The 230686-nt window shown below is 35.0% G+C and carries 198 protein-coding genes (2 of these 198 cut by a window edge); 105 read left to right on the plus strand and 93 right to left on the minus strand.

What is annotated here, in order from left to right:
* The 3 genes in view from ACFOOI_RS02685 to ACFOOI_RS02695 are tightly spaced (each overlapping or abutting the next) and all read left to right on the plus strand, a layout consistent with a single transcriptional unit that may run on beyond the window.
* Nucleotides 1-115, plus strand: partial view of an FkbM family methyltransferase gene (locus tag ACFOOI_RS02685; protein WP_379834748.1) — the 3' portion only. The gene continues 659 nt to the left of window position 1, outside the view; the window shows 115 of its 774 coding nt (coding positions 660-774); its start codon lies beyond the left edge, outside the window; its stop codon occupies nucleotides 113-115.
* Nucleotides 112-933, plus strand: a complete 822-nt coding sequence (locus ACFOOI_RS02690) for a hypothetical protein (protein ID WP_379834750.1) — start codon at nucleotides 112-114, stop codon at nucleotides 931-933. The genes ACFOOI_RS02685 and ACFOOI_RS02690 overlap by 4 nt, the downstream gene beginning before the upstream one ends.
* Nucleotides 930-1709, plus strand: coding sequence for a DUF268 domain-containing protein (locus tag ACFOOI_RS02695; protein ID WP_379834752.1), 780 nt, complete (start codon nucleotides 930-932; stop codon nucleotides 1707-1709). Before ACFOOI_RS02690 ends, ACFOOI_RS02695 begins: the two co-directional genes overlap by 4 nt.
* Here the strand turns inward: ACFOOI_RS02695 and ACFOOI_RS02700 are convergent.
* Nucleotides 1695-3200 (minus strand): oligosaccharide flippase family protein, encoded by a 1506-nt coding sequence (locus ACFOOI_RS02700; RefSeq protein ID WP_379834754.1) that lies wholly within the window; start codon nucleotides 3198-3200, stop codon nucleotides 1695-1697. The two genes, ACFOOI_RS02695 and ACFOOI_RS02700, sit on opposite strands and share 15 nt — an antisense overlap.
* A gap of 88 nt (nucleotides 3201-3288) precedes the next feature.
* Between ACFOOI_RS02700 and ACFOOI_RS02705 the strand changes: the two genes are divergently transcribed.
* Nucleotides 3289-4176: a glycosyltransferase gene (locus tag ACFOOI_RS02705; RefSeq protein WP_379834756.1), complete on the plus strand. Its 888-nt coding sequence runs from the start codon at nucleotides 3289-3291 to the stop codon at nucleotides 4174-4176.
* A 62-nt stretch (nucleotides 4177-4238) separates the two neighbouring features.
* The gene (locus ACFOOI_RS02710; RefSeq protein WP_379834758.1) at nucleotides 4239-6833 is read left to right on the plus strand and encodes a DNRLRE domain-containing protein; all 2595 of its coding nucleotides are present in this window, start codon (nucleotides 4239-4241) and stop codon (nucleotides 6831-6833) included.
* Here ACFOOI_RS02710 and ACFOOI_RS02715 read toward each other — a convergent pair.
* From ACFOOI_RS02715 to ACFOOI_RS02725, 3 genes are read right to left on the minus strand one after another with little or no spacing between them, the layout of a single operon-like run.
* Entirely contained in the window at nucleotides 6808-8067 is a 1260-nt protein-coding gene (locus ACFOOI_RS02715; protein WP_379834760.1) for a glycosyltransferase, read from the minus strand. The two genes, ACFOOI_RS02710 and ACFOOI_RS02715, sit on opposite strands and share 26 nt — an antisense overlap.
* On the minus strand, nucleotides 8064-8804 hold the full coding sequence (locus ACFOOI_RS02720) for a class I SAM-dependent methyltransferase (RefSeq protein WP_379834762.1): 741 nt from the start codon (nucleotides 8802-8804) through the stop codon (nucleotides 8064-8066). Before ACFOOI_RS02720 ends, ACFOOI_RS02715 begins: the two co-directional genes overlap by 4 nt.
* Complete coding sequence (locus ACFOOI_RS02725; protein WP_379834764.1) at nucleotides 8801-11239, minus strand: YfhO family protein; 2439 nt, start codon at nucleotides 11237-11239, stop codon at nucleotides 8801-8803. The genes ACFOOI_RS02720 and ACFOOI_RS02725 overlap by 4 nt, the downstream gene beginning before the upstream one ends.
* A 219-nt stretch (nucleotides 11240-11458) precedes the next feature.
* Here ACFOOI_RS02725 and ACFOOI_RS02730 point away from each other — a divergent pair, with 219 nt between their 5' ends.
* Nucleotides 11459-12226: a glycosyltransferase family 2 protein gene (locus ACFOOI_RS02730; protein WP_379834766.1), complete on the plus strand. Its 768-nt coding sequence runs from the start codon at nucleotides 11459-11461 to the stop codon at nucleotides 12224-12226.
* Here ACFOOI_RS02730 and bshB1 read toward each other — a convergent pair.
* The 8 genes from bshB1 to ACFOOI_RS02770 form a co-directional block, all read right to left on the minus strand.
* Entirely contained in the window at nucleotides 12206-12931 is a 726-nt protein-coding gene (gene bshB1, locus ACFOOI_RS02735; RefSeq protein ID WP_379834768.1) for a bacillithiol biosynthesis deacetylase BshB1, read from the minus strand. The two genes, ACFOOI_RS02730 and bshB1, sit on opposite strands and share 21 nt — an antisense overlap.
* Nucleotides 12931-14160, minus strand: coding sequence for a peptidoglycan DD-metalloendopeptidase family protein (locus ACFOOI_RS02740; RefSeq protein ID WP_379834770.1), 1230 nt, complete (start codon nucleotides 14158-14160; stop codon nucleotides 12931-12933). The genes bshB1 and ACFOOI_RS02740 overlap by 1 nt, the downstream gene beginning before the upstream one ends.
* Before the next feature lie 82 nt (nucleotides 14161-14242).
* The gene (locus tag ACFOOI_RS02745) at nucleotides 14243-15400 is read right to left on the minus strand and encodes a glycosyltransferase family 4 protein (protein ID WP_379834772.1); all 1158 of its coding nucleotides are present in this window, start codon (nucleotides 15398-15400) and stop codon (nucleotides 14243-14245) included.
* Between the two features lie 2 nt (nucleotides 15401-15402).
* Nucleotides 15403-16485, minus strand: coding sequence for a DegT/DnrJ/EryC1/StrS family aminotransferase (locus tag ACFOOI_RS02750; protein WP_379834774.1), 1083 nt, complete (start codon nucleotides 16483-16485; stop codon nucleotides 15403-15405).
* Between the two features lie 58 nt (nucleotides 16486-16543).
* Nucleotides 16544-17785 carry an ABC transporter ATP-binding protein gene (locus tag ACFOOI_RS02755; RefSeq protein WP_379834776.1) on the minus strand — a complete coding sequence of 414 codons (1242 nt, stop codon included), beginning with the start codon at nucleotides 17783-17785 and terminating at the stop codon, nucleotides 16544-16546.
* 11 nt (nucleotides 17786-17796) lie between these two features.
* On the minus strand, nucleotides 17797-18639 hold the full coding sequence (locus ACFOOI_RS02760; protein WP_379834778.1) for an ABC transporter permease: 843 nt from the start codon (nucleotides 18637-18639) through the stop codon (nucleotides 17797-17799).
* Nucleotides 18640-18650: 11 nt separating this feature from the next.
* Nucleotides 18651-19724, minus strand: coding sequence for a hypothetical protein (locus tag ACFOOI_RS02765; RefSeq protein ID WP_379834780.1), 1074 nt, complete (start codon nucleotides 19722-19724; stop codon nucleotides 18651-18653).
* Nucleotides 19725-19747: 23 nt separating this feature from the next.
* Nucleotides 19748-22267, minus strand: a complete 2520-nt coding sequence (locus ACFOOI_RS02770; protein ID WP_379834782.1) for a polysaccharide biosynthesis/export family protein — start codon at nucleotides 22265-22267, stop codon at nucleotides 19748-19750.
* A gap of 167 nt (nucleotides 22268-22434) precedes the next feature.
* Here ACFOOI_RS02770 and ACFOOI_RS02775 point away from each other — a divergent pair, with 167 nt between their 5' ends.
* Complete coding sequence (locus tag ACFOOI_RS02775; RefSeq protein WP_379834784.1) at nucleotides 22435-24318, plus strand: DNA topoisomerase IV subunit B; 1884 nt, start codon at nucleotides 22435-22437, stop codon at nucleotides 24316-24318.
* Nucleotides 24319-24335: 17 nt separating this feature from the next.
* A complete protein-coding gene (pheA, locus tag ACFOOI_RS02780; RefSeq protein ID WP_379834786.1) occupies nucleotides 24336-25409 on the plus strand; it encodes a prephenate dehydratase in 1074 nt (357 codons plus the stop codon).
* On the opposite strand, the gene ACFOOI_RS02785 is transcribed toward pheA, so the two are convergent.
* From ACFOOI_RS02785 to ACFOOI_RS02830, 10 genes are all read right to left on the minus strand, one after another.
* On the minus strand, nucleotides 25406-27088 hold the full coding sequence (locus tag ACFOOI_RS02785) for a hypothetical protein (RefSeq protein WP_379834788.1): 1683 nt from the start codon (nucleotides 27086-27088) through the stop codon (nucleotides 25406-25408). The genes pheA and ACFOOI_RS02785 overlap by 4 nt on opposite strands.
* Nucleotide 27089: 1 nt before the next feature.
* Nucleotides 27090-28013: a bifunctional riboflavin kinase/FAD synthetase gene (locus ACFOOI_RS02790; RefSeq protein WP_379834790.1), complete on the minus strand. Its 924-nt coding sequence runs from the start codon at nucleotides 28011-28013 to the stop codon at nucleotides 27090-27092.
* A gap of 35 nt (nucleotides 28014-28048) precedes the next feature.
* Nucleotides 28049-28738: a tRNA pseudouridine(55) synthase TruB gene (gene truB / locus ACFOOI_RS02795; RefSeq protein ID WP_379834792.1), complete on the minus strand. Its 690-nt coding sequence runs from the start codon at nucleotides 28736-28738 to the stop codon at nucleotides 28049-28051.
* Nucleotides 28738-29529, minus strand: coding sequence for an undecaprenyl-diphosphate phosphatase (locus ACFOOI_RS02800; protein WP_379834794.1), 792 nt, complete (start codon nucleotides 29527-29529; stop codon nucleotides 28738-28740). Before ACFOOI_RS02800 ends, truB begins: the two co-directional genes overlap by 1 nt.
* Before the next feature lie 4 nt (nucleotides 29530-29533).
* A complete protein-coding gene (locus ACFOOI_RS02805) occupies nucleotides 29534-29779 on the minus strand; it encodes a DUF3098 domain-containing protein (protein ID WP_379834797.1) in 246 nt (81 codons plus the stop codon).
* Nucleotides 29780-29782: 3 nt separating this feature from the next.
* Nucleotides 29783-30661 carry a cell division protein FtsX gene (locus tag ACFOOI_RS02810; protein ID WP_379834799.1) on the minus strand — a complete coding sequence of 293 codons (879 nt, stop codon included), beginning with the start codon at nucleotides 30659-30661 and terminating at the stop codon, nucleotides 29783-29785.
* A gap of 84 nt (nucleotides 30662-30745) precedes the next feature.
* Nucleotides 30746-31606 carry a lysophospholipid acyltransferase family protein gene (locus ACFOOI_RS02815; protein WP_379834801.1) on the minus strand — a complete coding sequence of 287 codons (861 nt, stop codon included), beginning with the start codon at nucleotides 31604-31606 and terminating at the stop codon, nucleotides 30746-30748.
* Nucleotides 31607-31685: 79 nt separating this feature from the next.
* Entirely contained in the window at nucleotides 31686-32279 is a 594-nt protein-coding gene (locus ACFOOI_RS02820) for a bifunctional nuclease domain-containing protein (protein WP_379834803.1), read from the minus strand.
* 78 nt (nucleotides 32280-32357) lie between these two features.
* Nucleotides 32358-33137, minus strand: coding sequence for a TIGR02757 family protein (locus tag ACFOOI_RS02825; protein ID WP_379834806.1), 780 nt, complete (start codon nucleotides 33135-33137; stop codon nucleotides 32358-32360).
* A gap of 21 nt (nucleotides 33138-33158) precedes the next feature.
* Complete coding sequence (locus ACFOOI_RS02830) at nucleotides 33159-34004, minus strand: DPBB and LysM peptidoglycan-binding domain-containing protein (protein WP_379834808.1); 846 nt, start codon at nucleotides 34002-34004, stop codon at nucleotides 33159-33161.
* A 119-nt stretch (nucleotides 34005-34123) separates the two neighbouring features.
* On the opposite strand from ACFOOI_RS02830, the gene kdsB reads away from it, so the two are divergent.
* Genes kdsB through ACFOOI_RS02845 form a run of 3 tightly spaced genes read left to right on the plus strand, consistent with a single transcriptional unit; the run spans nucleotide 34124 to nucleotide 37202 of the window.
* Entirely contained in the window at nucleotides 34124-34873 is a 750-nt protein-coding gene (kdsB, locus tag ACFOOI_RS02835) for a 3-deoxy-manno-octulosonate cytidylyltransferase (protein ID WP_379834811.1), read from the plus strand.
* Between the two features lie 43 nt (nucleotides 34874-34916).
* The gene (porX, locus tag ACFOOI_RS02840) at nucleotides 34917-36482 is read left to right on the plus strand and encodes a T9SS response regulator signal transducer PorX (protein WP_379834813.1); all 1566 of its coding nucleotides are present in this window, start codon (nucleotides 34917-34919) and stop codon (nucleotides 36480-36482) included.
* Between the two features lie 3 nt (nucleotides 36483-36485).
* Nucleotides 36486-37202: a hypothetical protein gene (locus ACFOOI_RS02845; protein ID WP_379834815.1), complete on the plus strand. Its 717-nt coding sequence runs from the start codon at nucleotides 36486-36488 to the stop codon at nucleotides 37200-37202.
* Here ACFOOI_RS02845 and ACFOOI_RS02850 read toward each other — a convergent pair.
* Both ACFOOI_RS02850 and fsa read right to left on the minus strand, forming a co-directional pair.
* Nucleotides 37195-37869, minus strand: coding sequence for a cell division ATP-binding protein FtsE (locus ACFOOI_RS02850; protein WP_379834817.1), 675 nt, complete (start codon nucleotides 37867-37869; stop codon nucleotides 37195-37197). The two genes, ACFOOI_RS02845 and ACFOOI_RS02850, sit on opposite strands and share 8 nt — an antisense overlap.
* 64 nt (nucleotides 37870-37933) lie before the next feature.
* Complete coding sequence (fsa, locus tag ACFOOI_RS02855) at nucleotides 37934-38590, minus strand: fructose-6-phosphate aldolase (RefSeq protein WP_379834819.1); 657 nt, start codon at nucleotides 38588-38590, stop codon at nucleotides 37934-37936.
* Nucleotides 38591-38907: 317 nt separating this feature from the next.
* On the opposite strand from fsa, the gene ACFOOI_RS02860 reads away from it, so the two are divergent.
* The 4 genes from ACFOOI_RS02860 to ACFOOI_RS02875 all read left to right on the plus strand — a co-directional run bounded on the left by ACFOOI_RS02860 (nucleotide 38908) and on the right by ACFOOI_RS02875 (nucleotide 42912).
* A complete protein-coding gene (locus tag ACFOOI_RS02860) occupies nucleotides 38908-39237 on the plus strand; it encodes a transmembrane 220 family protein (protein ID WP_379834822.1) in 330 nt (109 codons plus the stop codon).
* Between the two features lie 68 nt (nucleotides 39238-39305).
* Complete coding sequence (uvrC, locus tag ACFOOI_RS02865; protein ID WP_379834824.1) at nucleotides 39306-41120, plus strand: excinuclease ABC subunit UvrC; 1815 nt, start codon at nucleotides 39306-39308, stop codon at nucleotides 41118-41120.
* Between the two features lie 45 nt (nucleotides 41121-41165).
* Nucleotides 41166-42206, plus strand: a complete 1041-nt coding sequence (locus ACFOOI_RS02870; RefSeq protein ID WP_379834827.1) for a N(4)-(beta-N-acetylglucosaminyl)-L-asparaginase — start codon at nucleotides 41166-41168, stop codon at nucleotides 42204-42206.
* A gap of 103 nt (nucleotides 42207-42309) precedes the next feature.
* Nucleotides 42310-42912, plus strand: coding sequence for a pseudouridine synthase (locus ACFOOI_RS02875; protein ID WP_379834829.1), 603 nt, complete (start codon nucleotides 42310-42312; stop codon nucleotides 42910-42912).
* On the opposite strand, the gene ACFOOI_RS02880 is transcribed toward ACFOOI_RS02875, so the two are convergent.
* The gene (locus ACFOOI_RS02880) at nucleotides 42909-44288 is read right to left on the minus strand and encodes a WG repeat-containing protein (RefSeq protein ID WP_379834832.1); all 1380 of its coding nucleotides are present in this window, start codon (nucleotides 44286-44288) and stop codon (nucleotides 42909-42911) included. The genes ACFOOI_RS02875 and ACFOOI_RS02880 overlap by 4 nt on opposite strands.
* A gap of 120 nt (nucleotides 44289-44408) precedes the next feature.
* Between ACFOOI_RS02880 and ACFOOI_RS02885 the strand changes: the two genes are divergently transcribed.
* Nucleotides 44409-44672 (plus strand): DUF6364 family protein, encoded by a 264-nt coding sequence (locus ACFOOI_RS02885; RefSeq protein ID WP_379834834.1) that lies wholly within the window; start codon nucleotides 44409-44411, stop codon nucleotides 44670-44672.
* A complete protein-coding gene (locus tag ACFOOI_RS02890; protein ID WP_379834837.1) occupies nucleotides 44669-45085 on the plus strand; it encodes a type II toxin-antitoxin system VapC family toxin in 417 nt (138 codons plus the stop codon). The genes ACFOOI_RS02885 and ACFOOI_RS02890 overlap by 4 nt, the downstream gene beginning before the upstream one ends.
* Before the next feature lie 94 nt (nucleotides 45086-45179).
* On the opposite strand, the gene ACFOOI_RS02895 is transcribed toward ACFOOI_RS02890, so the two are convergent.
* Complete coding sequence (locus ACFOOI_RS02895; protein ID WP_379834839.1) at nucleotides 45180-47450, minus strand: aconitate hydratase; 2271 nt, start codon at nucleotides 47448-47450, stop codon at nucleotides 45180-45182.
* A 464-nt stretch (nucleotides 47451-47914) separates the two neighbouring features.
* Between ACFOOI_RS02895 and topA the strand changes: the two genes are divergently transcribed.
* Both topA and ACFOOI_RS02905 read left to right on the plus strand, forming a co-directional pair.
* Nucleotides 47915-50389 (plus strand): type I DNA topoisomerase, encoded by a 2475-nt coding sequence (topA, locus tag ACFOOI_RS02900; protein ID WP_379834841.1) that lies wholly within the window; start codon nucleotides 47915-47917, stop codon nucleotides 50387-50389.
* Nucleotides 50390-50451: 62 nt separating this feature from the next.
* Nucleotides 50452-51153 carry an SIR2 family NAD-dependent protein deacylase gene (locus ACFOOI_RS02905; RefSeq protein ID WP_379834844.1) on the plus strand — a complete coding sequence of 234 codons (702 nt, stop codon included), beginning with the start codon at nucleotides 50452-50454 and terminating at the stop codon, nucleotides 51151-51153.
* A 56-nt stretch (nucleotides 51154-51209) separates the two neighbouring features.
* Here ACFOOI_RS02905 and ACFOOI_RS02910 read toward each other — a convergent pair whose 3' ends face one another.
* Together ACFOOI_RS02910 and ACFOOI_RS02915 are read right to left on the minus strand one after the other, a co-directional pair.
* A complete protein-coding gene (locus ACFOOI_RS02910) occupies nucleotides 51210-51797 on the minus strand; it encodes a 50S ribosomal protein L25 (RefSeq protein WP_379834847.1) in 588 nt (195 codons plus the stop codon).
* A 2-nt stretch (nucleotides 51798-51799) separates the two neighbouring features.
* Nucleotides 51800-52750 (minus strand): ribose-phosphate pyrophosphokinase, encoded by a 951-nt coding sequence (locus ACFOOI_RS02915; protein WP_379834850.1) that lies wholly within the window; start codon nucleotides 52748-52750, stop codon nucleotides 51800-51802.
* A gap of 119 nt (nucleotides 52751-52869) precedes the next feature.
* On the opposite strand from ACFOOI_RS02915, the gene ACFOOI_RS02920 reads away from it, so the two are divergent.
* Nucleotides 52870-53217 carry a hypothetical protein gene (locus ACFOOI_RS02920; protein ID WP_379834852.1) on the plus strand — a complete coding sequence of 116 codons (348 nt, stop codon included), beginning with the start codon at nucleotides 52870-52872 and terminating at the stop codon, nucleotides 53215-53217.
* On the opposite strand, the gene ACFOOI_RS02925 is transcribed toward ACFOOI_RS02920, so the two are convergent.
* Genes ACFOOI_RS02925 through ACFOOI_RS02935 form a run of 3 tightly spaced genes read right to left on the minus strand, consistent with a single transcriptional unit; the run spans nucleotide 53214 to nucleotide 55857 of the window.
* On the minus strand, nucleotides 53214-54035 hold the full coding sequence (locus ACFOOI_RS02925; RefSeq protein WP_379834854.1) for a DUF3822 family protein: 822 nt from the start codon (nucleotides 54033-54035) through the stop codon (nucleotides 53214-53216). The two genes, ACFOOI_RS02920 and ACFOOI_RS02925, sit on opposite strands and share 4 nt — an antisense overlap.
* Nucleotides 54028-54504 (minus strand): NUDIX domain-containing protein, encoded by a 477-nt coding sequence (locus ACFOOI_RS02930; RefSeq protein ID WP_379834856.1) that lies wholly within the window; start codon nucleotides 54502-54504, stop codon nucleotides 54028-54030. Before ACFOOI_RS02930 ends, ACFOOI_RS02925 begins: the two co-directional genes overlap by 8 nt.
* A 30-nt stretch (nucleotides 54505-54534) precedes the next feature.
* Complete coding sequence (locus ACFOOI_RS02935) at nucleotides 54535-55857, minus strand: DEAD/DEAH box helicase (RefSeq protein ID WP_379834859.1); 1323 nt, start codon at nucleotides 55855-55857, stop codon at nucleotides 54535-54537.
* Nucleotides 55858-55987: 130 nt separating this feature from the next.
* Between ACFOOI_RS02935 and ACFOOI_RS02940 the strand changes: the two genes are divergently transcribed.
* The 7 genes from ACFOOI_RS02940 to ACFOOI_RS02970 all read left to right on the plus strand — a co-directional run bounded on the left by ACFOOI_RS02940 (nucleotide 55988) and on the right by ACFOOI_RS02970 (nucleotide 63619).
* On the plus strand, nucleotides 55988-56578 hold the full coding sequence (locus tag ACFOOI_RS02940) for a 3-keto-disaccharide hydrolase (RefSeq protein ID WP_379834862.1): 591 nt from the start codon (nucleotides 55988-55990) through the stop codon (nucleotides 56576-56578).
* Nucleotides 56579-56683: 105 nt separating this feature from the next.
* Nucleotides 56684-57727, plus strand: coding sequence for a recombinase RecA (recA, locus tag ACFOOI_RS02945; RefSeq protein ID WP_379834864.1), 1044 nt, complete (start codon nucleotides 56684-56686; stop codon nucleotides 57725-57727).
* Between the two features lie 173 nt (nucleotides 57728-57900).
* Nucleotides 57901-58692, plus strand: a complete 792-nt coding sequence (locus ACFOOI_RS02950) for a DUF3108 domain-containing protein (RefSeq protein WP_379834867.1) — start codon at nucleotides 57901-57903, stop codon at nucleotides 58690-58692.
* A 284-nt stretch (nucleotides 58693-58976) separates the two neighbouring features.
* Nucleotides 58977-60296 (plus strand): UDP-glucose dehydrogenase family protein, encoded by a 1320-nt coding sequence (locus tag ACFOOI_RS02955; protein WP_379834869.1) that lies wholly within the window; start codon nucleotides 58977-58979, stop codon nucleotides 60294-60296.
* Nucleotides 60297-60313: 17 nt separating this feature from the next.
* Complete coding sequence (locus ACFOOI_RS02960; RefSeq protein WP_379834872.1) at nucleotides 60314-61285, plus strand: UDP-glucuronic acid decarboxylase family protein; 972 nt, start codon at nucleotides 60314-60316, stop codon at nucleotides 61283-61285.
* Nucleotides 61286-61418: 133 nt separating this feature from the next.
* Nucleotides 61419-63101, plus strand: a complete 1683-nt coding sequence (locus tag ACFOOI_RS02965; protein WP_379834875.1) for a DUF885 family protein — start codon at nucleotides 61419-61421, stop codon at nucleotides 63099-63101.
* A gap of 59 nt (nucleotides 63102-63160) precedes the next feature.
* Nucleotides 63161-63619: a hypothetical protein gene (locus ACFOOI_RS02970; RefSeq protein ID WP_379834877.1), complete on the plus strand. Its 459-nt coding sequence runs from the start codon at nucleotides 63161-63163 to the stop codon at nucleotides 63617-63619.
* 74 nt (nucleotides 63620-63693) lie between these two features.
* Here the strand turns inward: ACFOOI_RS02970 and carB are convergent, their stop codons facing one another.
* From carB to ACFOOI_RS02985, 3 genes are all read right to left on the minus strand, one after another.
* A complete protein-coding gene (carB, locus tag ACFOOI_RS02975; RefSeq protein ID WP_379834880.1) occupies nucleotides 63694-66537 on the minus strand; it encodes a carbamoyl-phosphate synthase large subunit in 2844 nt (947 codons plus the stop codon).
* Nucleotides 66538-66680: 143 nt separating this feature from the next.
* Nucleotides 66681-68237 carry an NFACT RNA binding domain-containing protein gene (locus tag ACFOOI_RS02980; RefSeq protein ID WP_379834883.1) on the minus strand — a complete coding sequence of 519 codons (1557 nt, stop codon included), beginning with the start codon at nucleotides 68235-68237 and terminating at the stop codon, nucleotides 66681-66683.
* Nucleotides 68227-69150 (minus strand): Ppx/GppA phosphatase family protein, encoded by a 924-nt coding sequence (locus ACFOOI_RS02985; RefSeq protein ID WP_379834885.1) that lies wholly within the window; start codon nucleotides 69148-69150, stop codon nucleotides 68227-68229. The genes ACFOOI_RS02980 and ACFOOI_RS02985 overlap by 11 nt, the downstream gene beginning before the upstream one ends.
* A gap of 228 nt (nucleotides 69151-69378) precedes the next feature.
* Here ACFOOI_RS02985 and rpsU point away from each other — a divergent pair, with 228 nt between their 5' ends.
* The 3 genes from rpsU to ACFOOI_RS21970 are packed head-to-tail and all read left to right on the plus strand — an operon-like array spanning nucleotide 69379 to nucleotide 72461.
* The gene (rpsU, locus tag ACFOOI_RS02990; RefSeq protein ID WP_379834887.1) at nucleotides 69379-69573 is read left to right on the plus strand and encodes a 30S ribosomal protein S21; all 195 of its coding nucleotides are present in this window, start codon (nucleotides 69379-69381) and stop codon (nucleotides 69571-69573) included.
* A 55-nt stretch (nucleotides 69574-69628) separates the two neighbouring features.
* Nucleotides 69629-70507, plus strand: a complete 879-nt coding sequence (locus tag ACFOOI_RS02995; RefSeq protein WP_379834890.1) for a tyrosine-type recombinase/integrase — start codon at nucleotides 69629-69631, stop codon at nucleotides 70505-70507.
* 10 nt (nucleotides 70508-70517) lie between these two features.
* Nucleotides 70518-72461 (plus strand): M1 family metallopeptidase, encoded by a 1944-nt coding sequence (locus tag ACFOOI_RS21970; protein ID WP_449274513.1) that lies wholly within the window; start codon nucleotides 70518-70520, stop codon nucleotides 72459-72461.
* Nucleotides 72462-72503: 42 nt separating this feature from the next.
* Here ACFOOI_RS21970 and ACFOOI_RS03010 read toward each other — a convergent pair whose 3' ends face one another.
* The gene (locus ACFOOI_RS03010; RefSeq protein WP_379834893.1) at nucleotides 72504-73340 is read right to left on the minus strand and encodes a transglutaminase-like domain-containing protein; all 837 of its coding nucleotides are present in this window, start codon (nucleotides 73338-73340) and stop codon (nucleotides 72504-72506) included.
* 108 nt (nucleotides 73341-73448) lie between these two features.
* Between ACFOOI_RS03010 and galE the strand changes: the two genes are divergently transcribed.
* Genes galE through rfbA form a run of 3 tightly spaced genes read left to right on the plus strand, consistent with a single transcriptional unit; the run spans nucleotide 73449 to nucleotide 76412 of the window.
* The gene (galE, locus tag ACFOOI_RS03015) at nucleotides 73449-74468 is read left to right on the plus strand and encodes a UDP-glucose 4-epimerase GalE (RefSeq protein WP_379834895.1); all 1020 of its coding nucleotides are present in this window, start codon (nucleotides 73449-73451) and stop codon (nucleotides 74466-74468) included.
* A complete protein-coding gene (rfbB, locus tag ACFOOI_RS03020; RefSeq protein WP_379834898.1) occupies nucleotides 74465-75523 on the plus strand; it encodes a dTDP-glucose 4,6-dehydratase in 1059 nt (352 codons plus the stop codon). The genes galE and rfbB overlap by 4 nt, the downstream gene beginning before the upstream one ends.
* A gap of 28 nt (nucleotides 75524-75551) precedes the next feature.
* The gene (gene rfbA, locus ACFOOI_RS03025; RefSeq protein WP_379834900.1) at nucleotides 75552-76412 is read left to right on the plus strand and encodes a glucose-1-phosphate thymidylyltransferase RfbA; all 861 of its coding nucleotides are present in this window, start codon (nucleotides 75552-75554) and stop codon (nucleotides 76410-76412) included.
* A gap of 5 nt (nucleotides 76413-76417) precedes the next feature.
* Here rfbA and ACFOOI_RS03030 read toward each other — a convergent pair whose 3' ends face one another.
* Nucleotides 76418-76945: a nuclear transport factor 2 family protein gene (locus tag ACFOOI_RS03030; RefSeq protein ID WP_379834902.1), complete on the minus strand. Its 528-nt coding sequence runs from the start codon at nucleotides 76943-76945 to the stop codon at nucleotides 76418-76420.
* A gap of 151 nt (nucleotides 76946-77096) precedes the next feature.
* Between ACFOOI_RS03030 and lysM the strand changes: the two genes are divergently transcribed.
* A complete protein-coding gene (lysM, locus tag ACFOOI_RS03035; protein WP_379834905.1) occupies nucleotides 77097-77555 on the plus strand; it encodes a peptidoglycan-binding protein LysM in 459 nt (152 codons plus the stop codon).
* Nucleotides 77556-77602: 47 nt separating this feature from the next.
* Here the strand turns inward: lysM and ACFOOI_RS03040 are convergent, their stop codons facing one another.
* Nucleotides 77603-80110 carry an Ig-like domain-containing protein gene (locus ACFOOI_RS03040; RefSeq protein ID WP_379834907.1) on the minus strand — a complete coding sequence of 836 codons (2508 nt, stop codon included), beginning with the start codon at nucleotides 80108-80110 and terminating at the stop codon, nucleotides 77603-77605.
* Nucleotides 80111-80169: 59 nt separating this feature from the next.
* Nucleotides 80170-83436: a PAS domain S-box protein gene (locus ACFOOI_RS03045; RefSeq protein ID WP_379834909.1), complete on the minus strand. Its 3267-nt coding sequence runs from the start codon at nucleotides 83434-83436 to the stop codon at nucleotides 80170-80172.
* Nucleotides 83437-83530: 94 nt separating this feature from the next.
* Between ACFOOI_RS03045 and rsmA the strand changes: the two genes are divergently transcribed.
* A complete protein-coding gene (rsmA, locus tag ACFOOI_RS03050) occupies nucleotides 83531-84313 on the plus strand; it encodes a 16S rRNA (adenine(1518)-N(6)/adenine(1519)-N(6))-dimethyltransferase RsmA (RefSeq protein WP_379834912.1) in 783 nt (260 codons plus the stop codon).
* Here rsmA and ACFOOI_RS03055 read toward each other — a convergent pair.
* Together ACFOOI_RS03055 and ACFOOI_RS03060 are read right to left on the minus strand one after the other, a co-directional pair.
* Nucleotides 84293-85342, minus strand: coding sequence for a response regulator (locus tag ACFOOI_RS03055; RefSeq protein WP_379834915.1), 1050 nt, complete (start codon nucleotides 85340-85342; stop codon nucleotides 84293-84295). The two genes, rsmA and ACFOOI_RS03055, sit on opposite strands and share 21 nt — an antisense overlap.
* 2 nt (nucleotides 85343-85344) lie before the next feature.
* Entirely contained in the window at nucleotides 85345-86589 is a 1245-nt protein-coding gene (locus ACFOOI_RS03060) for a PAS domain-containing sensor histidine kinase (RefSeq protein WP_379834917.1), read from the minus strand.
* Nucleotides 86590-86745: 156 nt separating this feature from the next.
* On the opposite strand from ACFOOI_RS03060, the gene ACFOOI_RS03065 reads away from it, so the two are divergent.
* Entirely contained in the window at nucleotides 86746-87105 is a 360-nt protein-coding gene (locus tag ACFOOI_RS03065; RefSeq protein ID WP_379834919.1) for a hypothetical protein, read from the plus strand.
* Here the strand turns inward: ACFOOI_RS03065 and ACFOOI_RS03070 are convergent.
* The 5 genes from ACFOOI_RS03070 to ACFOOI_RS03090 form a co-directional block, all read right to left on the minus strand.
* Nucleotides 87102-88079 (minus strand): YhdH/YhfP family quinone oxidoreductase, encoded by a 978-nt coding sequence (locus tag ACFOOI_RS03070; protein WP_379834922.1) that lies wholly within the window; start codon nucleotides 88077-88079, stop codon nucleotides 87102-87104. The genes ACFOOI_RS03065 and ACFOOI_RS03070 overlap by 4 nt on opposite strands.
* 1 nt (nucleotide 88080) lies before the next feature.
* Nucleotides 88081-89712: a CTP synthase gene (locus ACFOOI_RS03075; protein WP_379834925.1), complete on the minus strand. Its 1632-nt coding sequence runs from the start codon at nucleotides 89710-89712 to the stop codon at nucleotides 88081-88083.
* A gap of 111 nt (nucleotides 89713-89823) precedes the next feature.
* Nucleotides 89824-90627, minus strand: a complete 804-nt coding sequence (locus ACFOOI_RS03080; RefSeq protein ID WP_379834927.1) for a hypothetical protein — start codon at nucleotides 90625-90627, stop codon at nucleotides 89824-89826.
* 100 nt (nucleotides 90628-90727) lie between these two features.
* Entirely contained in the window at nucleotides 90728-92362 is a 1635-nt protein-coding gene (gene groL / locus ACFOOI_RS03085; RefSeq protein ID WP_379834929.1) for a chaperonin GroEL, read from the minus strand.
* Nucleotides 92363-92408: 46 nt separating this feature from the next.
* A complete protein-coding gene (locus ACFOOI_RS03090) occupies nucleotides 92409-92684 on the minus strand; it encodes a co-chaperone GroES (protein ID WP_379834931.1) in 276 nt (91 codons plus the stop codon).
* 323 nt (nucleotides 92685-93007) lie between these two features.
* On the opposite strand from ACFOOI_RS03090, the gene dapA reads away from it, so the two are divergent.
* From dapA to ACFOOI_RS03110, 4 genes are all read left to right on the plus strand, one after another.
* Entirely contained in the window at nucleotides 93008-93895 is an 888-nt protein-coding gene (dapA, locus tag ACFOOI_RS03095; protein ID WP_379834933.1) for a 4-hydroxy-tetrahydrodipicolinate synthase, read from the plus strand.
* Nucleotides 93896-93900: 5 nt separating this feature from the next.
* Nucleotides 93901-94524, plus strand: coding sequence for a phosphatase PAP2 family protein (locus ACFOOI_RS03100; protein ID WP_379834935.1), 624 nt, complete (start codon nucleotides 93901-93903; stop codon nucleotides 94522-94524).
* A 254-nt stretch (nucleotides 94525-94778) separates the two neighbouring features.
* The gene (locus ACFOOI_RS03105) at nucleotides 94779-97151 is read left to right on the plus strand and encodes a heavy metal translocating P-type ATPase (RefSeq protein WP_379834937.1); all 2373 of its coding nucleotides are present in this window, start codon (nucleotides 94779-94781) and stop codon (nucleotides 97149-97151) included.
* 2 nt (nucleotides 97152-97153) lie between these two features.
* Complete coding sequence (locus ACFOOI_RS03110) at nucleotides 97154-97357, plus strand: heavy-metal-associated domain-containing protein (RefSeq protein WP_379834940.1); 204 nt, start codon at nucleotides 97154-97156, stop codon at nucleotides 97355-97357.
* A 121-nt stretch (nucleotides 97358-97478) separates the two neighbouring features.
* On the opposite strand, the gene corA is transcribed toward ACFOOI_RS03110, so the two are convergent.
* The 4 genes from corA to ACFOOI_RS03130 form a co-directional block, all read right to left on the minus strand.
* Complete coding sequence (gene corA, locus ACFOOI_RS03115) at nucleotides 97479-98549, minus strand: magnesium/cobalt transporter CorA (RefSeq protein WP_379834942.1); 1071 nt, start codon at nucleotides 98547-98549, stop codon at nucleotides 97479-97481.
* Nucleotides 98550-98553: 4 nt separating this feature from the next.
* Nucleotides 98554-99978 (minus strand): ATP-dependent DNA helicase, encoded by a 1425-nt coding sequence (locus tag ACFOOI_RS03120; protein ID WP_379834945.1) that lies wholly within the window; start codon nucleotides 99976-99978, stop codon nucleotides 98554-98556.
* A gap of 67 nt (nucleotides 99979-100045) precedes the next feature.
* Nucleotides 100046-100522, minus strand: coding sequence for a hypothetical protein (locus ACFOOI_RS03125; RefSeq protein ID WP_379834948.1), 477 nt, complete (start codon nucleotides 100520-100522; stop codon nucleotides 100046-100048).
* A gap of 46 nt (nucleotides 100523-100568) precedes the next feature.
* Nucleotides 100569-100994, minus strand: coding sequence for an RrF2 family transcriptional regulator (locus ACFOOI_RS03130; protein ID WP_379834951.1), 426 nt, complete (start codon nucleotides 100992-100994; stop codon nucleotides 100569-100571).
* Nucleotides 100995-101161: 167 nt separating this feature from the next.
* On the opposite strand from ACFOOI_RS03130, the gene ACFOOI_RS03135 reads away from it, so the two are divergent.
* Genes ACFOOI_RS03135 through ACFOOI_RS03145 form a run of 3 tightly spaced genes read left to right on the plus strand, consistent with a single transcriptional unit; the run spans nucleotide 101162 to nucleotide 104740 of the window.
* Nucleotides 101162-102406 (plus strand): RsmB/NOP family class I SAM-dependent RNA methyltransferase, encoded by a 1245-nt coding sequence (locus tag ACFOOI_RS03135; RefSeq protein WP_379834953.1) that lies wholly within the window; start codon nucleotides 101162-101164, stop codon nucleotides 102404-102406.
* 3 nt (nucleotides 102407-102409) lie between these two features.
* Complete coding sequence (locus ACFOOI_RS03140; protein WP_379834956.1) at nucleotides 102410-103342, plus strand: NAD(P)-dependent oxidoreductase; 933 nt, start codon at nucleotides 102410-102412, stop codon at nucleotides 103340-103342.
* Entirely contained in the window at nucleotides 103343-104740 is a 1398-nt protein-coding gene (locus ACFOOI_RS03145) for a pyridoxal phosphate-dependent decarboxylase family protein (RefSeq protein ID WP_379834958.1), read from the plus strand. It begins immediately after the preceding gene.
* A gap of 2 nt (nucleotides 104741-104742) precedes the next feature.
* Here the strand turns inward: ACFOOI_RS03145 and ACFOOI_RS03150 are convergent, their stop codons facing one another.
* Nucleotides 104743-105366 (minus strand): 7-carboxy-7-deazaguanine synthase QueE, encoded by a 624-nt coding sequence (locus ACFOOI_RS03150; protein WP_379834961.1) that lies wholly within the window; start codon nucleotides 105364-105366, stop codon nucleotides 104743-104745.
* A gap of 121 nt (nucleotides 105367-105487) precedes the next feature.
* On the opposite strand from ACFOOI_RS03150, the gene ispG reads away from it, so the two are divergent.
* From ispG to ACFOOI_RS03180, 6 genes are all read left to right on the plus strand, one after another.
* Entirely contained in the window at nucleotides 105488-107443 is a 1956-nt protein-coding gene (gene ispG / locus ACFOOI_RS03155) for a (E)-4-hydroxy-3-methylbut-2-enyl-diphosphate synthase (protein ID WP_379834963.1), read from the plus strand.
* A 21-nt stretch (nucleotides 107444-107464) separates the two neighbouring features.
* Nucleotides 107465-107659 carry a DUF6728 family protein gene (locus ACFOOI_RS03160; RefSeq protein WP_379834965.1) on the plus strand — a complete coding sequence of 65 codons (195 nt, stop codon included), beginning with the start codon at nucleotides 107465-107467 and terminating at the stop codon, nucleotides 107657-107659.
* Entirely contained in the window at nucleotides 107656-108012 is a 357-nt protein-coding gene (locus ACFOOI_RS03165; RefSeq protein ID WP_379834967.1) for an MmcQ/YjbR family DNA-binding protein, read from the plus strand. The genes ACFOOI_RS03160 and ACFOOI_RS03165 overlap by 4 nt, the downstream gene beginning before the upstream one ends.
* Nucleotides 108013-108014: 2 nt before the next feature.
* The gene (locus ACFOOI_RS03170) at nucleotides 108015-108473 is read left to right on the plus strand and encodes a tetratricopeptide repeat protein (RefSeq protein WP_379834970.1); all 459 of its coding nucleotides are present in this window, start codon (nucleotides 108015-108017) and stop codon (nucleotides 108471-108473) included.
* Nucleotides 108470-108886 carry a gamma-glutamylcyclotransferase family protein gene (locus ACFOOI_RS03175; RefSeq protein WP_379834972.1) on the plus strand — a complete coding sequence of 139 codons (417 nt, stop codon included), beginning with the start codon at nucleotides 108470-108472 and terminating at the stop codon, nucleotides 108884-108886. The genes ACFOOI_RS03170 and ACFOOI_RS03175 overlap by 4 nt, the downstream gene beginning before the upstream one ends.
* Before the next feature lie 76 nt (nucleotides 108887-108962).
* Complete coding sequence (locus ACFOOI_RS03180; protein WP_379834974.1) at nucleotides 108963-109874, plus strand: OmpA/MotB family protein; 912 nt, start codon at nucleotides 108963-108965, stop codon at nucleotides 109872-109874.
* A gap of 82 nt (nucleotides 109875-109956) precedes the next feature.
* Here the strand turns inward: ACFOOI_RS03180 and ACFOOI_RS03185 are convergent, their stop codons facing one another.
* Entirely contained in the window at nucleotides 109957-110805 is an 849-nt protein-coding gene (locus ACFOOI_RS03185) for a hypothetical protein (protein ID WP_379834976.1), read from the minus strand.
* Between the two features lie 226 nt (nucleotides 110806-111031).
* On the opposite strand from ACFOOI_RS03185, the gene trxA reads away from it, so the two are divergent.
* On the plus strand, nucleotides 111032-111355 hold the full coding sequence (trxA, locus tag ACFOOI_RS03190) for a thioredoxin (RefSeq protein ID WP_379834978.1): 324 nt from the start codon (nucleotides 111032-111034) through the stop codon (nucleotides 111353-111355).
* Between the two features lie 46 nt (nucleotides 111356-111401).
* Here trxA and ACFOOI_RS03195 read toward each other — a convergent pair whose 3' ends face one another.
* The 6 genes from ACFOOI_RS03195 to ACFOOI_RS03220 are packed head-to-tail and all read right to left on the minus strand — an operon-like array spanning nucleotide 111402 to nucleotide 117561.
* A complete protein-coding gene (locus tag ACFOOI_RS03195) occupies nucleotides 111402-112595 on the minus strand; it encodes an aspartate aminotransferase family protein (protein ID WP_379834980.1) in 1194 nt (397 codons plus the stop codon).
* A gap of 11 nt (nucleotides 112596-112606) precedes the next feature.
* Nucleotides 112607-113806 (minus strand): hypothetical protein, encoded by a 1200-nt coding sequence (locus tag ACFOOI_RS03200; RefSeq protein WP_379834982.1) that lies wholly within the window; start codon nucleotides 113804-113806, stop codon nucleotides 112607-112609.
* A gap of 12 nt (nucleotides 113807-113818) precedes the next feature.
* A complete protein-coding gene (locus ACFOOI_RS03205) occupies nucleotides 113819-114640 on the minus strand; it encodes a type 1 glutamine amidotransferase (protein WP_379834984.1) in 822 nt (273 codons plus the stop codon).
* Nucleotides 114641-114685: 45 nt separating this feature from the next.
* Nucleotides 114686-115786: a carboxylate-amine ligase gene (locus tag ACFOOI_RS03210; RefSeq protein ID WP_379834987.1), complete on the minus strand. Its 1101-nt coding sequence runs from the start codon at nucleotides 115784-115786 to the stop codon at nucleotides 114686-114688.
* 1 nt (nucleotide 115787) lies between these two features.
* Nucleotides 115788-116837, minus strand: coding sequence for an ATP-grasp domain-containing protein (locus tag ACFOOI_RS03215; RefSeq protein ID WP_379834989.1), 1050 nt, complete (start codon nucleotides 116835-116837; stop codon nucleotides 115788-115790).
* 13 nt (nucleotides 116838-116850) lie between these two features.
* Nucleotides 116851-117561, minus strand: coding sequence for an alpha/beta hydrolase-fold protein (locus tag ACFOOI_RS03220; protein WP_379834991.1), 711 nt, complete (start codon nucleotides 117559-117561; stop codon nucleotides 116851-116853).
* A 94-nt stretch (nucleotides 117562-117655) separates the two neighbouring features.
* Between ACFOOI_RS03220 and ACFOOI_RS03225 the strand changes: the two genes are divergently transcribed.
* Nucleotides 117656-118462 (plus strand): alpha/beta hydrolase, encoded by an 807-nt coding sequence (locus tag ACFOOI_RS03225; protein ID WP_379834993.1) that lies wholly within the window; start codon nucleotides 117656-117658, stop codon nucleotides 118460-118462.
* Nucleotide 118463: 1 nt separating this feature from the next.
* Here ACFOOI_RS03225 and ACFOOI_RS03230 read toward each other — a convergent pair whose 3' ends face one another.
* Complete coding sequence (locus ACFOOI_RS03230; RefSeq protein ID WP_379834995.1) at nucleotides 118464-119492, minus strand: acyl-CoA reductase; 1029 nt, start codon at nucleotides 119490-119492, stop codon at nucleotides 118464-118466.
* A gap of 115 nt (nucleotides 119493-119607) precedes the next feature.
* Here ACFOOI_RS03230 and ACFOOI_RS03235 point away from each other — a divergent pair, with 115 nt between their 5' ends.
* The 3 genes from ACFOOI_RS03235 (at nucleotide 119608) to ACFOOI_RS03245 (ending at nucleotide 123012) form a co-directional block, all read left to right on the plus strand.
* Nucleotides 119608-119955: a 4Fe-4S dicluster domain-containing protein gene (locus ACFOOI_RS03235; RefSeq protein WP_379840170.1), complete on the plus strand. Its 348-nt coding sequence runs from the start codon at nucleotides 119608-119610 to the stop codon at nucleotides 119953-119955.
* A gap of 470 nt (nucleotides 119956-120425) precedes the next feature.
* Complete coding sequence (locus tag ACFOOI_RS03240) at nucleotides 120426-121634, plus strand: outer membrane beta-barrel protein (RefSeq protein ID WP_379834998.1); 1209 nt, start codon at nucleotides 120426-120428, stop codon at nucleotides 121632-121634.
* Nucleotides 121635-121677: 43 nt separating this feature from the next.
* Nucleotides 121678-123012 carry an ammonium transporter gene (locus tag ACFOOI_RS03245; RefSeq protein ID WP_379835000.1) on the plus strand — a complete coding sequence of 445 codons (1335 nt, stop codon included), beginning with the start codon at nucleotides 121678-121680 and terminating at the stop codon, nucleotides 123010-123012.
* Between the two features lie 142 nt (nucleotides 123013-123154).
* On the opposite strand, the gene mtaB is transcribed toward ACFOOI_RS03245, so the two are convergent.
* From mtaB to ACFOOI_RS03260, 3 genes are all read right to left on the minus strand, one after another.
* Nucleotides 123155-124486 carry a tRNA (N(6)-L-threonylcarbamoyladenosine(37)-C(2))-methylthiotransferase MtaB gene (gene mtaB, locus ACFOOI_RS03250; protein WP_379835003.1) on the minus strand — a complete coding sequence of 444 codons (1332 nt, stop codon included), beginning with the start codon at nucleotides 124484-124486 and terminating at the stop codon, nucleotides 123155-123157.
* A gap of 86 nt (nucleotides 124487-124572) precedes the next feature.
* Nucleotides 124573-125598: a glutamine synthetase beta-grasp domain-containing protein gene (locus tag ACFOOI_RS03255; protein WP_379835005.1), complete on the minus strand. Its 1026-nt coding sequence runs from the start codon at nucleotides 125596-125598 to the stop codon at nucleotides 124573-124575.
* A gap of 405 nt (nucleotides 125599-126003) precedes the next feature.
* The gene (locus tag ACFOOI_RS03260) at nucleotides 126004-127842 is read right to left on the minus strand and encodes an LTA synthase family protein (RefSeq protein WP_379835007.1); all 1839 of its coding nucleotides are present in this window, start codon (nucleotides 127840-127842) and stop codon (nucleotides 126004-126006) included.
* 89 nt (nucleotides 127843-127931) lie between these two features.
* Between ACFOOI_RS03260 and ACFOOI_RS03265 the strand changes: the two genes are divergently transcribed.
* Genes ACFOOI_RS03265 through ACFOOI_RS03280 form a run of 4 tightly spaced genes read left to right on the plus strand, consistent with a single transcriptional unit; the run spans nucleotide 127932 to nucleotide 132052 of the window.
* The gene (locus tag ACFOOI_RS03265) at nucleotides 127932-130124 is read left to right on the plus strand and encodes a glutamine synthetase III family protein (RefSeq protein WP_379835009.1); all 2193 of its coding nucleotides are present in this window, start codon (nucleotides 127932-127934) and stop codon (nucleotides 130122-130124) included.
* Nucleotides 130125-130135: 11 nt separating this feature from the next.
* Nucleotides 130136-130669: a hypothetical protein gene (locus tag ACFOOI_RS03270; protein WP_379835011.1), complete on the plus strand. Its 534-nt coding sequence runs from the start codon at nucleotides 130136-130138 to the stop codon at nucleotides 130667-130669.
* Nucleotides 130653-131360, plus strand: a complete 708-nt coding sequence (locus tag ACFOOI_RS03275; protein WP_379835014.1) for an RsmE family RNA methyltransferase — start codon at nucleotides 130653-130655, stop codon at nucleotides 131358-131360. Before ACFOOI_RS03270 ends, ACFOOI_RS03275 begins: the two co-directional genes overlap by 17 nt.
* A 32-nt stretch (nucleotides 131361-131392) precedes the next feature.
* A complete protein-coding gene (locus tag ACFOOI_RS03280) occupies nucleotides 131393-132052 on the plus strand; it encodes a DUF4159 domain-containing protein (RefSeq protein ID WP_379835016.1) in 660 nt (219 codons plus the stop codon).
* A 3-nt stretch (nucleotides 132053-132055) separates the two neighbouring features.
* On the opposite strand, the gene ACFOOI_RS03285 is transcribed toward ACFOOI_RS03280, so the two are convergent.
* The 4 genes from ACFOOI_RS03285 to ACFOOI_RS03300 are packed head-to-tail and all read right to left on the minus strand — an operon-like array spanning nucleotide 132056 to nucleotide 137026.
* Nucleotides 132056-133051: a hypothetical protein gene (locus tag ACFOOI_RS03285; RefSeq protein ID WP_379835018.1), complete on the minus strand. Its 996-nt coding sequence runs from the start codon at nucleotides 133049-133051 to the stop codon at nucleotides 132056-132058.
* A gap of 3 nt (nucleotides 133052-133054) precedes the next feature.
* Nucleotides 133055-134491, minus strand: coding sequence for an MBOAT family O-acyltransferase (locus ACFOOI_RS03290; RefSeq protein WP_379835020.1), 1437 nt, complete (start codon nucleotides 134489-134491; stop codon nucleotides 133055-133057).
* Between the two features lie 2 nt (nucleotides 134492-134493).
* Complete coding sequence (locus tag ACFOOI_RS03295; RefSeq protein WP_379835022.1) at nucleotides 134494-135765, minus strand: dihydrolipoamide acetyltransferase family protein; 1272 nt, start codon at nucleotides 135763-135765, stop codon at nucleotides 134494-134496.
* A 16-nt stretch (nucleotides 135766-135781) separates the two neighbouring features.
* Nucleotides 135782-137026: a competence/damage-inducible protein A gene (locus tag ACFOOI_RS03300; protein ID WP_379835025.1), complete on the minus strand. Its 1245-nt coding sequence runs from the start codon at nucleotides 137024-137026 to the stop codon at nucleotides 135782-135784.
* 117 nt (nucleotides 137027-137143) lie between these two features.
* Here ACFOOI_RS03300 and ACFOOI_RS03305 point away from each other — a divergent pair, with 117 nt between their 5' ends.
* The 4 genes from ACFOOI_RS03305 (at nucleotide 137144) to ACFOOI_RS03320 (ending at nucleotide 140208) form a co-directional block, all read left to right on the plus strand.
* Complete coding sequence (locus ACFOOI_RS03305) at nucleotides 137144-137857, plus strand: DUF4197 domain-containing protein (protein WP_379835027.1); 714 nt, start codon at nucleotides 137144-137146, stop codon at nucleotides 137855-137857.
* Nucleotides 137858-137920: 63 nt separating this feature from the next.
* A complete protein-coding gene (gene gldC, locus ACFOOI_RS03310) occupies nucleotides 137921-138274 on the plus strand; it encodes a gliding motility protein GldC (RefSeq protein WP_379835029.1) in 354 nt (117 codons plus the stop codon).
* A 216-nt stretch (nucleotides 138275-138490) separates the two neighbouring features.
* Entirely contained in the window at nucleotides 138491-139225 is a 735-nt protein-coding gene (locus tag ACFOOI_RS03315; RefSeq protein WP_379835031.1) for a bacteriorhodopsin, read from the plus strand.
* A gap of 17 nt (nucleotides 139226-139242) precedes the next feature.
* Nucleotides 139243-140208, plus strand: a complete 966-nt coding sequence (locus tag ACFOOI_RS03320) for a Brp/Blh family beta-carotene 15,15'-dioxygenase (protein ID WP_379835034.1) — start codon at nucleotides 139243-139245, stop codon at nucleotides 140206-140208.
* Between the two features lie 78 nt (nucleotides 140209-140286).
* Here ACFOOI_RS03320 and ACFOOI_RS03325 read toward each other — a convergent pair whose 3' ends face one another.
* From ACFOOI_RS03325 to ACFOOI_RS03355, 7 genes are all read right to left on the minus strand, one after another.
* Nucleotides 140287-141171, minus strand: a complete 885-nt coding sequence (locus ACFOOI_RS03325) for a hypothetical protein (RefSeq protein ID WP_379835036.1) — start codon at nucleotides 141169-141171, stop codon at nucleotides 140287-140289.
* Between the two features lie 1063 nt (nucleotides 141172-142234).
* Entirely contained in the window at nucleotides 142235-143062 is an 828-nt protein-coding gene (locus ACFOOI_RS03330) for a hypothetical protein (protein WP_379835038.1), read from the minus strand.
* 509 nt (nucleotides 143063-143571) lie between these two features.
* Nucleotides 143572-144936, minus strand: coding sequence for a TlpA family protein disulfide reductase (locus ACFOOI_RS03335; RefSeq protein WP_379835041.1), 1365 nt, complete (start codon nucleotides 144934-144936; stop codon nucleotides 143572-143574).
* 264 nt (nucleotides 144937-145200) lie between these two features.
* On the minus strand, nucleotides 145201-145524 hold the full coding sequence (locus ACFOOI_RS03340; RefSeq protein WP_379835043.1) for an integrase core domain-containing protein: 324 nt from the start codon (nucleotides 145522-145524) through the stop codon (nucleotides 145201-145203).
* Entirely contained in the window at nucleotides 145487-145945 is a 459-nt protein-coding gene (locus tag ACFOOI_RS03345) for an IS3 family transposase (RefSeq protein WP_379835046.1), read from the minus strand. The genes ACFOOI_RS03340 and ACFOOI_RS03345 overlap by 38 nt, the downstream gene beginning before the upstream one ends.
* Before the next feature lie 173 nt (nucleotides 145946-146118).
* Nucleotides 146119-146421 (minus strand): transposase, encoded by a 303-nt coding sequence (locus ACFOOI_RS03350; RefSeq protein WP_379835048.1) that lies wholly within the window; start codon nucleotides 146419-146421, stop codon nucleotides 146119-146121.
* A gap of 73 nt (nucleotides 146422-146494) precedes the next feature.
* Nucleotides 146495-147460, minus strand: a complete 966-nt coding sequence (locus tag ACFOOI_RS03355; protein WP_379835050.1) for a DUF6624 domain-containing protein — start codon at nucleotides 147458-147460, stop codon at nucleotides 146495-146497.
* Nucleotides 147461-148273: 813 nt separating this feature from the next.
* Between ACFOOI_RS03355 and ACFOOI_RS03360 the strand changes: the two genes are divergently transcribed.
* Nucleotides 148274-148564, plus strand: a complete 291-nt coding sequence (locus ACFOOI_RS03360) for a helix-turn-helix transcriptional regulator (RefSeq protein ID WP_379835053.1) — start codon at nucleotides 148274-148276, stop codon at nucleotides 148562-148564.
* A gap of 32 nt (nucleotides 148565-148596) precedes the next feature.
* Here the strand turns inward: ACFOOI_RS03360 and ACFOOI_RS03365 are convergent, their stop codons facing one another.
* Entirely contained in the window at nucleotides 148597-150228 is a 1632-nt protein-coding gene (locus ACFOOI_RS03365; RefSeq protein WP_379835055.1) for a S8 family peptidase, read from the minus strand.
* A gap of 415 nt (nucleotides 150229-150643) precedes the next feature.
* On the opposite strand from ACFOOI_RS03365, the gene hisG reads away from it, so the two are divergent.
* Entirely contained in the window at nucleotides 150644-151510 is an 867-nt protein-coding gene (gene hisG / locus ACFOOI_RS03370; RefSeq protein ID WP_379835058.1) for an ATP phosphoribosyltransferase, read from the plus strand.
* Between the two features lie 54 nt (nucleotides 151511-151564).
* Nucleotides 151565-152842 (plus strand): histidinol dehydrogenase, encoded by a 1278-nt coding sequence (gene hisD / locus ACFOOI_RS03375; protein WP_379835060.1) that lies wholly within the window; start codon nucleotides 151565-151567, stop codon nucleotides 152840-152842.
* Nucleotides 152843-152862: 20 nt separating this feature from the next.
* Here the strand turns inward: hisD and ACFOOI_RS03380 are convergent, their stop codons facing one another.
* Both ACFOOI_RS03380 and polA read right to left on the minus strand, forming a co-directional pair.
* Complete coding sequence (locus tag ACFOOI_RS03380; RefSeq protein ID WP_379835062.1) at nucleotides 152863-154047, minus strand: thiolase family protein; 1185 nt, start codon at nucleotides 154045-154047, stop codon at nucleotides 152863-152865.
* A gap of 40 nt (nucleotides 154048-154087) precedes the next feature.
* On the minus strand, nucleotides 154088-156901 hold the full coding sequence (polA, locus tag ACFOOI_RS03385; RefSeq protein ID WP_379835064.1) for a DNA polymerase I: 2814 nt from the start codon (nucleotides 156899-156901) through the stop codon (nucleotides 154088-154090).
* 90 nt (nucleotides 156902-156991) lie between these two features.
* Here polA and ACFOOI_RS03390 point away from each other — a divergent pair, with 90 nt between their 5' ends.
* Complete coding sequence (locus ACFOOI_RS03390) at nucleotides 156992-158368, plus strand: vanadium-dependent haloperoxidase (RefSeq protein WP_379835066.1); 1377 nt, start codon at nucleotides 156992-156994, stop codon at nucleotides 158366-158368.
* Between the two features lie 109 nt (nucleotides 158369-158477).
* Nucleotides 158478-161495, plus strand: a complete 3018-nt coding sequence (locus tag ACFOOI_RS03395; RefSeq protein WP_379835068.1) for a CHAT domain-containing protein — start codon at nucleotides 158478-158480, stop codon at nucleotides 161493-161495.
* On the opposite strand, the gene ACFOOI_RS03400 is transcribed toward ACFOOI_RS03395, so the two are convergent.
* Complete coding sequence (locus tag ACFOOI_RS03400; protein ID WP_379835070.1) at nucleotides 161481-162197, minus strand: tetratricopeptide repeat protein; 717 nt, start codon at nucleotides 162195-162197, stop codon at nucleotides 161481-161483. The genes ACFOOI_RS03395 and ACFOOI_RS03400 overlap by 15 nt on opposite strands.
* A 1-nt stretch (nucleotide 162198) precedes the next feature.
* Entirely contained in the window at nucleotides 162199-162720 is a 522-nt protein-coding gene (locus ACFOOI_RS03405) for an RNA polymerase sigma factor (RefSeq protein WP_379835072.1), read from the minus strand.
* 107 nt (nucleotides 162721-162827) lie between these two features.
* Between ACFOOI_RS03405 and ACFOOI_RS03410 the strand changes: the two genes are divergently transcribed.
* The 12 genes from ACFOOI_RS03410 to ACFOOI_RS03465 all read left to right on the plus strand — a co-directional run bounded on the left by ACFOOI_RS03410 (nucleotide 162828) and on the right by ACFOOI_RS03465 (nucleotide 181850).
* On the plus strand, nucleotides 162828-163157 hold the full coding sequence (locus tag ACFOOI_RS03410) for a LytTR family transcriptional regulator DNA-binding domain-containing protein (RefSeq protein ID WP_379835074.1): 330 nt from the start codon (nucleotides 162828-162830) through the stop codon (nucleotides 163155-163157).
* Between the two features lie 69 nt (nucleotides 163158-163226).
* Nucleotides 163227-164600 carry an OmpA family protein gene (locus ACFOOI_RS03415; RefSeq protein ID WP_379835077.1) on the plus strand — a complete coding sequence of 458 codons (1374 nt, stop codon included), beginning with the start codon at nucleotides 163227-163229 and terminating at the stop codon, nucleotides 164598-164600.
* A gap of 12 nt (nucleotides 164601-164612) precedes the next feature.
* Entirely contained in the window at nucleotides 164613-167183 is a 2571-nt protein-coding gene (locus ACFOOI_RS03420; protein WP_379835079.1) for a beta strand repeat-containing protein, read from the plus strand.
* An 8-nt stretch (nucleotides 167184-167191) separates the two neighbouring features.
* Nucleotides 167192-168088, plus strand: a complete 897-nt coding sequence (locus tag ACFOOI_RS03425) for a hypothetical protein (protein ID WP_379835081.1) — start codon at nucleotides 167192-167194, stop codon at nucleotides 168086-168088.
* 3 nt (nucleotides 168089-168091) lie between these two features.
* Nucleotides 168092-168733 carry a hypothetical protein gene (locus ACFOOI_RS03430; RefSeq protein WP_379835084.1) on the plus strand — a complete coding sequence of 214 codons (642 nt, stop codon included), beginning with the start codon at nucleotides 168092-168094 and terminating at the stop codon, nucleotides 168731-168733.
* 8 nt (nucleotides 168734-168741) lie between these two features.
* The gene (locus tag ACFOOI_RS03435; protein WP_379835086.1) at nucleotides 168742-169242 is read left to right on the plus strand and encodes a hypothetical protein; all 501 of its coding nucleotides are present in this window, start codon (nucleotides 168742-168744) and stop codon (nucleotides 169240-169242) included.
* 2 nt (nucleotides 169243-169244) lie between these two features.
* The gene (locus ACFOOI_RS03440) at nucleotides 169245-170093 is read left to right on the plus strand and encodes a hypothetical protein (protein ID WP_379835088.1); all 849 of its coding nucleotides are present in this window, start codon (nucleotides 169245-169247) and stop codon (nucleotides 170091-170093) included.
* A gap of 27 nt (nucleotides 170094-170120) precedes the next feature.
* Nucleotides 170121-171071 carry a hypothetical protein gene (locus ACFOOI_RS03445; RefSeq protein WP_379835090.1) on the plus strand — a complete coding sequence of 317 codons (951 nt, stop codon included), beginning with the start codon at nucleotides 170121-170123 and terminating at the stop codon, nucleotides 171069-171071.
* A 14-nt stretch (nucleotides 171072-171085) separates the two neighbouring features.
* Nucleotides 171086-171820: a hypothetical protein gene (locus tag ACFOOI_RS03450; protein WP_379835093.1), complete on the plus strand. Its 735-nt coding sequence runs from the start codon at nucleotides 171086-171088 to the stop codon at nucleotides 171818-171820.
* 185 nt (nucleotides 171821-172005) lie between these two features.
* Nucleotides 172006-177684, plus strand: coding sequence for a T9SS type A sorting domain-containing protein (locus tag ACFOOI_RS03455; protein ID WP_379835095.1), 5679 nt, complete (start codon nucleotides 172006-172008; stop codon nucleotides 177682-177684).
* Nucleotides 177685-177792: 108 nt separating this feature from the next.
* Nucleotides 177793-178404, plus strand: a complete 612-nt coding sequence (locus tag ACFOOI_RS03460; protein ID WP_379835098.1) for a YceI family protein — start codon at nucleotides 177793-177795, stop codon at nucleotides 178402-178404.
* 242 nt (nucleotides 178405-178646) lie between these two features.
* On the plus strand, nucleotides 178647-181850 hold the full coding sequence (locus ACFOOI_RS03465; protein WP_379835101.1) for an NPCBM/NEW2 domain-containing protein: 3204 nt from the start codon (nucleotides 178647-178649) through the stop codon (nucleotides 181848-181850).
* A 75-nt stretch (nucleotides 181851-181925) separates the two neighbouring features.
* Here the strand turns inward: ACFOOI_RS03465 and metH are convergent, their stop codons facing one another.
* On the minus strand, nucleotides 181926-185681 hold the full coding sequence (gene metH, locus ACFOOI_RS03470; protein WP_379835103.1) for a methionine synthase: 3756 nt from the start codon (nucleotides 185679-185681) through the stop codon (nucleotides 181926-181928).
* A gap of 149 nt (nucleotides 185682-185830) precedes the next feature.
* Between metH and ACFOOI_RS03475 the strand changes: the two genes are divergently transcribed.
* The 9 genes from ACFOOI_RS03475 (at nucleotide 185831) to ACFOOI_RS03515 (ending at nucleotide 193865) form a co-directional block, all read left to right on the plus strand.
* Nucleotides 185831-186295, plus strand: coding sequence for an Lrp/AsnC family transcriptional regulator (locus ACFOOI_RS03475; protein WP_379835105.1), 465 nt, complete (start codon nucleotides 185831-185833; stop codon nucleotides 186293-186295).
* A gap of 399 nt (nucleotides 186296-186694) precedes the next feature.
* The gene (locus ACFOOI_RS03480) at nucleotides 186695-188455 is read left to right on the plus strand and encodes a hypothetical protein (protein WP_379835108.1); all 1761 of its coding nucleotides are present in this window, start codon (nucleotides 186695-186697) and stop codon (nucleotides 188453-188455) included.
* 115 nt (nucleotides 188456-188570) lie between these two features.
* Complete coding sequence (locus ACFOOI_RS03485; RefSeq protein ID WP_379835110.1) at nucleotides 188571-188999, plus strand: hypothetical protein; 429 nt, start codon at nucleotides 188571-188573, stop codon at nucleotides 188997-188999.
* Between the two features lie 49 nt (nucleotides 189000-189048).
* Complete coding sequence (locus ACFOOI_RS03490; RefSeq protein ID WP_379835113.1) at nucleotides 189049-191241, plus strand: TonB-dependent receptor; 2193 nt, start codon at nucleotides 189049-189051, stop codon at nucleotides 191239-191241.
* 2 nt (nucleotides 191242-191243) lie between these two features.
* The gene (locus ACFOOI_RS03495) at nucleotides 191244-191798 is read left to right on the plus strand and encodes a helix-turn-helix domain-containing protein (protein ID WP_379835115.1); all 555 of its coding nucleotides are present in this window, start codon (nucleotides 191244-191246) and stop codon (nucleotides 191796-191798) included.
* A 34-nt stretch (nucleotides 191799-191832) separates the two neighbouring features.
* Entirely contained in the window at nucleotides 191833-192186 is a 354-nt protein-coding gene (locus tag ACFOOI_RS03500; RefSeq protein ID WP_379835117.1) for a heavy-metal-associated domain-containing protein, read from the plus strand.
* Between the two features lie 86 nt (nucleotides 192187-192272).
* Nucleotides 192273-192692: an OsmC family protein gene (locus ACFOOI_RS03505; RefSeq protein WP_379835119.1), complete on the plus strand. Its 420-nt coding sequence runs from the start codon at nucleotides 192273-192275 to the stop codon at nucleotides 192690-192692.
* A 54-nt stretch (nucleotides 192693-192746) separates the two neighbouring features.
* On the plus strand, nucleotides 192747-192932 hold the full coding sequence (locus ACFOOI_RS03510; RefSeq protein ID WP_379835122.1) for a hypothetical protein: 186 nt from the start codon (nucleotides 192747-192749) through the stop codon (nucleotides 192930-192932).
* Nucleotides 192933-193070: 138 nt separating this feature from the next.
* Entirely contained in the window at nucleotides 193071-193865 is a 795-nt protein-coding gene (locus tag ACFOOI_RS03515; RefSeq protein ID WP_379835124.1) for a thymidylate synthase, read from the plus strand.
* Here ACFOOI_RS03515 and folK read toward each other — a convergent pair.
* The 4 genes from folK to ACFOOI_RS03535 are packed head-to-tail and all read right to left on the minus strand — an operon-like array spanning nucleotide 193862 to nucleotide 197412.
* Entirely contained in the window at nucleotides 193862-194344 is a 483-nt protein-coding gene (folK, locus tag ACFOOI_RS03520) for a 2-amino-4-hydroxy-6-hydroxymethyldihydropteridine diphosphokinase (RefSeq protein ID WP_379835126.1), read from the minus strand. The genes ACFOOI_RS03515 and folK overlap by 4 nt on opposite strands.
* On the minus strand, nucleotides 194337-195104 hold the full coding sequence (locus ACFOOI_RS03525) for a geranylgeranylglyceryl/heptaprenylglyceryl phosphate synthase (protein WP_379835128.1): 768 nt from the start codon (nucleotides 195102-195104) through the stop codon (nucleotides 194337-194339). The genes folK and ACFOOI_RS03525 overlap by 8 nt, the downstream gene beginning before the upstream one ends.
* Nucleotides 195094-195450: a hypothetical protein gene (locus tag ACFOOI_RS03530; RefSeq protein WP_379835130.1), complete on the minus strand. Its 357-nt coding sequence runs from the start codon at nucleotides 195448-195450 to the stop codon at nucleotides 195094-195096. The genes ACFOOI_RS03525 and ACFOOI_RS03530 overlap by 11 nt, the downstream gene beginning before the upstream one ends.
* A gap of 60 nt (nucleotides 195451-195510) precedes the next feature.
* The gene (locus ACFOOI_RS03535) at nucleotides 195511-197412 is read right to left on the minus strand and encodes a RecQ family ATP-dependent DNA helicase (RefSeq protein WP_379835132.1); all 1902 of its coding nucleotides are present in this window, start codon (nucleotides 197410-197412) and stop codon (nucleotides 195511-195513) included.
* A gap of 117 nt (nucleotides 197413-197529) precedes the next feature.
* Between ACFOOI_RS03535 and ACFOOI_RS03540 the strand changes: the two genes are divergently transcribed.
* Both ACFOOI_RS03540 and ACFOOI_RS03545 read left to right on the plus strand, forming a co-directional pair.
* Nucleotides 197530-200175 carry a T9SS type A sorting domain-containing protein gene (locus ACFOOI_RS03540; RefSeq protein WP_379835134.1) on the plus strand — a complete coding sequence of 882 codons (2646 nt, stop codon included), beginning with the start codon at nucleotides 197530-197532 and terminating at the stop codon, nucleotides 200173-200175.
* A 41-nt stretch (nucleotides 200176-200216) separates the two neighbouring features.
* The gene (locus ACFOOI_RS03545) at nucleotides 200217-200720 is read left to right on the plus strand and encodes a heme-binding domain-containing protein (protein ID WP_379835136.1); all 504 of its coding nucleotides are present in this window, start codon (nucleotides 200217-200219) and stop codon (nucleotides 200718-200720) included.
* A gap of 79 nt (nucleotides 200721-200799) precedes the next feature.
* Here ACFOOI_RS03545 and ACFOOI_RS03550 read toward each other — a convergent pair whose 3' ends face one another.
* The 4 genes from ACFOOI_RS03550 to bshA all read right to left on the minus strand — a co-directional run bounded on the left by ACFOOI_RS03550 (nucleotide 200800) and on the right by bshA (nucleotide 205780).
* Nucleotides 200800-202053 (minus strand): chloride channel protein, encoded by a 1254-nt coding sequence (locus ACFOOI_RS03550; RefSeq protein WP_379835138.1) that lies wholly within the window; start codon nucleotides 202051-202053, stop codon nucleotides 200800-200802.
* 127 nt (nucleotides 202054-202180) lie between these two features.
* Nucleotides 202181-202852: a hexitol phosphatase HxpB gene (gene hxpB / locus ACFOOI_RS03555; protein WP_379835141.1), complete on the minus strand. Its 672-nt coding sequence runs from the start codon at nucleotides 202850-202852 to the stop codon at nucleotides 202181-202183.
* Nucleotides 202849-204648, minus strand: a complete 1800-nt coding sequence (locus ACFOOI_RS03560; protein ID WP_379835143.1) for an ABC transporter ATP-binding protein — start codon at nucleotides 204646-204648, stop codon at nucleotides 202849-202851. The genes hxpB and ACFOOI_RS03560 overlap by 4 nt, the downstream gene beginning before the upstream one ends.
* On the minus strand, nucleotides 204623-205780 hold the full coding sequence (gene bshA, locus ACFOOI_RS03565) for an N-acetyl-alpha-D-glucosaminyl L-malate synthase BshA (protein ID WP_379835146.1): 1158 nt from the start codon (nucleotides 205778-205780) through the stop codon (nucleotides 204623-204625). Before bshA ends, ACFOOI_RS03560 begins: the two co-directional genes overlap by 26 nt.
* Before the next feature lie 243 nt (nucleotides 205781-206023).
* On the opposite strand from bshA, the gene ACFOOI_RS03570 reads away from it, so the two are divergent.
* Together ACFOOI_RS03570 and purN are read left to right on the plus strand one after the other, a co-directional pair.
* Entirely contained in the window at nucleotides 206024-206869 is an 846-nt protein-coding gene (locus tag ACFOOI_RS03570; RefSeq protein WP_379835148.1) for a geranylgeranylglycerol-phosphate geranylgeranyltransferase, read from the plus strand.
* Nucleotides 206870-206886: 17 nt separating this feature from the next.
* Complete coding sequence (gene purN / locus ACFOOI_RS03575; protein ID WP_379835150.1) at nucleotides 206887-207456, plus strand: phosphoribosylglycinamide formyltransferase; 570 nt, start codon at nucleotides 206887-206889, stop codon at nucleotides 207454-207456.
* 4 nt (nucleotides 207457-207460) lie between these two features.
* Here purN and ACFOOI_RS03580 read toward each other — a convergent pair whose 3' ends face one another.
* From ACFOOI_RS03580 to leuS, 4 genes are all read right to left on the minus strand, one after another.
* Complete coding sequence (locus ACFOOI_RS03580) at nucleotides 207461-207865, minus strand: DoxX family protein (protein ID WP_379835153.1); 405 nt, start codon at nucleotides 207863-207865, stop codon at nucleotides 207461-207463.
* Nucleotides 207866-207876: 11 nt separating this feature from the next.
* Nucleotides 207877-208110 (minus strand): DUF4834 domain-containing protein, encoded by a 234-nt coding sequence (locus ACFOOI_RS03585; protein WP_379835155.1) that lies wholly within the window; start codon nucleotides 208108-208110, stop codon nucleotides 207877-207879.
* Nucleotides 208111-208200: 90 nt separating this feature from the next.
* Nucleotides 208201-209427, minus strand: a complete 1227-nt coding sequence (locus tag ACFOOI_RS03590; RefSeq protein WP_379835157.1) for a TlpA family protein disulfide reductase — start codon at nucleotides 209425-209427, stop codon at nucleotides 208201-208203.
* 109 nt (nucleotides 209428-209536) lie between these two features.
* Nucleotides 209537-212350: a leucine--tRNA ligase gene (gene leuS, locus ACFOOI_RS03595; RefSeq protein ID WP_379840171.1), complete on the minus strand. Its 2814-nt coding sequence runs from the start codon at nucleotides 212348-212350 to the stop codon at nucleotides 209537-209539.
* Nucleotides 212351-212526: 176 nt separating this feature from the next.
* Between leuS and ACFOOI_RS03600 the strand changes: the two genes are divergently transcribed.
* The 6 genes from ACFOOI_RS03600 (at nucleotide 212527) to mptB (ending at nucleotide 219666) form a co-directional block, all read left to right on the plus strand.
* Complete coding sequence (locus tag ACFOOI_RS03600) at nucleotides 212527-213129, plus strand: DUF6134 family protein (protein WP_379835160.1); 603 nt, start codon at nucleotides 212527-212529, stop codon at nucleotides 213127-213129.
* A 138-nt stretch (nucleotides 213130-213267) separates the two neighbouring features.
* Nucleotides 213268-214542 (plus strand): NAD(P)/FAD-dependent oxidoreductase, encoded by a 1275-nt coding sequence (locus ACFOOI_RS03605; protein ID WP_379835162.1) that lies wholly within the window; start codon nucleotides 213268-213270, stop codon nucleotides 214540-214542.
* A 4-nt stretch (nucleotides 214543-214546) separates the two neighbouring features.
* Entirely contained in the window at nucleotides 214547-216028 is a 1482-nt protein-coding gene (locus tag ACFOOI_RS03610; RefSeq protein ID WP_379835164.1) for a 4Fe-4S binding protein, read from the plus strand.
* A gap of 157 nt (nucleotides 216029-216185) precedes the next feature.
* The gene (locus ACFOOI_RS03615) at nucleotides 216186-216878 is read left to right on the plus strand and encodes a glycosyltransferase family 2 protein (protein ID WP_379835166.1); all 693 of its coding nucleotides are present in this window, start codon (nucleotides 216186-216188) and stop codon (nucleotides 216876-216878) included.
* The gene (locus ACFOOI_RS03620) at nucleotides 216879-218339 is read left to right on the plus strand and encodes a cellulose synthase family protein (protein WP_379835169.1); all 1461 of its coding nucleotides are present in this window, start codon (nucleotides 216879-216881) and stop codon (nucleotides 218337-218339) included. It begins immediately after the preceding gene.
* On the plus strand, nucleotides 218332-219666 hold the full coding sequence (gene mptB / locus ACFOOI_RS03625) for a polyprenol phosphomannose-dependent alpha 1,6 mannosyltransferase MptB (RefSeq protein ID WP_379835171.1): 1335 nt from the start codon (nucleotides 218332-218334) through the stop codon (nucleotides 219664-219666). Before ACFOOI_RS03620 ends, mptB begins: the two co-directional genes overlap by 8 nt.
* Here mptB and ACFOOI_RS03630 read toward each other — a convergent pair.
* Nucleotides 219618-220625, minus strand: coding sequence for a glycosyltransferase (locus tag ACFOOI_RS03630; RefSeq protein ID WP_379835174.1), 1008 nt, complete (start codon nucleotides 220623-220625; stop codon nucleotides 219618-219620). The genes mptB and ACFOOI_RS03630 overlap by 49 nt on opposite strands.
* A gap of 27 nt (nucleotides 220626-220652) precedes the next feature.
* A complete protein-coding gene (locus tag ACFOOI_RS03635) occupies nucleotides 220653-222539 on the minus strand; it encodes an AAA domain-containing protein (RefSeq protein WP_379835176.1) in 1887 nt (628 codons plus the stop codon).
* A 178-nt stretch (nucleotides 222540-222717) separates the two neighbouring features.
* On the opposite strand from ACFOOI_RS03635, the gene ACFOOI_RS03640 reads away from it, so the two are divergent.
* Nucleotides 222718-222936 (plus strand): VF530 family DNA-binding protein, encoded by a 219-nt coding sequence (locus ACFOOI_RS03640; protein WP_379835178.1) that lies wholly within the window; start codon nucleotides 222718-222720, stop codon nucleotides 222934-222936.
* 3 nt (nucleotides 222937-222939) lie between these two features.
* On the opposite strand, the gene ACFOOI_RS03645 is transcribed toward ACFOOI_RS03640, so the two are convergent.
* Complete coding sequence (locus ACFOOI_RS03645) at nucleotides 222940-223806, minus strand: AraC family transcriptional regulator (RefSeq protein WP_379835180.1); 867 nt, start codon at nucleotides 223804-223806, stop codon at nucleotides 222940-222942.
* Nucleotides 223807-224011: 205 nt separating this feature from the next.
* Here ACFOOI_RS03645 and ACFOOI_RS03650 point away from each other — a divergent pair, with 205 nt between their 5' ends.
* From ACFOOI_RS03650 to ACFOOI_RS03675, 6 genes are all read left to right on the plus strand, one after another.
* Nucleotides 224012-224833, plus strand: coding sequence for a sugar phosphate isomerase/epimerase family protein (locus tag ACFOOI_RS03650; RefSeq protein WP_379835182.1), 822 nt, complete (start codon nucleotides 224012-224014; stop codon nucleotides 224831-224833).
* A gap of 27 nt (nucleotides 224834-224860) precedes the next feature.
* Nucleotides 224861-225097 (plus strand): type II toxin-antitoxin system Phd/YefM family antitoxin, encoded by a 237-nt coding sequence (locus ACFOOI_RS03655; RefSeq protein ID WP_379835184.1) that lies wholly within the window; start codon nucleotides 224861-224863, stop codon nucleotides 225095-225097.
* The gene (locus ACFOOI_RS03660; RefSeq protein WP_379835186.1) at nucleotides 225094-225492 is read left to right on the plus strand and encodes a type II toxin-antitoxin system VapC family toxin; all 399 of its coding nucleotides are present in this window, start codon (nucleotides 225094-225096) and stop codon (nucleotides 225490-225492) included. Before ACFOOI_RS03655 ends, ACFOOI_RS03660 begins: the two co-directional genes overlap by 4 nt.
* A gap of 1 nt (nucleotide 225493) precedes the next feature.
* Complete coding sequence (locus tag ACFOOI_RS03665) at nucleotides 225494-226618, plus strand: Gfo/Idh/MocA family protein (RefSeq protein WP_379835188.1); 1125 nt, start codon at nucleotides 225494-225496, stop codon at nucleotides 226616-226618.
* Nucleotides 226619-226641: 23 nt separating this feature from the next.
* A complete protein-coding gene (locus ACFOOI_RS03670) occupies nucleotides 226642-230277 on the plus strand; it encodes a PVC-type heme-binding CxxCH protein (RefSeq protein ID WP_379835191.1) in 3636 nt (1211 codons plus the stop codon).
* A 219-nt stretch (nucleotides 230278-230496) separates the two neighbouring features.
* On the plus strand, nucleotides 230497-230686 hold the 5' portion of the coding sequence (locus ACFOOI_RS03675; RefSeq protein ID WP_379835193.1) for a heavy metal-binding domain-containing protein. 8 nt of this gene lie beyond the right edge of the window; only the first 190 of its 198 coding nucleotides appear in the window; its start codon is at nucleotides 230497-230499; the stop codon falls past the right edge of the window.

The following is a 230686-nucleotide window of genomic DNA, read 5'->3' on the forward strand; positions in this document are numbered from 1 at the left end:
AAATCAAGATTTTATCATTTACAGAATATTGGCCGATGGACTTGAGTTGATTTCTGAATATAATGAGCGTCTGGAGATATTTTCTTATTCTAATTTTTTAGCTGAAAGACGTTGAGTAAAAAAGTAAAAATAAGTGTGGTGCCTTTTGGTGGGCTTGGAAACAGAATGAGGGTGCTTAATTCTGCATTTTATTTAAGTAAAGATATAAATGCAGAAACCACACTAGTTTGGTTAAAAAAGGCAGAACTTAACGCTGATTTTTTTAGAATTTTTGAACATGCATCTTTTGATTTTAAACTGTTAAGAGGCTTCCGGTATAAAGTATTCCTGAAATTCGTAAAGCATATTTATATTAATCAATATCCTAAATTGTATAGATTCATATTGGGTATTTTTTTTGATAAAATACTATTTGATTCTGATGTTCAAAGTCTTTCTTCCGAAACTTTAATAGAGCAAATATCCTCATCAAAAAGTGTTTTAATAGCTACTTGCTATGAATTTTATCCATTTTCAGGTTTTGATAATTTTAAATTAAATAAGGAGTTAGAAGCTAAAATAACTTCCTTTCAGATTCCCGAAGGAAGCATTGGCGTTCACATCAGAAGAACGGATCATGTAGATATAATTAAAGAAAGTTCGCTTGATAACTATCATGTAGAGATGCGGAAGTGTATAGCTGAGAATCAAAACGTGAAATTTTATTTGGCCACTGATGATGCAGTAGTTAAGGCTGAATTTCTTAATATTTATAAATCCAGAATTATCACGCAAGATGCACCTTTAAACCGTGATTCAGAAGCTGGTATTTTTGGTGGAATAGTGGATATTTATAATTTGGCTAGGTGTTATAAGATAATTTGTAATGTAAAGAGTAGTTTTGCGGTCACAGCAAAATTAATTGGTAAAGAAAAAGAATTAATTAACGTATGAGTAAAATATTAAAGTTTGTTTTGGCGTATTTTGGGTTTTACCCAAGTCAACTTACAGGGAATCTTAAAGGAGCTCCCGGTTTTTTTAAAGATTTAAGAAAGATTAAAGGCACGTTTTCTGCTAAATATCCAAATTGGAAGTTTAAGTATTATCCAATTTTACTAGATAAACAAGATCAAAGTGGAAAAGCTCGTGGACAATATTTTTATCAAGATCTTTATGTAGCAAATCTGATTTTTAAAGCCAACCCGCACAGACATGTTGATATTGGTTCTCGAATAGATGGTTTTATAGCTCACGTGGCAAGTTTTAGGGCTGTAGAGGTTTTTGATATTAGGCCTTTGCCGGAGAATATTCAAAATGTATCTTTTGTTCAAGCCGATTTAATGAATCCAATCGAATCTTTGAAAGAATGTACAGATTCCCTTTCTTGTTTACACACGATTGAGCATTTTGGCTTAGGTAGATATAATGACCCAATAGACATAGACGGCCATTTAAAAGGCCTAGAAAGTATGTATCAATTGCTTAAAAAAGATGGCATATTCTACTTTTCAACGCAAATCGGTCCTGACACATTAGCATTTAATGCTCACCGAATTTTCAGTATATCTTATTTACTTGAGCTATTTAAAAACAAATACGAGATTTTGACTTTTTCATACATTGACGATTCAGATAAACTACATGTTGATGCCACTTTAAGCGATGAACTCATCAAATCAAATGGTGGTTGTAAAATGGGATGTGGGATTTTTGTATTAAGAAAGCTTTAATACTTTCTTAAGGAAAACAAAGCTTTGGTTTATTATTTGGTTTAAGTCAAGCGATATTTTTAATTTGTAAATTACCACCATATACAAAATTCCCGTTACTAGCGATTTGTATACAATAGTTACTGCAGAACCTATAAAGCCATCTGAAACTCGAGGTAAATATATGCCAATATAAGTGCATATAAGGCCTGTTAATAAGATCCAAACTATTTTAATGCTATAAGGATGTATTTTGAAAAGTTTATAAATCAGTAGATTTCGTATACTGTTATAATAAAAGGTTGCAATTAATGCCGCCAAACCTGCTCCAATTAATCCATAGATAGGAATCAACAAGTGATTTAGTAAAAACAAGAAGCCTATAAAAGTCAAAACTATAAATGAATCTATTTTGTAATATTTAGAATAAACCAAAATCAAGGAATTAATTCCAGATGCCAAGTCATATAGCTTTGCTATTCCAATTATTAAAATAATGTATTTTCCGGCACTGTATTCTGGTTTTATGAAAGAAAGCAGATCGTCAATGTTTATCCAAACTACAGCTAACAATATTGTACCAAATACCAATTGGGTTAAGCTACTTTTTAAAAATATTGTTCTGACTTTTTCTAAATCATTTACCGCCATGGCATCTAAAACAATCGACGTTGAGGCTTTTAGATTTACATTATAAGATATTGTCATTACGCTTCCAAAAAGCAAACAGAAGTTATAAACGGCGATGTTTTTTAATCCCAAATATTCGTAAACAAATAAGCTATCGAGTTTAGTGATAACGATAGAGGATAAGCCCGTAACAATGCTATAACCCGCAAAGCGGAAAAACTCAGTTAAGAATTTAGATTTAAATAAATAGTCAGAATAGTTTAATGAGAAATTGCCTAATCTGATTATGTGAATAAACATAAAAACCGTGGGTAGTGCCAAGGCCAATGTCCAGAGAATTACCAGGTTTTCGAAATTGTAAAATCCTAATATAAAGAATAATACAGCAAGGAATATCAAAAACCTTTGAAGAAATTGACTCAGGAAATTGCCCATTACTGTATCGTATAGGCCTTTGGCGTAGTTGTCAAAAATATTAAATAAGGCTATGGATATAGTGACAGGGAATATGTAATAATAGTATTTTTCAAACAAGACATTGCCGCCTACTGCACTACTCAAAATTTGATCTTTGAACAAAAACATGATGACAAAAACCAGCGATGAACCAATACTTAAAAAGAGTAGTCCACTAAAAAGATATCCGTTATGGCTTTTTTTAGCATCTCTAAAAAGGTCGAAAAACTTGGTGCCGGCACTGTTAAATCCCAAATTTGCGATGAATATGAAAATCATGGCCCAGTTGAAAATCATGGCAAACAATCCAGCTTCTTGGGTTTCTAAGTATTTGGTAAAAAGAATAGCTTGAGTAAGAATGCCTACAAAAACACCAACATAAGAAAATATCGTGCCTAATATAGTTTGTCTTTTTATGATACTCATAAATATTTCCTTTTGTTAAATATAGCTCTTAGTGCTTTGCTTAAGCCTTTTAATTTGATAATTTTGAAAACATTTAAACACTCGAGATTTGTTAGCCCCAATATTAGTTTTTGCCTATAACCGCCCCGATCACTTAAAACAAACTATAGCGTCTTTGTTAAAAAATCCGTTGGCCAAGTCGTCGGTATTGTATGCTTTTTCAGATGGTGCAAAAACAGATTTTGAAATCGAAAAAATAAACGAGGTTCGAGATTATCTACGCAAAGTTAGTGGGTTTGCTGATATAATTTTGGAATTTTCGGAAGAAAATAAAGGACTGGCCAAGTCCGTAATAGAAGGTGTAAGCAAGGTTATTAATTTACATGATAAAGTGATTGTGTTGGAAGATGACCTTTTGGTAAGTGCCGACTTTTTAACTTTTATGAATAATGCCTTAGATTTTTATCAAAATGAAAAAAAGGTTGGATCAGTTTCAGGATATTCTTTTGGTTTGGAGTTACACAATCTTGAACATTCTTATTTTTTTACGAAAAGAGCATCTTCTTGGGGATGGGGAACATGGAAAAATAGATGGAAAGAGGTAGATTGGGATATGAGTGGTTATAATAAATTTGTAAAAAACAAAAAGGAAATTTATGAGTTTAAAATTGGTGGAGAGGATCTTTGGGCAATGATTCAAAAACAGAAAAAAGGGTTAATAAATTCCTGGGCAATTAGATGGACTTTTTATCACTTTTTAAATAAAAGGTACTGTGTTGTACCTAAATATTCTAAAGTTAAAAATATTGGAACAGATGGGTCTGGTACAAATTTTAAAACTAGAACCAAAAGGTATGATACTGATTTGTTTTTAGGAATTCCACCTTTTATAGATGTTGTTAATCAGGATAATAAAACAGAAGAGTTTTTCCGAAAAACATTTAAAACTAGCTATTTCAGAAAAGTTATTAATTTTTTAAGATACGGTATTAAATAAGATGTGATTGAAATTTATCTTACACTTTTTTTATTTATTTTTGCAGCAAATAAGTACAATATATGAACAACTTTAAGTTCCACGCATCTAATATTATATGCATTTTGATTTTCGCTCTTTCTGCAAATGCTCAAACAAACCAAAAAGAAATAATTTATTCTAATGACTCTAAAAAAAACACATCAAATTCAATTGATGCCAATTACATTGGTACAAATGAATTCTTTTTTAAGGGTCAATATTTAGAAGCAGGTATAACTACAAACGGGACTTTTGGTACAATTACTAATACTCCGAACGATTTTGTGAATTATGGCAAAATTTCAATAATAACAGACAATGGTAAAGATGGGTGGAATGTAGGTACACCAAGCAGGTCAGGTGATTATTTTTTACCAGGTACTAGGTATGAGGGTTTTAAAATTCAATTCGGAAATTCTGTTTATTCGAATATTAATAATGGATTATTTGAAATACAAGGAGATAATGTTTCCTTAAATACGAATTCATTTGGTTATGTGGCTAATTGGCAAGGTGAAGTTGAGGGCAATTTTAAAATAACCCAAAAAATTGAGTTTGATGTTTCTGAAACTTTCTTAAAGTTCACCATTAAAGTTAAGAATATGAGTTCAAATACTGTCCCTGTATATTATTCTAAGATGTCTGATCCAGATCAAGAATATACTATATATGGCACCTATGATACCAACAATGCTATAGTTAAGCAAGCAAATGCTTCCAGTTTCGATTATACTTTACTAACCTCGAAAGGCACTACAGCCGGAATTTACCTAGGGTATTATAGTGAAGATTATCGTTCGAAAGGTGCTTTCTCATTGCCATGGGATTTGACTCCAAAACAATATTTTGAAGGTCAAGGCGGTGCTATCATTTCAGGCAACCTCAATGGTGATGTAGCCCAATCCATTACTTTTTTTGAGCCTAATTTAGCTTCTGGAGCAGAAACAGAATTTGTTTTTTATCTTTTAACAAATGAATCAGATTTGTCAAAAGTATTTTGTAATCCAAAAGGTAATATTTCGGCAGTAAGAAATACTACTTATAATGGTCAAAGTGTAGATTTAAATATTTCATTGGAAGGTAAAGGTCCATGGACATACACTATTAATGGTGTTAATTATTCAAGTTCTATTCCTAATCATGTTATTTCTGTTAGTCCTTCTGAATCTACTGAGTACATATTAAGTAACGTTGCAAATTCTTGTGGTGTTTCTTCTTTAAACAGTAAAACAACAATTTCAGTTATCGCTTGTGAGGCTATTTCCGCAGCTATATCGGGTTCTTCTACAATAACATATGGCTCAAGCACAAATTTGGCTGTGACCTTTACAGGTTCTGGTCCATTTAATTTTGAAATAAATAATGTAGCATATTCTTCGCAAAATTCTCCATTTATATTAAGTGTAAGTCCTCCAGATAATACATCTTATGAATTAAGCAATGTTTCTAATTTTTGTGGAGTAGGTACATCCTCTGGTGTGGCAAATATTAATATAAATGTACCTTGTGACAGCTATGAACCAAACAATATTTACTCTACATCTACCTCCATTACCTCTCTTCCTTTTGTAAGTAATCAAATGTGTTTTCATAGGGCAGAAGATGTAGATTGGTTTAAAATTAAAATTAAAAATAAAGATTTCTTTATTGAAGTAAAGTTTTTAAATAAAACCTCTATCGGAAATTATAGACTAAAAGTAGATCAAGTAGGAGGGTTACTTAATATAGAAACCATTTCATTAGGTGAATTTAATATTGATACCTATTTGAACTTATATGATAGTGACGGGATTTCAGTTTTAGCATCAAATGACGATGGAGGAGTTGGTTTCTTTTCAAAAATAGTATATAATATTTGTCCAACTCTATTAGAATTAAACAATATCAATTTGAATTCCGGTATTTATTTTGCACAAAATTATATTGAAAGTACATCTAATTTATCATCAAATACCTCATTCGCAGCTGGTAATTCGATTTTATTAAAACCAGGTTTTGAAGTCGGCCAAAATGAAGTTTTTATGGCAGAAATTAAAAACTGCATGTCCTTAATTCCAGAGGTAGAGAAAAAAGTTTTAACTATTCAGCCCGGACCTATAGATGGTAAGGATGCTGATGTGACGATGAATAATCCATTTCTTAATAGTGGAAATAATGCATTTGTAGATCCTTATTGTTGGACTCAAAGTGGAGATATTAATATTAAAAGAGTTTTTATAGAGTTTCCTTTAACAAGCCTACCTATAAACGCTATAATAGATTCCGCGTTTGTCAATTTTTATTTTAGTCAAACATTAGTAGAGACATTTAATTATTTTTTTCCTGGCCACACAGTTGGCAATAATAGTTTAATGATTTATCGGAATTTAAGTGCTTGGAACGAGAATAGTATTAATTGGTCAAATCAACCAGGATTTGATTCAAGTATTTCAGTTGAAATACCGGCAGCTATAAATCAAACACAGGATTATATTGACATACCAGTTACAAATCTAGTGAATGAAATGATTTTGAATGGGAACTATGGATTTCAAATTAGACATAAAATTGAGGAACCATATAAAATTACTTGTTTGACTTCAAGTGAAGAATCGAATAGTTTGAAAAGGCCTAAGCTTGTAATTTATTATCATTGATAATGTCATTATATAGGCTTTGGTATTTCAAAGCTACTTTACTCTCGTTAAACTTTTCAATTGAAATCTTTATACATTTTTCGCGTAGGTCATTGGTGGAATTTTCAAAACACCATTTAATACCCTCTGCCATATCTTTAGAATCTTTATATTTTGCTAAGTATCCTGTTTCTAAATGATCTATTATTTCTGGGATCCCACCTATATTGAAACTAACTACTGGAGTTCCACAAGAGAGAGATTCAACGATTGTATTAGGTAAGTTATCTTGAAGTGAGGGTGCGATGAATACATCCGCAAGGTTATAATATTCACATAATATATCTTCACTGATTGTTTTTGGTAGGTTAATTGATGTCTTTAACAAAGGAGAATTTATTTTGCCTACAACTAAAATTTCAAATTCAATATTAATATTTCTTAATAAAAATATTGAATCAATAAAATATTTGAAACCTTTACGCTCATCTTCAGTGTTCATTGCTAAAAATAAGATATAATTTTTATCAGGATTTAAATTATATTTTTCACGAAGTCGTTCTCTATTTAGTTTCTTAAACACACCATTATTGATTGGGTTAGGAATATTAAATATATGCCTTTTAGGTAATAAATTACTTGATTTAGCTAAATTGCTTATCCATTTACTACACCCTACAAAATAAATATTTTTGTCTTTATAAATTTTTTGTTTTTTTAGAAATATTTTATTTGATAAGTCATTTTTAAAATGATTACGCAAAAATGGTTCACAATTACCACAGTTAGTTTTAAAATTTTCACATGTTCCACTGTAATGGCAACCACCTGTAAACGGCCACATGTCATGAAGTGTCCAAACAATCGGTTTATTTAATTCAAATATTTTCTCTAAATTATTTAATGATAAAAAACCAAAATTTATCCAATGAAGATGGATTAAATCATATTCAAGAAGGTTTATTTTTTTTGTTAAGTCAATTCCAATAATAGCGGGTGAAAATAAAAAACGTATTTTTTTCTCTTTTTCATATTTTAAAAAAAAAAGTCTTTCGACAATAAAACGTAGTTTATTCTTTAATTTGTAATTATTTCCTTGTTTTATTTGGATGATATTGGAGTTGTCTAAAGTTTTATTTTGTACAAATAGTGAAACGTCTAAATTAGTATATTTTTTAAGCGAATTTAACAGTCTAATTGAGGCAATAGAAGCACCACCTAAGTTATCATCAATATTTATCAAAGCAATTTTCATTTTGTTGCTGTTATATTAATATAAGGCGAAAAAAATCTAGTCTCAATTGGGATTAGTTTGAATATAACTTTAAAAAACAGCCAAATTATGTTGAATGCTTTTTTAAAAAAAAATGATTTTTCATCAAAATTTTCTAACCAAATCATAAATGAGCCATAATAACGAACTTCGATATTTTTCAAACCAAGTTGCTCACAAATGCTATGTAATTTTTCAATATTCATGCAATCAATATTGTGCTTTTTATAATTTTCCAAATCAAAATATTTTTGTATTAGGCCGTTTAATCCTTTGAAATTTGGAATATTAATAAAGAGAACACCTTTCTCATTTAAAAAATCAGTATGCATTTTTATTATTTCAGAAGTATTTTCGAAATGCTCTATTAATCCCACTGAAAGCACTAAATCATATTTGGTTTTTATATCATAATTAAATAAATCAGCTTCTATTAATTTTACAGAATTTACATTCAGTTCATTTATCTTCAATAAGGACTCTATTTGTTTTTTTATAACTACATAATCTAATAAAGTAGATTCAATGTTTAGGTATTTTTTTAAGTAAATAGCATAATATCCAGGATAACCTCCCAACTCAATTGCCGTTTTAACTTTATTTTTAGAAGTTATTTTTTTTAAGATTTCAGATAGAATATAGTTAGGTTTAACTTTAATATTAAGATTTGTTTTGTTTTCCCAATATTTAATCCAGAAATTTTTATCCGTTAAATTCATTTTTTAATATTTACAATTAGTACTATTAAACCTAACAAAACCAACCCGATAGACGCTGCTAAATCTATTTTACCTCCAATCTCTACTGATTTAGGTTTAAATACAAATTTGACCTCATGTTTTCCTTTTGGTATTTGTATTCCTCTTAGTGTATAATCTACTTTTTGGTGATCAACGGTTTGTCCGTCAATAGTTGAAATCCAATCGATGTTTCCACGATAGTAGATTTCAGAAAATACGGCAAATTGGTCTGAGGTTGTATTTGTTTCGTAAACTAACTCATTTGGTTTATAGCTGCTCAAAACTATTTTATTAGCAGAATCTTTAGCGAAAACTTTGTTGCTTAATTTTTGGTTTTCTTGGGCTACCGCTGTGTTTTTAGGGTTAATTTTTCCTATTAATTCTATTTCAACATCAGCATTAGGCACCGAAACCAATGAATCAACAAACCAAGCATGACCTAAAGCATCAGGGTTTCTCTGAGCCATTGGCTTGTTATCAGGTCCATTTACTATCAAATATTTTGTATTTAGCATATTCAAAATAGGCAAATTGATTTTACCATCTTTTGTCATTTGATAGTCATAAAGTTCTTGTATTTTCTTGAGTTTGGCCCCATGATAACCACCAATTGACTTGTGGAAATATGAGTCTCGAGCATCTGACCAGAACCCTGTGGTTAAGTTAACTACTTTATAGTTTGGGTCCGTATCTTTCAAAATTTCTAAGTCAGCTGCAGTTGGCTCAAAAACAACTTGAGCTTGATTTTTATTCATAAAGTCATCGTTGTTGAAGTACCTTTTGTTAACCCCAAACATATCAAAAACTAGTAATAATGCGATTCCTGCAACTAAGAAAATATGTTTGATTTTTTGTTTTGAAAATAAATAAATCAAACCAATACACAATAGAACCAAAATTAAACCTCTTTGAATATCTTTAATGGCCATTGACTCTCTGTCAGAAACAAGTGCATTTAAAACTCTAGCAGAAAAATCACCTCCTAAAGATTGAGTTAGACTTTCTTTAAATGAAGCATCGTTTGCTCCTGAAAAACTTACTGAGAAATATCCAACCACAGCTAAGGCTACAATAGTTCCTAGTGAATAAAATACACTTTTCTTTAATTCTTCCCAATTGAATTTCTTATCGAAAAGTTCACTTAGCGTATTTGCAGCACCAAAAACTAATAAGAAATGTACAATAGTAAGTGTCATTGTAACTGCTCTAAACTTATTATATCCAGGCAAATTATCGTAGATGATATTATTTATCGATGGGAAATTAGAACCCCATGATAACATCAAAAAGAATAATGTCAAACCAAATGTTACCCATTTAAATTTGCTTTTTATTAAGAACAGACCTAATATAAACAAGAATATTACAATAATACCAGAATAAGAAGGCCCCGTAGTGAATGACTGATTTCCATGGTAGAGTGGTAACTGTCCAATAAATTGCTGAGCCATTCCTGCATCTACTCCGCCACTTGTTAATGTTTTGTAGGTATCTGAGTCTACACCCAAAGAACCCGACGATCCGCCTCCCATAATATCCGGAAACAGTAGGTTAAATGACTCGTCAATACCATAACTCCAACCAAATGCATAGTCGCGGTCTAAGCCAGAAGTACCAGCACTTGAGGTTTTAAGTTCTGATTTGCCTCTGGTGGTTTCAGCTGAATAAGATAGGTTATTCCAAAGTCTCATCCCGTTCATTCCAATTCCTATCAAAACACTTATCGCTAATGCACCAACTACCTTCCCAAGTTTCGAGAGTTCTCTTTTTTGAATCAATTTAATTCCTTCATATGCAGTATATGCTATCAAAATAAAGGCAAAGTAATAGGTAATTTGAAGGTGGTTGGCATATAATTCTAATCCAAAAAACAAAGCCGTTAAAAAAGCTCCCAATAAATATTTTCCTCTAAAAATATAAACAAAACCGGCCAATAATGCTGGACAGTAAGCCAATGCAAGGATTTTAGAAATATGACCAGCTTCAGTATATAAAAAATTATAAGTTCCGAAAGCATAGGCTATAGAGGCAATTATTGCCACTGCATTTGATTTTTTTAAACTTACCATTAAAATGTAAAAGCCAACCATTAGCAAGAAGATTACATTGGCTGGTGCTGGTAATGCATTTGTGAAAAATTGCCCAATTTTAGAGGACAAACTGTAAGGATAGTCACCTACAATCATAAAACTAGGCATTCCTCCAAACATCGAGTTTGTCCAGTACACCCATTCTCCCGTCTTTTCATGATAGTCCTGCAATTCTTTTGCTCCTCCTGAGGCCATGTTGATGTCATGCATTGATAAAGTCTTTCCACTTAATACTGGGCTGAAATAGATAAAAGTGATGCCCAAGAAAATTACAATTGCAATAAGGCTTGGAATGAGTTTTTTGAAATCAAATGAGTTTTTCATATGAGACGAGAATCTATTTTGAAATGGTTTTTGTTTTTTATTAGGATAATACTCTTTAATGCTGGTCTAAAAGCATGCCAAAGATAATTAAAAGCTTCTATTTTTGAATGTCATTAAGGGTTTTCATTTGCTAAAAAATCAATTTTGATTTCCTTTGGTGCTAATATTTACTTTTAAGCACAAAAACATATTTCTTACCTTTGTGTCAAATTTTCATATATGGCTTTAATAAGTATCATCACTATCACCTACAATGCTGAGAAGTTTTTGGAGCGTACTATACTTAGTATCGCTAATCAAACACTTTCTGACTTTGAGTATATTATTATTGATGGCGGTTCAAAAGACGGTACGATGGCCATAGCTGAAAAATACAAAGAACAAGTATCTTACATAAAGTCTGAAAAAGATAAAGGCTTGTATGATGCTATGAATAAGGGGATTAAAGCCGCAACTGGTAAATACATCTGGTTTATTAATGCAGGGGATGAAATTTTTGAGCGAGAGGCTATTCAAAAAATAAAAGAACTTGAAGTGGCAGCAAGTCCTGATATTGTGTATGGTGAAACCATGATTGTAGATTCAGTTAGAAAAGATTTAGGCCTACGCTCTGAAATAGGCCCTCATAAATTACCGAAAGTTTTGGACTGGAAATCCTTTAAAAAAGGTATGTTGATTTGTCACCAAGCATTTATTGTCAAAAGAGAATTGGCTCCTTTTTATATTGAAAATAACCTAAGTGCCGATATTGATTGGGAAATAAAATGTATTAAAGCTGCTCAGAAGAGCATGATATATCCTGGAGTTTTAGCAAAATACCTAGAAGGCGGTGTTTCTCACCAACAAATGGTGAAGTCTTGGCTTGATAGGTATAAAGTACTTCAAAGTCACTTTGGTTTTTTTGAAAACCTACTTAATCACATCGCTATTATTTTTCGAGCGGACTGGAAAAATATTCTACGGTTATCAAAATATGTCAAAAAGTGACTTTACCCCAATTGTTTTTGACTTAGTAAAGCCTTCACCATATTTTACGCCAATCTTGTGACCCATTTCTGCAGATCTCGATTTAATAAAATCCAAAAACTCTGGAGATGAAATATAACTTTCGGGTTCTTTGCTGTTTGGATCAAAAAATTGACTTCTAAATGCTCGAATAGCAAGTTCTTTAGTTTCCCAAAATTCACTTACATCTACCACAAAGTCAGGCTCAATGTATCGGTCTTGAATGTAATGATACACAGCCTTTGGTCTCCATGCGGCTTGTTTGTTTCCTTCCTCATCAAAAGTATCAATCATCCTAAGTCCGCTGTAAAAACATGCTTCATCTGCTAGTTGAGATGACCTTCCATGGTCAGGGTGCCTATCTTCTACCGCATTAGCCAAAACCACTTCAGGTCTATATTTTCTAATATATTTTATAATTGCTTTTTGGTGTTCTTCGTCGTTTTTAAAGAATCCATCTCGGAAGCCCAGATTTTCTCTCGCTGATAATCCTAAGATTTTCCCAGACTCATTTGCCTCTGCTATTCTGATTTCTGGCGTACCTCGGGTACCTAAATCTCCGGCTGTAAAGTCAATTAGAGCTACTTTTTTTCCTTCTTTTATGTGTTTTAGTATTGTGCCCGCACAGCTTAATTCGGCATCGTCAGGATGCACGGCCATTACTAAAATATCTACTTTGTGATCCATTATTTTATTCTAAGTCTAAATCCTGAGCGAAGTGTTTTATAAGAACTGATTTTGTTTAATCTACATATTTCCGAAACCGAAGTATGAAATTTCCGGGCTATTTCGGTTAGGTTATCTCCTGGTCTTACTTGGTACCAAACTTTTTTAGCTACTTGAACAGGAATTTCTTCTTCTTCTTCTATGTCTTCGTTGTCATCTTCTCCTTGGCCTGAACCTTGTAAGGTTGCCGGTGCATTTCCCTCTGTGTTTCCGCCAGCAGACATACTTGCAGATCTGCTAGAGCCACCTCTCAAATAATCATATAGCTTTGAAGAAAGCAAAAGTTCTTGCCCTTTTATTTCCATGGGATTAACCTTGAAATTATAGATATTTTCGGGGTCAAACTGATTTCCTTCGTACCTAGTTTCATAGTGTAAATGCGAACCCGAACTTCTTCCCGAATTTCCACCTTTTGCAATTTCTTCTCCCGCTTTTACAATTGTGTTTGGCTCAAAATTTATTTTAGAAAGGTGACCATATAATGTTTCTAGCCCGTTATAATGACGTAATATTACAGTTCGACCATACCCTGAATGCACCCCAGCTATTCTCACTATTCCGTCAAATGCGGCATAAACCGGATCACCAGTTTCTAAATCAAGGTCTGTCCCTTTGTGCCATCTTCTGCTTCTCCATCCAAAATGTGAGGTAATCACGCTTTTGTCTAAAACCGGAGCCCAATTTCTTCCTTCGCTAATTTCGTATAACTTAATTGGCACTATGTCATCAAACTCTTTTGGACTTATTCCGTATGGGTTTATAGATTTGGTATCCCAAACCGAAAAATATGAGGCAATACCAACCATATTGTCTGAACCTTGAAATTGAGCATCTTCTTCTATTTCAACAATCAAAAGTTCACCTTCATCTATACTAGAGGTATCATCTTCTACTAATCGGTTGATTTCTCTCAAAGGTTCAATTCGTATTCCATTCGAAGTTTCAGTAGTTGTTGTAGCAGAGCCTGCTTTTTTATTGAGGTTACTGTTTTCAAACTGATTAGAGAAGCGTAGTTTTGGCTCCTCTTCGAAAATAAAGTCAAACTCTTGTTTTTCTTTTGGTTTAGTTTCTGTGGTTGTGCTTTTTCCTTGTGGAATTTTTGGTGCTACCACCATTTTTCCCCTTTCTTTCTGTGCGAAAGAAGCAAATGAAAGAAAAAGTGTAAATGTATATATAGTAAGAATTCGCATGTTCAAATTATGTTTTTATTAAAACATTGCAATTTACAAAATATTATGGAAAGGCTCAGATTTTGCCCTTTTTTAACTAAAATTAGCCAAACGTATTTAAGATTTTCTGAATTTTCTGAATTGACATATCGAAGCTAAAGTTTTGAATAACTTTAGTTTGAGCATTTTTTCCAAGTTTATGGATTTGTTCACTATTAGTTGAAAGTGAAATTAGCTGTTCTGAAATCTCATCTATATTTAAATATTCAGCTAAAATGCCAGCATCAGTTCCTATAAATTCTTCTGCTCCTCCTGTGTTTTTAAAACCAACAATGGGCTTTTCACACAAAGCAGCCTCCAACATAACTAAAGGAAATGGATCCTCACGAGAACAAACCAAAAATATATCAAGGGCATTTATGAAAGATATCGCCTCAGGAGTAGGGGAGACCCAAATTATTTTTTGGTCAGCACCAAGTTTCTTAGCATCATATTCTAGCTGTTTGAAATATTCGGTGTCTTTTTTTATTCCAATCCAAACAAAATGTATTTTAGGGTTAATATTGGAAGTTCTTGCTGCAATTTGCACAAAGATATCGGTAGCTTTTCTCCAATCAGCATTTCCACATGCCCCTACCAGAATTTCATTATCTTTAATACCTATTTTTTCGCGAAATATCTTGGGTTTATTTTTATCTTTAACGGTTAAAACTTTTTCATTGTCTACAAATGAATGAACTACCTCAGTTTTTGACTTTAGATTTTCGTTTTCTAAAAATAAATTATGAGCTACAGCGGCAGAGCATGCGATGATTTTATCACTAAATTTTTCAAGAATGTGATACGCGTCTGTCGGGCCGTATTGACTTATAGAGTAGGATAACTCGTGAATGTGTGTAATAACTGGAACTTTAAATATCAGTTTTAATTGTTCTAATATATGCACACTCGCAATGGTATTTACATAAATGAAATCTATGTTTCTATCTGCCTTAATTTCTTCAAATACAGTTTGTTTCTCTTTAAATACCTCTTTGAACTTACTAAGTTTTGAGGTATTTGATTCTTGTTTATTTAAAATATAGGTTTTGAAGTTCTCTTGAAAAGTTGCCTTTAAATCGCCCCATTCATCTACCAATAATAGTTTAACATCGTGCCCCTCTTTTTTCAAATGAAGCATAATGTTTAGTAAAAATATTTGAGCTCCGGCCCGGTTTGCGTCGTGGCTTACAAATAGAATATTACTTTTATTGGTATTCAAAATTATAGGTTTTTATTTACTATATCTATTATTCGCTCTTGGTCTTCAATATCTAAATCGGGATATAATGGAAGCGATAAAACACGTAAAGAAATATCTTCTGATACCGGACACCTTTGGTAGGTGTTGAGATATTTAAGTTTATTTAGTGAAGGATAAAAATACCTTCTTGGAAAAATATCCACTTCATTTAATTTATCTATTATTCTAAGTGTAGTCTCTTCGTTTGGCAATACTATCGGGTAGTATGCATAGTTATAAACGAGTTCTTCAGAATTATTGCTTTTTGGTTTTTCCAGAATACTAAAATTCAATTCCCTACTGTATTTTTCAAAAATGGTTTTCCTTCCACTAATAATATCTGCTAAATGATTTAGGTTAACTAAACCCATGGCTGCATGAAATTCTGAATTTTTACCATTAATGCCGGCTACATAATATTCATCTAATACATGGCCGAAGCTTTTCATTAGTTTGATTTGCTCAAATACTTCCGTATCATTACAAACTACTGAGCCACCTTCTATAGTATGAAAAACTTTAGTAGCATGAAAACTACAAGTAGAAACGTCACCATATGAAAGCAATGACTTGCCTTTATAGTCTACGCCAAATGCGTGAGCAGCATCATATATTACTTTAAGCTTATGTTTTTTTGCTATTTCTTCAATTTTTTCAACATCGCAAGGTCTGCCATAAACATGTGTAGCAAGAATGGCCGAAGTTTTTGGTGTAATAGCGGCTTCAATAAGGTTGGCGTCAATATTTAAATCATGCTTTTGGATATCTACAAAAACTGGTTCAAGGTTTTCCCAAAGTAATGATGTGGTAGTGGCACAATAAGAAAAAGGCGTAGTAATAACTTCTCCTGTGAGTCCAAGAGCTTTTATTGCCAATTGTAGGGCAATGGTGCCATTGTTTACTATCGTGATGTTTTTGATATTAAGGTAGTTACGTAACTTCTCTTCTAGTTCTACTAATAATGGTCCGTTGTTAGTTAACCATTTTGTTTCCCAAATCCGCTTGATTTGATTTTGATACTCCTCAATAGGGGGTAAAAAAGATTTGGTAACGTTTATTCTCACTGAAGTTTGTTTATATAAAGATGTAAAATTATCATTTTTGACGATTGAAGCAAATTCCTCAATCCATAAATTCCAATTGCTTTGACTCAACTGTTATCATTTTTGGGCGAACTGCACCTGGCCATTTTCCGTACCAGTCGGTTCCTTCTCTGTAGTCTTGAATATCAAATGCCAAGGCATCCTCAAAAAAGTATACTGGAGCCAACCTATCTTTAACGATCATAACTGAAATGTAATAAGAACCGTCATTAAGGAAATCTCCCGGAATTTTGCATACCGACTTCACTATGCCTTTTTTGAAATGCTTAGCGTCATCACCTAGATTAAATACACATTCACCAATCATCGAATATAGAAAAATACTCACGTTTAATTCCGCAGTATCCATTAAGTTCCAATATTCGATACTTACAGTAAACTCAGTAGTAGTATTAAACTTTGTTTGCTCAATATTTTGCGTTGGAATAAGGCTAATAGACTTAATACGAACAAAGTCGTTTCCTGGTCCCAATTCTGGTTTTTCCCATTTTTGAAGGAGATTAAACTTTGATACGTTTTTTACATATTCATTTACAACTTCATCTATGTGGCCTGTTTTAATCAATTCACCGCCTTTGAGATAAGCACCTTTGTTACAAAGTCCTTGTACAGCCGTAAGATTATGACTTACAAAAATAAGCGTACGTCCACTTTTAGAGACATCTCTCATTTTACCAATACTTTTTTTCTGGAAATCAGCATCTCCAACGGCTAATACTTCATCTACAACCAATATTTCAGGTTCTAAGTGAGCTGCTATAGCAAAGCCCAAACGCACATACATTCCAGATGAATATCTTTTTACGGGAGTATCTAAAAACTTAGAAATACCTGCAAATTCTACGATTGCATCAAAATGTCGGTTGATTTCAGCTTTTTGCATTCCTAAAATCGCACCGTTTAAAAAAATATTTTCCCTTCCTGTCAGTTCTGGGTGAAAACCAGTTCCTACTTCAAGTAAACTGGCCATTCTGCCTTTTACCTTAACTCTACCAGTTGTTGGCTCGGTTATCTGACTTAATACTTTTAATAAGGTAGATTTTCCGGCACCGTTTGCACCTATAAGGCCCAGTCTATCGCCTTGTTTTATTTCTAAGTTTATATCTCTTAAAGCCCAAAATTCTTCTTTTTGGTTGTCTTTTTCTTTTTTAAATAAGTTTCTTGACCAGCGAGATATTGAGTCTCTTAAATCGTCGTTAGATTTATTTTTCTGGTTTAAAACATATTTTTTCGATACATTTTCTATTTCTAATACAGTCATGTTTTTTCGAATTAAATATGGTCTACAAATGAGTTTTCATGTTTTCTGAAAAAGCTAATAGACCAGAAAAACGTAATAAATATAAAAATGATAAAGGGAATAAAACTATCCCAATTAAACTTGGCAAAGTCACCTAACATACACCATCTAAGTGCATCTATAGCACCAGTAACTGGATTCAATACGAAGATTTTGTAATACCATGGGTTGTCAGAAATTGACCTAACATTGTCAGTTAAATAACCAACTGGGCTCACAAAGTATCCAAACTGTATTACGAATGGGATTATTTGGCCTATATCTCTATATTTTACATTTAGCACGGCCGAAATTAACCCAATTCCGAAAGCTGACATAAAAGATAAAAATATAAATAGGGGAGCTAAAATTATTTTCCAATCGGGCATAAATTGGTAGTACACACAAAAGAAAATAAACAATAAAACAGCTATACTGACATCTAACAAACCTAGGAAAATAGTTGACAAAGGAATAATAACCCTGGGAAAGTATACTTTAGTAACTAAATTACTATTTAAAACTATAGATTGACTTAGGGCTTGAAGGGATTGAGAGAAAAATAACCAGATAATTACACCTGGTACTACAGCCAAAGTAAAAGGTATAGAGGTGTCAACATTTAGTTTCCCAATTTTACCAAAGGCGAAGGCCATAACCAATGTAGTTACCAATGGTCTAATTGCACTCCAACCAACTCCTAGTACTGTCTGTTTATATTTTACAAGAATGTCTCTTTTTGCAAGAATCCAAAAAAGCTCTCTATATAGCCATATCTCTTTTAAGTATTCTGCAGTAGACTTTTTACCTGTGATAATTCTTTCTTTAACTTCCATTCCAAATATTCTTACGCTTTATCAGATAAAACGTCTTTTATCGATCTAATTATTAATAGTATAAATATAACAGCTAGCAAAGCTATAACTCCTCCTAATCGTGTGTTTAAACCTGATTTTTCGATCATGCCTAGTGGTAACCTTACAGGCTCAAGTATGGTAAAAATTGGAGTTTGTTCAATTATCATCCTGTTCAAAGCCTCCACATTCGCCATTTGAGTTAAATATTGATTGGTGATATAGGTGTTATCTCTGTTGGTTTGTTGCTGTTTCAAAATACCGCCCGGATCTACCACATTTGGATTGTCAAACGTTATTCGGGCAATTTTCCTATCCATGGTTTTAATTAGATAAGAAAGACTGTCTAATCTTTTTTCTTGAATAGTAAGTAGTTGACGAGTTTTCTTCGTCTTCATTTCTTTATAAAATTCTTCTGTAGATTCTAACAAAACTTCCACCCATCTTTTAGTCAAAATTTCATTTGAAGTTTGAGCGGATAATTCAAATAAACTAGAGTTATCTTGAGGATTTATTTTTGTTGTTTCATATAGCTTTGTATAAACATCTGCGAAAATCATATTTTCATATGGTGTGAACTCTGCCGCTGTTTTTTTAGTAAATCTATATTTGCAATAATCAGAAGGGCCATGAAATAAGGTTTTTCCCCATTCATTGGTTTTGATATCACTACTGTCAATAAAATAATTTATGAAAAGCTCTTTTTTATCACCTACCATTATTTCCTTCATAAAAGCTTTTTGAAAGACATTTCCAGAAGTAACAATAGCCTCAAAATTAGCCGCACCAAATAGGTCTCCGCCTCCAGCACCACCGCCGCCTCCTAAACCAAACGATGAAGCAAGGCCCCCAAGCTGGTTTGTAGCACCTCCACCTTCTAGTTCTAAATGAAAAACTATTTTTGCATCATATTTTTTTGGTGGTGCAAAAAAGAATGATTTTACAAGATCAAAAGCAGTTCCAAGTAAAAGTGCAATTAAAAGCAATTGCCAATATTTGCCTAGGTATTTGAAAACATCTACAATGCTAAGTATGAAAGCCTTGGTTGAAATTTGTTTTTCTTCCATATTATTTGATGGGGACACGCTAATTATTTTTTATTTAATTGTACCAAACCAACTATTGTTACAATAGTAGCCAATGTGCCACTTATTGTACCAATAAATGCTGCAAACTGATTAAACTGTTGTTGCGTATTCTCAGTTTTGGTTGGAATTATTATTTCACTTCCTGGCTCAACCTTTGGGAATATTTTTACAAATAAAAACTTTCTTGTTCTGTCTACTGATCCATTAGGATAAATAATAAAAGCTCTTCCTCTAGATGATTTTTTTGTAAAACCTCCCGATCGAGAAACATAATCAATAAAGTTATAGTCTGATTGGTACTTTACAGTGGTTGGATAAAGTATTTCACCTTCTATTCTCACTGTCTGTAGTCTTGTTGGAATGTTTATTTCGTCTCCATCCTGTAGGATTATATCTGCAAGAGAACCTGGGTTTTCAAGTATTTTAGCTAAATCTATTCCAATAGATTCAGTAATTAAATTTTTATCTTTTGCCTTAATAGTTGGGTCATTTAGCTGCGTTAGTTCTTCATCTTCTACAGCAGTTATGTCTTTAACTTTTGTATTTAGGTTTAAGTTTTTTAGAACATCTTCTCTTTGTGTTCTTTGAAACTCAGTAAGCAAAGTTTTTCTAACCAAAGTGGCACCTTTTGTGTAAGACAATGGTGTTAAACCACCTGCTCTATTTATTACATCAGAGATCTTTTCATCTTTATATTTGATACCATATTTGCCTGGGTAAATTACTTCACCTTTAAGCGTTATAAAGTTTTGCTTTTCGTAGTTTGGAGAAGTTCTAACAAATATCTCGTCATAAGGTACCAACGTTACCATTTTTTGGTTTGCATCTACGCTCAAGTCAGGTCTAATGTCAAATTCTATAATGTCAGATATTTGAGCATCTAATTGATTCGGTTCAACATTCCTTTTTCTTCTTACTATCTCAATTTTAGAAAGAGAAGCAGCCTCGGTTAATCCGCCTACTCTTACAAGAAGGTCTTGGATTGTCATATTTTTAATGTAAGGCACTTCTACTCCTAATTGTGCGTCGGGGTTATTGATAGCTCCTTGAATTCTAATATACGAAGCCTCTGTTAAGTTAAATATACTTGGAACTATAACGGCATCTTGTCTTTTTAAAGTTGGGTCTGGTACGTTATTTGCCCTAATATCTGATAGGTTATAAGAGATATTTGAAATAGATAAGTCATCATTGGTCCTGATTATAGTTATCCTACCTTGAAGGGCTTCGTCTTTAAGTCCTTCAGCTGAGTTGATTAATTTCATCAGGGTTGGGTTACTATCCAGTGAGTATTCTCCCGGTCTAAAAATAGCTCCTTCAATTGAGACCATATTTTCGAATCGCTCCAAAATTCGTTCTACCACAACTGAGTCTCCATTTATAATCGAAGTGTTTTTAAAACTTGTATTTACAACATCTAGAATTTTTCTCTCTTTTGACGTATTTCTGTAAACTTTAATTCTTTCCGTATATGCATATTGATTAAAACCACCAGCATAATTTAATGCTTCTTGAAGGTTTTCATTTTTTTCTATTTCAAAAAGGCCAACTCTTTTTAAATTGCCTTCTAATGCAACTCTACTTACATAGGGTCCTACATGTATTATATCCTGATCTTTCAATAAGTAATCTCCTCTCGAAAAGCCCTTGGTAATTACCTCATAAAGGTCTAAAGTAGAAACCGTACGATTACCTCTGATTAGCTTTATATCTCTGTAAGTTCCTATTTCATTTGGACCTCCACATAGGTATAAAGCATTAAGTAAACTGGTAAATGATGTAACTGTGTAAGTGCCAGGTGCTATAACTTCGCCAGTTATTTTAATTTTGATAGTTTTGTAACCTGTCAATGACAATTTAAAAAACGTGTTAGCTCCATAACCCGCTCCACCTTTTAAACCAATAAATATTCTAGAAAAGGCATTACGTATTTTATTTTCAGCTTCGTCTATGGTCAAACCAGCCACATTTACAACTCCCGCTTTTTCTAAAACTATAAATCCATCGGCATTTATGGTTGCTGTTTGTGTAAATTGAGAATACCCATAAATGTCCATTTTGAGCTTATCACCGCTTCCTAAAACATAATTGTTAGGAGTAGATATATTTGTATTTGCCGAAATGTCTACTTTGGTGTTTTCAAATAAAGAACTACCGAAAATTCTTTTTCTCAATGCCACTTTTGCTTCATCTGCCGCAAATTCAGCTTCTCTCGTAAGTCTTTGTTGTTCCTCAGCTTCCATTTGGACTGCGTCTTCTGGTGCTACGGTTATTCCTCTTGTGTCTGCTGGGGTGGTGGTAGGCACTCTATTTATAGCAGTGGTTCTATTTTTTGTTGGGGTAGCATCTTTGGTAATGTTTGTGCCTGTAGGCATTTGCTCAGTTGATGCGGGTACGTTTTGAATCTGGTTGGGGTTCGTGGTTGTTTGCGAAAAACCGTTGCTTGCTGAGGCAATTAAAATAATAAATAAAGCAAGCTCTTTCCTGAATCGAATAGTATTCCTAAATTTGGAAAATTTCATATTAAAAACGTATTTTGCTATTGTGCTAAATGGTATGTTGCACTTTATAAAATGCAAATTAACACAAGATTTTTGGTTTAATAAATTAAAGAAACTATAATTTTAAAAAGTACTTTTTTTTACAAAGTAACTTTGTTTTTTTTATAAAAAAAAATTTTACGTAAAACATGGCAGAAGAAAGCAAAGTCACCTATGACGAAGACAGTATTAGGTCCTTAGATTGGAAGGAGCACATTAGGCTCAGACCAGGTATGTATATTGGTAAACTTGGCGACGGTTCGTCTCCCGACGACGGTATTTATGTACTTTTAAAAGAGGTCATGGATAACTGTATAGATGAGTTTGCGATGGGCAATGGAAAAGCAATTGACATAACCCTAAATGACGGTAAGGTTATCATCAGAGATTATGGTAGAGGTATACCACTTGGTAAAGTAGTAGATGTAGTATCGAAAATAAATACAGGTGCCAAATATGACAGCAAGGCTTTTCAAAAATCCGTTGGTTTAAATGGTGTAGGTACTAAAGCCGTGAATGCACTGTCTTCTTATTTCAAAGTGAAATCTTTTAGAGAAGGTGAAAGTAAATTTGCGATTTTTGAACGTGGTGTATTAATCGAAGAAACTGGTATTGAGATTAGCTCTGAAAAAAATGGTACATATGTGGAGTTTATCCCAGATTCAACAGTTTTTAAAAACTATCATTACATACCGCAATATCTTGAAAATATGATTTGGAATTATTGCTATCTAAATGCAGGTTTGGCAATAAATTTCAATAAGAAAAAATATTTATCTCAAAATGGTCTTTTAGATCTTTTGTTAAGAAAAACGGATGATTCTAACCTAAGGTATGACATAATTCACCTCAAGGGTCCAGATATTGAACTCGCATTGACGCACGGCAACCAATATGGCGAGGAGTATTACTCATTTGTAAATGGTCAAAATACTACACAAGGCGGTACTCACCTTTCTGCTTTTAAAGAGGCTATTGTTAAAACAGTGAGAGATCACTTTGGCAAAGACTATGCTCCAGAGGATATTCGTCAATCCGTAATTGGAGCCATTTCTGTGAGAATTCAAGAGCCAGTTTTTGAGTCTCAAACAAAAACTAAACTAGGGTCAACCAACATATCTTTAGAAGATAATGCACCTACTGTAAGAACCTTTATCAATGATTTTATTAAGGAGCATTTGGATAACTATTTGCACATGCATGCAGATGTTAAAGATGCACTTAAGAAACGTATAGAGCAGTCGGAGAGAGAAAGGAAAGAGTTGGCAGGTGTAAAGAAAATAGCAAATGAAAGAGCAAAAAAAGCTAATCTTCATAATAAAAAATTAAGGGATTGCCGTTTTCATTATACTGACGAAAAGTATGAAGACAGGTTAGAAACTATGCTTTTCATTACGGAAGGTGACTCTGCAAGTGGATCAATTACTAAAGCAAGAAGCCCTGAAACCCAGGCTGTATTTAGTTTAAGAGGAAAACCATTGAACTGTTTTGGCTTAAGCAAAAAGGTAGTGTATGAAAATGAAGAGTTTAACTTACTTCAGCACGCACTTGATATCGAAAACGGTATAGAAGGTCTTCGTTTTAATCATATAATAATTGCTACCGATGCCGATGTAGATGGTTCTCACATTAGGTTATTGTTATTAACTTTCTTTTTGCAGTTTTTTCCAGATGTGGTGCGTGAAGGTCATTTGTTTATTTTACAAACACCACTTTTTAGAGTTAGAAATAAAAAAGAAACGCTCTATTGTTATTCTGATGAAGAAAAACAAAATGCCATCAAAAAACTAGGAGGTAAGCCAGAAATAACCCGTTTTAAAGGTTTGGGTGAAATATCTCCTCACGAGTTTGAAGGCTTTATTGGTAAAGAAATAAAATTAGATCCTGTTATTTTGGAAAAAGAATCTTCTATTCCTAAAATTTTAGGGTATTATATGGGTAAAAATACGCCTGATCGACAAAATTTCATTATTGAAAATTTAGTAATCGAAAAAGACATAATTGAGGAAAAAGAGATAATTTTGGAGGATTAATTAAATAAAATAAGGTAGTGACTTTAGAAGACGTAAGGCAAGAAATAGATAAACTGGATGATACTCTTTTGGAACTGTTAAACCAAAGGATGAATTGGGTGCATAAAGTAGGAGAGATAAAAAATAAAACAAAGGCTGTCATATACAGGCCTGAAAGGGAAAAGCAAATTATAGAGAGGCTTTTTGAGCAAAATAAAGGTCCTCTAAACAAAGATGCAATCGAAGCAATATTTTTAGAGATTTTTGCTGCAGCTCGAAATATAGAACTTCCAGAAAGAATAGCGTATTTGGGGCCAGAGGGCAGTTTTACTCACCAAGCTGCTGAAAGTAGATTTGGAGCCATGTCAGAATACGTGACTTTGCCTACGATCAAGGCCGTTTTTGAAGCGGTTGAAACTGAAAGAGTGCGTTTTGGTGTAATCCCTATCGAAAACAACCAAGAAGGTATAGTATATGAAACGGTTGATTTACTAAACGAAACCCAAGTAAATATTGCGGCTGAGTTAAAGATTCCCGTACATTTTACGATGGCGACTGAGGCTGAAAATCCTTCAAAAATTAAACGTATTTATTCTAAAGATATCGCTTTTAGACAATGTAGAGGCTTTTTAAATAAATATTTTGAACAAACACACCCAGAGGAAATTCAAGTAGAATCTACGTCTAAAGCAGCAAAGTTAGCCGCTGAGGATCCTGAGGCCGCAGCAATTTGTAGTGAAATAGCAGCAAAACTATTTAGACTTCCAGTTTTATTCAAAAACATAGAAGACAACTCAAACAACCGAACACGTTTTTTTATAATATCAAAAACTTTTGAAAATCAGCCTTCAGGTAACGATAAAACTACGCTTGTAGCAAGACTGCCAAAGACAGATGAATCAGGAGTTTTGGCGAACTTTTTAATGGATTTTAAGGAGCAAAATATTAACCTTACCAAGATAGAAAGCAGACCATACAAAGGAGACGAAGACTTTAACTTTTGGTTTTTTGTAGAACTTTTGGGATACCACAAAGACGAAAAATTCCAGGAAATATTAAATAAACATGGTGATTATATCAAAGTGTTAGGTAGCTATGTACGCAATGCCTAAAAGTTCGAAATTGTTTTTCCGGTTTCAAACTTTCGGATAGAATCCTTGGTGTATTGAATTTCAAAAAGTTTATAAGTGCCTTTAGGTACTAAAAATAGTGGGAAGGAAGCTTTTACGTTTGAATCGTAAAAGCTTTTTTGCTTTAAGAGCTGCATCGGATTATTTCTACGATGTTTGGCTGGAAAAATAAATGAAACTACCTCGTTTTCAATACTGAAATATAAACCATGAGCTTCGCATAAATCATTTTTTAAGGGATAAATGGCTTCTATAGATAATATATCATTTGTTTGATCTGTAATAAAAGTAGTACTTTTGGGCTCCACATGTAGAGTCCTATAGTCTTCCAGTTCATTTTTAGGGAAAACATAATCATTGGTCTGGTACATCTCTGTGAGCAAAGGATTCAGCAATTCCACGTGTTTCGGTATGAAATACTGGTTAGCCCATGTACCCGAATACCTCCAGTTTAATCCATCCGTTTCTGCATTTTTTCTTTTCATAATTCCCTCGTCTAGGTTGTTGTAATACGAGAGCACTAACATAAAAAAACTGAAACCACTTGCTGCTACAATAAAACTTCGATTGTTTTTAATGTTTTGAACTAAAAACAAATATACCAATGCAATAAGCATGTGAGAGTTAATAGTATAACGACTAACCATCGGAAATCCCGTGCGTGTCCAACCAATTAGAAGTCCTGTAGCGAGGAAGAATAATATGGAAGCAGTTAGGAATAAATCTGACTTTGAGTGTGCAAGTTTATTCAAATAAAGTATATAGTTTTTTGAGATAATGGTGTATTTTTTGAGAAAAAAGAATGTGAACAATATCACAATAATTAAACCTAAAGCTGTAGGTAAAATAACTCTTAATGAGCTGTTTGTAAGGCCTGTAGAGGTATCTGTTATATTTAGTGCGTATGAGCCGAGAAATTCAAAAACGTACAAAAATGCTTGAAGCGGATGTTCGGTAGGGGAGACATTTGGGTTCCATGCAGGTTTGTTATAACCTAGAAAATATACAAATACTAAAATAACGCTTAAGGCAATCCAAATTCCAAGATTTTTGTATTTCTTTTTTACTAATAAAATCAAAGCACCAAGTACTAGCATCAAAATGCCATTTCCATGTGTAAATAAGGCAATAATTGCAAATAAGAAAGAGAGTTTAAAGCCGTTTTTGGGATAATATAAAAGAAAATAAAGACTTAAAAATACATAGAAAATAACGGAGAAGTTTTGAAAAGGCACCATCAAAGATTGTAAGCTTTCAAAATATTGAGCATTGAATATCAGGAAGATAACAGGTACATAAGTCAATATATTTGCATTATACGGCCTTGTGACTTTATAAAGAACGAAGAAAATGAGAATCAAATTAATAAAGCCTAGCATAGCTAAGGTTTTCATCTCAAATACACCAAAAATCAAGTAAATTGCTAAATTGAAAAGCCGATCATTTACAACACGGTGTTCATTGTTTAATGAAACAAACTCTTGTAGTTTTTCAGAGATTGGAGCATCTGAAAATAAATGATATACCGGAAGCATGATTCCATGGAAATCATCCCACCAGGGGATATTTACGGTGATCACATATTGAAAAAACCAAAGACAGCCAATAGTTATTAAACTAATACTCCAAAATATAATCTTTGTGTTTTTTTGTGAAATCATGTTAAATGACTTTTAGTGCCTCTATACAGTCTTCCTTTATTTGATGAATTAAATTTTGAATTGAATCAAATTTTTTCTCATCTCTGATATAGGCTATAATTTCTACTTTGATAGTTTCACCATAAATATCGTCATTAAAATCGAAAATATGAACTTCTTGTGTAGTGCCTATTCCATCTACGGTTGGTCTATTCCCAATATTCATAATACCGGAATATGTGGCGTTTCTAAGGCTAACTTTTACCGCGTAAACTCCGTTTTTAGGAATCAATTTATATTCCTTCTGAATTTTAACATTGGCTGTGGGGAAACCAATAGTTCTTCCTAGTTGACGCCCTTTAACCACATGGCCTTCAAACGCATACGGTCTTCCTAATAATTCGTTGGCCACATGTACATTTCCTTTCAAAATGGCCTCCCTAATTTTAGTGGAGCTAATGGTGATATTCTCAATCTCTTGCCTAGTAATTTCTTCTATACCAATTTTGAATCTGTCGGCATTTTTAACCAAATAGTCCATGCCGCCTTCTCTATTTCTACCAAAACGGTGATCGTAACCAATTACCAGAGTCTTTGTACCTATTCCTTTAATCAAAATATCTTCTATGTACTGCTCTGAAGATAATTCTGAAAACTCTCTGGTGAAAGGTAGAATTATAAGATGATCAATTCCCACTTCTTTGAGTAATTCGGTCTTTTCATCTATAGTAGTAAGGAGTTTAAGGTTATCATTGTCTTTGGATACTATTAATCTTGGGTGTGGCCAAAACGTAAGCAACACACTTTCTCCTTTGTTCTTTTTTGAGATTTCTTTCAGCCTGCTCAGTATTTCTCTATGACCGAGATGAACTCCATCGAATGTGCCGGTGGTTACGACAGCATTTCCCAATGGTTTAAAGTCTGAAAGTTTATGATATATTTTCATAATTGTTATTCAAAATTCAAGGAAAGAAATAGCGATTAGATTTGGTTAGCTTCTTTTAGTTTTTCCACCAAATCTTCTACTGTGTAGGCATTATCAACCGAAAAGTTTCCAATTTTTGTTCTTCTTAATGAACTCAAAAAGCCTCCTGAGTTTAAGGCTTTACCAAAATCGTAAGCCAAACTTCTGATGTAGGTTCCTTTTGAGCATACCACTCGGAAACTAATTTCTGGGAAATTTTTTGTGTCAATATCAAATTCGAAAATTTCAATTTCCCTCGCTTTTAATTCTATCGTATTTCCTTTTCTGGCTTCGTCGTAAGCCCTCTTACCTTTAACTTTAATTGCCGAAAAAATAGGGGGCATCTGACTAATGACTCCCATAAAAGATAGCCTTGCTTTTTCTAGGCCTTCTTCGGTGATATGGTCCACAGGAAAGTTTGCGTCTACTTCAGTTTCTAAGTCGTATGAAGGAGTGGTTTTGCCCAATGTTATGGTTCCTGTATATTCTTTAGGTAAGCCTTGGTATAGGTCTATTTCTTTGGTTTTTTTTCCCGTGCAGAGTATTAGCAAACCTGTAGCAAGGGGGTCTAAGGTGCCCGCATGCCCAACTTTTTTAAATTTGCCTGTGTATCTCACTTTATTGACTACATCAAATGAGGTCCAAGTAAGTGGCTTGTCAAGGAGTAATACCTCGTTATTAAATGGTATTTCTATTTCCGGAATCATTATACAATTTTAAGATCTACACCTGACCACATCAGTCCAAGTAAAATTAGTCCAAGAGCAATTCTATAATATCCGAACACTTTGAATCCATGTTTTTGTAGGAAACCAATGAAGAATTTTATTGCCACTATGGAAACAATAAATGCCACCACGTTACCCACACCCAAGAGCATAAGTTGTTCTTGGTCAAAGTTTAAGTCTCCATTTTTAAATCCTTTTAGTAGTTTATAGCCTGAAGCTGCAAACATGGTAGGCACTGCCAAAAAGAACGAAAATTCAGCCGCTGATTTTCTTGATAATCCTTGAAACATTCCTCCTATAATAGTAGCCGCAGATCGAGATACGCCCGGAATCATGGCAATGCATTGGAACAAACCGATTATAAAACTGTTTTTATAATTAGCTTCCTCCTTTTGTGGTTTATCTTCAAATAGTTTATCGATAAATACCAAAACCACACCACCTAACAATAAACTTGTGGCAACAACCCACACGTTTTCTAGTATAGAATCAATGAAATCATTGGCCAAAAAACCGATGACAGCAGCTGGTATAAAAGCTACAAATAGTTTATAATAAAAATCTAACGTTTGGAAAAAACGCTTCCAGTACAATACTATTACAGCGATAATGGCTCCAAATTGAATGTTTACTTCAAATATTTTGGTAAAAGCTTGGTCAGCTATTCCCATAAAAGAAGCTCCAATGATCATATGACCCGTGGAGCTGATTGGAAGGTACTCTGTTATACCTTCAATAATGGCCAGAATTATGGCTTGGATTAGATTCATTTAATCAAGATTTTTTCTTTAAAAGAGCATAAAATTCTATCATGAAGCCAGAAAAGGCTACGATTGGCCCGAGTGTTAAACCCATAAAACCAAATCCAAACTCTTCCTTATCGAGTGACATTATAATGAAACCAATGATTATCAAGGCTACACCCGCTAACATAATCGTGAAGTTACCTTTCCCAAACGCAAGATGAGTTGGTTTTGAGTCAGCCATAACTGATTCTGTTTTTTCTTTTTTCTCTTTCATTTTTTAATATAATTTATCTAAATCTAATTTGTGATATCTAACTATGGATTGATAAGTACTCATTACCCCAATCATTGGACCCAAAATTAATAAAATTAAAAATAGCCAAATGGTATTTTGTGTATTCTGAATAATGGATAAACCTTCTATTTGACTGATGGCGACTGTTTTAGTGAAAAATACCAATAATATTGCAATTAACGCTGCCACAGTTCCTTGGAAAAAACCTTTGGCTAAAAATGGTTTTTGAATAAAATAATCTGTAGCCCCTACAAGTTGCATGGTTCTGATAATAAACCGCTGTGAATACAAAGCAAGCTTAATAGTATTGTTAATCAGTAATAAAGTAGCTATGAAAAATATTAAAACTATGGCGGCTAAGATTTTATATACTTTGTTAACATTGGAAATTATCCCATTCAAAAAATCTTTGGCATAGTCTACCTCAAAAACTCCAGGCACTTTTTCAATCTGAGTTTTCATTTCTTTGAGTCTACTCTCTGAAATATTCTCTTCTTTTAGTTTTATAGTGTAGGCGTCTCTAAATGGATTGTCGCCTAGTACCTCTTTAAAATTCTCTTTGGTATCTTTGAAAAATATATCAGCTGCAGTTTCTTTTGAGATTAAAACCACTCCAGGCCTCGATGATGTGTGCTCGGCTATTTTTAAATTGATAAGGTCTGATTTTATTTTAGCTAATTCTAAAGCATCGAGATCTCTTTCAAGGTAGACTTGGATCTCTACATTTTGCTTTACGTATTTGATAAGTTCTTTTGAAGAAATAGCTATCCAGCCACAAAAGCCAATTAAAAAAAGGGCAACAGTTAAGCTGATGATTATTAATATGCCTGGGTAACTACCTAATGTTTTATTAAAACTCATTATTATTTTGGATCCTATTCTACAAAGATAAATAATTATCTAAAGAAGCATATTAAATTGGGTTTCTTTTAAGGATTTTTAAGCTTATTCTCCGCGTTTTGCCATCTCTTTTAGTGCATTCCATTCGGCTATTTGCTCTGGCATGCTTTGTTCAATAATGTTTTGAACGATAAGCGTTATTTCTTCTAAACTTTGGCTATCGTCAAAATAGATTGGTTTTTTGAATTTTACGCTCAATTCTGTATTCCTCTTTTTGTATTTTAAGCCAGTTTTGTTAAAAGCCCTTCTGAAGCCATTTATCACCACAGGCACCACTATCGGCTTGTTTTGAAGAATAATATGTGCGGTACCTTTTCTGATAGGAGCGTATGGACTGGTAGTTCCCTGGGGGAAACTTACTACCCAACCTGCCGAAAGGCCCTTTGAAACACTATCGCCTGCTGATGTATCTACTTCTCTTTTAACATTTACGCCTTCTGCCCTCCAGCTTCTTTCTACCAAAATAGCACCTGCAAGGCTAAATAGCTTGGGAATAAAGCCCGATTTCATGGTTTCTTTGGCTGCCACATAAAACGTTTTTCCTCTTGGCGAAAATAAATATATTGGAATTAGTTTTTTCCCAAAACCCCACTTGTGATTACAGAAGATATGGTAAAATGCAATTACATCAGCAAAGTAGGTCTGATGATTGGAGATAAAGAAAACGTTTTCGTTGGGTAGGTCTTTTAAATATTCTGTCCCTTCTATTTTAAGTTTGTTAACTACCGAAAGTCTCCAATAAGTAGGCCAGCCTGCTATAAATATTATGATTCTTTTTAGTAGGAGCCAATTACCGAAGGGGTCTTTTTGGAAAATACCAAATATGTCCAAATACGTCAAAAACTTAATAAAGTTTGAGTCGCTAGGATTTGGTTTTGGTAAGAAATTTTTAAGTATTTTTATCATTTAGGTTAATTTCTGGTTATAGGTAACCTAAAGTTAATGGAATTCAGAAAAGAACGGTTAAAATGAGTGAAATTAAATATTAATTACGCTTTTCTATCTCGTCTCTGATTTTAGCAGCTTTCTCGTAGTCCTCGTTTTTTATTGCCTCTTCTAGCAAGTTTTTAAGGTCATCTACATGTAGTGATAAAATATCTTGTCCTGACTTGACGGGCACTACTATGGTTTCTTCTTCTTCAGCTTCAGTTTCTATTTGTTCACCTAAATCAGAAGCACTAATGCCCGCTTCTTTTAATACGTTTTCGTTTGTGTAAATGGCCGCATTAAATCTAAGTGCTATTGCTACCGCATCAGAAGGTCTTGCATCGATATTTTTTTGTCTGATGCCATCTGTGCATATTATTTTAGAATAAAATACACCTTCCGAAATATCAGAGATTTGGATTTCTTCTATTGAAAAGTCAAAAGACTTAGAAAATGACTTAAACAAATCGTGTGTCAGCGGACGAGTGGGTTGAATATTCTCCATTTCTATTGCGATTGCCTGAGCTTCAAACATCCCAATTATGATAGGCAAACGCCTGTCTCCATTTACTTCTGAAAGAATTAAAGTAAACGAACCTGCCTGTAGCTGGCTCGGAGATAAATCCAATATTTCTAGTTTTATTTTTTCCACGGCACAAATATAATACAATTGCGAGTTCTTAAAAATTAAAGCAATTGTAAACAGTTAAAATTTATATATTTTTGAAAATTATTCAATAGCATCGAAATATTTTTCAATTCCTAGGCCAAACAAAGCGAAATCAAACTTAACAGGATCATCTGCATCGATACTTTTTAGGTTATCAGTTATTTCTACTGCCATGCTCCAGTCTGCTTTTGGTCGCTGTGTGAGTCCCAATATTCTCGCAGATTTTTCTACGTGTACATCACAAGGACAAATCAAATGACTAGGTTTTATAGTATCCCAAATCCCAAAGTCTACATTTTTTTCATCCGACCTAACCATCCATCGCAAGTACATATTTAATCTTTTACAAGCCGAGTTTTTGGCAGGTGTAGAAATATGCTTTCGAGTTCTGTGGGGGTAGTCTTCAAGCGAAAAAACATATGAGTTAAACGCAATTAGCATTTGTTTCATTTCAAAATTTGATTCCTTTGGATAAAAAGCGTTTTCTAAACTATCAAATTTAGAATAATGAGTTTTCAGGAATTCTATCAAATAGAAAAGGTCGGTGTCATTAAAAGTTCTATGTTTAAAGCCAGCCAAAGGCTTTAAATCATTGTAGGAGTGATTCATGATGAAATCAAACGGACTGTTGCCCATTTTATGCATCAATTCTTCTAATTTCGAGATTATTGTTTTTCGCTGTCCCCAAGCCAAAATAGCAGCAAACAAACCTGAAATTTCAATATCTTGTTTTTTCGAAAACTTGTGAGGTATAGAAATAGGGTCTAGTTCAATAAAATCAAAATTATTAAACTGTATATATTTCGTTTTTAATAACTCTACAGCAGATTCAGTTAACATTTGGGCTTCAGTTCTTTTCTTTTATTTTGCTGTTTCAAAATATACTACTTCCGCTCTAATCTTTGAATCCTTTGGCTTGAGTTTATAGTATGCATAAGGCGAAAGTTTTACCAAAATTTCTTGATCTGGTCCGGTTTCAGATAGATTGCCAACCACCTTGGCAGTGATGGTAGCACCATTTGCCTCATTTGTAATTTTTATGATAGAACCTACAGGAGCAGTTCTGTGAAGTGCCAAGTAATTGTTAGACCTATTGGTAGTATTTATTACCTCTGCTACACCTTCTTGTGTGATTTTCTTTCCCACGGCCACTTGCTCTAAAGCAATAAACTTAGGTTTGTCAAGCACACTTTTTTTGAGAACTTTTTTGATTTCTTCAGGGTCAATTATTAGTTTTTGTCCCTGTCCAAGTTTATTTTCTTCAATCCCATTTGCTTCTACAAAATCTGAAATGTCAATGTTGTATTTTCTAGAAATAGAATATACTGTTTCGCCCGCAGAAACCTCATGGATGCCTTTTTTGTCTGTGATTTCTTTCTTACTTGCTTTTTCTTCTCTTTTAAACGCTTTTGCAGTTACCTGTTTTCCATTTTTCATCAAAGGAAAATACAAAACTTGATTTACTTTAATGGCTACTTGGTTATTTAAAACAGGATTGGCAGCCATTACTTCTGGCATGGTGCTGTTATACACTCTCACTAAACTATACAAAGTTTGGCCTGCTTGTACTTTGTGAAGCACAAAAACCTTATCTTTAACTATCTCAGTTTTTAAAGTGTCTTTTGTAGAACTAAGAATTTTATAATCGGAAGCGAAAGCACTGTTTGTAATACTTAAAAGTATTATTATTAATATTCTATTTAACATAGATTTGGATTTTGATCTTTGCAAATTTAACGGTTTATAACTGTTTTCTAATTATTTTTTTTTCAAACGGTCATTATTTTGTTTTCTTATATAGATTTGCATATTAATCATACAATAATTTGAAAATTCTAGGTATAATTCCAGCCAGAATGGCTTCCAGTAGATTTCCCGCCAAACTATTAAAAGAAGTAAATGGTGTCTCAATCTTGCAAATGGTTTACCAGCAGTGCCTATCAGCAAATTTGCTTTCTAAAGTTGTGGTGGCAACCGATCATGATGATATTTTTGAACACGTGAAGGCCTTTGGAGGTCATGCTATTATGACCAACACCAAACACCAAAGCGGAACCGACAGGTGTGCGGAAGCACTAGAAGTGATGGGCGGAAGTGCAAACTATGACTTTGTGGTAAATATTCAAGGCGACGAACCCTTGATTTCTCCTACAACGATAAACGACCTTTGTCTTGCCTTAGAAACAAAGTCTGAAGTTATTACGGTATGTAAAAAAATAGTAGAAACCGAAACTTTGCTTAATCCTAATGTGGTGAAAGTTGTAATAGGTGAAAACAAACAAGCCTTATATTTTAGCCGTTCACCCATTCCATTTTACCGAGAGTCAGGAATTGATTTTTGGGTAAAAGATTTTTCATACTTCCGGCACATGGGTATTTATGCTTTTAGGTCTGATGTGTTACAAGGAATAGTGAAATTGCATATGTCTCCGCTCGAAAATTGCGAAAAACTTGAGCAACTCAGGTGGCTCTCTAATGGTATCACTATCAAAGTTATAGAAACTCAGTTTGATAGCTTAGGAATAGATACCGAAGAAGATTTTGAGCAATTGAAGCAATTTTTAAATAAAAAATAACGTATTTAATAGAATACGAAACAATATAAGAAATAAACCAAATATGCAAAGATACACCATACTGTGGGCTGACGACGAAATAGAATTATTAAAACCATACATCGTTTTTTTAGAAAACAAAGGATATGACGTTACTCCGGTTCCGAGTGGTTCTGACGCTTTAGATTTAGTAGAAAAACAAAATTTTGATTTGATTTTCCTAGATGAAATGATGGCCGGAATGACGGGATTAGACACCCTAGTTCAAATCAAAAAAATAAAGCCCAATATTCCGGTTGTGATGATTACCAAGTCGGAAGAAGAGCGTATTATGGAAGAAGCCATAGGTTCTAAGATCGCGGATTATCTGATTAAGCCAATAAACCCTAATCAAATATTACTTTCGGCTAAAAAATTGCTCGAAAATAAAAGATTGGTTTCAGAAAAAACCAATTCGAGTTACATGCAAGATTTCAGACAGATTTCTATGCAGTATAATGATGACTTAGATTTTGAGGAGTGGGTAGAAATATATAAGAAATTGGTTTTCTGGGAATTAGAAATAGATAAATCTTCAGACAAATCTATGGAAGAGGTCTTTACGATGCAAAAGTCAGAGGCCAATACGAGGTTTGCAAAGTTTATAGAAGAAAGTTACGAAGGATGGATGACAGATCCCAAAGTTAAAAAACCGGTAATGTCTCATAATTTATTGAAGACAAAGGTTTTTCCTCTTTTGAAAGGAAATGACCCTTTGTTTTTTATATTAATTGATAATTTTAGATTAGATCAGTGGAAGCTGATGGAAGAGATAATCAATGATTTATTCGCTGTTGAAGCTGATGAGACTTATTATTCTATTTTGCCAACTTCAACCTCATATGCCAGAAACGCCATATTTTCGGGTATGACACCTTACGACATGGCCAAACAAACACCTGATTTGTGGGTAACTGACGAAGGAGATAATGAAGAAGGCCTAAACAAAAATGAAGAGGAATATTTGCAAAGACAAATGAAGAAAAACAATCTTCCTCATAAAATGTCTTATCATAAAATATTGAATAACAATCAAGCTAAGTCTTTGGTTGATAATTTTAGTAGACTAGCTCAAGACGATTTCGTGGTGGTGGTTTATAACTTTATTGACATGCTTTCGCATGCTCGTACAGACATGGCGGTTATTAAGGAGCTGGCTCCGGACGAAGCGGCTTATAGGTCAATCACCAAATCTTGGATTGAGCACTCGCCTATGCTGGATTTCTTAAAACTTATTGCCTCCAAAAAAGGAAGATTGGTTATTACGACAGACCACGGAATGGTTAAAGTCAAAAATGCCAAAAGAATAGTAGGAGATAGAAATGTAAACACTAATCTAAGATATAAGCAAGGAAGAAACCTTAATTTAGATGACAAGAGAGATAATGTAATTGAAGTCAGGAAGCCTGAGAATTATAAGTTGCCTTCTCCAAATATGTCGACTTCGTATTTCTTTACTACCAATGATTATTTCTTTGCTTATCCAAATAATTTCAATCACTATGTGAGTCATTACAAAGATACATTTCAGCATGGAGGGGTATCATTAGAAGAAGTGATAATTCCGTTTGTGGTTTTAAAATCAAAATAACATATGCGTAAAGGTTTAGTTATAAGTGCATTTAGTTTCATAATAAGTATTTCTGGTTTTGCTCAGTCAAAGCCAGAAATATTTTTAGATAAAGGGTTTTATGGTTTACAAGTATTGGTCAATAACCCTATAGGAAGTTTTCGGAAAGAATTTAAGTCTGACTATGTTAACACCAATGACTTAGGAGCAAGTGTCCATTATTTCTTTAATCCGAAATTTAAATCTACAACTTTAAGTAGGGTGTTTTTGGGAGGAGAATTAGGTTTTACCACAAAAAAACAAACAGAATTTTCAAAGTTTCCTACACAGGGAACATTTTACATGAAGCACAATCAAACCTGGTTAAATGCTGTTTTGAGATTTAGACCGACTTACACTGACAAAACCTTCACGCCTTTCTTTGATGCATTTGCAGGGCCAAAGTTTTATACTTCTCGTATGTTAGAGCTTTATGACCAAAACCAAGTGGATACCATTGAGTCTTACCCAACTCGCTCATTAAGTTACGGATTAACAGCAGGCTGTGGTTACAAACTAGAGGGGAGAGGCAAAAAAGCCCGATATTTAGAGTTTAGTGTTACATACGCTCAAAGCAATCCATTAAAATTGGTCAATACCAATATTAACGGTATTACCGACCAGTATACCTCTTTTGCTGCTCAAAGAGCTTATCAGCCTCAAAGCCTAATGTTCAAGTTAGGTTTTTCTAATTTTATGTAAGATCGTCAACTCTTCCATTGTCACAGAAAATAGTCCGTTTTGGGAATCGCTCTATTAAGTCTAACTCATGCGTTGCCATCAAAATGGCGGTGTTAGAAACTTCGTTTATCTTAAAAAACAATTTCAAAATCTCTATCGATTTTTCGGGATCTAAGTTACCTGTTGGCTCATCTGCCAGTATTATATCAGGGTTATTTAGCAATGCTCTGGCTATGGCAATACGCTGCTGTTCGCCGCCAGAGAGTTGATGTGGCATTTTGTGTAGTACTTCCGGAAGCCCAACTAAGTCCAAAACCTCGGTTATTCTACTTACTATTTCATTGTTTTTGCTCCATCCCATGGCTTCCATAAAGAATACTAAATTTGCCATTACGTTTCGGTCAGAAAGCAACTGGAAGTCCTGAAAAACTATACCTATTTTTCTTCTTAAAAAAGGTATTTGTTTGTGTTTGATGGTGGTTAAGTCAAAACCCGCCACTTTTCCGTCGCCTTTTTCAAGCCAAAGGTCGGCATAGAGTGTTTTTAACAATGAGCTTTTTCCGCTTCCTGTTTTTCCTATTAGAAATACGAATTCACCTTTGTGGATAGTGAAGTTTACATCAGACAAGATTAAACTTTCTTTCTGATAAATGTAAGCGTTTTTAAGGGAGATTACTTCGTTGTTCATACTGCAAATAAACAAAAAAAGGCGGACTTTAAGTCCACCTTTTCTCTATAAAAATAAAATATGATTATGCATTTACTTTTGCATGGTCAGCTAAAAATTGAGCCAATCCACTGTCAGTCAATGGGTGTTTCAATAAAGCCAAAATAGCAGAAAGTGGTCCAGTCATAACGTCAGCCCCAATTTTAGCACAACCTAATATGTGCATAGAGTGACGAACTGAAGCCGCTAATATTTGAGTAGTATATCCGTAGTTATCGTAGATAAGTCTGATATCTTCTATAAGAGTAAGTCCGTCAGTACTGATATCGTCTAAACGACCGATAAATGGCGATACATAAGTGGCACCTGCTTTGGCAGCTAAAAGAGCCTGTCCAGCAGAAAATACCAACGTACAGTTTGTTCTGATTCCTCTTTCAGAAAAATATTTGATAGCCTTGATGCCGTCTTTGATCATCGGTATCTTAACTACTATTTGGTCACTAATTTTAACCAATTCTTCTCCCTCTCTAATCATTCCTTCGAAATCAGTAGAGATTACTTCAGCACTTACATCACCGTCTACGATATCACAGATAGCCTTGTAGTGTTTCTTTACATTTTCTTCTCCTCCAATTCCTTCTTTAGCCATAAGCGAAGGGTTGGTAGTAACTCCGTCCAAAATTCCAAGGTCTTGTGCTTCCTTGATGTCTTTCAAGCTAGCAGTGTCAATAAAAAATTTCATGATTTAATAAAGATTATAACGTATGATATGAAAATAAACTGAGGAGAAAAAAAAATGGCAAATTCACCGCTACAACCACCTACCCTTGCTACCTTCCGGTCCTGGGGGATTCAGCAGGAGCTGGTAATTTGCCGTCACAAAAGTAGTAAAAAATATTTTACTGACAACCTTAGAGAAAGAAATTTTACAATAAAATTGTAAATAAATTTTTACAACTCTTTTTAGAAATAAAAATGAGTCGGAAACACTATATTTGTTTTCATGTGAATGCCAAAGGTAAATTGTAATTTTTCAAACCTGTTAACTATTAAATGTCAATGAAATACGTCTATTACTTCTTAATTCTAGTATTTGTAGCTTTTGCTGGTGTTCAATATAACGACCCAGATAGTGCACTCTGGATTTTGCTTTATTTGCTACCTATACTTTTTATTTGGAGAAAAATAAAAGGAACACAGCCTAACGAAACCCTTTATTTCGTTGGGTTAATGTATATTTTTTGGGCAATCAATCAATTTCCTCCAGAATGGGAAGGTTTGACGCTTGATGCAATGGGAATGAAAACTATCAATATTGAGTTGGGAAGGGAATCGTTGGGATTAGGATTTACAGGTTTGGTGCTTTGGGTACTAACTTTTTTGAAATAGTTAATAAACTAAAAAGAGAATCTGATGTTCTCTATTTTGTACAAAACTAAAAACAGGATTAAAAATTAATGGCCGAAATCGTTTTTGATTATAAGGATATTTTACCAATGCTTCCCGGAGAGCCTGGTATTTATAAATATTTTGATGCAGAAGACACTATTATATATGTAGGCAAAGCCAAAAACCTTAAGAATAGGGTTAGCAGTTATTTTTATAATTTTGAGAGGGCAGACAAAAAAACAAGGAGATTGGTGATGTCTATTCGCAAAATGGAGTATACAGTGGTTCCTACCGAATGGGATGCACTTTTGTTAGAGAATACACTCATAAAAGAGCATCAGCCCAAATATAATATCTTGCTTCGTGACGATAAAACATATCCGTATGTGTGTGTTACCAATGAACGGTTTCCGAGAGTAATTACCACAAGAAGGATTGAGGATAAACAAAGGGGCAAAATGTATGGCCCATATGTAAATTCTAAGGCTATGTATGCCTTGCTGGATATGTTTACGAGCTTATATACGATTAGGACATGTAAGTATGCCCTATTAGAAGAAAGTATAAAGGCTAAGAAGTTTAAAATCTGTTTGGAATATCACATCGGAAACTGCAAAGGCCCGTGCGAAAACCTCCAGACAGAGGAAAGCTACATGAAAGAAATAGACCAGGTGCATAATATTTTGAAAGGAAACTTAGCCCCTGCCAAAAGATATTTTCAAGAGCAAATGGAAATTTCAGCGGGTAAGTTGGCTTTTGAAGAAGCTCATAAGCATAAACTTAAGTTGGAGTTTTTAGAAAATTATCAGGCAAAAGCAACCGTGGTTACGCCGTCTATTCATGATGTTGATGTGTTTACGATTCAGTCTGACGAAAATACAGCCTTTGTTAATTACCTAAAAGTAATAAACGGAACCATTATTCGAACTCAAAATATTGAAGTAAAAAAACGATTAGAAGAGCCGGACGAGGAGATTTTGGGTATTGTAATCTTTGATTTACGAGCAAAATATGAAAGTGAGTCAAAAGAAATCATTTGCAACATTAACCCTGAGATTGACTTTAAGGCACAAGTCGTGATACCTCAAATAGGTGATAAGAAAAAATTGATTGAAATGTCGCTTCGCAATGTTATGTATTTTAGACATGAAAAGGCAGAGCGAGACGCTGTAGCAGCAAGTGGAGCTACAAACAAACGAGATAGAGTTTTAATAAAACTTAAACAAGATTTACATTTAAAAACTATTCCTAGGCATATCGAATGTTTTGATAACTCCAATATTCAAGGCACAAACCCAGTTTCGGCGATGGTTTGTTTTATGAATGGACAGCCTTCTACCAAAGATTACAGACATTACATACCCAAAACCGTGGTTGGCCCTGACGACTTCGCTACTATGTTTGAGGTGGTTCACCGTAGGTATGCCCGACTTTTGGAAGAAAAGTCTCCATTGCCTGATTTGATAATTATAGATGGAGGTAAAGGACAACTCTCGGCCGCTTGTAATGCACTGAAACGTTTAGGTATTTACGGCCAAATCCCGATAATCGGAATAGCCAAAAGGTTAGAAGAAATTTATTTCCCAGAAGATACACTGCCAATTTATATAGACAAAAAATCAGAGTCGCTAAAGCTCATTCAGCGAGCAAGAGATGAAGCACACCGTTTTGGAATCACGCATCATCGAAATCGCCGAAGCAAAGGTTTTCTTATCAGCAGTTTGGAGTCCGCTCCAGGAATTGGTAAAACTACCGCCACCAAAGTTTTGAATCATTTTAAGAGTATTAGCAATATAAAAAATGCATCTGAAGAAGAATTGATTGAAGTTTTGGGGAAAGATAAAGCCAGACGAATCCGTACTTTTTTGGAAAATGAAAGCTAGTTATATATTTAATGAACAATTTTTATCAACTATAAACCTAAAACCATGAAAAATAGACGCGAATTTTTAAGTAAGTCAATATTCGGGCTCAGTGTATTCTCCGCTTTTAAAAGTTTTGGAGCCTCTGCTGTCGTGAATAAACCCATTGTTATTTCTACTTGGGATAGCGGAATTCCTGTAAACGAAGCTGCCATGAAAGTCCTTTCTGTAAAAGGAACGGCTCTAGATGCTGTAGAAAAAGGAGCAAATCAAATAGAAGATACGATTAATTGTTGCGTAGGCTTGGGCGGAAATCCTGACAGAGAGGGAAAAGTTACTTTGGATGCCTGTATAATGGATGGCAAAATGAATTGTGGCGGTGTGGCTTTCATGGAGAATATCAAACATCCTATTTCGGTGGCCAGAAAAGTGATGGAAAATACTCCTCACGTTTTATTAGTAGGGGATGGTGCGAGACAGTTTGCTTTAGAAAATGGATTTAAAGCAGAACCAGATGAGCTTTCAGCTGACGCCAAAAAAGCATACGCAGATTGGCTGAAAAACTCAGAATACAAACCTGTTAAAAATATAGAATTACAACAAAATAAAGCCTTGGAGAAAGGAAGTGGACCGTTTGCTCCGCAAATGTTAGATTCAGGGGACTTTAACCACGATACTATGGCACTGCTAGCACTCGACCATTCCGGTTCTTTGTCAGGTGCATGTACCACTTCAGGTATGGGATTTAAGATGCGTGGTAGAGTAGGAGACTCGCCCATTATTGGGGCAGGCCTTTATGTAGACGGCGAAATTGGTGCTGCTACATCTTCAGGGCAAGGAGAGGAAGTTATCCGAATTGGTGGATCGCATTTGGTAGTAGAGTTTATGCGTCAAGGTAAGTCGCCGGAGTTGGCTTGTAAAATGGCAGTAGAAAGGCTAGTAAAAATTAACCCAGCCAAAGCCAAAGAGTTTCAAGTTGGTTTTATTGCATTAAACAAAAACGGCGAATATGGAGCCTATGCCGTTAATCCGGGCTTTGTGTTTTCGGTAACTACAGCACCAGGCAACGGAAAAGTGATTAAGGTAAAAAGTTATTTTAATGCTTAATTATGAATAGAGTTTTCAAATGCTCTATATCATTCATAGATTTGTATTTCAAGGTCAAAATCAATAGAAAATATCCTGATGAAAATTCAGGATTTTTTGTTTTATGAGTTCAGAAGGAAATAAGTATTACATCGTTTATAAGCCATTTCGGATGCTTTCCCAGTTTATTGGCGGGGCACCAGAGGCTAAGTTACTGAGCCACCTCAACTTTGATTTCCCCGAAGGCATCCACGCCATCGGTCGGCTTGACAATGAGTCAGAGGGCTTGCTGATTTTGACCACTGACAAACGAATCACGAAACTACTCTTTAGCTCCGCAAAACCACATAGCAGAACCTATTTGGTAAAAGTAGACCGTATTGTACAGCCTGAAACCTTGGATATTTTAAGAAACGGAATCAGTATCCGAATCCGCGGGGGCGAATTTTGGACTACCTCGCCCTGTGAAGTTGAGTTTTGCGAGGAGCCATTAAACCTCCCCGAGGTTCCTGAACGGTTGGCATATCACAGTAAAACCACTTGGTTAAAAGTGACACTCAAAGAAGGTAAATATCATCAAGTGAGAAAAATGGTGGCTGCTGTAGGCCACAAATGCAAAAGGTTAATCAGAGTTTCCATAGACCAACTCGAACTAGACGGCCTAAAAAGCGGAGAGGTAAGAGAAATAGATGAAAAGACGTTTTTTGAGGTGTTGGACTTGGGTTAAAGTTTTAAGGCTATAACCACGATTAGAACGATTAAAACAATTACGCCTAAAAAGAATAAGTTTTTACTTATTTCAGGTTTTAAATTTTTAGTTAGTCTTGAAGTTTCGGTGTTTAAAATATATTGGTAGAAGCCACTTATTCCAAAGACTTTGTCACCAACAACAAATCCGACTTTTTCATATATAGGTTCTAAAATAGTTTTTCCATTAATATCAATTATTCCAAACGTATTATTGCTTTGAGTCATAATAAATCCATTGGTAATTTTATCTGAAATTTTATCGTAGATAATTTTGCTTTTTATTGTACCAAGACTATCAACTAATCCCCATTTTTTATTTATTTCAAACTTATATGTCCCTTTACCAAGGCTTTCTATATCATTTGCATTAATTATCAGTTGTTTGTTTTTCGATGGGTTAACTCTATACCATTTATTATTTTGACTTAAAATAACAAAATTTGCGTTTTTGTCTTTTCTGATGTCGTCATACTCTAAGGGGATATTTTTATTTCCATTATAAAAATCAATAAAACCAAATTTATTATTTTTGCTAACGAGAATATTGTTTTTTAAAACAGCATAATTAAAACTTTCAAATTCTGGATCTAAAAGATTTTGACAATTAGAAGTCCAAAAGCCAACTTTGTTATTTAATTTTTTAAAAGCTCGTATCATGCCTGGGTAATCTTCATTATAAGGCTGAATATATTTATAGAATCTAGGAATTAAAGGCTCTCCTTTTAAATTTATGAAGTTTTTTGTGCCATTTGAAAAAGTTACTTCTGCAATGGTTCCTCTGAAAGGTTCAGCATATTTAAATGCTTGATTAAATTGCTGTAAACCAGTTCTATTGATATAGAACAGGTTTGAAGTAGAAAAACTGACAAGGCAATAACCAGAACTGAATCTACCTATTATTTTTTGATATTTTGGAGGTATTACCTCTACTCCTTTTTCATTTATAAAACCATGTGAATTATTTAATTGTACTACAAAACTATATTTTCCAGTATAAAAACAACTACTACAAAAATCTTTGGTTCCTAAAGTTACTTCTGCAAGCCCTTCTGAGAAATCGCCGATATCCGTATAAATTTTGGGTGTTAATTTATTTCCATGTTTATCAACAAGCCATGATTGTAAAGTATGTAAACTATCTTTCTCTAAAATCTTCTTTTTTACTACATATAAGTTTTCATTTTGTTTCCACACAAAATCATAGTTTGCAAAGATTCCGTCAGTTTTATCTTTTTTTATCCCTAATTGAGACGGAATATAACCTTGCTCAAATTTTTGTGAGAATGTTAGAGTTGAAAAGATATGTATAGTTAATAAAAAGTAAAAAAGCCGATTTCTAGTATGTTTAAACATATTGTTATGTGTTTATTAATTAAATTTTGATGATTTTTTTTAGATAAAAAAAGCATTTAATAATTTTAATTTTACGTATAGAATTTTATTTTTGTACGTAAATAAAAAGGGATTAATAAAATGGATACGAAAATAACTTTAAGTTTTGATCAAGAGGTAATTGAAAAAGCAAAAGTTTACGCAGCTTCTCAAGGTATAAGTTTGAGTAGGTTGACTGAGTTTTTGTTTGAAAAAATTACTTCAAATCCAAAGTCTTATGAGAAATTAGAAGATATACCCATTGCAGATTTTGTATATCAACTTGCAGAAGAACAGGCGGTCTATAAAACCAAAGCCAAAAGTCTTAGGTCAATGAAAAGTGAATTTTATGAATCTCGTAAATGAAAATATTCTTAGATGCAAATATTTTGATTTCTGTATTGAACCATGAGATGCCTACTTTTACTTATTCTTCCAGAATCCTAAGTTTACCTCATTTTGATTCTAATTATAAGATTTGTACTATTCCTATTTGTTTAGCAATTGCCTATTATATTGCAGAGAAAAAATGTGGCAGTAGAAGAGCCATTGAAAAAATGCAACTTTTGTCGCAAAATGTAGAAATTGTAACGATTGGTCAAAAAGAGGTGAATCAAGTAAATTCCAATAAAAAAATAAATGATTATGAAGATGGTTTGCAATATTATGCCGCACTAAATGCAGGTTGTGATCTCATAATTACAGAAAATTTAAAAGATTTTTTCTTTTCAGACATACCCGTATATACTTCTAAAGAGCTTATTATGAATGTTTTATAAATCTCGAATTATTGTTTTTTATGGATACTATTAATACACAAAAAAGCCCTTCACATTTCTGTAAAGGGCTTTCGTACTAAAAGAAATCTAATTCTTATTTGTTTGCCTCAGCTGCAATGATGTTCAATGCCGCACCTGCTTTAAACCAAGTGATTTGAGCTTCGTTGTAAGTATGGTTAACTACAATTTCGTCTTTTGTTCCATCTGCATGGTGAGCAATAACTTTAAGTGGTTTGCCAGGAGCAAAGCTTGTTAAGCCTACGATATCAAATGTATCATCTTCTTTGATTTTGTCATAATCAGCAGTGTCGTTAAACGTTAAGGCCAACATACCTTGTTTCTTAAGGTTTGTTTCGTGAATACGAGCAAACGATTTTACCAAGATAGCTCTAACGCCTAAGTGACGAGGTTCCATAGCTGCGTGCTCTCTCGAAGATCCTTCGCCATAGTTTTCATCCCCAACTACTATTGTACCTATTCCAGCCGCTTTATATGCACGTTGAGTAGCAGGTACTTCTCCAAATTCTCCTGTTAATTGGTTTTTAACTTTATTGGTAGCTTCACCAAAATAGTTAACGGCACCTATCAAAAGGTTATTTGAGATATTATCTAAGTGACCACGGAATTTTAACCATGGACCTGCCATAGAAATATGATCAGTTGTACATTTCCCTTTGGCTTTTATAAGAAGTTTTAAACCAGTAAGATCTGTTCCCTCCCAAGCTTGGAATGGAGCCAATAATTGCAAGCGGTCAGATTTAACGTTTACTTTTACCTTTACATTTTTACCGCTTCTTGCTGGTTTTTGGTATCCAGCGTCTATAACATCAAAGCCCATAGGAGGAAGTTCAATTCCCAACGGCGGTTGTAACATTACTTGCTCTCCGTTTTCATTTGTAAGTGTATCTTTCATTGGGTTGAAAGTCAAGTCACCCGCAATAGCAAACGCAGTTACGATTTCAGGTGAAGCCACAAACGCGTGTGTGTTTGGGTTACCATCAGCTCTTTTAGCAAAGTTTCTGTTAAATGACGTTATGATAGAGTTACGTTCTGCTTTTTCAGCACCATGACGAGCCCACTGACCGATACACGGCCCACAAGCGTTTGCCAATACAACTCCACCGATTTTGTCAAAGTCAGCCAAAAGGCCGTCTCTTTCTGCAGTGTAACGTACAAGCTCAGAACCTGGAGTAATCGTAAACTCCGACTTCGCTTTTACATTGTTATTGGCAGCCTGAGTAGCCACCGAAGCTGCTCTTGTAAGATCTTCGTATGATGAGTTTGTACAAGATCCTATTAGACCCACGTCAAGTTTAGAAGGCCAGTTGTTTTTCTTAACAGCGGCAGCAAACTTAGATAATGGCCAAGCCAAATCTGGCGTGAAAGGACCGTTGATTCTCGGCTCTAATTTAGAAAGATTGATTTCAATCACTTCATCGTAGTACTCAGAAGGGTTGTCAATACATTCTTGGTCAGGGCGTAAATATTCTTTTATTTTTCCAGCTGCTATAGCTACGTTTCTTCTTCCTGTTGCTTTTAAGTAGTTGGCTATTTTCTTATCGAAACCAAATACTGAAGTGGTAGCACCAATTTCAGCACCCATGTTACAGATAGTTCCTTTTCCAGTTGCCGAAAGTTTATCAGCTCCAGTTCCGAAATACTCTACAATTGCACCAGTTCCACCTTTTACAGTAAGTCTACCTGCTACTTCAAGGATGACATCTTTAGCAGAAGCCCATCCTTTAAGTGTACCTGTAAGTTTTACACCGATTAGTTTAGGCATTTTAAGCTCCCAAGGTAGTCCGGCCATAACATCACAAGCATCAGCACCACCTACACCGATGGCGATCATACCAAGACCACCCGCGTTTGGCGTGTGTGAGTCAGTACCGATCATCATTCCACCTGGAAACGAATAGTTCTCCAAAACTACTTGGTGAATAATACCCGCACCTGGCTTCCAGAAACCGATACCATATTTATTAGAAACCGACGAAAGGAAGTCATACACCTCTTTGTTGGTTTCTGTTGCTATTTTCAAATCTTCTGTTGCACCTACTTTGGCTTGTATCAAGTGGTCACAGTGAACTGTAGAAGGTACAGCTACTTTTTCACGTTGAGCTTGCATAAACTGCAACAAGGCCATTTGGGCGGTAGCATCTTGCATCGCAACTCTGTCTGGTGCAAAATCTACATAGTCTTTACCTTTTACATATGGGCTTGTAGGAAGTTCTTCCCAAAGGTGGTTGTAAAGGATTTTTTCTGCTAAGGTCATGGGACGACCCAAAAGCTTTTTAGCTGCTTCAACTCTTTCTGGCATGCGAGCATACACAGCTTTTATCATGTCTAAATCAAATACTTTCATTAACGTACTTTGTATAATTTGATTGATTAAATTTTTCTGCTTTCCAAAATTACGAATTGATTTTCAAATTGAAATAGGATTTTTCTAATTTAATTTTACTTTTCATTCAAAAAAAGACATAAAAACTCGCAATGTATTTATTATTAATATGTTATAATAAAATTTTCTTTTGAAAATCAATAGATGTATTTTTTTTAAGAGGAAAAAGTCAATTTACCCCCTACTAATTTTTTAAAAGTGAAAGCATCATAATTGAACAAAATAGTACTATTCTTATAATTCTGAAACAAAAACACATTATTTATAGTCTTAAACCTATAAGTGATTTACGTAAGTGGCCATAATTAATGGTGTATTTTACCTAGATTTAGTATCGCTGAAATGCTTTTTTAGTTTTTTTTTTCTGAATGTAGCTTTAATATACTTACTTTGTTGTTGTAAAAATAAAACTTCACAGAAGACATATGTCGAAAAATCTTGTAATTGTTGAGTCCCCAGCTAAAGCAAAAACCATAGAAGGCTATCTTGGTTCTGACTTTATGGTAAAATCTAGCTTTGGTCATATCAGAGACCTTCCGGGCAAAGAGCTGGGTGTAGACGTCGATAAAAATTTTGAACCCAAATATGAGATTTCTACTGACAAAGTAAAGGTAGTTAACGAACTCAAAAAATTAGCCAAAGGCAAGGAGGTCTGGCTAGCGACCGATGATGACCGCGAAGGAGAGGCCATTTCTTGGCACTTAAAAGAGGCTTTGGGTCTTGATGATAATACCAAAAGAATAGTTTTTAGAGAAATTACGAAAACTGCCATTAACAAAGCGATACTGTCTCCCAGAGCCATAGATGTCGATTTAGTTAATGCTCAGCAGGCCCGTCGTATATTAGATAGGTTGGTAGGTTTTCAACTTTCGCCAGTACTTTGGAAAAAAATCAGAGCAGGTGCGGATCGTAAAAACCTTTCTGCTGGTAGAGTTCAGTCTGTTACGGTAAGAATAGTAGTTGAAAGAGAAAGAGAGATAGAAAGCTTTAACAGTAAGTCGTCGTTTAAAGTAGTTGCTCATTTTTTGGTTGAAAAAAATAAAGTACTAACCGCCGAGCTATCGAAAAATTTTGAGCACGAGTCTGAGGCTACGAAGTTTTTAGATGATTGTAAAGAGGCTATTTTTAAAATAAATAGTTTGGAAGTTAAGCCAACTAAAAAATCGCCTACCGCTCCTTTTACAACTTCAACATTACAACAAGAGGCATCTCGTAAACTTGGGTTTTCGGTTTTACAAACCATGACTGTAGCTCAAAAACTATATGAATCTGGAAAGATTACTTATATGAGAACGGATTCCATGACACTATCGCAAGATGCCATGGATAATGCCAAAAATCAGATTGTGACTGCATATGGAGAAGAGTTTTCTAAGCCTAGGGTATTTAAATCAAAAGATAAAGGTGCACAAGAAGCTCACGAGGCTATAAGACCTACGGATTTTAGTGTACAAGAAGGTGGAAACGATAGAAATGAAAAAAGACTGTATGATTTGATATGGAAGCGTGCTATTGCTTCTCAAATGTCAGATGCTATTATAGAAAGAACCATTGCCAAAATTGGAATTTCTACTAGGGAAGAAGAACTTACGGCATCGGGTGAAGTAATCAAGTTTGAAGGCTTCTTGAAAGTATATCTTGAGTCTACAGATGATGAAGACGAAGACAACAAAGACATGTTACCTCCGCTTAACGAAGGGCAGATTTTGGCACTTGGTGAAATGAAAGCTACAGAGCGATTCACCAGACCACCTGCCAGATATACGGAAGCAAGTTTGGTAAAGAAATTAGAGGAACTGGGCATTGGACGACCTTCAACTTATGCTCCAACTATCTCTACAATAATAAAAAGAGAATACGTAATCAAAGAAGATAGGGCAGGATTGCAGCGAGAATATCGTGAATTTCTGTTGAAAGATAAAGTGGTTAATTCTTCTGTCGGGACTGAAAATTATGGTTCTGAGAAAGCTAAACTTTTTCCTACCAACTTAGGGATTATTGTTAACGATTATTTAGTTGAGAACTTTGAGGACGTGTTAAACTATAAGTTCACTGCTAAGGTAGAAGATGAGTTTGATGATGTTGCTGAGGGAAAGGTTTCTTGGCAGAATATGATAAAGTCATTTTATGATGAATTTCATACTAAAATAGAAGAAGCTGAAGGAGCAGATGCATCAAAGTCTGGAAGTTCATATGAGCTAGGTGTTGACCCCGAATCAGGCAAAAAGGTATTTGCAAAAATTGGTAGATTTGGCCCTTACATACAAGTAGGAGAGGCCACTGACGAAGACAAACCAACTTTTGTTTCGGTCAAAAAAGGTACTTTAATTTCGAATATTACTTACGAAGACGCTATAGCGATTCTCAAAGGACCAAAGCTTCCATTGGAACTTGGACTATATGAGGATAATCCGATAGTGGTAAACGAAGGCAGATATGGTCCTTATGTATTGTTTGATGGAAAATACATAAATTTAGACAAAGGAGAAGACCCGCTGACAGTTACCAAAGAAAGGGCGATTGAGCTTATTGAAGCTAAGAAAAATACTCCGGATGGAGCATTGCCAAGAACTATGGCAGAGGTAGACGGAGAAGCGGTTACAATTGCCAAAGGTAGGTTTGGTCCATATATTAAACATGGAGCTAAATATTATAACATCCCTAAAACAGAAGATCCTGTAACTATAGACGATAAGCGAGTGGGGGAGTTGATAATAGAAGCCAAAGAAGCTGCCGCTAAAAAAATCATCAGAGAATATCCTGAAAATGACAAAGTGAAAGTATTAAATGGTAGATATGGGCCGTATATTTCAATAGGAAAAAGAAATGTAAAAATACCGAAAGGCACTGTTCCAGAAGAACTAACGCTTGAAGATTGCCTAAAATTAGGAGAAGGTTAATCAGAAATTCGAGTATAATATTTAATTTTGAGAGCATCCATTTGGGTGCTCTTTTTTTAATGATGAAGAAAAAAATAGTAATCTTAACAGGAGCAGGAATAAGTGCCGAAAGTGGCCTCAAGACATTTAGAGATATGGGCGGGCTTTGGGAAAACTTTGCCATCGAAGATGTGGCATCGCCAGAAGGTTGGAGAAGAAACCCCGAATTGGTCCTTGATTTTTATAATCAAAGAAGAAAACAGGCGTTTGCGGCATTGCCCAACGCAGGACATTTGGCTTTGGCAAAATTAGAGGAGTTTTTTGAAGTGAAAATCATCACGCAAAATGTAGACGGACTTCATGAGAAAGCGGGCTCAAGTTTTGTGATTCATTTACACGGAGAGCTTTCAAAGGTTAGGAGCGTTCATAATGAAGCCTTAGTGAAAGATATAGGTTCTGCGTTTATTGAGTTAGGTGACTTGGCAGAGGATGGTGCACAGCTTAGACCCCACATAGTTTGGTTTGGCGAGCAAGTACCTATGATAGAAGTTGCGGCCGAAATTTGCCAAGAAGCAGATATTTTTATGGTGATTGGTACAAGTTTGCAGGTGTATCCAGCTGCGGGCTTACTTAGCTATGTGCCTAGTGGTGTGCCCGTGTATGTTATTGACCCGTCTACTCCATCGTATTCATTTAATAGTACAGATGTTAGGTTTGTGCAAAAGACAGCAGTAGAGGGCGTTCCAGTAGTAGTTGAGGAATTGATAAATACCCATAAAAAGTAAAAGCTCCAATTTCTTGGAGCTTTTAGAACTATTAGTATTGAAAAATCTCAAAGAGATTATTTTTTTGCTTCTGCACCAGCAGCTTGCATCGCACCTCTCAATGCACGTGGTATTGTTACACTTGCTACTGGGTTAGCCGGTGAATCAAGGATAGTTAATCCTGGTAATTCAATAGACTTAACTTTAATAGCTTTTCCAAGACCTAAAGTTGTAACATCTAAGTTTACAAAGTTAGGGATGTCTTTAGACGGTCCTTTTACTTTAAGAGTTATCAAAGTTTGAACCAATTTACCCCCTTGCTTAGCACCAATGGCTGTTCCAGTTAATTTAATTGGAATGTTAATAGTGATAACTTTTTCAGGAGTGATTTCAAGAAGGTCAACGTGTATCAATTGATCGTTAACAGGGTGATATTGCTTGTCTTGAAGAATAGCAGTATACTCTTTTCCTTCGATATTTAATTTAACTTCATACGCATCAGACGTAAATATTAACGGTCTGAACAAATAAGCGGGAGCATAAAATGAAACTTGTTCTTCTCCGCCATATAGGATCCCTGGTACCATGCCTTGTGCACGTAATTCTTGGGCTTCCATACGACCGAGATTCGCTCTTTTAAACCCTACAATCTCAGTTACTTTCATAATTAAAAAGTGATTTGATGTTGATAATTTATAAATAATGTACTAATAGAACCATTGTCTCTGATTCTTCCGATAGCCTTCGCAAAAAGCTCCGCAACCGAAATAACCTTAATTTTGTCATTGACTTGTCTGAGTGGAATAGAGTCAGAAACGATAACTTCTTCAAATACTGAATTGGTTATGTTTTCATGTGCTTTGTGAGAAAGTACCGCGTGCGTACATACAGCTCTAACTGACTTTGCCCCTTTTTCCATGATAATTTCGGCTGCTTTACAAATAGTGCCTCCCGTGTCTATCATGTCATCTATTAAGACCACGTTTGCGTCTTTGACGTCACCAATAAGCTGCATTGCAGCTATCTCATTGGCTTTCTTTCTTTGTTTGTCACAGATTACAATATCTGCATCAAAATATCCAGCAAACTTTCTAACCCTTGATACACCACCCACATCAGGAGATGCAAAAATCAGGTTGTCAATGTTTTTTGTTTTTAAATATGGAACAAAAACTGACGTTCCCTCCAAGTGATCAACCGGTATGTCAAAGAATCCTTGAATTTGACCTGCGTGCAAGTCCATTGTCATGATTCTGTCTGCACCTGCTGCTACTAACATATTGGCTACCAATTTGGCCCCAACGGCTACTCTAGGTCTATCTTTTCTATCTTGACGGGCATATCCATAATATGGTATTACCGCGACCACATAATGAGCAGAAGCTCTTCTTGCAGCGTCAATCATTAAGAGAAGCTCCATAAGATTATCCGCATTAGGAAAGGTGCTTTGAATTAAAAAAACATCACATCCTCTTACTGATTCGTCGTAATTTACAGAGATTTCACTGTCAGCAAATTTCTGGATAGAAACTTTTCCAAGTTCTTTTCCGTAGAAATACGCTACCTTACTTGCCAAATATCTGGAATTAGTACCAGAGAAGATTTTTACTTCTGCCATATTATTTGATTTACTCGAAAAGTTCCGCAAAATTATGAAAAATTTACTCACCAAACTATTTAAGTTTAAAAAAAAAGCTTTTATTTTGCGATGTAGAATTTAATCACAGACGAAACATTATGCAGTTATCATTAATAGACGAAGTTCCAGAGTTTTCGAAAAAATTTTTTTTGGATGTATTTGCAGAAGCTCTGTATGATTTTAAGTCTGATAAAATGAAGCTAAAGACCATTGAAGGGCAAAATATCCCTAATGATATGAAGGTTTCAATTCCAAGTAAATTCCTCTCCAAATATCCAGAAGGCACCATTTATAAGGTAGATACCAGGTTGATAGATAAGTCTGGTAAGAAACCTTATTTTGTGGCTGTAAAAAGTAAAAGTGTACAAAGAGCCATTGAATTTTTTGAATACAACCTAAAAGTTCAGTATGGTTTTGACTACAAAATGTACAAGAAAAAAGCCTAAGCGATAAAAAGACTTAGGTACCTGTGTTCCGATATTTCTCCAAAATATTGCGTTAATTTCACTTTACCTTGGCTCTCTCCAAGATTTATATTTTGAATATTTTCTTTTAAAAGCCTGTAAAAAGGTGAGTATTCGGTAAGTTCCCCAAAATATTCAACGAAAGTATTCTCCTTTTTTTTCAAACTTTCTTTCAAAAAAGAATCTATATTTCTAGAAATAAGAGGTGTGCAGTTAAAAATAAGCGTTTCTTTATTCATCGCCAAAACATACATAAACTTATCATCTACGAATATATTATTTCTGTCTTTCAGTTTGTTTCCTGCTGTAAAATGATTCAGAACCAGTGCTGGTAATGAAACTTCAAATAAGTCTTTATTAGGGTATATTTTACTAAATACTTCTGCAAAAGCAGCAGGGTATTGAGAGAGGAGGATATGTTTGTTTATTTTGTGGCTGTTTGAAATGAAATTAAAAGAATTATTTCTTGGAAAGCACGACTTTAAGAATGAAAACTCATCTCCATCATTGTTTAGGGCCTCAGAAATTAGAATAAAAAACGGGGTGTCATAGATTATTTTAATTTCTTTCCAAAAATTAGCAGCCAAAAAAGTATGATTGTTGATTATTTCAGCAACTTTATTTGCAGCATTTGTAAAACCAATATCCACACCAAGGAAATGGTCTTCCAACCAATATACAGTTTCTTTTTTCTTAATAATAAATTTAAATCGAGATACAGATATTTGCATAATTAAAACGTGCTGATCAATTTCCTCGATCTTGAACCTGTCGTCGCATATTTTAAAAACATTATCCATGTAATAAATTTAATGTGGGTTTGTGACTTACCAAATCATTAAAAGTTAAAAATGATTCCCAAAATTTTGATTTTTGATTATTCGGTAATTTTTTTATTTCTACGAAAGTTTTCCAATCTAAATCAGTAAGTATGTTTAATTCAGGGTCAAAACCCAAAATTGCCTTTTTTGATAGACTTGATACCTCAAAATACAATTCAATAGCATGAAGGGAATCATTTATATATTCTTGTAGAAAAACCAAGCGTTCTACATGTATGTCTAAACCAACCTCTTCTCTGAACTCCCTAGCAACGGCTTGCTCAGCAGTTTCATTTTCCTCGACCCCACCACCAGGCATATTCCAAAATGTATTTTCTGAATTAAGCCCTGAGTGATTCAATAACAAGATTTTTTCTTCGTGAATTAATATTCCACAAGCTCTAATTCTGATTCTTCCTCCGTATAATTCTTGTATTGCCTTATCCAATCGCTGGGCTTATTTGTGTTATGAAACGACTTATTTAGGTATTTCCTTTTTATAAGATTTACCGTATTTCCTTTTCTTTTCAGCTTCTATATTTCTCCTTACGTTTACTTTTTTATTTTTTTCTTTTTTCTCATGGAAAGCAGGGCCGATGTCCACTTTCTTTTTGGGTATTAAGACCTTCATCACAGGCTCATCTATTTCAAAAATCATCAGTCTATCCGAAACTTCAATAAATGACGGGGTTTCAGAAATCGTGAGTTTTTCACCCATGAGTTCCTCTACAGCTACTCTTAGGTCAACTTCTCTAGGGCTTATCATCGAAATCGAAGTTCCGTTTTGCTGGGCTCGTCCGGTCCGTCCAATTCGGTGAATGTATATTTCGGGGTCTTCTGGTAGCTCAAAGTTTACTACGTGAGAAACCTCTGTTAAGTCCAATCCACGAGAAACAATATCTGTGCAAATTAAAGTTTTAATCTCTCCAGATTCAAACCTTTTGATGGCGTTAAATCTAAAATTCTGTGACTTATTTGAATGAATAACATCCACGTCTTCTATTCCTCTTTCTGTCAATTCGTTTAATAAAATGTCAGCTTGAGCTTTGTTTGTCACAAAAATCAAGTTTTTAGTCATTTCCTTGTCATTGGCCAATAAAACCTCTATGAAGTTGATTTTTGTTTGAAAATTTGGAACTAAATATGCCTTTTGGTTAATGCTATCTAATGGCGAACCTGCGGTTGGCGTTTCTATTTGTACCGGACTTTTGAAAAACACATCCAAAATTTCTTCTGCATCTTTTGTCATAGTTGCCGAAAACAAGAGGTTCTGCCTTTTTTCTGGAATTTTATCAAAAATCAATTCAAGCTGAGGCCTAAATCCAAGATCAAGCATCATGTCAAATTCGTCAATCACTAGTTTTTTGATGTTTTTGACTTTTATGGCACCAGCAGCGGCTAAGTCTGTAAACCGGCCTGGAGTAGCTACCAAAAGATCACATCCATTCAAAAGCTCTGCCACATGCGTTTTCATATTGACGCCTCCATAAACACCTACTGTGTCGAAGCTCATATATGTAGTAAGCGATTGTGCCACTTCTACCACTTGTGCTACCAATTCTCTTGTAGGGACTAATATTAATATTTGAGGAAGTTTTTCTTTCGAGAAAGTCCACATTCTTAAGAGTGGTAAAAGGTACGCCAAGGTTTTTCCTGTACCAGTTTGGGCTATTCCACAGATATCTCTTCCCGACATCGCTACCGAAAATACCTGCTCCTGAATCGGCGTAGGATTTTCTAATTCTAGGTCTTCTAAAGCCCTTAATATTGATTTATTTAGATTTAATTCTTCAAACTTCATTCGTATACTTTTTTCCTTATCAATCACAAAGGTAAATTATAGTTTCTTCTCGATTTATTTTTTAACGTTATAATTGAAAATTTAATTCTATAGTAGTACTTTGCTAACTGATAAAAAATATTCAATCCAAATGAAAAACATTCTTATTCTGTTGTGTGTATTTCCACTTGTTTCCTTTTCACAAAAGAGCAAAAAAGTAGCTTTGTTTAATAAAAAAGATTTGACGGGTTGGGTGATTTACGGTACTGAAAAGTGGTATGTAAAAAATAAAAATTTGGTTTGTGAATCGGGGCCAGATAAGGGTTACGGTTATTTGGGTACAGAAAAGTCATATAAAAATTTTGAATTGACTTTGAAATTTAAACCTGAGGCTAATGGCAACAGCGGCGTGTTTTTTCATTCAAATATTACAGGAACCAAGGTAGCAGGTTGGCAAGCGGAAGTAGCTCCTCCCGGTTACTTTTCGGGTGGAATATATGAATCATATAAAAGAGGTTGGTTAATTAAGCCCGATGCATCCTTAGATAATGTAAAAATGGGCGAATGGAATAGCATGAAAATTAAAGTGCACGGTGATGAAGTTACAACTTGGGTTAATGACATTCAGATGATATTTTTAAAAGATGCCGCAATTGACTCAGATGGAAAAATAGCATTGCAGATTCATGATGGGGGAGGGATAAAAGTAATTTGGAAAGAAATATTTATAAAAGAGATGTAGTTAAGTTATTGAATATTAACAACTTACAATGATTGCTAATATTTATAGCAGAATATATCTAAAAAAATACAATATATTTGTTTTAATAATTCAAAACTAAAAAAAATGGCAGCTGAAAATTCAGATAAATTAAAAATTTTACAAAGCACACTTGACAAACTTGACAAAGCCTATGGAAAAGGTACTGTGATGCGACTAAGCGATACTAAAGTAATGGACGTACCTGTAATTTCTACTGGTTCATTAGGTTTAGATTTAGCTTTGGGTGTTAGTGGTTTTCCTAAAGGTAGGGTCATAGAAATATATGGGCCAGAATCATCTGGTAAAACCACACTGGCCATGCACGCAATAGCCGAAGCACAGAAAAGGGGAGGGATTGCAGCTTTTGTAGATGCTGAGCATGCTTTTGATAGAATTTATGCTGAAAAATTGGGTATAGATACCAAAAACTTATTGATTTCTCAACCAGATTATGGTGAACAAGCACTTGAAATTGCCGAGCATTTGATTTCGTCAGGTGCTATTGATATTCTTGTAATAGACTCAGTAGCTGCTTTAGTACCTAAGGCCGAGTTAGAAGGAGAAATGGGAGATAGCAAAATGGGTCTTCAAGCTCGTTTGATGTCTCAAGCTTTGAGGAAATTGACAGGTACCATCAATAAAACAGGTTGTTGCTGTATATTTATTAACCAATTGAGAGATAAAATTGGTGTAATGTTTGGAAGCCCTGAAACTACCACTGGTGGTAATGCACTTAAGTTTTATGCTTCGGTGAGAATTGATATTAGAAGAATTGGTCAAATAAAAGATAATGATTCAAATATTATCGGTAACAGAACAAGAGTAAAAGTTGTTAAAAACAAAGTAGCTCCTCCGTTTAAAGTTATCGAGTTTGATATTATGTATGGCGAAGGAATCTCCAAGGCCGGAGAAGTGTTAGACCTTGCAGTTGATTTAGATATTGTAAAAAAATCTGGTTCATGGTTCTCATATTCTGACAATAAATTAGGTCAAGGTAGAGACAGTGTTAAAGGTTTAATAAAAGACAACCCGGAGCTTATGGCTGAACTTGAAGAAAAAATTAAGGCCACCGTAGCAGGAAATGCTGATGCTCTCATGGATAAAAATGTAGAAGATATAGTGGATTAATTTTCGAATAGAATGTTAATGAAATGTAAAAAAGATGTCATTAGGCATCTTTTTTTTGTTTGCGATTAACCTTTTGCATGTTTTTTGCGTCTTATTAGTATGTGTAAAACGTATTATCTATTTGACTTTATACGTTTTAACTATTAATTTTAAGAATAATTCACAATAAAAATATGAATAAATTAAAACTCTTAATTCTTGTTTTTGCATCATTCTTGATATTTTCATTTGTGGCGAACGACTATCGTTTTGTTAGCAATGGAAGTTTTAAACCAGGAGAAAGTTATGACTATAAAGTAAAATATGGATTTTTAACAATAGGTGCAGCAGATGTTGATGTAGACGAAAAGATATATTCTTTAAATGGGAGACCTTGTTATAAAGTTAATGTGCAAGGTAGAACAGCCGGCCTTACCGACATGTTTAAAGTTAGAAACACGTATAGGTCGTATGTAGATACATTGGCTTTTATTCCACATAAGTTTATTTATAGTGCTCGCGAGAAAAGTTACAAAAGAGATCAAATAATTAATTTTGATCAAACGCACAATGAGGCTGTAAAATACGAAAAAGACGAATCCAAGAAATTTGATGTACCTAACAATATTCAAGATGTTATTTCTGGGTATTATTTTTTAAGAACTGTTGATTTTTCAAAATTTGGAATAGGACATACTATTTCAACACCATTATTTTTTGATGAGGAATTGTATCAAATGAAAGTAAGATATAATGGCAAAGGAACGGTGGATACCAAGTTTGGTAAAATTAAGGTGTTAAAGTTAAATCCTATTTTGCCCAAGAACGATTTGTTTAGTGGTGAGAATGCAATCAGGGTATGGGTGTCTGATGACGAAAATAGAGTCCCTATTAAAATTGAAGTTGACTTTTCATTCGGTACAATAGATATGGAGTTGAAAAATTACAAAGGAGTTAAATATCCTTTTAGGTGGTATAAAGGATAAAGAATTATAAAAAAACTTAGTTTAAGGAGCTCATTTTTGGGCTCCTTTTTTTGTTTATATATTTTGTGTTTTATAAAGAAATATTCAGTTAATTTTTTCATACCATACATCTAAACTTCAACAAAAAGTGAACATAGAGTACTAAAAAAGTGGACTTGTGAGCAATTTTGTTTATTTATCGTATATATTTTTAAGTTTTGTGTTAATTTTTTCATGTAATTTGATAAAAAGTTATTTTTTATATTATACCTTTGTTTCAATATTAAATAATCCAAAATATAATTATGAAAATAGCCGTAGTTGGAACTGGTTACGTTGGTTTGGTTACAGGTACATGTTTTGCTGAAACAGGCAACACTGTAACTTGTATAGACATTGATGCTTCAAAAGTAGAAAGCCTATCGAAAGGTAAAATGACTATTTATGAGCCAGGCTTAGACGTACTTTTTGAAAGAAATAGAAAAGAAAATCGTTTGCTTTTTACAACCAATCTTGCAGAAGGTATTAAGGATGCTGAAGTTATATTTTTGGCTTTGCCTACACCTCCTGGTGAAGATGGATCTGCAGATTTAAAATATATATTGGGAGTGGCCAATGAGTTAGGGAAAATTTTGGATCACTATGCAGTAATTATCGATAAGAGTACTGTGCCTGTGGGTACATCCGAGAAAGTACATGCTGCTGTAGCCGCAAATGCTAAAGTAGATTTTGATGTGGTTTCTAATCCTGAATTTTTGAGAGAAGGAGTTGCCGTTGATGACTTTATGAAGCCTGACCGTGTAGTTATTGGTACAAATTCAGAACGTGCTAAAGTAATTATGGAAAAACTTTATGCTCCTTTGGTTAGACAAGGCAATCCCGTGATTTTTATGGACGAGCGTTCTGCTGAAATGACTAAATATGCTGCAAATGCGTTCTTGGCAATGAAAATTACGTTTATGAACGAAATAGCAAACCTTTGCGAAAAAGCAGGTGCTGACGTTGACAATGTTAGAAGAGGTATTGGTACCGATAGCAGAATTGGGAAGAGATTTTTATTCCCAGGTATTGGATATGGCGGAAGTTGTTTCCCTAAAGATGTGCAGGCGTTAGGCAAAACAGCTACTGAATATGGCTACGATTTTAAAATACTTAAATCGGTAATGCTAGTAAACGATAAGCAAAAAACTAAATTAATACCACGCGTTAAAGAATATTTTGGTGGTGAGTTAAAAGGTAAAACTATCGCCCTTTGGGGTCTTGCATTTAAGCCACATACAGATGACATCAGAGAGGCACCAGCTTTGTATAACATCAAGGCATTAAGAAGAGCAGGAGCCAAAGTTGTTGTTTTTGATCCTGAGGCAACTGCAAATGTCCGAAAAGAAATAGGTAAAAAAGTGAAGTATGCTAAATCTCCTTACGAGGCTGTGGAAGGTGCTGACGCTTTGATGATTATGACGGAATGGCCAGAATTTAGAACACCAGATTTCGAAAAATTGAGTGCGGCTTTAAATAATAAAGTTATATTTGATGGTAGAAACCTATATGATCTTACTGAAATGAGAACTTTGGGGTACGATTATTACTCAATTGGTAGAGAAGATATAGTTGTTTCTAAATAAAAATATCATAATTAAGAATGAAGAGAATATTAATTACAGGAGGAGCCGGATTTTTAGGTTCACATTTATGCGATAGATTTATAAAAGAAGGCTACCACGTAATAGCTATGGATAACCTGATTACAGGTGACCTAAGAAATATCGAGCATCTTTTTAAATTGCCAAACTTTGAATTTTACCACCATGATGTTAGTAAGTTTATTCATGTGCCTGGTGAATTAGATTATATTTTACACTTTGCTTCGCCAGCAAGCCCTATTGATTATTTGAAAATACCTATTCAAACGCTAAAAGTAGGTTCTTTAGGAATTCATAACTGCCTTGGATTGGCACGAGTTAAAAAATCAAGAGTTTTAATCGCTTCCACTTCAGAGGTTTATGGTGACCCTCAGGTACATCCACAAACAGAAGAATATTGGGGACATGTGAATCCAGTAGGTCCAAGAGGTGTCTATGACGAGGCCAAAAGATTCCAAGAAGCTATGACAATGGCTTATCATACCTACCACGGTTTAGAGACTAGAATCATTAGAATTTTTAATACATATGGTCCAAGAATGCGACTGAACGATGGTCGTGTTTTACCAGCTTTTATTGGCCAAGCACTTAGAGGTGAGGATATAACTATTTTTGGTGATGGTTCTCAAACGCGTGCTTTCTGTTATGTTGATGACCTAGTTGAAGGTATTTATAGACTTTTAATGTCTGATTATGCTCAACCAGTAAATATTGGTAATCCTTCGGAAATATCTATAGCCGATTTTGCAGAAGAAATAATCAAACTTACAGGAACTGATCAAAAGGTGGTTTATAAAGACCTGCCGGTTGATGATCCGAAACAAAGACAGCCAGATATTACCAAAGCAAAGGAAATATTAGGTTGGGAACCTAAAGTAGACCGAGCTGAAGGTTTGAAAATAACGTACGAGTATTTCAGAAATATGCCAAAAGAAAGACTTTTTGAAGAAGCAATTCATAGAGAGTTTTAAAATAAATATTTTATTCAAAAGAAAGCCATAGCACCTTAGTGTTGTGGCTTTTTTGATTTAAAAACAATTCTAAAATTGACTCCAATTTGTTTAAAATTAGTAACTTACTTTTTTAAACCTAATTCATCTTCACATGAACAAACTAATACTCTTTTCTTTGCTATTTTTTGGTTTTTATGCCCAAGCAAATGATTTACCAGAATTGATATCCACTTATCAAGCAGACAAGTCTGCTTTAGAGAGAAAATACCCCAATGGGCTTTCAGATATTTATTTTGAAAGGATGACTAAGTTTTATGTAGAATGGGAGAAAGATCTCGAAAAAGTCGATTTTAAGGCTCTTTCTAAAGTACATAAAATTGATTATGTTTTACTTAAAAATCAAATAAAGCGAAACGCTTATTTTCACTCCTTAGAAAAAGTTGAATATGAAAAAGTAAAAGATGTTGCAGCATTTGCCACTGATATTTATGCATTTAATGAAATTAGGAAAACAGGAAAAAATGTAAACGCAGGAGAGTTAGCTTCAAAATTTAATGATGCTAATAAAAAACTATTAGAATTAATAAAAGATTTAAAATCTAAACCTAAATATACAAGCTGGCAAGCAGCAGAACTTGCTTCTGACATCATTTTTCAACTCAAAAAAGCCACAGATGAATCGCATAAGTTTTATTTTGAATACAATCCAGAATATATGTGGTGGATGAAAACTTCGCAAGTTACACTTACCAAAAACTTAGAAAAGTATGCCGATGCCCTGAAAGGACATTTTGAAAATACACTCGTAAAAGACGATGGGAGTGGCATAATTGGTAAGCCGATAGGCAGAACGGCAATACAAAAAGAACTTGAGTTTGAATTTATTTCCTATACACCCGAGCAGTTAATAGCCGAAGCAAACAAACAATTTGCTTGGTGCGAAAAAGAAATGATTATGGCCTCAACTGAGCTAGGTTACGGAAATGATTGGAAGAAGGCTTTGGAGTTTGTTAAGCAAACGTATGTTCCACCGGGTCAGTGGCAAGAAGACGTAAATAAATTGGCTTGGGAAGCTATTGATTTTGTAGAAAAGAGAGATTTGGTAACCGTTCCGCCTCTAGCAAAAGAAACATGGAGAACCGTGATGCTTTCTGCAGATGCACAGCGTGTTAGTCCGTTTTTTTTAGGAGGTGAAGTAATTCAAGTTGCGTATCCTACAGCTGATATGGAATACGACGATAAAATGATGAGTATGCGTGGAAATAATCCGCATTTTTCGAGAGCTACAGTGCATCATGAGTTAATACCGGGTCATCACCTTCAGATGTTTATGAATCAGCGAAACAAGCCATATAGACGGTTGTTCTATACACCTTTTTGGATAGAAGGTTGGTCATTATATTGGGAGTTTAATCTTTGGGATAAAAATTTCCCGAAAACTCCTGAAGATAAAATCGGCATGTTGTTTTGGCGTATGCATAGATGTGCGAGAATAATATTCTCTTTGAATTACCATTTAGGGAAAATGACTCCACTGCAATGTATTGATCTTTTGGTTGATAAAGTGGGCCACGAGAGGGCAAACGCTGAAGCAGAAGTCAGGAGGTCGTTTACGGGGCGTTACGGTCCTTTGTATCAAATTGCGTATATGATTGGGGGGCTGCAGTTTTATAGTTTACATAAAGAGTTAATAGATGGAGGCAAAATGTCAGAAAAACAATTTCACGACACAATTTTGCAAAACAACGCCATACCGGTAGAACTGGTTAAAGCTATTTTAAAAGATGAGGAAATTGAAAGGGATAAAAAGTCTACTTGGAGATTTCTAGATTAAGATTAGCTGTTATATATAAATGAGATACTTATATTTGTGGTTAAATAAATGAGAAACCTATGAATAAATTAAAAAATAGTATCGTTTTTGTCAGTTTTGGTGCAGTCTTAATATTTGCTCAAAGTTGTAGGACAGATGAAGGAAATGAAAAACTGCAAAATGTAGGTCAAAAAGTAGGTGTATCTGCTTCTAAAGTGGTTAAAGGCGTAAAGTCGGGCATTGAGAAAGCAGTAAAAATAAATATCGGCTTATCAGAATCTTTAAAAAATAGGGGAGTAAGCTGTGGAAGAGTGGAGCTGGGCAACGAAGGCGGTAGACATAATAAACTAAGCGTTTATATGATTTTTGATAAAGCCATAAATCGTAATGTAACAGTTAAGGTTGTGGATAATCAAGGCTTAGAAGTTGGCAGGTGCAAAGCTTTACTCAAAGGTGCAGCAGGTGATACAAAATATGTAGATTTCGTGTTTGATAAAAGAACCAATATTGATCGTGATTTCGTGATTACAATGGAGTGATTCCCCGAGTTATAAAGCATAAAAAAAGAGCTGTTGAAATTTTTCAACAGCTCTTTTTAGTATTTAGCTAAAAATCATCTACTCATGTACATATTTCTCTCAGAATAAACTTGTAAGAAGAAATCGTCTGTTAAGTCATCTATGAAATAGATTCCTTCTCCAGTTGATTTCATTTCAGGTCCTAATTCTTTATTTACATTTGGGAACTTACTGAAAGAGAACACAGGGATTTTGATGGCATAACCTTTCTTAACTGGTTTGAAATCAAAATCTTTTACCTTTTTGTCTCCTAACATTACTTTGGTAGCGTAGTTAACATAAGGCTCTTGATATGCTTTGCAAATAAATGGTACTGTGCGAGACGCTCTAGGGTTAGCCTCAATTACATATACTTTTTCGTCTTTTATAGCAAACTGAATATTAATCAAACCTTGCGTTTTAAGCCCAATCGCTATCTTTTTGGTATATTCTTCTATTTGCTTGATTACGTTTTCGCTCAAATCAAAAGCAGGTAAAACTGCGTAAGAGTCACCTGAGTGAATTCCGGCAGGTTCAATGTGCTCCATGATACCAATGATATAAGCCTCTTCTCCATCACAGATTGCATCTGCTTCTGCCTCAATTGCGTTTTCAAGGAAGTGGTCAAGCAGGATATTGTTGTCAGGGATTTCATTCAAAATCTTAACAACATGTTGCTCCAGTTCTTGTTCATTGATAACAATTTTCATGCTTTGCCCACCCAATACATAACTTGGACGAACTAACAATGGAAACCCAAGGGACTTAGAAACCTCTACTGCCTTGTCTGCTGTTCTTACTGTGTCAAATTGCGGGTAAGGTATTCCTAATTCTATAAGTTTTTCTGAGAATCTACCTCTGTCTTCTGCAAGGTCAAGGGCTTCATACGAAGTACCGATGATTTTAATGCCATACTTTGTAAGTTTCTCAGCCATCTTAAGGGCTGTTTGTCCTCCTAACTGTACGATTACACCCACTGGTTTTTCATGAAGGATAATGTCATAAACATTTTCCCAGAAAACAGGCTCAAAATAAAGTTTATCTGCAATATCCGGATCTGTTGATACAGTTTCAGGATTACAGTTTATCATGATGGTTTCGTATCCACATTCCTTTGCAGCTAAAACTCCATGCACACACGAATAATCAAACTCAATTCCTTGTCCAATTCTATTTGGTCCTGATCCTAAAACCAAAATCTTTGGCTTTTCAGTAACTATAGACTCATTGTCAGGATTTGATTCAGAGGCATTAAATGTAGAATAGAAATACGGTGTTTTTGCTTCAAATTCAGCTGAACATGTATCTACACATTTAAATACTCTGTTTATTTCAAGTGATTTTCTTTTGTTGAAAACCTCACTTTCTAAACATCTCAATAAGTGAGCTATTTGACGATCGGCATAACCTTTTTGTTTTGCGTCAAGCAATAGTTCTTTTGAAATATTTTCAATCGTGTATTTTTCAATTTCGTTTTCTAAAATAATAAGATCCTCTATTTGACGTAGGAACCATTTGTCTATTTTAGTAAGTTTTTGAATGGTATTAAATGAAAGTCCCGCTTTGAAGGCATCATAAATATGGAATAGTCTATCCCACGATGGATTTGCAAGGCTATATTTTAATTTTTCTTGATCTCTTTCTTCTCTTCCGTCAGCTCCAAGTCCGTTTCTTTTTATTTCTAAAGATTGACATGCTTTTTGAAGTGCCTCTTGGAAGTTTCTTCCGATACCCATAGTTTCACCTACAGATTTCATCTGAAGACCTAATCTACGGTCACAGCCAGGGAATTTGTCAAAATTCCATCTTGGAACTTTCACAATTACATAGTCAATAGCTGGTTCGAAAAACGCTGAAGTATTTCCAGTAATTGGGTTAATTAATTCATCTAAGTTATATCCGATCGCCATTTTGGCGGCAATTTTGGCAATCGGATACCCCGTTGCTTTTGAGGCCAATGCAGATGATCTACTAACTCTTGGATTTATTTCGATTGCAATGATATCGTCGTTTTCAGGGTTAAGTGAAAACTGAACATTACAACCACCAGCAAACTGACCAATTCCATTCATCATTTTGATGGCCATGTCTCTCATTTTCTGATAAACGGTATCAGGAAGAGTCATAGCAGGTGCTACAGTGATAGAATCACCGGTATGCACGCCCATAGGGTCAAAGTTCTCGATGGTACAAATGATTACAATATTTTGATTGTTATCTCTTAGTAGCTCAAGTTCGTATTCTTTCCAGCCCATAATAGACTGCTCAACTAATACTTCGTGAACAGGCGAGGCATGTAAGCCATTGTTTAGTGCAGCATCGAATTCTTCAGCAGTGTTTACGAAGCCACCACCAGTACCACCCAAAGTATATGAAGGTCTGATTACTAGCGGAAAGCCAATTTCTTGGGCAATTTCCTTTCCTTCAAGGAATGATTTGGCAGTTCTACCTTTACAAACTCCTATACCGAGTTCAATCATTTTGTGTCTAAAAAGCTCACGATCTTCAGTAGTCTCTATAGCTTTGATATCTACTCCAATGATTTCTACACCGTATTTTTTCCAGATACCAGCTTTGTCAGCATCGATAGCGAGGTTTAGTGCAGTTTGCCCTCCCATGGTAGGTAATACATGGGTAATGGGTCTGCCCATTTCTTGGTGTATTTTCAGAATTTCAATTAAAGACTTTTTCTCAAGAGGCTTTAAATAAACAAAATCGGCATTCATGGGGTCGGTCATGATTGTTGCCGGATTGGAATTTATCAACGACACTTCAATTCCTTCCTGTCTGATTGATCTTGCTGCTTGAGAACCTGCGTAGTCGAACTCACATGCTTGTCCTATGACGATTGGTCCTGAACCGATGATTAGGACCGACTTAATGCTAGAATTTTTTGGCATTTTTGAAAGAGGGGTTTCGATTTGATTATCGAAGCACAAAGTTAAGAGATTATGTGGAACATGAAATAAATTATTTTACTTTAATCATAAAAAAGTGGCATTTTTGAAATATAGCATCAAAAAACGCTTCCTTATCATAATCATTATTTTAATTCTGGTTTTACCATAATTGTAGATTCTTTGTCCACTATTACCTTACCATCAGGCAGTCCTTTCTTTTTTCTAACATACTTTTTCAGTGTATGCATAACCGGTACTAAGCTCTCATTTTTTCTTTTTGAAAAATACGCTGCTAGAGCAGCTGCATATTCCAAAACATGATTTGGGACATTTTGAGTGCCAATTTTCTTAATAATCACGTGTGAGCCCGACACATCACGAGCATGGAGCCAAATATCTTCTTTGTGTGCATATTGAGTAGTTAATATGTCGTTGTTTTTTGCATTTTTTCCAACCATAATCGTATAACCGTCTTTTTGAAAACATTTAAATAGGTCTTCTTTGTCTGGTTTTCCTGATTGAATTGTATTTTGCGATTCACTTTTTATATAGGTTCTTAGTTCTTTAAAATCTTCTATTTGGCGTATTTTCTCTAAATCAAATATTAAACTTTCTAATTTTTCTGAATGAAAAGCTAAATTATTCTCAAGGTTTTCTATTTCTAATTTTTCGTTTTTCGACTTGCGATAATAATTCTCAGCATTTTTCTGAGCACTTAATTCTTTTTTTAGTCTAATTTTTATGTCCTCGTTGGTATAAAAATTATTTAGCACCACTTGTTCTGCACATTCTTTAACTAAATGAAGATTAGCCATTAATATGTGGCCTAACTCTTCATTTTTTGTGCTGTTTTTTAAGTTATCAAGTTTAGAAATCGAGTTTGTTATATAGTTTTCTGTTTTTTTAACCTCTTTTTCTAATCTTTTTAGTTCAATGTCCTTTAGATTGGCAAAAGTGAAATCTTTTTGATAAAACAAATAAAAAGCATTTGTGGCTTCTATGGCAGAACTAAACTGACCTTCATTTTTTTCGGTGGGAATTAAACTTAAGCAAGGAATCCCATTTTCAAATCCTATGTAAATAGGGTCGGTTTTTAGTTTTTTTTCAAAATCTTGAAGGTATTCCCACTTTCGAGATTCAGATAGGTTTAGATACTCTTCGTTTTGTTGAAAATACTTTTTTATAGTTTTACCAAAAGTGACATACAGTTTGCTGTAATCACCGTTATGGTTTTGGAAGTTTTCGAATGAAAACTCGATATGTTTTCCTAAATCTGAAAGCTTTATATCCTTATCAGAAAGTAGCTTATTATTGAAAGTATAGGTAAGCGTTTCTTTTTCGTAAATTAAAATATTTGGTCTATTTCCGAAAAATTTAAAAACCACGGAAAAGTCATTTTCAAATTCGAAACAAATGGCTCGCTCATTTTCAAATGGTTTGACATTTTTAAGCTTTTTTCCTTTTAATTCCGGCCAAAGATTAATTGTATTTTTTTTTGCTCTAGCATATTGTCTTAAAAAGTTAAGACACGAGAAAGTTGTAGTAACAGTGGCTTTTAAAAATGCCTGATTATCTCCTTCGGTTAGTTCAAAAATCACCTCATCTTTTTCCTGACTAAATATTTCCGATATTTCATATCCAAGATAAGTGCTGTTTATTTCTTCAGCAAGTCTACTTAAGAAATAATAATTAGTATGCATTTTCAGATTGTATTTTATATGCTGCTCCTTCTTTTAGAGCGTAGTTTGAAATTTTAATTTGTTCTACTCCAAAAGTTTGAATCAAATACTTTATTAAACAAACTGCCACAACTATCATATCTACTCGCAATGGAATCATGCCTTTTAATGCCATCCTTTGCTCTTTATTTGCAAACACTAGAGATTCAAATGCAATCCAAAATTCACTTAAAGGATATTCGAAACCTGCTTGGTTTTCTGGCGGAAAGTTACCTGTTGTTTTATTGAAATACAGGTCATTGAGTGTATCAAATGAGCCCGATGACCCGACCATGATTTTCGGATGATATTGGTGAATAGCATTTGCAAGAGGCAGTAATTCGGTTTGGAAATAAGTGTCCATTTTTTGAATCTCGGTAGGTGGGAGTGGGTCTTTTTTCATAAATTTTTCCATCAGTCTTAAGCCACCTATTTCAAAACTGTGTTTCCACAATATTTTTTCTGCATTACAGATTATGAATTCTACACTTCCGCCGCCAATGTCAACTATAAGCGAGTTTTCCAAAATGTTTACTGCATTTTTAACACCTAAATATATAAGGTTGGCTTCCTCTAAGCCATCTATAACGCTTATGGAAATACCTGTTTTTTCTTTGATAAAATTAACAAACTCGGTTTGATTGTCTGCATTTCTAATGGCACTTGTTCCAAAAGCATGCACATTGGTTAGGTCTACATTGAATTCCGAAAGTTTTTTTGTAAAAACCTCAAAAACACTAAGTGCTCGTTCAAACGCATCTGGTAATATTTGTTTTATTCCGATACCCCCCATGCCAATTTTGGCCGCAATGGAAGTGTTAAATAAAACTTCTTGGTTTTCTTTTATTAGCAAATGGAAGGTATTAGTACCTAGATCTATTACTGCGAATCTCATTTTTATAATTCTTAATTTTTACAAAGCTATGAAGTTTTTTAGCTCAAAAAGAGATAAAACCAGATTCCAAATGTACTTTAATTAAAGAATTTATTCTTTAAAGTTACAAAAGTCTATAATTCTGTTTAAAATAGTGATTTTAAATCAATAGTTTTAGTGTTTATTATTGTTTTAAATAAAAAAACATCTACCTTTGCAGTCCGTAAAAAAAAGAAGGAGGTGTAAATTATGCTACATATTCAAGTAAAAGAAAACGAATCAATCGATAAAGCTCTGAAACGTTTCAAGAAGAAGTTTGAAAAAACTAGAGTTTTGAAAGAGTTAAGATCGCGTCAAGCATTCGAAAAGAAATCTGTATCGCGTAGATTCGAAGTAATTCGTGCAGCGTATAAGCAGAAAACATACGGACATATAGACGATTAATCTTTTTGTTTAAGATAAAAATCGACTAATTTTGTTAATATTAATATTAATAAGGTTGGTCGATTTTTTTTTGTCATATCTCAAAAACGAAAAACGCTTAAGTGCATACACACTTAAAGCATATGCGACTGATATTAAACAGTTTGAGTCTTTTGTCCTTTCCTTTCATGAGAACTTATATTTAGAAAAAGCTTCGTACCAAGACATTCGAGCTTGGATAATAAGCCTATCCGACCAAAAGATTGACAATAAGTCTATAAATAGAAAAATAGCAACACTTCGGACTTTTTATAAATTACTTATTCAAAAAGGTAAAATCTCAGTTGATCCTACATTTGGTATAAAGTCTTTAAAAAAAGCTAAAAAGCTACCTGTCTATGTAGAAGAAACTCCAATGGAGAATCTGTTTGATATGGTTGAATATCCAAATGGCTATGTAGGATTAAGAGATAGGTTAATTTTAGAGTTATTGTATAGTACGGGAGTTCGTTTGTCTGAACTCATAAATCTAAAAACCCTTGACGTTGATTTTTCAGGCAAACAAATGAAGGTATTAGGAAAACGCAATAAATACCGCATAATTCCGGTTATTGACCAATTGATTGTGCTTTTTAAGAAGTATCAACAGGAGGTTGTAAGTCAATTTGGTCAAACCTCAGAGTTTTTTATTCTTTCTGATTCGGGCAAAAAGCTTTATCCGGTTTTTGTACAACGAAAAGTGAAGCATTATTTATCTCAGGTAACCACGATTTCAAAGAAATCGCCGCATATATTAAGGCATACGTTTGCCACTCATCTGCTTAATAGAGGAGCGGAGTTAAATTCCATTAAAGAATTGTTGGGTCATGCGAGTTTAGCCGCAACTCAGATTTATACACATAATACTATTTCACAATTAAAAGAAATACATAAAAAATCACATCCTAAAGCTTAAATAATAACATATGAAAATCAAATTTTTGCTCGTTTTATCTCTCTTTACTCCATTTATGGGTAATGCTCAAGAGACTTCTAAGTACAACCCGAATGATGTATTTAGTCCGCTTATCAATTACCAACCTTCTACAGTCTACAGAAGTGCCTCGGGTCAGCCGGGGCCTATGTATTGGCAAAATCAGGCCGATTATTTTATCAAAGCATCATTAGACGATGTTAAAGATCTGGTTTCGGGTGAAATTACTATTACCTACACCAACAATTCGCCAGATGTATTAGATTTTATTTGGCTTCAAATGGATCAAAACAAATTCAGTTCGGCTTCGAAGGGGAGTCAAACTACACCAATGGCAAGAAGTAGATATGCCGTTAGAGATTTTGAAGGCGGATATACTATTTCAAATTTTTCTACAAATAAACTTTTAAAAAGATCTAAACTAAAGGATGTTTTGAAAGCAAACAATGTGGAAGAAACCAGAATGCAAGTAAAATTAACTGAGCCTTTAAAGTCAGGAGAGAAAGTTCAAATAAGAATGAATTTCTCGTTTCCTATCCCGGAAAATGGTGCAGACCGTTTAGGGATGTTTGGTGCCAAAGCAGGAAAAATATATGAATTGGCTCAATGGTACCCACGCGTCTGTGTTTACGATGACGTAGAAGGGTGGAACACCACACCTTATATTGGTGCGGGTGAGTTTTACCTTGAATATGGTAAGTACGAGTATGAAATTACAGTACCTGCCGGGCATGTGGTGGTAGGTTCGGGAGCGTTACAAAATGCATCAGAAGTTTTAACTAAGTCTCAAATAGCGAGTTTAGATAAAGCTAAAAACTCAAACACTACCGTTGATATTATTTCTGCAAATGAAGTTAGTGCAGCAGGAACAGGTACGAAAACTTGGAAGTTTAAGTGTGAAAACTCACGTGATGTAGCTTGGGCAAGTTCGAAAGCCTTTGTGTGGGATGCCGCAAGTGCAACTTTACCCTCAGGTAAAAAAGTATTGGTTCAGTCGGTTTATCCAGCGGAGTTTGGAGGTAAAGCTGCTTGGGGAAGATCTACCGAATATTTAAAACATAGTATTGAATTTTACTCGGAAGAGTTGTATGAATATCCGTATCCAGTAGCCACAAACGTAGCTGGTATAGTAAGTGGAATGGAATATCCTGGGATTGTTTTTTGTGGAGCTGATAGTAAAGGTGAAGGCCTGTTTGGAGTTACTGATCATGAGTTTGGCCATACTTGGTTTCCGATGATAGTGGGTTCAAATGAACGGAAATATGCATGGATGGACGAAGGTTTCAATACCTATATTAATTCACTTTCTGCAAAAGCGTTTAACAATGGAGAGTATTTTTCTGAAAGAAGCGGTCAAAGAATGGCTTCGTTTTTTAGTAAAACCACGCCGGTTATGACAGAGCCAGACGCTATGGCTGAATTTGATATTGGTATCTTAGCTTATTACAAACCGGGTTACGGCTTAACTATGCTAAGAGAAACGGTAGTTGGGCAAGAGAAAATGAAATTTGCGATGCAAGAGTACATCAAAAGATGGGCATTTAAGCATCCAACTCCATTTGACTTCTTTCATACAATCGAAGACGCTACGGGTGAAGATTTAGGTTGGTTCTGGAAATCATGGTTTTTGGAAACATACAAAATTGACCAAGGCATCAGTTCTGTCAAATACGCTAACTCTAAAGTAGAAGACGGTATTGTGATAAAAATTGAGAACCTGGAGCAAATGCCAATGCCAGTAGAAATCGAAATTAAAGAAAAAGATAAACCTCTTAAGAGAGTAAAACTACCTGTTGAAATTTGGCAGAAAAAAGGTGAATGGACATTCTCTTATCCTTCAACGGGTGAAATTGAGTATGTGAAATTGAATCCGAGCGAGATTTTGCCAGATATAAACACAAAAAATAATATCTGGAGACCAGAGAAGAAAAATTAAAAAATAGTAGGTGAAAAGGAGGGAGCCAAAAGCTCCCTTTTTTTATGACTTTTTAAGTATTTCTAAAAGTAAATTTACCTCCTCCTGCTTTTCTTCCTCTCCATGTTTTTGGAAAGAATATACGAGATTGGTCAATATTCTTCTAATGATTTCAACATTTGAGCAGGAAATATAATATCTGTCTTCTTGCTCTAATTTCATCTGTTTTAGATAGTCATCGATATCGTTTCTGCTAAAAATCTGACCTTTATTAAATGCATTTACATAAAAAGTAATGCCCGGATAATTATATATTAATACAAAAAGACTAGGGAGATTGACACCGTAAATAGGTAAGTCTAGTTTTTTTGCTAATAGAATATAGATACAACACAACGCCACCGGATTTCCTTTTTTGTTTTGCAAAACCAAGTTAAACATGGAGTTTGAGGTAGAATGAAAATTTTTAACATTCGCTTCAAAGCCGTATTTTTCAAAAATAGTATGATTTAAAACTTTAATTATGTCATGTGGGTGTACCAGATCTTGAATACTTACCCAAGCATCTAAATACATTTCATTTATTATTTTCTCTAATTGAGATTTTTTCAAATCCGGATATTGATAGGTAGAGAGTAGAAAAAGGCCTTCAAGAAGGTCATCTTCATTGTTTTCTTTCCAATTTATAAGTTTCGATTTTAGTTTGGCAAATTGTAAATCATGAACTAAAAACTCTATTTTTTTCTGTAAAATGGGGTTTAAACTGTGGTTTTCCCAAGCTGACTCTAAGTGCGGAATAATTGCATCACCGAAGCTTTTTATCTTTGATTCAATAATAGACACCACCTCAGTATCTGAGTCGTCTAGTAAGGTTATCATCGCATTTAGCTCGTCATTCATATTGTTTGTTTTCTCCATTTCGAAGCAATATCATGGCTAAAGGTTTATATTCCAAACAAAATTTTTAAAAGATTAAGCTATGTACTATTTTTGTAAAAAAGAAACTGAATGAATATACTCGTAACTGGAGGTGCAGGTTTTATAGGTTCACACACCGTAGTCGAATTATTTGAGGCAGGCTATAGCCCAATTGTAGTCGATGATTTAAGTAATTCGAATGCCTCTGTTTTTGATGGTATTAGAAATATACTCGGAAAAGACATCCCTTTTTATCAAGTTGATTGTAACGATTTTGATAAAGTAAAGGAAATAATAGAAAAAGAAAAAATTGACGGCATAATTCACTTTGCTGCTTTTAAAGCAGTAGGGGAGTCGGTTCTTAAACCGGTAAAATACTATAAAAACAACTTGGGGTCATTACTCAATATGCTTGAGTTAATGGATAATACCTTAGCTAAAAAGCTAGTATTCTCTTCTTCTTGCACGGTTTATGGTCAACCTGACGTAATTCCTGTTACAGAAGGCACGCCACTAAAAAAAGCGGAGTCACCTTATGGTAATACTAAAAGTATTTGTGAGGACATTTTAACTGACACAGTTACGGCTAGTAAAGATCTTCAAATAATTTCATTAAGATATTTTAATCCTATAGGAGCACATCAATCGGCTGAAATAGGCGAATTGCCAAATGGAGTGCCGAGCAATTTGGTGCCTTTTGTGACACAAACTGCAATTGGTAAAAGAGAAAAGTTGGTAGTCTTTGGAGACGACTATAATACTCCCGATGGCACAAATGTCCGTGATTTTATTCATGTTGTAGACTTAGCGAAAGCCCACGTAGCAGCATTGAATCTACTTTTTAAGCAAACCGATAAGTTTTACGATGTATTTAACCTAGGCACTGGAAAAGGGAATTCGGTTCTTGAGGTAATTCAGACTTTTGAAAAAGTGAACAATATTAAGCTGAAATATGAAATTGGACCAAGACGTAATGGAGATGTAGAGAAAATCTATGGGAATGTAGATAAAGCAGAACAAATATTAGGTTGGAAAGCCGAAAAAACACTGTCTGAGAGTTTGAAAAACGCTTGGGCTTGGGAACTAAAATTAAAAGAAAAGAATATATGAAATTCGAAAAAACACTGTTGATTACGGGTGGAGCCGGTTTTATTGGTTCTCATGTAGTTAGATTATTCGTTACTAAATATCCAAACTATAGAATAGTAAACTTAGATAAGCTTACTTATGCTGGAAATTTAGAAAACTTGAAAGATATTGATCAGTCTGCAAACTATGTTTTTGAACATGGAGATATCGTAGACGAAGCTTATATTGACGCTCTTTTTGGTAAATATGATTTTGATGGGGTAATACATCTTGCTGCAGAATCTCATGTAGATAGATCAATTACAGACCCGATGGCTTTTGTGAAAACAAACGTGATTGGTACGTGTAATCTTTTGAACTCAGCAAAGAACTCTTGGAAAGATAAAATGGATGAAAAGAGGTTTTATCATGTTTCTACTGACGAAGTATACGGGGAACTACACGACCCAAGTACGTTTTTTGTAGAAACCACTCCTTACGACCCTAGGTCGCCTTATTCGGCTTCAAAGGCGAGTTCAGATCATTTTGTGAGAGCATACTATAATACCTTCAAACTACCTGTTGTAATTTCAAATTGCTCAAATAACTACGGGCCAAATCACTTTCCTGAAAAGCTAATACCTTTGATGGTAAATAATATTAAAACTAAAAAGCCACTTCCGGTTTATGGTAAAGGTGAAAACATTAGAGATTGGTTGTATGTAATTGATCATGCAAGAGCCATTGATGTAATATTCCATAATGGAACAAATGGCGATACATATAACATTGGTGGTAATAACGAATGGACAAACATAGATTTGGTACATTTGTTATGTGATCTAATGGACAAAAAAATGGGTAATGCTCAGGGAGAAAGTAGGAAACTAATAACTTATGTAAAAGACCGTGCGGGCCATGATCTAAGATATGCCATTGATGCTTCTAAACTTATGAACGAACTTGGGTGGGAGCCTTCTGTGACATTCGAAGAAGGTTTAGCTAAAACTGTAGATTGGTATTTTGATAACTGGAGCTGGATTGAAAATATCACTTCGGGAGATTATCAGAAGTATTACAAAGAAATGTACGCTTAAAAAAAACTAGGATTTCAATATAAAAAATATGAAAGGAATAATTTTAGCAGGAGGAAGCGGAACGCGATTGCACCCACTGACTTTGGCAGTAAGTAAGCAGTTGATGCCGGTTTTTGATAAGCCAATGATCTATTATCCATTGTCGATATTGATGCTTTCGGGCATTAGTGAGATTTTGATAATATCCACACCGCATGATTTGCCTCATTTTGAAAAACTATTGGGCGATGGAAGTCAACTAGGCTGTAGGTTTGAATATGCAGTTCAACCTAGTCCAGATGGTTTAGCACAAGCGTTTATTATAGGAGAAGAATTTATAGGAAAAGATTCAGTAGCCCTGGTTTTAGGAGATAATATTTTTTATGGTTCGGGTCTGAGCAAACTGCTTCAATCGTGTGCTGACCCAGATGGTGGTACTGTTTTCGCATACTCAGTTAATGACCCTGAGCGATATGGGGTTGTAGAATTTGATGCTGATTTTAATGCAAAATCTATAGAAGAGAAACCAGAAAAGCCTAAAAGTAATTATGCTGTTCCTGGCCTTTATTTTTATGATAACGAAGTAGTTGAGATTGCAAAAAACATAGAGCCATCTCCAAGAGGTGAACTTGAGATTACAGATATAAATAGAGTTTATTTAGAAAGAGGGAAACTGAAAGTAGGAGTAATGAACCGTGGAACTGCATGGTTAGATACCGGTACTTTTAATTCGCTTATGCAGGCAGGTCAATTTGTTCAGGTAATAGAAGAAAGACAAGGCCTTAAAATTGGTTGTATTGAAGAGGTTGCCTACAGAATGGGTTTCATTTCTAAAGAACAACTTATAAAAATAGCCCAACCTTTAGTAAAGTCGGGCTATGGTCAATATTTGCTGAATATATTGAAATAATTTTTTTACCAACCGTCGTCTACAACTGGTTTTTTAGGTTTTGCGGCGGTTGGTTTTACTACTGTTTTTGCTGCAGTCTTACCCTTTGCCACACTCGGGGTTCCATCAGAAGATGTTACTTCTTCATCCTTTTCAATTCTAGAATACACTCTACTTATTATTTTCCACTCATTGTTTACTTTAAGCAAATTGAGCATATCAATAATTTTCGATGTCTCATATTCTGTTTCTGTGATTGCCGTAGCAGCAGTGCCAGCATAACTCCAAGAAACTATGCGAGTCTCTCTGTCCATTTTTTGGTTGGGCTTAATTTTGCTCGTAAGTGCTTCAACTGTCATACCAGTTACACCCGATTTTCCCATTGATTTCTGTATGGCGTCATTTAAAAACGCACCTTTGAACCTTGCCACTTCCCCGTTAGTGCCTCCTTCTAAGAAGTCATTTAAGGTTTTCTGAATCAATTCTTCGTCGGATTGAGCGAAGGTGATTCCTGAAACAAAAAGCATTGCAATTAAAAGCTTTATTTTTTTCATTTTTGATTGTTTATAAATATAATGCAAATTAAACGAATATTTCTGAGCAATATTTTTTTCTACATTTTTTTTATTTAAAAGCTCATTTGGAATTTAGGAAAAAAATCTGTATAATTACAGTTATTCACAATTAATTAAATATTTTAACACTATGGGATTAACCTCATTTTTTAAAGGAGTAGGCGAAAAGATTTTCGGTAAAAGCGAAAAAGAAGCTGAAACTGTAGCACCTGAACTTAAAGCATCAGCTTTATTGAAGCATGTTCAAGGATTAGGACTAACATTTAAAGCTTTAACTGTAAAAGTATCTGGAGACACTGTAACTGTAGAAGGTGAAACTGCTACTCAAGAAGAGGCAGAGAAAATTGCTTTAGCTGTAGGAAACGTAGAAGGTGTAGGTGCTGTAGATAACCAAATTGTGGTTTCTGCTCCAGCTCCAGAGGCTCGTTATTATACAGTAGTAAAGGGAGATTTTCTTTCTAAAATTGCTAAAGAAATGTATGGCGATGCAAACAAGTATCCTGTTATTTTTGAAGCTAACAAGCCAATGCTTACTCACCCAGATAAAATTTATCCAGGTCAGGTTTTAAGAATACCTGAATTAGCATAATAAAAATATTTATTGTTTTATAAAAAAGGTGGCTTCGGTCACCTTTTTTAGTTTAAGATAATGTGCTTTTGAAAGGTTTGCTTTGCCGTATATACTTTAAGGATATATTTGCCTTTTAGGTGATTTGGGAAAATAATAGGTTGTGGAATATTTATTAAAAAAGTAGTACTAAAAGATAGTTTTCCATCTGTACTAATTAGCTCCACTTTTTGGATAGATTCTTTTGAATCAATTTGGATTCTTCCATCTAATACTGGATTAGGAAACACACTAAAATCATTTGTTGAAATAGGCTCGTTAGCTAATGCAAGGCCCACATTAACTTCCGCGTATCCACTTGTGGTTCCTGCTCCACACTGGTTTGCCACATTGGTAATTGAGTAGGTGGTTGACACCTCAGGGCTCACAATAATTTCAGGCTTAGAATTATAAGATGTAAAAGTGCCTAAATTTGATATGGTAAATTGCCAAGGTGCTTCTCCAGTGAGGTTAAGGCTTAACTTTAAGCTATCACCATGTACTAAATAATAACTTCCATAAAGCTCGGCAGTAACTTTTGGCTTAATTACCACGTCCATTTTACTTCTTTCGCTCTCACAACCATTTGAATCTATCTGACTTACATAGTATACTTCATTTCCTTCTTTGAGCGTATTTACTTTTATTTGATTATAAAAACTTTGCCCAGTTTGACTTGTATACCATTTTAGGTTTTTTCCTTCGGCTTCCAAAATGTTTTTTGTAGCTCCAAAACATATACTATTTGGTGTTATTATTTTGGGTTGTTCGGGCTTATCACCTACCTTAAAGTAGATAGTTTGACTAAAGTTACCTTCTTGATTACCTGATATTTTTAAGGCATACCTTTGATCTGTTTGTAAGTTGGATGGAAGTATAAATCTAAATCCTGAGTTAAGTATTTCAGGGCTCAAATTATACGTTTGACCTTGAGAATTAATTATTACTTTGTAATCTGCTGTCGCTAATTGTTTCGCATCAATATTTTTAACTTCTAGAAAAACGGGGTTTGATATACAAAAAACTCTGTCGCTATTTCCGCTGATTTGTAATGAAGGAGGAATTACTGAAACGTAAATACTAGGCGTTAATGTAAGGTTGCCACAACTGTTGCTTATATCGGAAATAGTGAAAAGCCTACTTTCTGTAATGGTTGAATTAATGGTAATAACGGGGTACCGGATGTCTGTATAATAAAAGCCATTCCAATCCTTAAAACTCCATGGGCCCGTTCCGCCAAAATTTATCTTTAAAGAAATTTCTTCTCCTTGATTTACCGTGGTATTGTTAGCTGTAATAGAAGCTGACGGCCTCGATTTTATTTCAAAATGCTCACTGTTTGGGCTACTTAATATTGGATTGCTACTTGAAAGCACTATTCTATAATTGCTTCCGTCTGCAAGTCCTTGTTTTAATGTAAATTTTAATCTGTTATCGTTTATAAACGTCACATCACTAACTTTTTCAAAATTCATTCCTGATTTGTCTGATAGTAATACCGACACTTCATTATTTGGGTCAAAGTATCCATTTTTTTCATAAGCTACTTCAACTTCCTCTCCAATACAAAAGCTTTTTTTCTCGATAGACTTGATTGAAAGAGTATTTGACCCATCTTTCCAAATATTATATTCTGCATTACTCGATAGCCTTATATTTAACCCGGCTTCCATTTTTTGATATTGCATCGTAGTAAAAACATTTCCGCACTTGGTCTGATAAGACATGTAGTTGTCTACAGGAGGAGAAAATGAAGCCCCATTTTTATCTAAAATATAAGTTGGTATTATTTCGGTGCACCCTAGCGAAAATATAGAAGGGATTCTCTCATACGGGTCAGCATTAGTATCACATAATTGATCTCCTGTGTTTGCACAATTTGCACCTATGCCTCGTGTTACTAGCTCTCTTTTTGATTCATCGGGGTCGTTTGAGTCTTGGTAGGTGTGCAAAAGCCCAAAGTAATGCCCAAGTTCATGAATAAATATTTTATCTTTTAATAGGTTAAACTCAGAAGAAGTATTTTCTAAATAGCTAAAAAACATAAAGTTGGAACTTCTACTTAAGTTTGGCAGATTGGTGTATCCATTTAAAAGACTTAAATCTGGAAGTGTGAGTGTGTGAAAGAAATATATATTTATAGCTTCGCTTTTTTCATATTTAGATCTTAAATCGCTTTCATCTTGGGTTTTAAAATCATAATACTTGTCCTCATTTATGTGCTCTATTTTATTATTTAGAACTTCAAAATGAATATTTATTGGGGCAAAAATAACGTTTGCGTTGTTGATAAGTTGGTAAATCTGAGACTCTGAAAAATTTGATTCGCCAGAAGATTTGTGAACAATAGTTGGACTTACAAAAATGGTGTAGTTATTTATTTTTCGAGCATTTTTATTGCTGTTTGACAGACCTAATAACGTTTTCTTTTCTTCGTCTGTAACTTTTGGTAATCCGCAAAGCACCTGTGCGTTTGTTTTCACAAACGACAACAATAGTATAACTAAAGGCAGTATATATACCTTTTTCTTGAGCATTCCTTTTTACTTTTTGACAAATCTAGAATGCAAATATACAAAAAACCTAAATCGTTGTTTTACAATCCTTTGTATTCTTTCTTAAAGCTCTCAAATTCGCGTTTAAGTATTTCTGCTTTTTCTTCAAAGCCTTCTAGGTTTCCAGTTTTTGCTGGTACTTCTATATCTTTGGTAACTTCATGAATTTTCATCAGGCCAATAGTACCCGAATTACCTTTTAAAGTATGTAGTTCTTTCTGAATAGTAATTACATCATTTTGTTTGTAAGCCTCTATTGTGTTTTCAATTTGCTCGGTGGCTTCTTTTTCGAAATCTTCAAAAATCGAAATCACCATGTCTCTACCCACCATTTCTTTTAGGCTATTGATTACTTCCATATCAAACATCGGTATGTCAGCAGGAATTTGATAGGCAGCGGTACCAATATGCTGTACACTTTCAATCACTTCTTTTTCTTCTGCCTTTTTTAATGTCCTGTTATTTTTGCCTAAATATATTTCTTCAACTTTTTTGATTAAAATATTCGCTCTAATAGGTTTGGAAACATAGTCATCAAGGCCTTTTGAAAGGAAGTTTTCTCTATCATTTTGCATTGAATAAGCAGTCATAGCAACTACAGTTGGCAATGTGTCGCCAAATTCTTTTTTAAGCCTTTGAGTGGTTTCTATTCCATCCATTTCGGGCATTTGGATATCCATCAATATCATGTCAAAGTCTTGAATCTCTTGATAAATTTCAATGGCTTCCATGCCGCTTTCGGCTGAAATTATTTCACAATTTGCTTTTTTAAGGATCTCAGTGGCTACTTTACGATTCACAGAATTGTCGTCTACCAATAATATTTTTGGCGAAAAATCTTTAAAATAATTTAATAAAGTAATTTCTTCATGGACCTTTTCGTGACTAATTACTTGCTCGGGGTTAGTTTTTTTACTTGTTATTGTAAACCAAAAGTTACTTCCTTCGCCTTGCTTAGAAATAAGCCCAATTTCGCCGCCCATTTGTCTACTTAATTCTTTCGAAATAACTAGCCCTAGGCCAGTTCCGCCAAATTGTTTTTTGGTAGAAATATCTAACTGTTGGAAAGAATTGAATAGTTTTTCTTGATTTTCGGGCGAGATACCAATTCCTGAATCTATGATTTCAAATTTAATTTCATAGTTTTCATTCCAAACTTCTTTGGCCGTTATTCTTATGTCGATTTGACCATTTGTAGTAAACTTCAGAGCGTTTGACGTTAGGTTAGATAGTATTTGTAATAGTCTAACTTGGTCACCAATGATAAACCTAGGTGTGTTTTCGTCTAAAGTAAACCTAATGGTATTGTTTTTTTCAATAGCTCTTTGTTTAAAAAGTGCAATTAAATTGTTGATTGTCTCTTCAAGAGCAAAAGGCACCATGCACAGCTCCATTTTCCCAGCTTCTATTTTCGATAAATCCAGAATGTCATTCAGAATTGTAAGAAGGGTTTCAGAAGATTTTTTGATGGTTTGAACATAGTCTTTTTGGCTTTTTTCAAGGGGAGTTTCAATCAAAACATCTATCATTCCTATAATACCGTTCATAGGAGTTCTGATTTCGTGACTCATATTTGCCAAAAACTGCTCCTTCACCTTAAGCGAGTATTCGGCTTCCTCTTTTGCCTTTTTTAACTCTTCAGCACCTCTTTTTAGTTCTGTGATATCTCTTGCTACACCTTCTACTTCCATCGGTATACCTTTGGCGTCTTTTATCATCCTGATGTTAAGCATAAACTGTCTAAGCGTGTCGTCTTTACGTTTTACGTTTACTTCAAAATTAGTAATACTTCCCATTTTGAGTAGACCTTTTATGTCTTGAGATGAATCAATAGCGTTTTCGAAAAACTTATCTACTTTTTGGTGGATGACTTCTTGAACTGTGTATCCTGTATGTGTTAAAACTGAGGGCGAAATCATGGTTACATTTCCGGCCAAATCAGTTCGGTAGTAAATATCTATAAATGATTCAATGGTATTTCTGAATTTCTCTTCGCTCTTTTGAAGATTAATCAAGGCGTGTTTTTTCTCTGTAATATTTCTGGCTATTCCAGATACTTCTTCAATTTCTTGATTTTCAGAGGTTAATATCGGATTTAAATAGAATTCAAACCAATTATCACCACCGTCTAGAGCTCCCCAATGCATTTCAAAATACTGAGGAATTCCTTGAAATGCTAAATTATAGTGCTCACGAAGCGAAGGTTTGTCTTCAGGAGCAATTAATTTCCAGCCCAATTTTTCAAGACTTGAGCCTATCTCCGGAGCCACACCTAAGTTTTGATGTATTAAATTATAATAATTTTTGTTTAAAGAACTCAGATGGCGTTTTTGGTTTACTGTCCATATATAGTGCGTACTGCTATCGAAAATCGCATTAAGTCGGGCAGTCTGTAAAACCAAAGATTCCTCCGACTTCTTGCGTTCCATTGCAATTGCAATTTGGCCAGAAACGAACTCCAACAATTCAGAATCTCTACTTGTAAATTTATTTTCGTCAGAATATGATTTTATTCCGATTACCCCTATGGTTTTTTCATTTATTTTGAGTGGGACCAAAATCTGAATAGCGGGAAGTACAGACTCATAAATAAAGAGTTTTTCTGTTTCTATAAGTTTTTCAAGGTCTTCTTTATGCAAAATCATCGGTTTGTTCTGCACCATCGAATACTCAATTAATCCATTCCCAAGCTTTCTTTTAAGGTAGTTTTGGTCTTTTTCAAAATATTCATCTACATGATACGGGAAATAGATGGAGTTTTCTTCTCTTTCAAATACTGCCACAAAGAAATTGTTGGCATAAATATTTTTCTGAAGATTTTGATGAACCTGCGTTAAAAACTCCGTAATGTTTTTGGTGTTCAGGTTACTTTGGGCTATTGAATAATATAGGTTTTGAGCTGATTCTGCTCTTCTGCGTAAGGTAATATCTCTTAATATACACCTAAAAGACTCTGGTTTTTCTTTTACAAAACGGCAATTAATATCTCCGGACAAGTATATTTTTTTTCTGTCTTTGGTTCTAATTACCAGAAGGAATTCTGAAATGGGAGCACCCGTTTTTAAAAGGTTAAGTTGCTCTTCTATTTTGTCTTTATGTTGTGGATGCAAAATATCATGTATGGTAATTTGCTTTAGTTCTCCTCTGCTATATCCCGAAAGTTCTAAAAAAGCATTATTGACAAATTTGAATTCGCCTTCAGTAGATAGCATCAGGATTATTTCGGCGGTATTATCTACAAAATCTTGTAGCAAATCAAAAATTTCGGCTTGTGAGGTATTTGTATCTTGTTTTTTCGGAGAACCCATAATGATAGTATTGTATCTAAATTATGTCTAAAACTAACTAATAAATGTGTAATTTTGGCATTGAAAATATATTTGAAATAGAAAATTTATTGTTTTGCAAAAAGTAAGAGCCAAAAAACATCTCGGACAACATTTTTTAAAAGATCTCGATGCCGCTAAACGAATTGTAGATTTGTATAAAAATGAACAAAAAACCACCAAGTTACTTGAGATTGGGCCTGGAATGGGAGTTTTAACGCAGTATTTGATTGAAAGGGATGATATTGACCTTTCAGTAGTAGAAATTGATTTGGAATCAGTGGCTTATTTGAAAGAGCATTTTCCTACATTAAAAGACAATATTATTTCAGATGACTTTTTGAAATTTGATGTTTTGAAAAAACTCGAATTAACGGAAAATGACACTTTTGACATAATCGGGAATTTCCCGTATAATATTTCTTCTCAAATATTTTTCAGAGTTTTGGATTACAAAGACCAGGTTAGAGAGGTGGTTGGCATGGTTCAAAAAGAAGTAGGAGTGAGGTTGGCTTCAAAGCCGGGCAACAAAGATTACGGTATATTAAGTGTATTACTTCAGGCTTATTACGATATCGAATATAGCTTTACTGTGCTTCCAGGGGCATTTGATCCACCTCCGAAAGTAGACTCAGGAGTAATTAGATTGGTGAGGAATCCGGATAAAAGTCTTAACTGCGACCCAAAGAAATTTAAAACTGTAGTGAAAACTGCATTTAATCAAAGACGTAAAAAACTTTCAAATGCCCTTAAGCCTTTAGGGATTGATTTTACTCATCCGTTTTTAGACAAAAGGGCTGAAAATTTAGATTATAAAGATTTTATGGAACTAACGCATTTAATTTTTAAGACTACTTAATTTTTTGTGGTCCAATATTTTTATTTTTCCTGAAGAAATCTCAATTAATTTTTCGTCTTTAAAGTCAGACAAGGTTCTTATCGCAGTTTCTATTGATGTTCCAGCCATATTAGAAAGATCTTCTCTGCTAACTTTCAATGCCGATTCCGGGTTTTCGTCACTAGCAAAAAACTTAAGTAGGCACTCAGAAACTCTTTTTCTAACCGAATTGTAGGCCAATTTTAGCAATTGGTCTTCGTTTTCTTTGATATTTTCAGATAGCATCTTAATAAACATCTGAGATACTTGTCTGTTTTGATGTAAAAGTTTAAAAAAGTCAGATTTGGGAATTAGGATAAGTTCGGTGTCTTCCAAAGAAGCCGCAGACTCTACATATCCTTGGTTTTGCATTAGGTTTACATAACCGAAAAATTCACCTTCGCCATAAAGATTGATAATCAGCTCTTTGCCATCCTCGTTAGTTTTGTAGGTTTTTATTTTTCCTTTTTGGATGTAAAATAAATACAGCGGAAAATCTCCTTCTCTGAAAATCTCAGTTTTCTTTTTATAAACTCTTTTTTCTCTGTTTTCGGTTAGTCGTTTTAACTCTTCGTCGCCACCAACATCTCTAACCAGATTATCAAGTCCGTCGATGTTTTTAGTATATTTTTTCTTTAAAAGTTCTATTTTTTTAAATCTACTTTCTATTGCATTTAGTAAATCTAAGTCATCAAAAGGCTTGGTAATATAATCGTCAGCCCCCATTTCCATGCCTTTTCTAAAATCGCTCCTGTCTGCTTTTGCTGTCAAAAATATAAACGGAATATTCTCGGTTTCTGGGTTTTTCGAAAGTAAATGGAGAACCCCGTAACCATCTAAAACCGGCATCATGATATCACAAATTATGAGGTCTGGCTTATGTTTTGTTGCCATTTCTACACCTATCTTGCCGTTTTCAGCAGTTAAAACCTCGTAACCGTCAAGTTCTAATATTTCAGTAGTGTTTTCTCTGATATCGCTATTGTCTTCTATTAAAAGTATTTTTTTCATTTTCAATTATTTTTTGGAAGCGTCACCTTAAATGTACTTCCTTTTTTTACTTCACTGGTGTAATTGATTTTTCCTTTAAGCAAAATCAAATATTGATAAACTATACTTAAACCCAAACCGGTACCTTGAATATTTTCAGCATTAGTACATCTAAAAAACCTTGTGAAAAGTTTCTTTTGATCTTCTTCTGGAATTCCAATTCCTTGGTCGATTATCTCGATAGTCACATCATTTTCAAAATTACTTGCTTTAATTATGATATTTTTATCTTCTGGCGAAAACTTGATTGCATTAGAGAGCAAATTTATAAGAATATGCCTTACAAGTTTCGGGTCTTGATTAATATTTGATTTTAAGTCCTCAAACCCTTTGAGTAATATTTGTTGACCTGACTTCAAAATGCCATTTAGCTCGCTTACAAGTTCTTCTACAAAATATTTTAGGTTAAAACTATCTAAGTTTACCACTACTGCACCTTCCTCAATTCGGTTTACTGACAATATGTCATTTAAAATATCTGTCAGGTTTCGAATCGATTTTTTTATTCGGTCTATATGTTTGGCTCGTTTTTCAGTTTCATTTAGATTCCCATATTTTTCAACCAATGATAATGAAGACAGTACAGTGGATAATGGTGTTCGGAACTCATGAGAGGCTATAGAAATAAACCTCGTTTTCATGGAATTTAGCTCTTGTTCTCTTTTAAGAGATTGGTCCAACTCCACTTTGGTTTTTTCTAACTTCTGTATAGCTTCTTTTAAAATTAGCGTTCGTTCTTCTACCTCTTTTTCTAGTTCGTGTCTATAATTTTTTTCTGTCTCTTCCGCTTTTTTTCTATTCGTTATGTCTATCACAAAGCATACTACAAAGCTTCCATTTTCATTTTTAAATGGACTTAAACTTACTTCTACCGGAAATTCGGTACCATCTTTTTTTTGTCCAAAAAGCTCATAATTAACACCCATGCTTCTTGCTTTTGGGTGTTCTTGGTATTTTTCTCTGTGCCCAATATGTGAGGTATGATATCTTTTTGGAATTAGTACTTCTATGGGGTGGTTTTCTATTTCTTGATATTCATTATATCCAAACATTTTTATGCCAGCAGGATTTATTTTTTGAATTACACTGCTGTTGTCTGTAATAATGATGGCCTCATTTGCATATTTAAATATGGCTTCAAATTGGTTAATAATGTCTTTGTCCACTAATATTTTTTTATATTCATCAATGTCTGTATAATTCTTCATGGCAAATTATCTTAAAATAATATTCAAAAATATGATAAAAGTCAGAATCACAAGTATGAATCTAAAACTAAAAACAGTTTATTTTTTTCTTGGATGATGAAGGTCATAGTTAGAAACAGCTAAAATGTTCAATTTTGAGACTTATTAATAGAGAACATGATAGTTAAAACTGAAATAATAATAGATAAGGATATTCGGATTTCGAACTTTTTGAGAGAGTTTTCCGAGGTGTTTCCTTATTTAAAAATAGAAGTGTCTAAAAAAGGAGTGGACTATAGCCATGACTACAGAGATTTTAAGCTTTTTGAGATTTCTACTAAAAGAAAACCTGAAGGGTTTAAGATTTCAGGCGATATGAAAGTAACCGAACTGGAAGCAATATTTTGGGATAAATTGGGTCTTCAAATTTCTGTCTACAGAAAAACAGGAAGTTCTATGATAGAAACTACTTTAACCAATCAATGGACGCTTTCGCATCAAAACAATAAGAGTAAAGAGATTTTTTTTGTAAATTAAGTTAGTTTGACCACCACTCGGCCAAGTTGCTTACCCGCTTTTATTTTTTCTATTTCTGGCCACAGTTCTTCTAAACTAACCGTTTTTGTAATTTCTGAAAGTTTTTCCGGTTTCCATTCATTTGCTAATTTAGACCAAAGGTTGGCTTTCCAACTATCAGTTGCTTCGGCTGAATCTACACCTAATAAACTAATCCCTCTCAAAATAAAAGGAAAAACTGTTATATCGAAATTAGGAGATAGGGCCATTCCGCAACTAGCAACTCCACCATTTGGTAATATTTGTTTGATGATGTTACTTAAAATATTTCCACCTACTGTGTCTATACCCCCACTAAAAAGTGGTTTTAACAATACTTTTTCGTTTACCGCCATGCTGTGAATAACCTCAGTAGCCCCTAGTTCTTTTAGCCATTCTACCGAACTTTCTTTTCTCGAAAACGCAATGGGTTCATATCCCAAACGATTTAACATCATTATGGCCATACTTCCCACTCCGCCGGTAGCACCACTTACTATTACTTTCCCTGATTTTACACCGATGGTTTGCAGCTTATCAATGCACATGGCTGCTGTCAGGCCTGCTGTGCCTATTATCATGCTTTCGTGAAGCGAGAGTCCATCTGGTAATGGAATAGCCCAATGGGCGGGTACAGAAATGTATTCTGAAAAACCTCCAGAGGTATTCATGCCCAAGTCATGTCCGGTAACTATCACTTTGTCGCCGGGTTTAAATTCTGAGCTATTTGAACTTATGATTTCTCCAGCGGCATCTATGCCAGGAGTGTGTGGGTAAGTTCTAGTAACGCCTTTGTTGCCTGTAGCAGATAGTGCGTCTTTAAAGTTTAGCGAGGAGTAATGAACTTTAATTAAGAGGTCATTAGTTGGCAAATCCTCAGTTGTACTTTCTACGATTTGATTCGTAAATGTTCCGTCTAAATTTTCTGTAATTAATAACCTCTTAAAGTTCATCATATTATTTTTTTGAATAGTCCATAGCTGCTTTTACAAAGCTAATAAAAATAGGATGCGGCTGCATTACCGTACTTTTTAGCTCAGGGTGAAACTGCACCCCTATAAAAAAAGGATGAGAATCTATTTCTATTATTTCAACTAAATCATTTTCTGGGTTTGTGCCCCCGATAGTCATTCCGTTAGTTTCGTAATCTTTTCTAAACTTGTTGTTAAACTCCCATCTGTGACGGTGACGCTCCGATATTTTAGATTTACCGTAAATTTTCTTGGCCAATGATTTTTCAGCAAGTTTACAGTTATAAGCACCCAAACGCATGGTTCCACCTTTGTTTTCTACGTTTTGCTGGTCAGCCATAAGGTCAATAACCGGATACTCCGTGGTTTTTTCCATTTCGGTAGAGTGGGCACTTGGCCAGCCGATTACGTTTCTTGCAAATTCAATAACTGCCATTTGCATTCCAAGACAAATTCCAAAAAACGGAATATTATTTTCTCTTACGTATTTTACGGCCGCTATTTTACCTTCTATTCCTCTTTCGCCAAAACCTGGAGCCACCAAAACTCCATGTAATCCGGATAAACTTTCTTCGACTTTTTCAGCATCAAGCGATTCCGAATGTATCCAAACTAACTCAACTTTACATTTATTTTCGGCACCAGCATGAATAAACGATTCTATTATAGATTTATATGCGTCTTTAAGCTCTACATACTTTCCTATTAAACCAATTTTAACTGTATGCTCTGGGTTTTTGTGTCTTTTCAAGAAATCCTCCCACTTGCTCATGTCAGAGTCTTTGTCGTTGTATATGTCTAGCATATACAACACTCGCTGATCAAGTTTTTCTTTTCTCATTAAAATAGGCACATCATAAATGGTCTTAGCATCTATAGCTTCTATAACAGACTTGGTATCTACGTTACAGAACAGTGCGATTTTTTTACGGATATCTTGAGGTAAATGATGCTCAGTTCTACAAACCAAAATATCTGGTTGAAGTCCTGACTCTTGCAGCTGCTTCACAGAGTGTTGCGTAGGCTTAGTTTTAAGCTCCTCAGCTGACTTTAGATAAGGAATAAGTGTTAGGTGGATTGTTAGCATGTTGTTGTCTCCCAACTCCCATTTGAGCTGTCTAACAGCCTCCAAAAAAGGAAGAGATTCAATATCTCCAACACAACCACCGATTTCGGTAATGATGATGTCATATTTGCCAGTTGAGCCCAGAAGTAAGATATGTCTTTTGATTTCGTCAGTGATGTGAGGAATCACTTGAACTGTTTTACCTAAGAAATCACCACGACGCTCTTTGTTGAGTACGTTATAGTAAATTCTACCAGTAGTTACGTTATTTGCTTGGGAAGTTTGAACATTTAAAAAACGCTCATAGTGACCTAAGTCTAGGTCTGTTTCTGCTCCATCGTCGGTTACGTAACACTCTCCATGCTCGTATGGGTTAAGTGTGCCTGGGTCAACGTTTAGATAAGGGTCTAATTTTTGAATTGTGACTGATAAGCCTCTAGACTGCAGTAGTTTGGCTAATGATGAGGCAATAATGCCTTTGCCTAATGATGATGTTACTCCTCCTGTAACAAAAATGTATTTAGTTTTCTTTTGCTTCCCGCTCAACGACATTGTCTTTAAATATTGATTACGGGATACAAAGTTAGAAATAATTATTCATTGAAAATAAATTCTTTTCTAAATAAAATATATTAAAAAACTAAGTGGCTTATTTTGATGTTTTTACTTGTCACAATCATAAGAAAATTTTTCATAAAACTGGGTAGGGCGATTATTTGTGGTCTTTGTGTACGACATTTCGGTTGGGTAACCGTTCGTGTTATATACATAGTCAAATGCGTACGTAATTTTCTTTGTACCCTCGTATACTGTAGAGGCTTTTACGTTATTGGTATTAATATAATAGGTGAAATTGTTCCCTCCCGAAAGGATTGAATAAATCATATAATAGCTTAATATTTGACCTAAATCTTGATTTTTGTAGGGAGAAGTTTTATCGTCATATTCGGTGTTTTCTAATATGGTTTTCCATTCGTAATCTAAAAAAGCCGAAATGGTTCTAATGTTTCCATTTATGTCATAGGTAAATTTGGTCTCTACCTTACCATCAAAAGTGGGCCAAGTCAAAATTAATTTATCAATTTTATCAATGTTGTTTCTTGTAATAGTGGTTGGGTAACTAAAAAAACGACCTTGACTATCTTTTCCTTCAAAAGTTATTTTGCTTAAAAGCCCTTTTGAGTCGTATCCAAAATAAATCATGGCATTTTTATTACTAGCATGAAAAGCACTAACTATTTTACCATTTTCATACTGAAAGGTATCAAAGTCATTAAACCCTTGAATGTTTTGTAAACCAGTGGGTAAGAATGTGTAGATATAGTTTTGCCCATCCGATCTTGCATTTTGAATAATCTTACACGATGTTTTGGGTGGTACGTAGCCCTCTATACCTAAGCTTAGGTCTTTTTTGGATTCACATCCTAAAAAAAGTAAAAGAATTAACAGAATTGCGATTTTTGGCATTGTATTTTGTTATGAGTAATATTTATTCTGCAAAAATTGTGCTAAAAAAAAGAGCTCAAGTAAAAAACTTGAGCTCTTTCGAATATTAAGCGGTATAAAATTACATCATTCCACCCATTCCGCCGCCGCCTCCATGCATGTGAGGAGCGTCACCTTTTTCTTCTGGAATATCAGAAACTACAGCTTCAGTAGTTAATAATAAACCAGCGATAGATGCCGCGTTTTCTAAAGCTAAACGCGTAACTTTAGTAGGGTCAATAATACCCGCTGCAATCATATCTTCATATCTGTTATCACGGGCATTGTAGCCATAAGCTCCTTTGCCACCTTTTACTTCTTGAACCACTACTGAACCTTCGCCACCAGCGTTAGCAACGATAGTTCTCAATGGAGCCTCGATTGCATTTCTGATGATAGCAACACCAGTTTTCTCATCTGCGTTGTGAACTTCTAAAGATTCAAGAACTGACTGAGCTCTGATAAGGGCTACACCACCACCAGCTACAATACCTTCTTCAACTGCAGCACGAGTTGCGTGAAGTGCATCGTCAACTCTGTCTTTTTTCTCTTTCATTTCTACTTCTGTAGCAGCACCAATATAAATGATAGCCACACCACCAGAAAGTTTAGCTAAACGCTCTTGAAGTTTTTCTCTGTCGTAATCAGAAGTAGTAGCTTCAATCTGAGATTTGATTTGGCTTACTCTTCCTTTTATTTCTTCGTCAGAACCTTCACCGTTGATAATCGTAGTGTTGTCTTTGTCTACCAAAGCTTTCTCACACTGACCTAACATTGTGATTTCTACGTTCTCAAGTTTAAATCCTCTTTCTTCTGAAATAACTGTACCACCTGTAAGTACCGCGATGTCTTCAAGCATAGCTTTACGACGGTCTCCAAAACCTGGAGCTTTAACCGCACATACTTTCAGAGCACCTCTGATTTTGTTAACTACCAAGGTAGCTAAAGCCTCACCGTCTACATCTTCAGCGATGATCATCAAAGGACGCCCCGTTTGAGCTACTTGCTCTAAAACAGGAAGTAACTCTTTCATTGAAGAAACTTTCTTCTCTGAAATCAAAATAAACGGACGCTCTAAATCAGCTTCCATTTTTTCCATGTTAGTTACAAAATATGGAGAAAGGTAACCTCTGTCAAACTGCATACCTTCTACAGTCTTAACTTCAGTTTCAGTACCACGAGCTTCTTCTACTGTGATAACACCTTCTTTACCTACTTTATCCATTGCGTCAGCTATCATTTGACCGATTTCGTGGTCGTTGTTTGCCGAGATAGAAGCCACCTGCGTGATTTCTTTAGAAGTAGTGATAGACTTTGATTGAGCGTGAAGTTCTTTCACAACAGCCGAAACTGCCTTGTCAATACCTCTTTTAAGGTCCATTGGGTTAGCACCTGCAGCTACGTTTTTAGCACCGATAGTATAGATAGCCTGAGCCAATACAGTTGCAGTAGTAGTACCGTCACCTGCTTGATCAGCAGTTTTAGAAGCTACTTCTTTAACCAACTGAGCACCCATATTTTCTACGGCGTCAGCTAATTCGATTTCTTTTGCTACAGAAACACCATCTTTAGTGATAGAAGGTGAACCGAATTTTTTATCGATGATTACGTTACGACCTTTTGGTCCTAAAGTTACTTTTACAGCATTTGCTAAAGTGTCGATACCTCTTTTTAGTTTGTCTCTAGCGTCGGTATCAAAAATAATCTGTTTTGCCATTTTTTTTAATGTTTTTTAAATTTAAAATCTGTCTTAAAAAAGAACCTTACACAATTGCGTAGATATCAGACTCTCTCATGATCAAATATTCTTTTCCTTCTACTGAAAGCTCAGTACCCGAATATTTGCCATACAAAACTGAATCACCTACTTTAAGTGTCATAGGCTCATCTTTTTTACCAGGTCCTACTGCTACTACAGTTCCTTTCTGAGGTTTTTCTTTTGCGGTATCTGGAATTATGATTCCAAAAGCAGTTTTTTCTTCAGCTGGAGCTGCCTCCACTAAAACTCTGTCTGCTAAAGGTTTTACGTTTACTGACATAATGATATTTAAATTTTAAAAGTTTAATTAATTAACTGAAACCCTAATGAACAAGATTTTTGCCAAATAGCTAAAAGCATTCATTTACTGACATTTTTTCATGTTTGCCTGACAAAGGGTGTTTTATTAGTGAAATTTGGTGTCAGTTTTTGTCAGTAAAAACATTAGGTTTGCATAAATCTCTGCCAAAAAAAGTAAGTGTGAATTTTGAAAATGTGAAACCAGAATAATGAAACTTTTACTTTGAAAATTTAAGTTGTGAAAGAATTAAATAAATTTGGCTCATTTTTCTTAAATTTGCCCTTCAATTTTAAAATCAATACATGGAACATCGTCTTAGGGGAGTTGGAGTAGCGTTAATTACGCCTTTTACATCTGATAACAAAGTAGATTTTGAGGGTTTAAAAAAACTTATAGATTTCGTATCAGAAAATGGAACTGATTATTTGGTAGTGAATGGCACTACTGGTGAATCTGCAACTACTTCACTAGAAGAGAAGACTGCTATTTTAGATTTTTGTAAAAAGAATAACTCTAAGAACCTTCCAATAGTGTTTGGTATAGGTGGAAACAATACCGAAGATGTTTTAGAAAGAATAGCCAATACGGATTTCGAAGGAGTAGATGCTTTGCTTTCGGTTTGTCCATATTATGTAAAGCCATCTCAAGCGGGTATTATCGCTCATTTTACGGCTATTGCTAATGCGTGTCCTGTTCCGGTTATGCTTTATAATGTACCAGGAAGAACCGTTTCATCTATTGCCGTTTCTTCGGTATTAGAACTTGCCAAACATCCTAATATTATGGGGCTTAAGGACGCCACGAGTAGTCTTGAGCAAGCCATGGAATTAGCCAAAAAAGCACCGAAAGACTTTTTATTGCTTTCTGGAGATGATAATCTTGTAACTCCGCAAGTAAGTGTTGGATATCAAGGGGTGATTTCGGTAATTGCCAATGGCTTTCCAAAAGAGTTTGGTGAAATGACATGGGCTGCACTAAACGGAGATTTTAAAAAAGCGGCCAAACTTCAATATAGATTTTTAGATTTTGACAATCTATTATATGTCGAGTCTAATCCTGTAGGTATTAAAATGGTGTGTGAAATTAGAGGAATTAGCGACGGAAGAGTAAGGCTTCCTTTAGTAAAGGGTACTCCTGTACTAAAAGAGAAACTAATTGCTGCAATGCGAACTGAAGGTTTTTTAAACTAAAAAGAATGAAGCGTCTTTTTATATCTGTATTTTTTATTTGCTTTGCATTCCCTGGAAATTGTCAATTAAAAAATGCAGATATTAATTTCCTAAAATATATTAACACACACAGAAACGAAAATCTCGATAAAAGTTTTCAGTTTCTGTCTAATACCTCTGATTTTGTTGCCATTGGCGAACCTTTAGTCTTGTTAGGCGTTGGGTTTTACAAAAACGATGCATATCTCAAAAAACAGGGTGTGAATGCCGCTGTGGCTACGCTTGGAACATATTCGCTCGGATATATTGTAAAAAAATCAGTGAATAGGAATAGGCCCTATCAAACATATCCTGAAATTGAGCATTACGAAACCAAACTTGGTTCGTCGTTTCCTTCTGGTTCAACTTCATTGGCTTTTTCTGCAGCCACATCTATATCTTTAAGTTATCCAAAATGGCAAGTGATTGCTCCTGCGGCAGTTTATGCAGTGGGTGTGGGGTATTCGCGTTTGCATTTAGGTGCACATTACCCTTCTGATGTTTTGGCTGGGGCTATTTTAGGCTCAGGTTCGGCCGTGATATCGCGGTATCTTAATGGACTTTTGCTTAAGCAATACCGAAAAAAGCAAATATCTAAAAACTCTTTTTAATTTGATTTGGTTTAAAGGTAAACAAACACTTTTAAGTTAAATGACCAGAAAAGAGAAAATACTAAACTACATCAAAAAGTTAGGATGGGCTGGTTTTTTCTTTTTCCTAATAAAGGGTATTTCCCTCTACATAGTTTTGCCATATTTGCTCGCAAAAGGACTTATAACGTGTGAATAATATAAGTAATATCGAGTTTTTTATAAGGTAAAATTTCATATTCAACCTACCTTTGTGCACTATTATTTTATAAGCTATGGCACAATATCATATTTCTTTCGAGTCACCTATATCTGAAAATAAAATAGAACTGTTGTCTGAAATTCCTTTATTTGAAAAAAGTAAAGTACAATTTTCAAAACATGGTTTCGTAATTGATTCTGATGACCTTTCTGAGATATTACCAGAAGTCATTTCTGAATTAAAAAACCAAGGTATAGCGTTTGATACCGTTAAATCTAAGTTTAAAGTACTCAATTTTTCGTGTGCATCATGTGCTGTTAGTGCGTCTACAGTTTTAAAATATACCGATGGTGTCTTATTTTCTGATGCTAATTATGCCACACAATCTGCAATTGTAGAATATCTTCCGAGTTTAACTTCTCCCAAAATATTTAAAGAAAAGCTAAATGAAATTGGATTTGACTTGGTTATTGACAAGTCATTTGATTTTGATAAAAAGAAAAGGGAGCAGCTCAAAAAACAAAAAACTAACTTGATTTGGGCTGGAGCATTGGCTGTGCCACTATTTGTTTTGGGTATGTTTTTCATGAATGTGCCTTATGTTGATTATATCATGTGGGCGCTGAGTACGCCTTTGTTATTATATTTCGGGTCGCAGTTTTTCGTAGGAGCGTGGCAACAACTCAAGCAAAAAAACGCCAATATGGACACATTGGTGGCACTATCCACAGGTTTTGCTTATGTTTTTAGCGTAGTTAATATTTTGTTTCCCCATGTGTTTCATTCACATGGCAATCATGCCCAAATCTATTTTGAGTCGGCTGGTTTGGTAGTTTTCTTTATATTATTAGGGAAATATTTTGAAGACTCAGCTAAGTATCGGGCTTCGGATGCTATTAAAAAGTTAATGGATTTGACCGCTAAAAGTGTCTTTGTAATCAAAGAAAAAAAAGAAACTCTAACTCCAGTGGAAAACGTAAACGTTGGGGAGGTAATCCTCATAAAGCCAGGTGAGAAAATTCCCTTGGATGGAGAAATAATTCACGGTACTTCAAGTGTAGACGAGAGTTTTCTTAACGGAGAACCACTGCCTAAAACCAAGACTTTGAATGATTCCGTATTTGCAGGAACAGTAAACCAAGATGGCTTACTACAGGTTTTGGTTTCTAAAAACCACGACAATACTTTTCTTTCTAGCATTATAAAAAAAGTAGAAGATGCACTTTCAAGCAAAGCTCAAATACAAAATAAGGTAGATAAGATCTCAAGTATTTTTGTGCCAATTGTGATCGGAGTAGCTATTTTGAGTTTTTTGATATGGAGGTTTACATTTGATAATTCTCAAATGGCTTTTCTGAGTTTCATTACGGTTTTGGTGGTTGCTTGTCCTTGTGCTATGGGTTTGGCTACACCAACTGCCTTAATGGTAGGAATAGGCAAAGGTGCTCAGGCAGGAATATTGATTAAAAATGCCGATGCTTTAGAACGTGCGGGTGAACTTACTGACCTAGTTTTTGATAAAACGGGTACTTTGACCGAAGGTAAGCCTAAAGTTATGGATACATTTTGGAAAGAAGAAAACGAGGGGAATAAATCTATTCTATGTGCGATTGTAAATGGATCTACACATCCACTTTCAAAGGCTATTTCAGTTTTTTTGTCAGAAGAAAATAGTGTTAAAAATGTTTCTATTGAGAATATTTCGGGTAAAGGCTTAAAAGCTGTTATCAATAACCAAATCTACTTTTTGGGTAATAATAGTCTTTTAATAGAAAATAAAATTGAAATAAATAGCGATGTACAACAAGCATATGAACATATGTTGTCAAAAGGGAATTCTACGGTATTTTTTGCAAATGATAAAAATACAATTGCATTATTTTCACTAGGAGATAAATTAAAAAGCAATGTAAAAGCACATTTGGACGAGTTAAAAGAGCAACATTTAAACTTACATTTACTTTCCGGAGATAATGAAAAAGCAGTTAAACAATTGGCTCTAGAGCTTGGTATTGAGGATTATCAAGGTGGGATGCTCCCTGAAAGCAAAGCTGTTTATATAGAAAAGCTAAAAGAAAAAGGAGCAAAAGTAGGCATGTCGGGTGATGGCATAAACGACACTTTGGCATTTACAGCGGCAGATGTTTCGATAGCAATGAGCGAGGGTGCTGACGTAGCAATAGAGTTGGCGGATATTACAATTTTGGGAAATGATTTGGGAAGGGTAAAAAGAGCCATTACTTTGTCAAAAGCTACAACGAGAACCATCAATGAGAATTTGTTTTGGGCGTTTATTTATAATGTAATCGGAATTCCGATTGCCGCAGGTTTGTTATATAATTCTACTGGCTTTTTGATGAACCCAATGGTAGCAAGTGCTGCTATGGCGTTTAGCTCAATAAGTGTAGTAGGAAATAGTCTTTTGTTAAAAATTAAAAAAATATAATCATGGAGTTTAAATCTAATATTAATTGTGGGTCGTGTATTGCATCTGTTAAAAAAACAATGGATACACTCGTGGGAGAAGGAAAATGGGAGGTAGACACTGCAAATCCAGATAAAATTTTAACCGTAGCAACCACAGAAGTAACTGCAGACGAAGTAATACAAAAACTTAAAAGAGTGGGATTTACGGCTGAGTTAAAAGCTTAAACCCGTTTTATGTATTAGAGCTTCCTTTTGAGGGCTTAAATTGCAATAAATCAGACACTTAAATTTAATTTGAATAGCAGTTTATCCTGAGAGTAGCCGAAGAGCAACAGAGATTAACGGGTTAAATGTATTTTTTCCATTTGAAATAAACCCATAGTGTAATACACAAAACAAACATAACCCCCAAGGTGACAAAATATCCGTGGGGGTTGTGTAATTCGGGCATGTTTTCGAAATTCATGCCATACACACCTACAATAAATGTCAGTGGCATAAAAATAGCCGTAAAAACAGTCAGGGTTTTCATTACTGCGTTCATACGGTTACTCAACTGTGAGTGATAGTTAACCATCAGGTTTTCAATGTCTTCCCTAAGCGTATCTGTAGCGTCGATGTTTTCAAAAACATGATCCAAAACATCTCTAAAATAAACTTTTACTTCTTGCGAAACATAGTTGTAGTCTTCTCGCAATATACTCTGAATAATGTCCCTAAAGGGATTGAGGGTCTTTCTAATAAAGGCAAGCTCTCTTTTTAAATAAAAGATTTTATTTTGATGTATGTTTTTAGCCTCTTTAAGTATTTCTCTTTCAAGTGTCATCACTTTTTCTTCAATGATATCTATTACTTGGAAATAATTATCAACCACAATATCTATAAGTGAATAAAAAAGATAATCCGAATCTCTAGCCTTGGTTTTGCTATTTACTCGGTTTAGACGCGTAATAATTGTAGAAAAAACATCCACATGGTCTTGCTCCTGAAAACTGATGACAAAGTTTTGCCCCAAAACTATACATATATGTTCATTTTCAATCTCGTTAGTAGTTTCGTTATAGTTGGGTACTTTTAGGATAATAAAAAGGTGATTGTTTTTCGGAAAATATTCAATTTTGGGTTTTTGAGTGGTGTTCAATAAATCCTCTACCATAAGAGGGTGAAAATCATATTTGATACCGAGTTTCTCTATCATTTTTGGTTTATGAATACCAGATACTTCAATCCAAGTTACCATTTCCTCTGAAAAAACAGCCGGAAGTTCGCTTATTTTACTACAAGGCACAGAGTCTAAAGTTTCAGCATTGTAGGTCACTAAATTTATAGTAGGATCTACAGTTATTGCTTTTCCAATATAGTTTAGCGATCCCGCAGATGAAAATACACTGTGCTTTGTAAGTTTGCTTTTTGACATGGTATTATTTATTTTCGAAAAAAAATGGATAGAAATTTATTAAAAAAACTTCACTTATCCCACGAGTAATAGCAGTATATAGCCATCTTACTAAATCTTGGTCGATTTCCATGGTTGGCAAATAGATGGAATCTATAAAAACGGCATTCCACTGCCCACCCTGAGCTTTATGGCAGGTGAGGGCATAGGCAAATTTAACTTGTAGGGCAGACAAGTATTTGTCCTCTTTCATCAACTTTTTGCGTTCTCGTTTTGACTTTACCCAATAATAATCTTGCTGAACGCTATCATACAATTGCTTATTTTGTTCCTGACTCAAACTTGGAGCATTTGAATAAAGTGTATCTAAAAATATGAGCGATTCGAAAGGTGGTTCTTCGGGGTAATCAACCAGCTGAAGGGTTACATTAAGAAACCTAAAGCCATGCATTTCTTCTTCTCTGCCTATTCGTTTTACTTCTACAAATTCACCATTTGCTATAAATCCCGCTTCAGATTCTTCGCCTAAAATAGTATAGTTGTTTTTAACGACCATCAACAAATCGTTGGTGTCAATTTCAGATTCTGAATAGTTAATTTGATTTCGAATCATGCGGTTATACAAGACCGCATTTTTATTTGATCGCGTGATAATTATCGTGTTTTCTCTCCCGTATTTATCGTAAGCATAGCGTATCCCGTCTTCAATTTTTTCGCTACTCATTCTAAAGAAATCCTTTTTTCCTTTCGTTAAAAGTGAAATTTTAGGTTCTTTTTCGGTTAATTGTGTTCTGAGCTGGGTGGCATTCTCCAATATTCCGGACTCCTGTGCTTGTCGCATAACCTCAGTAAGCGTCAGCGTATAAACTTTAGAATAATACTGATTTTGAAGGTGATCTAGGTCTAATGCCGGACTTAAGTTCATAGAAACGGGAGGCAACTGGGCTTCGTCTCCAATAAAGATTATTTTATTTTCTTCTCCCTCAAAAACAAAATTTATTAAATCATTTAATAAGCCATTACTACCAAAATCTCGTGAGTCAGCGATCATAGAGGCCTCATCTACAATATATACAGTTCCTTCTTCTTTGTTTGGTTGGCGTTCAAAAATCAGGTTGCCCGAGTTACTGTCTTCCTTTTGTTTATATATTTTTCTATGGATGGTTTGTGCTTTTTTGCCTCCATACGTAGACATTACTTTAGCCGCTCTACCGGTTGGAGCAAGCAAGTGATGTTTCCAGCCAAACTTAGGGAGGGTTTTAAGCAAAGTGCCCAAGAAGGTGGTTTTACCCGTTCCAGCAAATCCTTTTAATAAAAATATGGTACGCTCTTCTTCGTCCGACAAAAAATCATCGATTAGCGTGAAAAGTCTTGCTTGTCCAGGGGTTGGTTTAAATTTAAAGCCTTTTTCTAGAGCTTCTTTAATACTTAACGTATTGGTTTCTTCCATTTTTAAGAATAAAAAAAGCCTATAATTAAATAGGCTCTCAAATGTCTATAAGGTTAGAATAAAAATTTTATCTGAGGTGTTTCAAGTTAACAAAGTACAAAACACAGAAAATAATGCTAAAAAATCCGATACCGGCTGAGGCGATGGCACTTAATATACCGTCATAAATAAATAAAGGTGCTATCACACTCACCAATGCTCCGATTAAATAGAGGTAAAAGCCTTTTTTGTTTAATCCCCACATTAAAACAGCACCTACTAGTGTCAAGATATTCGCTATGCCCGAGGCTATGGCTCCATCTCTAACTTTATCTTCGGTTAAATTGCTTTCTACAGAATCCAACATTTTATTAACTATTTCTGCACTTTTTTCATCTGCTGACTCTTCTATTTGGTCTCTCGACTGCTCCATTGCATCTTTGGTTAGTTCTGAAGTCATGCCTGCTTGGGTATAATTACTGATGGCAGAATATATACCAAAACCGCTACCAATAAAAGTCAAAATACATAAAACAGTCAAAAAAGTAGGTCTAAGATTTTCCATAAATTAAAATTTTAAATAGTTGAGTAATATTATAATTGGTAAAAAGTTACAATTGATTTTCTAAAACAAGGTCAGCTAGAGTTGTGTTTTCGTAAACTGCTAGATTGGCATCTCTTAGTTTAGCCATAAATGGCCTAATTTTACACTTTTCTTCGCTGTTGCAATCGTCACACTTTCCATAAAAATTTAGTGAAACACATAGTACGGGAGCTATTGGGCCATCTATTACACGAATTACTTTAGCCAATGAAACCTCTACAGGGGAGGTTCTCAATAAATATCCGCCCCCTTTACCTTTTTGACTGTGTAGTATTCCGTTATTTCTGAGTTCAAGCAAAATCGTTTCTAAAAACTTTTTAGGAATATTCTCTTTCTCAGCTATTTCGCTGATAAGCATCGGTTTTTTCTCCTCAAAGTTTAAGGCTAATCGGGTGAGAGCCTTTAGAGCGTATTTTGCTTTTTTTGAAATCATTAATAACTCTTTTTTGGTTTTTACTGGGGCATATATCTAGTGACAATTACAAATTTACATTAAAAATAGATATTTTATTTTTTTGATGAATAAATAAAAAAAGAATAAATCTGATTTCATTCAAATAACTGTATGCAAGTTCCTAAATTTGTACTAAGAAAAGAAATATGAAAAAAAACGAACAAAAAGGTCATAACCAAGAATCAAGGAAATTGTATTTTCCTGTAGTAGAAGGAGTATTAAAAGCCCTCAAAGAGATTTTTAACGAAAACAAAAAAGCCGATAAAGTTATATCTGGCGTGTTAAAATCCAACCCAAAATGGGGTGCAAAGGACCGTGCATTTATTGCTGAGAACACCTATGAAATTGTAAGAAACTGGCGTTTGATAAAATATTGTGCTGGCTTAGGCGACCTAAAAGTTAACGAAGAAAGGCACTTTTTAGATATTCTTGCGGCGTGGTTTGTATTGAGAAATGAAGATATATCTAACCTTCATTTTGCAAAAAATACGGATGTAAACGGGATTTGGAACCGATACGAAGATGCCCAAAAAGATAGAAAGCTTAAGTACTCGTTTACAAACTGGATGGACGAAAAACTCAGCAAAGAAACTAGAATAAATTGGGACGAAGAAGTAGAAGCCATGCACGTGCAAGCAGATGTATATTTGCGTGTAAACACACTTCGGATTTCTGCAGATGAGCTCATCGACCTATTGAAAAAGCAAGGCGTTTACACTAAAAAAGTACCGGGTGTTCCTTCTGCGTTGGTTTTAGAGAAAAGACATAATGTGTTTAGTTTAGAAGAATTCAAAAAAGGGTTATTTGAAGTTCAAGATGCTGGAAGTCAGATGATCGTTGACTTTTTAGAAGTATCGCCTGGCCAAAGGGTGGTAGACGCTTGTGCCGGTGCTGGCGGAAAAGCCTTACAAATAGCATCGTACATGCAAAACAAAGGTAAAGTCATTGCGATGGATATCGAAGAATATAAACTTGTAGAACTTAAGAAGCGTGCAAAAAGAAACGGAGCCGATACTATAGAGACTCGCTTGATCGACGCCAAAGTGATTAAGCGTTTGCATGATTCTGCTGATAGGCTTTTGTTAGATGTGCCTTGTTCGGGCTTGGGTGTTTTGAAAAGAAATCCTGACGCCAAATGGAAGTTGCAACCTGAGTTTATTGAAGAAATAAAAGTGGTTCAGCAAGAAATTTTACAAAATTACAGTAAGATGCTAAAGCCTGGTGGACAGATGGTTTATGCCACATGTTCGGTATTGTCGGAAGAAAATGAAGATCAAGTCCAGAAATTTATTTCAAACAATCCAGACTTTGAATTTGTAAGAGAACAAAGGCTAACACCAGCGGTGGAAGGCTTTGATGGATTCTATATGGCTTTAATAAAAAGAAAGTAAAAAATGAAAGTATTGATTGTAGACGAAATGCATGAATCTATTGTGCAAATGCCCGAAGAGTTGGGCTTACATGTCGACTATTTTCCAAACATAGAATATACAGAAGTTTTAGATAAAGTTTCTGATTATGAAGGGCTTATAATTAGAAGTAAGTTTAAAATAGACAAGTCTTTTTTGAGCCATGCTACCAAACTTAGGTTTATTGGTAGAGCAGGTGCAGGTTTAGATTTGATAGATATTGAAGCTTGTAAAACTCAGAATATTGAGATTTTTGCTGCCAATGAGGGTAACAGAGTAGCGGTAGCTGAGCACTTAATTGGCATGATTCTTTGTTTGTTTAATAACATAGAAAAATCGCATCAAGAGGTTAAAAATAAGCTTTGGTTAAGAGAAGAAAATAGGGGCGAGGAGCTTTTTGGTAAAACTGTAGGAATCATAGGTTTCGGTAACAATGGACAGGCTACTGCTGAGCGATTGTCAGCTTTCGGATGTAAGATTTTGGCTTATGATAAATATCGGTACGGTTTCGGAAATCACGTATTTTCGGAGGCATCAATGGATGAGATCTTTAGGGAGGCAGATATTATCAGTTTACACTTGCCGTTGACTTCGGAGTCAAATAAAATGGTTAATGCGGAGTTTCTTAATAAATTTCAGAAAGACATATATGTGTGCAATGTAGCTCGCGGCGAACTTTTGGTTTTGAATGATTTGGTACACGGTATTGAGTCAGGAAAAGTCAAAGGTGCGGTTTTAGACGTTTTAGAAAACGAAAAAATAAATGCATTAACTGATACACAGATTTCTGATTTTGAATACTTAATAAATAGCCCCAAAGTAATAATAACCCCCCACATAGCAGGCTGGACCCACGAGTCATATAAGAAAATCAACCAAGTGTTAAAAGACAAGATCAAAAGATTTTTAAATATATAGATGCAAAATATTTACGATTCGGAAGAGTTTAGAGCCCAAGGCCACCAGATTATTGATGCCTTGGCAGATTACCTAAAAAGTATTGAAGACGGCACTCTTACTGAGGTTATTCCTTATGTGGAACCCGAAGATTCGTATGATTTTTGGAAAAATGACCTTGCCGAAGGCCAAACCGGCTTAATGGATTTTGTAAATGAAACAATAAAGCGTTCCAATCATTTGCACCATCCCAAATACATGGGGCATCAGGTTTCGGCTCCATCGCCGGTGGCTGCCTTGATGGGTGTAGTTACAGGCTTGCTTAATAACGGTGGTGCGGTTTATGAAATGGGATTGGTAAATAATCCTTTAGAGCGGGTGCTGTCTAAATATTTAGCTGAAAAATTAGGCTTTGGTGACGAAAGCGACGGATTTTTAACTTCTGGAGGCACCCTTGCAAATCTAACGGCATTGTTAGCTGCTCGAGCAAAATATAGCTCTGTTTGGTCAGAGGGTACTACCGAAAAACTCGCCATTATGGTTTCAGAGGAAGCACATTATTGTGTAGACCGAGCGGCAAGAATAATGGGATTGGGAGAATCTGGGATTATAAAAATTCCGGTTAATGATAGATTTAAATTAAAAACTGAGCTACTTGAGGAGTATTATCAGGATGCAACAGCTAAGGGTTTTAGAGTTTTCGCTATCATAGGAAGTGCTTGTTCTACTTCTACCGGTAGCTACGACAATCTTCAAGAAATAGGAGAGTTTGCTCAAAAAAACAATTTGTGGTTTCACATAGATGGTGCTCATGGTGGTGCAGTAGCTTTTTCTAGTAAATATAAATCCTTGCTTAAAGGAGTTGCTCTCGCCGATTCCATTATCATCGATTGGCATAAAATGCTTTTAGCTCCGGCACTTATTACGGCCGTTGTTTTTAAGAAAGGCTCTGATGCTTATGCCACTTTTCATCAAAAAGCTCAATATTTATGGGATAATGCTTTGTCGAAAGATTGGTTTAATTCAGGAAAACGAACATTTGAATGCACAAAATTAATGATGTCTGTAAAAGTTTACGGCATGATTAAGGCACATGGCGATCTTATTTTTGAAGAACATGTTGATTATTTATACGACTTAGCAAAAACATTTGCAAACCTCATTAAGTCATTGAATGACTTTGAATTGGGTCATGAGCCAGAAGCCAATATCGTTTGTTTCAGAATGAAAACTGAAAATAGCAACGAAATAAATGCAACAATAAGGCGTAAACTTTTAGAAAAAGGTGAGTTTTATATTGTATCTACAACACTAAATGGCGACACATATTTACGCGTTTCGCTTATGAATCAAAATACCAAAGTGTCTGATTTAGAGTCACTTTTAGAAAATATCAGAGAAATAAAATCAGAATTGTAAGATTAAGGAATATTAAGGTGTTTGTGCGTTTGAACACTAATTCGCCATTTCGGATTTGCTTTTATATAATCAATGATTAATGGAAGCATTTCCTTTTGTTTATCCCATTCGGTTTGTAAATAGAGCTTACACTCAGGATTTACCAATTCCGCAAATTTCTCCGCAAACTTAAAGTCAGATTTGTTAAAAACAATGATCTTCAGCTCGTGAGCCTTTTTATATAATTCAGGAAGCGGCTCTTTAAATTTTTTCGGAGAAAAACAAATCCAATCCCATTGACCTGTCAGTGGATGAGCCCCCGAAGTCTCTATATTAGTTTCAAAACCTTCTGCTTTTAATCCAGCTGTTAACTCGTCGAGGTTGTACATTAGAGGTTCACCACCCGTTATTACCGCAAGTCTTGCCGGGTTTTCTGCTGCATCAGCAATTATTTTAGCCAGCGAAACCTTTGGATGTGCGTCTGCATCCCACGAATCTTTCACGTCGCACCATACACATCCCACATCACAGCCGCCAAGCCTGATAAAATATGCAGCTCGCCCGCTATGTGAACCTTCTCCTTGTAATGTATAAAATGCCTCCATTACCGGAAGGGTGCTTTTCTCTAATGTTTCTTTTATTATCATAATTTCATGCAAAATTAAACACAAATCGGCAGAATAATGTTATCTACAAAAGTCTATTTCTCATTCTGAAAGATTTAAAAAAAATACCTTTACTTTTGTAAATAAAACTTTTACGCTCAATATGTCATTTAAACCATCTTATTGTCAATCTTTTTCGGAGTATTCACGCAGGAAAACCAACCAAATAAACATAGGTGACCTAGGTTTAGGTTCAGATTTTCCTATTCGGGTGCAATCTATGACCACTGTTGACACCATGGATACCGAGGGGTCGATCAGGCAATCTATCAGAATGATTGAGAGCGGCTGTGAGATTGTAAGAATTACTGCACCTAGCGTAAAAGAAGCTCAAAATCTAGAGAACATTAAAAATGGTTTAAGAGCCGCAGGGTATGCTACACCTTTAGTAGCAGACATTCATTTTACGCCAAACGCTGCTGAACTCGCCGCCAGAATAGTTGAAAAAGTAAGAATCAACCCGGGGAATTACGCCGACAAAAAGAGATTTGAAACCATAGATTATTCAGACGCAGGCTACCAATCGGAATTAAATAGAATAAGAGACAGATTTGTGCCTTTGGTCAAAATATGTAAAGAATACGGAACTGCCATGCGAATCGGCACAAACCACGGTTCTCTTTCAGATAGAATCCTGAGTCGATATGGAGATACGCCACAAGGAATGGTAGAGTCTGCCTTAGAATTTTTACGTATTTGTGAAGACGAAAACTATTTTAACGTGCTGTTGAGCATGAAATCGTCAAATCCACAAGTGATGGTCCAGGCCTATAGATTGTTGGTTAAAAGGCTAGACGAAGAGGGTTTAAAGCCATATCCACTTCATTTGGGTGTGACCGAAGCCGGAGAAGGCGAAGACGGCAGAATAAAATCTGCGATGGGTATCGGTACTTTGTTAGAGGATGGCCTTGGCGATACGGTTAGGGTAAGTTTGACCGAAGATCCTGAGTTTGAAGGGCCAGTGGCAGCAAAGTTGATTTCTAGATATTTGCCAAATTCAAAGAATTTTAAGATCAATGAAATAGAAAGCTGTCCGATAGATCCATTTTCATATTCAAAAAGAAAGTCTAATGAAGTAGAAACTTTTGGAGGGACAAATGTTCCTCGAGTTATAGCTGATTTTTCTAAGAAAGAAGAGGTTAAAATTGAGGATTTAAGAGAAGTAGGGCATTTTTATTTGCCATTGCCAGACAAATGGAGAATGAATGACCTCGGCGTGGACTACATTTATTCGGGTTCAAAAGCCATTCCTTTTATGTTGCCAAATGGCTTAAAAGAAATATTAAATTACGATGCATGGCTTATACTTGAAAACAAAACGCATGTTTTCCCCTTGATTTCTGATATTAGTAAAACTGATGAGCTTCACCCAAACTTAAATTTCCTTTCTTTAAAAACAACGGAGTTAAACACCGAGTCATTTAACTTTATAATTAAAAACCCTAACGTTGTGGTGTTGCTAGAGTCAGAAAGACCAAACGCTATGCCTGACTTCAGAGCTGCTTATTTTGAAATAGAAGGAAAAAAGATTACAAACCCGGTGGTTTTAAATAAAAAATATTTGGGTTTAAGTCTTGAAGATTTTCAATTGTTTAGTGCCACAGACCTTGGTGGTGCCTATGTAGACGGATTTGGGGATGGTATCATGTTGTCTTTAAACGAAATGTCAGCCGAGGAAATAAAAACGGTAAATTCGGTTTCGTTTGGAATACTACAGGCGGCACGAACCAGAATGTCAAAAACCGAATATATTAGTTGTCCATCTTGTGGCAGAACATTGTTTGATTTGCAGGAGACCACAGCCATGATTAGAAAACGTACGGATCACCTCAAAGGTGTTAAAATTGGGATAATGGGTTGCATTGTAAATGGTCCTGGAGAAATGGCGGATGCTGATTATGGTTATGTTGGAATTGGCAAAGACAAAATTTCGTTATACAGAGGGCAAGAAGTGGTCAAAAGGTCCGTTCACTCAGACCACGCTGTGGAGCAACTGATTGAACTTATAAAAGAAGACGGCAAGTGGTTTGAGCCACAAAATATGGAAGAGTTTGCTTAATAAATAAATATATAGATAATAATGGAAAGGTTAATTTCGATTCTGAAAATAGGTCCTGTCTTTAAATATTTTGTAAGGGTATTTAAAAAAGACAAAAACGGCGAATTTCCGACAAGTTCTAACTTAAGAATGATGCACGGAATAAATAAAATTTCGATTGTGATGTTTTTGATTTGTATTGGAGTTTTAGTTTATAGAGCTTTTTTTAGAGGATGAATATTGAAGAAATACGTATTTTTTGCCTAAGCTTTAAAGGCGTCACAGAAGAAATGCCCTTTGGGCCTACTACTGCGGTGTACAAAGTCATGGGCAAGATATTTTTATTTCTTCCACTTGACACCGAAACGCAGAGTATCGCGGTTAAAAATACACCCGAAAAAAACGTAGAATTAAGGGCAGATTATGATGCCATAACTGGGGCCTTTCATCTAAATAAATTACACTGGAGTTCTATTAGATTAGAATCAAATATTAAAAGTGACTTAGTGAGAGAATTGATCACTGAGTCATATGAAATAGTGAAAAAAGGACTTACAAAAAAACTAAAAGCTGACTTAGAAGCACTTTAATAATGGAAATTCTATTATTTTTCTTTCCTAGTTTTTTGCATGCTTGGTTAATAGGAGATATCTCATTTACCAAAACTCCTGAAGATATGGCTACAAAAAACTTTAGTCAAGGTATCTCACTTTTTAAAGAAGAGCGAGTTGCAGAAGCTTTTGTGTATTTAAAAGAAAAACTAAATTTGTATCCTAAATCAGCCTATCTACATCTTTATATAGGCAAATGTCATTATTATTTTGAAAACTACGAAGAAGCCCTGAAAAGTTTTGATATGGCCTTGAGATATGACAGCACAATTTTAGATTTATACACCTACAAGGCTTACTGTCACTATCACCTCGAGCAGTGGGAAGAGGCTCACTTCCAACTAAAAAAAGCATCTAGATTTTTATTAGAAAAAAACGAAGAGATTTTGGGACTGATAAATGACGTAGAAAAAAGAACACTGCATGTTTTTTCCAAATGAAAGATTCTGAATATTTGTTTGTTTATGGCACTTTGATGTCAAAATATGGCAAAAATCCTTTCAGAAGCGAGTTAGCCGAGTTTTCTTCCTATTACGCTGAAGCGAAGGTAAAAGGTAAACTTTACATGATTGAAGACTATCCAGGTTTAATACCGAATGAAGTAGGAGAGGAATATTTTACTTTTGGAGAGGTTTTTATAATAAATGATACACTTTCGCTGTTTAAAGTGCTAGATGTTTATGAAGATTATTATCAAAACTTTGAAAAGGATTCACTTTACATTAGAAAAAAAATCGAAATTTTTGACCTTCAAAATAATCCTATTGGTATTGCTCATGCGTATTTTTATAACAAACCAGTAGAATTGCCAAATTTTATCAGAAATGGGTGCTTTTTATCCAAAATATCCTAATCTGTATTGTCATAGATAGTTTTTTTGTATTAATTTTGCACTATTACATGTTTAGAAACTAAAATAACAATTGTATATGAACCTTACCAAAAAACTAATTTATTCATCCCTAGTAGCATTAGCTTTTTCATCGTGTGTATCGAAAAAGAAATTTGCTGGCCTTCAAACAGAACTTACAGCTACAAAAGCTGACTTAGAAAAAAGAGGCGAAATTATTAATGATTTCAAAAATAAACTTGTTTCATGCGAGCAAGATAAAGAACTAATGGCTCAAAAAATGGCTTCCGCTAACGCAGCTAAAGAAGAGCAATTGGCTGGAATGAAGGCACAAATCGAAGACTTAAGAAAAGTTAGAGATACTCAAATGCAGCAAGTGGGTGGCTTAACAGTGTTGACTCAGCAAGCAAATGACAACATTAATAAAACTTTGTCTCAACTTGAGAAAAAAGACAAATACATTAATTTGTTACAAGCAGCTAAGTCTAAAACTGACTCAATGAACCTTGCTTTGGCAGTAAATCTTAAAACTGTTCTTAAAGACGGTTTAGATGATTCAGATATTGAAATCAAAGTAGACAAAACTGTCGTTATGGTTAACCTTTCTGACAAAATGTTGTTTACTTCTGGTAGCTCAAGAATCTCATCTAAAGCTTATGGAGTTTTAGAAAAAGTAGCTAAAATTATCCAATCTAGACCAGATCTAGAAATGATGGTTGAAGGTTATACTGATAACGTTTCTATCAAAACTGATTGTTTAGATGACAACTGGGATCTAAGTGTGAAAAGAGCTACAGCGGTAGTTAGAACCTTACAAACTAAGTTTGGTGTGGATCCTAACAAATTGATAGCTGCAGGTAGAGGAGAGTATAACGCTCTTACTTCAAATGATACTTCAGAAGGTAGAGCAATCAACAGAAGAACAAGAATTATCTTAATGCCTAAGTTAGATCAATTCTACGATTTGTTAAACCCTGAAAATGCGAAATAATCAAAACTGATTACAAGCTATACGAAAAGAGCTCTTTGGTTTTCCAAAGAGCTCTTTTTATTTTATAAAGAAATTTGAATTTTTAATCTTGTAAAACACCCCTTACAATTCTTTTCTTTAAATTATCAAGTTCTTCCCATTTTCCTGCTTCAGCTAGTTTAGCCTGCATAGCCCATGTACTTGGATTTTGCACTGCATATCTATTTCCAGCATTTTGAAGTACCTCTTGGAGCTTTTCTGGATTTGCACTAGCCAATTCTTTAAAATTAGAAATCTTAGCTTCATTAAGTATCTCTTCCATTTTTGGCCCTATACCTTCAATCAATTTTAAATTATCAACTGTAGATTTTAATGCTGCAACAGGCGTTGCTTTTTTAGGTAAGGGTTTTACTTCTTTTGGAGTTTTAACTTTAGGTAAAGTTTTCACCTCAACTACCTCGGTTAAGTGTTCTACTGCCGCAGCTAAATTCTTCAACTTAGGTTTTTTATAGCCTTCTTTTTTAGGTTTTTCTTTCGGCTCTTTTTTCTCTAGTTTTTTATTCTCTTTTTGAGCTTTTTCTATATTTTTTTTCAAATCCGAGATATTTCCTTTCGAATAAAATTCATCTATCACCTTTCCGTCTTTCCAGGTTCTAGATATTATCTCATGCCATTTGTGCTTTTGGCCATTTTCGTTAGAAAAAATAAACGTAAATTCAGAGTGTGACTGGTGTCCATCCAATATTGAATCATGCAGTTTTATTTTTTCAGTGTTCTTATATTCAGAGAAAAAATTCTTCAATAGGGCTGTTTTCTCAGCTTTTGTAGTAGTTTTTTGGCCATCAGAATCCCAAGTAACTACATTATCATCGAAATACTTCTGAAACGCATCTATGATTTTTCCTTTTTCTACTAGCTTATCTAAAGCTTTAAGTTGTTCTTTTAATTTCATTTTTAAAAATTTGATAGGTTTAAATTAAACAGAATTATTCAAAAAAAAAATAACATTGATCATATACCAAGAGAGACAATGATTAGGCGTATTGAAATTTCACAAAAAATACAAATTGGATTTTTAAAAGAAGCAGAATTAAAAATTATTGACTTTAATAAATCACTTAGGAACTAATTCTTTAGCTTAGGATGTTTGTTTAATATCACATAAAAATAACATAATCATGGGAGATAAAGCATTAGAAATAACAGATGCAAATTTTAAGGAATTAATAAAATCAGATAAGCCAGTTTTGGTTGATTTTTGGGCTGAATGGTGTGGACCTTGTAAAATGATAGGGCCAGTAGTAGAAGAAATCGCTGGAGAATATGAAAATAAAGCAATTATAGGCAAAATGGATGTGGATGCTAATTCTGCTACCCCTTCAGAGTTTGGCATTCGTTCTATTCCAACTTTGATGATTTTCAAAAATGGTGAAATGGTTGACAAAATCGTTGGAGCTGTTCCGAAACACATTTTGGTTCAAAAATTAGAAGCAGCAATGTAATTCTGATTTTTAAAAGATATAGAAAAAGGGCTTCAAGCCCTTTTTTTTATACAATTTTTTGTAAGACTTTTTCCAAAGTTAAAATATCATTTTCTTCTAAAATCAAAGGAGGCGAAATACGCATCGCGTTATCACAGTATAAAAACCAATCGGTAATTATCCCTTCTTCTATAAAGCCGTCTATCGTATTTTTTAATATCCCAAAATTCTCGAATTGTGCGGCTAACATATATCCTTTTCCACGTACTTCACTTACCAATGGGTGATTGAGAAACAAAGTTTTTATTCTTTCAGAAAAACCTGCCATTTTTTGATAGTCAATTTCCTCTAAAATTACATTTAGCGTAGCCAAAGAAGCTGCACAACTTACCGGATGACCTCCAAATGTGGTAATATGACCGAGAATTGGGTTTTCTTTTAACACACTCATGATACTATTTGGAGCCATAAAAGCCCCAATAGGCATGCCGCCGCCCATTCCTTTTGCTGAAAGTAAAATATCTGGGGCAAATCCATAATGCTCCAAAGCCCAAAACTTACCCGTGCGACCAAATCCGGTTTGGATTTCATCGAAAATAAGCAAGGCTCCCAGTTTTTGGCATTTTTCGGCCAAGGTGTTCATGAATTCTTTTGTGGTCTCTATAACGCCACATTCGGCTCCAATAGGCTCTATTATTACGGCTGCTGTATCTTTAGTGATTACAGAAAGCGATTCAATATTGTTACGTTCTATTTTTCTAATTCCAGGAAGTAGTGGTCTGAAACTGTTTTTGAAGTGCTCTTCACCCAATGAAAGTGCACCGTGTGTAGAGCCATGATATGCGTTTGTGCAGGCCACTATTTCGGTTTTACCCGTATATCTTTTTGCTAGTTTTAGAACTCCTTCTACTGCTTCTGTACCAGAGTTGGTAAAATATACATTATCTATTAATTCTCTTTTTAAAGTTTTAAAGCCAGCTAAGGTGTCAGTTAAGGCTTTTGCTAATTGAATTTGCGGACTTTGAAGATACTCGCCATATACCATTTGGTGTAAATATTGATCCACTTGGTCTTTTATAGCTTTTACCACTTTAGGATGCCTGTGGCCTACGTTACTTACCGATATTCCAGAAATTAGGTCTAGAAATGGCTTTTGGTTTTTATCGTATAAATAACAACCCTCAGCATACGGAAACTCTAATGCTAAAGGGAAATCTGAAGTCTGAGCTAAGTTTTTTAAAAATAATTGTCTGTTATCCAATGTTATTTATTTCAGTTTGTTTCAAAAAAAGCACCGCTGCCACCAACCCAGTCGAAATCTTTGTTAAAATCTACACCTATCATTTTACCTTTGCTAAGTCTCGCTAAGTTCGTTACCAATTTAGGGTTTTTAGCATTTTCAGGCCAGATATAGAGCATTCTTATTTCGCACTTTATGCCTTCTCCTTTGGTGTCTGTAATGCAAGGTTCGTATTTTACTTTTTGTTGAAGTATATAGTTTTCTGGGTCTTTTATAGTTTCTAAATCTTCTTTTTGAATATCAATATTTACGCCAGCCCCAGCAAATGAGAAGAGCGGTTTCAAAACATAGTTTTCTAGGTCAGTTGGGTATTCTTCAAAATCGGAAAGGTATTTTGAAAAAGGGATATAAGGCGATTTAAAAAGTGGTAAGCTATATTTCGAAACTCTATAAAACCAGTTTGGATGCGATATCCAAGTGACATCATACGGTTTTGAAAGATCAATATTTAGTTTAATGTCTGAATAGTTACGGTCTAAATCATCAAAAATTAGCCGGTTGTATATTCTTTCTATTTTTGTTTTATTTCCTTCTTTTAAATAAAAAAGCTGACTATTCTCTTCGAAAATTTTAGTAATACAAACCGCTTCAATGCCCCAATATGCCTTCGTTATGGCGAAGTCTAGCCTTGTTTTTTGTTTTTCAGGAAAAATCTCCAACAAAATTACATTTTCAGGTTTTGAGTTTCCAAGTAAGAAATTTTTCATTTCTTCTTGATAGGTTCTGCCATTCATTCTATTAAAATACTCACTGAATTTTGGACTAACCGAAAAATGCTTTTTGTATTTGGATGATAAATAAGATTGATACCCAAATAAAGAAGGAAACCCTTGAAGCTCAATAAGTTGAGGACTTAGGTGCCCGTTTTCGTCTAAAGTGATTCCAAAATCAATAGCAAGCACGCTCGGATGATCGGTTTCGTTTGGAACAAAATGCGACTTTGGTATAGCTCTTTCTGTTTTTTCTTTAAAATCAGGAGACTTTATTTTATCAATAATGGAATTACAGGCTGAAAGAATTTTTATTTTAAGATCATTTGGAACAAAAATAGGAGATTCAGCTACTCGAAAATCAAGTTGACCTGGAAATTCGGCTTCTATTTCAGCTATCATTTGCTGATATTTCTCTTCTGAAAATGATTGGTTGTAGTTTTCTCTTGCTTCTTTATTCACGATAATGAGTGATTATTGAAATTGTTGAAATTTGGCGTAAGCTTGATGAAGGAAATTTGGGATAATCGTTTTTTCGGTCAAAGCTATTTTTTCAGGATCACCTAAGCTGTTAAGCATTTCGTTATATTTTTCCTCTCCGAAATTTTCTATTACGGCTTTTTTCTTTTCCTCAGTTTTAAATAAACGTTGCATACCTTCAGCATCGGCCTCTGGGTGAAACTGCGTTCCGAATATTTCTTTGGTAAATCTTACAGCCATTATTGCTCGTTCAAGCGGAATCTGAGGTCTTTCCTTTTCGAGACAAAGAATTTCGGCTCCGACTTCTTTAAATCTTTCTATATCAGGCTGTATGGCTTGGAAATCACGCGAGTCTACACTCCAAAATGGATCTTCTAGTCCTTTAAATATCGGTTCGTTTTCTGCTCCGTTTATCATATGAACGGGCATTACACCAAATGAAGTCGATTTCCGTTTGGTGATTTCGCCAAGTTCAAAATATTGAAAAAGCATTTGAAATGAATGACAAATAGCAAACAGCTCTTTCTTTTTTTCGTTTTTAGAATTGAATTCAATTAAACTAGAAATAAATTGGAAGTAATTTTTCTCCCAAGCTAAGCCTTCTAAAATAGGACTACCAGGCCCGCCGGTAGAAATAAATGCGTCAAAATCTTTTAAATCAGGCAATTCCCCTAATTTCCTAATGTCAAAAACCGAATAAGTAAGTTCTTGGTTTATGCTTGAATAAAACTCCGCCAAAATGGCTTTAATACAACGCATACCTTCGTTAGGCACGCCGTCATACAAGTCCAAAATAGCGACTCTAAAGGTTCTCATTTATTGTTTGTGATAAGTTAAGTCGCAAATTTCGGAAAATATACCTTAAAGTCCGAATTTAGTTTCTTCAATCATGTAATCTACTACCGCTTTTAGGTCGCCACCGGTTTCTTCAAAAACCTTTAGTTGCCTATCTGCACCTGTTCCATTTTTAAGGATGGTATGTATATAGTTTATTTCATGAGCTGAACCGAGCTCATCAGCAGTATCAGAAATAAAGTCTAAAAGCTCATCTACTAGACTGTGGAAAGGTACTTCTTCCTCTTTACCAAAATCTATAAGTTTGGTATGAATACCATATCGGCCTGCACGCCATTTGTTTTCGTTAATTAATACCCTGCGGTATTTTCTAAAACTAAGGTTTTGCGTTCTTAGTTTATGTATTTTAGCTACCAATGCCTGTATGATTGCAGCCAAACAGATAGTCTCATCTGTTCGCATAGGTACATCACAAATTCTAAATTCAATGGTAGGAAAAAACGGATGCAACCTTAAGTCCCACCAAATTTTCTTGCCATTATCTATACAGCCTGTTTTTATCAAAAGATTCAGATAAGCGTCATATTCTGTGGCACTATTGAAATATTCTGGTATTCCCGTTCTCGGAAATTTATCGAAAACTTTGGCTCTATATGAGTGGAAACCTGTGTTTCTACCACACCAAAAAGGTGAGTTTACGGATAATGCAAAAATATGCGGAAGGAAATAACTCGCCTCGTTGAGTATTTTTATGGCCTCGTCTCTGTCGTCTATCCCAACATGTACGTGCAAACCAAAGATTAGGTTTCCTCTAGCTACGTCACGCATTTCGTCTATTAACTTGTCATAGCGGTCGTCTTCGGTGATGAGCTGGTGTTGCCAATCCGAGAATGGATGGGTGCCACCTGCGGCAATTTTAAGATTTTGTTTTTCAGCCAAATCCACAAGCATTTTTCTCAAGTATGTTACTTCTTCTCTGGCTTGCTGGATATTTTCACAAATATTGGTACCAACCTCTACCACAGCTTGATGCATCTCTTGCTTAATTCGCTCTTGCAAAATCACCTTTCCTCCCTCAACCAACTTAGACATGTGAGATTTGAGCTCACGAGTTTCGGGGTCAATAGACTGAAATTCTTCTTCTATTCCTAAAGTGAATAATGCCATATTACTTTTGCGTTTTTTTAGTTGTTTTTGCCGGAGCTTTTTTCGCTACCACTTTTTTGGCCGCTGCTTTTTTTACAGGAGCTGCCGACACAGATTTTTTATTAGCACTTTGGCTTATAAATGTACCCCAAGTACAATTGTCTTCACCCGGAATTTGCTCTTCCGCTTTTTCTATCGCAAATTTCGCAGCATGCTCTACTACCCATTCGAAGTTTTCGGCACCCACCGAATTTATATCAGCGTCAGGAGCGGGATTACAAAAATCTATGGCATACGGTATACCGTCTCTAACAGCAAACTCTACCGTGTTAAAGTCGTAGCCAAGTGCATGGTTAAGCTTAAGCACATACTCGTGTATCACTTTCATTAATTCCTCATGCTCTTTTCCTTCGGTTTTTGGCTGAGTAGCATATCTTAAGTGATGCGGGTTTCTTGGCTCATAAGGCATTATTTTAACATATTTTCCTCCAATACAGTAGCACCTATAATAATCGGTGAAAATTATTTCCTCTTGGAGCATCATAACCAATTGGCCCGTTTCATTGTGCTTTTGCCATAAATCTTCAGGACTTTCTACTTGATACACGCTTTTCCAACCACCGCCGGAGTGAGGCTTCATGTAGGCCGGGAAACCGATTTGTTTAAACATATATTGCCAATCAAGCGGCATTACCAAGTTTCTGAATGATTGTTCTGAAGTATCGTCAGGTCTCTCTTTAGATGGCAATAAGACAGTTTTAGGTACCGGAACACCTAATTTAACAGCAAGACAGTTATTGAAAAATTTCTCATCAGCACTCCACCAAAAAGGGTTGTTGATTACGGCTGTTCCACACAAAGCTGCATTTTTTAAATATGACCTATAAAGTGGAACATCCTGAGATATTCTATCAATTATTACGGCATATTCTGATGCCACTGCTTGTTCTATTTTATCTATTTTTACAGCCTCAGCTATAATACCTTTTCCTTTGCAAAGCGTATTTACACGGTCGATAAACGCCCAAGGGAAAGTGTTTTCCATTCCGAACAGTATTCCAATTTTTTTCATGCTGATAAGGTTTTTAGTTTATTACTTTATTTAAATATTCAGGAAAGGCCATATTCCATAAAGGCCAATCGTGCTTTGCCCATCTTTTTTCGTCAAACCAATGGTTTATTTTATTGTTTCCTAAAATCTGAGAAAGATTAAGTGTGCCGTCGCGACAAATGTCCCAATCAGATGTGCCAAGAACAATTCTCAAATGGTTGAATTTCCAAGATTCAGCATTTTGCATATAATCTACGGGATTGTTAAAATACACAAAATCATCGTAATGTCCATTTAAAAACGATTTAATGTCATATTGGCCGCTCATTCCTACAGCGAAATCGAAAAGGTCGGGATATTTTAATGCCATATTTAGGGCATGAAAAGCACCAAAACTACAGCCTGCTATGCCAATCCGGTGTGTTGAGCATTCTTTTTGAATAAATGGGATCAGTTCCTCTAACAAAAATTTGGTATAAAGTTCATAATTGTAGATTTTTTTGCCAGGGTGCATGCCTTTATTGTAAAAGCTATCGCCGTCTATGGTTTCTACATTATATACTTTAACCTTACCAATATTTATTTCATGCTCAATACTTTTCATTAAACCTGAATCTCGGTTTTGATAAACCGAGCCCATAGAAGTAGGAAACATTAATATTGGCCGACCCCAATGACCGGTAATTGCTACTTCCATAGATCTGCCTAATATATGTGAAAAGAAATGTATGGTCTGTTCTGTCATTCTTGCTATTTTTGTGAGTTATCAATAATTTTCATATAATTCTAAAAATTTTCTTCTATAGAAAAAAATTTAACCACCATTATTATCTTCAGCCATGGATATTAAAATAGAAAAGTTTAAAATTTATCGACAAAAACAATTAAAATCGAAATTTCTCCACAGAATTGTCATTTTTGACTTGATTGTACCAAGTGATTTGTTGATAAATGAAACGCTTCCATTTTTATGCATGAATGACGGTCAGGATTTTGAACAACTACGACTTGAAAAAATATATCACAATTTTTACCAAATAATAAATAAACGCCACATATATATAGGTATTCATGCAAACGAAAAGCGACTTTCTGAATACGGAACTATTGGTATTCCTGATTATAAAAATAGGGGAGACTTGGCAGCTAAACACCAAAATTTTGTTTTGGAAGAATTGCTTCCCAGTATTGAAAAGGAAATAGGAGTATATTCTAAACCTTCCGAAAATATTTATTGTGGTTTTTCCCTTGGTGGTCTTTCTGCTTTTGATTTAGCCTGGGAAAATCCCAACGTTTTTTCTAAGGTGGCTGTTTTTAGTGGGTCATTTTGGTGGCGAGACAAAAGTTACGAGGAAGGTTATGACAATGACTTGGATCGTATTTTGCACAAAAAAGTTAAAAAAGGTACCTATAAACAAAACTTGAAATTTTGGTTTGAGTGTGGCACTGAAGACGAAACCGCAGACCGTAATAATAACGGGATTATAGATGCAATTGACGACACACTAGACCTGATAAAAGAACTAAAACAACTTGGTTATACTGACGAAGCGTTAAAATATGTTGAAATAAAAGGCGGCCGCCATAACTTTGACACATGGCGAACCGTCTTTCCCGAATTCTTGGAATGGGCGTTTACGGAATGACTTAGTTCAAGCCAGCCAAAAACTCAAATGTATTTATACCATCTGCGTAGTCGTCTAGGTTTGGTTTTTGGCTATAACCATAAGCAGCTGTTGAAAAGTCTGCATGCTCATTTCCGATTACTACCTGAAGATCATCTTTGTGCTTTTCTAATATGCCTTTAAGTTCATCTATATTGTCATATTCTTGATAGAATAAGGTAGAAATAGGAGAGGCCAATCCTTCATCTTCTTTTAGAAGTATAAAGCCATTGTCGAGATGTGGTACACGGTTTACCAAATATATGGCTTTCATGTATTCGTAATTGTTTGTGTATTTGGAATGAAGCATAATGCCACTCCAAAATTCTATCGACTCAAAGAAGAAATTGAAATTATAACCTTTAGGTACATATAGCTTAGATACGTTTCTGCATCCTAAGCCAAAATAACTAAAAATATCTTGTGCTAATTCAGCAATTTGAATTTTGCTTTCAGTTCCGTCTAAAACAGCTACAGATGTTCTGTTTTTTCTAATTATATTGGGTTTCTTGGCAAAATAGTATTCAAAATATCGTGAAGAGTTTCCGCTTCCGGTAGCGATAAACGCATCTGCGTCGTTTAATTTATCTACAATGTAAAAGAACTCGGAAATATCAGGTGTGATTTCTTTTAGTCTCTTCAATATAAACTGGATTAAAATTTCGTCTTGGCTAGAGGGTTTTACCAATACAATGTGCCCACTAAGTAAAACATGAAGTATATCTTGAAAACCTACCAAGGGAATATTGCCAGCAGCTACTATTCCTACTTTTTTTATCTCAACTGGGGCGAAATGTGAAATGGGGTATTTACTAACAAAATCACGCAAGGCGTCTTCTGATAGGTAATTTTCGATTATTCCTTCGAAGGCCTGTTTGATATTATCCGAGGTAAACCATTGGTTTTTTGATTTGGCCACGAAAAACAAATCCTCTAAATTATTTTCAGATAATTCAGATTTTAACGCCTTACCTAAAGTGCTAAATAGTACTATTCTTTCTTCAATTGTCATTTTTTCGATATAAATTTCTTGCATTAGCGAAATGAACACAAAAATACGAAGGATGTTAAACTTAGAAGAATTATATTTGTTATTTAGTTTATTAACCAACGATTTTTATAGACTTATGGCTATCATTATAACGGACGAATGTATAAACTGCGGAGCATGTGAGCCTGAATGCCCAAACACTGCGATCTACGAAGGTGGCATTGAGTGGACATGGGGAGGCGGTACCAAACTAACTGAAGTAGACTTCGGCGATGGTACCATAGTAAAAGGAACTGCACCGATGAGTCCAATTTCAGACGAATTTTATTATATAGTTTCAGATAAATGTACAGAGTGTACGGGATTTCATGAAGAGCCTCAGTGTGCTGCGGTTTGCCCGGTAGATTGTTGTGTACCTGATCCTGATAACGTAGAAGATTTAGAAACGCTTACTGCTAAGAAAGCTTGGCTTCACGCAGAATAATAATATTACAGTATTATATTTTAAAAAGCCGCATCCAAAAGGGTGCGGTTTTTTTATGCCATTTACTTTTTTGAATCCATTCCAAAATAATTACAGAATTAATCTCTTCTCGACTTTCCCTCTTTCATGTGTTTTCAGACTCAATATGACTAAACTAATTTTTATCCGGATGGAATAAGGTGAATTTGGGTAAAAAACAACTAAATATTTTTTTTATTTAAAAGGAATGTTTATTGAATATCAGAATTATATTTTGAATTAATTATCAAATGCAGAATTTCTTAGATATTGAACTGAAAAACATAAAAATTCAAGTTTGGGTATATTTTTATATCACTATTTTAAGAAAAGATATATTTTTTTACAAAATATGATAAAATTTAAACTTAAATGTTTGAAATAATATATTTTTAAAGAGATGTTTGTGTCATAATTAATTAAAAAAAATTTAATTTAAACCAAAGAAAATTATGAAGAAAGTTTATTTGACAGTTTTAGGTCTGGGACTTCTATTTAACGTAAGTGCCGCTGAGAATCCAACAAAACAATCGAAAGAAGAAAAGGCTAAAGCGAAAGAAGAAGTAGCTAAAGCAAAAGCAGAGAAAGAGCTTGCGGTAAAGCCTGCTCAACCAGAAGAAGAGAAGCCCCTTACATTTAGTGGATATGTAGATACCTACTATTTTGCTAACCTTAGTGGTGCTCAAACAAACTTAGGAGCTTCAGGATTTGAAAGAATTTTTGATCAGAAAGCCAATAACTTTCAAGTAGGTTTGGCTCAAATGAAAACTACCTATACTACTGGTAAAGTAACTGGTGTAATAGATTTGACGTTTGGTAACCACGGTGACTTAGGAAACTATGGAAATACTCAAAGTCCACTAGGTGCTGGAATCGGTACAACTGGTTTGGCTATCAAACAAGCATATGCTACTTGGAATTTTAATGATAAAGTTTCATTAACTGCTGGGCAATATGGTACTAACGTAGGATATGAAGTAATAGATGCTCCAGTTAACTTTAACTACTCTCTTTCAAATCTATTCGGAAACGGACCTTTCTACCATACAGGTGTTAAGTTAGACGTAGCCGCTACTGATAAATTTGGATTTATGGTAGGATTGGTAAACGGTCTTGATAGTAAAGACGATAACAATAAGGCGAAAGGATTTCAGGCTCAGGTTTCATTGACTCCTGTAGAAAACTGGAGTGTATATTTGAACTACTTTGGATCTGATGAAGGTGGTAACGACGATAAAGGTAAATATCAAAAAAATATGCACTCATGGTTTGACTTGACTACTTCATTCCAAGTAAATGATAATTTCTTAGTAGGTCTAAACGCTGCTACAGGAAGTAACAATGTAGGAAAATGGGGCGGTGCTGCTCTTTACTTAAATGGAAACGTATCAGAGAAATTCTCAATCGGTACTAGATTAGAAGTATTTGATAATAAAGAAGGTGGTATTTATCTTGTAGATGCAAATGGTGACGGAGTAACTGCTACATCATTAACTTTCACAGGTAGCTATAAAGTTTCTGACAACTTAATGTTTAAGCCTGAATATAGATTTGATTCTTACAAAAACGCAAAAGGAACCTACCAAATTTATGACAAAGACGGTGGGTTGACTAAGAAATCACAATCGACTTTAGGTGCAGCTTTGATTTTCTATTTCTAAACTATACTTAATTTTTTGTACAACAATTTAACCATTTTATTTTATGACCGAAACTACTAAAATTAAACCATCGTATGTACCCATTGGTATATTAGGTGCAGTAACTGTTTTAGCTCTTCTTTTTCCGTCAATACCTTCAGCTATTGTAACAGAAGGTATTGATAGCGGAGACACCGCATGGATGTTGGTTGCTTCTGCTCTTGTATTAATTATGACTCCGGGCTTAGCCTATTTTTATGGAGGAATGGTAAATGCGAAAAACGTTATCTCTACTATGCTTCAGAGTTTTATCGCCATGGGCGTTATTTCTATTGTTTGGGTTGTAGTAGGTTACAGTTTGGCTTTCGGCGATAGTATTGGAGGTTTTGTAGGAAATCCATTTACACACTTCATGATGAAAGGTGTTTTGGACGCAGCTCCATGGGGAACTATCCCGGCTATTATGTTTGCATTTTTTCAGTTAAAATTTGCGGTTATCACACCGGCATTGGTAACTGGATCGATGGCCGAAAGAATCAACTTTAAATCTTATGTTTTATTTATGGTGCTATTCAGCATATTTATTTATGCTCCATTGGCACACATGACTTGGGCTTCAGGTGGTTTCCTTTTCGAAATGGGAGTTCTTGACTTTGCAGGTGGAACTGTAGTTCACATGTCTGCGGGTTGGGCTGCTCTTGCAGGTTCTATTTACCTAAAAAGACGTAGATCTCACGTAGAAGGTAGATTTTTGCCTCCAGCAAACATTCCATATGTATTGTTAGGCACAGGTTTGTTGTGGTTCGGATGGTTCGGATTTAACGCCGGGTCTGCATTAGGTGCTAATCCTTTGGCTGCTTTAGCTTTTGCTACTACTAACACTGCCGCTGGTGCTGCTGGTATAGCTTGGGTATTGTTTGATGCCGCTAAAGGTAAAAAAGTTTCTGCATTAGGTTTTTGTATTGGTGTAGTGGTTGGTCTAGTTGCGATTACGCCAGCTGCAGGTTTTGTTACAATTCCTCACGCTTTGGTAATCGGTGTTGTGGCTTCATTAATTTCGAATTACTTAGCTCACTTCAAAACTAAAACAGCTCTTGATGATACTTTGGATGTATTTCCTTGTCACGGAGTTGGTGGTATGGTAGGTATGGTATTTACAGGGGTGTTCGCTACTTCAGCAGTGAATAGTGCAGTTACTGATCAAGGCTTGTTCTTTGGTGAAACTACATTGTTTGTGAAACATTTGGTAGCATTAGTACTGGTATCTGCTTTTGCTTTTATCATGTCATTTGTTATCATGAAAATTACAGATATCATTGTTCCAATGAGAGTTTCAGAAGAAGACGAAGTGTTGGGCTTAGATTTAAGTCAGCACGATGAACAACTTCTAGAAGCTTAAAAATATTCTTTCAACAAAATCACAATTTATTGTGGTTTTGTTGTACTCCAAGATGCAAAATACCCGTCATATTGATGGGTATTTTCATTTATAAGTTATCTCAGTTTTAAGTCTAAAAGATTAACTAAGGTAAGTTAAGGAATTAATGGTGGATTAATACTTCTTGATTCTCTTCTACTTCCATCAGCATTTGATCATTGATTTGAATCAAAGAAACCGTTTTAAGGTCATTTACTAAAAGCGGGTCATACTTGGCCGAAACTTTAATGTAGTTTTCGGTAAATCCAGTCATCAATCCGTTGTTTTCTTCCTCTTCAAACAAAACGGTTTTAGTGGTTCCGATATGCTCCGTGTAGAAAGCTCTTCTTTTTTTATCAGAAAGAATATGAAGCATTTTAGAACGTTCTGCACGCTTATGTTGAGGTACTATTGGGCGAATGTCAACTGCGGCTGTATTCTCTCTCTCAGAGTACGTAAAGACGTGTAGGTAGCTGATATCAAGTTCGTTTAAGAAATTATATGTTGCTAAAAACTCTTCGTCGGTTTCGCCAGGATGCCCCACTATTACATCTACACCGATACAGCAATGCGGCATTAGTGTTTTTATGGTTTTGATACGATCTTGGTATAAGTCTCGCTTATATCTTCTTTTCATTAAAGCCAAAACCTTTGGACTGCCAGACTGAAGCGGAATATGGAAATGAGGAACAAATTTCTCAGAGGAGGCTACAAATTCAATTATTTCATTACTAAGCAGATTGGGCTCAATACTTGAAATTCTAAATCTTTCTATGCCTTGTACTTTATCCAAAGCTTGTATAAGTTCAAGGAAGCTACTTTTGCGTTCTCCGTCAATTAAGCCAAAGTCACCAATATTAACTCCTGTTAATACTATTTCTTTAACTCCGCTTGCTGCTATTTCTTTTGCGGCTGCTACTACATTGCTTACGGTGTCAGATCTTGAAGCACCTCTCGCTAGAGGAATTGTGCAGTATGAACAAGGGTAGTCGCATCCGTCTTGAACTTTTAAGAAAGTTCGGGTGCGGTCGTTTATTGAATATGAGGTATGGTATTCTAATTTTTGGTCAATACTTGTATTGAATATTTTTTCGGTGACTTTACCGCTTGATTCTTTTTTGAAATCTCCAATAAGTTCATGTAGCCTAAACTTTTCGGCAGCTCCTAATACAGCGTCAACTCCTTCTATTGAGGCTATTTCTTCTGGCTTCAGTTGTGCATAACAACCAATGATGGCAACATAGCCATCAGGGTTAATTTTTTGGGCTTCTTTTACTATTTTCTTGCATTTTTTATCCGCGTTTTCAGTCACTGAGCAGGTGTTAATAATAAAAACATCTGGGGTGTCCTGAAACTCAACTTTTTGAAAACCTTTGTCTTCAAAAGTTCTTGATATTGTTGATGTCTCTGAGAAATTGAGTTTACAACCAAGCGTATAAAATGCTACCTTTTTCATTATTAGTAAAATAAGTTGCAAAATTACAAACAAAAAACCCCCAGAACAAAGTTTTGGGGGTCTTTTAAGATTATCTTAAATGCGAATTATAATTTCGCAGTTTTAACAGTTTTGATAATTCTAGCAGCTACTTTGTAAGGATCTGCTGCAGAGTTTGGTCTTCTGTCTTCTAACCAACCTTTCCATCCTTTCTGAACAGCAGCGATTGGAATACGGATTGAAGCACCCCTATCAGAAACTCCATAAGAGAATTGATCGATAGATTGTGTTTCGTGCTTTCCTGTTAGTCTTAGGTGATTATCAGCACCATAAACTTCAATGTGCTCTTTTACAAATGGAGCAAATGCTTGACAGATTTTATCGTAAACTTCTTTGTTTCCTGCAGTTCTAAGAGCAGTGTTAGAGAAGTTTGCATGCATACCTGAACCATTCCAGTCAGTATCGCCAAGTGGCTTACAGTGGTAGTTCACCCATACATTATATTTTTCACATGTTCTTTCTAGTAAATATCTAGCTACCCATATTTCGTCACCAGCTTGAGCGGCACCTTTAGCAAAACATTGGAATTCCCATTGTCCAGCTGCTACTTCAGCATTGATACCTTCTACATTAAGACCAGCTTGTATACACCACTCTAGATGCTCTTCTATAATATGACGGCCGTATGCATTTTTAGCACCTACTGAACAGTAGTATGGTCCTTGAGGACGTGGGTAACCGTTTACAGGGAAACCTAAAGGAAGGTTTGTGTCACAGTCATAAAGGAAATATTCTTGTTCAAAACCAAACCAGAAATCGTTATCGTCGTCTTCGATGGTAGCACGACCATTTGATTCGTGAGGATTTCCGTTTGAATCTAATACTTCACACATAACTAAGTATGCAGGAGTTCCTAATAACGAACGCTCAGGATCTTTACAGATATATACAGGCTTTAGTTGACAGTCAGAAGATCCACCTGGTGCTTGCTCAGTAGATGAACCGTCGAAAGACCACATATCGCAATCTTCTAATTTTCCTGAAAAATCGTTTTCTATTTTGGTTTTGCTTCTAAGGCTTTGAGTTGGTTTGTAACCATCAAGCCAGATGTACTCTAATTTAGACTTTGCCATTGTAAATACTTTGTTGTTATTAATTAGGTCCTTGATTAAGAATGATGTTACAAATATAGGGCAATTGTCAGAAGATTATTTCTATTTATTAAAAAAAGTATAGTTTTAATTCTAAGTTATTCGAAAAATACAATAAAATGTAAAAATATTAAGGTTTTGAAATATCGGTAGGTTGAGTTTTTTCTTTTTTTGCTTAAAAAGAATAGTTTTTGTCGCAAAATAGGTATTATTTTCATTTCATTTTTTCAAAAAAAATATAATTTTTAACTTTTCTAGTGAAAAAGTAATTCATGTTTCAATAAATTCACTTTTTCATTTTTTAGAAATATGCGTTTTAATTTTAAAATATTAAGACAAAAAAAGCAGCTACAAAAGCTGCTTTTGAGAATAGAACAATATAGATAGTTATCTCTTTAAGTAGTCCTCAAATGTTCGTTGTTGCATAGACTTTCCTTCTTCTATTTCTTTAGGAAGAATCTTGCCTTCAGTTTCTATGGTCCTTTTGCCAACATTGTCAAAGACCAATACTTTCTCTGGCTTGATATAACCAAAGCCATTGTTAAATGCATAAAAGGCCCAAGGCTTGGTGTTTTTGTTGAGTATGTCTTTGCTCCAAACAAATTGAGAAGCATCAAATTTTAACTGATGAAGTAGAGTAGAGGCCAAGTCTATTTGAGAACCAACTTTCATAATCTTTGAAGGAGATTTGATAGCACCACCCAGCCAAAGCATCGGAATTTTAAAATCATCCACATTTTTTTTCGTCTCGGGCAATCTATTTCCATGATCGGCTATTATGACAATGATGGTATTGTCCCACCAAGGTTGTTTTTTTGCATTTTCAATAAACTCACCCAAAACCTCGTCTGTATAATTCATTGAGTTCATGAACATGTCCAAAGTTTCATTACCTTCAATTTTTTTTGCTCTTGAAGTTTCAAAAGGTTCATGGCTTGATAGGGTAAGGAGCGTAGAAAAGAATGGTCTTTTTTGAACAAACTTATGGTCATTTAGGAATTTTTCGAATAAAAACTCATCGTGAACTCCCCATTTCGAAGTGTTTAATTCTTCTGGGAAATCATTTTTGTCAACAATTTTATTAAAATTAGCTCCAAATAAGTAGCTTTTTATATTAGCAAATTCGGTGTCTCCTCCGTAATAAAACTGATTAGTATAGCCTTTTGCTTCAAAAACTTTGGTGATTACGGGTAAGCTAGCAGACTTTAAAGGCTGCTTTATGATAGATGTAGTAGGTTGTGCAGGGTATGCACTTAGCACACTTACCAAGGCTTTGTCTGTTCGGTCACCGGAGGCATACAGATTATCGAAATAAATCCCTTCAGCACGAAGTTTATTGAAATTTGGAGTGATTTCTATGCCATTATAAGTTTCTCCTACAATTTTCTTTGTAAAGCTCTCCCACATTATAATGAGTACGTTGGGTTTGCTGCTGTTGTTTTTTAAAACATAATGCGGAGTGCCAGAGGTTTTATATAATTTATTGATATCGTTATCCAGTATTTCTTTTGGTAGGTAAGTAAATGGATTTACCTTATTAGAAGTATTGTAAAGCACTGAGCTTAGAAAATTCCAAGGAGCATTTAATGCTGAAATATTGGCAAAGTTATTATTTGAAAAATAAACCGTGCTGTGGTTCATTGGAGCTATTCCAAATCCACCTCTTATGGGTATTATCAAAGATGCCGAAAACAATAGTCCATATATAATGAAAGGGAAATTGTTGATGAATTTCCAATTGTCTATTTTGTTTGCCATGATTCTATACATGATATAGTTACTCACTGCCATTAATGCCAAAAAGCTAATCAGAAGTGCTATTACAGGAGAATTTGTAATAGATGCAATAGCCTCACGCGGACTTTTAAGATAACCTAACGGTGTAGCGTCTATTCTGAATGACCAAATATTATAAACCTCAAGATCTACTATTATTATAAGGGTAATGATAAATACCAAAATGAATGTGTAGGTGAAAATGGTACTCTGAAAAACGCTTTTTTTAATGAAATTAGAAAAAGTAACCCAAAGAAAAGGAAACAAAGAAAGGTAACCTGCCATAGATAAATCCATTCTAAAGCCATTCCAAAATATTCCGAAAACTGTTTCTAAAGTTAATAGTTTTGAATCTTCGATGTGGTACGCCAAAAATATTACTCTGGCAGCAAGGAAATAAATGGCCCAAAAGGTAAAATAGATTAAAATAAATCGGATTCTTTCTCTCATATAATTTGTTGAAATATCTTTAATAAGCAAAAACTAATGGTTAATTTGCTTCAAATATATAAAGTACAACTCATATTACGAATGATATTATGTCTGAACTAAGATGGAAAGCTCTAGATGCAGCTCAAAATAGGATTATACCTACTATAAATATACCAGAAGGTAAGGTAACTGATTTTTATGGTATTCATACTTTTACAGATGAAGCTATGAAAACTTTACTTTCGCCTGATGCATATAAGAAAGTAAGTTTCGCCATAAAAAGTGGTGAAAATATAGAAGGAAATGTGGCAGACGAAGTGGCATCAGCCATGAAGTCATGGGCTATTTCAAAAGGTGCTACGCACTACACCCACTGGTTTCAACCTCTGACAGGTGGAACTGCTGAAAAACACGATGCGTTTTTTGATATTTCATTCGATGGCCAAGCCATTGAAAAATTTAAAGGAAGTGCATTGGTTCAACAAGAATCGGACGCATCATCATTACCCAATGGTGGAATCAGAGAAACTTTTGAGGCGAGAGGATATACAGCATGGGATCCAAATTCTCCTGCTTTTATTTTATATAACACGGCCGGAACAGGTACCTTATGTATACCTTCTATTTATCTTTCTTATACAGGAGATTTACTTGACGCCAAAACTCCATTGTTAAACTCTTCGACTGTTTTAGACAAGGCAGCCACTAGTGTAGCAAATATTTTCGATAGAAATGTGGAGAAGGTTACGGCTACCTGCGGTATTGAGCAAGAATATTTCTTGGTTGACAAAGCTTTGTTTTACTCACGCCCTGACTTATTGATGTGTGGAAGAACAGTTTTTGGACATTCACCAGCCAAAGGACAACAATTAGAAGATCATTATTTTGGCTCTATTCCTCCTAGAATCAACGCCTTTATGGTTGATTTTGAGATAGAAGCCCTTAAAATTGGTATTCCGGTTAGAACCAGACACAACGAAGTGGCTCCAGGTCAATTTGAAGTTGCACCTACTTTTGAAGAAATTAATTTGGCATGTGATCATAATATCTTATTGATGGATATAATGAAAAAAACAGCGATTAAGCATAATTTCGAAGTTCTTTTCCATGAAAAACCATTCGCAGGAATAAACGGAAGTGGAAAACATAATAACTGGTCTATTTCAACAGATACAGGCGTTAATCTTTTAGGGCCAAGTTCTAAACCGAAAGAAAGCTTACGTTTTGTTACGTTTTTGATTAATATTATCAAAGCTGTACACGATCACGCTGATATTCTAAGAGCTACTGTAGCTACAGCTGGAAACGAACACAGACTGGGTGCAAACGAAGCTCCGCCAGCCATAATCTCAATATTTTTAGGAACTCAAATGACTAAAGTTTTAGAGGATATTGAAAACAAAGAAATAGTAGAAATAGAAAAAGGAGAAAACGCCTATATTAAACTTGGACTTAATAGAATCCCCTCTATTTTATTAGATAACACAGATAGAAACCGTACGTCACCTTTTGCATTTACCGGTAACAAGTTTGAGTTTAGAGCAGTTGGAAGTACGGCTAACTCTGCAACTCCTATGATGGTTCTAAATACGATAGTGGCTAATCAGCTAGAGAACTTTAGAAAAGAATACGATTTCGAAAGAGAGAATGATCCTTCTAAAAAAGAGGGGATAATTCTTAAGATTTTGAAAAGATATATCAAAGAATCAAAAGCAATTCTGTTTGAAGGAAATGGGTATTCACAAGAATGGGAAGAAGAAGCAGCTAAAAGAGGATTGTCGAACTTTAAATTGGCACCAGATGCCCTAAAGGCCTATATAAGTGATTCTACAGTTGAAATATTTGAAAAAATGAAAGTTCTCACTAAGAAAGAACTTCAGGCTCGATATGATATTCGTTTAGAGAACTACATTAAGAAAATCCAGATTGAATCTCGTATGATTGGTGATTTGGCTCAAAATCATGTGGTTTCTACTGCTGTCAAATATCAAACACGACTGGTGCAAACTTCAAAGTCACTTTTAGAAATGGAATTAAAAGATGAAGCTGAACCAATTATTCAGATAATCAAGGACATTTCGAGGCATGTTAAAATCATTTCGCTAAAAGTTGGAGAAATGACAGATGCTCGAAGAAAGGCAAATAACATAGAAAGTGTGGAAGAAAGGGCTAGACTATATAGCACAGAAGTAAAAAGCTTTTTTGATATAATTAGAAAAGAAGTAGATAAATTGGAACTAATTATTGACGATGAAGATTGGCCTTTAACTAAGTATCGCGAATTATTATTTATTAGATAAACAAAAAAAGTATGAATCCTGGATTTTCAAAAGAGGAAATTGAGAAGTTAAAAGCAGAGTGTGCAGAAGAAGGTCAGTCTTTTGTGTTAGTAGAAGACGAAGAAGATTTTGACGACTCGGGCGACTTCGCACATTTTCAGTTTATTGGTCAGTACGAAGGCAAGGAAGTAATTTATGATGCGATCATGAGCACATTGTCGCTTCACCACAATGCTTTGGTTTTTGATTATGCTGAACAAAAGGTGCAAGCGGCTTTCAAAGACTATATTCCTCTAGAAGACAGAACTGACGTTAGTAAGATTAACGAAGAAGCTGAAGAGATGTTAGAAGAAATAATGGAGGAACTTGAAGAAGAAGAAACCATAAAAGTGGCTGAATTTGTGGATGTAGATCCAGATTTTGAATTTGGCGTAGGTCTTGAAATCGCTCTAAACTTAACAGAGATCACGATTGAAGACATCGAGACTTTTATTGAAGAATTTAACGCAGGAACCATAAGTCTGGATAAGACTATGTATAGTTTTAAAAATGATTTCGAAGATTAATTTTTTATTTTATTGTCCTGATATTCAAATTACTAACTGTTTAGACACGGTTGATTCTCAGCATTGTGTAAAGGTGTTAAGGAATACTACAGGCGATAAAATTCATGTTACTGACGGTAATGGGGGTTGGTATCTGTGTCAAATCACAGATGCCAACCCTAAAAAATGTCAGCTTGTTATTCTGGAGGAAGAACAGAATTATCAAAAACCATGCAGGAAAATTTCATTGGCTATCTGCCCAACTAAAAGTGCCGATAGGATTGAATATCTCATAGAAAAAGCGGTAGAAATTGGCCTTCACGAGGTCTTTTTTGTTTCCACACAAAATACCTACCCCAAGCGAGTAAATATGGAAAGGATGACCAAGATTGCGGTTTCGGCAATGAAACAGTCATTAAAAGCATATTTGCCCATTTTACACGATTATAGTAAACTGGACGTTTTCTTAAAAAATACAAAAGGCTATAATCAAAAGTTTTTAGCTCATTTGGACCATAAAAGTCAGCCCTTAACAGCAATGAAAATTGCGGATAGTCCGTTAATATTTGTAGGTCCTGAAGGAGATTTTAGTGAAAGCGAGATTGAATTAATTAATCAAAATGGGTTTGAAACCGTCACTTTGGGGAGCTCGAGATTAAGAACTGAAACTGCTGGTGTAGTTTCAGTAAGTTTGTTGAATTTGTTGCCTTAAAAAGAACTCTGGAGAATAGAAATTAAAAACACATGAAGAAGATTTGTTCGTTTATTTTATTAGTTGCATTGCCACTATTTTCATTTTCTCAGGCATACACTGTAAAAATAGCCAAAATGAAATACAACGGTGGGGGAGATTGGTATGCAAACAAAACCTCCTTGCCTAATTTGATTTCGTTTTGTAACAAAAATCTAAAAACAAATATTTTTCCTGAGGAAGATATTATTGAGCCTGGTGATCAAAAGATTTTCCAATATCCGTTTGTTCACATGACTGGACATGGAAATGTGTTGTTTTCTGATCAAGAGGTTGCTAATCTTCGCAAATACTTATTGTCAGGAGGATTTTTACACATCGATGATAACTACGGAATGAATAAGTTTATTAGAAGAGAAATGAAAAAGGTATTTCCGGAGCATGAGTTTGTAGAAGTACCATTTTCTCATCCTATTTACCACCAAAAGTATCAGTTTGCTAAGGGCTTACCAAAAATCCATGAACATGATAACCTACCACCACAAGGCTTTGGAATTATCCATGAGGGTAAATTAGTTTGCTATTTTAGTTACGAGTGTGATCTCGGAAATGGCTGGGAAGACCGCGTAATTTATAACGACCCTGAAGCCGTTAGAATGGAAGCCTTAAAAATGGGAGCAAACCTCATTCAGTTTGCGTTTACGAGCTATTAAGCTCTATTTATATATTTCTGAAAGTATTGCCGTTCCTACCACAGGTTTAAAGTGTGATGCCTCATAGTAGTTGCTAATGTCGTTTGTATATTTATTTTTTCCAGAATAATTATAGACGTTTTCCTTTCCAAAATATATCTGAAGCACTTCTAAATCTACCGGATTAAAGTCTCTTTGGTCAAATAAAGGCGATATTATCACTTTATACTTCGTATTGTCAGCTTTAAGTATTTCTGAAATTACTTTTAAATCTGCTAAGTGATGATCTTTAATATTTACCGATTCCATTGGTGGATTTTGGAAACGATTCAGAAACTCAGGTTTTTTATAGTAATTCAGCGAATCCGCTTTTAAATCAGCAATATTTTCAGGAAAAAGAAAGTCATTGTAAGGGTCTGTATAGAAATATTTAAACTTAAAAAACTCATCCATATAAGGGCGGAAGGTTTTAAAAATTTTAAGGTCAAAATATGAAATGAAATACTGTTTTTTGAAAAAAGCCTTGAAAAAAGTCAAATGGTATGCCAAAAAGCTTTGACCTGACCAACGGTAATCCTTTAAGTGTACAATTGACTCTGACTCTTCAAATTGCTCTGAAAAAGTATCGCCATCTATTACAATTATAGCGTTTTCTATTTTGTTTCCTTGCTTTTTTATGTATTTCATTTTTCCCGAAATACCCGAAATATTGTCATTGAAAGCATCAAAATGATATGGGTTGGGGTCGCCAATAAATTTCGCCCATTCGCCAGTTTGAAAAGCACTCGACCTTGAGCTACCAAACACAAAAGACTTAAACTTGAATTCTGGATTGTGATTTAAGAAAACTTCGGTACTTATACGGTTTCTGTTATACGTTTTTAGGTAGTTACTGCCATATTTATCATATTTATAAATAACATGAAACGGGTCCATTATAAAGTATGCTGCCACCACTAGTAATATTGGACTAGTAAATAAAAGAATTTTTTTAGTAAAATATGCGAGCGTATTTTTCATGAATTAAAACTGGAAATAAATAAACTGAACTTCACCAAAATACCCAAACGTGATTAAGAAAGCCAACAAGAAATAATAGATTCCCCATCTCTTCCATCTCGGAAGTCCTTCTGCCCAAGCACCCATATCTTTGGTTCTTTGCATCCATTCTACTACTTGTAATACCAATAGTCCTACCAATATTACTACCAGTTCTTTTTCGCCAATCAGATTGATTACGTCTTGAACGCTATGGCTACTTTTAACAAAGGAGTTTTTAATGATGTATTTGGCTTCAGAAAAGGTTTTTGCTCTGAAAAATATCCAAGCAAATATCACCAAAGAAGTAGTAATTAGGTTTTCAATTAAATTAGAAATGGTTTTGTTTTTGATTAAACCAAATACTTTTTGCTGTGTTTCTTTGGTTAATTGGCCTATTACCAAATAAATGCCGTGTAAGGCTCCCCATATTACGAAATTCCATGACGCTCCGTGCCAAAGGCCGCTAATCATGAAGGTAATAAAAAGATTGAAATATCGGCGGTAAGTAGGTACTCTGTTTCCGCCCAAAGGAATATACAAGTAGTCTCTAAACCATGTAGAAAGCGAAATGTGCCATCTTTTCCAGAATTCTGAAATGTTTTTAGCGAAATAGGGTCTGTTGAAGTTTTTCATAAGGTCAAAACCCATCACGCGTGCAGAACCCAAGGCTATGTCTGAATAACCAGCAAAATCACAATAGATTTGGATTGAAAAAAACAAGGTTGCGACTACAATTGGTAGTCCTTGATAGTGCTCCGAATTGTTGTATATTTTGTCTACGAATACACTTAAATTATCCGCAATAACCACTTTTTTAAACATTCCCCAAAGCATCAGCCTAAGGCCAGACTTTACGCGGTCGTAATCAAACGTATGGTTTTCATAAAACTGATACAATACATTTTGTGGACGCTCGATAGGCCCAGCCACCAACTGTGGATAAAACATGACATAAAGAGCGTAGATTCCAAAGTTGCGTTCTACTTTATGATTTCCTCTGTACACTTCTATGGTATATGACATCGCTTGGAAAGTGTGAAACGAAAGACCGATAGGCAGTGCAAATTGCCAAAGGGGAGAATATTGTTCGTGAACACCAACTTTAAATGCGATGGCATTCATATTATCTATAATGAAGTAATAATACTTAAACATGGCCAAAACTCCCAAATTGGCCACCAAACTGACGGCGAGGGCCATTTTTCGTTTTTTACCTTCTGATTGTCCAATCCAAATACCCGCGAAATAATCGATGATAATGGTGAAAATAAGGATAAATATATATTCCCACTTAAAAAAGCTGTAAAAAAAACAACTGGCAGAAAGCAACAAAAACCATCGATACTTATGTGGAATAAGAAAGTATAGTAAAGTTACTATGGGAAAGAATAATAGAAACTCAAACGAATTAAAAAGCATACTTAAGAATTTAGATCTTTCTCCAAGTTAAAGTTTTCGAAATAATCAGATACTTCTTTTAAAAATAAACCACCTAGCGAGCCATCTACTACTCTGTGGTCATAAGAGTGAGAAATTACCATTTTTTGACGGATACCAATAAAATCTCCTTCTGGCGTTTCTATAACGGCTGGCATTTTTCTGATAACTCCAAAGGCTAAAATGGCCACCTGAGGTTGCAAAATTATGGGTGTTCCTGACAAATTTCCAAATGAGCCAATGTTTGTTACGGTGTAAGTTCCTCCTGCCAGCTCTTCAGGTTTCAATTGATTATTTCTGGCTCTATTTGCCAAGTCGTTTACTTTAAGTGCCAATTGAGCAAGCGTATATTGGTCGGCTCTATGAATAACAGGCACTATCAAATTGCCGTTTGGTAAGGCTACAGCCATTCCTATGTTAATATCATTTTTGAAAATAATATTGTCTTCACTAACCTGAATATTGATAGCAGGGAATTTTTTAATGGCTTGAATAACAGCCTGAATTAAAACCGGAGTATAAGTGAAGTTCTCTTTGTAATCATGCTTAAACTGATCTTTAACTGCTTCTCTAAACTTAACAACGTGCGTCAGGTCTGACTCTATAAATGAGGTTACGTGAGGCGAAATTCTTTTCGAATCTACCATTCGCTGAGCAATCACCTTACGCATACGGTCCATTTCTACCACTTGGTCGTTTGATGAGCTAAACGAGCTCTGAACGGCCTTGTTTGGTGGTGTAGCTTTTCCGTTCTTTTTATTTTCCAAATAAGCTAGAATATCATGTTTTGTAACACGATTTTCTAAACCTGTACCTTTGATTCTGTTTAATTCCTCTGACGAAATGTTCTCAGTTTTAGCAATATTCAATACCAAAGGCGAATAAAACTTACCGTTGCTATTGCTACTTAAGGTATGGTGCGTCTGTATTTTTTCTATATCAGAAAGTATCACTTCTGCAGCCTTTTTTTCTTCTGGAGCATCTGGTACCACTTCCTCTGACGTTACTGCTGTCGTTGAAGTTTCTAAAATGCAGATAGGTTCGCCTATAACAGCCACATCGCCTTCCTGAACTAAAAACTTTGCGATAACACCACTATGCGATGAGCCAATTTCGGTATCTATTTTGTCTGTCGCAACTTCTAGAATCATATCATCTATTGCTACAGTATCTCCTTCGTTAACAAGCCATTTTAAAACCGTACATTCAAAAATACTCTCGCCCATAGTAGGCATCAATATTTCCAACTTCGCCATATTTTTAGTTTAAGTCTTAATTTATAAATCTTCTAAGCAAATTGAGTGCTGCTACACTGCTGTACTCAATGTTTACTTCTCTTTGTTTTCCTAGTTTTAGTAAGCGTGCTTCGGTGGTTTTACCATCTGATACAGCGATCCAAACAGTGCCTACGGGTTTGTCTGCTGTGCCGCCATCTGGTCCTGCTATTCCCGAAGTGGCTATGCCATAGGTGCTTCTCATGGTAATACGCACACCTTCGGCCATTTGTTTTACTGTTTGCTCACTTACTGCCCCAAAATTAGTCAATGTTTCTTGTTTTACCTTCAAAACGTTCATTTTTGCGTCATTAGAATAACTAACTACTCCTCCTAAGAAAAACGCCGAGCTACCCGGAATAAGTGTAATCATGTGAGCAATATTTCCACCGGTGCAGCTTTCGGCTACTCCCAAAGTGGCATTTTTGCTTTTTAGCAGTTCACCTACTGCTTCGGCTATGGTTTGGTTGCTTTCGCTAAATATATAGGAAGCTATCAATGGTTTTACTTTTTCTGCTTCTATTTTAATTTGCTCTTGAATGATTTTTCGGTCATCGCCAAAACCTGTAAGACGTAATCTTACTTGCGAAAAACTTGGCAAATACGCCAATCGTATATGTTCCGGCAATTGATCTTCCCATTCTTCTATGGTTTCAGCCAAAAAAGATTCCCCAATACCAATAGTAGAAATAATATGATGCTCAATAACAGGCAGCTCAAAAAAAGCTTTTAATCGAGGAATAACTTCATGTTCTATTAAGTATTTCATCTCAACAGGTACACCGGGCATAGAAACCAAGATTTTACCATTGTGCTCAAACCACATGCCTGGAGCAGTGCCCGTTATGTTTGGTAAATAAGTGCATTTGGTGGGTAAAGCTGCCTGCTGACGGTTTATTTCTGTAAAAGGTCTACCTCGCTTTTCAAAGAAGTCTTTCACAAAAGCTTCTGCATCTTTATTTATTTCTAAAGTATCGTTAAAATACTTCGCGATGGTTTTTTTAGTGATATCGTCTTTAGTAGGTCCTAGTCCGCCTGTCATTAAGAGTATGTCTGCTCTCGAAAACCCTTCTTCCAAAATACCTAAAATTTGACTCTCTTGGTCTCCTATGGATGTTTTGCGAATGGTTTTTATACCTACTTTGTCTATCTCTGCACTGATCCACTGGGTATTTGTATCTGTTATTTGACCGTACAATATTTCGTCTCCGATGGTGATAACCTCTGCAACTATGGATTTCATTTAATAAAAAAAATATTTGTTGACGCTTGTTACTTTTAAAGTAATTTTACGTTTTGTAATTAAAGCGTTCGAAGTTCTCTATTTTATTGGGAATTTCCAATTTTAAAAAATAAATAAATGAAAAGAAATCTTATTGTAATCCTGTTTTCTACACTTGTGCTTACGGCCTGCGGTCAGAAAATAAATTTGGGTAAAGTACTAAACAGTGTAATGACCAATGCTCCATTGACAGAAAATGAAATTGGGATGGGGCTTAAAGAAGCCTTGACTGTGGGTGTAAATTTGGGAGCAGACAAAGCTTCGGCGGTAGATGGGTATTTTAACAATCCCAGAATTAAAATACCTTTTCCTCCGGAAGTGCAGAAAGTAGAGAGCACGCTTAGAAGTATCGGTCTTGGTAGTGAGGTAGACAAGTTTGTGTTGGCCCTTAACCGTGGTGCTGAGCAGGCGGCTATTCAAGCAAAACCTATATTTATTTCCGCTATTAAGCAGTTGACGCTTACCGATGTTATGAATATTTTGAAAGGAGATAAAGATGCTGCTACGCAGTTTTTGAAGAGAACTACCTCTACGCAACTGATTGCGGCTTTTGAGCCATATATGGTAAAATCGCTTGAAAATACACAAGCCACTAAATATTATACAGATATAGCTAACGTATATAACAAGGTGCCTTTTACTCAAAAAATCAATCCTGATTTGAAAGGTTACGCTACACAAAAAGCAATCGACGGTTTGTTTTTATTGGTTGCCGATGAAGAAGCTAAAATTAGAGAAAACCCATTGGCAAGAACCAGTGATTTGCTAAAAAGAGTGTTTGGTAGTATATAATTTTATTAAAAATGCTGAACCTTGGGTAAGGATTAGTTAATTTTGCGAAAAAAAACTTCAAGAATGATAAAGTCAGAAATACATTTTACGGTAGAATTAGACGATAACAGAATACCTGATAAGATATTTTGGGATGCAACAGAAAACCCAAATGAAGGCATAAACGAGACTAAAGCGATTTGTATCAGTGTGTGGGATCATTATCACAAAGGTCTTTTGGGAATAAACCTTTGGACCAAAGATATGCCTGTAGACGAAATGAACCACTTTGCGGTAGACGTACTTGGTAACCTTTCTCAAATGCTGAAAGATTCTACGCAAGACCAAAAAATGATTGCGATATTGGAAGATGCTGGTAGACAAATAACCAAACATCTAAATGAGCAAGATAAGCTAGAGAAAGAAGCGAAGAAATAATAGCTATTTTTTTGTCAGCTGAAAATATGAAAGCAGATTCTGAAAAGAGTCTGCTTTTTTAGTGTCATTTGTTTAAGTTTTTTATTGAAAAAAGAAAGAAACATAAGTGTTAAAAATGAAAAATATTTATTTTGTTTAAATAAATATTCGAATTGTTAAACAAAATAAGATAACACTCTGTTGGAAGTGAGTTATTAAACTTAAACATAAATAATAATGAACTTACTCAACGTATTAACCATTCCGAAGAACGATCCGATTGCTTTTACCTTTTTTACAGGGTATATGGCAATGTTAGCCTCCTCAGTTTTTTTCTTTGCCGAAAGAAGTAGCGTAGACGGCAAATGGAAATTATCGCTTTTAGTTTCAGCACTTATTACTGGAATCGCGGCTGTACATTATTATTACATGCGGGATTATTACTTGGCCACAGGTGAGAATCCTACTGCACTACGTTACATTGATTGGACACTAACAGTGCCCTTAATGTGTGTTGAGTTTTATTTGCTAACCAAAGCTGCGGGAGCAAAACTAAATCTTTTATGGAAACTGATTTTGGCTTCGGTTTGGATGTTAGTAACCGGCTACATTGGTGAAGCTTTCACAGATGGCTCTTCAAGCCACTCATTTATTTGGGGGGCTCTGTCTACCCTAGGTTACATCTATATTTTATATACTGCCTGGTTTGGTGAAGTGGCACAGTTAGCCAAAAGTAGTCAAAATGCCACAGTAGAGAAGGGCGTTAGAACGCTAGCTTGGTTTGTATTAGTAGGGTGGGCCATTTATCCGATTGGTTACATGTGTATGCCCGGCGGATGGCTAAATACTGCGTTTGGTTGGGAGTCGTCTAATGTAGATTTATTCTACAATATTGCCGATGCCATAAACAAGATTGGATTTGGATTAGTGGTTTATGGAATTGCTGTTAATAGCAAATCAGCAACTGCTTGAGTAATTTCAAAAAGACTTTGAAAAATAGGAGGGGCGTTTTAAAAAAAATGCCCCTCTTTTTAAATACCAATATGCCGAAGTCAACTTTAATGTTTCTAACCTTATTAGTGAGTTTGGTTCCCATCGTTTATTACACGGAATGGCTCACTTTTGATGTTCAATTACTAATTAGCGGAGTAGCTATTTCACTTTTTGGTATTCCTCATGGAGCCATAGATCATATAATTTTCCAAAAAAAGAACGAAGTAAAAAGTAGTGATTTTTATTTCTATTATTTAGGCTTAATGCTAGCTTATTTAATACTGTGGTTGGTTTTTCCAAGAATAAGCATGTTAGCTTTCATGCTTTTATCCGCTTTTCATTTTGGACAATCACAATTCTACACTTACACAATTCAAAATAAAATATTAAAAAGCTTTGTATACTTTTCTTGGGGTACAGCTCTATTATCAAGTTTAATTATTTTTAATACCGCAGAGATTTTAGATATAGCAAAACAAAATCCGGATTTAAGTATTTTTATTTCTGAAACGAGTATATACCTATATTGTTTGATTTTTATTGTTTCAATTTTCAGTTTTCTTGCTTTAAGTATATTTTTAGTGATATTTAAAACTCTATTAATGAAAGCGATAGTAAAAGAAACACTCATGCTGTCGTTGATATTGGTAAACTTCTATTGCCTTCCTTTATTATTAGGCTTTACCGTATATTTTTGCACCTTGCATTCTATGCAGGTATTGTCCGATGAATTTGATTTTTTAAAGGAAAAATTAAAAGGTTTTTCTACATTTTATTTTATCAAATTATTATTTCCATACTCAATCATCAGTGTTTTAGGAATTTTGTTTTTAATGGGTATGTCACTGTTAAAGATATTCCCCATTTCAGCCACTTTGCTTGTATTTATTGTAGTTTCCATTTTGACTTTGCCACACTCCATCGTTATGGATAATTTTTATTCTAAAAAAAAGGAGCATTAGTTAACCATAACCGGGTATTTGCATAATTCCATCAGATGTTACCCATTACTTTTCGAAAATGTTTTACTTAAATATCGACTATCCCTTTTTATAATAAGGAACCTTCCGAAGTTGATTAGGTTTTAGATAAATTTCATTTTTCTGGAAATCGAATATTACATTAAAACGCTTAAGAAGGTCATTTCCGAATACCCTCATCGGAATGTCAGAGGAGCGTGCGGCGATGCTCAGGGGTACATTTTTGATTTTTAATCCTCCAACTGTCACCTCGGGTATTTCTTTGGTTTCAATCTTGAATACATTGTTAAATGAGTCTCGAAGTTCCGATTCTTCTATGGTTTTAAGTTCTTTCATGTTGTATTTTTCTGATATTTTTGGATCAAGTAATATACTCCGCCCGTAGCCCGAATGAAACATGAACTTATCTGTGTAGGTTGACTTTCTAGATTTTATTTTCCCTTCGATAAACATACTTCCTTTTTCAAAATAAAGGTTAGATTTGCTATATCCACGTAGTTTTTTGGGTAATTTATCAGATACAATCATCTGTAAATTATCATAATCTAGAGCAACTATTTTACCTTTGAAAATATCAATCCCAAACTTACCATCGGTACCAATGCCTGAGTTGTCGTCTGAAAAAACGGTTAGGTCGCTCCACTCTAAATTATTAATATAAAATGAATGATGTTCGCTGTTTTCAGACTGAGCCATTCCTCCCCAAGTTTGGATCTGGTCAGTGTTTTCTAACTTGATTTGTATCTTGTTTTTAATAGCTTCGCGGGTTAGCGTGATGTCAGATGCCGAAGTATGAAACATCAACAAAAGGGTATCAGAATCGTCTATTCTGGCTTTGATACAAATATTGTTTTGCTTATTAAGTGTAAATGCAATCGTGTCAGTTTTTGATTGTGAAAAAACGTAGTATGGAAGTATAAGAAATAGAAGTATTGTTTTTGTCATATTATTATCGCTTAAATAGTCTGTTTAATTTACCAAAATTCGCAATTAATCCCTTGGTTTTGCTACAATTTAACAATTTTGTGTAGGTCTCAAATAATTATCCAGTTTTTATGAAAACGAAAATGTATTTCCTATAAGTCTTTAAACACTTGGTATATAATTACATGAAATTATACCACGTAAAAGAGAAGCTTATAAAGGGCTGTGATTTTTTAAGTACACTTTTGAAGCAATGTAGTTATTACCTAAATAACCTAAATAATAGTGTTTTGCTCCTATGGAGCAAATAAAATCTTTTTTTACGTTTTATTATTAATATTAGACTCCTCTGGAGCCTGAGGTTAAAACTTGAAAAGGAATTAAATGCATTTACTTGCTCCAGAGGAGCAAAATATTAATAGAAAATAATTGTTAGTTTTAGAACATTTGCCCCAGCGGGGCAATACCTTGAATCGTATTTAATGTTAACTAAAAGATCTAGTTTTGCTCCTACGGAGCAACTTAGTTCACTTTTTGCTTTATTATTATTAATATTAGGCTCCTCTGGAGCCTGAGGTTAAATCTTGAACCAGAATAATCTGCATTAACTTGCTCCAGAGGAGCAAAATATTAATAGAAAATAATTATTAGTGTTAAAACATTTGCCCCAGCGGGGCAATACCTTGAATCGTATTTAATGCTAGCTAAAAGATTTGGTTTTGTTCCTATGGAGCAACAAAGCTCACTTTTTGATTTAATATTAATAATATTAGGCTCCTCTGGAGCCTGAGGTTAAACCTTGAACCAGAATAATCTGCATTAACTTGCTACAGAGGAGCAAAATATTAATAGAAAATAATTATTAGTTTTAAAACATTTGCCCCAGCGGGGCAATACCTTGAATCGTATTTAATGCTAGCTAAAAGATTTGGTTTTGCTTCTAGGGAGCAACTAAGTTCACTTGTTGCTTTATTATTATTAATATTAGGCTCCTTTGTAGCCTGAGGTTAAAACTTGAACCGGAATTATATGCATTAGCTTACTCCATAGGAGCGAAACAAATTAAAAGCATAAAATTCTTATATTATAATAGTCCTGATATCAATAATTGATATTTTTTATTAAACTTTTTCTCATTAATTTTTTGTGATTTTTCTACACTTTGCAATCCTATCCTTTCTCTTTTTTCATTTATCTTCGGGATTAATTCAAAATTTATATAATTGTCAATTGGAATAACTGAGAATTTTTTTCTGCGTGAATTTTCTCCAAGAAAATTATATGGTAGATAATATACCCTTTCCTTGAAATTAGTGTTATGAAGTTTCATTCTATCTTTTAATAATGCATAAACCTCAGGAGATATATGCCCCTTAAATAAAAGTGAATTTGTAAAATCAATATTTTCATTAGAAAGCCAAAAGGCTAAATTATGAGAGAATAATATATATATTGCTGGATAGTAACCAATTTTAGATTCGGAAGGAAAACCTTCTGAAATAATTAAATTCTTCAGGAATAAGGCATTTTGAGTGTCAATATCTTTACTGTATACTGTCTTTTTTAATCTGTTATTCTTATTTACAGCAATGAGACTATCAATAATATTTTTTAATTTAGGATCATATTGGGATTTATCGGCATTATTATAGATTTGTATTATTTCATTTTTATCCAAAATTTTCCTTATTATCTTCTTTTTTAACACAATATCTATGTTCAACCCTGATGAAAATGACTTTGAGAGTAATTCTCGTACCACCACTTTGTTTTTACACATAGCAGCGGCTATAGTGCTATTTACTAAATCTGTTAAGCTTGGATTCAAAACTGTAAGTGCATTAAGATACTGCTGTATTGATTCTGGGATTTTTTTTTCGTAAAATAAAATTTCGGCATTATTAGTTGCCACATGATAGGATTGAAAATTCAAAGAATCACTTTTGGTAATTTGTGCTTCAGTGGTAAATGCGAGAAGTAAAACAGTAATTGAAATTTCATAGATATTATTAAAGTTAAACAAGGAGTAACTGTTCGTTAATATTCAATCCCAAAAATATACTTTATTTCTTCAGTAAAACATACTCCTCAATCATCAGAAAAACTTGTTTCAGCCTTTCTACCTCCATAAACTTGTTTCATTTGGTTTGGAGCAATAATAAAACCTTCAAATTTTTTGAATGATTCATGTTTGATTTGTTCCATAGTTGATTTGTTTAAATTATTAATTTATTTAACTGATTTTCTATTAATTAAAACTCTATTTTTGTGTCCTAATATTTATCGGGATGAAATCGTTTTGCAAAACATTATTTAAAATAAATAATGGTAAAGCCTCATTATATACTATCAAACTACCTTGCTTTTTTATTATTTTTATATATATTGTTTATGTAATAGTAATTATAGTTTTCTTTTACACTAAGGGAATAATTCTTTTAATAATTGAATTAATGCAGGGTCAGATGGCCGAGGTGCATTTGTAGATAAAATTTTACCATTTTCATCAATAATTATATACCTTGGAATACTTAAACTTTCACTATCATAAATAATTTCTTTTATAGAATTAGTTAGTTGAGTATTTGAATAAAAATTTAAACCTTCGAGATTCAATTTTTCAGTTGTTTTTTTACACTTTTCGAAATTATCTTCATCAATTGAAAAGTACACTTGTTTAATTTTATATTTCGAAAGTGTTTCTTTAAACTTTGGTGGTGTGATTGAAAATTCTAATAAGCAAGGGCCACACCATGTTGCCCAAAGATCTAAATAAACTCTTTGATTAGTAAAATTTTTTTGTATGAATGAGAAAAAATCCTCAGACGTCTCTTTTATGATTTTGATATTATTGGAAGGTGAGTTATTATTTTTTAATAATGATTCCATTTTTTTAGAATACTCATTATCTCCAAACATAGAACGATATTGAGTCAGTAATTTACTGTAATCATACATTAATGGAGCCATTTCAATATAAATTATTAAAGCCTCACCCCAAAAATGTTTTTTTAAATTTTCCGGTGAAAAATATAAGTATTGAATATCAGGTAACAATAACTCATTTTTTTTTGAATCAGGGATAAGTTTATTTTTGTTTTGATATGACAAATAAGACCATGAATAAAACATTATCCCCGCTTCTGTTTTAGTTAAATTCTTTATATCTAATTTATTTAATACTGATCTAAATTCATTATTTAATGCATGATTATTTTTATAATTTGACTCCAAAAGGTTGTGGTATTCCCAAAGAAGACTTGCTTGAATATTATTTAAAGCAAGAGTATAGTACTCATTGGTAATTAAGCTTTTTGATTTTAATGAATCTAACCAAAATGTTTGCTTTTTTAAAAAATCATTAAACCTAAAATCATGAATTTCAATATTATCTTTCAAATCATTAAATTTTTTATTTTTGTATATATTATAATTTAAATTAAAAAAATTATTTCCATGAAAATTATCTCCAAAAAACTCCAAAGAAGAAGGGTTGTTGTTTTTTATGTAAATATTTTCGTTAATACTTAAAAATAATGTTAAGGGGATATTTCCAATAATAATATCTACAGAATTAGAAGATTGTAAATTAAATTTAATCTCAAAATTACCTTCACTATCTGATTTAAAAAAAGTAGGAATAAACCTATTAGCTATATTTTCAATAGGTAAAAAAATCTGAATATTTGTTTCTTTTAAGTAAGTATTTCCTTTAATAGTATTTGTACAAAATCCATTAAAAGAAAAAAAAAGAAATGAAAATAAAAAGCTGAAAGACTTTAGCATGTTTTAGGAATTTTGTAAAGGTATCTGAATATTATTTTTCAATTGTTTAGTGTCGATTTGAAGATTCAAAAGAGTAGGGTAAAATAAATATTTCCAAATTTTTAACTTTTAAAAATTATAAGAATACTTATATTATTAATAAAACTTATCGTCAGAATTTATTTTACAATAGTTTTTTTTTCTTAAAATACTATAAATAAGAATTTTACAAAAAAACATTTCTAATAATGTCTTAAACGCAATTACTTGGACACGATAATTAATTTACTTTTCCCATTTTGGGTCAATTTTGACACCAATTGATTGGAGGAATTTACTTGGGCTTTTGTAGCCTAATCCGCCATGAATTCTTTCGAAATTATAAAATTTCTTCCATCTCGTCATTGTTTGTTTAAAGTCTTCTATATTTTCAAATTCAAATCGCTGACAAACAGCACTTTCCATAATTGAATGATAAGACTCAATATGAGCATTTTGTTCTGGTGTTGCAGGTTTGGTAAACTCCTGAATAAAGCCCATTTTTCTTAAGTACTCTTGTACAATTGTTGCTTCAAAGCGAAAGGTCGCCCCCGTGTGATCCGTTATCATTTCTGACGATAAATTGTTGAGGCATAGGATAAGTATCAAAAACCTGCTCGAATAGGTTAATTACATCTTCTGATTTAATTGAATTTGCTATATATTGGCCTAATTGCCATCTTGAATATACGTCTAAAATCGTTAATACTTGTGCGTTTGAGTGCGTTCCTTGAATGTAAACATATTTAATGTCAAACTCTAAAAAGCTAAATTCACTTTGAACGTTTGGAACCAAATCTTTTACCCAATTCCTATTTGTCTTTTTAGATTTACTTCGTTGAAATTTTAATAAATTATGCTCTTTCATAAGCTTATAAGTTCTATAAGCCCCAATCTTCAAGCCTTTTTCATGGTTTAAGTAACTATATGTTTTGTAATAGCCATAATCAACAAACTCTCCATTTAATAGTGTTTTGATTTCTTTTATCACATAACTTAAGTCATGCTTATTATCCTGAATGTCGTATACAAATCGAGATGCCCTTTTACCCGGTTTCGTCCCAGTTGAGGAATAATATTAGCTACTTCTTTGTAGTCCAACATGTTTCAATACCAAGTGTTTAGGCTTACCTTGCTCCAAAAACTCATCAATTTCCATGATTTTCATTTCTTTATTGATTGACTTTTTTTTAAAAGGGAATCCTTAATCTGAATAGCTAATTCTTTCTCAGCCACAATTCTTTTTAGAGCTTCATTTTCACGACGTAACAATTTTAGCTCCCGCTCCGAGTCAGTCATCGCTCCCGATTGCAAACCACTTTTGCCTAGATGCTCTAACTTCTCTTTCCAAATGTAAATACTCACTGATGAAACCCCAAACTCCTTGGAAGCTTCACTAACGCCATGTTGAATAGAATGAAGAACTATTTTCTCCTTCTCTGTTGGCGACCATGTTTTTCGATGCATTGACATACACAAATCTAATTAATTGTTAACTTAGTTTTGTGTCCAAGTTTTAATCGACCTATCAGGGAATTTATTATTTATAACTAGACAATATTTTTTGAATCCTTTTTGGATTTTGTTTTAAATATTCCATACTTAATTTTTTATTAGAAAAATAATCTTCAATATTATTTCTAAGTAAAAAGTTATCAATCTTTTCTAAATTCATCTGACTTCTTCGTTTAGCGAGACCATTATATCTTTTTACTGGAAAAAGATATACTTTTCCATCTAAATCAGACCTAAAATACTGAGAACCATACAGCTGTTTTTTACCCATTTCGACTTTTACCCTATCATGAAAAAGTGCGAACATTTGTTTATCAAATTTATTCTCAAATGTAGCTTTTTTAAAAAATGGATAATATTTTAATCGTAATTTAGTATCCCAAGAGTGTTGTAAAACCAATAATATAACCATTTGGGCATCTTTACCTACTGAATTAATAGGAACAATTCCGTAAGTATCGATTAAACTGGTAACAAATTTTTCATGGGAAATTTGGGTTGAGTCAAATTTATATTTAGACACTTTCCAATTGCTGTCTGATTTAGGAATAGAATAAAATTGTAACATTTGTTGATCTTTTTCTTTCAATTCCAATAATGTATTTCTCAAATTAGGGTTAAAAAGCTTTTCGAAATTTCCAAAATTATGATTCCAGATACTATCATTTTTTAAATTTTTAAATGTCGAAAGAGTGAAAATTTCTACTGTATCTATTCCACAACTCAAAGCCAAGTCTAAATATCGATAAGATTCAGATTTTTTATCAATCTTGCTACAAATTGATGCAGCGTAAACAAAATCTTTACAATGAACTGTTTCTTTTTCTAAGTATTTTTTGAACAAATTGTAAGCAGAATCTAATTCAATTTTATTTACTTTTTCATAAAAACTATTTCTAAATGTTTCTAAGCTTTGTCCAAAAATTGAATTCGACCATGATACTAATAATAAACAAAATATTATATTAGTTTTAATTAATTTAGGAGACATAAAATTGGCACTTTTTTGTTTATTATCCTAGCGACTGTAACCCCAGGATAATTTAGATTAATGTTCTGGATCTGTATAACAATCTTTGTAATCATCAGGACCCCAAGGCAATCGAGTATATGTAATTGACTCATCATTTGTTTTGCTCGAAGCTCCACCTTATAAACTTCTTAACTGCGATTGTTTAATTTCAGAGTTACTAAATGCTTCTTGATCTTTTTGAATTTTCTAAATTTTTGTTTAAAATTTTAAGTTTAAAAAATATATTATTGCTTTGCAAAAACTTTTTTGAAATTATTGAATTATATCTCTAGATAAAACCAAATCTTTGTGATTAATTTTTAATAGTGGCATTTTCAATATTAAAATGATTAAGAGCTTCTGAATAAGCCACCATATAACCTTCATCAAGGCTAGTTTCCAAATACTCCAAAGCACCTCTTTCTGTATCAGGTACTTGTAACTATTTAAAGAAAAGGGTAAAAGTATCTAGGATATTATTTTTCGATTGTTTAGAGTCGATTTGAAGATTCAAAAGAGTAGGGTAAAATAAATATTTCCAAATTTTTAACTTTTAAAAATTATAAGAAAACTTATATTATTAATAAAACTTTTCGTCAGAATATATTTTACAATAGTTTTTTTTTTCTTAAAATACTATAAATAAGAATTTTACAAAAAAAAACATTGCTGATAATATAAATATCTTGAGTTTTTTAATTTAATGGTTTAGATTTGTTTTGGAAATTCAAAAATCCAAAACAACCCCAAAAAAAACATAAACATAACTTAAAATTTAAAATTTAAAACTAAATGTCCAACGAAGACTTAGGGGTACAGATCAGAAAGTATCGCCTTGCAAACAAAATTTCTCAAACAGAGCTTGGAATTATTTTAGGGGTCTCTCAACCTACCATAGGATCATGGGAAAAAGGGGCGTATATTCCAAAAGGAGATAAAAGAGATTATCTTCTTAAACTTTTAAATAAAGAGGATAAAAAAGAAATCACAGACACCATGGCTTTAAACGAGATTATCTCCCATCAAAGGACCATTATTGAACTATTGCAAGATAAAATCAAAGGCATGGGAGGAACTGTGTAATACCCAAATTAAAATAGTAAAGTATTTTTGCCTCACTCCACCACATGTTTGATGGTGTAAATTTTCTCTTCTCTTTTGATTTTGAAAAGGTATGTTCCAGATTGTGTAAAGATTGGGTTAGCGTTTAATTCAGCGTAGGTATAAGCCCCAACCCTAATACCGTTAATATTTATAACTTCTACGGTTTCATTGTTCGCTATTTCTATGTTGTTTATTTCTAATCGGATTGGATTTCGGTAGCTACTGGGGTTTGGATATACTTTAAGAGTATTAGTTTCGGGAGCCGACTTAGCTAAAACGAGGCTTTTAATGTATTCGTCTGCTAATTTTTTCGCGACTTGATATTGAGGTATACCGTATCCCAATATATTGTCGGGCGACTTATATTGCTTGCCAGATTCTATCAATATCTCTCTAAACTTCATAACAGGAATTACCTGATAATCTTGCCAAAGGCTGGCCGCAAAACCCGCCAATAGGGGAGAAGCGAATGATGTGCCGTTTGAGGTGCCAAATCCACCTTGCGGTGTGGCTATTTTGGTGCCAAGGCCTTTGGCTGCCAATTCAGGTTTTATATTGTTTTTGGCATTAGGTCCTACAGAGCTAAATGATGCATATAATCCATTTTGATCTACCGCACCTACGGATATCACTGAGTCAGCGTCGGCAGGAGTCGCTATGTATCTCCATGGGCTGTTGCCATCGTTTCCTGCAGAAACTACCACCAACATTCCGGTGGCCACGGCAAAATCTGCCGCTTTGGCACAAATGGTTTTGTCGCCATTCATATCTGCATTCACGTAGTTTTGAGCCGCATTGTCAAACTGAGAATAACCCAATGACGAGTTTATTACATCGGCTCCTACGCTATCTGCTCGCTCGGCACCTAACAGCCAATACACTTCTTCTATGCGAGTTTCGGTAAAAACGTCTTCTGTTCGGTAAAGAGCTATCTTAACATCGGGAGCGGTACCTATTAAGTTGCCTTCGCTTTTGGCGGCTATACAGCTCAATACATTGGTGCCGTGATTGTGGTCGTCAAATACATTGGAGTTTCGGGCTACAAAATCAAACTTATCTATTAATTTATTTTGCTTAAATATATGATCAAATACCGCCATTTGATCGGCATTTTGAAAACCTCCATCTAGTATTGCCACCAAAATTTCTTTTCCAGTCAAATTATCTTTGTGCATCTGATCAGCACCCAACATCGTAATTTGATTTAGCGAAGTGCCGTAGTCGTAGTTTACCTCAGTTTCCCATTTTTCTTTGGTGGTTTTTGCCGCACCTACTCTTGCACCTTTTATATCAGAATTGCTTTCAATATTTTTTACAAACGAAAGTGCCAGTAATTTGGGAAGATTGGCAGATGAAGTTTCTACTAAAACGGCATTTAACCACTTAGAACTATAGATAACCTTTATTCCTAAGCTTTTTATGTCTGAAATATATTTATCTGAAACCGGCAAGTCACGTTGCGTAAGATTGATTTGTTGCCGAATACGTCTGTTTATAGAGCGTTCGCTGAGGAATTTTTCGGGAGCAGAGAGACTATAGGTATTTTGTGCTTTGTCTTTAAGGTAAACAAAATACGTATTTTGACCGAAAAGAGCAGATGATTGAAAAATAAGAATGGAAAATAATAGAACTACGAATCGCATGGCCGTTTTTTTTAGCAATTTAAAAAAACGATGCCAAATATTGCTACGAAATAGCTTTAAAATTATTTGATTGAAACGAAAACATCCGCTCTAGGTTGAATTAGACCAGATGTTTAGAAAAAGAATAACGTGTTAACTACTAAAGGTTTATGATTCCATAAATACCCAATGATAATAAAATTATCATATTAAGTACTTTAAACCACTTTAATTGGAATACGGAAGTGTTCTTTTTTGATTTGTAATAATTTAAATGCTTCATGCTAAATTGGTTAGGTGCTAGGTTTGAGTTTTTAAAATTAACTAAGCTTATTGAATTTTCAAAATTTATTGAAAAATTATTTTGTTATTAATTTTACTGAAAATTGGTTGTTGTAAAATATCAGGCTAATTTTGTGCCAAATAACACGAATTAATGAATAAAGAGGGGAATATCCGTATAGCAATACAGAAATCAGGCAGATTGAGCGAAGATTCGATAGCACTATTCAAAGAGTGTGGAATTAAACTTGAAATGGGTAAAGGAAGACTGAAGTCTGAATCATCAAATTTTCAAGCTGAGTTTTTATTTTTAAGAGATGACGATATCCCTGGATACGTAGAAGACGGTGTAGCGGACCTAGGAATTGTAGGCGAAAACGTTTTGGTAGAGTCTGAAAAAGACGTTATTGTTTCCAAAAAGCTTGGTTTTTCTAAGTGTAGATTATCTATTGCTATACCGCGTGAGGATCCTTTTGAAGGACCTGCAGATTTAGATGGAAAAAGTATTGCGACTTCATATCCAAAGATTTTGGGACAATATCTTTCTGAAAATAATATCGAGGCTCAGATTCACGAAATCAGCGGTTCGGTAGAGATAGCCCCCTCTATAGGTTTGGCAGATGCCGTATGCGATATTGTGAGTTCAGGTAGCACACTTTTGAGCAACGGTCTCAAAGAAGTACAAAAGATATTTAAATCGGAAGCGGTTTTAATAGCCAACAATAACTTAAGCGACCATAAAAAAGCACTTCTAGACAAGATTTTATTTAGAATAAATGCGGTTCAAAAAGCACAGGACAATAAATATATTTTGCTTAATGCACCTAATGATAAATTGGATGAAATCATCACTATCATTTCAGGTATGAAGAGCCCGACCGTATTGCCCTTGGCGATAGAAGGTTGGAGTTCAGTACACAGTGTGCTAGAAGAACGTGAGTTTTGGGAAAAAATAGAAGCTCTTAGAAACGCTGGTGCAGAAGGTATTTTGGTAGTGCCAATTGAGAAAATGATTCTTTGATACTAACTTTTTGGGTAAATATTAAGTTAGACTCTAAAAGTATAAAATTAGAAAATGAATATTTACGAATATCCTTCTCGCGGTCAATATAAAGCACTTTTGGCTCGACCAACGCTTTCTTTTGCAGAAATAGAAATGCGAGTGAGGCCCATTATAGATGAAGTAGCCCAAAAAGGCGATGAAGCCCTTCGCAAGTTCGCTTTAGATTTTGATAATATTCTGTTGAATGATTTTAAAGTCACAGATGCCGAACTTCGTGATGCAGAAAATCAAATAAGTGTTGAATTAAAAAACGCCATAGATCAGGCCTATGAAAACATTTCGGTTTTTCATAAAGCTCAGCAAGTAGAAGAAGCACAAGTAGAAACTATGCCTGGCGTATTTTGTTGGAGAAAAAGCGTGGGTATTCAGAAAGTAGGAATTTACATACCGGGTGGCTCTGCACCTTTGTTTTCTACGGTTTTGATGTTGGCCATTCCGGCCCAAATAGCCGGTTGTCAGCAAATAGTACTTTGTTCGCCAAGTAACCACCCTGCCATCTATTACGCTGCTCAAAAATGTGGAATAACCGAAGCTTACAGAATAGGAGGGGCACAGGCCGTAGCCGCTATGGCTGTTGGTACAGAAACCGTACCTGCTGTTTATAAGATCTTCGGCCCAGGAAATCAATATGTAACTGCCGCTAAGCAAATAGTAAGTCAAATGGGCGTAGCGATAGATATGCCAGCTGGCCCATCTGAAGTGGCCGTTTTGGCAGACCACAGAGCCAATGCTGCATTTATAGCCTCTGATCTTCTTTCGCAAGCAGAACATGGAGCAGACAGTCAAGTGCTATTGGTGGGTACAGACAAAGACATAATTCTTAAAACTATAGAGGAAGTTAAGCTTCAATTAGCGTTTCTTCCGAGAAAAGAGTTGGCAGCCAAAGCTCTTGAAAACTCAAAGGCGATATTGGTAAAAGATTTGGATGAGGCTACGTATTTACTAAATGAATATGCAGCTGAGCATTTAATATTGTCGATAGAAAACCCGGAAGAAGTTGCAGCAAATATTGTTAACGCGGGATCAATATTTTTGGGTGATTACACGCCAGAATCTTGTGGAGATTACGCATCAGGTACCAACCATACACTGCCTACAAATGGTTATGCAAGAGCCTACAGCGGAGTATCTTTAGACAGTTTTGTAAAGAAAATTACCTACCAGAAAATCAGTAAAGCGGGATTAGAGAAACTTGGGCCAATAGTTGAAATCATGGCTGAAGCCGAACAACTTGATGCCCATAAAAACGCAGTGACTATTCGTCTCAAAAATATAAAGGACCAAGCCTAAACTTGGTCCTTCTTTCGTATTTAATCTTGTAAATTTTCTATTATCATGGCACTGGCACCGCCGCCGCCGTTACAGATAGCCGCCATTCCATATTTTCCTTTATTTTTCTGAAGAACGTTTAATAACGTTACAATTATTCTTGCACCTGAGCAACCAAGTGGATGCCCCATGGCTACTGCTCCACCGTATACATTTAGTTTTTCGCTGCTGATGCCGAAGTTTTGAGCAAAAGCCATCGGCACGGCTGCAAAAGCTTCATTAACCTCAAAGAAGTCAATGTCTGAAATTTTGAGGTTGGCTCTTTCTAAAGCTTTTTCAGCCGCAATTATAGGGGCAATTGTAAACCATTCTGGCTCGCGAGCTCCATCTCCATAAGAAATAATTTTAGCCAAAGGCTTCAGGTTATTTTTCTCTGCATATTCTTTCGAAACCAATACCAAAGCTGCAGCTCCATCATTTATGGTTGAGGCATTTGCCGCCGTAACCGTTCCGTCTTTTGTAAATACCGGCTTAAGCGTTGGGATTTTTTCAAATATAACCTTCTTAAACTCTTCGTCAGTATCTACTATCGTTTCGTTTCCTTTTCTATCTTTTAAAGTCACGGGAGATATTTCTACTGCAAAATCACCGTTTTCGGTATGGGCCGCTACTTTTTTATAAGATTCTTTGGCAAATGCATCTTGCTGCTCGCGGGTCAAGTTAAACTTAGTAGCCGTGGCATCTGCAAAGCACCCCATAACAGCTTGTGCGTACACGTCAGTTAAACCATCTTTGGCTAGTCCATCTATCAATTGTCCGTTTCCAAAACCATAACCATATCTGGCTTTTTCTAAATAAAAAGGAATCTGTGACATGTTTTCCATTCCACCAGAAACCACTACTTCGTTTTGACCCAATTGGATACTCTGAGCGGCGTGCATGGTGGCTTTCATTCCAGATGCACATACTTTGTTAATAAGCATAGCCGGAACGTTGTTTGGCAATCCAGCCTTTAACAAAACTTGCGTAGCAGGGGCTTGGCCCAAATTGGCTTGTACCACACTTCCGAAAAACAATTCGTCTACTTGTGAACCTTCAATTCCTGACTGAGCTACTGCGGCTTTCACGGCTGTGGCTCCTAGTTCTACGGCTGATGTATTAGCAAATACACCTCCAAAACTACCTAGCGGAGTTCTTTTTGCTGCAACTATAAATACTTCTTTCATTTTATATTACCGGTTTTATTGTTGAAAATGTTATTTTTAATTAATGAGCCTCTAGCCAGTTATTACCAATACCGATACCTGTGTCTATTTTAACGTTCATTTTGATGGCATTGACCATAAACTCGTGTGTTTTTTCTTTTAAGAAATCAATTTCTGACTTATGTGCATCAAAAACCAATTCATCATGTACCTGAAGAATCATCTTAGATTTCATTTTTTCTTTTTTCATGAAATCGTGGATGTTTATCATCGCCACTTTGATCATATCAGCAGCTGAGCCTTGAATAGGGGCGTTTATTGCGTTTCTTTCGGCAAAACCACGGTTCGTTTGGTTTCTTGAATTTATATCTTTCAAATATCTCCTTCTACCCAAAATCGTCTCTACATATTCCATCTCTCTTGCTTTGTTAACACAATCATCCATAAAAGTTTTCACTTTGGGGAATTGTAAAAAGTAAGAATCGATAATTTCTTTAGCTTCGCCTCTTGGTATGCCCAACCGCTGCCCTAATCCAAAAGCAGAAATACCGTAAATAATACCAAAGTTGACCATTTTGGCCTTTCTACGCATGTCTGAGTCCACATCAGCAAGGTCCACACTGAATACCTTTGCCGCTGTAGTAGAGTGAATGTCGATGTCATTATTAAATGCCTCGATCATACTTTCATCTCCACTAAATGAAGCCATAATACGAAGTTCTATCTGCGAATAATCGGCAGATAGTATCAAATGATTTTCATCTCTCGGAATAAACGCTTTTCTTATTTCTCGACCTCTTTCGGTTCTTATCGGTATATTTTGAAGGTTGGGATTTGTACTACTCAAACGACCCGTAGCCGCAACGGCTTGGTTATATGAGGTATGAATACGTCCCGTTTTTTTAGATATTAGTAATGGTAAAGCATCTACATAGGTGCTTTTTAGTTTACTAAGTTCTCTAAAGTCAAGTATCTTCTTTACAATTTCGTGTTCGGCTTCGTAGTTGGATAAAATATCTTCGCCCGTGGCATATTGACCCGAAGGTGTCTTTTTAGGTTTATCGTCAATTTTCATATGTTCAAACAAGACCTCACCGAGTTGCTTAGGAGAACCTACATTAAACTCTACACCTGCTATTTCGAAAATGTATGACTGAGCTTTTACCAGATCTTTCTGAAGTGTTTCTGATAGTTCGGCCAATGCCATCACATCCAGTTTTACACCTTCACGCTCCATAGAGCTCAATACACTCACAAGTGGAACTTCCACTGTATGCAGCAACTCTTCTTGACCTGTTTTTTTTAGTTCTAGGTCTAAAACCTGCTTAAGTTGAAACGTGATATCGGCATCCTCTGAGGCATATTCTTTGATTAGCTCATGTGGCACATCACGCATATTGCCTTGATTTTTACCTTTTTTTCCAATCAATTCCTCTATACTTACCGGCTCGTAGTTAAGGTAGATATTAGCCAAGTAATCCATGCCGTGTCTTTGCTCGGGCTCAATGATATAATGAGCGAGCATGGTGTCGTACAATTCTCCTTTTAGCTCAATATCATAATTGGCTAAAATGGTCATGTCGTATTTAAGGTTTTGTGCTATTTTTTTGATTTTATCATTTTCAAAAACAACCCTAAACTCTTCCATTACTGCTTGAGCCTCCTCTTTTTTAGGCGGAATAGGCACATAGAAACCTTCTTTAGCTCTATATGAAAAAGACAAGCCAACTATTTCGGCATCAGTAGCGTCTACATCTGTGGTTTCGGTATCAAAACAGATTTCGTCTTGTACCAAGAGATACTCCATAAGTTCTTGTCTTGCTTCTTTTCCTTCTATGAGGTGATATTCATGCACTACAGTTTTGATTGAATCTTTTTCTTTTGGCTCTTCATAATCCGGCTCCGTATTGGTTTCTGCTCCAAAAAGCGACATTTGATTCATGTCAGCCTTAGGTTTTGGCTTTGCCTCGGTTGGAGCCGGATTGCCGGCCGCATCTTTTGGTGTTCCTAATATCCTTGTTTTAAGTGTTCTAAATTCTAACTCATCTAAAATACTCGAAAGTAGCTCATTATCAGGGTCAGATATAATTAAATCTTCTTCAACAAAATCGACCGGAACGTTAATATCAATTCTAGCCAAATGTTTAGACAGTATAGCACTTTCTTTTCCTTCCCTTATTTTCTCGCCTATTTTATTTGGAATCTTATCGGCATTTTCCAGAATACCTTCTACCGAACCATATTCTTTTAAAAGTTTACAAGCAGTTTTTTCTCCTACTCCTGGTATTCCAGGTATATTATCCACTTTGTCGCCCATAAGGCCAAGCATATCTATCACTTGGTCTATTCGTTCTACATCCCATTTGGCTAAAATTTCAGCTACGCCTTGCACCTCTATGCTGTTTCCCATAAAAGCAGGTTTGTAGAGAAATATGTGTTCATCTACTAACTGTCCGTAGTCCTTATCTGGGGTATACATATATACATCAAATTCGTCTTTGGGAGCTTTCTTAGCAATAGTTCCAATAATGTCATCCGCCTCAAAACCATCTAATTCTAACAAAGGAATGTTCATGGCTTTTACAAGTTGCTTTACAAGCGGAATAGCTACTGATATATCCTCGGGTTGGGCTTCTCTATTGGCTTTGTATTCAGGAAATTCTACATGTCTGAAAGTAGGAGCCTTGGTATCAAAACATACGGCTATGTGTGTAGGTTTTTCTTTTTTTATTACCTCTAAAAGTGTATTTGTAAAGCCAAATACTGCACTTGTGTTTACTCCTTTTGAGGTTATTCTTGGGTTTTTGATAAAGGCAAAATGTGCTCTATATATTAATGCCATGGCATCAAGTAAAAACAATTTTTTTGGTCGCATAAAGCAGTTTTTAAGTAGTATTGCCTAAATTAGGCGATATGTTTATTTTTTCAAAGTAAGCTATTTTTGAGGTAGGATAAAATCAAAAGGATGAAAAAAACAATTTTAATGTTGTTGTGTGCATTTACCGCATTTGGACAGTTGCCACAGCGAAGAGAATTTCAAGAAGGAAACACAACGCAGCTCATTCTCTTTGAGAATTCATTGCCAGCAAAAAACTACGATTTAAGCACCTCTGATTTGCAAGTGAAATGGCACGTTTTGATATTGGATTTATTAGAACAAACCACGGGTTATACGCCCAATGTGGCTGCAAGAAGTTTGGCTTACACGAATTTAGCGGCTTATGAAGCGATTTTGCCCGGATATCCAAATCTACAGAGTCTTTCGGGGCAGCTGCAAGGGTATAAAAGGCCCAAAGAGTTTGAAATGGATTCGAGTAATTTCTCTGCACCGCTGGCTATGAATGCCGCCATGTATAGAATGGTAGACAAACTTTTTATAGCTGCACCATTTGTGTGGATGGAAAAAGTGATGGCATTAAAAGACTCCACAGAGAGTAATTTATCAAGAGGAAAAACGCCGATGACGGTAATGAAATCTGTAAATTATGGTATTTCAGTGGCCGATATGATTCTTAAATATTCGGATTCTGACGGAGCCAAAACTGAGATGTTTAGAAGTTACGATATGAATTATAGACTTCCGGCGTGTGAATCATGTTTTGAAATAAATAGGGTGGCAGACCTTGAAAACACAGGTCCATTGCATCCTTCGTGGGATAAGAATCGGACATTTTTGGCAGAAAACAATTCTGATTTTGATATAAAACCAGACTTTGAGTTTTCAAAATACAAAGATTCTAAATTTTACGCTTCTGCACTAGAAGTTTATAACACGTCAAAAAAGGTTGTTCCAGGTTCTGAAGAGCATTTGATTGCAAATTTTTGGGACGATGCCGCTACATATACATATACAGCCGTAGGTCATTCAGTATCTATTTTAACTCAGGTATTAAGAAATCAGCCCGTTTCTCTCGAAAAAAGTGCTCAGCTTTATGCCCGTCTGGGTATTGGGCTAAACGATGCCTTGATATGTGCTTGGAAAGGCAAATATAAATACAATTTGATACGCCCGATAGCTTATATAAAACGATACATTGATAGCCAATGGGAGCCTGTTTTGCTTACACCACCGTTTCCTGAGTTTCCTTCTGGGCACTCGGTGCAGTCAGCAGCTATGGCTACTATTTTGACAGAAACATTGGGCGATAGTATTTCTTTTACCGATTATTCAAAATATTGGGTAGGGGCACCGCGAGTTTTTTCAAGTTTTTGGACCGCAGCTAACGAAACAAGCATCTCACGACTTTATGGAGGAATTCATTTTAGACCTGCATTAGACAGGGGCCAAGACATGGGCAGAATTGTGGGGAAAAACACAATGAAATTGAAATTTGAAAAATGAAAATATTCTATTACTAGCCTTATTTTTACCGTAAAATAAAAAATGAATTTAGTGTAAAACTTTGGGCGGTTTGTTGAGTTATTTTGTATTCCCTAACTAAAGGAAATTCATGAAAACCCTGCAAAAATCGACTTTTAGTATACTATTTATATTTATTTATGGTCTACAAGCTTTTGGACAAGCTGACTTTCAAAAAAAAGCAGACAGTTTGAGCAGTTGTGGGTATTTTAAAGAAGAAATATTTTATAGAAAAAAAATATTAGATGCCCTTCCAAAAAACTCAAGTCAGTTTCGTGTAGCCAAGGTATATTTAGATATCGCCGAAATGAACCAATTAGAGAAACAATTGGATAATGACAAAGCCGGTCTTTTAAATAAATCTATTCTAAAGTATTACAACTCACTTTCGCATTCTGAAAAAAAACAAGTTGAAATTGAAATAGATCGGCTAAAAGCCAATGCTTTAAGTGCAGAAGAAAAGTTTGACGAAGCTATTTCATTATTTAATCAAGCTCTTAAAAAGGTTTCTTCTAAGTCACTAAAAGCAGCCGAATTAGAATTAAATATTGGGCAAACTTATGCATCGGCTAAAAACTATTTTGGAGCTATTACTCATTTAAGAAAAGCGATTAAAGGTTTTGAAACAAATGGCTGGGCGAATCATTACGCTACGGCTTTGGCTTATAATGACCTTGCGATGGCCTACGATTATGCCAACACCGAAAAGGAGCTGATTCCTACCTTTGAAAAAGCACTACAAATTTGGACCAAATACTACTCTGCCGACGCCGCAATTGTTTCATTGGCTTATAATGACGCCATTTTTAGTGCAATAGAATACGGCGATAGGAAAAAAGCAGCTGAATATCAGAAGCTTTTCGATGCATACATGAGCAAGTACTTAAATCCACTAAACAAAAAAAACTACAAAGATCTTAGCCTTTTTGATACTTACAATGCTCGTGCTATGTACCATCTTTCTTCTTTGCGATATTATGATTTATTTTATGATGAAGCCAAAATATTGTACCACTTAAATGCTCAAGAACAGCTATTTGCAAAGGCTCCAAAGGAATGGGTAGATAAGGAGAGACGGGTGTTGCTTTCTTCATACGATAGTGCTTCCTACACGTTTTACAATAATGAGCAATCTGACAAATCTTTGGCTTATAATAAAATATTGGAAAGTTTAACAAACGAAGACTTTTACAAAATGAAGGTATCGGCCAATCGTGCTATGCTCTATTATTATAAGTATGATTACAAAAAGTCGCTCATTCACAATCAAAAAGCGTTGGACTATTTAGAAATTTTGGGTTATAAGTCGAGTTATTTGACATTGTTAACTTTAAAGGCCGAAAATCTGGCGAATTTAGGGCGTTTTGAAGACGCAAAAGCAGCAGTAAAAGAAGTGTATTTTACAGAATTTGATAAGAATATTCCGCTAGAAAAAATCAAAATCAAAGACTTCGGCGACATAAGCAATTCGTCTTATATCAATATTTTTATTCATTCGGGTTTGGCGTATCGCCGAATTTATGATAAAAATGGTAAGTCAAAAGAGGATTTGAAAGTTATCAGAAACCTGTATAAGTTGGCGGCAGAAATGTTTAAAGACTATTATCAAAAAGGTTTTTTTAATCCTGATTTGGAAAGGCAGTTAAACAACATCAAAGAAGGCCTTTTGTACTCGGCTTTGCAAAACCCCAGCGATAAAGAATTTCTAAAAGCAAGCATAAACAGTATTGAAAATATTAGTTCTCAGCATCTTTGGAAACAGTTTTTGGCGAAGTATTCTAATAATATGAACCTCTCGAAAGAAATAATAAACCAACGGAATGAAGCGGTTATTGAACTAAGTTTTTTGAGTAAAAAAGAGGAGAAAAACAAAGCAGAGATTCAACGGGAAAAAGATTTAAACGCCAAACTTAATAGCATTGATAAAGAAATAGCCGTTAAATATCCTAATTATAACAACTTTCAATCTGCCGATTTTGATGTAAAAAACCTGCAGCTAACACTTGAAGCCAATAAGGTTTTGGTGAAATATTATGTGACAGACAGTTCTGTTTTTGCCACAACTATTACACCAAACAATGTGGATATTAATTATTTGGGTAAAAGGAAGGAAATTGAAAATCTGAGTAAAACGTATCACAAACAGATTTCAAATATAGATTTTGCCTACAAAACAAACGGCAAGCGACTTTATGATTTCCTTTTGAAACCAATTACTTTTAGCTCACAAAGTTCTGTAATATTTATACCTGAAGATTTCTTAAATTATTGCCCTTTTGAAACATTGATTGACGCCAAAGGTTTTCCGTTTGCTATGAATCACATAGTATCCTATGCAAATTCGCTAAAGTTTTCACAAAATATTACCCTAAGTCACAAACCTACGTTCAATAAATTTTTAACTGGTTTTGCTCCAAAATATAAAGATGGAATAGGCATCACTAGGTCAACAAATGGTAACTTGATTTACACTGGTGCAGAATTAAACAAGATTGCATCTATCTTTAGTAATACTTCGCTTTTTATTAACAAAAATGCCACGAAAGAGAATTTTTTACACACACTTGGAAATAGCAATGTGCATCATTTGGCTATGCATTCTACCCTTGACGAACAAGATTATGAGCACTCAAGTTTGATTTTCCAAAATAACGAAAAGCTTCATTTTTATGAATTGTATGCCCTGCACTTTCCTTCAGAAATGGTGGTGCTAAGTGCGTGCAACACAGGTGTAGGCGAATACCTAAGTGGTGAAGGCTTAATGAGTATTTCGAGGGCCTTAAACTATGCCGGCGTAAAGTCTACCGTGCATAGCCTTTGGCAAGTGCCAGACAAGGAAACCTCGGAATTGATGTCTTATTTTTATGAGTTTCTGAATGAAGGCATCTCGAAAGATTTGGCTCTCGTAAAAGCAAAACGGTTATTTATCAATAAAAATCCACTGAAAAGCCATCCTTACTATTGGTCAGGTTTTATCATCAACGGCGATGTGAGTCCACTCTCTCAAGAAAGCCAATGTAGGTGGTATATATTGGCAGGTCTACTGGCAATGTTTTTGGTTTTTGGATTCTTTTATTTTAGAAAAATGAAAAAATCAGAGCTTATTTAATAGTTCTTCGGCCTGTAGTTTTTGGCTATTTTCGGTTTTTATTAATTCTAGAAGCAGTGGTTTTGCAGCCTCTTTTTTATCTATTTTTAAATAGGCTAATGCTAAATACCACTTTCTATAGGTTTCGAATGGAATAGGCTCGTCAGTAAAGGTATTTTGATTAAAAACGTCAATAGCCTTTTCGGTTTTATCTAATTCTAAATAGCAAACCGCTTCATAAAATCTGGCGTATTCTTTGTCTTTTATTTGGTGAAATAATAAAGACGCAGCTTCAAAATTATTTGCTTCATAAGCATTAAACGCCTCCTGCGAATTGGATTGGTTATTTTCTCCCCTAACAATTGGCGAAACCACATTTGGATAGGTTTGATAATAACTTGCATATAAAGTCCGATTATCAGAATTTGAGCCGTAGAAATGATATAAACCAACAGTTCCCAATATTAAAATCATGGCAGCTGCCACATATGGCCAAATGGTTTTCTTGATAATCTTTAGATCACTTTTGGTATGTTTTGCTTCTATTTGTTTTAAAGTAAGTTTTAGCTCATTCCTTTCTTTTAAATGAATGGCTTTTTGAGCTTTGTTTTGAAATTCAAATTCTTCTCTGAATTCCTGATTGTTTGCGAGAGAGTTTTCAAACGCGATTTTCTCCACATCTGAAAGGGTATTCTCAAAATATTTATCTATTAATTCTTTCATTTCATTTTTTTAAAATCAGCTCTTTTAATTGTTTTAAACATCTCGATTTTTGGCTTTTGAGCACATCTTTTGACTGATAGGGAAGTACTTCCAAAATATCATCGAGTTTGAGATTTTCGTAATAAAACATCTTTAAGATTTTATAACATTGCTCTCCAATCTGACTAAGTTTTTTCTCCAATACTTCCAACAAATCTTCAGTTTGGTCGATGGTTTCCCATTCAAAGTTTTCGGGCAGTTTCTCTATATCGATATTGGCCGATTTGTCTTTTTTAAAACGAGCATACACCATGTATTTGCCTATAGAAAAAAGGTAGGTTTTTATCTCCGATTTCAAATCATCTAACTTTCCTTTAGCTGCATTTTCTACCAATGCCACAAAAGCATCTTGATAAATATCGAGGAGTTCGTCTGGGTCGATTTTAAATTTAGCCGCGAAACTTAAAAACGCACTTTTGTTTTCCAAATACAGCTTCTCGATGGTTTTGGGGTCCTTTTGTTTTAATTTCTGTAATTCAGTCACTTTGGATAGTTAGTATTAAAACTGTTTAAAAGTAAACATACAAATAATTTTATTTTTTGAAGGTTTACTTTTTTGATTTTTCAGAACTAATATAAAAACGTATTAAAATGAAATATCAATTTAAGAATGTGAGGGGCTTAAAAAAAGCCAGACCAGAAGACATTATTAAGGTAGAAGCAGACGTAAACTACTCTATTTTTTATCTGAAAAATGGCAAGAACTTTATTCTAGCCAAAACCCTCAAACAGTGCGAAGGCATCTTTGAACCGTTTTCTTTTTATCGTACACATCGCTCGTGTATTGTCAATCTCGACTATTGCCAAAATGTCACGAGTTCGGAAGTAATTCTTAAATACAACTTGCGGGCGAGCATTTCGCGGAGAAGACTTTCGGGTTTATTGAGTTTGTTGGAAAACACCCAAACAGAGTCCAAATAAAAAAATATAAAAATCCAGTTTACTTTTTTTAGATATAGACACTAAGCAGTAATTAAACAATTTTTAAACATGAAAAATCTAATCATACCCATTTTGCTAAGCATTAGCTTAATCGCAAATGCTCAAATAATTAAACCCAAAGAAACTGTTCAGCGTAAAGCCACAGACCGCACTAACAATGCGATAGATAGAAATATAGACAAGGGACTCGATAAAGTAGAGGAGGGAATTGGGAATATTTTTAAGAAAAAAGAAAAACCTGTAAAAGAAGAGAAGCCCAAAACTGCTGAAACTAATAATCCGGCTACTGAACCCGAATCTTCTGGCTGGTCTACAAACGAAGGTGACAATACTCCTAAAAACACAAGCAAAGGCACAAAAGATGAACCTACGAAGGTAAAGTTTTCGGCCAATTCAAAGTTTGACTTTGTGGCAGGAGAAAAAGTCATTGGATTTGATGACTTCTCAGAGACCGCAGTTGGTGATTTTCCTTTAGCCTGGAATACCAACTCAGCAGCCGAAATCATCACGTTTAATGATAGTCCTGAAAAATGGCTTTTTATGTCACAAGACGGCTTTTTTCAGCCAGATTTTGTAAAAGATATGCCAGAAAATTTCACTTTGGAATACGATATTTTTACTCGTTTTCGCAGCAATAATTTACTCAATTACAATTTTTTTATTTATGCTAGTCAGAACCCTAAAAGTGAGTTTACTGAAAAATATATCAGCAATGGTTTTTATTTTAATTGGGGCGGTGGCACTGAATTCGCAGGCTTCCAGGTTTACGAAAATGGCGAAGTTGTAAATAAGAATGAAAGTTTAGTTATCAAAAGTTTGGCTTGTAAAGGCGAAAGTAATGAAGAGCCTAGCAAAGTTCATTTTTCAATTTGGAGACAAAAAAGCAGGTTGCGAATATACGTCAACGAGGTAAAGGTGCTTGATATCCCTAAGGCTTTTGATCCAAATCTTAAATACAATGCCTTTAAGCTAGGTTCAAATTATATGAACTTTTCAGAGCAAGAAAACAAAGACGAGTACATGGTTTCTAATGTACGCTATGCGGTGGGGGCACCTGATACCCGCTCCAAACTCATTACCGAAGGGCGATTCTCTACCACAGGAATCTTGTTTGACGTAAACTCAGACCGCATCAAAGCTAGTTCAGAAGGTACGCTAAAAGAAATAGCCCAAGTGCTAAAAGAGAACCCAACCGTAAAAGTAAAAATCATAGGCCACACAGACGCCGACGGTGCGGATGCCGCAAACCAAACGCTCTCAGAGAAACGTGCCTTAAGTGTAAAGAATACACTCTCTGCTGATTTTGGAATAGCTGCTGAAAGAATGACTACAGAAGGCAAAGGCGAAAGCCAGCCCGTGGATAAAAATGATACGCCACAAGGCAAGGCTAATAACAGGAGAGTGGAATTTTTGAAACTTTAAAAATTAGGAATCATGAAATTAAGATATTTAATCATCTTTTTATTGTTAGGATATAGTTCGTATGCTCAGCAAGCTTTTGAAGTAGATTCAAAAAGTGTAATCATTCCAAGATACGCTAATTTAGCCGCTATAACTACGGCCATTCCTAGTCCTAAACAAAGCATGCTTGTCTTCAATCAAGCTACAGGCAGTAACTGGCAGTATAATGGGTCTGCCTGGGTTAACACGGCTGGTACAGTAAGTTTTCCTATAAATCATTCTGGAAATTCTACTCAACCAACCCGCATCTTAGAGCTAACTCAAGCTGGTACTGGTGGTACTTCTCTTTTCAAAATCAATAATTCCTCAAATTCTGAAAACGCCGTAGCAGGTTTAACAAATGGATCCGGAATAGCATTATATGGTTATAACAATGGCTCTGGGGCAGCTTCAGAGCTTGTGGTAGATAATAGCAATAATTTTCAAGATGCTCTTTCAGTTTATACAAATGGCTTAGGCAATGCAGCTAAATTTCAAATTGATAACATCTATAGTAATCAGAGCTCGGTTGTTGCTTTTACAAAAGGAATGGGTAATGCCGGAACTTTCTCTATTAATAGTTTAGCTAGTAATGCAAATGCCATTAATGCGGAAACTATGGGAACTGGAAATGCAGTTCATGGAGTAGCATTACAAAATGGTGCTGCTGGTTATTTTGAAAGCCTAGATGCTACAGCCACAAAATCAACGCTTGTGGCTTACAATCAAGGTCTTGGAGATACATTCATTGCCCAATCAGCTGGTACCAATGGATCAGCGGGTCGTTTTGAGAATAATCCTTATAATAATGGAAATTTAATTAGAGCAAATAATAGTGGAACAGGAGCAGGTATTTTCATTTCTAATACTTTGCCAACAAACGAGAACCCCCTATTATCGGGTTATCATTCTGGACTAGGTAGTGGACTAGATTTAAATAGTTTAAATACTAATAATCCATCTTCTGTGGTAAAAGCTTTAACCTATGGATTAGGTAAAGTTGCGGAATTTGAAATTGGGAATTTAAATAGCGTAGCTGATGTGATATTAGCTAAAACCAATGGAACGGGTAATGTTGGGAATTTCCAAATAGATAATACTTCTAGTAGTGCTAGGGCTTTAAGGGCTGAAGCTAATGGAACAGGTAATGTAATAGAAGCTATATCTTCTGGAACTGGAGATGCCATTCATGCTTTCAAGTTGGGTTCTACAGGAAATGCTGGGGATTTCGAGATTGCAAATAATTCCAATCCGTCTAGTGCAATTACAGCATTTACTAATGGTACAGGAAATGCAATTTCCGCTGCGTCTAATGGAACTGGAGCTTCAATTTCAGGAGAAAAATACAGTATTAATGGTGGGGCGGGGCAATTTTTTATAAATAATTCCAATAATTCTTCTGATGCATTTTACACCTCTACTATTGGTACAGGGCGTGCAGGTTATTTTGGTATCCTCAATACATCAAATTCATCAGATGCTCTTTTTGTGGAAACTAATGGAACAGGAAATGCTATTGAAGCTAATTCAACAGGAAATGCCCCTACCATACACGCAAGAAAAACAGGAAATTCTGGAAATGCAGGACGTTTCATTATTGAAAACAGTTCTAATAACAATGATGCAATCCTTGCTCGAACAAACGGCACAGGTTCAGCTATATATGCCGAAAGTACGGGTACAGAACGCTACACTGTTGACGCGAGGAAACTAGGTTCATCAGGAGGATCAGGAATTTTTTGGATTCAAAACAATACGAATAGCTCTGATGCTATTGATGTCTATACAAATGGAACTGGAAAAGCCAGCAAGTTTGAAATAAGCAATAGTTCGAGTTCATCGAGTGCAATTTATGGAAAAACTAATGGAACGGGCTCCACCATAGAGGCTGTATCATCGGGAACTTTAGCCTCTACACTTACAGCAAATAAGACTGGCACATCTGGCAGATCAGCAAACTTTTTTATAAATAACCCTGCTAATGACTACAGTGTAATTTATTCTGAAACAATAGGAACAGGTAACACCTTTTTAGCCAATCATAGAGGTAGCAGTGGAAATCTAGCACTTTTTCAAAATAACTACGCCAATGTAGCTCGGATAGATAAAACTGGGAAAGGTTTTTTTAACGGCGGCACACAAAGCTCCGGTGCAGATATAGCTGAAGCTTTTGAAGTAGAAGGTGGTAAGTATTTGTACGAAGAAGGTGATGTACTAGCTATTTCTTTATCCTCAGACCGTAAAGTAGAAAAATCTTCTCAGCCGTATTCTAATCTTGTTGCAGGTGTTTATGCAACCAAACCAGGGGTATTACTTACTGAAGAGCATATTGAAAGCTCACTTGAAAACCACGTGCCTATGGGCGTAGTGGGAGTTATTCCTACAAAAGTTTGTAATGAAGGTGGCATCATAAAGCGTGGAGACTTATTAGTAAGTGCCTCTAAGCCTGGGTATGCAATGAAAGCTGATCTTGATAAAGTGAAGTTAGGTCAATGCATAGGAAAATCATTGGAGAATTTTGAAGGGGTTGATGGGAAAATTAAGGTATTAGTCAATATTCAATAAGTTTAATCATGAGAAAAATATTACTTTCTTTAATCTCTTTTTGTTGCTCTAATTTCATTGTTGCTCAAAGTATAACTTTAGCTCCAGATGTAAGTACTTTTAACCAAGACAATCAAGTCTCTTCTCTTATAATAAATAGTAAAAATTATGAGCCATTTTCTATTAAAAATGATAAGCCCAGTATCTCTTTTCCACTTTTTGCCAATACCAATCAATTTCAAGGTAGCTTAATTGGGCAGGATGAAAACCTATATGTAAATGGTAAAAAAGGCTTGCTGTTTTTTACTAACAACAACCATAGAATGAGTTTATTAGCTGATGGTGTGCTAATTGGTAATGCTGGCTCTGCAAAAGCCTCTCTAGATGTTGATGAAGGAAATGGAACCCTTCGATCAAAAGAACTTGATTTCGCAGAAACAATATCCACCGAACGACGCCCGGTTTACGCCGATAAAGATGGGATCTTAAGAGTGGAAAACTCTTCAAATCACTATATGAGTTACAATTTCACGAGTGTGCAAGCTCAAAATTATGACGACCAAATTATCAGAGGAAGTGGATTTGCTTGGTTTAATACAACTACCAGCCCAAAGACTTTGTATTTGCCTGTAAACCTTCCTGATGGTGTAAAAGTGACTAACGTAAGAATGTATTTATTAGACAATTCGGCATCAAATTTATCTTTTACATTTAATAAAAATACGCATGTTACTAATACATTTACCTCGATAGCCACTGCTCAAAGTTCCACCAATACGGTAAGTATTTTCAGTATTAACAATAACGCCAACGAAACCATTGATAATGCTAACAATTCATATTACGTAAATATCTCCTCTTCGGGTAACTGGACCGGTAACACCCTTCAATTTCACAGCTTAGTAATCACCTACCAATATCAATAAATCATGAAAACTTTATTAATAACAATCCTACTTGCTTATAGCCTAATGTCCTGCCAGTCTGCTAAAGATCAGGCAAACCAAAGTGTCACTTCTGCCCTTGAGGGTGTAATTAAAAGTCAAACTGGCCAAGATATGGACATGGTGGATACTAACAGCTTTATGGATCAAAAGGTTACTGCCAGTTTTATTTACGATGGCAATGAACAATTGATCAATTCCGAAAATTTTTCTGGCTCTATAGTCATCTCTAAAAGTGCCGATGGTTTGAATATTTCCTTCCAATTGGTAAATGAAAGCGGTACCTCATTAATGGGTGTGTTCTCAAATTTTGACGAAGGTTTTAAGTTGCCTTTGGTCGCAAAGTTTACACCGTCTAACGCCCCAAGCCCCGGTTTTGCTACCGGAACCTTGGTTTTAATGAAACTCTCAGAATCTGGTATGCAGGAAGTGCCAATGCCATTTGAAGGCACCATGACTATGCTGAGTTTAAACGATAAAGTGGCGGAGTTTGAAATAAACGCAAAAGGCGGACCGTCACAAAACACCAACAAACCAGAAACTTGGAAATCTATAAATGGAAAAGTAACTATTACAAAACCAGCCATACAAAGTATGGGGATTAAAAAAGAAGAAATTTTTAAATAATAAAAATCATGAAAACAATGAAAAGTTTAATTCAAATAATTGCACTAAGCCTTTTTTTAAGCTCTTGTAGCAAATTGGCGGTGAAGCCTGACGAAGACAATGGAGTATTTGGTGGGGCAGATGCCAAAGTTACAGGCTCAATGAAAGCCAAGCTAGATGGCAAAGACTGGGAAGCTAAAAAACTTGAATTTGGTGGGGCTTTGGCCTTAGTAACTTTAAACGGAAGTATTGATACCGATAACTTTATATCGCTTGAATTTATAGACACTGATTTAAAACTAAATACGAAGTACGGCTTAGGAACCGAAAAAGGAGATAATGAGCTTCAAAATCTGTTAGTAAAAATTAAAGGAGAGATATATTTTGCCACATCAGGAGGCGTGAAGTTTACAAAATACACAAGAGGTAAAACCTTAAGTGGGGAGATAAATGGTAAGTTATATGACTATTTAAATAAAAAGGAAGTTTTGTTAGAAAACTGCACATTTTCAATGACTTATAATAATTAATCATGAAAAATCTTTTCAAATATCTACTAATATGCTTTGTATGTGGTTTTTTCATTTCGTGTGATAAAACAGAGGAAATAGCATTTAAATCAGGGGACTGTTTTATTAAATCTATAAGCTATTTTGAAAATAGTCCAGATACCGAATATGACTTTAATTCGGAAGGAAGACTTCTAGCAGCAAGGCAGTTAGGTGCTTTAGACGGTAGGCTAATCGCCACTAAAAAATATACCTATAAACCCAATGGAAAGGTAGAAACATGCACATATAATGGCATCTTAATAACAACCTATTTTTACGAAAATGAACTTTTGACTAGAACCGAAACTAAAAATAACTCGGGAGCGATTACGGCCACTCAATTAATACAGCAAAATCCAACGAGCAAGTTGATTGAAAAACTCATTAATAAAGACTATCTCGGTGAGATTACCCATAATTTTAGCTATGACGAGGATGGGAATTGCACGAAAATAGAAGGGTTTAATAAAGACGGAAAGCCACTTTACGTTTCTACATATTCAGGATTTGTAAATGGAAAAAATGCTTTTGCTACATTTAAAGGCCTCCCGTTTAGGCCGTTTGAGTTTATTATAGGCGAAATTCCCGTGCTCGGTGCTCCAGTAAACTTTGGTAAGGCAAGTAAATACCAGACAGAATCAAAAATTTTGGAAACAGCCAATCAAGGTATAAATAATCCGAGTGATTTAATAGAACGGTTTAATACTAAATGGGAATATAAATTTAATGGAAATGGTTATCCGACTATATCCACATCCTATGATATTACCGGAGGGAAAGCTCCTTCATTAAATGGCGAACGAAACTACGTGTACAGCAAATGTGATTAATATTTAACCTTAATTTTTTATTCTAAAATGAAAAAGATACTACTACTATTGGGTATTTCTAGCTATTGCTTTGCCCAAAATTCAGAGATGTCGTTTCAAAAAATGCAAACTAGAAAAGTTATCGCAGATTCTGTGATCCGAAATGTAGATTCGGTTTATATATCAAGGTTTAAAAGTCCCGCTGCAAGAATATCGGATCTTAAAACCATTGCTTTAAATGCCAACACGATTTCGGCCACTCAAATTAATGCAACAAACGCCAGACTTAACTTTTTGAATGTTGTGAATTCGGCCCAGTTTTATTCCTTTTCTAGCCCATCAGGTTTTATTGGCGAGCTGAGCTTACAAACAGCCGTAAACGCTAATCCTGTTTTTGGCGATCAAAACGGTAAACTAGGCAAAGAGTCAAATACGCAATACTTGTCTATTCCTGCTGTAGCATTTATTCCTGAAAAAATCTCTCCGTTGTCTGCTCCGCAAAGTAATTTGGCCATAGGTGGAATTCGGAGAATAGTCAACAATGGAGAAGTAGAAGGGCAATCTTTGGCAAATGACCACATGTTTAAGTTGGTGGCACCTTTGATTTTTCCATTAAATAATGCGGATAAAAATATAATTTTTGAAGATGCTAAAATATGTACCTACGACAAAGAAAACCCCCGAGACTTGGTGGCCGTGATATACGAAGTTAACTCAAGTGATGGGCAGTTTCCATTAATTGAGAATCCCAAAATGGTATTTAGAAGTAAAGGGAATAACGCATCTTACAAATGCTTTGACTTAAGTGATGGAGCCGGAAAACCTTTTGAAATAGACGGAGCAAATAATAGTTACTACTTGGCGGTTTATCCGGTTGCAGCCACGGCTACGTCGGAGCAAATCCTAAAAGACCCTGAACTATATATTGCTCCTTGGGTAGCTTCAGACAATCCTTACTTACGACTGGTTCATTTTATTGGAGCGTATAAATATCAATAATAAATAAAAAAATCATGAAAACATTTAAAAACCTAATTGGAACCGCCTTTTTGCTGTTTATTATTTCATGTTCGGGTAAATCTGAGGATACTGAATCATCATCAGAATCTGAGCCACAAGCCAGTAATAATGCTTCTTGCATTTTTTCATACATCGGAAAGTACGACCAACTTTTACCAATAGAAAACATCCAAAAGCACTATAATATTGATTTGGCAAACGCCAGAAAGAAATACCAGATCAGCAAAGATGTCAAAAGTCAGGTAAGGGATACTTATATGTATAGTTGGAAAAGCGACAGAACTAAAACAGTAGAATTTGGAGGAAATAAAATGGTTCTACCTATTAGCAATCAAATAGGCCTAAAGTGGCTAGGAGATGATTTATATAAAATAATGGACAAAGGCAACAGCTTAGCATCATTTAAAGCCTTTTATAAAAATGTATCCAAGACAGAGATGCAAGCGGCATTAAGTCAAGCAGAAAAGCAAGTGTCGAAAGACAAAAATATAGACGAAGCTACAAAAAATACCGCAATGGATATGGCACAAGGAATGGCCAAAGAAGCAAAATTTGTGGAAGTAAATGGAGTTGGCGATGCAGCAGCGTGGGTAGTCTCTGACAATAGTTTGGTGGTTTTGGTCGGAGACAAAACCTTTCAAATATTAGCCGAAATTAGTGCAGACAGCCAAGCCAACAAAAATGTGGCTATAGAACTAGCCAAAGAAGTGCTTAAGAAGTGTGAGTAAGTAATAGGGGGAGTGTTTTTTTTAAATAAGAATATTGAAATTCTTGTTTTTAGGCATTGGTATATATCTTTAGTGAAATTTTTAGAACTAGACATATGCATTCAAAATTCTCCCTATTTTTTACTTTTTTACTACTCTCTTTTTTTTCAAAAGCACAATATTATGAAGCACCAGAAATTGTCTGTTTGAGCTCAACTCGCACAATTCAATTAAAGGCAGGTGGCGGAACCAAGTTTCTTTGGAAAGGCCCCAATGGTTTTTTGTCGAGTGAAAAATCGCCTATAATAACCAACGCAAGCTTATCCAATGCGGGAGAATACCAATTGTTAATAGATGAAAAATACCCCTTTACTTTTAATATTAAAGTATTGCCTGATAGGGGGTTTCAGTTATATTCTAATTATGATTCAAAAAAAGACTTTTACATTTATACTTCATTTTATAGTACGGGTGATTTAATTGAATTTTCAGGTCCCAAAAACTTCTATTCAAATTTAAAAAACCCCAAAATATCCAATGCAGACTCAAGCAATAGTGGCGTTTACAAAGCAAAAGTTACAGATAGCTACGGCTGTGTTTATGAAAGAAGTACCAATGTAGTTATCAATGAAAATTCAATAACCAAAGTGCCATACTATGAGGTAAACACAGACACCAAATCTATAACAAAAAATAAATTATTAAATTGGGATAAAGCTACACTGCCGCAAGATAATCTTAATATTTGCAATAAATCAAGTTTAAGAGTCAGTGTGGATTCTACCCTGAAATATGACAAAAATATTATTTGGTATTTAGACGATAAGGTCATAGATAACCCTTATTTTGGACTAAACATTACAAAAAAAGGCACTTATAAAGCCGAGGTGTCTTTCAATAATCGAGTTTATTATACACCAAATTTCATTATTTCTTTTTTTGAAAGCATTACACCTTTTCTTTATGCACAAAGCGTAAACGTAATAAGAGACACCATATTTTATTGTCAAGACATTAAGCAATTCCCAGTAAAAATTCAAGATTATTCTAATTCAGTAGGTTTTGGTAGAGGCGAACGTTTTGATGTTTTTAAAGACCGCAAAATTCTATTTGAAGATATAACTAATAGTTATTTCTTTATAAAAGAAGAAGGTACCTATTCGGTGGTTGAGCGAATGGAAGGGTGTTTCGGTGTGTCAAGAGAATATGTTGTAAAAAAAACAAAGAAATCACATATTCTTTATGGGTCTTATGAGATTCCAATATCAAATAACATTAAAGCTTGCTCCACCTTATTTCCAAATGGATTTAATATCAGAGCAAGTTTTTCAGGTTCATTAAAATTAAAATTAAATGATAGCCTAGTTGTAAACGGTTTGGATTATGTTGAGTATAATATAAAAAAATCAGGTGCATACACGTTTGAAAGCGATTATTTGGGTTGTAATACAATAGATACCATTAATGTGGATTTTAGTAAATATCAAAGTTTAGGAATCTCTGAAAGCCCCTATAGTGCAGGATGTGATGTTAACAATAGCTCAATGTATACATATCCACCTAATAGTAGTTTAACTGGTAAGTTTACCTGGTATAATGCAAATCAACCTCAATTGGAAATTTACAGTAATAAATCCAACTATTTTACTCCCCAAACACCGGGTTCATATATTGTCAAGCTTCAAACAGAGAGCTGCTCAGGAGAGTCTCCTCCAAAAAAAACTCAATATCCACAAAACGTAACTTTTAAGATTAACCTGCCCAATAAAAAAGAAATATGTGAAGGCCTCGGTCAGTTAATGCTGGTAGAAGGTTGTATCCCAAAAAGTACAATAATGAATTGGTATAGAAATGGTGAGTATATAGAATCCAATGAGGCTTGTGCTTTTACTGCCACAAGGGAGGGTATTTATACCGCCAGAAGAAATTTCTGTACTGTGTCAACCAATTCGGTAGAAATTACTTTATCCAAACCAAATAAATTAGAAGTATTGGAAGACTGTTCTTTACCAAATAGTACGAGTATATATGTACAAAACGATGGATATTCTGCCATAAAATGGCAGTTAAATAATTTAGAATTAAACGCTGCAAATAATTCTTTTAAAATACCCAATCCGGAGGCTGGTATATATTCCGCTACAGTCTCAAAAGGTAGCTGTACGTGGAAAGTTACTGCTAAAGAAATTGGAATTAATAAAATCAACTCACGTTTTATTTGTAGAAATGAAACTGCGAATTTTGATGTTTTGTCCTCAAGTCAAAATACTAAGTGGTATTTTAATGAAAAGCTCATTGCAAGTGGAAATAAGCTTAGTATTGAAAAGTTTTCAAACTCAAATAACGGCAACTATACTGTAAAACTTAACTCTATTGCAGGATGTTTTTATGAGAAAAAATTTCAGTTACAAATTAGAGACAAGTCTGACTTTTCAATTGCGAAAGAGCTTAATATATGTAAAAATGAGAATCTGAATAATTATTTCACAAATGCTCTTTTAACCGATTCCACAGAAATAACACAATCGTATTTTGAAATAAAACTTGCCGCATATGACATAAATGGGTATTCTTCCATATCTGATCCTTTTTTAGTGCAATTTCCTGGAAACTATACCATTACCAACTACGGCTATCTCTATAGGTCAGACTTTCCAACCTTGCTTAGAGACCAACAATGCTCAAGTGAGATTAAAACTACAAAAATAACACTTATAGAAAATTGCGGTAAAATTACCATTCCAGATATTTCAAAAATGGTGTATTGCAAAGGTGAAAATTTTGAATTCCCTTTTTATGTATCAGGTACAAATCAATCCTCTACGGTTTATACACTTCAATTGTTTCAGCCTGTTTCATTAGCAGTTAATGCTATTCAGCCATTTTATACAGTAAATGCCAAAAACGGTATGTTTGTCATTCCAAAAGAGATAATCAGTAAAATAGGTGACTACTTTGATTTGAAAATAGTTTCTGACAATAAAAGTATAGCTACGTATTTTAAAAACAATATTAACGCGACTTTATTTAAGAAAAAAATAGATTCTAGGGTAGAGGAATCCGGAAATCAGAAAGCATTCAGTATAAATCAAACTTATGCTAATATCATTACTGATTCTATTTATTTCTATAAAAATGGAAAGTTAGCATTATCGACTACCAAGTTATCTAATTGGTTTTACGAGGTCGGGGAATATGAAGTTTTCGCAAATTTTAAATACGCTGAAAATTCAGACTTTTTACCAAAAATGAATTGTTTGGAAAAAATTAGCACATTTTCTATTTCAGAAAATCCAAAATATACGGTAAAATTAACCGCTTCTGATTACTATTTTTGTAGGCAGGGTTATGAAATTTTAATTTTGGCAGGCTCTTTTGAACAATCCAATACACAAATAAAGTGGTTCAAAGATGGTGTTCTTATAAATACGGAAATATTTGAAGCAAGTTTAAAAATAGATCAAGAAGGAATTTATCATGCCCAATTAATCATACAAAATGATACTATTTCAACCGAAAAATACACATTCAAAAAAAATAACAGAAGTTTAGGAATTGATTTTACCATAAACGGTCAAACATTTTCAATGGATCCGAATACTACTAATTTTAACCTTTGTAGTGCCAGTTCAAATTATTTGTCTTTCATAAATACGTATTACAAAAACTTTGATTTTAATATCGATTCTTTGAATTTGGTTACCTATAAAGACAGAAAGTTTAAAAGCAGTGAACGTGTCAGTCCCCAAGATAAAGTTTTAATAGAAAATTCGGGAGAGTATCAATTCCAACTTCAAAGCAATTATTGCAATGTTTCATCGCCCAAAGTATCCATTAGCATTTCTGAAACCATAACTGACCCAAACCAAACTGAGATTAGTATTTGTAAGAATTTTACCTATTATAAATATTTCGATGCAGAAAAACTAATTGGTAAATCCTCTGATATTTCTGTGAGTTCTCTTCAGGTTTTAAAAGACAACTCGGTGTATAAAACCGTAAATGAAAGTTTGTCATATTTTACCGAAAGGCTATCTGAGCCAGGCGTATATGTTCTAAAATCTGATCTTAAGTTTAAAAATGGAAAAAGCTGTACATTCTTTACCGACAAGCTAAAACTAAATTTTTCAGATACTATTTCTATCCCAAACTTAGCTCCAAGCTATCAAACATGCTCTTCGCCTTTTGTTTTAAACCAATTTTCAGAAATATTTAAATATTCTTTTGATCAATATATAAGTCGATCTTTTGGTTATTTCTTTGAAAAAAATGGTGCACCAGTTCCAATCCCTAATATCAACGAAACCTACTCAATAAATGAGCCAGGGAAATATAAAATTTCACTTAAAACCAAAGAGGGCTGCAAGATTACTTCTAACGAATTTGAGGTATCTTTTGAACACATTAAGGCCACTTTAGCTCCAATAAATGCAGCAAGAAGCTGTAAAAGTTTGTACGCAGTAACTCTAGATAACAAAAAATACTTATATGAAGTATTTAAAGTTGGGGTTTTTAAGGAAAATAAGCTACTTTTTGAAACTACCCTTAATACACCATTTGAGCTGGTAAATGACGGCTCGTACTACGCAATAGTTAGTAGCCAAACATGTTCGGATAGCACAAACTGTATCAAAATAGATAATTCCAATAAAATTGGCATTTCAGTGCCCGAAGTGGCGGATATTTGTAATGGTCAGCCTTTTACTGTTTCTTTAGTAAACGCCTCCAATTCGATAAATTCATATATTTACAACAACAAAGAATATCCTTTGAAATCGGATAAGTTTACCATCGATAAAGCGGGTAATTATAGCTTAATATCTAAAACCGAAAACTGTTTGGTTTCTTCTCCATACCTTCAGGTCGATGATATTAAACTCTCCAATAAATTAGTAAATCAGATTGACTCTATTAAATGTGGTAATCATAGTATTTTGTTTGTTGGGGATGAAAATAGAATGCCTTATACTATGAATTTGTTTTTAAACGAGAAGTTTGTAGCAAGTACAACAAAAAACAACCTTTTATATGGAGCAGATAGTAATGATGAAGGAATCTATCAAGTCATATTTGAAAAAAAGACATGTAAAGTAGCATCAGAAAAGATAAATGTTAGGAATAAATTTAATTCAAACATTACAGCTCAAGGTATAGGTTTTTGCACTGGGAAATCAACCGAGCTTTCCGTAGTGAGTGTTCCAGGTTTAACCTATGAATGGTATTACAAAGAAACATCAAATGAAAATTTCGAATTTGATAAAATAGAAAATTCAAGTAAACTAGCGGTAAATAAAACAGGATACTATAAGGCTAGGTTAATTGGACAGGGTTGTGATGTGTTTTCTAATACCATTTACATGGAAGAAATCCCTGTGTTATTAGGCTTTATGTCAGGAGATACAATTATTAATTATGGAGAAAATGCTAATCTATACTTTGTGTTCACCTCTGTGCCCCCTTTTAACGTAGAGCTAAGTAATGGACTTAGTTTTATTTCTGAAAGTGATTCTTTAAAATATTCATTTTCACCTTTAAAATCAGAAGATATTTTTTTCAAGAAAATAAGTAATAAATGCGGTGAGGGAGAATTTGATGGTTCTGCTAAAATTAAAGTCTTGGTTTTGGGCAAAGAAACAACTTCAAATATAAAAGTATTTCCAAATCCAACAACCAGTTATTTGACAATTGGAGGTTTAGACTCTGAAACATCAGTTTCATACAAAGCCACTTTGTTTGATGTAAACGGGGGTGTTTTAAAGACAATAAAATTGCCAAGTGCTGAGAGTGAACCCAAAATTAATGTTTCTGATTTAAAAATGGGAATTTATTTCTTAAAAATTGAAAACTCAGAAAGCTATTCTACTTTTAAAATTATCAAACATTAAAAACACACTTCCAAAATACTTTAGTTTTTTTTGAACCTTTTGATTCATAAAGTGTTATGTAATTATATGTATATACATAAATTATATAAAACATTAAAATCTCTAAGAATGAAAAAATTATCAACTTTAGCACTTGTAGCTGTATTTGCTTTAGCAACTTGGTCATGTACCTCAAAAACCGAAACAACAGAAGAAACTGCAGAAATGGCTGGATTGCCAGATGGTGAATTAGCAATTAACTCTGAAGGTAGCTCGGTAGAATGGAAAGGAGAAGTTTTGGGAATGAAATCTCACAACGGAACAGTGAAACTTACTGAAGGAAACTTAACTGTGGCAGATGGAAAAATCACCGGAGGAAAGTTTGTGGTAGATTTAAGTACTATTACACCCTTGGATTCTACATATGATGCGGAAAATACAAAAGAGAAGTTGGTAGGTCATTTATCTTCACCAGACTTTTTCAATGTTTCTGAATTTCCAACAGCAACTTTCGAGATCACGAGTATAGAAGGTGCTGACATAAAAGGAAATTTGACTATCAGAGGTAAGACTCACGAAGAAATGGTTAAAAATGTAAATATAGATGCTGAAACTGGAAAAGTTTCGGGAGTATTGACTTTTGACCGTAGCAAATACGATGTAAGTTTTAAAATGCCAGTTGCTGATTTAGTATTGAGCAACGAAATTCCTTTAAATATTAATCTAGCGATTGCTAAATAAAGAATATAATCTGTAAATACGTATGCCTCTTAGTGCTTGCCATTAAGGGGCATTTTTTTTACTTCAAAAATATGCTTTTAATAATATATTAAATGGTAGCAACTTTTAGTTAACAACTTCATTTTGTGTAGTTTTTGTATAAATATTTTATAGGATTTAAATTTAATTGACCGAAGAATAAAAATATTATGGCTTAAAGTGATTTTTAAAGGATATTTAGGTTTTACAAATCCTAAGTCCCTTTGAAACCATTTATCAAATTCCTTACTTTTAAAGCTATAAAAAGCAGATTTTCTTATTTTGCTTGGTTCGTTTTGATCCCACTTTTTAGCTTTTCCCAATCATTGCCATCCGGGTTTTATATCGAGGATATTGGAGCATGGAATACACCTACTTCTATAGCTTTTGATTCACAAAACAACATGTATGTAGCTGAGCGTGCCGGCAAAGTTTATGCACTTAGAAGTGGTGTTAAAACCTTGGTGGTAGATTTGTCAGAAGAAGTTTCCACTTTTAATGATCAAGGTATGTTAGGGCTCGCTCTTGACCCAAACTTTCTCTCTAACGGTAGGTTTTATGTGTTTTATAGTGTGGATAGGCATCATTTATTATATTACGGAACGCCCTCTTACAACCCCAATGCCACGTCTCAAGGGCCCACTATTTGCAGAGTTACCCGTTATGAGGTCAATACAAGTAATTACACCAGTTTAGTCGCGAACTCTCGATACATTTTAATCGGTGAAACTATAAGCACCGGAATTCCTATGGTGGGGCCATATCACGCAGGAGGAGATTTAAAATTTGCCAAAGACGGTTCCCTTCTTATTGCTGCAGGAGATGGAGCCTTAGATGGCGAAGAATTTGAGGATCAGGCATATGCCAATGGCATTATTAACTCTGACGAATATGCGGCAGGATTACGCTGGAGATGTCAAATACTTAATTCATTGAACGGAAAACTCTTACGAATAAATCCAATCAATGGTGAAGGATATCCCTCGAATCCTTATTATCAAAGCGGAAGTCCAAAGTCGCCGCAAAGTAGAACTTTTGCACTAGGGCTCAGGAATCCGTTCAGAATGAATATAAAGGCAAACACAGGAAGTTCGGATGTTACGTTTGGAGACCCTGGCATAGTATATTTGAATGATGTAGGCCAAGATACCAAAGAAGAAATAAATGTAGTTACCACAGCCGGTCAAAACTTTGGTTGGCCTCGATACGAAGGTATAGATATAATTTATGGCACCAAGCCAGCTTACCACCCCGCTTCACACGAAAGACCAAGGTTAGAATACCCTCATAGTTCAGCTTCAGTGCCTAGAGCTATTATTAATAATCAAATAGTTACTTATGGAACAGGGAGTTTTACTGGGCCAAACTTTACGGGTTCTGCCACAGTAGCATCTGCTTTTTATACGGGCACAAAATACCCAGCGGCGTATCAAGGAAAGTATTTTTTCTGTGATTTTGGTGAACAATGGGTTAAATACATTGGCATAGACCAAGACGATAATCCCGGAACGGTCTCAAATTTTAGTCCAAGTATTTTACAGTTAATTTGTTTGGTTTATAATCCCAATGACGAATACTTATATTTTGCAGCTCATAATAATAGAATTGGAAGGATAAACTACAATCCAAATGCAAATCAGCCACCAGTCGCTAATTTTTCATCTTCTAAAGCATATGGCAGTTCGCCATTGACGGTGGCTTTTGATGGCTCCTATTCGAGTGACCCGGAATTAAGTTCCTTAACTTATTCTTGGAATTTTGGCGATGGACAAACATCTACACAAAGTATAGTTAATCATACATTTACGGGCAGTGGACCTTCCGTTTTTAATGTAACTTTATCTGTTACAGATAATGCAAATAACACTTCTCAAAAAACTCAAACTATTAATATAAACAACACGCCTCCTCAAATTATAAGTACGGGTATTGATAACATAAATGTGTACGAAGGAACCACAGCACCAGCAGTGAATTTGACTTGTAACGTAGCCGATGCTGAGCATAACATAGCGAATCTGACGTATTCTTGGGAGGTGTTTTTATATCATAATACGCATAGGCATTTAGAATATTCATCACATTACCAAAACGGGGGCACATTTCAGCTTTCAAGTTTACCTTGCGATGAACAAGTTTATTTTTATCGGATATTTTTAACCGTCACAGACCCGCTCGGCTTAAGTACAGTTTTTTCGAAGGATATATATAGAAATTGTAATTCAACTGATTTGACCCCTCCCGAAAATGTAGGATTAAAAATAGAAAAATTCACTTCGAATGGATTCACCATAAACTGGAATACTCCAACAGATAATGATGCTTTAAAGTCTATTGAAGTTAAAATAAATGGTACTACAATTACACATTTGGCAAGTAGTATTACTACTTATCTTTATAAAAATAATTACAAAATAAGCGGTCAGGAATATACTGTGGAGTTAGTTTTCAGAGACAAAGCCGCAAATGTTTCTAGTTCGCCTTTGGTAAAGTTTACTGTTCCTACTATTAATTGTGCTTCAAGCACGCCCACATATTTATCTGATTTGGTACCTACAAGTTCTACAAATGGATTTGGCCCAGTTGAAATGGACCAATCGAATGGTTTTTATAATGCTAATGATGGTACGACTTTAAAAATCAACAATCAGAGTTTTGCAAAAGGAATAGGTGTCCATGCCATTTCAGAGGTCGAGTTTAATGTAGCACCTTCATCCAAAAATACTTTTTCAACTACTATTGGCATAGATGATGAAGTTGGGGACCTAGGCACGGCAGTTTTTAAAATATATAAAGACAATGTATTGAGTTTTACTTCGGGAGTTTTGAGTGGGAATGGGCCATCACAAAATGTAAGTTTGGATATCACAGGAACTCAAGTTTTAAAGCTTAGAGTTGAAGATGGTGGCGATAATATTTCACATGACCACGGCGATTGGGCAGACGCAAAAATATATACAGCTTGCATAAACCCAGACTCAGTGGCACCGAGCTTATTTTCTCAAGTTCAAATTACTGGAAATACCTTATCTTGGAATGCTTCTTCTGACGCAATAACACCTAGTGTTATGTATAAAATATATGTCGATGGCGTCTTGTTTGGTTCTACCTCCGGCTTAAACTTTAGTTTGGCGGGTGTCAGTGGCAGTGAAATCAAAATTGTTCACGTACAAGCATTCGATGATTTTGAAAATACCGCATCAAGCAAAAAACTATTTTTTAATCCTTGCCAAACAAGTAGAACCATAACCGATAATTACTCAAATATTACCGAAACACTTTTAGCCAAAGATTACATAATAGGAGGTAGTAAAATTCAAACTAACGCCAATATTATATTTTCTGCATCAAAAAGTATCAGTTTGTTGCCTGGCTTCAGTGTAGAAAACGGTTCAGTATTTAAGACTTTATTAGAAGGTTGTTTATAATTAGCTAATTCAAAGGCCTAAACAACAAAAAGCCCTCAGTTTCCTGAAGGCTTTTTTGCTTATAAATGGACACTATTAATAATTCAAAGTTGGGCTCAGCCACTTTTCTGCTTCATCAATTGACACACCACGTTTTTCGGTATAGTCTATAACTTGGTCTTTGTTTATTTTTCCTAATCCAAAATACTTCGATTGTGGATGGCTATAATAAAAACCACTTACTGCAGATGCCGGCCACATAGCTAAACTCTCAGTTAAGGTTACACCAATGGCTTTTTCTACATCTAAAAGTTTAAATAAGTCGTTTTTAAGTGTATGATCCGGACAAGCCGGGTATCCTGGTGCTGGTCTAATTCCTACATATTTTTCTTTAATCAATGACTCATTGTCAAGATCCTCAGACTGATTATAGCCCCAAAGTTCTGTTCTCACTTTCTTGTGCATCAATTCGGTTAGTGCTTCTGCGTATCTGTCAGCTAATATTTTTACCATAATTGAATTATAATCGTCGTGTTCGGCTTCAAACTTCTTTGCTATTTCATCAGCACCGAAAATGCCCACAGCAAAACCTCCAAAATAGTCTTTTTTACCCGATTCTACAGGAGCCACAAAGTCGGCCATTGAAAGGTTTGGTAGGCTGCTTCCTTTTTGACCTTGCTGACGTAAATGTTGGAATTTACAAACTACCGTATCCCTATCTTCTGTGTAGTAATCATGATTATGAGCCAAAGATGAGCAACTGCTCGTATGTTCACCTTCTTTTTTCTCAAAAGCATAAACTACTTGTGTGTCGCCGTCTTGCGTAGCAGTTGGCCAAAAACCTACTACAGCTTTGGCTACAAACCATTTTTCTTTAATGATTTTGACTAGCATGGCCTGAGCATCGTTATATAGTTTTTGAGCTTCAACCCCTACAACTTCATCCGTTAATATTTTCGGATAATGTCCGTGTAAATCCCACGATTGGAAGAATGGGGTCCAGTCAATAAACTCAGCTATTTCTTTTAAATCATTATTTTCAAAAACTTTTGTTCCTAAAAATGAAGGGCGTTTTAGTTCGCTGGTTTCCCAATCAATTTTTAGTTTATTGGCACGTGCAGCTTCTATCGAAATATAGTTTTTTGCAGTTTGTCTGCTTTCGTATTCTTCTCTGAATTTTGCGTAGTCCTCTTTTGTGTTTTTAACAAATTCTAGGCTCAGGTCTTTACTCAATAAATTACTAACCACAGGAACAGACTTAGAAGCATCTAAAACATGGACCACTGGACCACCATAGAAAGGGTCAATTTTAACTGCGGTATGCACTCTGGATGTAGTGGCTCCTCCTATTAATAGTGGTATTCTTAAATTTCTTTTTTCCATTTCCTTGGCCAAATACACCATTTCGTCAAGAGATGGGGTAATCAATCCACTCAACCCAATGACGTCTACCTGGTGTTCCACAGCAGCATCTAAAATTTTATCAGCTGGAACCATAACTCCTAAATCTACTATTTCGAAGTTATTACATGCCAAGACCACACCCACAATGTTTTTACCAATATCGTGTACATCGCCTTTTACGGTCGCCATTAGTACTTTTCCATTGTTTTTGGCTGTATCTCCAGTTCTTAGTTTTTCAGCTTCTAAAGCGGGTAGGAGGTAAGCTACTGCTTTTTTCATTACTCTGGCAGATTTTACTACCTGAGGCAAAAACATTTTACCAGAACCAAACAAATCGCCCACTACATTCATGCCGTCCATTAGTGGACCTTCAATAATATGAAGCGGTTTATCATATGTCTCGAGTGACTCCTGCATGTCCTCGTCTATAAACTCAATAATTCCTTTTACCAAGGCATGCTCAATTCTTTTAGGAAGTGAATGGCTTCTCCATTCTTGAACCGCCTTCTCGCTTTCTACAGAAGTGCCTTTTAGACTTTCAGCAAGGTCAAGCAAACGCTCCGTGGCATTGTCTCTTCTGTTAAGAAGCACATCTTCAACGCATTCCAAGAGATCCTTTGGAATATCGTCATATACCTCAAGCATAGCTGGGTTTACAATACCCATATCCATACCTGCTTGGGTAGCATGAAATAAAAACGCCGAGTGAATGGCTTCTCTCACTTTATCATTTCCTCTAAACGAAAACGAAACGTTACTAACTCCACCACTAACGTGTGCATGTGGCAGGTTCTCGCGTACCCATTTAGTGCCTTCAAAAAACGAAATAGCATTGATTCTATGCTCTTCTATTCCGGTAGCTACAGGAAATATATTTAAATCAAAAATGATGTCTTGAGGCGGAAATTTCACTTTGTCTACCAAGATATCGTATGATCTTTTTGCTATTTCTATTCTTCTGGCTGTTGTATCTGCTTGGCCGTCTTCGTCGAACGCCATCACAATTACCGCAGCTCCAAAGTTTTTAACGATTGTAGCTTGTCTGACAAACTCTTCTTCTCCTGATTTTAATGAGATCGAGTTTACAATCCCTTTACCTTGTACACATTTAAGTCCTGCCTCTATAATCTCCCATTTCGATGAATCCACCATTACGGGAATCCTTGAAATATCTGGCTCAGATGCCATCAGGTTTAAAAAAGTAGTCATGGCTTCCACGCCATCAAGCATACCTTCGTCCATGTTTACGTCTATCACGTTAGCACCGCCATCTACTTGGTCAAGAGCTACAGTTAGAGCTTCTTCGAAATTTCTATTTTTTATTAATCTCAAAAACTTTTTCGAACCTGTTACGTTAGTTCTTTCACCCACATTCACAAAACCCAACTCTTTGGTTAATGTCAATGGCTCTAATCCGCTTAGTCTAAGACTAGGTTCAATTACTGAAGGTACACGAGGAGAAAATTCTCCCGCTATTTTAGCAAACTCTCTGATGTGGTCAGGGGTAGTTCCGCAGCAGCCGCCTAATATATTGACATAACCTTCTTCTAAAAACTCTCTGACTTGCTCGGCCATGTATGCTGGAGTTTCGTCATATTGCCCCATTTCGTTGGGTAGACCAGCATTTGGGTAAACCGAAACAAAACAATCTGCCACACGCGAAAGCTCTGCTAAATATGGCTTCATGGCTCTTGCTCCCAATGCACAGTTAAGTCCGATTGACAATAGGTCTGCATGAGAAACCGAATTATAAAATGCCTCAGAAGTTTGCCCAGTTAAGGTCCTTCCAGATTGGTCGGTAATAGTACCTGAAACCATAACAGGCATATCGAACTCGGGGTTTTCCTCTTTAATTTTGTTTATTACCAACGAAGCCGCATACAATGCTGCCTTACAGTTTAAGGTATCTGTAACGGTTTCTATCAAAAGTAAATCTACACCACCTGCAATCAAGGCTTCAATTTGTTCTCTAAAAGCACCAACTAGCTCATCGAAGGTAATAGCCCTAAAACCAGGATTATTAACATCCGGAGACAGGGAGGCCATTTTGGTAGTTGGCCCAATAGAACCTGCCACAAAACGAGGCTTGTCTGGATTGGCTAGTGTATATTCATCAGCTGCTTGACGGGCTATTTTAGCACCTTCAAAATTAATTTCATACACAATATCTTCCATGTGGTAATCTGCCATAGCCACCCAAGTACCACTAAAAGTATTTGATTCTATGATATCGGCACCCGCATCAAGGTATTCTTTGTGAATAGCCAATATTACGTCTGGTCTGGTTATAGAAAGTAAATCATTATTTCCTTTTATATCATGCGGGAAGTCTTTGAATCTTTCACCCCTATAATCTTCATCGGTTAGTTTATATCTTTGGATCATGGTACCCATGGCACCGTCTAAAACCAAAATTCTTTTCTTAAGTGTTTCTCTTATGTTACTCATGCTTTTTAAGTCACTTTTTATTCAAAAACAAAATTAGTGAATAATAGATAAAAAAATAAGTGTATGCTTATAAAAATAGATAAAATATCTAAAATTATGTCCAAAAATAAATACTTTATCTATATTTGTGTTTTTTAAAACATATATCGATGGTAAAATTAGACGATACAGACAAAGACATACTTAGATATTTGCAACAAGATGCAAAGCTAACCACCAAAGAACTGGCGAGTCGCTTAAATCTTTCACCTACACCAGTTTATGAGCGAATCAGAAGATTGGAAAATGAAGGTGTCATAAAAAGATACGTGGCCATTGTAGACCGCGAAAAGGTTGGGAAAGATTTAATGGTGTTATGTAATATACGACTAAAAGAGCATGCCAGAGAAGCTGGCGAGGTTTTTGTAAAAACTATCGTAGGTATGACCGAAGTTGTAGAATGCCTAAATATTTCGGGAGATTATGATTTTCTAATAAAGGTAGTAGTAAGTGACATGAGAGAATATCAATCTTTTATAATGAATAAATTGGCCTCTTTAGAAAATATTGGCTCTACCCAAAGTATATTCGTAATGGGCGAAATAAAAGCTGAAACAGCCTATGAACCGAGTTAATTTTATTAATTTTGAAAAGTTTATTTTCGCTTTAAATGTTTTTTTATAGTTCAATACATGTTTGCCTAATATTTCACATTTTAAAAACTTTTTATGTTTAAAAATCTACTAAAAAACACATTTTCATCCACTTGGTCTTATTTTGAAGATATAACCTCTATATCTCATAATTCATGTAATAAACTTCCAACAAAACCTTTAGATCTTTCTTGATTTCTTAGACTTTTATTGCCAAATATTTATTCTAGCTCCTTATAATTAAATATTTAACTAAATATATAATTAAAGCCTAGGACTGAATAATGCTTGTGGAAGAGGTATGCCATGTTTCCTCCGGAAATTTTATGGAAATTATTCTAACTATTATATATTTTTTACCAAACTCAATTTTTTTATTTCATGAAAAACAAACAAATTATAGTTTCGATTTTCTTAACTATAGCCACAATTTCTTCATTTGCTCAAAAAGTAGATATTGACAAAGAGAAGTACTCTGTAAAACGTACATACTTGCCCACTCAACCCGTGAGTAACGACATTTATTTTTACCAAGTAGATGTAAGTTTACCTGTTTCTGTGAGTAAATACATCAAGCCTGAGCAAGTTGCTTCAAATTTCAACATTGAAGGTTTTAAGCAAGCTCAAGGTCAACCAAATTCTATAAAAATCACCTATAATACGAATGATTTTTATATCTCTAGAAATGAGATTATTTCAAGAACGGAAGACATCAAAGACAAAGACGGAAAAGTAACCGGGAAACGTACTTTATATAAAAATAAAGTAAGTTATACCTTTGGATCAAATTATGGTGTAAAAGCACCAGATGATTCGGATATCATAAAAATGACGAACTATAACAACCAAGATGTTAAGGTTTATGAGTCAAACGAATTTTCTACATCAAAGGAAGCGGCTAATAGCTGGAATGATAATGCAGATGCTCAAAAATCAAAACTAATTAATGATTTCATCAACAACAACGTGGATGGAATTAGTAGATATTTGAGAAATCAATTTGGATATACCAAGCAAACCATCAGCAGCTATCTTTGGACAATGGATTCAAAGAAACATGCAGAGAATGAAAAGTTCCAAGCAATGACAAAGCTTGTAATAGAGAAGTTGAAATCCTTAACATATGAAAAAAGACCTGAAGATCTAGAAGCAAGTCTTAAGCCTGCAATTGATTATTTTGTAACAATCAGCAAAGGAGATATGTCTGACAAAAACAACAAAAAGCTAGTTTATGCTGCTGTTTATAACCTTTCTGAAATCTACTATTATTTAGACGAACCGGTTCAATCAAAGATTTATGCGGAGCGATTGATTAACGATGATTTAGATAAAAGAGACGGCAAAGAAGCTGTTAAAAATGCCGATGATTTATTAGAAAAATTTAAGATTAATAAAACTGCAAGCACACACTTTGAGCGAGTTTTTCCGGAGATTGACCAGTCATTAGTGCCGGTAGCTGCAAGTTCATCAGCATCCACTATGGCTGCCGAAGCTCCAAAAACACCTCGTTTTTTAGAAGGAATGGTGATTACACTTGACGATAAAGAGATAGAAGGAGTGTTTATTAATGAATTTGAAAAAAGTCCATGGGAAGTTCAAGATGGAATCAGATTTATTCCCATGACTTTATTTAACGACGGCAAATATGACAAAAAATCATTGACTAAATATTCTCCAAAAGAATTGAAAGGTCTCGCTATCGCAGGTAAACTTTTCGTGCCTGTTTTATTTAGTGACATTTCAAAACTAGCAAACGGAAGCCCACTAGGTGCTACCACGAAGAAGTATTTCTTGGAAGTACAAAAAGATGGCAAGTATAAACTTTTAAAGTATTACGAATCACCAGCAAACCTAACTGCTTTTTCGGGTGAAAATAGTACTGGCCCCAAAGTGGAAGATTTAGGAACAATGGATTTAATTCTTGTTCCTGGTGAAGATAAAGCTAAAAAAGTAACGACTTCATATTTAGAAGAGTTAATTACTCCAAATGCGTCATTATTCGCTGATTATCAAAAAGGAAAATATTCAAAAGACGGAAAAGCGATAAATGTAAAAAGAGGAATGTTAGACAGAATGGCAGCTAAGACTGACTTAGATGAAAACATTGACCTTAATGCTATTATTGACGTATTGAATAAATAATATAGTCTAAAGTTGAACAAAAGGCTGGTTTGGATTCTCAAATCAGCCTTTTTTTATAGTTTTTTTGAATTTTTTATAGGTCCAAATCGTTTTAAATATACTATTTTTGTAATCAATGAAAAACAGAATAAAAAACATATTTACACTATACATGGTTTTTGCCGTTTTGGCGAGCTCTCATGCGTATGCGTATTATGAGCATTTGTGTCTGTTTACAAAAATAAAAACGGTTTCTTTGAGTCCCAAAGACTGTAGCGGCGAAGAGCCACCTGTAAAGTCGCACAAGGAGAATGATGAAACCACTCACTTCGAGAAAAAATCATGTTGTGAGTTAAGTGTTGGATTTAAAAAAGTAGATGATTCTCAAAATCATATTTCTTTTATCGGTTTAGCCGCTTCAGATTTAGTTACTTTTAATAGCCAAAACTTCAATTTTCAGCCTGAATTAATAGTATTTAGTGCTAACATCTTACATTTTGGTGATTCCTCACCGCCATTTCTTTCTCAAAAAACATATATCTCAAATTGTACGTATCTTATATGATTCTTATTTAAGTAGCTTTTTTACAGTTAGTTAAATAATAATTTATCATATGAAATACATATTTTTTATTTTAATATTTGTGGTATATTCCGCAAACGCACAAAAACTCGATGGGCGAGTTACAGATTCCAAAGGTCAAACTCTTCCAGGAGCAGTAGTTTACTGGCAATCTAATTTCAACGACGCCGTCATTTCAGACCTCGAGGGTAAGTTTTCTATCAACAAAAAAAATAATTCTAAAAATTTAATTGTCAGAATGGTGGGTTTTAATACCGACACTATTTTGGTAAAAGATGAACTTAGTTTAATCGTAATTTTAAAAGAATCAGAAAATACGCTTCAGCAAGTGGTAGTAGAAGGCAACGCCACAATTATAGATAGACTATCTGCAATTCATACTGAAGTAATTACTGCAAAATCTTTGGCCAAAGCTGCATGCTGCAACCTGTCGGAAAGTTTTGAAACAAACGGTTCAGTTAGTGTAAGTTACACAGATGCCGTAACAGGTTCAAAACAAATTCAACTCTTAGGTTTATCTGGAACTTATGTACAGACTAACATCGAAAATATCCCTAATTTGAGAGGTCTAGCTACCACTTTTGGTCTCAATTATGTGCCAGGTACTTGGATAGAATCAATCGATGTGGCTAAAGGCGTTGGTTCAGTAATAAATGGCTATGAAAACATGGCTGGGGCAATAAACGTAGAACTAAAAAAGCCTGATCACTCAGATAGGCTTTATGTAAATGCGTATGCAAATCAGTTTGGAAGGGCCGAGCTAAACATCAATTCAGCCAAAAAAATAAGTAAAAAATGGTCTACTGCTATTTTAAGTCATGGCTCATTTTTGAATAACAAAATTGACAACAACGGTGATGGATTTTTAGACTTACCCAAGTACAACCAAATAAACCTAATAAACCGTTGGAAGTACAATTCTGATAGATTTATGGGGCAGTTTGGTGTCAAGTTTTTGAAAGAAAACAGAACTGGAGGACAAGTAGATTATAAAGACCTAGCCACCACCCCAAACATTTATGGTTTCGAAAACCATACACGTAGAGTAGAATTTTTCTCTAAAACGGCCATCCTTTTTCCCGATGCACCTTATAGAGGATTGGGCTTAATCATAAGTGCAATTAATCATAATTCAGACTCTCGTTTTGGAAATAAACCATATGTAGGCATTCAAAATACGCTTTATTCCAACTTAATTTACCAAGATAAAATCGGGAACACAAACCATACTTACAAAACAGGTTTGAGTTTTATGAACGACAATTATGACGAAAAATATGCTGCTTTAACGCTCAAAAGAAACGAAATAGTGCCTGGTGCTTTTTTTGAATATACCTTCAATCATTTAGACAGAACCCTACTTATTTTGGGCTTGAGAGACGATTATCATAATCTGTTCGGGAATCAGTTTACGCCAAGGCTTCATTTTAAGCAAGACATAGGTCAAAACGATACTTACCGTTTTTCGGTGGGAAGGGGCTTTAGAGTACCTAATCCATTGGCGGAATATTTTGGCAACTTAGTTAGTAGTAGAAATGTGGTATTTTTAGATAAAATACAGCCCGAAGTTTCATGGAATTTTAGTACAAGCTATTACAAAACAATAGGTAAACTGAGTATTTCGGCTGAGTTGTATCACAATATCTTCACTAAACAGTGGGTAGCTGACATGGAACATCCTGGTTTTATATATTTTTATGGTTCAGAAAACAAACCCAAAACAACTAGCGGCTTAATAGAGGTAAACTACGGGCCAGTGAAAAACTGGGAGCTAAAAATGGCCTACAGATACGTAAATAGCAAAGTAAACCTGGGTAAACCTTACCAAGAGAATGTATTGGTAGACCGAATGTTTTTGAGCAAAGAGCGTGTTTTATTTAATGTGGCATATGCACTTCCTTACGACAAATGGAAAATAGACGGAACATTACATTGGAATGGCAAAAGAAGAATACCTAATGCAGATCCGCTCTACGATCATACTTCATACGCAGATATGCCCGTGCGTTATGCACCAAGTTTTGTAAATTTAAATGCTCAAGTTACCCGTAATTTTGTCAAATGGGAGTATTATTTAGGTGGAGAAAACCTAACAGGGTTTAAGCAATCAAACCCAATAATAGAGCCCAATAAGCCTTTTGGCAATGGTTTTGATGCCGGAATGGCCTGGGGGCCGATAGTCGGTGCTACTATATATACAGGTGTAAGATTTAAACTTATTTAATAATGGAAATAAGAATAAAAAACATGGTCTGTGATAGGTGTATTACTGTAGTGCAGAACATATTTAATAAGAATAATATCAAAGTCACAAACTTAGATTTAGGAGTGGCGTTCTTAACCGAAGAACCAAGTGATGATGTATTAGAATTATTAAAAAATGATTTAAAAGCAGAGGGTTTTGAAGTTTTAAACTCAAAATCTGAAATATTAATAGGTCAGGTTAAGGCCGAAGCCATTAAATATGTAAACGATTTGACTTTTAATAAACCTACGTTTTCTATTTTTTTAAGTAAAAATTTAGGCCAAGATTATAAAGTTATGAGTCAACTTTTTGCTGAAAACGAAGGGCATAGTATCGTAAAATATTTGACTTCACTGAAAATAGAGAAAGTTAAGGAGTTAATTGAATATGATGAATATTCGATAGCTCAAATATCGGATATGCTTGGTTACAGTAGTCCCGCGTATTTGACCAAACAATTTAAAGAGGTGACGGGCCAAAATCCATCAGCGTATAAAAATCAATTGACACCAAGAGTTTCATTGGACAAATTATAAATATTTTTAACAACAATTTAAAACAACAAAAAAGATGAAAAATTTATTAAGTGTATTCGCGTTTTTACTGGTATTTAGCTTTGGAGCAAATGCCCAAAAAGCATCAACTACCGAAGAAGTATCGTTTAAAACTTCTGCCAAATGCGGCATGTGCAAAAAGAGAATAGAAAGAGATTTGGGGTTAACTAAGGGAGTAGAAAAAGCGACACTCAACTTGGATGACAAGACAGTGAAAATTGTGTATAATTCAAAAAAGACAAATCCTGCGAAATTAAAGCAAAACATCTCTAAAATTGGGTATGACGCGGATGATGTAGTAGCTAATAAAAAATCTCATGACGCATTGCCAGAATGTTGTCAAAAAGATGCAGAAGCTCATTTAGACTAAATTGGCTATTATATTTAGCATAGATAAGGCAGGTTTTGAATTGAATCTGTCTTATTTTTGTTTTAAAGTTAATCAAAGATAAAAATATGAAAGTAGAATTAAATAGAGTAGACGACGCCTTTCATTTTGAGGCAAAAGGTGCATCAGGAATAGCAGTTAATATTGACGCAGGAGAAAACATTGGAGGCCACAACCAAGGTGCAAGACCCATGGAGTTGCTTTTGATGGGCTTAGGAGGCTGTACATCTATAGACGTTATATTGATTTTAAAAAAACAAAGACAAGCCCTCGAGGACCTGAAATTGGAGATAACGGGAGAGCGTGAAAAAATAGAAGGAACAGAAATGACTCCTTTTAGAAAAATCAACATTCACTTCGTATTTAAAGGCGAATTAGATGAAAAGAAAGTGCAAAAAGCCATAGAATTGTCGATGGAGAAGTACTGCTCTGCTACGGCTCAGTTTTCTTCGTCTGCAGAAATTACGCATACCTTTTCTATTAATTAACTTTTTGGCATAATACTTGAAAGTATTTCTTTATCAATTAAAAAAACTTGTAATATGAAAAAGTCATTAGCCGTTTTAACCGTATTAGTAGGATTAGGGATGTCATCTTTCGTGGCAGAAGCTAGTTTTAAAAGAGATAGAAAAAAGAATAAAAAAGAAAAGTGCTGCCAAGAAATGTCTAAAAAAGAATGCAAAACAGCGTGTTCTAAAGAAGAAAAAGGCTCTTGCACAAAAAAATAACAGATTTGATTGTTTTAGTTTAAAGACTTAAGAAGGTTTGGCGATTGTCAAATCTTTTTTTTATTCTAAAAAATGAATCCATATACTTTCTTAGCGAATAATAGGTTTTTATATTTGCACCGAAATCAGAACACCCATATGAAACAATACCAAGACTTACTCAGACATATTTTAGAAAACGGTACCGAAAAAACGGACAGAACCGGCACAGGCACTAAGAGTGTTTTTGGATATCAAATGCGGTTTGATTTAAATGAGGGTTTTCCGCTTGTAACTACTAAAAAAGTGCACTTGAAGTCCATTATTTATGAACTATTATGGTTTATAAAAGGACAAACAAATACGGCATATTTAAAAGAAAATGGTGTTTCTATTTGGAACGAATGGGAAGATGAGAATGGTGACCTTGGACCTGTTTATGGCAAGCAGTGGCGTTCATGGTCTACACCAGACGGAAAAAATATAGACCAATTAAAGGATGTTTTGAGTCAACTAAAAAACTCTCCTGACTCAAGAAGAATCATTATTTCGGCATGGAATGTGGGCGAATTAAGCCAAATGGCTTTGATGCCTTGTCATGCCTTGTTTCAATTTTATGTAGCTGACAATAAGCTTTCGTGTCAGTTGTATCAAAGAAGTGCCGATGTGTTTTTGGGTGTTCCATTCAACATTGCGTCATATGCCTTATTAACTATGATGATTGCCCAAGAATGTAATTTAGAACTTGGTGATTTTGTTTGGACAGGTGGCGACACTCATATTTACTCCAACCACTTTGAGCAAGTAAACAAACAATTGAGCAGAACGCCTAAAGCACTGCCAACTATGAAGTTAAATCCAGAAGTAAAGTCTATTTTTGATTTTAAATTTGAAGATTTCCAACTTGAAAACTACGATCCATATCCGGGAATCAAAGCCCCTGTGGCAGTTTAATTAATCTTTTTTATCCAAGCTGTGTCTTTGCATTCTTCTAATAATATACCCATCTTTTTCATTAAAATTGGATGAATTAATGCTGGGTTTATTTCTGCTAATGGAGCCAGGACAAATCTCCGTTCTTTTAGAAATGCGTGCGGAATTTGAAGGTTAGCAGCTGTGAAATGGTAATTTGAATACAAAAGTATATCGATATCTACCACGCGTGGTCCCCACTTTACTGTTTTGGTTCTACCCAAATGAGTTTCTAATTCTTTGATTTTCTTTAGGAGTTCAAACGGAAGAATGTCAGTACTAATTTGTACAACTTGATTGAAGAAATTTGCTTGGTTTTGATTTCCCCAAGCTTCTGTTTCATACACCGATGAAACATTTGATACTTTTCCAATATTTAGATTTAAGGCTTCAATACAGTTTTGAAGATGCATTTTGCTATCACCGATATTGGACCCTATCCCCAAATAAACCTCAAACATTAGCAGTTTCTGAGATATTAAATTTCTGAACCGCTTTAGCTACTTCATTTAAGAAACCGGGATCTTTTTCTACCGCATTTCCTATAACGATTACATCCGCACCTGCTTCAAGTGCTGCGATCGCTTTCTCTACGGTATTAATTCCACCACCTACAATCAGAGGCACGCCAACATTTTTCTTAACAGCAGCAATCATTTCTTGTTTGATAGGATTTTGAGCACCACTGCCAGCATCCATATAGATTAGTTTCAAACCAAGCATTTCACCTGCAATAGCCGTACAAGCTGCAATATCAGGTTTATTGGCAGGTAGGGGCGTAGTGTTACTGATATACGAAACCGTGGTAGCCACGCCGCTTTCCACCAACATATAACCGGTAGGCAAAATCTCTAAATTACTTCTTTTGAGTTTTGGGGCGGCAATCACATGTTGACCAATCAAAAAATCAGGATTTCTACCAGATATTAGTTGAAGTAAAAGTATGGCATCTGCATTTTCATAAATATGCATACCGTTACCAGGAAATATTATGACAGGAAGGTCGGAGTATTGTTTTAAGGAATTGATTACAAATTCAAAATTATCAGAGGAGATGAGACTTCCACCCACAAAAATATAGTCTACTGAAAGTGATTTTATAGCAAGTATTCTATCATGCAAACTGTCAGTATCAAGTTTATCAGGATCTAATAATAGTGCTAAGCTTTTCTTGCCAGCGGCTACTTTACTTTCAATATGTTTTAAAATATCACTTTTCATCCTTGGTCGTATAGTCCGCTATATAGTCTTCTACTTTACTTTTAATTACGCCTAGCAAAACTGTGGTAGCCAAACCTTTAAGTGTTGCACCTAATACCGAAGGACTTTCATCTTTTACGGGCTTTGCCGGAGTTGCTTTTTTTACAACCTCTTCGGTTCCCTCTTCTTCATCATCTTCAGAAAATACACGTGCTAGTGCATAAGCGGCTACTAAAATACCCCCAATAATTAGGGCATTTTGTCCTTTTTCTTTATAGTCTCCCAGTTGATTATTAATAGATTCTGATGTCTGCTCTATTTTTTCTTTCAAACTATTTATTTTACTCTGACGTGCGTCTTCTTTCATTGTATTACAAAAATATAGTGCAAAAATAAACTTTATATCGTCTTTCAGGCAATTAAACCCTTAATTCTTTTCATAAATCAAGCCATAATCGTCCACACCCCAAACCTGATTGTCTATTTTATATCTAAGAATTTTTATCAGAAGTTCTTTATCTTCAAAAAACGGTTCTGCTTCTAATTTATTCATAGAAACTGGCATCAAGTTTTTTATTTGTAAAGCATATTTTTCAGAAATATCATCTGACAAACCCGCTTTTTTAAGCTTCAAGCAATTGTCACAAATTCCACATGCTTGACTTGTGATTTCATCAAAATAGTCCTGAATCATCAGCATTCTACATTTTGATGTATTTAATGTATATTGACTAATGGCCCTCAAAGCTTTTTTATCATTCCGTTTCCTTATTTCCAATTCTCTGTAGTCTATTGAAAGGTTTTCCGCATCTTGCCTTGCAGATAGAAACCCAAGTTGAGGTTTACTTTTTTGCGGAACGTAATCAATCAATTTTTGATTGTGCATAAAAGTCAAAGTTTTTATAACTTCATCAAAGCTTGAAAACGTTAGGTTTCCTATTTCTATTTCAGAAATAATAAGATAGTTTGTGAAAATCTCACCTCCATATATTCTCAAAAGTGTTTTTGTAAAAGGCTCGTAGTTGGGGTTTCTCAACTGAAAACCATAAAATTCCTTTGAACTTGCAATAATCTTAACCTTAGACGGATTAAAATAGGCGTCATTTAAGAATATAATATTCTGATTTTCGAGTATTTTTAAAGCATAATGTGTGTCTCTAGGGTTAAGCCCAAATGTGGATGCAAAGTCATGAATGTCAAAATCAAAACTTTCCCATATTTCGGCTCCCCATGCCAGTTTAAAATAGTTACACAGACTTTGGTATACTTTTTTTATGAAGCTAATCTCAGGATATTTCAATTGCAAATTCTTCTCCAAATTTTCTAAATCATTTGGATTAAATAAACTCACAGCATACGCCTTTTCATTGTCTCTACCGGCTCTTCCAGACTCTTGGTAGTAAGCCTCCATGTTTTCGGGCAAATCCGTATGAATTACCACCCTAACGTCAGGTTTGTCAATGCCCATTCCGAATGCATTTGTAGAAACAATGACTCTGGTTTGGTTCTTAATCCACGCGTCTTGTTTGGTGTTACGCTCTTTTACAGATAATCCGGCATGATAAAAATCAGCCTTTACACCTAGTTTCGCCAAAGACTTGGTGATTTCAACCGTTTGTTTTCTGGTTTTAGAATAAACGATGGCTGATCCTTGAATTCTATGTAAAATTTGAGCTATTTTTTTTTCTTTATAATCGCTTTCTATTACTGAATAGCATAAATTTTTCCGGGCAAAACTTTGAACGAAAACCTCACAGTTCTTTAGGTTAAGTTGCTCAATTATTTCTTTCCTAACTAAATTGGTAGCTGTGGCAGTAAGTGCTATTGTCGGTACTTTAGGGATATATTGCTTAATTTCTTTTATCTGCATATATGCTGGTCTAAAATCATGTCCCCATTTCGAAATACAGTGTGCCTCATCAATGGCCAAAAGGCCTACTTTCATTCTTTTCAGTCTTTCTATAAAAAGCTTAGTACGAATCCGCTCAGGAGAAACATATAAAAACTTCAGATTTCCTGCCGCAGCCTCATCGAGAGTTTTGTCTATTTCCGTGAAGGGCATACCCGAAAATACCGCCTTTGCTGCAATATCTCTTTTATTGAGCTGATACACCTGATCCTTCATTAAAGCTATAAGTGGCGAAATAACAATACATACGCCATCAACCGCAAGACCTGGCACTTGGAAGCATATAGATTTGCCACCACCAGTAGGCAAAAGAGCCAAGGTGTCTGTTCCAGATAGTACAGTTTCTATAATTTCAGCTTGCAAAGGTCTGAATTGTGTGTATCCCCAATATTTTTTTAATATTTCTAAAGGTGAAAGCATACTCTTTGCTTTTATTTTACGTATTTAATTAAAATCTGGATATTATTTTTTTCTATCCAAAACAAAGTACCGTGTTTTTTAATTTTTATCTTTGAACCTGATACCATTTAAACACCGATGAAAAAAAATATTTACCTTTTAGTAGCAATTTTATCTTGCTACGGAGCTATTGCACAGCAAAGATATAATTTTAAACCTGAACATATTAAAGGACAAGACGTAGTTTGTCCGGCGAGTTTTGTTGACAGGCCTTCATTTGTAGACACGCACCCCGAGTTAAAGCAGAAAATGCAAAACAAATACGCTAAAGTTTCTGCCAATCAAGGAGCCACATTTATTGTTAAATATGTGGGTTTTCCGGACGACGCTAAAGCTGCTTTCCAAAGAGCAGTAGACATTTGGGCGGCTGCATTAAACTCAACTGTCCCAATCAGAGTAACCGCATATTGGCAAGATCTTGGAGCTAACGTATTGGGAGCCGCCAACACCAATGATTATTACCGTAATTTTATTGGAGCTAAAGAAGTTAACACGTTTTATCCGCTTGCTTTGGCAGAAAAACTAGCTGGAAAAGATTTGAATTCCATAAATGAAGATGATATATTCTGTAGGTTTAACTCTAAAATTCCTTGGTATTACGGAACAAGCGAAAATATCCCATTCGGGACATTCGACTTTACGTCAATAGTTCTTCACGAACTTGGTCACGGATTGGGTTTTGTGGGTTCAATGCGAGTTTCGGGTACTCAAGGATTTTATGGGTTTGGAACTACTCTTCATACTATTTATGATAAATACCTTGAAACAGGTACTACTGGAAAAGCATTGATTGATACTTCTACTTATAAAAACCCTTCAAACTTGCTTAAAAGTGCCTTGACGAGTGAGGACATATTTTTTGTATCTCCTAGAACGGCTACCACAGATAAATCTAAGAAAGTAGTTATATATGCACCAAACCCGTGGGAAGATGGTTCGAGTATATCACATTTAGATGATGCAACTTATGGAACCGGAGGCATAAACTCTTTGATGACACCAACAGCTTCTTTAAGAGAAAAAAATCTAGAACCAGGCCCAATTGCACTAAATATGTTTTATGACATGGGGTGGAAAGGTACCTCTATTGCACACACTCCAATCAAAGATTTTAAAGCTGTTAGTTCAGTTACCATTGAAGCTAAAGTTATCACTGACACAACATTTAACTCAGATAAAATCAAATTGGTATATGTATTAAATGGATTGAGTGCAGCTAAAGCAGTAGAAGTAAAAATGACGCCTAAAACTGCTGGTTCAAATATTTATGTGGCAAATATTACAATTCCGGCGGGTACAGGTTTGGTTCAATACTATATTACAGCTGATGACAATTATGGATTTACTGTTACTAGTCCAGCAAATGGTGGATTAACTACAGGTAAGCTTTTTTGGGAATTTGAAATTGGTAAAACCGATGTATTTGGTCCAGTAATTGAACATTATCAACCGGAAATATTACCTTCTACTTCGCCTGTTTCATTGTTAGCCAATGTGGTGGATGATTACCAAGAGGGTATTGATACCGTTTATGTAAACTATTTTGTAAATGGAGTGCAAAAAGCACCAATAGGTCTTAAGAAATATAATATTTTAACAGATAATATTTTATTCACCCAAGGTTCCGCTGACGAAAGAGCATATTTGGGAGAGAATATCATAAAAGACCTTAAAAGTGGTGATTTAGTAAAATATCAAATAATTGCAACAGACAAAAGCGGAAACAAAACTACTATACCTACGATATACGCTGGACTTAATCAAAATGACAAACCAGTTGATACATTTTATGAATTTACGGTTACTGACATTGTTGCTACACCAGTAAATGATTATTCCACTGATTTTGAGAATGCAAGTGCAGATTTCGCCACCATAGGTTTTTCGGTAAACCAACCAGCAAACTTCAGCTCTAAAGGTTTACATACTTCACATCCATATACAAACGGACTGGGTCTTTTAGATCCTGTAAGTGGTAATCCTTATTTGTCTTTTGATAAAAGTGAAATAGCGATGCTAAAAATTCCAATTGTACTAAAATCTACCGGAGCTACAATTACCTATGATGAAGTTGTTTTGGTAGAACCGGGCGATGCGGGGTCAACTTATGGAAGTACAAGTTTTTATGATTATGTAGTCGTAGAGGGCTCTTTTGATGGTTCGTTTTGGTTTCCTCTTCAAGACGGATATGACTCTCGTATAGATGCTTCATTCCAAAAAACGTACGAAGGTAGTTTCTCATCAGGAACCGCACCAAACTCTACTGCTGTAGGAACACAATCTATGGTAAAGAAAAGAACATTAAATATATACGGTGGTGATGAATTGACAACCGCAGATGCTGGCCAAACTATGCTTTTGCGTTTTAGATTACATTCTGACCAATGGACAGCCGGATGGGGATGGTCTATAGATAATTTATATGTTCAAAAAGCTGCACCTGTTATTACAGCAAACGAACCTGTAAACATCAGAGGTCTTCAGATATACCCCAACCCAAGTTCTAATTATTTGGATGTTAATTTTGAGGTAAGCAAACCGCAAACCATTAAAATGGAAATATTTAGCCTGACGGGTACTACAATGTATTCAGAAAATATTCCAGTGGTAGAAACTACTTTACAACACAGAATTAATTTAGGAAACTTTACTACAGGTACTTATTTCATTAAAATAAAAGAAAGTTCGGGTGAAGTAGTAAAAAGATTCGTAGTAAATAATTAATACTTGGAAAATAATTTTACATTGCATAAAAAGATAAACCAATGGTAAAAAAAATAATTATAGGGGTATTGATTGCTCTAATTGCGTTTCAGTTTTACAGACCTGAAAAAAACATTTCTGATGATAATACGTATGCATTTACGAACAAGTACCCAATGTCAAGCGAGGTAAAAGACATATTTGTGGTAGCCTGTAACGACTGCCACTCAAATAAAACAGAGTACCCCTGGTATGCCAATGTGCAGCCTGTGGCGTCTTTTCTTAATCATCATGTAGAAGAAGGAAAGCAGCATTTTAATATTTCTACGTTGTTAAAACTTCCTATCGCGGTTCAAAACCATAAGTTGGAGGAAACGATAGAAATGGTGAAAGAAAAAGAAATGCCTTTAGAGTCATATACTTACTTAGGACTGCACAAAGGAGCTAACCTTACAGATGCACAAAGAGAATTGATTATTGTCTGGGCACAGGCTCAAATGGACTCTTTGAAAGCGAATTATCCTGCGGATAGTTTGGTCATGAAAAAGAGAAAACCTAAAGCTTAATATTGATTAAGAGAATAAAAAAAAAGAGACTTCGGTCTCTTTTTTTTGGTTTAAAACCAAATTGAATTAGTTTCAAGTATTATAGATTTTTAAGGCTTTTATATTTCAAAAAATCGAAAAAAGGATGCTTGGCTTCACCAATAAGTTGAGAAGAGTAGATACTTGAATGTCCTGAAAAGATATATCCCACCACACAAGCAATACCGTAATAAAGCCCACCTGCTGCACCAAAAAGTTCAATAGCCATAAATGTACAGGCAAGCGGAGTGTTGGTAGCTCCAGAAAAAACTGCTACAAAGCCCATACCTGCTAAAAGCGACACAGGAAGTGGCATAAACACTGCTAATGCACTGCCTAAGGTTGCTCCAATAAAAAACAAAGGTGTTACCTCACCACCCTTAAAACCGGCACTAAGCGTGAACGCCGTAAAAAGAAGTTTTAAAACAAAAACCTGAGGAGTTTCAATATTTTTGAAAGAGGCTTCTATAAAAGGAACACCCAAACCTTGAAATTTATCTAAATCAAAAAGTAAAAAAAAGAATAACAATACAAAGCCTCCAACTAAAGGGCGAAAAGGTGGATAATTGATGTATTTCTTAAATGTATTAGCAAAAATATACGTGGCTTTTGAAAACGATAATGCCGTAATTCCAAAAATAATACCTGCCAAAATCACCCATGGGAAATATTTTAAATCGAAATAAGGAACTTCAGATACTAAATATTGGGTATGATGAATTCCCCAAGCGTCACAAACGAAGTTTGAGAAATATGCGGCAAAAAATGAAACCATGATTCCTTTATAGGAAATTTTACCAATTAAGGCTACTTCTAAAGCAAATAATGCACCTGCTAAAGGGGTGCCAAAAACAGAGGCAAAACCACCGCTAATAGCAGCCAATAAAATAAGTTTACGGTCAAAAGAGTCTATTTTAAACATACGGCTAAGTTGATCCGAAAGCGAAGCACTCATTTGAATTGCGGTTCCCTCACGCCCTGCCGAACCACCCACTATGTGCGTCATTAAGGTGGTTATTAAAACCATCGGAGCCATTTTAATAGAAATTATTTCTTTAGGCTTATGATATTCATCTATAATGAGGTTATTACCTGCGGCTACGTTAGTACCCAAAAAATGGTACCAAAGTCCAATCAATAATCCTGACAGTGGTAAAAAATAAAGTACATAAGGATTATTTAATCTATAGTTTGTGCACCATTCTAAACTAAATAAAAATAAAGCAGACCCACTACCTGCTAAAACGCCAATTACAGAAGTAATCAGTATCCATTTGAACAAGAAAGTAAGGTTTTTTATATATAAATCAAGCATTTAATAGCGTAAGTTAATTTTCAGAAAACTGATTTTTAACAAAACTATAAAAATTAAGGCAGATAATGGGTAGGACTATTTTTAGAAACTAAAAAATCGTAATTGAATTGAAATAAAAATTTTGACTTTAAAAATCCAAAACAGAATGAAATTCTAATAAATTAGGGATTTTATAAGGTGTAATGTCGTAGGCTGAAGAGCTAAAAAAATGAGGCTCAGGCACAGCTATAACTTTTGCTCCAGAAGCTACTGCACCTTTTACGCCATTTAAAGAGTCTTCAAAAATAATACAGTTACGGATTGGAACCTCCAGATATTTGGCAACGCTTAAATATACGTCAGGGTGAGGTTTGTTATTTTTTTCTAAAGTGGCCGAATGCACAAAATCAAAGTAAGGCCTGATTCCAAGTTTTTCTAAAACTATATCAATTAAAAACATGGGAGACGCAGACGCCAAACCAATTTTTAAGTTTTGAGATTTAAAAAACTCCAAAGCTTCCAATACACCCAACATAGGCTCAGAATGCTCCGCCAATAACTTCTTGATTTCAACAAAAAGGTCGCTTTCAAGCTCAGAAGTAGATTTGCCTTTCCATGGTCTTCTTTCAAACCAATATTCCATTACGTTTTTGGTTGGCAAACCGGTTGTTAACAGACAATCTTCTTCTGTGAGGGTTACGCCGACAGCTTTAAAAACTATTTTTTCAGCAATATGCCATAGCGGTTCAGAGTTGACCAATAAGCCATCCATGTCAAAGATAACGGCTTCTATATCTGACTTTTTTATCAATTCTATCATGAATATTTTTCCTCTATTAGCTCTTCACTATTGCTTTGTAATTCGTATAATTCTCTATATGCTCCAGGCGACTGAATCAAAGTTTTGTGATCTCCAAATTCTACAATTCTACCTTCGTCTAACACGATGATTTTATCAGCCAAACGTGCATTAGAAACTCTGTGAGATATCAAAATGGTGGTTTTACCTTCCATTACGCTTCTTAGGTTATTCAAAATAGTGTTCTCTGTTGTGGTATCGACAGCCGAAAGACAGTCGTCAAGAATCAATATTTTAGGGTTTTTAATAATCGCCCTAGCAAGCGATACCCTTTGCTTTTGCCCACCCGAAAGTGTTATTCCTCTTTCACCTAGTTTGGTTTCAAATTTTTGGTCAAAACGCTCAATATTTTCAAGTAAATCGGCATTTCTTGCGGCTTCTTTTACTTCTAATTCCGTTACTTCATTATTGCCAAACTTAATGTTGTTTGAAATAGTATCAGAAAAAAGAAACACATCTTGTGGCACAAATGACATTTGATTTCTTAGATACGGAATTTCGAAACTCTTTATCTCGTGATTGTCTATTTTTATAGTTCCAGAACCTGTGTTGTAAAGTCTCAAAATCAAATTCGCAATCGTACTTTTTCCTGAACCAGTTGTGCCAATAATAGCCAGTGATTCACCCGGATTTACTTCAAAAGAAATATTTTTAAGGGCTTCGATGCCGGTATCAGGATATTTGAAAGAAACATTATCGAACACTATCTTCCCTTTTACTTCTGGCTTTAAATTTTCTTCGGAAACAATATCGGTTTTCGTAAACAAGAACTCATTGATTCTTTTCTGCGAGGCAGCCGCTCTTTGTATTTGACTTGAGGTCCAACCCAATGCGGTTAGTGGCCATGTAAGCATAAAAACATACATGATAAACTCTGTAATGTTGCCCGGCGTAAGCCTTCCAGAGATAATCTCTTGGCCACCCACATACACACAGATAACTGTGCTGAGACCTATCAAAAACATGATAGATGGAGAAAACAATGAGTCTACCTTGGTAAGGTCCATAGACTTGTCTTTATAAACATTACTTTCTTTAGCGAAATCCGCAATAAATTCTTCTTCTTTTGCAAATGACTTAATCACTCTTATTCCAGAGAAGGCTTCTTGAACGAAAGTAGAGAGGTTTGAAAGGCTCTTTTGAATTTGCTCTGAACGCTTATTTACGATACTACTTACTATAAAAATACTCAAGGATAAAATAGGCATAGGTATTAAAACATACCATGTTAGCCTCGCATTAACCGAAAACATATAAGATAATACCAGAAATACCAAAATGACCATATTAATTAGATACATCAAAGATGGTCCCACGTACATTCTCACTTTGCTGACGTCTTCAGAGATTCTCGCCATCAGGTCGCCAGTAGAATTTTGCTTGTAAAAAGATAGGGGCAGGGTTTGATAATGAGCGTATATTTCGTTTTTAAGGTCGTATTCTATGTGCCTTGACATCACAATGAGCGTTTGTCTAACGGCAAACAAAAATATACCTTTCAAAATGGCCATTCCTAAGATAACCAATCCAAAAAAGGTAATGCTGTATGTAAAAAGTGAATACGTACTGTTTTGCAATTCTGCTTGATCAAACAAAAGGTAAAGGTCCACATTGGCCTTTACCATTTGAAGTGCATGCCTAACCACTTGGGCAGGAATGATACCAAAAAGATTTGAAATAAGGGTAAATAAAATACCCAGTAAAAGGTAATATTTGTACTTGAAAAAATATTTATTTAGATAAGCTAAGTGCTTCATTCACTTCCTGTGATTTTGAAATTACAGAAGCATAATATGCTTCATATTTAGGAACAATTAAATTTAAATCAAATTCTTTAGCTCTTTTCAATGCATTCGCTTTGAAAGTTTTCAAGTTTTCTTCTTGTAATATAAATATAGCGTTTTTAACCATATCATCTACATCGCCTACATTACTTAAAAAACCAGTTTCGCCATGAATGTTTAATTCGGCCAGCCCTCCCGTATTACTCGAGATTACCGGCACCTCACATGCCATCGCTTCCAGGGCGGCTAGTCCAAAGCTTTCTTTTTCAGAAGGCATAAAGAATAAATCTGCAACAGAAAGAACTTCTTCAATTGCCTCTAATTTTCCGATAAAGCGAATATCGTCACACAAGTTCAAGTTTCGGCAAAGCTCTTCCATGTTTTGACGCTCTTGGCCGTCACCTACTAATAGTAACTTACTCGGTATTTCTAATTTTATTTTTGCAAAGGCCCTTATGATATCGTCAATACGTTTAACTTTTCTAAAATTAGACGCATGCACCAATAATTTTTCTTCGTTTGGACATATGAAACGCTTAAAGTGCTCTTTCTCTTGCTTATAAAAACGTTTTAAATCCACAAAGTTGTATATAACTTCAATGTCGTTTTTAACGTCAAATGCATCGTAAGTTTCCTGACGTAAATCGCCAGAAACGGCAGTCACACCATCCGAAGCGTTTATACTAAACGTAACCACAGGCCTTAAAGATGGATCTTTTCCTACCACAGAAATATCGGTACCGTGAAGCGTAGTCACTACAGGGATATCAAGTCCTTCAGATCTTAAGATTTGTTTGGCCAAAAATGCCGAAGTAGCATGAGGTATGGCATAATGTACATGCAAAATATCCAATTTGGCGTGCTTTACCACATCTACCATTTTACCAGCTAAAGCTGACTCATAGGGAGGATATTGAAATAGCGGATAAGAAGAGATATTTACTTCGTGATAAAAGATATTTTCGTTAAAAAAATCTAATCGGATAGGTTGGGAATACGTGATAAAGTGAACTTCATGTCCTCTTTGAGCCAAGGCCTTACCTAGTTCGGTTGCCACCACACCACTACCGCCAAAGGTCGGGTAGCACACTATTCCTATTTTCATATTTCCTGATTTCAATATAATTTGCTTTTAGTCTATGCTGTTAAACAGTAAAATGCATTAAAATAATTCCAATTGAAACTCTTACAACAATAATTTAATACCCACTGTTATTCTAATTACCAAAAAAGGATTGTTAATCGTATTAGGTTTTGCAATAATCCTACCTAAAATGAGATTTATCAAACAAAATGTTGAATCCGAAAAGTAATATTGATAATTATTGATAATTTTGAATAATAAACTGTGACGCACATTAAAGCATTTTTTGATTTTATTAGGTGGAAAAACCTGCTGATTATTGCTCTTACTCAATTTGTGGTAAGACTTTTTTTGGTAGGTTGTGATTCCTATTTGACCTGCCTTTTAGATTTCAGGTTTAATATATTGGTTCTTTCTACTTTGCTAATAGCTGCCGCCGGATACGTCATTAATGATTATTTTGACGTAAAAATAGATTTGATAAATAAGCCTAATGAAGTTTATATAGGTAGATTCATCAAAAGAAGATATGCATTACTTTTGCATCAAACATTAAGTGTGATAGGCGTAATCCTTGCAGGAATATTGGGATACAAAACCTTTCTGATAGCAGTTTTCGCAGTAACTTTGTTGTGGTTTTATGCTTCTATATTTAAGAAAAAGCCTTTTTATGGAAACCTGATAGTGGCGGGTTTAACTGGATTATCACTGAGTGAAACAGCAATCTTATTTCCAGACCAATCTCAAGTAATTCATATTTATTCTTTGTTCGCGTTTTTTATTAATTTAATTAGAGAAATAATTAAAGACATAGAAGACATAAAAGGTGACAAAATGTACGGTGCCACCACGCTGCCTATTGTTTGGGGTATTAGAAAAACCAAGAAGTTGTTATTTGCATTAATTGGTGCTTTTTGTGTTTTGGTTTGTGTGTTGAGCTATCCTTTGCACAACAAAACACTTTGGTTCATATTTTCGCTATTAGGAGTAGTATTAATATATATCACAATTTTACTGGTTTCAGCAGACAGAAAAAGTCATTTCTCTAGGATAAGCAAGTGGTGTAAATGGTTGATGGTAATGGGAGTAGCAAGTATGATGGTACTCTGATAATAATAAATTTTTAGATGAAAAAGATTGCAATATTTGCTTCGGGTTCTGGTTCAAATGCCGAAAATATCGTGGAATATTTAAGAGGAAATGACGAAGCAGAAGTTAGTTTATTTTTGACCAATAATCCTACAGCTGGCGTTATCGAAAGAGGCCGAAGGCTACACATACCGATTGTAATCTTTGATAAATATCTTTTTACAAAGACGGACAAAATTCTAGAGATACTGCAAAATAACAATATCGACTGGGTTATTTTGGCAGGTTTCCTTTGGTTGATACCCGAAAACCTTACGAATGCTTTTGAAAACAAAATGATCAATATTCATCCTGCTTTATTGCCGAAATATGGCGGTAAAGGCATGTGGGGGCATCATGTGCATGAAGCGGTGGTTGCCAACAAAGAAACCGAAAGTGGTATTACTATTCACTACGTAAATGCAAACTATGACGAAGGGGAAATTATTTTTCAAGGAAAATGTGAAGTGCTCCCGAACGATTCTGCAGATGATGTTGCGGCTAAAATTCATGATTTAGAATACAAACATTTCCCAAATGTGATTTTGGAACAAATTAGAAAAAGCTAAATCACTATTTGTTAAATACACGGAAATCCATAGAAAGTCTACCGGGTCCTGTAACAAAAATCGCCAAATAAATACTTAAAAATAAAAGTGCATGCTCTTTGTCAGAAAGTGCATCTGCACCATGCACCACAAATGCTGCCACACACATTACAAACATCAACACAAGCAAGGCTGGGCGGGTTAGGAAACCAACCATAACTAGTAGCGAACAAACCACTTCGGCAAAAATGGTGGCGGTTAGCGAAAAGCCTTCACCAAGCCCAATTGGGTCTGCAAATGACCAATCTCCAGAAAATACTTTAGAAAGCTTTTGGAAGCCATGCAAAAGCATGAAAAAGGAAGGAAATACTCTTAAAATTAGAACAGCCGCATCGATAGAATACGGAATATTGAATTTTGATTTTACCATTAATTTGAAGCTTATTTTACTTCTTCGAAGTCAATATACTGACCACCAGAACTAGACGTTCCTTTGTTTTTATTCGGAATGTGATCCACTTTTATTTCACCTTCCGGTTTGAGAGAGTTTGTGTAACTCTCGTATTTTTTCTTTTCGTTAACTATTTGCCTTCCTACAACTAACCAAAAGAGAAATCTTCTTAGAGGAGCAACAAAAATTAATAATATTAGTATTAAAAAAATATATTTAAACATTCGATTTCGATTTTTTCTAATAAAACTATTTAGCTGAATATTTGATTCAAATTTAGTTAAAAAATCAACAAAGCTTGCTGTTTTTTTTCTCTATTTAGCTAACTCTAGCAGCTCCGAAAGTGTTTCAGGATTACTTGGTCGTTTAGCATCGGGTTTTACTACTGCTCCGTCTTTGTTGATAATCATATAACGGGGTATTCCGGTTATTTTAAACTTTTGCACGATTTGAGAACCCCAGCCTCCAGACGAAAAACCATGCTCAAAACCATCTAAATTTAGGTTTTGTATCGCATTTTTCCAGTTTTCCTCTTTGTCGTCAATTGAAATATAGAGAAAAACTATATTCTTTTTTTCCTTTTCGCTTAAGCTTTCGTACATTTTTTTGGAATAAGGAAATTCTGCTCTACAGGGTCCACACCAGCTAGCCCATATATCCAAATAAACTACTTTTCCTTTATATTTACTTAGGTCAAAAGACTTTCCTTCTCTGTCTAAAAACGTAATATCTATGCCGGACGATTTTGCTTTTTTTGTAGCTTCTTCTTTGGCTTTTTCTTCAAGGTTATGTTCTTTTTCTACTATTTTTGTAATGAAGTCGCCTTTGAAGTTTTGCTGAATTTTCTCTGAGTTTATTTGACTTAAAATATAACGTGCCGCACTCGAACTTATTCTGTTGCTGTTTTCTTGAAGAATATTTGCCAAAACATAATCAAGGCTTTGTTTTTGAAGATTTTGTACGGCATAGTCAGATTTGTCAACTGCAGACTGCACCATATCCGCATATTTTACAAACTTATTTTTCTCAGAATTTTGATAAATAACCCAAAAGTTAAGGAGATCTCGATAGCTTTTAACAGCTAAAAGTTCATCTCCTTTGGGCAAATCAAAACTTTTGGTCATTACTTTTGGCAACGATACCACCGTTTTGAGTTTTTGGTCGGCGTTACTTCTTAAAACCGGATATGCATAAAGCAAATGCCAATAATTAAACATCACCTCAGCTTCCAATCTTTTCAAAACTTCAGGTTCAAAATCTTTTTGTTTTTGTTTTAGGTAGTTTAGAGCCTCATTTCTTTTGTCAAAAAGATCCATTTCCCATTCATCTACATTTACATTTAGCAAAGCAGTGTATTGAGCCTTATTGTCAAACATCTTTCCAAACTTCTGTTCAAACGCCTTAAGTTCTTTATCATTGGCTTTAAAAACAACCTGATTTACTGTCAAATCTTTAAAGAATACATCTGAGCTATCGGGTGATAAAAAGCTTTGAGAGAAGCTATTTGAAGCAATAAAAAGAAGAAAGAAGATTTTTCGCATAATGATGTAGTTTCAATAAGATTAACAAAAATTGTTCCTTATTTAGTATACAGTTTTAAATTTTAATTTGAAATAAAAAAGGAGGTCTATTACAACCTCCTTTTCAATATTAAATAACCACGTTAACTATTCTTTTAGGAACCACTATGATTTTCTTAAGTGGCTTACCTTCCATCCATCTGATCACTTGCTCGTTTGCTAATACAGCTTTTTCTATTTCTTCTTTTGACGTATCAGCCGCAAAGTTCAAATTCAATCTTACTTTTCCGTTTACTTGAATCGGATATTCGAATGAATCTTCTACCAAAAATGAAGGATTCCAAACCGGGAAGCTAGCATGAGTTAAACTACCAGGAGTTTCACCTATGTGTGCCCAAAGCTCTTCGGTGATATGCGGTGCATACGGAGCCATGATGATTAGTAAATCTTTCAAAATTGCCTTATTGTGACATTTTTGGTCGGTTAATTCATTTACACAAATCATAAACGAACTCACAGAAGTATTAAATGAGAAGTTTTCAACGTCCTCTTCTACCTTTTTTATGGTCTTGTGAAGCGTTTTTAATTCGTCTTTTGTTGGCTCGCCATCCTTAAATATTGCTACACCATTTTGATCAAAAAACAACCTCCAAAGCTTTCTTAAGAATCTATACGTTCCTTCTATTCCTCGAGTATCCCACGGTTTACTTTCGGTCAATGGCCCCAAAAACATCTCATAAAGTCTCAATGTATCTGCACCGTACTTCTCTACCAAAGTATCTGGATTTACCACATTGTATTTCGACTTTGACATTTTTTCTACTTCTGATCCGCAAATGTATTTTCCATCCTCTAGTATAAACTGTGGGTCGGTTCCGATGTCGTTTCTTGTAGTTTTAAATTTTTCAACATCTAAAACATCATTGTCTACTATATTGACATCTACGTGTAATTTTACAACTTCGTATTGGTCTTTTAATCCGTGTGAAATAAAAGTAGGAGTAGGGGCGTCTTTTAGTCTATAAACAAAACTAGAACGGCCCATAATCATTCCTTGGTTGATGAGTTTTTTAGCGAACTCTTCTTTTTTTACGTAGCCAAGGTCTTTCAGTACTTTGTTCCAAAATCTTGAGTATAACAAGTGGCCCGTAGCGTGTTCAGTTCCACCTAAATACAAATCGATATCTTCCCAATAGTCCAAAGCTTCTTTAGATGCAAATTCAGTGTCGTTTTTAGCATCCATATAGCGATACCAATACCAGCTACTTCCGGCCCAACCTGGCATTGTGCTCATTTCTAAGGGATATGATTCCGTAGAGCCTTCAGGCGTGTAATTCCAGTTTTGAGCCCTTCCTAGTGGTGGTTCGCCAGTTTCGGTAGGTTGATATTTATCTATCTCGGGTAAAACCAAAGGCAAATCTTTCACAGCTACTAAATATGGTTTGGCTTTGCCAGCTTCGTTGTTTTTAAAATAAACAGGAACAGGCTCACCCCAATAACGCTGACGAGCAAAAACTGCATCACGCAAACGGTAGTTGATTTTCCCTTTTCCTATACCATTGGCTTCCATGTGGGCTACTAATTTCTCAGTAGCTTCTTGGTAAGTCATGCCGTTTATCATGCCCGAATTGATGTATTTACCTTCTTTGGTAGCATCAGCTTGGGTGTCGATGTCTATTTGTGCATCTAGAATTGGAATAATTGGCAAACCAAATTTTGTGGCAAAACCCCAGTCTCTTTGGTCGCCCGAAGGTACACCCATAACCGCACCTGTGCCGTATCCAGCCAAAACATAGTCGGCAATCCAAATCGGAACACGTTCGCCAGAGAACGGATTGATGCAATAGCTCCCTGTAAATGCCCCTGAAACAGTTTTAACGTCTGACATACGATCTAATTCTGACCTTTTCTGAGTTTCAAGAATATAATTTTCGATTTCAGATTTTTGTGTTTCTGTGGTAAGTTCTTTTACCCACTCGTGCTCGGGTGCCAAAACCATGAAACTTACCCCATAAATCGTATCTATTCGGGTAGTGAAAACTTCAATTTTTTTATCGAAATTTTCAACTTGATATTTTACCGAAGCACCGTTTGAGCGGCCAATCCAGTTTCTTTGTTGGTCTTTCAAAGATTCAGACCAATCAATCGTATCTAGGCCATTTATCAATCTGTCTGCATATGCTGTAATACGCATCATCCATTGATTCATTTTTTTCTGAATAACCGGATAACCACCTCTTTCCGAGACGCCGTCTTTAACTTCATCGTTTGACAAAACCATGCCTAATTCGGGGCAAAAGTTCACTACAGATTCTGACACATATGCCAACCTATAATCTAACGAAAGTTCGTATTTTTTATCCTCCGAAAATGCATTCCATTCTTCTGCAGAAAATACAGGTAGGTCGTCGTGACAAACTGCTTTTGCTGCTGCTGAGCCACCTTTGCTAAATAAAGCATAAAGCGTTTCTACAGATTCAGCTTTGTCAGTTTCTTTGTTATACCAGCTATCAAAAAGCTGCATAAAAATCCACTGCGTCCATTTATAATAGTCAGCCTCAGAGGTTCTGATTTCTCTTGACCAATCATATGCAAAGCCAATATTTTTTAATTGAGCTATGTAGGTATTAATGTTACTTTCGGTGGTTATGGCAGGGTGTTGACCCGTTTGAATGGCGTATTGCTCGGCTGGTAAACCAAATGAGTCAAATCCCATGGGATGTAGCACATTAAATCCTTTCAGGGACTTGTACCTTCCATAAATATCAGAAGCTATATAACCCAATGGATGCCCTACATGAAGACCTGCCCCAGAAGGATATGGAAACATATCCAATACGTAAAACTTAGGTTTCGATTTATCTATTTCTACTTTGAAGGTATTGTTTTCTTCCCAATACGCTTGCCATTTTTTCTCTATTTCTCGGTGTCTATATTCCGCCATTTCTTTTTCTAAAGTATTCAAAAATTTCCGCAAAATTACGACTTAAAAACTGAATGCCCTAATTTGGAGATTTTCAATTAAATAATATTTTTAATAATTAAATGAAAACCTGAAAAATTCGAACAAATGGAAAGTAGATTTGAAACTTTATTAGGAAGAAAGACGTATTTTAGGCTATGAAAAATAGAATATGCGTATTGTTTTTTATGCTTTTGGCTGCAAATTTTGCAAAAGGTCAAAATATCGAAGTATTAAATTATAACATTGAAATAGCAGGAATAAAAGTAGGTACTGCCAAAGCCAAGTCAAGCTTAGGGGCAAATGGTGAGCATATTTATCATTTGGTGAGCAATGTCGATATCGATTTTATTATATTCAAATTGAGGCTCAACTATGACGTAAAGAGTGTTTTTGACAAAAAATACATGCAAAGTTCAAATGTTTTAGCTAAATCAAACAAGGGTACTTTTTACACCAAAACACATCAGTCTGGTCAAGGCTACAAAATAGACAGTGAACAAAAAGATGGAAAGGTAAACAAGTACTTGGATGGATTGGCCGAAAGTTCTTCTTCAAGCTTATATTTTCATGAACCGATTGGCATTCACCAGGTATACGCTGAATATTATGGTGATTTTATAAAAATAAAAAGAATTAGAGAAGGAGTTTATGAAGGTGAACTCGGTAAAAATAAAGACGTTTACTACTATCAAAATCACAAATTAGTGAAAGTGGTAAAGAAAAACCCGATTAAGGATTTTGTCTTCATTTTAAATTGATTTTGATAAAATTGGAAACAAAAATGGATAAATAGTGATAGATTGTTTGTTTTTGAAGGCTAACCGACATTTGCTTGTTTATTATTCTATTTAATTTGTAATTCAAAACCACGAGAGATTCCTTAAAAATTAAGATATATGCAAAAACACGTATTAATAATCGGAAACGGAATAGCCGGAATAACCACTGCTATAAATCTAAGAAAACTCGATTCTGATACACTAATTACGGTTGTTTCTGAAGAAACCGAATACTTTTTTTCGCGGACGGCCTTGATGTATGTTTTTATGGGTCACATGAAATTTGAACATACCCAACCTTACGAAAATCACTTTTGGAAAGAAAACAAGATAGAACTCCTAAAGGCAACAGTTAAGTCAGTTTTGCCTAATGAAAATGCGGTAGTTTTTGAATCAAACGAAAAACTAAAATATGATCAATTGGTGATTGCCACAGGCTCTAAACCCAATAAGTTTGGTTGGCCGGGTCAAGACCTAGCAGGAGTATCGGGTTTATATCACAAAAAGGATTTAGAATATGTAAATGATCTTGCACCCAAAATAAAGAAAGCTGTAATAGTTGGTGGTGGTTTAATCGGTATAGAATTGGCCGAAATGCTTCATTCTAAAGGGAAAGAAGTAGTTTTTCTGGTTAGAGAAAGTAGTTTCTGGAATAATGTTTTATCCGAAAACGAGGCTGAAATTATAAATAAACAGATTCTTGATCACGGCATAGACCTTAGGTTATCGGCAGAGTTAGACGAAATCATAGGGCAAAGCAAGGAGGTAGCCCAAGTAAAAACCAAGTCAGGTGAACTAATAGATTGCCAATACGTGGGACTTACGGTAGGGGTTTCGCCAAACATTGAGTTTTTGAAAGATTCAGGTATTGAAACCAAACGCGGCGTAATGGTAAACAGAATGCTCCAAACTAATTTTGAGAACATCTACGCCATCGGCGACTGTGCAGAACAAAAAGAAGCCTTACCAAACAGAAGACCGATAGAGGCTGTATGGTATACAGGTAAAATAATGGGGGAGGCATTGGCTAAAACTTTAAATGGCAAACCAACCGAATATGCACCCGGACATTGGTTTAATTCTGCCAAGTTTTTTGATATCGAGTATCAAGTTTATGGCGATATGCCAGCAGTGACACCAGAGGGTCAAACCGAGTTTTTCTGGAAAAACAAAGAGAATAATAAATCGATTCGAATACTATTTGAAACCGAAAACCGAAAATTTATCGGAATCAATACCTTGGGTATACGCCTCCGACATGCTTTTTTTAATGAAGTCTTAGATAATGAGCAAACAGTAGATTATGTTCTTGATAATCTAACCAAAGCGAATTTTGACCCTGAGTTTTATAAGCGTTACGAAAAAGAAATACAATCAGCCTTTAACAAGTAAAAATATGCAAACACTCATCAACAATATTAACATCAAACAAATAGGTCGAACCTTTGGATTATTGGGACTTGGCATATTGGTTTTATCTTTATTTAACCTAGTTTCGGGAGCTGCATGGCTATATTCAGCCTTGTTTTTAATGTTTTCAGGAATCGTTTTATTCAGCATTGGCAAATACGAAAACACGCTTCCCGGCATCAAAAATAACGAAGTTTGGTTTGCCAGCCTTACCTCAAAAGGTACGTTTGCGTATATTTTAGGAGCTATTATTACCGCGTTTTATGTGGTCATATATTGGTTTCCCCAATACTTAGGTTTACATGCCGAAGGCAATACTGGCATAGTTGCGTTTTTTGATCCCTTGAGTGTTTTACTTAATGGACATCAAGCTTCGCAATGGTTTGTGTATGGTACTTTATATACTATTTCTATTTTGGGTTTTGGGGTAAAATTCATTTTAAAATATCGCCATAATGCCTATCAGATAGTGCGAACACTGTCGGTTATGTTTTTTCAGTTGGCGTTTGCTTTTCTTATTCCTGAAATTTTGGCTAAGCTAAATCCGAGTTTAGAATACTTTGCCAAAGACATGAAAAACATATGGCCACTCAACTATTACTTTTTCGAAGATTGGCATCTAAAAGCCATGCTTAGCGGCGGAAACCTGGGCATGTTTATGTTGGTTTTGGGCATCGGTATGATCTTTATCATTTCCCCTATTCTTACTTATTTTTATGGCAAAAGGTGGTATTGTTCGTGGGTGTGTGGCTGTGGTGGTTTAGCCGAAACGGCAGGAGATTCATTTAGGCAGCTTTCAGACAAAAGCACTAAAGCATGGAAAATAGAAAGATGGTTAATTCACTCCGTATTGGTTTTTATTTTTATTACTACTGTGGCAGTGATTTACTCATTTTTAATTAATGAAGGTAAAAATGATTTAGTTTCAGGACAAAATTTCATAATTGGCATTTTGGTATTCATTGCGGTTTTGGTGGGAGTTATAAGCAAGTTTTTTAAACATAAACTAGCCAAAGATGCCCAAAAAGGCATGTATATCTCTGCAGGTGTTATATTTTTAGTTTTAGGTGTAAACCTTGCTATTGGAAATCAAAACATAATGCTTTTAGACAGCTATAGCTTACGATCTTGGTATGGTTTTTTTATAGGTGCGGCCTTTAGCGGTGTTGTTGGCGTAGGTTTTTATCCATTAATGGGCAGTAGAGTTTGGTGTAGATTTGGCTGTCCGATGGCCGCAGTTTTGGGAATCCAGCAGAAGTTATTTTCGAGATTTAGAATCACCACAAATGGCTCACAGTGTATTTCATGTGGAAACTGCTCTACCTATTGCGAAATGGGAATAGACGTACGAGCATACGCCCAAAAAGGCGAAGATATTTTACGTGCTTCGTGTGTGGGCTGTGGTGTTTGTTCGGCGGTTTGTCCAAGAGGAGTTTTGAAGTTAGAAAACGGCAAAGTTGAGTTATAACAAGGAGCTTTTGGCTAGAAAAGTAATAAGTGAATTTTGGATAAATTTTCCATTTTTTACTTGAAAATAAATAAAAAGAGAAATTTTAGTTTGGTAAACTCCTCAGCATTTGAAATTAGCCAAATAGAAAAGTAACTTTGTATTCAGATAATATTTTATGCAAGAAAAAATACGGGTTATTATACCCGCATATAACGAAGAGGAGTCCATAGGTAAGGTAATAGCTGAGATTCCAAGTTTCGTAACTGAGATAATAGTAGTTAGCAATAACTCAAGCGACAATACCGAAAATGTAGCCAAAGCCGCAGGAGCAACTGTGCTCAGAGAAGGGCAAAAAGGGTACGGTTTTGCATGCCTTTTGGGCTTAGATTATATTTCGAAATTAACGGACAAAACTGATATCGTGGCGTTTTTGGATGGTGATTATTCAGACTACCCCGAAGAGTTAAGTCTGATAGTGGCACCCATCATCCATGACAACGTAGACTTGGTAATTGGAGCCCGTGTGGCGGCTTTACGATCAGCGGCCTCAATGACACCGCAGCAGGTATTTGGCAACTGGCTTGCCACTTCGCTCATGAAGGTGTTTTTTGGAGCCACATTTACTGACTTAGGGCCATTTAGGGCTATGCGATATGAAAAGCTTTTGGCATTAAACATGGAAGATAAGACCTACGGATGGACTGTAGAGATGCAGCTAAAAGCATTGAAACAAAAAATGAAATATGTTGAAATTCCGGTGAGATACCGCAAAAGAATCGGGATTTCAAAGGTTTCGGGCACTATAAAGGGCACCATTATGGCAGGTTTTAAAATTCTCTCTTGGATATTTAAATACAGTTTAAAGTAAATGGTCGGAGTGTTTGCCAAAATTATTATTTCGCTTTATTTTATTACTGTCATATTAATTTTAGGGTATACAGTAAGTCAGTTTCTTTTGTTTTTGAGTTATTATTTCAAGAAAAGAAAAACTTTCACTTTTGATGCTCAATACCTTCCTTTTGTAACGATTCAGTTACCGATTTATAACGAAAAGTATGTAGTAGAAGACTTGCTCCGAAATATAGTTGAGATAGATTATCCTTCTGAAAAACTGGAGATTCAGGTATTGGATGATTCCACTGACGACAGCTTGGCACTCACCGAAAAGTTAATTATGGAACTCCGTGCTACTGGAATTGACATAAAACATATTCATAGGTCAAAGAGGGTTCATTTTAAAGCAGGTGCACTTCGAGAAGGTTTAAATACTGCTAAAGGAGAATTTATTGCGATTTTTGATGCAGATTTTTTACCTCAAAAAGACTGGTTGTTAAAAACTGTCGGATATTTTATAAATCCAAAAATTGGCGTAGTGCAAGCCCGCTGGCAGCACACCAATCGTTATTTTTCTATTCTCACACGGGTGCAAGCCATGGCTTTGGATCATCATTTTTCTATTGAGCAGCAAGGTCGAAATACACAAAATGATTTTATAAATTTTAACGGCACAGCCGGTATTTGGAGAAAAGAATGTATCCTCGATGCAGGTAATTGGGAAGGGGACACCCTAACCGAAGACTTGGATTTAAGCTACAGAGCCCAAATCAAAAAGTGGCAATTTGTGTATCTCGAAGACCTAGAAACCCCTTCAGAATTGCCTGTGGCCATGAGTGCTATACGTTCGCAGCAGTTTAGGTGGAACAAAGGCGGTGCCGAAAATCTAGTTAAGAATTTACCCAAAGTACTGAAGGCCAAAGATTTAAACTTAAAAACTAAAGTGCAGGCAGTAGCCCATTTGTTAAACAGTTCGGTGTTTCTTTGGGTGTTTTTGTTGACTTTGCTTTCTGTGCCTTTGAGTTATGCGGCACAATTAGAACCGAAGTTTTCTCAGATTTTGGTGGTGGGTACTTTGTTAAAGCTCAATATTGTGTTATTAGGTTTGGTGTTTTATTTGACATATAGAAAATTTCAAAGCAATAAATGGCGTCACATTCCTAACTTCATAGGGCAGTTTCTGGTATTTTTTCCTGTGATACTAAGTTTGAGTTTTCATAACAGCATGGCCGTTTTAGAAGCCTATTTTGGTATCAAATCTGACTTTGTACGAACACCCAAGTTTAATCTAAAAAGTAATCAGAGTCAATGGAAGTCCAACCAATATTTGAATAAAAAAATAGGACTAAATGTGCTCATAGAGTTATTTTTGGCAATATTCTTTGCATTTGGAGTCTTTTTAGATTTCAAAATGGAAAACTATATGCTTATGCCTTTTCATGGAATATTGGTTGTGGGCTACCTATATATCGTTATCAAATCAATAAATGATTAAGTCAGAAAAATATGCGATTTATATTGCTGGAATTACTTCCGCATGTGCATATTTTATGTTGGCTCACTTTATAGAACGTACCACATTTTTCTCCCTTTTAGCGTACTTTTCAATATGCTTTGCAGGATATTATTTTTTAAGAAATATCTCATTTAAAGTAGCTCTTACATTTGGAATAGCTTTTCGAATATTGTTTTTTGTAGCCATCCCGGCCTTGTCGCAAGATTTTTATAGGTTCATTTGGGACGGCAGATTATTGGCTCTGGGCGGAAATCCTTTTTTAGATACTCCCAATCAGATTTTGAGTCAAACCCACATATATGATGCTCATTTTTTAGTCGCCAAAATGGGCGATTTAAGTGCTAATAATTTCAGCAACTATCCGCCTCTGAATCAAGCTATTTTCGGTATAACAGCATGGTTGTCAAGGGATAGTTTATTGCTAAATGTAATTCTTTTTAGAATAATCATCATATTGGCTGACGTAGGTAATTTCTTTTTTTTAAGAAAAATATTAAGCTATTTAAAAAAGCCAACACACTTCGCAAACCTTTATTTCTTAAACCCCTTAGTTATTGTAGAACTAACAGGAAATCTTCATTTCGAAGGGGTTATGATGTTTTTCTTTGCTTTAGCACTTTATCTTTTAATCTGTAAAAAATATTATTCTCTTTCAGCCTTGATGATGGCATGTAGCATCTTAATAAAGCTTTTACCACTATTACTTTTGCCTTTTATTTTAAGAAAAATAGGCTTTAAAGCATCCATTAAATATTACAGCCTTTGTATTTTAATTTCCATACTAAGTTTTGCCTTTTTTTATGATCCTTTACTCATTCAACATTACACAAAAACGGTAGGGTTGTGGTTTGGTAAATTTGAGTTTAATGCGAGTATCTATTATCTATTTAGAGAAGTAGGATTCTGGATAACAGGCTATAACATTATAGGAATATTGGGGAAACTTTTGCCGGTTTCGGTTTTGGCTTTTATGGGATATTTAAGTTTAAAGAAAGGCGAGACCCAAAACCCGCAGTTTATCACTTACATGTTGATTAGCCTTTCTGCCTACTTTTTTGTGAGTACCACAGTACACCCTTGGTACTTGATAACTTTACTTTTTTTGAATGTATTTGTAAATTTTAGATACATTTGGATTTGGTCCTACACGGTAATCTTGAGCTATTTTGCGTACAGCAATCCCGACTTTAAGGAGAGCCCTTGGCTGCTATTTATAGAGTATTTGCCTGTGTATTATTTATTCATTCAAGCAATACCTCAATATTCTCTCCCTTTCCAAACTACCTTCTTTTTAAAGAAAAAATAAATCAATTGTAAAAACCAAAAAACGGGCAGGTAAACCATGAAAATCGGCAGAAATTTCAAGTAACCTTTTAAGTTTAACCTTTTCTCAATACTAACAATCATGAAAAAATAGAGCATGAAATTGATAGCAAAATATACAAAGAAAAAAACTGGGTTTAGAAAATAGAGCCCAACATAAACTGGCAAGGTAATAGCTTGGAATATTCCCGCAAACATAGGGGCTGATTTGCTCTCAAAAGCACCTTGAATCCATCTTTTTCGCTGTTCAAAATAGTGGTCTGGTGGTAATGTATAGGCCACTACTTCGGACGTGAAAATTTGCCTGAAATCGTAGCCTTTCTCCACTATTTTGTGATAAAGTGTGTAATCTTCCACAATACTGAAACCTATTTTGTCATAACCACCGACCGCCTCGTAGGCTTCTTTGAGCACCGCCATGTTGTTTCCCATTCCGGTAGTAGGCCATTTTTTGTCGGAAAAATATTTATTTGTTCGTATCACTAAAAGCCACTCAATGGCCTGCATTGCAGCCATCATCGAGTCAGTTCGCATGCCCGTCACCCCAACTAATACGCCTACTTTGGGTATTTTTGTAGGATTTGAAATTCTCATTAACTGACTTTCGTTTAGTATTCCTTCAATCCAAGTTGGTGGAACTTCTATGTCAGCGTCTGTAAAAAATAGGTACTCGCCTTTGGCAAAATGAGCAAGTTTGGCCAAAACTCTAGTTTTCCCTTTTAAAGTTTCCCCCTCTTTTTTTTCTTCAAAATCAAATACCTCAACCCAAGGTTTGTCTTTTGCATAATTTTGCATGATGGCTAAGGTGCCATCTTCGGAGTTGTCATTTCCTAAAAGAATCTGGAGGTTTTCTTTGAGATAATTGAGCATAGAAAGCCCATCTAAGCACCTTTGAAGCACCTTTTCCTCATTGCGGGCGGGAAGCAAAATCGAGATTTTCATTATATACCTTTAAACTAAAACACAAAATCACTCAAACTCCCAAATACTTTTGTATGCGTTGATTTCTTGTGTATACGTAATAAAATCAGCGTAAAACTTATGTGAGCCTATGGTGGCACTGTCGCCAACTATAAGCAAGTGACTTTTGGCCCGTGTCATGGCCACGTTCATTCTTCGTGTATCACCCAAAAATCCAATAACACCTTCAGCATTTGAGCGAGTTAAGCTTATAAAAATCGCATCGCGTTCTTGGCCTTGGAAACTATCCACCGTATTTACAGATATTTGCTTTAAAAATGGTTTTAAAATTTCAGAATTTTGCACCAAATCATCGATAATACTAGCTTGTTTTTTATAGGGAGAAATAACCCCAATTTCAGGCAGCTTTGCGTTCTCATTCTTAGTGATTTCTTCAAAAAACGATTCGATTCTTTGCACTAAAAACAGAGCTTCTTCTGGATTTGTACTACTTGTACCTTCTAACTTTTCCTCAAAACCCTTACCGGCAGTATCTATAAACTGAAGTGCAGGCAAATTGTGCAACCTAAGATCAGCCACTGATTCATGGGCGATTAGTTTATTTTCATAAAACACTTTAGAAGAATACGCCATTATGTCTTGATGCATCCTATATTGTGTTTGTAACAAAGTTACCGCATCTTTTTGTTTCTCTACGAGCTTTTCTAATAATGTGTAGGTCAGTCCTTCTGCGGTGTTTTGAGTTGACTTTATAGTAGGCGGTAACTGACAATGGTCACCTGCCAAAACAAGCTTTTTGCCTTTTTGAATCGGAATCCAGCAAGCGGGCTCAGTCGTTTGGCCAGCTTCATCAATCACTACCGTGTCATATGTCAAATCACGCACCGTGTAATGGTTTGAACCCACCAAAGTAGCCGTAACCACCTGTGTTTTTTGACCTAAATCTTCTAAAATATATTGTTCTATTTTCTCCACTTCTTTCATAAGCTTGTAGGCCTCATCAAAAAGTGCTTTACGTTGATCTCGCTCTGCCTTTCCAAAGTTTCGCTTGTACTTATGTGCCATGTTTTTATACTCAGAAGCCTGTTTTTTCCACTTCTTTATATCTTTATATGCCGGATGGTTTTGAATTTTTCCGTCTAGGGACTGACCTTGCAAATGCTCGGAAATTCGTCCAGGATTACCCACTCGCATCACATTTAGGCCTGCTTCCGACAGTTTTTCGGTTAATAAGTCTACCGCAATATTACTTGGAGCCACCACCAAAACCTTTTCATTTTTTACTTTTACCAAATGTTGAATAACTTCCACTAAAGTAGTGGTTTTTCCAGTACCCGGAGGGCCATGCACAATAGCTAAGTGATTCGATTTTATGATTTTATTTGCTGCCGCATTCTGCGATTCATTTAGCTTCTCAAATTTTACATTTTCAAGTTCATCGTGAGCAATTGCAGGTTTTGACCCAATTATCACCTGATAAAGTTCATTTTTTTTGAGCTCATTGTGAGCAGTCTTCATAGCTGAAAACATTTCCTCATAAGAACTATTGTCAAATAAAACTTCTACGCCAAGTTTACCGTCGCTTGCCCAATCGGGCAGCTCGTCAGTACGGATATTTAATTTTAGTCTATTTCCTCCTTGATAAGTAACTAGGCCTTCTATTCGGTCTTTTTGAGGCTCATGATTTGAGAAAAATACGGCAGGTACACCAAACCTAAACTGATGGTTAATATCGTGATGCGTGGTTCTTTCAAGTTCTACATTTAAATATTCGCCGCGGGTCATTTCGGTGCCTCTGATGGCCACCGGATACCATGTTAAGCCAGCAGCTCGCCTCTCGCTAACGGAAGTGTGTTGTGTTAAAGCTTCATATTGTTTTTTATCTTCTTCTTTTTCTTGTTTTAAAAGAGCTTTTAAGTTCTCAAAATACGCCATCCAAATGTTTTTTCACAAAGATACAGTTTTGGAATGTATCTGAAATTGTTTTTTCGGTATTTCAGAAAAAGGGAAAAAGTAATTCAAAAAAGTAAATTTTGATTGGTGAATTTAGAATCTAAATGAGAAGAAATGGTTTTATGCCTATATTTGTAAATCGAAAACATAAAATCTTTAGATGAACAATACCGACCCACTTCACGGAATAACGCTTAAGCGAATTTTAGAAGAATTGCATACTAAAATCGGCTGGCAGGGGCTATATGCGTCGGTTAAAGTAAATTGTTTTCATTCGAACCCTACCATGAATTCATCCTTGAATTTCCTTAGAAAAACAGAGTGGGCACGAGTTAAAGTCGAGAATTTATACAAAAAGCTTATTCTTAAAATAGACTAAAACCTAAATTTTGAGTGCTTTAAGATACTCAGAAGGGGTTTTATGCACAATCTTCTTAAACTGATGATTAAAGTTAGAAATGGTATTAAAGCCACTTTCAAAACAAATTTCCGAAATACTGTATTTCTGCTCCCCTATCATTTTACAGGCATTCCCAATCCTTATTTCATTTACAAAATCTGTAAAGGTTTTATTGGCTCTTTTCTTAAAATACCGACAAAAAGCGGCTTCACTCATACTTATCGTTTCTGATATTTCTTGCAGTTTTATTTCAGTTTTGAAGTTTTTAAGAACAAAATCATGCACTTTTTGCATCCGTTCGGTTTCTGAGACTTTGTGGGAGTTGGCATAGCCTTCTTTGGTAATAAATGTGTAATTTTTGTCTTGAGAAAGTAGATGAAGAAGTTCCAATAACTTAAGAATTCTATCAAAACCATTTAAAATCAATATCTCCTTTAAATAACCAATTATTAATTTATTTGATTTTTCACTCCATGAAATTCCCCTTTTAGAATGTTCAAGCAAGTTTTTGATTAAATGCATTTCAGGCTTTTCAAAAAAATCTTTTCCTAAAAAATCATCGGTGAAATAAAGCACCAAACCATGTGCTTCAGAAGTAGCAGTTCCTTCAAAATATGCCTTGTCGTTTCGCCAAAGGTGAGGCAAATCTGGGCCAAGAAAAACGGTGTCGCCCGTATTGAACACTGCGATATCGTCTCCAATAAAACGAGTTCCGTTACTGTTTAAAACTGTAAATATTTGATAATGTGGATGAAAGTGCCAGTTAGGGTCAAAGTGTTTTTCATGCAATTCTTGAACTGTAATGGATGCAAAAGCATTCTCAATATCTTTTTTTAATACTACAGGCATAGCTTTTTAGCTTGGTTTCTAAAGTAAACTTACATACTCCTCCTTAAAATTATCTCTTTTCTGGTATGAATGTACATATTTATGTCAAAATACAGGAAGTATACGTCAATTTTCAGGAAGGAATTATTGATATTTCGCCATAATATTGTACTTAAATAATATACAAAAACCTTAAGCTCATTTTATTTTGAAAAATACCATTGGAATGAACCTCCTTTTATGGGGTACCGAAATCGACGAATCGCTGTTTCCAATATTGGAACAAATAAAAGAAATCGGATTTGGTGGTGTAGAAATTCCAATATTTAACACCAACCCCGAGCATTGGTATTCTTGGAGAAAAAAACTGGATGACTTAGGTTTAGAAAGAGTAGCTGTTACCATAAATGGGCCTGGAGAAAGCTTCATCATTGCCGACCCAAATGAAAGAAAAAAGACGCTTGAACGGAATAAGTTGGCCTTAGACTGTGCCATGATATTAGGATCAGACTTACTTACAGGTCCTTTTCATTCAGCATTAGGCGTTTTTACTGGAGCAAAAGCCACTCCGCAAGAAAAACTTTGGGCAAAAGAAGGCCTTTGGGACTTAGCCGAATATGCAGACACATTGGGTATTACACTTGGTCTTGAATACCTCAATAGATTTGAAAGTTATTTGGTGTCGAGCACAGACGAACTTCTGGACTTGGTAAACTATGTAAACCATCCGGCCTGCAAAATTATGTTTGATACGTTTCATGCAAATATTGAAGAGAAAAACTTGGCGGATGCCATTCGAAAAATAGGGGATAAGTTGGTTCATGTACAGCTATCAGAAAACGATAGGGGAACCCTAGGAAGTGGTCATATTGACTTCGAACCTATATTAAAAGCCTTGTATGAAGTGCATTACGAAGGTATGATAAGCATAGAAGCCTTCAGCGAAAAGTTGAGTGCAGCTAATATTTGGCGTAAAATGTTTGAATCCGAAGAGATATTGATGAAAGATAGTTTTGCTTTTCTTGACAAGTTGACAAGAAAACTTTAAATTTGTTTAAATTAAAACATCTTTATTATGAAAACAATGACAGTCGGAGACTTTAAAGCTAATTTTTCGAAAGTAGCAGAAGACGTAAAAAATGGAGAAGAAATTACTGTAACCTATGGTAAAAACAAGGAAATATTAGGGCATTTCATTCCGAAACGAACGGAGAAGCCTAAAAAACGAATACTAGGAGCTTTGGAAGGTAAAATGACAGTGGTTTTTAAGGATGATTTCAAAATAACTGAGGAGGAGTTTTTAGGAATATGAAATATCTTTTAGATACACACACGCTTATTTGGGCTATTACGAACAAAGAAAAGCTCTCAAAAAAAGTTAAAAATATTTTAGAAAGTTCAGAAACTGTGATTTACGTAAGTGCCATAAGTTATTGGGAAATTTCTCTAAAATTTGCTTTAGGAAAAATTGATTTAATAGGTGGAGATTCTCAAGATTTATTGAATGAGAGTTTAAAACTAGGTTTTACTAATATTCCATTAAAACCTGAAATATGTACAACATTTAAGAATCTAACTGCTAATTATCACAGAGATCCATTTGATAGAATGCTTATTTGGAAATCAATTTCAGAAAATTATACACTACTTACGAAAGACGAATCAATCAAATTATATAAAACAGAAGGATTAAAAACTATTTGGTAAAATGACAAAAAAAATAAACATCGCAATAGTAGGACTGGGATTTGGGGCTGAATTTATTCCTATTTATCAGAGACATCCCAATGCAAACATGAATGCCATTTGTCAGCGAAATGTAGAGAGCCTAAATAAAATAGGAGATACTTTTGGAATAGAAAAAAGATATTCGGATTACGATGAACTCCTCAAAGACCCTCAGATAGATGCAGTTCATATTAATTCTCCTATTCCAAACCATGCCGAGCAGTCACTAAAGGCACTTTATGCAGGCAAACATGTAGCCTGTACGGTTCCAATGGCGACTTCTACCGAAGATTGCATGAAGATAGTAAAAGCATGCAAAGAGACGGGTAAAAAATACATGATGATGGAAACGGTGGTATATGCCCGAGAGTTTTTGTTTGTCAAAGAAATGTATGAAAAAGGTGAGTTAGGAAAAGTACAGTTTCTGAAGGCATCGCACCAACAAGACATGGAAGGCTGGCCCGACTATTGGCCAGGATTACCGCCGATGCACTATGCCACCCACTGCGTAGGGCCTGTGGCGGGTTTATTAAAGCTGGAGGCAGAATACGTTTCATGTTTTGGTTCAGGTACTATTTCAGAAGACTTAGTAAAAATACACAATTCTCCTTTTGCTGTAGAGTCTGCCCATATTAAATTTAAAGGCAGTGACTTAAGTGCTTATGTATATCGTTCATTGTTTGATGTGGCACGCCAATATAGAGAGAGCTTTGAGGTTTATGGGTCAAAGAAGTCTTTTGAATGGCCACTAATAGAAGGAGATAAATCAGTAATACATACAGCAAAAAAGCCAGAGTCTGAAATACCAGAAGAGGTAGAAGTGCCGGATTATGCCCATTTGTTGCCCGAAGAAATACAGTCGTTTACTGGCAGAGGTGTCTATGATTCTGCTGAAAATACGCACCTAAGTTTCGCTCAGGGAGGTGGCCATGGCGGCTCGCATCCGCACTTGGCACATGAGTTTATAACCGCTTTGGTTGAAGATCGAGATCCTTTTCCAAATGCCGCCCAGTCTGCCAACTGGACTTCTGTGGGGATTTTGGCCCATGAGTCTGCCATGAATGGAGGTGTAATTGTGCATCTTCCTGATTTTTTTAATATTTAAAAATAGCCAAAACCTTTGCCATCATGAAAAAACTACTGCTTATTTTACTGTTGATTTCTTTTGGAACTTTCGCTCAAAAGGGAAGACGACTTGAGGTCCTTTTTTTAGGAGATAATGGACATCACAAGCCTATAGAACGAATTCCTGCGTTAATGGCAGCACTTGGGCCAAAAGGTGTAAATTTTACCTATACCGATAAGCTCGAAGACCTAAATCCGGTCAACTTAAATAAGTATGATGCCCTCATGATATATGCCAATTGGGACGAGATTAGCCCTGCTGGCGAAAAAGCTATTTTAGATTTTGTGGAATCGGGGAAAGGCTTTTTGCCCATTCATTGTGCTTCCTACTGTTTTCGAAACTCCGAGGCTTATGTTAAGTTAGTGGGTGGGCAGTTTTGGAGACACACCATGGATTCTGTTTCTACGAAAGCCGTAATGCCAAACCACCCCATTATGCAAGGTTTGACGCCTTTTACGGCTTATGACGAGACATATTTACATACAAAACTCGCCAACGACAATGTAGTTTTGGCTACCAGAGAAATAAAAGAAGATCAAAAGAAAGATAAGCCAAACCAGACCGAAGAGCCATATACTTGGGTTCGCACCCAAGGTAAAGGACGAATATTTTATACCGCTTATGGCCATGACGAGCGTACTTGGGACAAACCAGGATTTCATGATTTAATTTACAAAGCCATACTTTGGACCGTAAGTTCAGATGCATTGGCGGCTTTTAATGCTAGAAATCCTGTCCCTTTTACGTACAAACCTGCGAATCTTCCAAACTACGAGCAAAGGCCAGGGCAGCAGATGCAACAATATCCGCTTTCGCCTGAGGAGTCCATGAAACACATGCAAGTGCCTGTTGAGTTTAACTTGGAGCTTTTTGCGGCAGAGCCAAATGTGATGCACCCCATAGCCCTAACTTGGGACGAAAAAGGAAGATTGTATGTATTGATTACTAAAGACTATCCGAACGAAAGAAAGCCCGAAGGCGGCAGCGACTATATATTAATGTGTGAAGACACCGATAAAGACGGCAAAGCAGACAAATTTACACGTTTTGCAGAAGGCTTGAGTATACCCACCGGAATGGTGTTTGCCAATGGCGGTCTTGTGGTTTCGCAAGCTCCTGATATGTTGTATTTTAAAGATACCAATGGCGATGACAAAGCTGACGTGAAAAAAGTATTATTCTCGGGATTCGGTACATTTGATACCCACGCAGGTCCTTCAAACCTACATTATGGCTTTGACAACTGGGTGTGGGGTTGTGTAGGGTATTCGGGTTTTGAGGGTAAAGTAGGAGCAGGAGATTCACTAAAGTTTGGACAGGCATTTTTTAGATTTAAGCCAGATGGCACTCAACTGGAGTGGATGACCACCACCTCAAACAATACCTGGGGAATGGCATTTAACGAAACTAACGATGTCTTTGGCTCTACCGCAAACAATTCACACGGATGGTACATGCCCATTGCCCACAGCTATTTTAATTCAAAAAACAGAATAGATAATGGCAGTAGAAGTACAGATACCCATAGAGATATAAAACCAATCACGCCGAAAGTAAGACAAGTAGATGCATTTGGAGGTTTTACGGCCGCCGCAGGGCATAATTTTTATACCGCAAGAGCTTTCCCCAAAAAATACTGGAATAAAATTGCCTTTGTGGCGGAACCTACGGGTCATGTTTTACACCAAAACAGTATGGAGAAAAAAGGAACGGACTTCTACGACAAAGAGAGTTTTAACCTCATGGCAGGTGCTGATGAGTGGTTTTCGCCCGTATTTGCCGAAACCGGACCTGACGGAGCGGTTTGGGTAGCAGATTGGTACAGTTATATTATTCAGCACAATCCGGTTCCTAAGGGTTTTGATAATGGTTCTGGAAACGCCTATGAAACTGATTTGAGAGATTTTACGCATGGAAGAATCTATAGAGTTTCAGCAAAGGATGCACCAGTTTACAGCCCACTAAACCTTTCGAAAGATAAACCAAATGAACTGCTAGCAGCACTTAAAAACGATAACATGTTTTGGAGAATGCAAGCACAGCGATTGTTGGTAGAGCGAGCAAATATCGACGTAGTTCCCGCTTTAGAGGCTTTGGTAAAAGAATATTCAGTAGACGAAATTGGAATTAACGCACCGGCTATTCATGCCATTTGGACCCTACAAGGTTTAAATGCCTTACGTTCTACCACAATTGAGGCGGCATTGAAGCACCCTTCGACAGATGTTCGCAAAAATGCCATAAAGGCCATGGAGTTCGATGCCAATTCTGTAAAAATGATTTTGGACCATAATTTACTAAATGACAAAGAGCCTTTGGTAGTTTTAAATGCTCTGCTTTTAATGTCTAAATCGCCACTAAATATTTTAGCAGAAAATGCAATACTGACAAGACTAGAAACCGCTATAGAAGCTGACGACAGGTGGTTGCCAGATGCATTTGCTTGTGTGTTAACTGCCAACGATGGTAAGTTGATGAAAAAGTTATATGCTAAGCAAATTGCAGTGGGTAAAACTGACACCAAAACCACGGAAATGATGAATCACGACCACCACAAAATGATGGAGGAAAAGAAAGCCGAAGTGAAATCAAAAGGAGTGGACCTAGTAGTAGAAAACGTAAAATTGGAACCTGCAAATCCAGCAGTGCGAGAGCGTGTGAGTGCCATAGTAGAAATTAAAAACCAAGGCGACAAAGATTTAGCTGCTAACGAATTGGTGACGCTTGACCTTAAATTTGAAGGAATGGGCACCAAAATAGACCAAGTGAGCAGGTATTTTAAAGAAGGTATAAAGTCGGGCGAAACGGTTTCCATCACCAAAGTCAATAATGGCCCTTGGGAAGGAAGCATTGCCTATAACTCCGACTCAGAAGGAGAGTACACGTTAAATGTAACGATTGATAAAAACAATGAACTAATAGCGGAAACAAACAAAAAGAACAATACTTTCACCAAGAAAATCCATTACAGTGCTCCTGCCTCATTGCGTAGTTTTGCATTGGAGCGGGCTCTTAGGTCTTATGCCTCCGTAGCTCCTGTAGATTCGCTTGTAGCCACTATAAAGGCCTCACAAAAGCTTTCTAACCAAGACCAAAGTATGGTGATAAAAGCCATATCAGAAGGATGGAACTACAAAACAAAAGGAGTTAAAATTAAAGATTCGGATAAGGTTTTTCTGAAAAGCTTAAACCAAGAAACACGCCTAGTAAAACTATTAACTGCCTGGAATGTAATAGAAGAAACAAAAGCGAGCGGCGATGTGCTTAAGATCAGAATCAAGGCAGTACGCGAAGCTATGAAATTTGACATAAAAGAATTTACCGTTAAGGCAGGTCAAACCGTAGAAATCACGTTCGAAAATCCGGATGCGATGCAACACAATTTGGTAATAGTAAAACCAAAAATGATGGAAAAAGTAGGTAATCTGGCAGATAAAATGATGATGGACGAACACGGAGCAGACAAAAACTATGTACCAAGTGTGTCAGAAGTTCTGTTTTCTACCCCATTAGTAAACCCAGATACTAACTTCAAACTTACTTTCAAAGCCCCAGCCACACCCGGTATTTATCCGTACGTATGTACATTTCCGGGTCACTGGAGACTAATGAATGGCAGCATGAAAGTAATCAAATAGCTTTATTCAACCTTTCTATTCTAAACACAATCAGAGTTCGCTTCACCGCGGCTCTGATTTTTTTTGTGGTATGATATTGATCTACAGCATGTTTTGGCAAAAAAATGAAGGGATGATATAAAGCTTTGCAATTTGAAGCACATACAATACAGAACTGAAATGTTTATATTTGTAAAAACAGATTAAAAGAATAAATTCAAAACTCAAACCATCAAATAAATGAAAAAATCAGTATTCTTATTCATGCTGCTGACAAGCATCACCATGGCATGCGGAACAGATAAGGCAGAAAAAACAGAACTAAGCCAAGACCAACAATATACCTGCCCCATGGACCCAGACGTAATAGGCAAAAAAGGCGAAAAGTGTACAAAATGCGGCATGGAACTAACCGAGCTAGTAAAAGAAG

The organism is Lacihabitans lacunae, assembly GCF_042649125.1.
Classification (GTDB): domain Bacteria; phylum Bacteroidota; class Bacteroidia; order Cytophagales; family Spirosomataceae; genus Leadbetterella; species Leadbetterella lacunae.

Bases quoted from the DNA above. Each gene is read 5' to 3' on its own strand.
- ACFOOI_RS02695 (WP_379834752.1), top strand. From the start codon at position 930: ATGAGTAAAATATTAAAGTTTGTTTTGGCGTATTTTGGGTTTTACCCA.
- ACFOOI_RS02700 (WP_379834754.1), bottom strand. From the start codon at position 3,200: ATGAGTATCATAAAAAGACAAACTATATTAGGCACGATATTTTCTTAT.
- ACFOOI_RS02710 (WP_379834758.1), top strand. From the start codon at position 4,239: ATGAACAACTTTAAGTTCCACGCATCTAATATTATATGCATTTTGATT.
- ACFOOI_RS02715 (WP_379834760.1), bottom strand. From the start codon at position 8,067: ATGAAAATTGCTTTGATAAATATTGATGATAACTTAGGTGGTGCTTCT.
- ACFOOI_RS02720 (WP_379834762.1), bottom strand. From the start codon at position 8,804: ATGAATTTAACGGATAAAAATTTCTGGATTAAATATTGGGAAAACAAA.
- ACFOOI_RS02725 (WP_379834764.1), bottom strand. From the start codon at position 11,239: ATGAAAAACTCATTTGATTTCAAAAAACTCATTCCAAGCCTTATTGCA.
- ACFOOI_RS02730 (WP_379834766.1), top strand. From the start codon at position 11,459: ATGGCTTTAATAAGTATCATCACTATCACCTACAATGCTGAGAAGTTT.
- bshB1 (WP_379834768.1), bottom strand. From the start codon at position 12,931: ATGGATCACAAAGTAGATATTTTAGTAATGGCCGTGCATCCTGACGAT.
- ACFOOI_RS02740 (WP_379834770.1), bottom strand. From the start codon at position 14,160: ATGCGAATTCTTACTATATATACATTTACACTTTTTCTTTCATTTGCT.
- ACFOOI_RS02755 (WP_379834776.1), bottom strand. From the start codon at position 17,785: ATGACTGTATTAGAAATAGAAAATGTATCGAAAAAATATGTTTTAAAC.
- ACFOOI_RS02760 (WP_379834778.1), bottom strand. From the start codon at position 18,639: ATGGAAGTTAAAGAAAGAATTATCACAGGTAAAAAGTCTACTGCAGAA.
- ACFOOI_RS02765 (WP_379834780.1), bottom strand. From the start codon at position 19,724: ATGGAAGAAAAACAAATTTCAACCAAGGCTTTCATACTTAGCATTGTA.
- ACFOOI_RS02770 (WP_379834782.1), bottom strand. From the start codon at position 22,267: ATGAAATTTTCCAAATTTAGGAATACTATTCGATTCAGGAAAGAGCTT.
- ACFOOI_RS02775 (WP_379834784.1), top strand. From the start codon at position 22,435: ATGGCAGAAGAAAGCAAAGTCACCTATGACGAAGACAGTATTAGGTCC.
- ACFOOI_RS02785 (WP_379834788.1), bottom strand. From the start codon at position 27,088: ATGATTTCACAAAAAAACACAAAGATTATATTTTGGAGTATTAGTTTA.
- ACFOOI_RS02790 (WP_379834790.1), bottom strand. From the start codon at position 28,013: ATGAAAATATATCATAAACTTTCAGACTTTAAACCATTGGGAAATGCT.
- truB (WP_379834792.1), bottom strand. From the start codon at position 28,738: ATGATTCCGGAAATAGAAATACCATTTAATAACGAGGTATTACTCCTT.
- ACFOOI_RS02800 (WP_379834794.1), bottom strand. From the start codon at position 29,529: ATGAATCTAATCCAAGCCATAATTCTGGCCATTATTGAAGGTATAACA.
- ACFOOI_RS02805 (WP_379834797.1), bottom strand. From the start codon at position 29,779: ATGAAAGAGAAAAAAGAAAAAACAGAATCAGTTATGGCTGACTCAAAA.
- ACFOOI_RS02810 (WP_379834799.1), bottom strand. From the start codon at position 30,661: ATGAGTTTTAATAAAACATTAGGTAGTTACCCAGGCATATTAATAATC.
- ACFOOI_RS02815 (WP_379834801.1), bottom strand. From the start codon at position 31,606: ATGATAAAAATACTTAAAAATTTCTTACCAAAACCAAATCCTAGCGAC.
- ACFOOI_RS02825 (WP_379834806.1), bottom strand. From the start codon at position 33,137: ATGTTAACTGAATCTGCTGTAGAGTTATTAAAAACGAAATATATACAG.
- ACFOOI_RS02830 (WP_379834808.1), bottom strand. From the start codon at position 34,004: ATGTTAAATAGAATATTAATAATAATACTTTTAAGTATTACAAACAGT.
- porX (WP_379834813.1), top strand. From the start codon at position 34,917: ATGCAAAGATACACCATACTGTGGGCTGACGACGAAATAGAATTATTA.
- ACFOOI_RS02845 (WP_379834815.1), top strand. From the start codon at position 36,486: ATGCGTAAAGGTTTAGTTATAAGTGCATTTAGTTTCATAATAAGTATT.
- ACFOOI_RS02850 (WP_379834817.1), bottom strand. From the start codon at position 37,869: ATGAACAACGAAGTAATCTCCCTTAAAAACGCTTACATTTATCAGAAA.
- fsa (WP_379834819.1), bottom strand. From the start codon at position 38,590: ATGAAATTTTTTATTGACACTGCTAGCTTGAAAGACATCAAGGAAGCA.
- ACFOOI_RS02860 (WP_379834822.1), top strand. From the start codon at position 38,908: ATGAAATACGTCTATTACTTCTTAATTCTAGTATTTGTAGCTTTTGCT.
- uvrC (WP_379834824.1), top strand. From the start codon at position 39,306: ATGGCCGAAATCGTTTTTGATTATAAGGATATTTTACCAATGCTTCCC.
- ACFOOI_RS02870 (WP_379834827.1), top strand. From the start codon at position 41,166: ATGAAAAATAGACGCGAATTTTTAAGTAAGTCAATATTCGGGCTCAGT.
- ACFOOI_RS02875 (WP_379834829.1), top strand. From the start codon at position 42,310: ATGAGTTCAGAAGGAAATAAGTATTACATCGTTTATAAGCCATTTCGG.
- ACFOOI_RS02880 (WP_379834832.1), bottom strand. From the start codon at position 44,288: ATGTTTAAACATACTAGAAATCGGCTTTTTTACTTTTTATTAACTATA.
- ACFOOI_RS02885 (WP_379834834.1), top strand. From the start codon at position 44,409: ATGGATACGAAAATAACTTTAAGTTTTGATCAAGAGGTAATTGAAAAA.
- ACFOOI_RS02890 (WP_379834837.1), top strand. From the start codon at position 44,669: ATGAAAATATTCTTAGATGCAAATATTTTGATTTCTGTATTGAACCAT.
- ACFOOI_RS02895 (WP_379834839.1), bottom strand. From the start codon at position 47,450: ATGAAAGTATTTGATTTAGACATGATAAAAGCTGTGTATGCTCGCATG.
- topA (WP_379834841.1), top strand. From the start codon at position 47,915: ATGTCGAAAAATCTTGTAATTGTTGAGTCCCCAGCTAAAGCAAAAACC.
- ACFOOI_RS02905 (WP_379834844.1), top strand. From the start codon at position 50,452: ATGAAGAAAAAAATAGTAATCTTAACAGGAGCAGGAATAAGTGCCGAA.
- ACFOOI_RS02910 (WP_379834847.1), bottom strand. From the start codon at position 51,797: ATGAAAGTAACTGAGATTGTAGGGTTTAAAAGAGCGAATCTCGGTCGT.
- ACFOOI_RS02915 (WP_379834850.1), bottom strand. From the start codon at position 52,750: ATGGCAGAAGTAAAAATCTTCTCTGGTACTAATTCCAGATATTTGGCA.
- ACFOOI_RS02920 (WP_379834852.1), top strand. From the start codon at position 52,870: ATGCAGTTATCATTAATAGACGAAGTTCCAGAGTTTTCGAAAAAATTT.
- ACFOOI_RS02925 (WP_379834854.1), bottom strand. From the start codon at position 54,035: ATGGATAATGTTTTTAAAATATGCGACGACAGGTTCAAGATCGAGGAA.
- ACFOOI_RS02935 (WP_379834859.1), bottom strand. From the start codon at position 55,857: ATGAAGTTTGAAGAATTAAATCTAAATAAATCAATATTAAGGGCTTTA.
- ACFOOI_RS02940 (WP_379834862.1), top strand. From the start codon at position 55,988: ATGAAAAACATTCTTATTCTGTTGTGTGTATTTCCACTTGTTTCCTTT.
- recA (WP_379834864.1), top strand. From the start codon at position 56,684: ATGGCAGCTGAAAATTCAGATAAATTAAAAATTTTACAAAGCACACTT.
- ACFOOI_RS02950 (WP_379834867.1), top strand. From the start codon at position 57,901: ATGAATAAATTAAAACTCTTAATTCTTGTTTTTGCATCATTCTTGATA.
- ACFOOI_RS02955 (WP_379834869.1), top strand. From the start codon at position 58,977: ATGAAAATAGCCGTAGTTGGAACTGGTTACGTTGGTTTGGTTACAGGT.
- ACFOOI_RS02960 (WP_379834872.1), top strand. From the start codon at position 60,314: ATGAAGAGAATATTAATTACAGGAGGAGCCGGATTTTTAGGTTCACAT.
- ACFOOI_RS02965 (WP_379834875.1), top strand. From the start codon at position 61,419: ATGAACAAACTAATACTCTTTTCTTTGCTATTTTTTGGTTTTTATGCC.
- ACFOOI_RS02970 (WP_379834877.1), top strand. From the start codon at position 63,161: ATGAATAAATTAAAAAATAGTATCGTTTTTGTCAGTTTTGGTGCAGTC.
- carB (WP_379834880.1), bottom strand. From the start codon at position 66,537: ATGCCAAAAAATTCTAGCATTAAGTCGGTCCTAATCATCGGTTCAGGA.
- ACFOOI_RS02980 (WP_379834883.1), bottom strand. From the start codon at position 68,237: ATGCATACTAATTATTATTTCTTAAGTAGACTTGCTGAAGAAATAAAC.
- ACFOOI_RS02985 (WP_379834885.1), bottom strand. From the start codon at position 69,150: ATGAGATTCGCAGTAATAGATCTAGGTACTAATACCTTCCATTTGCTA.
- rpsU (WP_379834887.1), top strand. From the start codon at position 69,379: ATGCTACATATTCAAGTAAAAGAAAACGAATCAATCGATAAAGCTCTG.
- ACFOOI_RS21970 (WP_449274513.1), top strand. From the start codon at position 70,518: ATGAAAATCAAATTTTTGCTCGTTTTATCTCTCTTTACTCCATTTATG.
- ACFOOI_RS03010 (WP_379834893.1), bottom strand. From the start codon at position 73,340: ATGAATGACGAGCTAAATGCGATGATAACCTTACTAGACGACTCAGAT.
- galE (WP_379834895.1), top strand. From the start codon at position 73,449: ATGAATATACTCGTAACTGGAGGTGCAGGTTTTATAGGTTCACACACC.
- rfbB (WP_379834898.1), top strand. From the start codon at position 74,465: ATGAAATTCGAAAAAACACTGTTGATTACGGGTGGAGCCGGTTTTATT.
- rfbA (WP_379834900.1), top strand. From the start codon at position 75,552: ATGAAAGGAATAATTTTAGCAGGAGGAAGCGGAACGCGATTGCACCCA.
- ACFOOI_RS03030 (WP_379834902.1), bottom strand. From the start codon at position 76,945: ATGAAAAAAATAAAGCTTTTAATTGCAATGCTTTTTGTTTCAGGAATC.
- lysM (WP_379834905.1), top strand. From the start codon at position 77,097: ATGGGATTAACCTCATTTTTTAAAGGAGTAGGCGAAAAGATTTTCGGT.
- ACFOOI_RS03040 (WP_379834907.1), bottom strand. From the start codon at position 80,110: ATGCTCAAGAAAAAGGTATATATACTGCCTTTAGTTATACTATTGTTG.
- ACFOOI_RS03045 (WP_379834909.1), bottom strand. From the start codon at position 83,436: ATGGGTTCTCCGAAAAAACAAGATACAAATACCTCACAAGCCGAAATT.
- ACFOOI_RS03055 (WP_379834915.1), bottom strand. From the start codon at position 85,342: ATGAAAAAAATACTTTTAATAGAAGACAATAGCGATATCAGAGAAAAC.
- ACFOOI_RS03060 (WP_379834917.1), bottom strand. From the start codon at position 86,589: ATGAAGAATTATACAGACATTGATGAATATAAAAAAATATTAGTGGAC.
- ACFOOI_RS03065 (WP_379834919.1), top strand. From the start codon at position 86,746: ATGATAGTTAAAACTGAAATAATAATAGATAAGGATATTCGGATTTCG.
- ACFOOI_RS03070 (WP_379834922.1), bottom strand. From the start codon at position 88,079: ATGATGAACTTTAAGAGGTTATTAATTACAGAAAATTTAGACGGAACA.
- ACFOOI_RS03075 (WP_379834925.1), bottom strand. From the start codon at position 89,712: ATGTCGTTGAGCGGGAAGCAAAAGAAAACTAAATACATTTTTGTTACA.
- ACFOOI_RS03080 (WP_379834927.1), bottom strand. From the start codon at position 90,627: ATGCCAAAAATCGCAATTCTGTTAATTCTTTTACTTTTTTTAGGATGT.
- groL (WP_379834929.1), bottom strand. From the start codon at position 92,362: ATGGCAAAACAGATTATTTTTGATACCGACGCTAGAGACAAACTAAAA.
- ACFOOI_RS03090 (WP_379834931.1), bottom strand. From the start codon at position 92,684: ATGTCAGTAAACGTAAAACCTTTAGCAGACAGAGTTTTAGTGGAGGCA.
- dapA (WP_379834933.1), top strand. From the start codon at position 93,008: ATGGAACATCGTCTTAGGGGAGTTGGAGTAGCGTTAATTACGCCTTTT.
- ACFOOI_RS03100 (WP_379834935.1), top strand. From the start codon at position 93,901: ATGAAGCGTCTTTTTATATCTGTATTTTTTATTTGCTTTGCATTCCCT.
- ACFOOI_RS03105 (WP_379834937.1), top strand. From the start codon at position 94,779: ATGGCACAATATCATATTTCTTTCGAGTCACCTATATCTGAAAATAAA.
- ACFOOI_RS03110 (WP_379834940.1), top strand. From the start codon at position 97,154: ATGGAGTTTAAATCTAATATTAATTGTGGGTCGTGTATTGCATCTGTT.
- corA (WP_379834942.1), bottom strand. From the start codon at position 98,549: ATGTCAAAAAGCAAACTTACAAAGCACAGTGTATTTTCATCTGCGGGA.
- ACFOOI_RS03120 (WP_379834945.1), bottom strand. From the start codon at position 99,978: ATGGAAGAAACCAATACGTTAAGTATTAAAGAAGCTCTAGAAAAAGGC.
- ACFOOI_RS03125 (WP_379834948.1), bottom strand. From the start codon at position 100,522: ATGGAAAATCTTAGACCTACTTTTTTGACTGTTTTATGTATTTTGACT.
- ACFOOI_RS03130 (WP_379834951.1), bottom strand. From the start codon at position 100,994: ATGATTTCAAAAAAAGCAAAATACGCTCTAAAGGCTCTCACCCGATTA.
- ACFOOI_RS03135 (WP_379834953.1), top strand. From the start codon at position 101,162: ATGAAAAAAAACGAACAAAAAGGTCATAACCAAGAATCAAGGAAATTG.
- ACFOOI_RS03140 (WP_379834956.1), top strand. From the start codon at position 102,410: ATGAAAGTATTGATTGTAGACGAAATGCATGAATCTATTGTGCAAATG.
- ACFOOI_RS03145 (WP_379834958.1), top strand. From the start codon at position 103,343: ATGCAAAATATTTACGATTCGGAAGAGTTTAGAGCCCAAGGCCACCAG.
- ACFOOI_RS03150 (WP_379834961.1), bottom strand. From the start codon at position 105,366: ATGATAATAAAAGAAACATTAGAGAAAAGCACCCTTCCGGTAATGGAG.
- ispG (WP_379834963.1), top strand. From the start codon at position 105,488: ATGTCATTTAAACCATCTTATTGTCAATCTTTTTCGGAGTATTCACGC.
- ACFOOI_RS03160 (WP_379834965.1), top strand. From the start codon at position 107,465: ATGGAAAGGTTAATTTCGATTCTGAAAATAGGTCCTGTCTTTAAATAT.
- ACFOOI_RS03165 (WP_379834967.1), top strand. From the start codon at position 107,656: ATGAATATTGAAGAAATACGTATTTTTTGCCTAAGCTTTAAAGGCGTC.
- ACFOOI_RS03170 (WP_379834970.1), top strand. From the start codon at position 108,015: ATGGAAATTCTATTATTTTTCTTTCCTAGTTTTTTGCATGCTTGGTTA.
- ACFOOI_RS03175 (WP_379834972.1), top strand. From the start codon at position 108,470: ATGAAAGATTCTGAATATTTGTTTGTTTATGGCACTTTGATGTCAAAA.
- ACFOOI_RS03180 (WP_379834974.1), top strand. From the start codon at position 108,963: ATGAACCTTACCAAAAAACTAATTTATTCATCCCTAGTAGCATTAGCT.
- ACFOOI_RS03185 (WP_379834976.1), bottom strand. From the start codon at position 110,805: ATGAAATTAAAAGAACAACTTAAAGCTTTAGATAAGCTAGTAGAAAAA.
- trxA (WP_379834978.1), top strand. From the start codon at position 111,032: ATGGGAGATAAAGCATTAGAAATAACAGATGCAAATTTTAAGGAATTA.
- ACFOOI_RS03205 (WP_379834984.1), bottom strand. From the start codon at position 114,640: ATGAGAACCTTTAGAGTCGCTATTTTGGACTTGTATGACGGCGTGCCT.
- ACFOOI_RS03210 (WP_379834987.1), bottom strand. From the start codon at position 115,786: ATGGCATTATTCACTTTAGGAATAGAAGAAGAATTTCAGTCTATTGAC.
- ACFOOI_RS03215 (WP_379834989.1), bottom strand. From the start codon at position 116,837: ATGAAAAAAATTGGAATACTGTTCGGAATGGAAAACACTTTCCCTTGG.
- ACFOOI_RS03220 (WP_379834991.1), bottom strand. From the start codon at position 117,561: ATGACAGAACAGACCATACATTTCTTTTCACATATATTAGGCAGATCT.
- ACFOOI_RS03225 (WP_379834993.1), top strand. From the start codon at position 117,656: ATGGATATTAAAATAGAAAAGTTTAAAATTTATCGACAAAAACAATTA.
- ACFOOI_RS03230 (WP_379834995.1), bottom strand. From the start codon at position 119,492: ATGACAATTGAAGAAAGAATAGTACTATTTAGCACTTTAGGTAAGGCG.
- ACFOOI_RS03235 (WP_379840170.1), top strand. From the start codon at position 119,608: ATGGCTATCATTATAACGGACGAATGTATAAACTGCGGAGCATGTGAG.
- ACFOOI_RS03240 (WP_379834998.1), top strand. From the start codon at position 120,426: ATGAAGAAAGTTTATTTGACAGTTTTAGGTCTGGGACTTCTATTTAAC.
- ACFOOI_RS03245 (WP_379835000.1), top strand. From the start codon at position 121,678: ATGACCGAAACTACTAAAATTAAACCATCGTATGTACCCATTGGTATA.
- mtaB (WP_379835003.1), bottom strand. From the start codon at position 124,486: ATGAAAAAGGTAGCATTTTATACGCTTGGTTGTAAACTCAATTTCTCA.
- ACFOOI_RS03255 (WP_379835005.1), bottom strand. From the start codon at position 125,598: ATGGCAAAGTCTAAATTAGAGTACATCTGGCTTGATGGTTACAAACCA.
- ACFOOI_RS03260 (WP_379835007.1), bottom strand. From the start codon at position 127,842: ATGAGAGAAAGAATCCGATTTATTTTAATCTATTTTACCTTTTGGGCC.
- ACFOOI_RS03265 (WP_379835009.1), top strand. From the start codon at position 127,932: ATGTCTGAACTAAGATGGAAAGCTCTAGATGCAGCTCAAAATAGGATT.
- ACFOOI_RS03270 (WP_379835011.1), top strand. From the start codon at position 130,136: ATGAATCCTGGATTTTCAAAAGAGGAAATTGAGAAGTTAAAAGCAGAG.
- ACFOOI_RS03275 (WP_379835014.1), top strand. From the start codon at position 130,653: ATGATTTCGAAGATTAATTTTTTATTTTATTGTCCTGATATTCAAATT.
- ACFOOI_RS03280 (WP_379835016.1), top strand. From the start codon at position 131,393: ATGAAGAAGATTTGTTCGTTTATTTTATTAGTTGCATTGCCACTATTT.
- ACFOOI_RS03285 (WP_379835018.1), bottom strand. From the start codon at position 133,051: ATGAAAAATACGCTCGCATATTTTACTAAAAAAATTCTTTTATTTACT.
- ACFOOI_RS03290 (WP_379835020.1), bottom strand. From the start codon at position 134,491: ATGCTTTTTAATTCGTTTGAGTTTCTATTATTCTTTCCCATAGTAACT.
- ACFOOI_RS03295 (WP_379835022.1), bottom strand. From the start codon at position 135,765: ATGGCGAAGTTGGAAATATTGATGCCTACTATGGGCGAGAGTATTTTT.
- ACFOOI_RS03300 (WP_379835025.1), bottom strand. From the start codon at position 137,026: ATGAAATCCATAGTTGCAGAGGTTATCACCATCGGAGACGAAATATTG.
- ACFOOI_RS03305 (WP_379835027.1), top strand. From the start codon at position 137,144: ATGAAAAGAAATCTTATTGTAATCCTGTTTTCTACACTTGTGCTTACG.
- gldC (WP_379835029.1), top strand. From the start codon at position 137,921: ATGATAAAGTCAGAAATACATTTTACGGTAGAATTAGACGATAACAGA.
- ACFOOI_RS03315 (WP_379835031.1), top strand. From the start codon at position 138,491: ATGAACTTACTCAACGTATTAACCATTCCGAAGAACGATCCGATTGCT.
- ACFOOI_RS03325 (WP_379835036.1), bottom strand. From the start codon at position 141,171: ATGACAAAAACAATACTTCTATTTCTTATACTTCCATACTACGTTTTT.
- ACFOOI_RS03335 (WP_379835041.1), bottom strand. From the start codon at position 144,936: ATGCTAAAGTCTTTCAGCTTTTTATTTTCATTTCTTTTTTTTTCTTTT.
- ACFOOI_RS03340 (WP_379835043.1), bottom strand. From the start codon at position 145,524: ATGATAACGGATCACACGGGGGCGACCTTTCGCTTTGAAGCAACAATT.
- ACFOOI_RS03350 (WP_379835048.1), bottom strand. From the start codon at position 146,421: ATGCATCGAAAAACATGGTCGCCAACAGAGAAGGAGAAAATAGTTCTT.
- ACFOOI_RS03355 (WP_379835050.1), bottom strand. From the start codon at position 147,460: ATGTCTCCTAAATTAATTAAAACTAATATAATATTTTGTTTATTATTA.
- ACFOOI_RS03360 (WP_379835053.1), top strand. From the start codon at position 148,274: ATGTCCAACGAAGACTTAGGGGTACAGATCAGAAAGTATCGCCTTGCA.
- ACFOOI_RS03365 (WP_379835055.1), bottom strand. From the start codon at position 150,228: ATGCGATTCGTAGTTCTATTATTTTCCATTCTTATTTTTCAATCATCT.
- hisG (WP_379835058.1), top strand. From the start codon at position 150,644: ATGAATAAAGAGGGGAATATCCGTATAGCAATACAGAAATCAGGCAGA.
- hisD (WP_379835060.1), top strand. From the start codon at position 151,565: ATGAATATTTACGAATATCCTTCTCGCGGTCAATATAAAGCACTTTTG.
- ACFOOI_RS03380 (WP_379835062.1), bottom strand. From the start codon at position 154,047: ATGAAAGAAGTATTTATAGTTGCAGCAAAAAGAACTCCGCTAGGTAGT.
- polA (WP_379835064.1), bottom strand. From the start codon at position 156,901: ATGCGACCAAAAAAATTGTTTTTACTTGATGCCATGGCATTAATATAT.
- ACFOOI_RS03390 (WP_379835066.1), top strand. From the start codon at position 156,992: ATGAAAAAAACAATTTTAATGTTGTTGTGTGCATTTACCGCATTTGGA.
- ACFOOI_RS03395 (WP_379835068.1), top strand. From the start codon at position 158,478: ATGAAAACCCTGCAAAAATCGACTTTTAGTATACTATTTATATTTATT.
- ACFOOI_RS03400 (WP_379835070.1), bottom strand. From the start codon at position 162,197: ATGAAAGAATTAATAGATAAATATTTTGAGAATACCCTTTCAGATGTG.
- ACFOOI_RS03410 (WP_379835074.1), top strand. From the start codon at position 162,828: ATGAAATATCAATTTAAGAATGTGAGGGGCTTAAAAAAAGCCAGACCA.
- ACFOOI_RS03415 (WP_379835077.1), top strand. From the start codon at position 163,227: ATGAAAAATCTAATCATACCCATTTTGCTAAGCATTAGCTTAATCGCA.
- ACFOOI_RS03420 (WP_379835079.1), top strand. From the start codon at position 164,613: ATGAAATTAAGATATTTAATCATCTTTTTATTGTTAGGATATAGTTCG.
- ACFOOI_RS03425 (WP_379835081.1), top strand. From the start codon at position 167,192: ATGAGAAAAATATTACTTTCTTTAATCTCTTTTTGTTGCTCTAATTTC.
- ACFOOI_RS03430 (WP_379835084.1), top strand. From the start codon at position 168,092: ATGAAAACTTTATTAATAACAATCCTACTTGCTTATAGCCTAATGTCC.
- ACFOOI_RS03435 (WP_379835086.1), top strand. From the start codon at position 168,742: ATGAAAACAATGAAAAGTTTAATTCAAATAATTGCACTAAGCCTTTTT.
- ACFOOI_RS03440 (WP_379835088.1), top strand. From the start codon at position 169,245: ATGAAAAATCTTTTCAAATATCTACTAATATGCTTTGTATGTGGTTTT.
- ACFOOI_RS03445 (WP_379835090.1), top strand. From the start codon at position 170,121: ATGAAAAAGATACTACTACTATTGGGTATTTCTAGCTATTGCTTTGCC.
- ACFOOI_RS03450 (WP_379835093.1), top strand. From the start codon at position 171,086: ATGAAAACATTTAAAAACCTAATTGGAACCGCCTTTTTGCTGTTTATT.
- ACFOOI_RS03460 (WP_379835098.1), top strand. From the start codon at position 177,793: ATGAAAAAATTATCAACTTTAGCACTTGTAGCTGTATTTGCTTTAGCA.
- metH (WP_379835103.1), bottom strand. From the start codon at position 185,681: ATGAGTAACATAAGAGAAACACTTAAGAAAAGAATTTTGGTTTTAGAC.
- ACFOOI_RS03475 (WP_379835105.1), top strand. From the start codon at position 185,831: ATGGTAAAATTAGACGATACAGACAAAGACATACTTAGATATTTGCAA.
- ACFOOI_RS03480 (WP_379835108.1), top strand. From the start codon at position 186,695: ATGAAAAACAAACAAATTATAGTTTCGATTTTCTTAACTATAGCCACA.
- ACFOOI_RS03485 (WP_379835110.1), top strand. From the start codon at position 188,571: ATGAAAAACAGAATAAAAAACATATTTACACTATACATGGTTTTTGCC.
- ACFOOI_RS03490 (WP_379835113.1), top strand. From the start codon at position 189,049: ATGAAATACATATTTTTTATTTTAATATTTGTGGTATATTCCGCAAAC.
- ACFOOI_RS03495 (WP_379835115.1), top strand. From the start codon at position 191,244: ATGGAAATAAGAATAAAAAACATGGTCTGTGATAGGTGTATTACTGTA.
- ACFOOI_RS03500 (WP_379835117.1), top strand. From the start codon at position 191,833: ATGAAAAATTTATTAAGTGTATTCGCGTTTTTACTGGTATTTAGCTTT.
- ACFOOI_RS03505 (WP_379835119.1), top strand. From the start codon at position 192,273: ATGAAAGTAGAATTAAATAGAGTAGACGACGCCTTTCATTTTGAGGCA.
- ACFOOI_RS03510 (WP_379835122.1), top strand. From the start codon at position 192,747: ATGAAAAAGTCATTAGCCGTTTTAACCGTATTAGTAGGATTAGGGATG.
- ACFOOI_RS03515 (WP_379835124.1), top strand. From the start codon at position 193,071: ATGAAACAATACCAAGACTTACTCAGACATATTTTAGAAAACGGTACC.
- folK (WP_379835126.1), bottom strand. From the start codon at position 194,344: ATGTTTGAGGTTTATTTGGGGATAGGGTCCAATATCGGTGATAGCAAA.
- ACFOOI_RS03525 (WP_379835128.1), bottom strand. From the start codon at position 195,104: ATGAAAAGTGATATTTTAAAACATATTGAAAGTAAAGTAGCCGCTGGC.
- ACFOOI_RS03530 (WP_379835130.1), bottom strand. From the start codon at position 195,450: ATGAAAGAAGACGCACGTCAGAGTAAAATAAATAGTTTGAAAGAAAAA.
- ACFOOI_RS03535 (WP_379835132.1), bottom strand. From the start codon at position 197,412: ATGCTTTCACCTTTAGAAATATTAAAAAAATATTGGGGATACACACAA.
- ACFOOI_RS03540 (WP_379835134.1), top strand. From the start codon at position 197,530: ATGAAAAAAAATATTTACCTTTTAGTAGCAATTTTATCTTGCTACGGA.
- ACFOOI_RS03545 (WP_379835136.1), top strand. From the start codon at position 200,217: ATGGTAAAAAAAATAATTATAGGGGTATTGATTGCTCTAATTGCGTTT.
- ACFOOI_RS03550 (WP_379835138.1), bottom strand. From the start codon at position 202,053: ATGCTTGATTTATATATAAAAAACCTTACTTTCTTGTTCAAATGGATA.
- hxpB (WP_379835141.1), bottom strand. From the start codon at position 202,852: ATGATAGAATTGATAAAAAAGTCAGATATAGAAGCCGTTATCTTTGAC.
- ACFOOI_RS03560 (WP_379835143.1), bottom strand. From the start codon at position 204,648: ATGAAGCACTTAGCTTATCTAAATAAATATTTTTTCAAGTACAAATAT.
- bshA (WP_379835146.1), bottom strand. From the start codon at position 205,780: ATGAAAATAGGAATAGTGTGCTACCCGACCTTTGGCGGTAGTGGTGTG.
- purN (WP_379835150.1), top strand. From the start codon at position 206,887: ATGAAAAAGATTGCAATATTTGCTTCGGGTTCTGGTTCAAATGCCGAA.
- ACFOOI_RS03580 (WP_379835153.1), bottom strand. From the start codon at position 207,865: ATGGTAAAATCAAAATTCAATATTCCGTATTCTATCGATGCGGCTGTT.
- ACFOOI_RS03585 (WP_379835155.1), bottom strand. From the start codon at position 208,110: ATGTTTAAATATATTTTTTTAATACTAATATTATTAATTTTTGTTGCT.
- ACFOOI_RS03590 (WP_379835157.1), bottom strand. From the start codon at position 209,427: ATGCGAAAAATCTTCTTTCTTCTTTTTATTGCTTCAAATAGCTTCTCT.
- leuS (WP_379840171.1), bottom strand. From the start codon at position 212,350: ATGGCGGAATATAGACACCGAGAAATAGAGAAAAAATGGCAAGCGTAT.
- ACFOOI_RS03600 (WP_379835160.1), top strand. From the start codon at position 212,527: ATGAAAAATAGAATATGCGTATTGTTTTTTATGCTTTTGGCTGCAAAT.
- ACFOOI_RS03605 (WP_379835162.1), top strand. From the start codon at position 213,268: ATGCAAAAACACGTATTAATAATCGGAAACGGAATAGCCGGAATAACC.
- ACFOOI_RS03610 (WP_379835164.1), top strand. From the start codon at position 214,547: ATGCAAACACTCATCAACAATATTAACATCAAACAAATAGGTCGAACC.
- ACFOOI_RS03615 (WP_379835166.1), top strand. From the start codon at position 216,186: ATGCAAGAAAAAATACGGGTTATTATACCCGCATATAACGAAGAGGAG.
- ACFOOI_RS03620 (WP_379835169.1), top strand. From the start codon at position 216,879: ATGGTCGGAGTGTTTGCCAAAATTATTATTTCGCTTTATTTTATTACT.
- mptB (WP_379835171.1), top strand. From the start codon at position 218,332: ATGATTAAGTCAGAAAAATATGCGATTTATATTGCTGGAATTACTTCC.
- ACFOOI_RS03630 (WP_379835174.1), bottom strand. From the start codon at position 220,625: ATGAAAATCTCGATTTTGCTTCCCGCCCGCAATGAGGAAAAGGTGCTT.
- ACFOOI_RS03635 (WP_379835176.1), bottom strand. From the start codon at position 222,539: ATGGCGTATTTTGAGAACTTAAAAGCTCTTTTAAAACAAGAAAAAGAA.
- ACFOOI_RS03640 (WP_379835178.1), top strand. From the start codon at position 222,718: ATGAACAATACCGACCCACTTCACGGAATAACGCTTAAGCGAATTTTA.
- ACFOOI_RS03645 (WP_379835180.1), bottom strand. From the start codon at position 223,806: ATGCCTGTAGTATTAAAAAAAGATATTGAGAATGCTTTTGCATCCATT.
- ACFOOI_RS03650 (WP_379835182.1), top strand. From the start codon at position 224,012: ATGAACCTCCTTTTATGGGGTACCGAAATCGACGAATCGCTGTTTCCA.
- ACFOOI_RS03655 (WP_379835184.1), top strand. From the start codon at position 224,861: ATGAAAACAATGACAGTCGGAGACTTTAAAGCTAATTTTTCGAAAGTA.
- ACFOOI_RS03660 (WP_379835186.1), top strand. From the start codon at position 225,094: ATGAAATATCTTTTAGATACACACACGCTTATTTGGGCTATTACGAAC.
- ACFOOI_RS03665 (WP_379835188.1), top strand. From the start codon at position 225,494: ATGACAAAAAAAATAAACATCGCAATAGTAGGACTGGGATTTGGGGCT.
- ACFOOI_RS03670 (WP_379835191.1), top strand. From the start codon at position 226,642: ATGAAAAAACTACTGCTTATTTTACTGTTGATTTCTTTTGGAACTTTC.